Consider the following 230,686-nt stretch of genomic DNA (forward strand, 5'->3'; position numbering starts at 1 on the left):
GATGACAAACCGACTTTAATATAAGCTATCGTTAGAGCCAAAGTGATAAATTAGACTGAAAGTAACAGTGTTGCTTAACGCATCCTTGAATGGATCACTTAATGGTATTTTTACTAGCAAACCCGGTTCTATATGTTTTCCTTTATAACTAACTCCTAAGTCAGCCATATAAGCTGATCTCTTCCCAAAAAAAACTTCACTAACCACGTCATTGATTCCTGTTCGTCCTTCTACTGCTGCTGAGAATTTAATGTTATCAGTAGATAGGAATCCAAATTGCAACATATAATCCGCAAATAAATAATTCTCTAAGGGCTCATCAAACTGAGATACGCTTTTTGTATCTCTAAAAAACACAAAGCCTCCATTTACCTTAAAATACAGGCCCTTATTATTCAATTTTTGTTCATGGTTTATTTTTGCAATGAGTCCCCAAGCCCACGGCATCACCACTTCGATGCGCAGTGGGTCTGTGAGAAAACCTCTTCCAATTGCACTTGGTTTATCTTCATCTACTGTAGGCAAAATGGCTGCTATTTTTCCATAAGTTGATGGTTTTTTTGTGCCAAGCTTTAGTCCAACTTGGACATTTCCGAAAGAGGTTTCAGAATCGTCATCGTCATTCAAATTTAAAATTGGAACATCAACGTTTAAATATAAATTTCTTCCTATTCGCTTAGATCCATATACATGAAACACTCCTGAGAAAAAACTTGCATCTGACGGCCCTTTGAATGACGCCTTGGTATACTCCAAGCCAATATATTCAGCGGTGTCAGCCAACCATATATTTTGAGCAAATAAACTTGATGACAGAAAAATAGCGACCAAGCATACCGCTATAGATTTAGTTGAACTCATAGAAGGGTTTTTTGTTGATTCTCGTTTTGCTGCGAGCGAAAATAGAGAAATTATAACAACTCAACTTACCATACTCTTCAAAAGTGCTCGAACATCTTCATAGCTATTTACACTAAACTTGGCAGCAGAATTTGAGCTGCCCACTTTAATGGTATAGGCATCATTTGGCATCGCTTTGAAAGTATCTTCATCTGTCCAATCGTCTCCTGCGGCCATGATGAAGTCAGCTGCTTCATACCGCTTCATCCAGTTTCGAGCAGCTCTGCCCTTATTTATTTCTGTACTTTTGATTTCTACTACCATATCACCTTCTAGCACCTGGAGGTTTTGGTTGGATGCCAAGTATTTCAAGTGACTGGTGAGCTCTCTCGTTCTTAGCTCGCCAAGACCAGTTTCCACCTTACGATAGTGCCAAACTAAAGAGTAATCCTTTTCTTCAATAAAAGAGCCTGGCGTCCGAGCTACATAGCCATCCAACACTTCTCCAATACCTTCTTTCCAGGCATCTGTAAGGTTAGTTATGGTGTGCCATTCTTCTTTGTGTCCTTTGAGCCATACCCCGTGCTCACCAATAAGGTCTACTTTGCAATCTTTGAACCACTCGCCCAGCGTAGTTTTATCCCTTCCACTGATAATCACCACATGAGCTTTCTCAGTTAATCCATTCACCAACTTATACAATTCTGGGTCTGGTTTAGCGGCAGCAGGATCACCAAAGAAACCCTGAAGGGTTCCATCATAATCGAGGAACACAAGTGGGTTTTTTGACTTTTTATAGGCCGAAACCACTGTCTCTGTAGACTTTTCATCCAGCAACTTAGTGGTTAGCGAACGTTGCTCTTTCTTCACAATTTCCAAGCGATTCATAAACAAATCCACCCAGTGATAAATGTTGTATCGCTTGATGGTGTTTTGCATTACAGTCATACGCTGCATTTGTTCTTCTTCGTCCATTTCCAGTGCCTCGCGTATGGCTTCTACCATCTGGTGGCGGTTGTTCGGGTTCACTAGCAGAGCGTCAGAAAGCTCTTTAGATGCCCCCGCCATTTCACTCAAAACTAGAACCCCCTTTTTATCCAGTTTGCTTGCAATAAATTCCTTGCAGACCAGGTTCATTCCATCACGCATAGGACTTACCAAACAAACATGGGCCATTCTATAAAATGCGGAAAGAGCATGTAACGGAAATGATCTATAGAAGTAATGGATTGGTGTCCAGCTCAATCTGGAATAACGACCATTGATTCGTCCTACCAATAAATCAATTTCTTCCTTTAATTCTTTGTACTTACCTACCTGGTCACGTGAGGGTACTACCACCATGAGAATGGATACTTTCTCCAGATACTCTGGGTGTTTTTCCAAGAGTTTTTCAAAAGCCTTCAGTCTTTGTGGTATGCCTTTGGAGTAATCCAAACGATCGATGCATAGTACGAGTTTTTCGCTCCCAATACTAGTTCGGTATCTTACTTCACGCTCAAGGGTCTCAGGAGCTGCAGCCACCTGTGCATATTTATCATAATCAATTCCCATAGGAAGGGCGTCTGCCATGATCTGGCGATTGTTGTAATTGATATGACCATGTTCGTTGCCAATACCCGCCAACCTACTTACAGAGGACAGAAAGTGACGCGTATCATCATAAGTATGAAAACCTAAAAAGTCAGCACCTAGCATTCCCAACAACAGCTCTCTCCTCCATGGCAGCAATCTGAATGACTCATAAGATGGAAAAGGAATATGTAAAAAGAAGCCTATAGATATATCGGGCCTTTGTGCTCTTACCAGCGCTGGTAACAACAACAGCTGATAATCATGAATCCAAATGGTATCATTGGCATTTGCGTTCTTTAGAATTTGATCCGCAAATTTTTGGTTCACCGCCTTATAGGATTCCCAGTACTCCTGATTGAATTCGGAAAACTGATTGAAGTAATGAAAATTGGGCCAGAGCGTTTCATTAGAAAATCCTTCATAGTAGAGCTCAATATCTTCATCAGTCAGAAAGACCGGAGCCATGTTTTGCGCTTTCAGCTCTTTTACAGTCTGAGTTTCTTCCTTTTCATTTAGCACAGCGCCAGGCCAACCCAACCAAATATTGTCTCCTTGCTTGTAAATAGAACCAAGTCCGGTGGCCAACCCTCCTTCACTAGGAGTAAAGGCAAGTTTCCCATCTTCTTTGACAATTCTTACGGGTAGTCGGTTTGAAACAATGATTGTTTTTGCAGATTGCTTAGCAGCCATATTCGTTTATTGAAGTTAAAAGATACTAGTTCACAACCACTCCTGGAGGAATAGGGGATTGCAAACACGATTCGTGTCTGAGAAAACACTTCTATCAGTTTTGGGCAAACTGGACTTAAAATTAACGATAAAAACTAAGTAGTGCGTGAATTCAATATTAATAGATCAATATTTCGGCTCTTTTTTCCGAATATTCTGGAAATTGCCGTTCTTCTATCTTCTTCAGTTCATACATTGAACCGTTCGACTCTACCCACCTTCTGATCAAATCAGTTCCGTTTAGAATATCAATAGGCAACAACTCCTCTTCGTACTCATAAGGGGGCTGCTTCCACTGAAAGTGATGTCCCAAGTGATGATAAAATTCACGACAAAGAAGCTGTCCTACATGCCAAGAAGAGAAAGTATTGTAATCAGTCACATGGATTTGAAAGCCGTGGCATACTTTTCCAGCATGTTTTTGAAACGTGGGCAAAAAGGAAACAGGCCTTAGGACAAAACCTACCAGTCCAGCTTCTTCAAATGATTTTTGTAGCTGAGGCAACAAGTCATAATTTGAAATTTTGGGATGACCAATCGTTTCTAAACTTTTCGTAGTACCACGCCCTTCGGAAATATTCGTGCCTTCAAAAAGCACAGTACCCACGAAAGAAAAGGCTGTCTCAGGGTTGGGTAGGTTTGGTGAAGGCAGAACCCAAGGCAACTTCGTGTCTAAGAAATATTGATCTCTACTCCAGCCTTCCATTTCTATTACTCGAAGTTCACAGTCTATTCCCCAATGTTTCCTTGCCATCAAGGCTACTTCTCCAATAGTCAAAGCATGACGCATCGGTAGCTCGTGCATTCCAACAAATGATTGATAAGTGAGGTCAAGAATGTTTCCTTCTATTTTTTCACCCCCAATTGGGTTCGGGCGATCGAGCACAATTACTTCCACATCATTTTCGGCGCATGCCTCCATCATGTAAGTCATTGTATAGATGTAAGTATAGACTCTTGTTCCCACATCCTGCAAATCGATCAAAATATGATCGAGCCCCTCCAACATCTGCTTAGTTGGCTTTCTCGTATCAGAGTACAAGCTGTATACCGGCAAATCATAATGGCTATGATGAAAATGGTCGGACTCCACCATGTTGTCTTGCACATCGGCGAATATGCCGTGCTGTGGAGAAAAGAGTTTTTTTAACCTCTCTCCAAATATTGACTTAACGATATCAATTCCATGATTATAATTGGAATCGATAGAAGCAGCATGACACAGATAGCCGATGTTGCCCTTGATATCGGAATGATTCTTTTTTAGAGATTCTAGTCCTGTGGTTACCATTAGTTTATTTTCTCTCTAAGATACTTCGCCGTATGGTTATCCTCCAACTTCACCATGTCCTCCGGCGTACCAGCAAAACAAAGTTGTCCTCCCTGATCACCACCGTCAGGCCCTAGGTCGATAATCCAGTCAGCAGATTTGATAATTTCCATATTGTGCTCAATGATCAAAACCGAATTACCCTGATCTACCAAGGCATTGATACTATCTAAGAGTTTCTCAATATCCTTGAAATGTAGCCCCGTGGTTGGTTCGTCAAAGATGAACAAGATCTTTTCTTTATTGGCCGATTGTCCTTTTCCTAGAAAAGAAGCCAATTTCACCCTTTGCGCTTCTCCGCCACTCAGTGAGTTAGAAGATTGGCCCAACTTCACATAGCCCAAACCTACATCGTCTAATGGTTGCAACTTGGAGACAATGGTTTTTTGATCTTCGAAGAATCCCAAGCTCTCTTCAATACTCAGATCCAATATATCTGCAATATGCTTGTCTTTATAGGTCACTTCAAGGATTTCCTCTTTGAAACGTCGTCCCTTACACTCATCGCAAGTCAAATGCAGATCTGCCATAAACTGCATTTCAATTTTCACTTCTCCTTCACCTTGACACGTTTCACACCTACCACCATCTACGTTGAAAGAAAAATGGGCGGGCTTCAGGTTTCTTTGTTTGGCCGTAGGCTGATCAGCAAACAACTGACGGATGGCATCGTAAGCTTTCACGTAGGTCACTGGATTCGATCTCGAACTTCTTCCTAGCGGATTTTGATCGATCATCTCCATGCGTTGGATCATTTTGTAGTCACCATCCAACTCTCCAAACTTACCGGTTTCTTCACCGGTCACCCCTACAATCTTGCCTAGTGCAGGGTATAATATCTTTCTGATCAAAGTAGATTTTCCAGAACCACTGACGCCCGTCACTACAGTCAATACACCAAGAGGAATCGATACGTCAATTCGCTTGAGGTTATTTTCACGAGCACCCAGTATATCAATGCTATGTTTCCAAGACCTTCTTCGAGTTGGTTTCGGGATAAATTCTGTGCCATTCAAAAACCTGGCAGTTACTGATTCTTTCTCATCCAAGATGGCTCCCCAATCTCCTTGAAAAACCAACTCACCACCATGAATGCCTGCAGCCGGCCCAATGTCTATGATTTGATCTGCTCGTTTCATTACCTCCTCTTCATGCTCCACCACTATGACGGTATTCCCAAGCCTTTTTAAAGTTTCAAGCACATTGCCTAACCGAGCGGTATCTCTAGGGTGCAGGCCTATACTCGGTTCATCCAAAATATACATAGAGCCCACAAGCGCACTTCCTAAGGAGGTTGCCAGCTTAATTCTTTGGTATTCCCCTCCAGACAACGTAGAAGTCAACCTGTTCAGCGTCAGATAGCCTAAACCCACTTCCTTCATATAGCTCAAACGGTTTTGAATCTCTTTCAAAATTCGTTTAGCCACTTTTTTATCGAAGTCACTTAACGCTACGTTTTCAAAAAACTCTAATGCCCGATCAATAGGCATTAAAACCAATTCGGAAATGGCTTTGCCATCCACCTTTACATAAAAGGCATCCTTTCTAAGTCGTGTACCCTTGCAATCAGGACAAGTAGTTTTTCCGCGATAGCGAGAAAGCATGACTCGGTACTGAATCTTATGAAGCTGTGATTCTATAAATGCATAAAAGGCGTTCAGTCCTTCGAATTTTCCAGTGCCCTCCCAAAGCAAGTTGTACTCATCTTCAGTTAGATCTTTCACCGGACGATGCAATGGGAAGTCAATATCATGCGCCATGTGAAGTAAGGGCTGCAACCATTTTTTCATGGTCTCACTTCTCCAAGGCACAATCGCTCCCTCGTAAACAGAGAGGTTTTTATCTGCAATGACCAAATCTGGGTCAATACCTAATACCTTTCCAAAACCCTCGCATTTTCGGCAAGCACCGTAGGGATTGTTGAAGCTAAATAAGTTGACAGAGGGCTCCTCGAAGGTCATACCGTCTAATTCGAATCGGTCTGAGAACTTCCTGACTTCTCCGTCACGGAAGTGTATAAAACAATCTCCGTGACCTTCGAAAAACGCAGTTTGTACTGAATCCGATAAGCGAAAAGTCGCATCTTCATCCTCTTTGTTCACACTCAGTCGATCAACCAAAATCTCGACTTGAGAAGGATCCACTTTCTGAGGATCCAAGTCTTCGATTTGTTCTAAGGTCCCGTCTACCAATACTCTCGTGAAACCTTTACTCAAAAGAATATTAAATTCTATTTCGAGTGTACGGTCGGCCGCCAAAGTAAGGGGTGCGCTGACCATGAACTTGGTGCCGTCTTCATATTCGTTGATTGCATTAACCACCGAAGAAACCGTATCCCTTTTCACCGGATTCCCACTGACTGGAGAAATGGTTTGTCCGATTCTGGCATAAAGCAATTTGATATAATCATAAATCTCGGTGGTCGTACCCACAGTAGATCTTGGGTTTCTGGTGTTTACTTTTTGTTCGATGGCAACAGCAGGAGATACGCCTTTGATATAATCTACTTCTGGTTTTTCCATACGACCCAAGAATTGGCGGGCATAGGAGCTCAAGCTTTCTACATATTTTCTTTGGCCTTCTGCAAAAAGGGTATCGAACGCCAGAGATGATTTTCCAGAACCCGAAAGACCAGTAACTACAACCAGTTTATTTCTAGGTATGGCCACACTTAGGTTTTTCAGGTTATTGACACGCGCTCCTTTGATGACTATAAAGTCACGTGGGTCCAATTGATCAATATTTTTGGTTACCTGATTTTCTAGAGTTTCCGCCATCGAAATTGAAATTTTTACAATCCGCAAAGATAGAGATACGGATGTCAAAAAGCACATGATCAAAAAATATTGATTTTTTTGCCGAACTTTGTCACAAATAAGGATCGATACTGTCCTTGTAATTAGGATTACAAACAATTGAAATGGAGATATTAATATTTATGTTGGTGATGTGGTATGGTGGTTTGTTTTTTCAGACCTTCTTTTTGCATCGCTATTCAGCGCACCAGAGTTTTACGATGTCAAGATTTGGGGAGAAGCTTTGCTACTTTCTTACCTGGGTTTTCCAAGGCTCAAACTACCTGAGTGCTTATGGATATGGAGTGATGCACCGTATGCACCATGCCTATGCGGATACAGAAAAGGACGTACACTCACCAAAATATGACAAAAACTTGTTTGCCATGATGTGGCGAACTAAAACGACATATTCTGCCATCACAAGTAAAGAAGTAGAAGTGGAAAGCAGATTCACAGACAATGTACCTGTCTGGGAATCGTTCGACAGATTTGCTCGTTCGTGGGTATCCAGACTGGCTTGGGGAACAGCATACTTTTTCGTTTTCTACACTTATGCTACCGCCTGGTGGCAATGGCTGTTTTTACCAATGGCTTGGATGATGGCCCCTATTCACGGTGCTATTATCAACTGGTTTGCCCATGTATATGGCTACATCAACTTCAAAGTAGGAGATACTTCGAAAAACTTCCTTCCTTTTGATTTCTTGATGATGGGAGAGAGTTATCACAACAATCACCACAAGCATGGCAACAGAGCCAACTTCGGTGGTGTGCGCTGGCACGAAATAGATCCTACCTACTTGATTATGTGGGTAATGGATAAACTAGGCATGATTCACATTAAGAAACTGGAAGTTTCGGTGAAAAGAGAAAGCCTTAAGAAGGCAGCTTAAGGATAAACTCGCAGTTAAAAAATTTAACCCTGACATTCATTGTCAGGGTTTTTTTATGACCATTCACAACGTCTGTTCTCCGCTCATTCAGTAAAGCATTGGTGAATTAGAGAATGTATGGTTATGTTGCATCGAAAACCATTAATTACCACAGATGAAAAAAGTACTTGGACTTTTACTCTGCCTTGTATCGGCAGCAACCCTTGCTCAACAAAAAGTGGCACCCGATGATCTGAATAGTGAATTTCACAAGGAACGTCGAACTGAACTCAGGGCAAAAATGCCTAACAACTCGGTAGCCATCTTCTTCGCCAACCCAGTGAGAAACAGAGCCAATGATGTCTACTATATTTACCATCAAGACCCTAATTTTTATTATCTGACCGGACACAAAGAACCGCATGGAGTATTGCTCATTTTTAAAGATGAGCAAAAAATAGATGGGGAGAAGCTTGATGAAATACTTTTTGTCAGAGGTAGAGATGCGTTGAAAGAACTGTACGACGGCCCAAGATTGGGCAAAGATGGCGCAGCGGAAAAATTGGATGTTCAAGTTGCATTCGAAAACCCTGACTTTGAAGCCTTCAACATTGACTTTTCGAAATTCGACAAAGTGCTTTTCTACGACTTTCACAATGACGTAAGAAACACCAAAGAAGAAGGAGACCTGTACGACCTTATCGAGCAATTCAAAGAGAAGGCAGGATACAAACAAGGCGAATTGGCAATAGAGCCACAAAAAAACAACCTGGATGTAGTTGCACTGGATACCCTGATGCGCGAATTGAGGGGAATCAAAACCAAGGAAGAACTCGACCTAGTTCGTAAAGCGGTTGACATTTCTACTATCGGACAAGTAGAGGTGATGAAGGCGATGAGACCTGGGATGTCAGAAGCTGAGATTCAAGGCATTCATGAATTTGTGTTTAAAAAGTATGGCGCTGAGTATGAAGGCTATCCTAGCATCGTAGGCGCAGGCAACCACGGCTGTATCCTGCACTATATCGACAACTACAAGCCTGCCATCGAAGACGGCGAACTGATCCTAATGGACCTGGGCGCGGAATATCATGGCTACACGGCCGACGTGACCCGAACGATTCCCGTGAACGGAAAATTTACCAAAGAACAAAAATTGATTTATGATTTGGTTTACGAAGCACAGCAAGCGGCGGCAGATACCTGCAAGGCTGGTATTCCCTTTACCGTACTTTACGAAACCACCAGGGAAATTGTAAATAATGGTTTGGTAGAGTTAGGCCTGTATGAAAGTACAGCTGATGAAGATGTAATCAACCCTGAAACAGGAAGAAACAGATACTACCCTCATGGCTGCTGCCACCACATCGGTCTGGACGTGCATGACAAAGGCATGTACGGCAATCTGGAAGAAAACATGACCATCACGATCGAGCCGGGCATTTACATTATGGACGGAAGCCCAGCTGACGAAAAATGGTGGGGCATCCCAGTGAGAATCGAGGACGACTACCTCATCACTAAAGACGGTTGTGAACTACTATCTGACAAAGCCCCTCGCAAATCGGACGAGATCGAAAGGATGATGAAAGAGGAGAGTATTTTCACAGATTATCAGCTTCCTGAACTTAAGTCCGGAGAATAATATTAGACGAATACATAAAGTGATTCGTTTTCCCAATCGGTGCGATAGATTTTCAGGCTGTCGCACCGATTTTTTTATTTATCCTCGTTAAAAAGTTCTTTCAAAATGGTTTTCCCTGTTTTGAAAGTGGAAAATGGCTGTTAAATTACTTTATCAAGCTAAACCTACTTAGGACAACCATGCACACTAGAAACATCTTAATCTTGACATTAATTCTGATCAGTTGTAAAGTGAAGCAGGCAGGGTTTATTCCAATGCACCATGACGAATTTATAGAAACTACAGCCGAACGATCTTTTGAATTGGAAAATTCATTGACTGGAGATCTAATTCGTTATCAACCAAGTTATGACTGCACGAACGACACAATCACATACAATTCAACTTATATAATCAAACTTGTGAACGAAGATACAATTACTGTATATTCTCCATGCGATCAGCAAAAACTCAAACTTGGTGCCATGCTCACAATAGAAAAAGCAAAACTAGATATAGGATTCATTCAACAATCAAAAAGAGAGATCGTTCAACAGTTCCCCAAAAAACACCCAAATTATCCATATTGGGAATGTATTTCCTGCAAATTCCCTAACACAGTTGGAATAGTGACAGCTCTCTAAAATCGTGTAAGTACGAGACTAATCCTACTTGGTCGCATTTCAAATGACTTATAAGATTAAGAACGCATCACAGATGCCCTCAAGCTTTAAAATAAAATCCTCACGCAAACACAAAAAGCTGTTCACCTTCCCAAGCGACCTGATAGATTCTAAGTCCTCTACATCGACTTTCACATTCCTCTCCCGTCTCCAAACTAAACTTATAAGAATGCCAGGGACATACCACTTCACCCATCGGATTGATTTTTCCTTTGCTCAGATCATCGCCTAGATGTGGACACTCCTTTTCAAATGCAACAAAGCCTATTCTAGTATTTGCCAAACAGATTTCTAGTTTACCTATCCGAATCTTTTTGATTTGATTTAATAGAATGACGCTTTCAGCCTGCTCTTTAGATTCAAAAACTAGATATTTATCCATTAGATGGTTTTTGCTGCTCTTCTTTTTTCCAGATCTTCCACAAACACAACAAGAAACGCATTGAAAAAGGTCAAAAACATAAAACTCCAAAAACCATAACGAGGAGCTATCCAGGTAGTAACTGCAGCAGAATGTGCCAAAACTACAAACAGTAAAAAGACCTTTTGTGCCTTTCCGGTCAACCAATTGGCTAAAAACATAACTACTACTAATTCGAATAACGTAACTACAAATAGTCCCGAAATATGATTAGTCATGAAAAGATTACCAATGGGATTCCCTTCATTGGCAAATTCCAATTCACCTCGCCAATAGTCGGCTGGTTGATGAATCGCGGTAATAAATACATCAAACAGGCAAGCCCAGAATGGAGGTATTAGCTTAACAAGAGTTGTTGAGTTCGTTTTTTGAAACATTGACGGTTTAGTAGTTTGGATTGATCAAATGTATGGAAAAAGACAGAGTACAAAAACAAACTGACTAGTATTGACATCAAGCTTTTTACTTTTCTCTAAATTCGTCTATATACTAATCGGCTAATAAACTTCACTGCATCCAGATGAATTGTCAAAGAAAGAAATTTAACCTCAATAAAAAATTTGCCTACTTGAACTGCGCCTATATGGCTCCACTGCTCAAGAAAGTAGAAAAAGCAGGTATTGAAGGCATCAAAGCCAAGCGTCAGCCCAACAAGGTAAGTGGAGCGGATTTCTTTAAAGATGTTCAAACGTTGCGTGTTCTGTATTCAGATCTGATCAACAACCCAGAGCCGAATAGAATCGTGATGATTCCTTCGGTTTCTTATGGTATCGGAAATGTGGTTAATAACCTACCCATTCAAAAGGGAGAAAATATCGTTATCACTAAAGACCAATTTCCAAGTAACGTATATCCGTGGAAAAACCATTGCGACAAGCATAACGCTGAGCTAAAGCTCGTAGCCGCTCCCAATACAGAAGAAGATCGCGGGAAGAAATGGAATGAAGAAATACTACAAGCCATGGACCAAAAAACCAAAGCAGTAAGCCTGGGACACGTCCATTGGGCGGATGGAACTTTGTTCGATTTGAAGGTCATTCGAAAAAAATGTGATGAAGTTGGGGCGGCACTAATTATTGATGGTACCCAGTCCATTGGAGCCTTACCATTCGATATACAAGATATAAAACCTGATGCGCTCATCGTAGCTGGATACAAATGGCTACTAGGCCCCTACACCAGTGGCCTAGCTTACTACGGACCAAGGTTTGATGCCGGAGAGCCCATTGAACAAAACTGGATCAACCGACTCAATAGTGAGGACTTTGCGAACCTGGTCAACTATCAAGATGAATATGAAGCAGGTGCGCTACGCTATGGCATGGGCCAACAAAGTAACTTCATCGCCAATCCTATGCTGATCGCATCCATCAAAGAAATTCGTAAATGGGGAGTAGATAATATTCAGCAATACTGTCAAGAACTGATTAAGGAGCCCCTGGAGGAAGTGAAAGATCTTGGTCTCTATGTGGAAGATGCGACGGCTAGAGGCTCTCACCTTTTTGGCATTAAATTTCCAAAGGAAAAAATGGAAGACCTTGCCACCTCACTCAAGGTAAATCGAGTAAGCGTATCTACCCGAGGGGAATTCATCAGAGTATCTCCTCATGTTTATAACGACGAAAAGGATATGAAGAAACTTCTTCAGGCACTTAAATCAACGCTATAAGTTGTTACTTGCGAGACTCTATTCAACCAGCAATAACGAGAAGCATGATTAGCATATATGAAATTAAGCTAATAGCAATCCGAACATATTTTTTGAATGTCATGATTCAATGAGATTGCATGATACACGAAACGGCTTGATAAACTTCAAGCCAAGCTGACTCGACTTCTTCATTCCAATTTTCTTTGAGTTCTTCTTTGAGAGAGAACATGAGCGCTGCAGCCGCCATGTTGTAGTGTTCTGTTTTGATTCCATAATTCATATGTCTTCTGCCCATACTTCTCACTAATGGCGCCAATACATCCAATGTATTCAGACCTTTTACCAAAGTGCTCAACATATCCATCATTATTCTTCCCTGCTCTTTCATGTTTCCTTTGAAGAGGGGCTTGAGCTCGGGACTCATTTCAAAGAGTTTGGTGTAAAAAATTTCAGCCGCTTCATCTGCTTTCGATTCCACCATCCAAAAAGTAGCTCTTACAAGCTTTTTGTTATAAGGGGTAATTGATGTTGTGTTCGTCATGATTTTAAATTTTAGTGGGAAAAACTCGGAGTACCGGCATCTCCAATACTCCGATGTAAGCATTTTCTCATATTAAAATTTTACAACAAACGTAGAGGCCTTCGCACTTAATTACTATGGGTATTGACAAGGACAGGCGATTTTTACAACAGAAAATAAACTGGCGTTTGACAGGATGTAGGTAAGAATTCGGTGCTTTAAGAAAAACAAGACATAAAAAAACCGGCGATGTGCCAGTTCAGCTGAGGCTTCCTGTTGGTAAAACCCCTTTCGCGACGATCTACTTTTGCTTGGTCATCCCCGCTGTGTCTTTGGTAGCTGCACGACTGCAACTATTTTCTACCACAAAGAACGTCAATACCTGGGAGAGGGTTCTAAATCTAATATTATGTTAACGTTAATTCTTCAATTTTTCAGTTCGATTGATTCTACCTGAAATCACTCTAATTCAAGTAATTAATTCTGTAGCCCAGATAAAACAAAAATTTTATTCTAGTTGGAGTGGGTGCTAGCCAACAATCATCTGTATACCTATACAAGCGCTGACAACCGCGCCTATATCTATATCAACTAAAATAAATTTAACATGAAAAAATCATTACAGATTTTAATGTTGCTAGTCATGCCATTTTTGGTTCATGCCCAGCAAATCAGTGGCACCATTTCAGACAAGAATGGGCCAGTAGTAGGAGCCACGGTAAGTGTATCCTCAAGTAACGGAACCATTACCAATGTCAATGGGTCTTATCAACTAAAGGTACCAGCAGGTACGCACGAAGTTTCCGTGAGTTTTGTCGGATACATTACTAAAAAGCAGTCGGTAACGGTAGCTTCTGGCGAGACAAAGACACTGGATATCACGATTGAAGAGAATGTAGAATTGCTCAACGAACTCGTGGTAGTAGGTACACGGAGTAGACCAAGGTCCAATGTGGACACGGCTGTTCCAGTAGATATCCTCGATGCTAAGGAGCTAACAAGCACAGGACAAAATACATTTGACAAAGCATTGACGTATAGAGTGCCTTCTTTCAACTCTGTACAAACGCCGGTAAATGATGCGACTTCGCTGCTTGACCCTTACGAAATCAGAAACATGGGACCAAGTAGAACATTGATACTTATCAATGGAAAAAGAAAGAATCTTAGTGCGCTACTATATACTCAAACTTCTCCAGGTAGAGGTGAAACAGGTGCCGATATCTCTGCCATTCCTCAGGATGCTATTGAAAGAGTAGAGATATTGAGAGATGGTGCATCTGCACAGTATGGTTCTGATGCAATCGCTGGTGTAATGAATATCATTCTTAAAGATGATGTAGACTACGGTTCAGTGACTTTGAGAGCTGGAGTCACAGGAGAAGGTGATGGAGAGTCCGTAGGAGTAAGCTTGAATGCAGGTACTGGTCTTGGAAATGGAGGATTCCTCAATTACACAGTTGATTTCTCAAAAACAGAATTAGCTAATAGACCTGGAACCGTAAATGCTCAAGGCGAAGCATCTGATTTCGGAGCAAACATTGCCGACGTTCAAGAGTTTTTGAACAGAAGACCTGATGCCGGTAACATCAATGGTTCACCAGAAACTACTGCAGCTAAATTTTTGCTAAACGGAGGCTTTAACATCAGCGACAATGTAAAGGGATACTTCAATGGTGCTTACGTTTACAAAAACGTAAATAGTTACGCTAACTATAGAACGCCATACTGGAGAACAATCACAGACTTTCCATATTTGGCCAATTTCTTCCCAGGCAACCACCCAACTAACCCTGGAGGATACGACGGATATGTGCCAACTTTCGATGGTTTACTCAATGACTACAATGGTACTTTAGGAGTAAGATCAGAAATGAATGGCTGGACGTATGATGGAAGTTTCACCGTAGGTGGGAACACACAGACTTATAAAGTAACCAACTCTCATAACAGAAACTTTGTCTATTCTCCTTCCACTTGGTTAGACACTAATGGTAACGGATCTGTAGATGATGGTGAAATCAACGAAGGGTCTTTACTATATAGAGAAAATAGTCCAATTAGCTTCGACCCAGGAGGAACACGCTTCAACCATATCGTTGGAAACATTGATATTTCTAAAGAAATCTCGTCATCGCTGGCTATGGCCTTTGGTGCAGAGTTTAGAAACGAGACATTTACAGTGATTGAAGGGGGAAAAGCTTCCTACGATGGCGGTGGTGCGGATTCCTTTGCAGGAAATACACCTGAAAACTCTGGCAAGTTCAATAGATACAACTTTGGTGGTTACTTCGATTTGTCTTTTGATGTAACTGAAGACTTTCTCTTGAATGGTACGATACGTGCTGAGAACTACAGTGACTTTGGACAAGCATTTGTTTGGAAGTTGAGTTCTAGATACAAGCTCATGGATGATAAAATGACCTTAAGAGCTTCTGCCTCCACAGGATTCAGAGCACCTACCTTGCACCAGATCTATACTCAGAAAGCACAGTACAGTTTTGTTCCTGGGTCTGGTATCCAAGTCGGTGGACTAGTAAACAATGTGTCTCCACAAGCTAAACTATTAGGGATTCCACAATTGGATGCAGAAGAGTCATTCAACTTCACGGTTGGCATGGGACTAAGACCATCTGAAAACTTTGATATTACATTCGATTATTACAACATCTCTGTTTCAGACAGAATCGTGTTGAGTACAGAGATTGGCCCAACCTCGGGTGGAGGAACTCCACTAGATCAAGTTCTGGCAGACAACAACCTGAGCGACGTAAGCTTCTTCGTAAATGCGTTGGACACTAAAACTTCAGGTATTGATTTCGTTGCCAACTATAAGAATTTAGGTGTGGGAAATGGTACTTTAGGTTTCACCCTTTCTGGAAACTATACGATTGAAAACGAAAGAGATGGTGATGTAAAGAACCCAGATCTAGTAGCAGGTGCTGGTCAGTCAGTCGTAAACGAAACTCAGGAAGCACTGTTCTTTACCTCTAGACCAAAAACCAAATGGATTTTAGGCATCAACTATGACTTAGGCAAGTTCGGATTCTCATTGAACAACACTTACTTTGGTACCACTACTTTCAGACAGCAGGGAATGGATTCAAATCTAAAAACTGAATTCAAACCTAAAGTGGTAACAGATTTAGGTATCAACTTCAGAGCTACGGACAAAGTAAATATCTCTTTCAATGTGAACAACATCTTGAATGTATTGCCAGAATGGGAGTTTAAAGCACTGAACGCATCAGGAGAAACCATTTTGAATGATCCTGCTCAAGTGCAAACACAGTCCAACCTGATCACATTCAACCAAAGATATTCTCAAATGACTTACGACGGCTATCATTTCAGCCAGTTGGGCTCATTGTATAACCTGACGGTAAATGTAAGGTTTTAAAGAAGAGTAAAGTTGAGTAATTAGTTAGTAGTAAAAGGGGTCACAAAAGTGATCCCTTTTTTTATCTCAATTTCCTTTCCCAATAATTGGCCTCTCGGTTGGCATCTATTTTTGATCGGTTCTGTTTGATCAAATCACTAACTTCACCTTGAGAGGTAAAATGATAACTTCCACAATCCCTGCATTCGTAAACATTGATAGGGCCACTGTTATCATTGTGATAATGACGTGAGCGATGCTCAATCAAAGCTTCTTCAGCCAGTCCCCTGGTATCATAACAAACTTTGTTGGTTACACACTTCATTTCTCTAGAGCGTTTCTTCTAACCACCGGAAAAACTCCCGCTGCCACACCAATCCGTTTTGGGCAGATAACACCCAGTGGTTTTCATTGGGTATGTAAATTAATCGACTCTTTATACCTAACAACTGAGCCGCCTGATAGGCTTCCAACCCTTGTCCAATAGGTACGCGGTAGTCCTTACCTCCCTGTACAATCATGATTGGTGTATCCCAATTTTGTACAAATTCTATTGGATTGAATTCAGCGTAAGATTTTTGAGCAGCCGCATTATCCTTTTCCCAATAAGGGCCGCCAATTTCCCAATTCACAAAAAACATTTCCTCGGTAGTACCATACATACTTCTCCAGTTGAAAATGCCGTCATGGGAAATGAATGTCTTGAACCTTTTGTTGTGCATACCTGCCAGGTAAAACACAGAATACCCTCCGTAGCTGGCTCCAACTGCTCCTAATCTGTTTTCATCTACAAATGGTTCTTTGGCTAGGTCATCAATCGCAGAAAGATAATCCTGCATATTCTGTCCACCGTAATCTTTACTGATCTGATCATTCCATTCTACGCCATGACCGTACATACCTCTTCTGTTCGGAGCTACCACAATGTAGCCTTGCGCAGCCATCACTTGAAAATTCCAACGATAAGAATAGAATTGTGAGAGCGGACCGTGCGGTCCTCCCTGGCAATACAGCAGGGTTGGATATTTTTTTGAGGGATCAAAGTTAGGAGGGTAGATTACCCAAGTCACCATTTGCTTGTCGTCTGTGGTGGTGATCATGCGCTTTTCTACTTTACTGAGCCCAATGCCGTTATATACCTCATCATTTACATGTGTCAACTGTTCCATACTACCATCGCTTAGGTTTACGGAGTATAGCTCAACTGCATGATTCATATCCGTTCTGGTCACGATCATTTGCTTACCTGTCTGACCCACGATACCAGTTACATCGAATTGTCCTTTAGTAATCTGTTTTACAACAGGCTGCTTCTTTGACTTCCCCGGATAGTCCACAGCAAACAAGTGCTTCTCTCCTCCGAATGGCGCAATGAAATAAATGGTTTTTCCATCCGCTGACCATTTGAAGCTATCAGGTGACCCATCCCAGTTTTCGGTTAAATTCTTTTTACCAAACCTATCTGAAATAACAATATCAATTTTATCCGCTTCATTTCCATCCGTCTTCATACTCAGCCAAGCCAGAATCCCATATTTAGAATAGGCAGGACTATTGTCATAACCCATCATTCCCTTGGTCAGGTTTGTTGTTGTCTGAGTGTTGAGATCGTAAGAATAGATATCCGTATTTGTGCTCACCGTATAGGCGGCCCCTGTCTTGGTTTTCGTTACATAAAGTATTTTACCACCCTTGTGACTCCAGGTATAATCTGACTCATCTCCAAAGGGTTTTGTTGGGCTATGAAAGGTTTTATTTTTCATGATGTCCACCTCGTTCGACCCATCTACATTGCTCATAAATACGTGATTGTATGAACCATCTGCCCAGGTATCCCAATGTCTATACATCAGGTCGTTGTAGATCTGTACCTCAGATTTATCCAACTCTGGATAGTTGTCTTTTCCTTTAACACTATAAATCTTGACCGGACGGTGATAGAGTTTGTACTTTCCATTTGGGGATATGCTCGGATCTGTAACTAGGCTGTACGGGTCAGTAATCTTTGCTGCTTTTCCTCCACCGACAGGAATCGAATAGTAGGCTGTCCTACTTTCATTGGCATTCACATCATATCGGGTGACGCTGTAAACAGCCGCCTTACCATCAGTTGATATTCCAACACCACTCACCCGTCCTAAGCCCCAGAGTAATTCTGGTGTCATTACGTTTTGTGCGAAAGCAGTTTGCAAGCATAGCGAAAGGCAAATCAGGGAAATAAACTTTTTCATAGCATCTTGGATTTTGCGGGCAATTTACAAAATACAGAAGCATTTGGGGGTTAGTCCGTTAATATTTGTCTTATGACAGAATACACCAGCCTGCAACGGCTATTCAAAAGATTATGATGAAGTCTCATTTCTGGTTAGTTACATTTTTCGCGATCGTTTCTTTAAACTTTACAGACCCGAGTAAAAAGTCGGCACCTGAAAAGGTAAAGCAGGTATTTGAAGCAACCCGAAACATTGAAACCCTGAAATATGAACTGATCCGATCCGAAAGAATCAATGGGTCTTATGTAGAAAATCACTTCTCAATTAAAATTCATAGAAGACCTTACAAGATTTACCTTAAGGAGTTAGCGCCAAATACAGGTGTAGAGGTTTTATATCCCCATCCGTTGGACGAGAAAAAAGCATTGGTCAATCCCAATGGATTCCCCTGGGTAAACTTGAAGCTAGATCCTAATGGAGAGTTGATGAGAAAAGATCAACATCATACTATTCTAGAAGGAGGGTACGACTATGTGGTTTCAGTCATGGAGTATTTGTTTTACAAGCACAAGGACGGAATATCAGAATTACTTAACGACCATGGAACTGGAAACCTGAATGGACAACCTTGTGAAATCATCTCCATGGTCAACCCAAACTTCACTTATAATGATCATGTGGTTAAACGCGGTGAAAGCATCTCTAGCATTGCCTTGAAGAACAGACTCAATGAGTACATGATCTATGAGAAAAACAAAGGCGTAAGCATATTTGGGCAAGTGAAAGAAGGAGACATCATCCAATTACCTTCCGATTATGCCGCCAAAATGGTTTTGTTTATTGATCAAAAAAGACAAATTCCTCTAAAATTAGAGGTATACGACGAACAAGGGCTATTTGAAAAATACGAATTCAGAAATGTAGAAATCAACCCTCAACTATCCGAGGAAGAATTTTCCGACGGTTACACCGCCTATAGTTTCTAAAAATTCCAATTACCCGAAAGGATTCCACTCAGAAATCTGTTTGATAAAACTACCCAGTACTCTTGGCTCGATCATCACACTAAACACTAGTCCGAAAACTGCTCCGATCAAATGGGCATCATGATTGACATTGTCTGAAATCTGTTTGCCCTTGGTATAAGAATAGATCAGATAAAGTGCACCGAGAATAAACCCCTTGAGACAAATAAAACCGTAGAGGCAAATTTCTTCCATTGGGAAAAACAAAATACTGCAAAACACAACGGCAGCCACACCTCCTGAGGCACCAAGCGAATTATAGTGAGGATGATCTTTGTGCTTCAATAACGAAGGCAAATCTGAAATAACAATACCTAGTAGATAGAATACAACAAAATAGATACCTCCCAAATTGCCTTTCAGTGCAATGAAAATTTGCTCGACTAGTCTACCAAAAAAGTAAAACGTAAACATATTGAACCCAAGGTGCGCCCAGTTGGAATGAATAAACCCAGAGGTGACGACACGATACCATTGTCCGTGTCTCAAAATAGCCACCGGATTCATGGTAAGTTTGTACTGTAGGTTATGATTTTGAAAGCCCATATAGCTTACAGCTACATTGACAATAATGATGATAATAGTCCAGGACATATTTGTCATTTCGCTTGATCTGATTTTTTTCGCAATATCAACTAAAATCTTTGAAATATGTCAATTTGAGCAGAATTAAGGCATTTATTATGGCCCTATAATTTGAGGGGTTAGGTCTGGTTTTTTGTCTTATACCCAAACTCACAACAATGGACAAATCACTAAAACTACTTGTGCTTTTAGTACCCATACTTTGGTGCGAATCAGCACTCGCTCAACGCGATAGTCTACGTCAAACTGGCGTTGAATTTGGACTACATAACTCCATCAATTTTACACATCTAAGTGGCTCTGGCGACCCCATAGTCTACAGCAATCGTATCGAATATTACGAACCTATCAGAAATAGAGTCACCTTCGATCTGGGCATGTTTGCGGTCGTTCATTTATCCAAACGAATCGCTCTTCAGCCGGAAGTTGCCTATAGCTACATGGGTGGACATTTTCAAAAAACCACCACCTATCTCCATGACCTTGGTTCATTTGAAGGTAAAGAAAATGTCTCCTTTGCTGCCGACTATATCAAGGCTGTTTTAGCCACCAATATCAAACTCAATGAGCGAGTGTTTTTTCAGATTGGCGGCTATGGTTCTTCTTTGTTGTCAGCCGAACAATTTGTTCCCTGGTGGGAAGTTGATAGAGAAAATGACAGAACTCAGCTCACAGGAGTAAGAGGCTTTGATGGAGGTGTTCTTGGGGGCTTCGGTCTTAGTACCAGCGTTTTGAACATGACCTTCAGGTATAACTATGGACTCCTAGACCTATTTGAAAGTGGAGATTTCAGCGAATTCGATATGCGAAATGGCGTTTTCCAATTCGTACTCCAGTGGAAATTTTACTCTGATCTTAGATAAACTCATCATGAAATATACATTACACATACTTTCTGTCCTATTGTTATTCTCTTGCGAAACCAGTGATTTCACCAGTATTCCACAAGAATATAGTGAGAGCGCATATGACTATAATTCTTCATCTGACTATTTTGATGACAGAGGTCGTTTGTCTAGTCAAGGCACCAACAGAGGCTCTTTAGATTTATTCTTATCTGAAGATCAGATGAGTATGACCATATATCCTCGGTTGGGATGGTCATATGAATTGACTTTTGATAATCTCACAGAACATACGCTAAGCGATGGCACTACGGCTACCTCTTTTCGAGTCGAGAGAAGCAGCCAATACATATCGAACTCCATTAGTGATGATGACAATGAGTTCAGAGTAAGAGGTACAACGAATATGACCTTGGAAGATGATGATTCTAGCTTGGGGACATTTGATGGACTCATTTACCCTGACGGCATGATTCAATTTGAATTTGAATCTGTGAACCTAATATCAGGGGAATATGTAATTACAACAATTAGCGGACTTCCAATCTAAGCTTCCTAATGATCGCGTGCGATCAATGCTTCTGTGAATTCACGAAGCGGAGTTAGATTGTATTCGCTTTTTTCCAAGGCATCGAGCTGAGCAAAGCCTTTTTCGAAATGGTCGTTCATGGCCTTTTCGGCAATAGCTTCAATGTTTAGATCCGCATAGATCGCCTTCATTTCTCTTACTTTTTTGTCCGGATCAATGTCCTTATCAGCCAACAGGTTGTGCAAGTCTAATTTCTGATTGCCTTCAGCTAATTCGATCGCTTTGATCAAAAGCAGGGTCTTTTTATTGGCAATGATATCTCCACCCACCTGCTTACCGAATTTCTGCGCATCACCATAAACATCGAGTAGGTCGTCCTTCAGTTGAAAGCCAATGCCGATGTTGACTCCAAAATCTCTCAAGTGCCGGGCATCCTCTTTAGTCATTCCTCCTAAGAGTCCTCCCAATTCCAAACTAAAGCCCAATAGCACAGCGGTTTTCAGTCGAATCATTTCGAGGTAATCAGCCTCACTCACCGACGACGTTTCCTCAAAGTTCATGTCCAATTGTTGGCCTTCGCACACTTCTGTAGCACACTGGTTAAACAAGCGAAGGATGTATTTGAAGTCTGAATACTCTGCCCTCATGAGCAAGTCATAAGCCATCACCATCAGTACATCGCCTGATAGGATCGCTATATCTTTATTCCATTTTTTGTAAACAGTGGGTTCTCCTCTACGAAGTGGCGCTTCGTCCATGATATCGTCATGAATCAAAGTGAAATTATGGAAGAGCTCAATGGCTAATGCCGGATCAACGATTTTTTCCCAATCCTCTTTGCTACACAAATAGCCCATGATAGCCAAAATAGGGCGCATGCGTTTGGCACCCAAGCTCAAGGTATAATGAATAGGCTCGTAAAGCTCCTTGGGCTCTTTTTCTAAATCCAATTCGAGCAATCTTTCGCTAAGTTTCTGTTGAAAGATTTTAATGTCTTCAGTCATGGTCTACAAATTCCAAGTCAATGGTTCTACGGTCGATATCGGTGTCTACCACCATCACCGTCACTTCGTCGCCCAAAGTAAACATCCTTTTGTTTCGTTTGCCAATCATGCGAAAGTTCTTTTCGTCAAATTCGTAGAAGTCGTCCGTCATGGATGACGTTCTAATCATACCCTCACATTTTGTTTCTGTCATTTCCACAAATATGCCCCATTCCGTCACGCCTGAAATGATACCCTCAAACGGGCGATTTTCGGCCATCGCCATAAACTCTACCTGTTTGTATTTGATAGAAGCTCTTTCCGCATCTGCCGCTCGCTTTTCTCGTTCAGACGAATGGCGACAAAGCTCTTTATAAGGATCTGCATCTGGTGATTTCTTGCCTTTCAAGTAATGATCCAATAATCGATGAACCATCACATCCGGGTATCTCCTGATCGGAGAAGTAAAATGAGTATAGTGAGGAAATGCCAATCCAAAGTGACCTTTCGGTTCTGTAGTATAAACGGCCTTCGACATCGTGCGAATGGCCAAAGACTCCAATACGTTCTGTTCTGGTTTGCCATGGATATCATCCATCAACGTGTTGAGTGTATCCGAAATGTTGGCTTGACCTACTTTCAGTCTGTGTCCAAACTTAGAAGCAAACTTGGCAAACGTATCTAGCTTTTCGGGATCGGGATCATCGTGCACTCGATAGACGAAGGTATCATCTCCCTTGTGCTTGTTGTAGATAAACTCCGCTACTTTTTTATTGGCCAAAAGCATGAATTCCTCCACCAATTTATGAGCGTCTTTTCTCTCTTTCGGATAGATACCCAATGGTTTGCCATCTTCATCCAATTTGAATTTGACTTCTACCGTTTCAAATCCGATCGCCCCTTTTTGGAAACGTTTGGCCTTGAGCTGTTTGGCCAAACCATTCAGCAAATTGATTTCTTCTTGAAAATCACCTTCGCCATTTTCAATTCTTTCTTGCGCTTCTTCATAAGTAAAGCGTCTATCTGAATAGGTCACCGTGCGACCAAACCATTGATTTTTAATTTCCGCCTTAGGCGTAATCTCAAACATGGCAGAGAAAGTCAGTTTTTCCTCTTTAGGCCGTAGCGAACAAAGACCGTTGGATAATTTTTCGGGCAGCATAGGAATAGTTCGATCCACCAAATATACAGAGGTGGCTCTGTTCACAGCTTCCTCATCCAATATGCCTTCTTCCTCTACATAATGAGACACATCCGCGATGTGCACGCCAATTTCATAATTTCCATTTTTCAAATGTTCTACCGATATGGCGTCATCAAAGTCTTTGGCATCGACTGGGTCGATGGTAAAAGTCGTGACATCACGAACGTCTCTTCTTTTTTTAATTTCCTCCTTTGGAATCTCCACAGGAATTTTCGAAGCAGCTGCCTCCACATTTTTAGGAAAACGGAAGGGCAAACCAAACTCTGCCATGATCGAATGAATCTCGGCTTCATTCTCGCCGGCTTGACCGAGTACTTCAGTCACCTGACCGATGGGGCTCTTGGCTTTGCCGCCGTGCCATTCTTTTATTTTCACCAGCACCTTGTCATTGGTCTTGGCTTTGCCGATTTTCTCTGGGTAGACGAAAATGTCTATATACATTTTTCGATTATCGGGCACGATAAAAGCATACTTGGGCAGGACTTCGATCTTGCCAACAAATTCTGTTCGTCCTCTAGAAATGATCTGGGTGACTACGCCTTCCGGTCTATTGCCGTGACGCCCACCCTTTTTGATTCTTACTGCGACTCGGTCTCCATCAACCGCATTTTTCAGATCATCTGTTTTTACCCAGATGTCTTCCTCTTGTCCTTCACAGATCACATAGGCAAACCTACGGTTCACGTGATCGACTACGCCTTCTATGCCGGCAGCACTATTCGCCTGTCTAGATCGGAATGATCCATTTCTCAGCTGTTCTACCGTGCCCTCTTGCTCTAGGTCGAGTACAAAGTTGAGGCCCTCTTTCTTTGCCAGCTTGTCTCTCAAGCCAGCCTTGCTAAATATTTGTTTGACTGTAAAGGCTTCTCCAGGGTTCTCATCGAACAGTCCGGCTACTTGTCTTCTTACAGCGTCTATGTTTAGTACTTTTTTGGTGCGGTTGATTTTCCGCCTATTGTCTTTTTTCTTTTTCGCCATGTATGGGAATATAATAAGATGTGATTGGAGTCTTGCTCAATCCTAACAAAGATACGGGGAAGGGTGAGAATCTTTCTTATCGGATATGATCTTATGATGATCATTTTGCTTTCAGCGAAAGCATTTGCCAGGGTTGGCTCCACTCGATTGGTTAATAATAATTTTTACAAAGGTAGGTATTTAATTTTTAGTCCTACAAATACGGTAACGGAAAGGGGTGGGTTTGGGTTGTTATTGACAACAACAACAAGGGCGAAATTTCATCCTTGGTTACGCGCCCCGGTTGAAACTAGGATGATTAGGGTCGATTGAGGGAGCCGTTTGGTCACTGTTTAATTCCAGCAAATCCCATAAGTTTCCGTATAAATCCTTAAATACAGCAACTGTTCCATAGTCCGCTTTTTTTGGTTCTCTAACAAATTCAATTCCTTTTGACGTCATTTCTTTGTAATCACGCCAAAAGTTGTCAGAGTTTAAAAAAAGAAAGACTCTACCACCTGTTTGGTTTCCTATAAATTTTTCTTGTTCAGGTTTTGATGCTCTGGCAAGTAAAATCGATGTTCCCGTTGAATTAGGAGGAGCAACAACAACCCACCTTTTATCTTGTTCTGGCTGATAGCTATCTTCAATTAAATCAAATTTTAACTTTTTGGTATAGAATTCAATAGCCTCATCGTAATCTTTTACAACGAGTGCAATATGAACTATAGACTGTTTCATTGGCGTATGTTTCTATTGAGCTAAGGCCCAAGTGAGTCCCGTTTTTGCTTTTCAAAAGTACCTTTTCAGCCAAAGAAGTGAGCAATTTATCACAGGTATTTCATTCCTCCTTTTCCAATCTTGAAGTACCAAGGCTATCAAAAGTGTGATGCCCCAATTGGTCTTGTGGCCAACTGGAGCATCAATATTCTAATTATTTTATGCAATCGCTGATTGCTATCTAATCAATTAGTTTGTTGAATGCAAGCCCATTTTGTTGCCTTCTGAATCAATAAAAATGGCAAAAAAACCGCTTTCATCAGCGTGCGGCGTTTTGGGCACCAATACTTTTCCTCCGTTGATTTCAACCTTGTCAAGAATAAGTTGAAGGTCTGTACCTCCATTCAAATATATGGTTACGCCTTCTGGCGAAGGTTGATAACCTTCTCCTTTCATCAATACCCCTGTGATCGCCTGATCTTCATAGGGGAACAGGCCCATTTCCATACCAGGAAAATCCATCCTTTCAATGTCTATATCTAAGATGGTCTGGTAAAAATTGGTGGCTCTAGTGATATCCGTTGCGGGAATTTCAAAAATGGAAACGAAGCTATTCATGTCTTTTTTGTTGTTTATTGATGACTCAATATTTTGGCCTTTTGAATGAAAAGCAGCCAGGCAGCAGATCATCATCATCGTGAAAAATCTCTTCATACTGATTAGTTATTTTTTTGAAACAAAAGTATGTACCTAACTTGAAGTAAAATTGTAAAAGTGCGACGCTGAGTCTATTTGTAAAAGAGAGAGGAAAGTGCCATATTTTCATTTCCTAAAAACTCCTTGGGGCTCACTCCTGTAAACTCTTTAAAATCTTTGATGAAATGGGCCTGGTCGTAATATTCGCTTTCGTACGCTATGTTTGTCAGGTTTTCTCCTTCTTGGTTTAGCATCAATTTTAGAGCACTTTGAAGGCGAATCACTTTGCCCAGTTGTTTCGGGCTGATCCCGATTTGTTTCACAAAGTTTCTTTCCAATTGCCTCCTTTTGGATAGGTCTCGTTTGAGAATACTACTTATTGAAGAATTCCCTTTTCTTGATAAGAGTGTGTCTATGGTTGTTTTAACAATATGATCGACCATTGGTTTTTCGGTAAGCCTGCTCAAGAGGAAGCGCTCGATTATTTCGATCCTTTGCGTGGCATCCTCTGCTTCAACTATTTCCTGAGCGAGCCTTTCCGCAGCTGTTTGGTCAAACAATTTTACTATAGGTGTTTCTTTGTTGGCCAGTGATTTTATGGGTACGGAAACGAAATTGGCAAATCCATAAGGATAAAAACTAACGGCAAATGTATTGACATAGCCAGTTGGCTCGATATAAAAAGGTTCAACGGTTTGTCCAAGTACCATGGCACGAGGTTGGAGGATAAATGAATCTTCGGAAGTGTACCGTTTGATATCGTCTCCAAGAATAAACGCCATTTCAATACACCCATCAGGTACAATACGTTGTTTTTGAGCGTTAGGATCAGCAGGAACCTCTAAAGTCCAGTAGCAACGAATAATGGATTCCAAATCCGGATGCGGCTGATAGGTTTGGTAATTCATTTAGTTATTGGTTTTTAGATAACATAAAAGTGCATTGCGTATCTCACAAACAGTGAGAATTCAATTTATGAAAAAAGCCCCTTTATCTGGCAATTTTAAACTAACCAAAGTTCGTTTTGATACCTGATGCGAAACATTAAAAAAAAATTCCGAAATTCAGGGTGATACTTTCGTGTTTTATAGCACATACTAATAAACAACAAAGCCAATGCTAGTACTCGAGAAATTAACAACCCGAACACGTGAGGACACTATCAGTCAGTGGTATGAGAAGGTTTTTCCAAAAATAGCGGCCTATATAAAGCAAAGAGGAGGTAATCTCGAAGTGGCTAAAGAGGTTTTTCAGACAGCAATCGTTCTTTATTATGAAAAACTCTGTGGAACAAACTTTCAGCCATTAGTCAGTGATGGAGCCTATTTAATGGGGATATCAAAAAAACTTTGGTTGAAGTATCAGAAAAAGAATGCCCTGGTTGAAAGTCTAGATGAAATCGAAATCACTGCAGAAAAAGACAAAACACTCTCGACACGTAAGCTACTGCTTCACTTGAAGCAATCCGGTGAAAAATGCATGGAACTACTGCAATCTTTTTATTATGAAAAGTTAAGTATGAAGCAAGTTGCGGATCGCTATGGATACGCGAGTGAGCGGTCAGCTACAGTAAAAAAATATAAGTGCCTTGAAAAAGTAAGAGAAGGTGTCAAACTAAAATCATTGAACTATGAGGATTTCTTTGAGTGAAACGGCCGAAATCGAGAACTGGCTATTAGCCAAGGCTCCTTCATCGGAGCAATTGGTTACAGAAGCCAAAGTTCTGACTACTCCCAGTATCAGGGACAAGGCAAAATGGCAATCAAAAGCCTATTCATTAATTCAGCTTTATGGTAGGGAAAAACTAATTGAAGAAATCAAAAGTGTAGAACATTGTGTTTTTCATGAGCCTAAGTTTAGATCGTTTCAACTTCGAATTCAATCCATATTTAAAAGATAAAATATGAGCTTTCAATCCAATCTGATTCCCATGGTCATTGACCAAAATAGTAGGAGCGAGCGGTCCTATGATATTTTCAGTTTGCTCCTTAAAGAGAGAATTGTTTTTCTAGGGTCAGCCATCGATGATCAGGTATCCAACCTAATCGTAGCCCAACTGTTATTTTTAAACAGTCAAGATCCAAACAAGCAGATTGATATGTTCATCCAATGTCCTGGAGGCTCAGTGTATGCAGGATTGGCTATTTATGATACTATGCAAATGATCTCGGCACCTGTGTCAACGGTAGCCGTTGGATTTTCTGGAAGTATGGGTACAGCATTACTTACTTCTGGTGCCAAAGGAAAGCGTTTGGCTCTGGCACAAGCCACCATTCACCAGCACCCCACTGGAGGAGGCGCCAAAGGTTACACAGAAGATGTACGAATAGCCACGCATGAGCAAGAACGATTACAGACTCAGTTATTCCATATCATGGGTAAAAACAGCGGTCATACGTGGAAGCAAATTGAAGAACTTTTTAAAAGAGACCGATTTATGAATGCGCTTGAGGCAAAGGAATATGGATTTGTAGATGAAGTCCTTGGTGATACTTCAAACCTCATTAAGATGAAGAATTTTGAGGCAGAAGTAAGTTTCTACAACATTCAAAAAACAAAAAAATAGCATATTCAGATTAATGAACAGTGGCTGACCATGCCATTGAAACCTTGCTATTTATAAGTCGTCGGTAGGCTGGAATTCACGTTATACGGGTACACGCCAGTTGAAACGAGGGCGATTGGAACTGGCTTTTTAGTTTTCATTCGGTCCATGGATTGTATGAACCAAAATTCCATAAATAACCCTCCGGGTCTAGGCAACTGTATACGCGACCACCATAGTCCTCATCTTTTATTTCTATAGTTATTTCTGCTCCAGCATCAATCGCTCTTTGATAATGTTCATCTATCTCTTCTACAATTATATAGGCGCTTTGTGTATTAATTCCATCCAGATCTTTAGGGGACTTTACCAATTTATCATATTCACCATCCCTTTCAGATCCCAACATAATCATAGAATTACCAAAACTTAGCTGGGCATGGGCAATGGTTCCATTTTCTCCCGGGACTACTAAATGTTTTTCAAACCCGAATGCTTTGCAAAGCCAGTCAATTGCTGCTGGGGCGTCTTTGTATCGCATGGTTGGTATTATTATAGATCCGTTTGACTTCATTTGTATTGATATTTTAGCTTGCACACAGCATTTATCTAACCAGCAAAATCCTCATTATTAGTCTCTTTAATCGTCCATGTTTAAAACATGGAGACCGCACCTTGTTAGCTTTCTTTTTTTTCTAGTTCTACAGATTCTATTATTGAAACCATTCTTGCAATTTGATTCTTAGCCTCTGACAGGAAAGTTCGCATATCATCAACCTCATGGTCAATTGTTATTACATCAGACTCAAATCTATAGTTAGTTTTTAGTGAATTTTTAAGTTCTTCCTTCAATGAATCCCAATATTGGGATTGGCAATTCAAACTGATTAGCATTGCTGGATATCTGTGAATTCTGCTTCTTCTATATCTTACCGATATGTCTCTATTTCTAAATTGACCAACATACTTGTCTCCTTCAAATGAAAAGCCTAATTCTTCGAGACCATTTAGTGTTCGTACTGTTTCAGTTGCTTGTCTACTAGGAGCAAGCACATTTTCATAATATGGAACCAGAAAGGATACAATAAATAAGATTATTGATACTATTATTATTGAACTAACAGAATTTCCTTTTTCTATTCCAGCATATACTACTATTGGAATGCTAGTTAGGTAAAATATAAATTTCAATAAAAATGATTTGTTTTTCATCCACCTATGAAAGCTAACATTTATCTAACAAGCAAAATGCTCATTCTTTCTCTCCCAAATTAATCAAAAGCTCTGTTATTCAACAAGTGGTGGTTGAATAACAGAGCTTTTTAATGTCCAATCAATTTTTTGCTGAGAGACGTTCTAAGTAAAGAGAGCCCTCCACATATTTTCTGTGCGCTGGATCTGTGAGTGTTTCGAGTAGATCCAATGAGCCGAGGTAAGACACCAAGCTTCCATTAGAAGAAAATACTTTGCCGTCGTGAGCTACTGATACCACGCCATCATCTTGTACATTCAATGCTGGAAACTCTTCTTTTAGTCGCTGTGCTCCTGAAATGTAGGTCACCATTTCTTTGTTGTCCACTTTCCCAGAAGCAGCCAAGGTGAACGCACCTGCACAATGAGTAGCCACATAATCCAATTCATCGTACTGTTGGTTCACAAACCCAACCAGTTGTTGGTCTTTGTATTGCTTGGCAGATTCATAAGAACTTGGAATCACCAAAACATCCAGATCTGGTGTGTTGGCAAAAGAAAAGTCAGGCAGCATGCGCATGCCTTCTTCGGTTCTATAGGCTCTTTGTTCAGCGGCAAGAAAAACGACATTAAAGAGCTTTTCTCCTTTAGCCGTGTGCTTAGAAAACACATCAAGCGGAGCCAAAATTTCATTGGTGATCACCGCATCAAAAATGATGATGCCGATCGTAGGCAGGTCCTTGTTGATGTAGGTTGTTTCTTGAGGAGCAGCCTCTTGTTTACAACTGGAAATACTCATGGCCAAAAGAATACCCAGGCCAAACATATATTTAATCATGGTTTTCAAATTTTGTTTGACCGATTGAACGAAAAGGAGAAAGCGAATTTCTTAATCTAGATTAAGAAATTTGATCAATACATCGTATTAGGATTCGCCGAAGTCTCAGGAATTTGCTGGATAGCGTCCCAGTGCTCTACAATTTTACCCTTGTCATCAAATCTGAAAAAATCCATGGTGACATACTCGTCATTACCTGGCCAGGTTTGATGCGTATGAAGGGCTACCAAGTCTCCTTCGGCAATCACCCGAACAAACTCAATGCTTTTCTCTGGATATTCCTTTTGCATTCTTTCGAAGTAATCAATAAAACCTTTTGTGCCATTGGCGACATCAGGGTTATGCTGAATGTAGTCGTCACCCACATACAGCTCGACAGCTTTGGCCGGATTGCCTTCGTACGCTGTTCGGTAGAAATCTACTGCGTTTTTCTTGTTTTGTTCCAAGCTCATTTTGGGATATATGATTGGGTTTAACGTTTGTTCTTTCAATCTCCCCAACCTTCTTCTCCAAGAGGGAGTATTTAGTAAAACCCAAACAGGGCTTGGAGCCCTGTTTGGGTTAAAAATTATATAGCCTTAAAAATCGAAATGGCATTGTGGCCACCGAAACCAAAGGTGTTGCTCATAGCTACTTTCACCTCTTTTTCTCTCGCTTCCTTAATCACGATGTCGTGATCACCAACAATCTCCAGATCAATCGTTTCGGTGTTGATTGTAGGAGGCACAATGTTGTTGTTGATCGACTGAATCGAAAGAATCGCCTCAGCCACACCAGCAGCGCCTAGCATGTGACCCGTCATGGATTTGGTACCACTGATCGCCGATTTATTTTCAAAACCTTCCATCAATTTGGCAATAGCCGCCGGCTCACTCAAATCACCTACAGGCGTCGAAGTAGAGTGGGTGTTGATATAATCCAGATCAGCAGGCGTCAGGTTTGCTTCTTTCAGCGCCCACTGCATTGCGCGAAGTGCGCCTAGTCCCTCAGGATGTGTGGCAGTCATGTGGTAGGCATCGTTGGTCATCGCGGAACCGACAATCTCCGCATAGATTTTTGCACCACGTGCTTTGGCGTGATCATAATCTTCCAGGATCAAAGCGCCTCCGCCTTCTCCCATCACAAAGCCGTCGCGGTCGACATCGTATGGACGAGATGCCCCTGCAGGATCGTCATTTCTGGTGGACAATGCTTTCATCGAACCAAACCCACCAATACTTGCCTCCGTGATAGGAGCTTCAGACCCTCCGTCACAAATATCTTGGCCTTGCCCAATTTGATATAGTTGAACGCATCCATAATGGCCGTGTTGGTTGTGGCACAGGCGGATATGGTGGTAAAACCAATACCCATAAATCCATATTTCAGCGCAATCATACCTCCGCACATATTGGTCAGCATCTTAGGAACCAGAAACGGGTTGAACTTTGGCTCTTTATCCTTTTGCATGAAGTATTGCACTTCTTGCTCGAGCGTCTCCAATCCGCCTTGACCTGTTCCCCAGATCACGCCAACATCAAAAGGATCCATTTTGTCCAGTTCGAAGCCGGAGTCTTCTATCGCTTGTGCTGCTGCATACAAGCCATATTGACTATATAAATCAGTTCGTTTGATTTCGTTTCTTTCCAAATAGCGCTTTGGATCAAAGTCTTTGACTTCGCAAGCGAAGTGCGTCTTAAATTTCTCTGCATTGAAGTGCGTGATGGGTCCAGCACCACTCACTCCTTTTACTGCATTGTCCCAAAAGGTTTGTACATCGTTGCCCAGTGGAGTGATTGCACCCATGCCTGTGACTACTACTCTTCTTTCAGCCATTGTATGATTTAGTTGTTTGATATTACAGATTGAATAATTGAATTTTTTATCGAGTCGAATACATTTTCCTTTATTACTCTATCGAGTAAAAGTGAAGAAAGCAGCGAAGATATGATCAGTTCTGCTTTTGCTCTTGGCTCTTCAGCGAAATTGAATTCTCCTTTTTGGCGTCCCTCTTTCAAAGTGATGGTCAAGCGATCAAGAATATATTTTCCCATCTCATGTAGCTTATCTTGCATACCATCGGGCAATGCCTCCACAGAAGCACTCAAAGCACCCATCAAGCAGGACCATTTGCGATCCTTACTTTTCTGGTAAATACTGATAAAGTCCAGCAATTGATCAGTGCATGACATTTGATCCCATGACTCTTCCTTACTTTTGAATAGGTCTATGCTATCCTGGATAATTGCCACGCCCAACGCCTCTTTCGATTGAAAGTGATAATGCACAGCAGCATTTTTCATGTCTAGTTTTTGACTGATGTCTTTGTAACTAAAAGCATGATAGCCCCGCGTTCTGATTAGCTCTTCAGCCAGATTCAATATTTGCTGTCTGGTATTCGACACAAGGCAAATATACTTACTAGTAAGTAAGTTTTGCTAAATGATTTTAATATTTTCTGGAAGGTCATAGTCAAACGCCTCAAAAGCAAAGGCCCATTCTTTGACAACACGGTCCAGTTCAGGCTTTGAAATTTTGTAGCTATTCTTTTGATATCCCCTTTGAGCCTCTATATAATCTTGAATTTTAGACTTCGCTTTGTCCCAATTAGAAAAATTTAATGACCGGTAGATTTCCTCGATGTAGCGCATGGGCTCCTTTTCAAAGTTTTCAAAACGAAGTTCAAACAATTGTTTAGCAGGTATCAACTGACGTTGCTCCAAGTATCTTTTCATCAGACGCGAATATAAATTTATGATTAAGTCTATTAGCTGCTTTTCACTCGTGCGCTGAAATTGAAGTGTAGGAAAAAGAGATAAGAAGAATTTCTTGATGGAGAGATACACAATCACAGGATTACGATGGATATGGAGAAATTTTGCCTTTGGATATAATTCCAACAGTTTATCTACTCTACCCGTATTCACAGGGTTTTTCAAAATAATACAATCCCCTTGGCTGTGTTGTTGGGCTTTATTGATTAGCTTTTTGTATGCTGTAGCCCAATGTTCAACCTCACTTTGACCAACGTCTTGGAAAGCAATTGTCAGATCTAACAACTCCTCAAATCGATTCGGAAAATAGAAGAAATCATAAAAAGACAGTCGCTGCATATTGCCCAAAGCAAATTCATCTTCCTGAGGCAAATCAATCCCCAACCTCACATTGTCACTTGGCCTTTTGTCTGGCATATTCATTTTCATGAAGTTCTTGAAAATGGTCTGGCTATGCATATTGTTTGGGAAAAGTGATTGATAGGTAGAAACATAAGCCGCATTTGGGTCCTGGCATAGTAGGTTGTGCAAAAAAGTAGTACCACTTCGCCAATGACCTAATATAAATAATGGAGCACCACTCCCATCTGAGTTTTCAGTTTCTCTGAGTTTTTCCCAACAATGAAAAGGAGAGGCTAAGCCACATACCAATCCTGTCAACAGCACTTTATGATAGTATTTCCATTCTACGCGACCAGACCTTATGGCTTTCACATAATTCCAAAATGTACTACCAGCTAGTGTTGATATGGGAGGAATATTGAATTTGGACATTGGATTTAGTTCGTATGAGCTGACTCCATTTTTAGTATCCCCACGCAAAGCTGAACCATTGCTTCGAGTGCAAGAATGCCTATAATTTACACATAGACTATGAGCTTATGAAATAGTCATCTACCTTTGCACCCCATTTTAGAAAAGAGAAAAATTTATGTTTGAGCTGATCAAGAATAAAACCCAAAACGCCAAAAATGATATTCTATCAGGAATCACAGTTGCTCTTGCCTTAGTGCCGGAAGCTGTTGCCTTTGCCTTCGTGGCAGGCATTGATCCTATCATTGGTTTGTATGGTGCCTTCATGGTTGGCTTAGTTACTGCTGTGATCGGTGGCCGTCCTGGAATGATATCTGGAGCTACGGGAGCACTCGCAGTAGTAATGGTTTCTCTAGTTAAAGAAGGAAATGCATTAATGCCTGGTGTAGAAGGTGCAGGAGTCCAATACCTTTTTGCCACGCTAGTAGTTATGGGACTATTGCAGATGGCAGCTGGAGTATTCAAACTAGGGAAGTTTGTCCGCTTAATTCCGCACCCGGTAATGCTCGGTTTTGTCAATGGATTGGCCATTGTTATTTTCCTTTCTCAGTTGGGCATGTTCAAGGTAGAAGGACAGTGGTTGGCCGGAACAGATCTTTGGGTAATGCTTGGGCTAGTCCTCTTGACTATGGCCATCATGTTTGGGCTACCTAAAATCACCAATAAAGTTCCTGCTGGACTCGCAGCAATTCTAACCGTTTCTTTAGTAGTCATCTTCGGAGGAATAGATACGCAAACTGTATTATCTTTTGTGCAGTCCAATGGAGGGTCTGGCATAGAAGGTGGTTTACCCTCTTTTATGATTCCACAGATTCCTCTGACATTAGAGACCTTATACTTCATTTTTCCTTATGCGTTAATTCTTGCGGCTATCGGTTTAATTGAATCGTTGATGACCTTGACTCTCATTGACGAGATCACAGATACAAGAGGAAGCGGTAACAAAGAATGTGTAGCTCAGGGTACAGCCAATATCATCAATGGCTTTTTCGGTGGAATGGGTGGATGCGCCATGATCGGTCAATCTATGATTAACGTAAATTCCGGTGGACGAGGAAGGTTGTCAGGCATTGTGGCGGCCTTAATGTTGCTTTCGTTTATTTTATTCCTTTCTCCTTACATCGAACAAGTTCCTATTGCCGCATTAGTCGGTGTGATGTTCATGGTTGTGATTGGCACGTTTGCCTGGTCCAGCTTTAGAATTATCAACAAAATACCTAAAGCAGATGCCTTCGTTTTGATTCTGGTATCAGGGGTAACGGTCATGTTCGACCTGGCCATTGCAGTGGTGTGTGGCGTGATTGTTTCTTCTTTAGTTTTTGCCTGGGAAAATGCTACTAAAATCCGTGCGAGAAAAACCATACGAGAAGACGGCACTAAAGTCTATGAAATATGGGGGCCATTGTTTTTTGGTTCTATCCAGGCCTTCAATAGCAAATTCACTCCTGTAGAAGATCCCGAACAAATCGAAATTGATTTCATTGATTCAAAAGTATCAGATCATTCGGGTGTAGAAGCTGTAAGAATCGTGGTCAATAAATATGAAGCATTGGGCAAAAAAGTGATGCTCAAACACCTGAGCCCTGATTGCAAACGAGTACTGAAAAAAGCAAATCCTAAGTTTGATGAAATTATCATTTCGGATATCGACGATCCGAGATATTATGTAATGACCGAAGCGGTAGGTGTTGATGCTTAGTTGAGAGGAATATCCTCTTTTTCAATTAGGATCTTTTGCTCTTCTTCGGATAGTTTCAAATCCTCGATAATGGTATTGAGTGTCGGTCGTTTGATGGACAACAAAATGATCGACACAATATAACCAACAATAAATAAGGGGCTGGCGGTTAGATAAAAGCCACAGACACAAATCAGACCTGCCAACAAAAAGGAAATGTACTTCTTTACTGAATTTGATTTATATCTATCCAGTTTATCTCTAAGTGTGCTTCCTTTTTGTTCCGTACTTAAATAAATCTTAAATGCTTTCTTCGCTTGGAAAATGACGGCTGCTCCCGCAAGCAACAATGAAATCATAACCGGATAATACCACTCTCCATAGAGCTGAGCAACAAGCTGGCCTGACTGTTTGAGCAGTAACAAATACCCAAAAGGAACTAATGATACGGCAATAAAAAAATTGAATAGGAGATAGATCTTATTGTAATACTCTTCTCCGTTTTTGTATTGATTTGTCAAGGTGTTTCTTCGTCTCCTGCAGCTCTTCTCCTGTCTAGCTGGTCCAATTCTTCTCTAATTTTCACCATGCGATCCGGGTAATCAGTGATGATACCATCCACACCCATATTCAACATCTTTAGCATGTCCGATCTTTCGTTAACTACATAAGTATACACCTTGTAGCCTCTGGCATGGAATCTAAAAATTCGTCTTTGAGATAAGGTTTTGTAGTGCGGGTTCAAAGTGCCATAAAATTCATGCATGTTTCTATGGTCGGTAAAACTTTTGGCATTGATGTAAAAAGCCAACAAATGAGTTTCATCCTCACCCATCATGATTTTTTTCATTTCTATGGTGGAGTCCGCTTCATAGGCATGCTCGAGATACTGCTCATCATAGGCCTGAATGATACACCAGTCCATGGCCCCTTTTTCATCTATAACTTCTACAATCCTTTCGGCAAAACCATCATAGTACCCATGTCCTTTGGACTTAATATCAATGATCAATTCCATTTTGCCATGAATCAGGTCAATGGTTTCTGCCAGTGTTGGGATTTTTTCTCCTTCAAACTTTGGAGAGAACCAATACCCTGCATCCAACTCTTTAACCTCGGCTAATGTCATTTCATGAATTCGACCTGTGCCATTAGTGGTTCTGGATACTTCCTCATCATGAAAAACAACTACCTCACCATCTTTTGTATAATGCACATCCACCTCAATCATATCGGCACCCATATCCATCGCGATTTGGAAAGAGGACAGTGTATTTTCAGGCGCGTATCCGGCAGCTCCTTTATGACCTACAATTTTGAAATCACGCTTCTTGATCTTTTCCAGCTTTTCACTGGCTATATATCTTTGATAAAACCATGGTTCGTATAGCCACATGAGGCCCAAAAAGATCATCATGGGAAGCGCATACCAGATAAAATTGCGGCTGTTCATCGACATAGGAATTGTAAGTCTGTTTTGTGGCAATAAAAATACAACAAGTCACTTAACATAAAAAAACTTGGTGAACTTAGCTGACATTATTGTTGTAGTTAAGAGTCAAGGGATTCATAGGATTTGCTTAATTTCCAATCTCAAAAATTAAACATCATGAAATTTCTCATCTACGGTGCATACGGATATACAGGAAAACTTATCTCAAAATTGGCTAAAGACAAAGGGTTAAATCCTATTCTGGCCGGACGTGATGAAGTCAAAACTCAGTCACTTGCAAGTGAGTTGGGATTTGATTACCACTCATTTGATTTATCAGAATCTGAAAAACTACAAGAAGCATTGAATGAGGTTGACCTTGTGTTGCATTGTGCGGGACCCTTTTCATCAACAGCAAAAGTCATGATGCAGGCTTGTCTGGCAACCAAGACACACTATTTAGATATAACTGGTGAGATCGAGGTGTTTGAGCTAGGCGCATCCTTGGACCAAAAAGCGAAAGATGCCAGCATCTTAATCATGCCAGGCGTCGGGTTTGATGTAGTACCGAGCGATTGTCTTGCCTCTCATTTAAAATCAAAACTTCCTGATGCTACGCACCTTGAGCTGGCTTTTATGAGCGAGTCGTCGACTTCACGTGGAACTGCACTCACTATGACTCAAGGAATTGGAAAAGGTGGCGCTATTCGAAAAGATGGAAAAATTATTCCGGTACCTCATGTATATGCTACTCGAAAGTTAAATCTGGATGGAAAGGAAAAGTCATTCGTTTCCATTCCATGGGGAGATGTATCTACCGCCTACAGAAGCACCGATATTCCAAACATTATGGTATATACTGCCATGCACCCGGGGCAGATAAAAAAAATGAAATTCGTTCAAAAATGGCGATGGTTCTTCAACCTTGGCTTTGTACAAAGTTACCTTCAAAACAAAGTGAAAAAATCCGTAACTGGGCCAAGCGAACAAATGAGAGAAGAAAGCCATTGCTATCTATGGGGTGAAGTCAAGAATACGGCCGGTGAAACTCGTTCCGCAAAACTCACAACCCCTGAAGGTTACAAGCTCACGGCAATCACTTCTATCATGATTGTGGAAAAACTGAGTGAGCAAATGTCAAAACCAGGGTTCCGAACACCAAGTATGGCATTCGGCGGGGATTTAATTTTAAACGTAGAAAACACAAAGCGAGAAGATATTTGATGAAAGTGAAGATAGGTTTACTGAGTATTGCACTCAGCGTTTTGATATTAAGTTGTGAAACCAGCACGCAAAAAAACAAAGTTCCTCCCTTACCAACAGCAGCTTCTGCCATTGGGAGTAAAGAAAAACCCAATGCTCGATTTGACTATGAACGGCGAATGCTAATGGACCCAAAAACCAATGAGGTTCCCTCTGGCATTCATAACAGAGAATTTGCGTTTGCGCAAAAAATACGTTCGAATCAAAGCTATTTAAGAACTAAACAACAAAATTGGACGCTAGCCGGCCCTTCAAACGTAGGAGGAAGAACGCGTGCCTTGGCTCTTGATGTGAGGGATGAAAGCATCTTGCTTGCTGGTGGAGTATCCGGAGGAATGTGGAAATCTACTAATGGAGGGTTCAACTGGACGCGTACCACACAGCCTTCTGCACTCAATAGTGTAACCTCAATTATTCAAGACCCAAGAATAGGAAAAAGAGACACCTGGTATTATGGCACTGGCGAACTGGACGGCAATTCAGCCAGAGCCTCCGGTGCACCCTATCGTGGTGACGGCCTATTTAAATCTACGGACAACGGCGAATCCTGGGACCTGCTAAACTCAACATCGACTAATAATCCAGCCTCATTCGACAGTCCTTTCAACTATGTGTGGAATTTGGCAATCAACCCTATTGAACCTTTTTCGAATGATCGTATCTATGCCGCTATATATGGAAATATTGTTCGTTCGACTGATGGTGGGGAAAGTTGGGAAAACGTACTAGGCGAACCCAACTTACTTGAAGATACATCTGGAGATTTGAACGATTCGAATGCATCATTTTACACGAATGTGATGATCACCCCAACAGGAAAAATGTATGCCTACTTAAGTACATCAACAGGCAGTGGGTTCAATGGTATCAACAAAGGCATTTTTTATTCAGAGGACGGAGCCAACTGGTCTAACATTACACCCGCTGGTTTTAATTCATTTTCTGAGCGGTTGGTCATGTCTTATGCTCCCTCCAATGAAGATATCATTTACTTTTTAGTAGAGGGAACGAGTGTGCAGCTTTGGAAATATCAAAATGGAATATGGTCAGACCGTTCTGATCAAATTCCGAATGAAGACTCCGAACTCGAGGCTTTTGATAGCCAAGGCTCATACAACATGGTCATAAAGGTTCACCCTAATGACCCCAATACTGTGTTTGTTGGAGGCACCAACCTCTATCGTTCAACTGATGGGTTTGCTACAACGACAAGTGTCTCACAAATTGGAGGGTATGATATTGAGAACGAAACTCAGCCTTATGAAAACCACCATCCAGATCAGCATGAACTGGTTTTTCTTTCAGGGGCCAATCAAATGCTATCCTCAAATGACGGAGGTATTTTCAAAACTTCTGACAATCAAAACCAAACCGTTTCCTGGACTTCGCTGAATAATGGTTATGTAACTTCACAGTTTTACACCATAGCTGTTTCGAAAGATCAAGGAAGAAATGAAATGCTTGGGGGGATGCAAGACAATGGAACCTACTTTAAATCTGGATCAGGAGTCAATCCAAGTTGGAGTTCTGTTTTGGGTGGGGATGGTAGCTATTGCGCTACCACGCCCGGTAATCAATTTTGGTATATGTCTTTTCAGGAAGCTGGAATATTCAAAATTTCGTATGAAGACGATGGAAGTATTGATACCTGGGCAAAGGTGGACCCAAAAGGGGTGGATCGCGACAACCATTTGTTCATTACACCATTTATTCTCGACCCGAATAATTATAACAGAATGTATTTAGCCGGAGATAGCGCTGTCTGGAGAAATGATAACCTTTCACAAATAAAACCTTTCAAGCAGGTTTCTACTTCTACTAATTGGGCAGTGGTATCGGTGGCTCCGAGTAGAAGTGAAAATGTTACGGCTTTAGATATTTCTACAAACCCAGCTCATACCCTGTTTTTTGGAACCTATAACTTCATGAGTGGTACACCTATGGGTACGGTTTATAAGACTACTGAAGCTAATTCACCCTCTCCAGAAACCACAGCCGTTTTTTCTCATGAGGGTTACGTTTCCAATATTTGCATTGACCCGGACAATGCCTCTCGAATTCTAATCAGTTTCTCTAATTACAATATCCCTAGTCTTTTTTGGTCCGAAGATGGAGGTCAGAGCTTTATCGATGTAGGAGGAAACCTGGAAGAAAACACTGATGGAACAGGTAATGGGCCAAGTGTAAGATGGTCAGAGATTATTGCCTTGAACAATGGCTCTTATAAATATTTTGTAGGAACTAGTACGGGACTTTATAGTACAGATGAACTAATTGCAAACGGTACGGTTTGGCAGCAGGAAGGCATTGAAAGTATTGGAAACTCAGTAGTTACGATGATGGATTATCGATCTAATGATGGAAAAATGGCTATTGCTACGCATGGCAATGGAGTTTTTGAAACCAACCTTTCAGATACGAAGCTGGTAACTCCAAGTGATGAGCTTGAAGAAAACGTGTCCTTGGCACTAGGTTATCCAAACCCTTTTAAAGATGAGTTTCATATACGATTATCTATTCCTGAAGAATCTCCCATGGCCATATACATCACAGATGTAGCTGGCAAAGTGATCAGAACAATACTAAACTCTACACAATACTCAGGTGACATTACAGCCACATGGGATGGAAAAAATCAAAGCGGAAACCCGGTCCAAAATGGTTTATACCACTATCAAATTATCTATCAAGGCAATAGCTACGGGGGAAAAATGATACTAAATAAGTAGCCTTTACAATAACGGTTTCAACGCGAGATTGACAGATTTTTCTTCCCCGTCTTGGGCAATAACAAGTTTTACTGATTTACCAGGCTGGACAAGTAATTTTTGAATCTGAGGAAAATTCACATCTGAAAGCGCCTTTTTTCCATCAACGCTAATTAGTTCAGCATTTTGCTTAATCCCAACGGCCTCAGCTACACTTCCTTCGAACACTTGATGAATAAGTACCTTTTTTTTGTCTTTCGAAAGTTGAATATCAATACCACTGCAATTCACTGTAAAGTGATCGTCAAAGTTTTTGTTTTTTTCTAAATAGATCAATTTAGCTGGGAGGTCAAAAATTACATTGTAACGACTTAGTATTTTGTTACCCAATATACCAGATACTTTTTCATGTGCCTGAGTTCCTGATTTTGCCTGGCTAATACCAATGGGAAGGTCTTCGAATTTTTGTTTGCCAAACGTGAAAGACTTCACCATTCCCTCATAGTGTTTTGTTTCATCCTCAGATATGCTCTTAACATAGTAGAAGTAATGTTCTCCTGTTTTGTGTATGACATCATACTCCTCAGCATATGGAGAATTGAAATCGAGGGTAGTACCGGCTCCAGTCATAACAAAAAAGGTTCCTGGATGTGGTTCGCCATTATTGAGAACCACATTACCCTTTATAGTAGGTATTGCTGTATTCAGTTTGAAGGGAATGGCTTCACCTTTTTTAGGGTGCTGGCCATGCTCATAAATTTCGAATTTCATATTATCGTAATCAATACGAACCGCATGGTGATGTAAAAGATCATAACCAATAATCCCATCAAAGTCTCTTCCCAAACTTATCTCCAAATGATCCAAATCAGTAGAATATACCTTGATGTTTTTTTCAAGTAAGTAGTCCCCAATTTCCAGTTTATTATGTTTGATCAATGAACCTGTAACCGTCCCTTGATTTAAGATCACCTTCTCTTTGACCAGATGTAATTGATCTGCAATATCTTCGTCGATAACCGTAATACCATCACCAGAGTCGAAAATAAAATCTAAGGGGTCGGAGCCATCCACACTCAGTTGTATAATTATGTGATCACCAAATAATTCGAATGGGATACTTTTCGTAGGAGTTTGTGCGAAACCCCATAATGGAATTAAGCTAGCTAGCAGAAGGGCAATTTTTTTCATGGTGGATATTTGTTATTTCGTAATGATAATTTAGGAACTCTTCATTAGGAAATGAAATTATTGAACAGATATCAACCAACGTAAACTGAATATTTAACCAAAGAATCAATTTGATTCTACGCCAATATCTTCTTTCAAAGTTTTAATTAGGCCTTCAAACTCTCCAAGAGTTGCTTTTTTGAAATTGCCAATCAGTGAAGATAATTTTTGTGGCTCCAGTGTAAAGCGCTCTTTTTCATGATTCAGCTTTTGCTGAGCACGGCTCAGCAATTGACGACAGTTGTCTGATGTTTTACCAATTATGGCAGGTAGATCTGAATAATCGAAATTAAAAACCTCTTTCAAAACGAAAACTGCTCGTTCTGCCGGAGCCAGTTTTTTCAACAAAACCGCCATTGAGTCTGAAATTTCCTGTTTTATATCCAGATATGAAATATCAGTACTGATATTAAAAGAGGGAAGGTTTGGAGTTAAATTGTCAAACAATTCATCCTTTTTCTTTTTCAGATGATTGATGCTCAGGTTTCTAACTGAGGAAATTAAATATGCTTTGGCGTCTTTTACCTCCTTGCGTTCAATTTTGAACCAGTTTAAAAAAGTATCCTGAACCATATCCTCAGCAATAGCCGAACAGCCTACAATCTTGTAGGCAATCGTATGGAGTAGGGGACGATATAGTGCTGCTTCCGCTTGAGACATATTTTTAAACCACAAATTTAAAGAAAATAATCTTCATCGCTATAGCAAGTTTGATACCTACCCCCTTCTTAATTGGACAAAAGTTATGTACATGAACAATAAATTAAATATTTTTGGATTCTATATGTAGATAAAAATTGTTAATCTCCTTCGGAGGGCTATCGAACACCGTCTGGAAATAAATTGTGATTATTTTTCCAGCTTGCTTTTTGTGGTGTTTGTTTTACGAAAAATTGTCCTTATTTTAGGAGCTTGAATAAAATTTGAGTTTGTTATGAAAAAATTTGTTCCCTACTTAAACGCATCAGCAATTCTCGTTGGGCTCACAATAGGTATTTCCTCTTGTGGTTCTCTGGGTGGTGGTGGTCACGCTACCAGTCATAATCCTGGCGAGGCAAGTACAGCAACTGGCCTTGCTTTCAACGAAGAAGAAAGTGGCTTTCAAGTCAATGACTTCCGTGGTCAACCTGATGGTCCAAATTTAAGATTTATAGAAGGTGGTAGAACCATCCTTGGTAGTTTCGAAGAGGATGTTGCTAACCAAAGCGACAACCACGAAAGAACTGTTACTGTTGCTTCATTTTACATGGATGAAACAGAAGTGGCAAATATTCACTGGTTAGAATACCTTCACTATGTTAGATTAGACTCATCTCGTGAGTTTTACGAATCTGCTTTACCTGATACCACGGTGTGGGCAAAGAATCTTGCATACAACGACCCTTATGTTGATCATTATTTGAGATATCCTGGTTTTAGGTTTTTCCCTGTTGTTGGTGTAACCTGGAAGCAAGCACAAGATTATTGTACTTGGAGGTCGATCGTTGTGAATCAAAAATTGGCAGAAGATGCTGGGTACTATGATGAGGCTATTGAAGCTGAGGCTGATCTTCCTTCTGCAGGAAGAATTCCTTTAGAGTCTGGTTTCGTATTGCCTAATTACCGTCTTCCAACAGAAGCAGAGTGGGAATATGCAGCTCTTGCCCTAATCGGAACACAGTGGTTGGATGAAAATCAAACACACAGCAGACTATACCCATGGGACGGTCATGCACTAAGAAATCCTTACGGCAAACAACTAGGTACATTCCTTGCTAACTTCAAGAGAGGTAGAGGAGATTATGCCGGTATTGCTGGTAAGTTGAATGATGGGGCAATGATTACTACTTACATCTATGACTACCCTCCAAATGACTTTGGTCTTTACAACATGGCGGGTAATGTAAATGAGTGGGTACAGGATGTTTACCGTCCACTTTCTTACCAAGACTTTGATGATCTTAACCCTGTGAGAAGAGATGGTTTCCTTGATGAAGAAGATGGCTATGATTTTGCTAACTACAATTCTCTAATCAATGACAGAGTAAGAGTTTATAAGGGAGGTTCATGGGCAGATGTTGCCTACTGGATGTCTCCTGGACAAAGAAGATATTTAGAAGAAGATTCTGCTACATCCACTATCGGTTTCCGATGTGCAATGATTCGAGCAGGAACTAACTACTAGAAGACAACAAACTTAGATATAAAGGCCGGTTTTCGAATCGGCCTTTTTTATTTGCCCGAGGCAATACAGGCAAAATAGATTTCATTTACTCCTGACTCAGCTAAAACTTCAGCTGCCATACTAATCGTTGCTCCTGTAGTTATCACATCATCAATCAACAGAACCTTTTTTCTTTCTATGGATTCTTTATCAACTACCTTGTATAGAGAATCAACGTTTTGCCAACGTTCTACTTTTCCCTTTTTTGTCTGTGTACTGGCATTTTTGGTACGAATTAAGGCTTCATTCAAAATTTTCAGTCCCGTTACATTTTGAATCCCCTTGGCTATTATTTCACTTTGGTTGTAGCCGCGTTTTCTTCTTTTGGTTTTATGTAGTGGAACAGGGATAATACCATCCAATTCAAGAGTAGTCAATTCCTTTTCAAGATATTTACCAAACCATTCGCCAAGCAGTACACCTATTGCAGAATTACCCTTATATTTCACTTCATGAAGTAGTTTTTGAGCCACACCATGTTTGTTAAATTTCATGTAACAATAGCCACCCTTAACCTTTTCATTTCCTGCAGCTATTTGTACCAAAGGGTTAGGCTCGGACTGATGATAATTGCTTAATGGAAAATCACGATAACATCTTAGACAAACTTTGTCCTCTCCTTCTACTAGGGCTACATCACAATTGTAACAAAGTTCAGGGTATAGCAGCGACAAGAAGTCTTTCCAGTATTTTTTTATCATCTTTTGAAAATTAAACTGCTGCCTGTTCTATTTCAAACACAAGGTAGAATATCTTTGATATTACGGTTAGTTTTGGTTGGAAATGATTTACTAGAATGCTCAAAAAAGATTTAGATCTAGAGAGAAAGTGGGTAAAGTTGAGAGAAAAGCTCAAAGAAGTATTGGGCAAAAAACCAGCTGATTTAAAAGGTGTTCTTTTTCTAATTGGAGTTCAGGAACTCGGTAGAGGCTATGACAATTTTTCTAAAGAGGAAAAGCAAGACCTTATCCATTTGGGCATATGCAAATGTCTAAGTTTAGCAGGCTTTTATAAGTTGGAAGGAACGGATTCCGATGGTTGGCCTCATTGGGTGCTGAAAAAACAACTTCCCCATTTTGACGTACTTGAGCAGGAAAAATTGCTCAAAATGCATGTCTTAGAGTATTTCTCAGACGAAATAGGGATAATCAATTAAATGAGAAGCTTTAGATCATATCTAGTCATTTTCTGTGGAGTTCTTCTCACAGTTTCATGTGAAACAGAAAAAGAGCCTTCAGGTAACTTTGAAGAACCACAAAGCAAAACCCTAAGACTCAATTTTCACGATAACCTATTAGAGCTTAATCCTCTTGAAGCGAGGAGCCGAAGTGAGGAGTTTCTAAAAGATTTGGTCTTCGACCAATTTATCGAACAAGACCTTACCAGCCCTATATTCGAATCCTATCAGTTTGATTCACTTCAGGGCATCTATACCTTTCAAATTAAATCCGGCAAACGCTTCCATGATGGAGGTGACGTTACTTCAGAAACGATTCGAAACTTTCTTAAGCACCTTATTGAGTATCAATATGAGGTAGAGCCTATCAACCTACTCTTTTCATCCATGGAAGGTTTTGGCCTCATCAACTGGTATCGTGAAAATAGAAATGTCTTAGATTCCATTCCCAAAGGATTTCAGATCATAGATGAAAAGAGTTTTAGTATCAAACTTCGAAACAACAAAGATCAATTACTCCATTGGTTCCAATATCCTATGTTCACCTTGTTCAAAGAAAACAATGGCTCTTACGTAGGAAGTGGTTCTTTTGAGTTAGCCGAATTGAATGAAGATATTTCTGCCAAACTGACCCGTAAAGATTCTAGTAATTCAAATATCCAAACGATTCTTCTAAGCTTTATTAAAAACCAAGACTTGGTATATGCCGAGTTTTTTCGAGGTGCACTTGATCTTATTTCCTATCAGCCAACTAAATCACACCCGTCTCCTCAAACCGAACGTCTAGACAAACTACTGAGAAGTCAGTATCCTGAATATCAGGTTGCTCAAAGCAAAAGATCGATAGTTAAATACGTAGAATTGAAGCACATGTATGATAGTGTATTACTGCAAAAGGTTTTAGCATCACTGAACATAATATCAGATAAATTCACTTACTTAAATTCTGAAAGCAAATTGCAATTTTTTGATTTAGATAGTCTCTCCGAAATCATTACATCAGATACCACGTTTCACAAAATTCAATGGTATGTTGAAGCTTCGAATGATTCCAACTTCTCCTTTACAAATACACCAAGGATTGAATTTGTCAAGACTAATCTGGAAAATATAAATCAAACTGAGCCACATATCGTAATAAAGGAAATGGAAGTTGAGTTTTGGGTTGAAAATGATAAAAAAACATTAACAATGGAGTTGGCTAAAAAATACGAAAGCAAAGAAAATTCAATATTTATGGTTTTAGAGGCTTTCCCTGAGTATGTTATTTATAATAATAAATTGAAAGGAGTAAACACCATAACAGACGTGAGTGAGTTAGCTAAAACCGCCTATTATCAAAGCATAAAAACTTATTAAGAACTCGTTTGAATCAATCTACTGACATATTGAAAAAGAAGATAAATGCTTTCAAAAGGAAGTATTATCTCAATATTCTTATCAAAAATGTCATATTCTTTGTTGCACTTGTACTTACAATTTACCTACTCGTCACGGGATTTGAAGGTTCACTACATCTCAACTCTTCGTCTAGAACTGTACTCTTTTATACAAGTATAGGATCGTTATTATTTTTATTATTCAAGCTAATTATACGCCCTTATTTGAATGTGATCCGGGCCAATTCCCAAATAAGCGATGAAGAAGCCGCGGAGCTCATTGGTAGATTTTTCCCAGATATCAGTGATAAGTTGTTGAATACCATACAGTTAGGTAAAATTTCTGCTTCTGACAACAGTTTAGCGCTCGCCAGTATTGAAAAACGAACTTTAGAAATTACTCCATTCGAATTTAACTCGAGTATTGACCTAAGTTCAAATAAAAAATATGTCAAATACATTGCCTACCCAGGGCTTATTCTTCTTTTACTTTTTCTTATCGTTCCACAGTATTTGACTGAAAGTACAAACCGCATCGTCAATTACGACAAAGAATTTACACCAGGTTTACTGTTCGCTATTTCACCATTGAATGATGAATTCAAGGCCTTTAAAAATGAAGACTTTGTTCTGGAAGTTGAGGTTACTGGATCAGCCATACCTGAGCAGGTTTACATCAGCGCAAGGGGTAGAAGGGCAAAAATGAAAACGAATTCAGACCACAGGTTAGAATATGTTTTTACCAAAGTACAGGACAATTTCAATTTTAAAATCGAAGCTGCTGATTATAAATCGGAAAGCTACAAAGTAATTGTTCTTCAGAGGCCCGATATAAAAACATTTAATATAAACCTAGATTATCCAAACTATACAGGGAAGAAAAATGAGACACTGGAGAATGTAGGAAACCTTACCGTTCCGGAAGGGACTCAAATCAACTGGAGGATAAAAACCATAGAAACAGAGTCTGTACAGATGGTTTTTGAGAATGAAAAAACAACAATTGAGCTTGAGTCAACTGGAAATCAGCTATTTGAGTCTAAAAAGAGGGTAAAACAAAGTGATGCGTATAGACTAAGGTTAGAAAACCAACACAGCCCCAATAAGGACTCCATTTCATACAATATTGATGTAATCAAAGATGAATTTCCTAAGATTTCAGTTGATGCCTTTCAGGATACTACACTTTTCGCATTTATTGTTTTCAATGGCCTCATTAGCGATGATTATGGCATTTCTAAACTAGAATTTGTCTATGATCAAGGAGATGAAAGGGTTTCTCTTCCGATTCCCTTCAATAAGAGTCTTGCCTCTCAGAACTACTTCTATCAATGGAAATTAGACTCGTTAGACATTAAGGAAGGTGAGTCGCTGGAGTATTTCGTAAGAGTATGGGATAATGATGGTATTAATGGACGTAAGCCTGCGCAGAGCGCTACTTATACGTTCAAACTACCCGAAAAGAAGGAAATCAAAGAAAAGCTGGATAAACAAGCGGAAGGAGCCAAAAAAGAACTAGATAAATCATTAGATGAAGCTCAGGACTTGAATGAACAAATCAAGGATATTCAAAATGACTTGAAAAGTAAGGAAAACCTGAATTGGCAGGAAAACAAGAAGATTAATGACCTCATCAAGCAAAAGGAAAAACTAGAAGAAGCACTCGAAAAAATATCCCAACAAAATCAGGATCTCGCAAAAAAGCAGGAACGGTTTAACAAGCCAAATGAAAAACTCCAGGAAAAGGTTGATCAGCTTCAAAAATTGATGGACGATATACTAGACGAAGAAACCAAAAAACTCTATGACGAACTAAAAAAATTGTTGGAGGAGCAGAATGGGTCTGAAGACATCGATGAAATAATGGACCAGATTGAGAACAAGGAGGAGAACTTGCAAAAGGAAATCGAACGCGCCATAGAAATGTTTAAGCGTCTACAGTTTGATTATAAAATGGATGAAATCATCAATGACTTAGATGAACTCAGTCAGGAGCAGCAGAAACTTGCCGAAGAAACCCTTGATAAGGATAATGAAATGGAGTCACTTCAAGAAAAACAGGAAGAGCTAAACGAATCATTTGAAGACCTTCAAGAACAAATGGATAAGCTGGATGACCTCAATGAGGAAATGAAACAGCCAGAAAGCCTCGAAGACTTTGACCAAGAGGAATCAGAAATCCAAGAAGAACAGCAGCAAAGCTCTGAAATGCTTGAACAGAAGAAAAGAAAGAAATCTTCACAATCGCAACAAAATGCTTCAGACAAGATGAAGCAAATGAAAAAGAAGATGGAGGAGATGCAAGCAGGGATGGAGATGACTATGATGCAAGAAAACTTGGATCATCTGAGAGACATTGTGGACAACCTTGTGAAAGTCTCCTTCGACCAAGAAGATATCATGGCTGAGTTTAAAGGAGTGAATCAAAGCGATCCTCGGTATGTCACGCTATCGCAGCAACAACTGAAACTAAAAGACGATGCGAGAATCATTGAGGACAGTTTGTTGTCACTAGCCAATCGAGTATTTCAAATACAAAGCTTTGTTACTCGTGAAGTTGATGCTATGAACGATGAAATTCAAGCCAGCCTACAGGGTCTAAAAGACAGAAGAAAATCAGAGGCTACCAGACATCAACAATACGCTATGACCTCTATCAACAATCTCGCTCTACTACTTGATGACGTGCTTCAACAAATGCAGCAACAAATGGCTGATGCTATGGGTAAACCGCAAAAAGGGGAAAAAGGACAAAAACAGAAACTTCCTGGGATGTCAGAATTACAAAAACAACTCAATAAGAAAATAGAAGACTTAAAGAAAAGTGGTAAATCAGGAAGACCTTTGTCCAAGGAGCTGGCTGAATTGGCAGCTGAGCAAGAAATGCTCAGAAACGAGCTTCAAAAATTACAAGACCAACTAGGCGAAAATGAAGGGGGGGCAGGTAAAAACCTTAAAGAAGCAATAGAGAAAATGGAAAAGACAGAGATGGATTTAGTGAATAAAAGAATCACCCAAGAAACCATCAACAGACAAAAGGACATCCTAACTCGCATGCTTAAAGCAGAAGATGCCTTAAGAGAACGTGAACTTGACGATGAGAGAGAAGCTGAGCAGGCCGACAATTATGACAGAAATTTACCGCCTGAATTCGAAGAATACATAAAGGCCAAACAAAAAGAACTTGAACTATTAAATACCGTTCCACCAAAGATGAATCCTTACTACAAGGAAGAAGTAAATAAATATTTCCGCAGGTTGAACGAACAATAATATATTTGCAAACAAATTGATTAACAGAGAATAATGGACGCCATTAAAATTCAGATTCCGTCGCTTTCAGAAAACATAAGAATCATTGAAAGCTTCATAGACAATGCCAAGGAGCAATACAACTTCACGGATGATATCTATGGCAACATTATGATCGCTGTCACAGAATCAGTTAACAATGCAATTGTTCATGGTAATCAATCTGATAAATCTAAGAACGTCCATTTGTCCCTCAGTCTCGAGGACAATCAAGTAAAGTTCACCGTGGAAGATGAAGGGCCTGGTTTTGATTATGACAACCTTCCTGATCCAACTGCCCCAGAAAATATCGAGAAACCTGGGGGCCGTGGTATCTTCTTAATGAAGAATCTTTGTGATGAGGTCTCTTTTGCAGACAACGGAAAAAAAGTAGAACTCAGCTTTTACCTACCCTAATGGCACAAATCAATTTCTTTTATGAAGATACGGCCTTTGAGCTTTCTCATAAAGAAATCATCAGCTCCTGGATATCTCATACGATTATTTCAGAAAACCACGAGCTATCAGAAATCAATTACATATTCTGCTCAGATGAATATCTACATCAAATCAACGTAGATTATCTCCAACACGATTATTACACCGACATCATCACCTTCGATAATTCAGAAGAAGAAGGTACCGTTGAGAGCGATATTTTCGTAAGTATAGAACGAGTGCAGGACAACGCGCAGGATCAAGGCATTCCATTTGAACAAGAATTACGTCGTGTCATCATACATGGCGTGTTGCACCTTGTGGGATACAACGACAAGACAGAAGCAGAGCAAACGCTGATGAGAGAAAAAGAGAATGCTTATTTATCTTTGCCGCAATTTCAGAGTTAAGAGAATTTAAAACGTTTCACGTGGAACACATTACTGTGATTCATTCAACTGTTTCACGTGGAACACAAGAATATATTTCATGTTTCCACAATATGATGTAATAGTAGTTGGCGCCGGACATGCCGGTTGTGAAGCAGCAGCAGCAGCAGCAAACATGGGTTCTAAAGTCATGCTCATCACCATGAACATGAATACCATTGCACAGATGTCATGCAACCCTGCCATGGGTGGAGTAGCCAAAGGACAAATTGTAAGAGAGATAGATGCGCTTGGTGGCTATTCTGGAATCATATCAGACAAGTCAATGATTCAGTTTAGGATGCTCAATAAGTCCAAGGGTCCTGCTATGTGGAGCCCACGAACGCAGAACGATAGAATGCGTTTTGCGGAAGAATGGCGAATTGCCCTAGAGCAAACTCCCAATGTAGACTTCTGGCAAGAAATGGTATCCGGTCTTGTTGTAAAAGACAACCGTGTCATAGGAGTTCGTACCAGTATGGGACTTGAGATTATGGGAAAATCTGTAGTACTCACTAATGGAACATTTCTTAATGGGTTAATTCATATCGGAGAAAAACGTTTTGGTGGGGGTAGAACAGGGGAGAAGGCTGCTACTGGTATCACCGAACAACTAGTAGAACTAGGCTTTGAGTCTGGAAGAATGAAAACAGGTACGCCACCCAGAGTAGATGGAAGATCTCTCAATTGGGACGTAATGGAAGAACAGCCTGGTGATGAAACCGCCGGTAAGTTTTCTTTTACAGATACTGAACCTCTCAAGAATCAACGGCCTTGTCACATCACCTACACCAACTCCGAAGTTCATGATATTCTCAAAACTGGCTTTGAGAAATCTCCTATGTTCACTGGAAGAATAAAAGGACTAGGACCTAGATACTGTCCATCCATTGAAGACAAAATCAACCGATTTGCAGAAAGGGATAGACATCAAATTTTTGTAGAACCAGAAGGATGGAATACTGTAGAAATCTATGTTAACGGATTCTCTACCAGTTTGCCAGAAGATGTTCAATACAAAGCCATTACTAAAATCCCTGGTTTTGAAAACGTAAAAATGTTCAGACCAGGATATGCGATTGAATACGATTACTTCCCACCTACGCAATTAGCTTCAACGCTCGAAACCAAGCTGATAGACAATCTATATTTCGCCGGCCAGATCAATGGTACTACAGGGTATGAAGAAGCTGCAAGTCAAGGTCTAATGGCAGGTATAAATGCACATAATAAAGTTCATGACAAAGAGCCCTTCGTACTAGGAAGATCCGAAGCCTATATAGGAGTACTTATAGATGATCTCATCAACAAAGGAACTGACGAACCCTATCGTATGTTCACTTCCCGTGCAGAATTTAGAATACTTCTTCGTCAAGATAATGCCGATATTCGATTAACAGGAATTGGTCACCAGCTAGGTCTAGCCTCACAGGATCGACTTAACAATGTCAATCAAAAAATAGCAGACACAGATGAACTCATCAATCAGCTTGGCAAGATCAAAATAAAACCAGATGAGATCAATGGTAAACTCACTGAAATCAATTCAGCAACTATCAAAGAGAAAACTCCTCTTATCAATTTTTTACGAAGACCAGAGTTAGATATTCACGATGTTATCGCCTTTCATTCAGACGCTCAGGAACTAACCAAAAACACACAGTTAGATATTCTCGAGCAGGCCTCAATACTCGTAAAGTATGAAACCTACATTGAGAAAGAAAAAAGTCTGGCTGATCAAATGGGCAATCTCGATAACAAAAAAATCCCTCATGGATTCGACTACAGAAATATTCCTGCACTCTCCGCAGAAGCAAAAGAAAAACTTTCTAATATTAAACCCACAAATCTCGGACAAGCTTCACGAATCAGTGGAGTCAATCCAGCAGATATATCTGTATTGATGGTCTATATGGCTCGATAATTTATGTACGAAAAAGTAGAATCCTGTCCTTCTTGTAATTCCAAAGAATTCACCAATCACATGATTTGTGACGATCACTCTGTCTCCCAAGAAAGTTTCGCAATAATGAAATGTTCTAACTGTGGGCTTTTGCTTACATCTCCTCGTCCAGGGAAGGATGACATTGGATCATATTATCAATCTGAAGATTATATTTCACATACAAATCAGGCCAATAATCTTATTAACCGGATTTACAAATTGGCCAGAAACTATACGCTGAGAAAAAAGTTCAAACTGATCAAAAGGCTAGCTTCTAAAAAATCTATTCTGGATTATGGTTGTGGTACGGGTCACTTGCTCAACTATATACAGCAGGACAACTCCTGGAAAACCATTGGTATCGAACCAGATGAAATGGCCAGAACTATAGCGATCAGTGATCATGATCTTAATGTTGTAGGTTCTATTGATGATCTTCCAGATAAGAAATTTGGTATCATTACGCTGTGGCATGTACTCGAACACGTACATGATCTCAATGAAACTATTCAATCACTAAAAAAACATTTGTCGAAAAAAGGAAGGCTTGTCATTGCAGTACCCAATCACGAATCACTCGATCAGCAAATATACCAACAGCACTGGGCTGCCTATGACGTTCCAAGACATCTTTATCACTTCAACCAATTGACTATCAAAGAGTTGATGAAATATAATAAGTTTACCTTGGAGGAAACCTTACCCATGAAACTCGACTCATATTATGTCAGTATGCTCAGTGAGAAACATAAAACTGGTAAAATCAACTATCTCAAATCATTTATAAATGGTTGGAAATCAAATACTTGGGCAAGAAAAAATGACAAAAACTATTCAAGTTTGATATATATATTTAAACAAGCATGAGATCCCTATTTCCCCTTTTCTTAATTCTAACTTCCTTATATATCTATTCTTGTGCGAACCAAGGGTCACCATCGGGTGGTCCCAGAGATACCATACCTCCACTATTAATTGAAACGACGCCAGCCAACAAATCAATAGAATTCAAAGGGCAGGAATTTCAATTCATATTTGATGAAAGAGTTAATGCCGATAAACTCAAAAGTCAACTACTCATCACACCTCATATTGAAAACAAATTCAATGTGAAAGTTCGAAAAAATGAACTCACTTTAGCATTTGATGACCCCTTTAATGACAGTACAACTTTCACCTTAAACTTCTCAGATGGTGTGGTCGATGTCACAGAAAAAAATCCTGCCGTCAATTTAAGTTTCGCCTTCTCGACTGGGGACTACATAGATTCCATATACGTAAATGGAAAAATAACTGATCTGTACACCAACGAAGACAAAGAAGGTTTTGTAGTTGGCCTCTATCAAATTACTGACTCAATCGATCTTCTAAAAGATAAACCCAGATACTTCGCAAAAACCAATGAACAAGGACAATTCCTTATTGAGAACATCAAGAATGACTACTACAAAATCCTTACCTTCAATGACGTTAATAAAAACCTAATACTCAATCCTGAGACCGAAGATCATGGTTTTCTATCCGATTCAATTGATCTTACTCTTTCACGTGATTCCGTTCGCATCCCAACCCAGCTGATTAACGCCACCGAATTTGAATTTGTCAGATCAAAAACAACCGGTAGATATTTCGACATCCAGTACAATAAACCACTTATTGAATACCATCTCTCAAAAATCGACTCAACCAATAACCTTCCTATACCTCCTTACAATCGAGTGAAAGGAAATAAGATATTAAGATTCTATCCACGTGAAACATTTCAATATGATATAGATAGTTTAGGTCTGATCGTTTCCGCTACAGACAGTATGCTCAATCGGACCCTTGATACTGCCTATGTCAAATTCACCGAGACCTCTCGTAAACCTGAATCATTCAACGCCAATTTCTCGCCTTCAGACAATGACTATGTAGATCCTTTGGTTCATCACACCTATACCTTTGATAAACCCATTGAAACATTCTATCAAGACAGCATATTCATAAACTATGACACACTCAAAACAGAACTCTTACCTGACAGTACCATTTCATGGAATAACAATAAAACCCGACTTACTTTTGACATTCTTTTAGACAAGGACTTTCTTCAAAATGAAATAGACACCCTACTCAAAATATATGCTGACACTACTCAAATTGATACACTTGCTGTTGAAACTGACACGGCTCAAGTTGACTCTATTAGATCAGCCAAGTACAAATACTTCTCCAACGTCAGCACCGATCAAGTAACTATATCCTTTCCAAAAGGTACCTTTATTAGTGTAGAAGGAGATAGCACCAATTCGACAAACATTACTTATAAATTCAAATCACTAGATCAGCTGGGTTCTGTAAGTGGACAAATTAACACTTCCTACGAATCATTCACGCTCCAATTGGTCAATGCGAAGTATGAAATTATTGAAGAGCTCAATAACACCACTGAGTTCTCGTTTCCTTTTGTCAAACCAGGTAAATACACCTTTCGGGTAATGATTGATAACAACGCCGATGGATCATGGTCCTATGGAAATATCCTTAAAAACGAAATGCCAGAAAGCGTATATTTCTATCCTGAAATCTTCGATGTACGCGCCAATTGGCAACTAGAAAATATTCAAATTTCTTTCTAAAATCCCTGTGGATAAATTGTAAATCAAGGTGGAATAACCCGTGGACTTCCTTGAACAATTATAGAATTATCTACCAACTCGATTGAGTTCAAGGATAACTTCCAAGAAGTCTCGAAATATCAACATCTTCTCCCAGCAATCGTAGATGTAAATAACTAATTCACAAAAGAGAAAGTATCTGTTGATAAGTCAATACCAAACTAAAAATCAATAACTTATGATGTGAATAAGATGTAGCTAGTTTATAGTAATACACCAATCAATAACAAAGAGAAATAAAACGAAAACTTATACACATATCCACGTCCCTAATAAAGAATAATAATTTCTTTAATCTATATTTTTATTTTAGGGTTTTGGTCAAAGTGTGGACAACTGAGAAATGAAGAGATTTTTTTATTTGATATTAATAATAATCCCTACACTCGGGGCGGCGCAAAATTCTAATCAAGTGCAATTAGCCAATGAGTATTATAGCAATGGTGAATTAGATAAGGCCCTGGATATTTATGAAAAGCTAGCCGGTAATCCACAATACATCCAACAAATCCATAATAACTATCTTAACATTTTAATCACCAAAGGTGAATACAAGCAAGCTGAAAAACATCTAAAAAAGGCAACAAGGTATTATCCATCTAATGTGTACTATCAAATAGACTATGGACTGCTATATCAAGAAATGGGTCAAATTGAAAAGGCGAATGATGTATTCAATCAAACCATAGAAAATTCGAAAGAAAACAAATACCTCATTGGTACAGCCGCACAGTATTTTATTAGCAAGCAGCTTACTCCCTATGCACTCAAAGCTTATCAACAGGCGAGAAAAAGTAATAAGGACAAAACAAGTTATGCTTTAGAATTAGCGAATACGTATCGCCTGCTTGACCAGCAATCCGAAATGATTGAAGAGTATTTAGTCTTTGCCACGATTAGACCAAACAACTTGCGCTATGTCAAAAACATCCTCCAGAACATTTTGCAAAAGGAGGAGGACATTCAGAACTTTCAAGATATACTTATAGACAAAGTCCAAAAGAACCCCAATCAAAAAATCTATCCGGAATTGCTAATCTGGGTCAATCTTCAGCAGAACAATTTTTATGGCGCTTATATACAGGCCAGAGCTGTGGATAAAAAGTTTAAGACGCATGGCAACAGAGTAATGAATATTGGAAATATTGCTTTGAAGAATAAGGCTTATGATGATGCCATTCAGATTTATACTTATATCACCAAAACATATCCGAATACGGGTAACTACATCACCGCTCGTCGACAGATTATTAAAGCCAGAGAGGAAAAAGTTAAAAATGATTTTCCGGTTGAAAAGATGGCCATTCGAGAATTGACTTATGAATACAAACAGCTGATTCTAGATATTGGTGTAAACGCGCAAACCATTGAAGCTTTTAGAAGCAAAGCATTGCTGCATGCTTTTTATCTCGATGAATTGGATTCTGCAATCAATATTTTGAACGAAATAATTTTGGCTCCTAGAATTAATCCTTCTCTTAAAGCTAAAAGCAAACTAGACTTGGGCGATATCTATTTGTTGACGGGTGACCCTTGGGAAGCTACCCTTCTTTACTCTCAAGTAGAAAAAAGTAACAAGGACAGTCCAATTGGCTATGAAGCCAAATTAAAGAATGCTCAACTAAACTATTTTCAAGGAAATTTTGAGCTGGCCAAAAGCCATCTTGATATTTTAAAATTAGCTACTACGCGAGAGATCGCCAATGATGCACTTTCGTTGAGTTTACTCATCCAGGATAACACGGCTTTAGATTCTTCCGATTTTGTGATGAAAGAATTTGCTTCGGTTGAACTCATGCTTTTTCAAAATAAAAAGGATAGTGCGTTAATCGCTTTTGAAAAAATGCTCAAAGCCTATCCTGCTCATTCACTCACAGATGAAATCTATTGGAAGATGGCGCGTATCAATCTTGAACTGGGCAACTTCGAAAATGCATTGCTTGAATTGCAAGCGATACTCGGTGGTTACCCAACAGATATTTTAGGCGATGACGCCATGTTCCTATCCGCTCAGATTTATGAGGAACATTTATACAATTATGCAAAGGCCATGGAAATCTACAAAGATTTCTTGATCACTTACCCTGGTAGTGTATATGTGGCTGAAGCCAGAAAAAGATTTCGAAAGCTAAGAGGAGATAATATCAATTAATCCAACGCTACCCTTTCATATTCTTTTCAAGCGTTAGAGATAATTACAAAATATAGTATGCATGCATAACATATTTTGTATATCTTTGGTTTCCACCGAAAGTTACTCACTTAATTTGAGAAGCCTATGCGCAAAGAAGAAACGGTCGATTATCACATCAAAGTAGTTTGGCACGCCATATCTAGAATGTATAACCAAGGAGGTGCCATGAAAGGCATTACAGCTTCTTCAGGATTTGTACTTCTCAACATTGATCAGGAAGAAGGAACCCCAGCTACAAAAATCGCCCCGCTATTGGGAATGGAATCCAGAAGTCTAACGCGCATGTTGAAAACCATGGAGGAAACAGGCCTTATCTACAGAGAGAGAGATACGGAAGACAAACGATCGGTGAGAATCTATCTTACAGAAGCAGGAAAAAAACAAAGAGACTTTTCAAGAAAAGCTGTCATCTATTTTAATGACAAAGTAAGAGAAGCAATTTCACCTAAAAAGTTAGAAGCCTTCTTTGAGGTGATGACTACCATCGACAACGTAATAGAAGAAAATAAAAATCTTGACCAAAAAATACAGTTAATCGAAAATGAATAGAGCTATAAAAAAAGTAGCGATTCTTGGTTCCGGAATCATGGGGTCTAGAATCGCTTGTCATTTTGCAAACATTGGAGTAGAAGTTTTGCTCCTGGATATTGTGCCGAAAGAGTTGGATGAAGCGGAAAAGGCAAAGGGTCTTACCCTTGAAGACAAAGCGGTTCGTAACAGAATAGTGAATACAGCCTTTCAGAATACACTGAAAGCCAAGCCGGCCTCACTTTATGATAAAAAGAGTGCTAGTCTGGTGAGTCTGGGAAATTTTGATGACGACATGTCCAAAATTTCTGAATATGACTGGATCATGGAAGTGGTGGTTGAAAGATTGGACATCAAAAAGATTGTTTTCGAGCAAGTTGAAAAATTCAGAAAGCCAGGGACACTTATTACTTCTAATACCTCAGGTATTCCTATCCATTTCATGGCTGAAGGCCGAAGTGAAGATTTCAAAAAACATTTCTGTGGAACACACTTTTTCAACCCTCCAAGGTATTTGAGATTGTTGGAAATTATTCCAACCAAAGAGACAGGTCCAGAAGTCGTAGAATTCTTAATGAACTATGGAGATCTTTTTCTCGGAAAAGAAACTGTGCTCTGTAAAGACACGCCGGCATTTATCGCCAATAGAATTGGAATCTATGCGATTATGTCTGGCATGCACGCTGTAGAAAAAATTGGCCTCACAGTTGGTGAGGTAGACAAACTCACAGGGCCGATTATCGGACGAGCAAAATCAGCTACTTTCCGAACGATGGATGTTGTTGGTTTAGATACAACAGTCAATGTAGCCAATAATTTGTACGAAGGTTTGCCAAACGATGAGTCGAGAGAAAAATTCAAACTCCCAAAAATTGTAAAAGAACTTTATGATAGAAAATGGTGGGGAGATAAGACAAAACAAGGCTACTTCAAAAAGACCAAGGACGAAAATGGCAAAAAAGAAATCCTTGAGCTTAACCTCAAGACTTTTGAATATGGCCCAAGAACCAAAGGGCACTTCGATGCCATCGGTCAGGTAAAGGACATTGAAAATGTAAAAGAAAGAATTCCAATTTTGGTAAACTCAGAAGGCAAAGCCGGTGAATTCTACCGAGCGACTTTCTACGATATGTTCAAGTACTGTTCCATGCGAATTCCAGAGATCGCAGATGAATTGTACAGAATAGATAATGCGGTGGCTGCAGGTTTCGCTTGGGAAATTGGACCATTTGCCACCTGGGATGTGCTGGGTGTGAAAGATACAGCAGCCAAAATGGAAGAAGCAGGTATGAAACCTGCTGACTGGGTAGACGAAATGCTTGCCGCTGGAAATGAGAGTTTTTACAAATTCGAAAACGGCAAAAAGCTCTACTATGACATTCCTTCCAAATCGTATAAAGTTATCCCGGGAACTGAAGGTCTCATTATTTTAGACGCGTTCAAGGAAAACAATATCGTATACCAAAACCCAGGTTGCACACTTTATGATGTGGGTGATGGCATCCTCAATCTGGAATACCATACGAAGATGAACGCCATGGGTGCTGAGATCATTGAGGGAATTAATGCTTCTATTTCTAAAGCTGAGGAAAGTTATCGAGGTTTGGTTATCGGTAACGAAGGACAAAATTTTTCAGCTGGGGCAAATCTGGCGATGCTCTTTATGTATGCTGGAGATCAGGATTTCGATGAAATCAATATGATGATCGGTCATTTCCAAAATACCATGATGCGGGCCAGATATTCATCTATTCCGGTAGTTGTTGCTACTTCAGGCATGGCACTGGGCGGTGGCTGTGAATTGTCGTTGCATTCAGATCATATTCAAGCACATACTGAAACTTATATGGGATTGGTGGAAGTCGGAGTAGGTTTGATCCCTGGTGGTGGTGGTACCAAAGAGATGACTTTGAGAACATCAGATGCCTATAGAGTAGGAGATCCTGAACTCAACGTGCTGCAAGAAAATTTCATGACCATAGCAACAGCAAAAGTGGCGACGTCTGCTTATGAAGCTAGAGATTTGGGATTCGTTAGAAAGTCAGATGATTTTACGCTAAACAGAGCTCGACTTTTGGCGGATGCTAAGAACAAAGCGATCGAATTGGCTGAAGCAGGATATACTCAGCCTGCTCAAAGAACGGATATTAAAGTTCAAGGAAAATCTGGACTAGCTATGTTCGAAGCAGGTGTTGCTGGTATGAGATACGGAAATTACATTTCTGATCATGACATGAAAATTGCTCAGAAAATTTCTTGGGTAATGAATGGTGGTGACCTTTCTGCACCTACACAAGTTTCAGAGCAGTATCTACTGGATTTGGAACGTGAAGCATTCTTGAGTTTAACAGGTGAACCTAAAACTCTCGAGAGAATCCATAGTATTTTGTTCAAGGGAAAACCGTTGAGAAATTGATTTAAGAATCAAGACAATAGAACCAAGATCAAAAAGCAGCATTTTGAAATTGACTTAACCTTAATAGAACATGCATAATTTTAAAGAGCTAGCGATTTGGCAAAAAGGAATGAACGTAGTAATGGAGTGTTATAAAATCACAAATCAGTTTCCGAAAAATGAACAGTTTAATCTTACGAATCAACTTCGTAGAGCAGCTGTTTCAGTGCCTTCAAATATTTCAGAAGGCTCATCTCGGAAATCTGACAAGGATTTTAACCGATTTTTACATATTTCCTTGGGTTCATTATTTGAACTTGAAACTCAATTAATTCTTTCGGAAAAACTGGGCTACGTAGAAGGCCCAACTTTTAATAAGTTGGAAAATCAAATCACTGAACTTCAAAGAATGATTTATGGTTTTTCTAATAAAATAAGTGATAACTATTCAAAGTCTTGATTCTTAGATCTTGACTCTTGAATCATAAAATCTTAATCAAATGGAAGCATATATAGTAAACGGATATAGAACAGCAATTGGCAAATCAAAAAGAGGTGGCTTTAGATTCACTCGTCCGGATGATTTGGCAGCTGATGTGATCAAACACCTGGTGGCAGACGTACCAACACTCGATCCAAAAAGAATAGACGACCTGATCGTTGGTAATGCCATTCCCGAGGCGGAGCAAGGTATGCAAATGGGAAGAATGATTTCTCTCCTTTCTTTGCCGATAGAAGTTCCAGGAGTAACTGTCAACAGATACTGTGGTTCGGGCTTAGAAACTATTGCAATTGCTGCAGCAAGAATTAAAGCAGGAATGGCGAATTGTATCATCGCCGGAGGAACGGAAAGTATGTCCTTAGTTCCAATGCTTGGATATAAAACAGCGTTGAACTGGAAAATTGCTGAGAAGACACCTGAGTACTATTTGGGTATGGGGTTGACAGCTGAGGAAATCGCTGTTGACTACAAAATTTCTCGAGAAGAAGCTGATGAGTTTTCTGTAAAATCACATGACAAGGCTTTAGCAGCTTTGAAAGAAGGAAAATTCAAAGACGAGATCGTTCCGATCACAGTCAAAGAAACTTATGTAAACGAAGAAGGCAAAAAAGCCGAACGTGAATTTGTAGTGGATACTGATGAGGGCCCAAGAGCAGGCACTTCTATGGATGGCTTGGCTCGACTGAAACCAGCTTTCAAACAAGGAGGCGTGGTAACGGCCGGTAATTCATCTCAAACTTCGGACGGAGCCGCTTTTGTGATGGTCATGTCTGAGGCTATGGTGAAAGAATTGAAACTGGAGCCTGTAGCCAGAATGGTAACTTACACGGCTGCTGGTGTAGACCCAAGAATTATGGGTATTGGTCCGGTAGCAGCTATTCCAAAGGCTTTGAAACAAGCTGGCTTGAAATTGAATGACATTGATCAGTTCGAATTGAACGAAGCCTTTGCTACTCAGTCATTGGCTGTCATCAAGGAGGCAGGTTTGGATCCAGAGAAGATTAATCCGAACGGAGGCGCCATTGCATTGGGACACCCACTTGGCTGTTCTGGAGCGAAGCTATCAGTTCAGTTGATCAACGAAATGCGAAGGAGAAAACAAAAATATGGAATGGTGACTGCTTGTGTTGGTGGCGGTCAGGGCGTAGCCGGAATCTATGAATTCCTGAAGTAACGAGAATTTTTATTATGAGAAAACGCTGATTGCGTAGAAGGCCTCGATCCCGATAGCTATCGGGACGGGGCCTTTTTATTTTATCGAAATTCACAATCGTAGAATTTTATTTCTTAATTATAAATTTATCCAATGAAAGTTTCGTTTACGGAAAAAAGGCTCTGCAATATTTCCAACTTATTTGGTTAATAGCTATTTTTATCATCCAAGTGGACTTTTTTATTAGACTACTTAGCATACTAATCCAACAAATGACTAGCAGATGATCACGGGCGATCATCTGCTTTTTTTATATTCGCCTTATTCCGAAATTTTTTATATCTATTTTTATATGATGAAAAACCTTGTGCTCATATTTCTGACATTTGTAATGTTGTCTTGCTCAACAAAGAAGGACGAACCTTTACGCGAGGAAGAATTGATAGGAAAATGGACTAATCTTTCTTTACTGGTGACCATGAAAAGATTGGAAAAAGAGGACTCAATATTACATGCCAAAGAAGGAGAGTGGGAAAAGGTCCTGAATATCAAACCCATCTTGTCAGAGTTTAAAAAAGACGGAACCTTCACTGCTCAATATTCTAACCTGGAGGAGGAAATCATAAAAGAAGACGAAGGCAAATGGTTTATCAGAAATGACTCTCTGGTGATTGAAGTGGACGGAGCCGAAACAACCTATCACTTTACCGTGAACAACGATCGTGTAATGTACAAGGCTAAACTGGATTGGGACGGAGAAGGTCACAAAAATGATTTTTACGACGGGATCCAGGTAAAAGTAAAGGAATAATCAAATGCTGAAAGTAGGAGATCAATACGAAACGGAATTTAACATTTCGCAAGAACAGGTGAATGCGTTTGCTGAATTATCAGGAGACAAAAATCCCTTGCATATAGATGCTGAGTTTGCTGCTGGTACTAATTTCAAATCACCAATCGTGCATGGTATTTTTACCTCTGCAGTTATCTCCAAAGTATTGGGCATGGAGTTTCCGGGTCCAGGTACTTTTTACCTGAGTCAGAAATTAGATTTTAAAAGAGCCATCTATCCAGGCAAGAGATACATCGCCAAATTCGAAATAACAGAAATTCGAGAAGGTAAGCATATAGCGCTGATTAGTACACAATATTTTGAAACGGAAACAGGAAGGAATAGAATTGTACTGGATGGACAAGCCGAGGTTAAAAACCTAGAGCAGCTCCCATAATTAGTACAGTCGATTGTAGTCAGTATTTTATTTCATAGATACGAGGCATCCTTATATTGATTTTGGTCGTAACCAAATTGTCGGTACCCAATACCGAACTCACTCATTACAAAACCAACACGATGATTAGACGTCAACTCAATGCGTACATCCAATCTTACCAAGGTCTTTCCCGAGAAATATGGCTGCTTGCCTTAATCACATTAATCAATAGAGCGGGCACCATGGTGGTGCCTTTTTTGTCTCTATACCTTACGGCCAGTTTGGGTTATTCACTTTCGCAAGTAGGTTGGGTCATGACCGCATTTGGGGTAGGATCTATATTAGGCGCTTGGCTTGGCGGAAAACTCACAGACCTATTTGGTTATTACAAAGTGATGTTGGCCAGTTTGATTGGAGCAGGCGTGGTCTTTATTGTTGTTCAATATTTGAATGACTTTTGGTTTTTGACCGGAGGAGTTTTTGTGCTGATGCTAGTCGCAGATATGTTTCGCCCGGCCATGTATGTGTCCATTAGGGCTTACAGTAAACCAGAAAACAACACCAGATCCGTGACGCTCATCCGTCTAGCAATCAACCTCGGTTTTTCGTTTGGCCCAGCCATGGGTGGGCTTATCATTGCCACCATGACTTACGGTTCTTTGTTTTGGATTGACGGAATTACCTGTCTTGTGGCTTCGATTCTATTGTATATGCTTTTGAACGAAAAAGATGGCATGCCCATAACCGACGAAAAAGCGAATGGTCAAAAAAGCCAGTCGGCATATTCTGATTTACCATATTTGATTTTTCTGGCCATTGTGTTTTTGACAGCTATTGTGTTTCTGCAAATGTTTGCCACCGTTCCTGTTTACTACAAAACAGTTCATTTGTTGACCGAAGGACAAATTGGCTTATTACTCGGCATGAATGGAATGCTCATATTTTTGTTCGAAATGCCTCTGATCAATTGGCTGGAGAAAAGCCGAATCTCAAAAGCTACTGTTTTGTTGGTTGGCACATTGATTCTCGGTTTGGGTTTTTTAGTATTTAACCTTTCGGAATGGGTGGGCATATTGGTGATCAGTATGTTTTTCATCACACTGGGCGAAATGCTCATATTTCCATTTGCTAATTCGTTCGCTATGGAGCGTTCTCAACGAGGAAAGGCCGGAGAATATATGGCATTGTTTCCCATTGCTTTTTCGGCCGCGCATATCGTCGGACCCAACATTGGTATGCAGTTGATCGAAAACTATGGATATGGATTTACCTGGAGTATGACTTTTGTGGCCACAGCTGTAGGCTTAGGACTTTGTTTATATTTGAAATACCGGCTCAAGACCGAAACTTATGGAAATACAAATCAAAAAATTTCATCAGCTGTCTCTTGATCAGTTGTATCAAATCCTGAAACTTAGAATGGATGCATTTGTGGTGGAACAAAACTGTCCTTATCCGGAATTGGATAATTTGGATCAAAGAGCCACTCACTATTTCATTGAAAAAGAAGAAATGGTCATAGGATATCTGAGAGTTTTTGAAAAAGAAGAAAGGGTAGCCAAGATCAGCCGGGTAGTATGCACGAAACAGGAAAGAGGCCAAGGCCTCAGTCGTGAATTGGTGAAATCAGCATTAGTTGAATTGAAGAGTAATTCATATTTTCAATCCATTATACTGCAATCTCAAGAATACCTGACGGACTTTTATGCTTCTTTTGGTTTCCAAAAAACTTCTGAAGTTTATCTAGAAGATGACATTCCACATGTGGATATGAAATTGTCTCTTTAGCACTAAAGCACATTTTTATAATAATACCCCTCACTGATATCTGACCAGTCATTGAGTTGTTTTCTGAAATTCAGATAATGCTCGTAGATCTTCTTGCTTTGCGCATCTGATTCTACAACCTCCAGTACCACCTCTTCGGCGATTTTTTTCAATGGATCCAAAACATGCTTTGAAAACGGACGAATGTCTACTTTCTCCTCTTTCATTTTTTGTAGATAGACAGCATTTTTTTGTTCAAACTCCAGAAGCATCCATTGGTTCAATCTGTAGATCGCGGCGCGAACGATTTCTTGAAGATCCTTGGGCAATTCATTGAACTTGTCTTTGTTCATGATCATCTCCAATACGGTGCCCGGCTCATGCCAACCTGGATAATAATAATGCTTGGCCACCCGATGGAACCCCATCAGATAGTCGTGATAAGGGCCGATCCATTCGGTAGCATCGATCACGCCTCGCTCCAAATTAGTGAACAACTCACCTCCGGCTACGAGCACTGCAGTACCCCCGGCTTTATTTATAATTTTACTACCCAGTCCTGGCATCCGCATTTTCAGACCTTCGTAGTCCTCAATGGTATTAATTTCTTTGTTGTACCATCCACCAGCCTGTACTCCTGTGTTTCCTCCGGGCAAAGGAATCAGGTTGAAAGGCTCATAAATCTCGTCCCACAATTTATTGGCGCCGCCGTTGATGATCCAAGCATTCATTTGCTGGGCGTTCATGCCGAATGGCACTGAAGAGAAAAATTGTGCCGCCGGAATTTTACCAGCCCAGTAGTAGCCCGATCCGCTAGCCATTTCCACTGCGCCGTGGCTCACAGCATCAAAGCATTCCAAAGAGGGGATCAATTCACCGCCACCATAGACTTCAATTTTTAATCGGCCACCGCTCATTTCTTCTACCCATTTGGCAAGCAGTTTACAGCCTTCTCCCAATACAGGAAAATTTGGAGGCCAGGTGGTCACCATTTTCCATTGGTAGGTATTGTTGAAGTTGATATTTACAGTATCGATTTTGGATTCCTTTTTATCACAGGATGTGATAATCCCGGCAGCTCCGGCAGCCGCGACAATACTTCCGGCTTTAATAAATTTTCTTCGAGATGATTCAGCCATTGACTTGATTTTCTTAGATCAGCCAAGATAATCAAAACTGGGAACGGAAATAAAAATGGATAGAATTACATCATGTAATTCTATCCTACTAGCTGGTTGTGTGAATTAGTTTTTGAGCAATCGATAATGATATCTGTTTTGGCCAGCTACTACCATCACATGATAGAGCCCGGTTTCAAAGGTAGATATCTGAACGGTCGACTGATGACTTTGTTTGATCAATTGGCCTGAGCTATCATAGATAGCAATCGATTTGAAATTTGGAATGTTTTCTATGGAAAAAGAATGGGTGGCTGGGTTTGGATAGAGCTTTACCCCATAGGCTTGACTCCCCAAACTCAAGACAGATTCTTCAATTTCTGTTTCCTGTTCCTCTATGACCAATTTTCCACCCACCAAAGTGAATGTATAGTTATCGGCAGATCCGCCGGTTAGTGCTATGTCATATTCGCCTGCTGTGCCTGCCACACCGTCCGTCGATATCGAAGGAGGCACAATATCCTCCTTCGAATCGCCATTTACAAACCCGTTATAAACCATCACCAGTTCAGGGATTGTTGTCGTTGTCGGAATTGAGATGTCTTCTGCTGTGATGGTGAGCGGTGCCTTTGCCACCGAAACCTTCTGCTGACTATTACCAGAAAAATAGCTATCATTTGAATTTTGAGATGCTGTGATGGTGCACTCACCGGAATTTTTGATAGTTGCTGTTTTTCCTTTGATGCCAATGATATTTTCATCACTACTCGTAAATGAAATTGTAGCATCACTGTTGCTGGTAGCCATAAGCTCAAAGGACTCGTCACCATATTGAATTCCAGTAAGGTTCATTATCTCAATGGCGACTTCTTCAAAATCATTACCTACTACTATTGGAAAAAATTTACCTCCTGTTTGTGCATCATCCGTAAATGTGTGATGAACCTGATAATCAGATCCGGCCATGTCCATGCTGTAAAGCACTCCTTCATTTCGTGGGTATACTCGCGTCGTACCCCATAATCGCCCACGGAAAGCAACGATACCAGTAGTATTGTGATGAGCTGTACTTTCGAAAGAATAAAGAACGCTGTGTTCATGCGTGTTTAGATCAAATTTAGTGATAAGATTGGCCCACCCATATTGACTGTTTTCACCATATTCCGTCATGTATAAACTGCCACTATAGAGGTATGGCAGCGCCTTTACATAATTGTACCCACTAAACGATACATGCTCTTTGAATTCACCACTTACTAAATCTATGGAATAGAGACCTCCTTGATTATATGTGTTTTGGTCTTTGCTGATTCCCCAAACCTTTTGATCATAAGCAATCAGGCCATACTCAGGCTCATCGTCTGAATCACTAAAATCGTGCTCAATTTGAAAATCCGTGCCATCATCTTTTAGACTAAATACGTAATCATTCAATCCCCAGAGCCGACCATCTATGAACGATAGTTTTCCTCTAGGCCGTCTCCCATCAGAGTATTCAAAATCAAATAATACTTCGAAATTATTCCCTTCGGTGTCGATACGAAATATATATCCGTAGATAGATGAGCCACTAATAGCTGATACACCATAGAGCATATTGTTGTGGTACAATAAATCACTTCCATTAATTTCAAAGTCTAATATTTTAGTTTTCTCATATGTTTCTGGTTCAATGCTAAGTACAGTGCCATTGCCATATGCTCCACCTTTATAACCTGTGATAAAATAGCGATCATCAGTGTGTAACAAATTACGCCAGCCTCCCCCATTTTTATCATCAAAGGTGTGAAGCTTGCTGAAGCTATTGTCGGATGGGTCGAGCTGGTACATGATGGCAGATTCGTTATAACCCCAGGATGTAAAGCCGAAGAATTGATCATCGTGTATAACAAATGGTTGCCTTGGCTCAGCACCATTGCCCTCTCCTGCAAATGAATGAAGGGTCGTGACTTGACCGCCACTTAAAGAGTAAATTGTACCTAAATCATGATCTCCTTCATCGTCAGTAACACCATAATATTTGCCGTCGAGCTTCATGATGCTCAATGGAGAACCAGCTCCTTGATCTTTGAAATAATTCGACCCAGTTAAAAACGGCGTTCGAGCGCTTGCAACATACTCGAACCAAGCATCATTAGTTACGCCGAAGATGTCACCATCTTCATTGATTAAACTATTGGGCCGACCAGAAATCACATTTCCATTAAATAACCACTGGTGTTGCATTTCTGAACCATCGAGTTCGCACGAGAATAGTGCAGAGAAATTACCTGAGTTGTAAACTCCAAATATTTTTGATCCATTGTATACTAGCATGCTCGGACTACTCCCTCCAAGAAGGTCATCGGCCAAACGATAGATTACATTGTACTGCTTCTCTGCTATGTCATAATTAAAAATTACTCCGTCGGAATCTTCATCTTCGAGACCGAACCCGTTACTAGTCGCTCCCCATATTTTATCATTTATTAATATGAGACTCGTTGGGTTGGCACCATTTTGTTCTTCAAAATGGTGAACGATTTGATATTCTTGGTTAATTAAATCATAATAGGCTAATGTGCCATCACCATAGTCTCCATCATTTGGTTTGTATCCCCTGGTGATCCCCCAAATCTTGTTATCATGAAAGAATTGACCGTGAAAAGTGTATTCGAAGTCATATAGTTTTTTATAGTTGCTTCCATCGAGGTCCAGCGTAAACAATACGCCATTATTAAATTTTCCTGCGTCTGTAGACAGGCACCACCAATTGTTGTTGTAATAATAATGTTGCCCTATTCCGGTCGGGTCATTCAGTGAACCAACTGGTGTCACCTGTTGATCGGCAAATCCATAACTGGCGATAGACCCATCTGATTGGGTAAAAATGAATTGACCATTGTCCTGAGCCATGGCCAATTGGGAAATAAGTAACGAGATCAAAAAAAGAGCTGAGAGGTAGATGCTTGGCTTCATAGTGATACAGTTTTGTAATTGGCGAAGTATGCCTCAAAACTGCATGCATGTATTAGTTTTTTTCCAACCCACCCCGGGTAGTTTTATCCTTATAAATTCTAATTAGTTTGAGAAAAAGCTTCTCTGGCTTCTAGTCGTGTAGATACACCCAGTTTCGCATAGATGTTTTTAAGGTGATACTTCACCGTATTCACACTCAGAAAAATATCGTCTGCGATTTCTTGATTGGATTTATTGGTAATGGCTAATTGTAAGATCTCTACTTCACGATCTGTCAAAGTATTGTGGCCTTGATTTTTTAGGCGATCAACGTCTAACTGAATCTGATCCAACTTCACATCCGAAACAATATTAGATATTCTCAATCGAAGTGTATCAATTTCAGTTTCGAGGAGTTGCTGTCTCACTTTGTTTTTTTGGCGATTCATCCAGAAGAATAAAACGAAACCAATGAGTAATAATCCGATTACCACAAATAGAAAAATTTTCGAGCTTCGCTCGTTAGCTAGTTCCAGTTCTTTGTTTCTGGCCAAGAGGTTCAGCTCCTTTTGTTTTTGATCAATGCGATTGGTCATTTCAATTTCTTTGAGTTTAAGCAAGGGGCTTTCTTTTTCTGCTTGCGCTCGTATTTCATTCAACCCTTTTTGAAACTCAAAGGCTTCTTGATAGAGCCCAGCTTGCTGATACGTTTCAACCATCTGCTTAATGATCCTAGATTCCTGCCTGCTCATTCCTGCCGAGCGAGTAGCTTCTAATTGCTCTTCAAATATTTTTAGGGCTGTTTTGTACGCACCCTTTTCTTTGTGCCAAATTGCACGAGATACCTGCACATACATCAAATGTCTCTTCAGTCCCATTTGAGTGAAGTACTTCTCAGACAAATCAAGGTATGACTTAGCTTCTTCAAATTTTTTCCACCTGCTGAAATTATCTCCCAAATTCAGCAGCCGAGTAGCCATACCAATGGTATCGCTGATGGATTCATGTAGGTGGTACGACTTTTCAAGATAAAGCTTTGCGCTGTCGTATGATTTTTCAAAGATGAAAGTCATCCCGATGTTGTTGATTGTCTTGGCCTTGCCTCTAATGTCTTTCGGGAATCTTAAGGCCAATGACTGACGGTAAAAATCCCGAGCCAATTCGCCTTCATTCTTGTACATATACTGACCCCCGATAGCAGAAAGTGTAAGTGCAATAGCAGAAGAGTCTCCACGCAGCAGATCTAGTTCATAGACTTTTTTAAAGTAATGTAATGAGCTGTCCCACTGATTAAGCGCACTAAATTGAAGTGCTTTATTGTACATGATGTCATTCCATAAAATACTTGGTCTATTTGGGCAAGTCTCTTGTGCTAGGTTAGTCCAATCCAGCGACTCCCGATGTGCTAGCAGGTCGAAATACGCCAACGCCAAGTTCAAATAATGTTTCGCCCTAAAAAATTGTGCCGTATCTGGTGCCGCAGCAATTGCTTCTTCAAAAGTTAAGATAGCATCGGTCGATTCGTAATTCGCCAAGTATGCTTCACCCTTGGCGGCTAGGAGCAAATAGTGATTCGGGAATTCTAGAAGTTGATCATGAAGATATTGATGAGCAGAATCGTAATCTCCATTTTCGATCAGGGTTTCAGAGTAGGTGATGGTTTCTGAGATGTTTTGGCTCAAAAGCGTCCATGGCAACAGAGATAAAACGAGTAAAGAGAAATTCTTCATTGGCGATTAGTCGGTATTTCAATCAAAACATAAAAATATATACACCCAAGATACAAGCGAAAGCAAAAACCGGACAATGTGACTTCAATTTCAAATATCACGCCTATTATCCAGACATAATGTCTTGATTCACATGATTTTATGCTTTGGAATGTGATTTGATCGCTCTTTGGTGTAAATCAAGAAAAAACATGAATTTCAATATATATACAGTTAAATCTCAAGAGGTCATCAATAAAGCTGGGGAGTTGGTTTTGGCTAGTGGCCAACAGGCCATAGAGCCGGCACATATATTCCAAAGCATTTTGGAATCTGACGAAAACGTCATCGGTTTTGTTACCAAGAAATTAGGCGTGAACAAAGAGCAGCTGATTGAGAAGATCAATGCACAAGTTAGTTCATATGCTAAGGTTTCTGGTCAGCAGCCCTATTTGTCCAACGACTCGGCAGCGGCTTTGACCAAGGCCGAATCCATTGCAAAAAAACAAGGCGACGAATTTGTGGCCATAGAACATTTGATCTTAGGAATTTTGTCCGGTAAGGATAAAACGGCAAGTATTTTAAAAGAATCTGGTTTCAGCCAAAAAGATTTGGAAACCGCCATAGAAGAACTAAGAGGAGGAAATAAAGTGAATAGTCAAAACGCAGAATCAAACTACCAGTCTTTGGAACGCTACTCCAAAAACCTGAACCAGTTGGCCAAGGATGGCAAAATTGATCCGGTGATTGGTCGTGATGAAGAAATACGAAGGGTACTACAGATTTTGTCTCGAAGGACAAAAAACAACCCGATGCTCATCGGTGAGCCGGGTGTGGGGAAAACGGCCATCATTGAAGGTATGGCCCAGCGAATTGTAGACGGCGACGTACCAGAGAACTTGAAGAGTAAAGTATTGTACTCTTTGGACATGGGTATGCTGGTGGCTGGTGCCAAGTATAAAGGGGAATTTGAGGAGCGTCTGAAAGCCGTAATCAAAGAAGTGACCGATTCTGCCGGTGAGATCATTCTCTTCATAGACGAGATCCATACTTTGATTGGAGCTGGTGGTGGAGAAGGCGCTATGGATGCAGCCAATCTGCTCAAGCCAGCTTTGGCCAGAGGTGAACTGCACGCGATTGGCGCTACCACATTGAAGGAGTACCAAAAGTACATCGAGAAAGACAAAGCACTTGAACGTAGATTCCAGACCGTTTTGGTGGATGAGCCGTCAGAAGTAGATGCCATTTCGATCCTTCGAGGCATTAAAGAAAAATACGAAGTGCACCATGGGGTGCGTATAAAAGATGATTCGGTCATTGCAGCTGTGGAGCTATCAAGCAGATATATTTCTGATCGTCAGTTGCCGGACAAGGCGATCGACTTGATGGATGAAGCAGCATCAAAATTGAGAATCGAAATTGATTCTCTGCCGGAAGAGCTGGATGAATTGCAACGAAAAATCATGCAGTTGGAAATTGAACGTGAGGCAATCAGAAGAGAGAAAAACAAAGACCGTGAAAAATCACTTTCTAAGGAAATTTCAGATTTGTCTGAAAGACGTGATGAGCTAAAAGCGAAATGGGAAAACGAAAAAGCCGTCATCACGGGCATTCAAACGGAAAAGGAAAATATAGATAAATATAAAGCAGAAGCCGACAAGGCTGAACGTGAAGGAGACTTTGGTAAGGTAGCCGAATTCAGATATGGCAAAATTCAGGAAGCGGAGAAAAAACTCGAAGAGTTTAAAACACAACTAGCCCAGATGCAGGGAGAGAGTTCGCTGCTGAAGGAGGAAGTTAGCTCAGAAGACATAGCGGAAGTTGTGGCGAAATGGACTGGTATTCCTGTCCAGAAAATGTTACAAAGCGATCGCGAGAAACTCTTGAACCTTGAAGATGAATTGGGCAAACGTGTAGCGGGTCAGGCAGAGGCCATAGAAAGTATTTCTGATGCGGTACGAAGAAGTAGAGCAGGTCTTCAAGATCCTAACAGACCGATTGGATCCTTCATTTTCTTAGGTACCACTGGTGTGGGCAAGACAGAGTTGGCGAAAGCCCTGGCCGACTACCTTTTCAATGATGAAAATGCCATGGTAAGAATAGACATGTCTGAGTATCAGGAGCGGCATGCTGTGAGTAGGCTCATAGGCGCACCTCCAGGATATGTAGGCTATGATGAAGGCGGTCAGCTGACTGAAGCCGTACGAAGAAAGCCTTATTCAGTCGTACTCTTGGATGAGATCGAAAAGGCTCACCCAGATGCGTTCAATATATTGTTGCAGGTTTTGGATGATGGCCGATTGACGGATAATAAGGGTCGTTTGGCGAACTTCAAGAATACAATCATTATTATGACAACCAACATTGGTTCGCACTTGATTCAGGAAAACTTTGGGAATCTCAATGCAGACAATGAAGGAGAAGTTATAGAGAAAACCAAACGAGAAGTGTTTGAATTGATGAAGCAATCGGTGCGGCCAGAGTTCTTGAACCGTGTGGACGAAACCATTATGTTCCGTCCTTTGACGAAGGAGAACATTCGCAAGATTGTAGGCATTCAGTTCAAACTGATTCAAAAACGATTAGAAGAGAACGGTATGAAGTTGGAGGGTTCGAACCAAGTCCTGGATCGCCTGGGCGAACTAGGCTTTGATCCTCAGTTTGGAGCTAGACCGCTGAAGCGTGTCATGCAGAAGTTGATTCTCAATGACTTGTCAAAACAGATATTAGCTGGAAAGATCAGCAATGAATCTGTGATTGGTATGACACTCAATGACCAAAACGAGATTGAATTTATCAACCTAGATGAGGTGAAGATAAGTGACCAGTAAATGATCCATAGACCCCAATTATTTTTTGGGGTCTATTTTATTAAAAACTCTTCTTGAAAACTGGAGATGAAATCATCAATGTATTTTTTTGCCTTATCCTCAGTTCGGACTACCAAATAATGGGTTCTTTTTATTCCGTTTCTTCCAATCCTTTTGAATATCAAATCCTCAGCGATTTTAAAAGACTTCAATGACCACTTAGGCATACAGGTTATACCAATATTTGCGCTGACCATTTCGAGAGCAACTTCAGTGAGTGGAATGGCTGAAATCTTGGCCGGACTGATATTGTTAGGTTTTAGAAACCGCTCAAAAACAGAAACCGTTTCCAAAGGAAAAGAGTGTATAATGAGGTGCTCATTACTAAATATTTCTGCATCCAAATAGTCAGATTTATTGAGCAGGTTTTCTCTATGCATTACTGCAAAAATCTCATCTTCAAACAATTCGATGCCAGTCAATAAATCGCTGGATGGTTGGCTTGTGACTATGGCAATGTCAATTTCCTTTGATACCAATTTTGGTATCGGTTGATGTGTCGCTTCCAGGTTAATATCCACCCTGATTTCCGGATACAAAAAGGCCATTTTCTGAATGAAAGAAGGAAAGCCCTGGTAAAAGGAATAGCACTCGGTACTTACTCGAATCTTCCCTTTGGACCCACTCCTGATTTGCTTAATGTTGTTCAGTCCAGCTTCTATTGTGCCCAATACATTGTTGGCAATTTTATAAAGTTCTTGCCCTTCCTCCGTCAGAACCCACTTGTTGCGTGTACGATGAAATACCTTGAAACCCATGCGTTCCTCAAGTTCCCTTAGTTGATGACTTAAGGCTGACTGCGTCAGAAACAACCTTTCTGAAGAATTGGCCATGTTTCCCTCTTCAGTAATGGTTTTGATCAACCTTAAATATTTAATATCCATAAGTGCAAAACTAAGTGATTAGAGGGTTTCCATAGATGAAATAATTTCAACTAGGAAGTATGTGTTCTCAATTTGATCCCGCTTATTCAGGCACCGGACAATGTTACTTTTGTTCAAAAAAACAGTAGAAAATATGATTACGTGTTACTTGAAATATCAGATTGACCCAACAAAATTAAATGAGTTTGAATCATATGCTCGAAGGTGGATCCCGCTTGTAAATAAATTCGGAGGTATTCATCACGGATACTTTATACCGCATGAAGGAGCAAACAATTTAGCCGTTGCTCTTTTTAGTTTTTCATCGCTTACCGACTATGAGCAGTATCGTGAATCCAGTCTACATGATGCGGAGTGCAAAGAAGCATATACCTATGCTCAAAACACAGCATGTATAGTAAATTATGAAAGAACATTTATGAAACCCTTATTAAAATAAATCCAATTCTTATGAAAGAACAAATTCAATTTTACAAAAACAAACTGTCGTTTGAAATGGATCCATCGGATCTATTCGAAGCATTTGAGAACAAAGAAGACATTGTGGCCATAGATGCGAGACAGGACTTCGGCTATAAAAAAGAACACATTCCGGGTGCCATTAATCTTCCTCACAGAGACATGACTCTAGAAAGTACAGCACACCTTGACAAATCAAAGACTTACGTGTGCTATTGTGATGGAATCGGCTGCAATGCTTCGACAAAAGGTGCCTTGAAAATGAGCGAGCTGGGTTTTAGTGTGAAAGAGTTGATGGGTGGAATCGAGTGGTGGAAATTTGATGGATATGCTACAGAAGGTGACAACGCAACTGCAGGCTCATTAATTCAATGCGCTTGCTGATGCATATAAGGTCGGCGAACAACTCAGATATCGAATTTATTATTCATCTATGTGCTGAGCATGCAGCCTTTGAAAAGGTAGGCTTCAACCAATTGGATAAAAAGCAAGCGCTTATCGACTTGTTTTTTATTGAGGAAGCCCTCAAATGTCTTGTAGTTGAACAGGAAAATGTGCTGGTTGGCTATGCTACTTTTATGAGGCAAATTTCAACTTGGGATGCTGGTTACTATATCTATCTCGACTGTTTGTATCTAAAGGAAAATATTCGTGGGCAAGGAGTAGGGCATCAGCTAATGAATCGAATTAAATCTTTTGCTCGAGAAGAAAATTGTAATACCATACAATGGCAAACGCCTAACTTTAATGAACAAGCCATTGAATTTTACAATCGAATTGGTGCCACTTCCAAAACAAAGGAAAGGTTTTTTTTGGAATGTTTAACTCCTAGTTTTTTGAGAATTAGAAGCGGAGTATTTCTAAGGTAAGAAAAACCTGCACATTGTGGTGTGTGGGTTTTTTGTGCTGTACAATGTCTAGGCAAAATACCCATTTTTACTTCAAAGAGGCATTTCGGCACGGTCGTGGCAAGTATACTTTCATTATAGATCGAGTGATCTAAACCTACATAAATGGAAGTAAACATGAAAAAGGTATTAATAGTTGATGATAGTTTTCTTATCAGACAAACACTGAAAAAACTGCTACCGGCATGTGGAAATATAGAAATAGTTGGAGAATGTAGTGATGGAAATCAGGTGATGGGTTTTTTGTACAATTACTGGGTAGACACAATTATTCTAGATTATCATATGGCAAGTATGAATGGGGCGGAGACAGCCAAACGAGTAAAGGAGTCTTTCAACCATATCCATATAATTCTTCATACTTCGGATAAAGAAATGGCATATACCACCGATGATGTCGACGATGTGATCATAAAACCAGCCAAATTTTTTGAGTTAGCTCAATTGGTGAAAAAAGATGTGCTGGTTTCTTCTAGGTGAAATACCCATTTTAACATTCTTTAATACTTTTTGGCATAGAGATTGAAGAAACAATATTGAGTTTAGATTGATTAACAATCGTTGAGACTGTCGGTCTCATCGGTACTCAACCGCTCGGTTGAGATTAGTTGATTGGTTATGTTTTGAGTTTTGTCCCGGGGGTGGTTCCCCGGGATTTTTTGTTTGTACCTTATTGGTTTCTCGTAGTAGTTTCGAAAAGGATTAATTCTCTTATCTTTAATCAAACTTCATAAACATGCCCGAAATAAAAATCATAGACCTTCATTTCAAGAATTTGGACCATGCTATTGCATCCTATTTGCTACCTACCAATGAGGGACCAATCTTAATTGAAACCGGACCATACTCTACCTACCCGAAGCTCAAAAAAGGGGTGGAAGATTTGGGCTATGAGATGAAGGAAATAAAACATGTGTTTTTGACGCATATACATTTGGATCATGCAGGTGCTGCCTGGGCTCTGGCCGAAACTGGCGCGAATATCTACTTGCACCCTTTCGGAGCTAAAAATATGGAAGACCCCTCTCGTCTGATGGAATCTGCAACTAGAATTTATGGTGATCAGATGGACACCCTTTGGGGTCAAATGAAGCAAATTCCGGCTAATCAACTCATACAGGTTGAGGATCAACAATCCTTCGAATTTGGAGAGGTGCAGATCAAGAGTTTACACACCCCTGGACATGCCAAGCATCATATTGCCTGGCAAGTAGGCGACGTTATTTTTACCGGAGATGTAGCAGGCGTAAAAATTGATAAGGGCCCAGTGGTTCCTCCTTGTCCGCCACCGGATATCAATCTGGAAGATTGGAAAGCCTCCATAAATATTTTGCGAGAAGCCAAACCATCAGCTTTATACCTTACACACTATAATCAAATAACAGATATAGCTGATCATCTGACGGCACTAGAAAACATCCTTGATGACTGGGCAGCGTGGATTCAAAAACAAATGCGGGCTAATTTGACAAATGAAGAAATGGTGCCTCTATTTATGAAATACACTGCGGAACAACTGAGAAATGCTGGTCTGGATGAGCCAACTATTGAACTCTACGAGGCAGCCAACCCATCGTGGATGAGCGTAGCTGGACTAGTCAGATATTGGACAAAAAAAGAAAGTTGAATGTAAAAACCAACCTATCATGAATAACCTAAAAAACCTTGTCTTTCTTGATATCGAAACCGTGTCAGGCTCTTCTTCTTTTGAAACCCTGGAGCCAGCGATGCAAGAACTTTGGGAAAAGAAAAGCACCTTTCTGAGAAGAGAAGAAGACACTCCATTGGACAAGCTTTATTTTGATAAGGCGGCCATTTATTCTGAGTTTGGTAAAATCATTTGCATCTCCGTGGGTATCCTTTATCATGATAAAAAGGATCGCTTGAATATCCGAATCAAAGCCATTAGGTCTGATGATGAGAAAGAATTATTAGAAGGTTTTGTTGCGCTCTTGCACGAAAAAATGGATGAGAGCAAAATCCAGTTATGTGGTCACAATGCGAAGGAATTCGATTTTCCCTATATCTGCCGGCGTATGTTGATCAATGGAATTGCTTTGCCCCCTTACTTACAACTATCAGGCAAAAAACCCTGGGAGATCAAACATCTGGACACCATGGAAATGTGGAAGTTTGGAGATTATAAAAGCTTTACCTCTTTAGCGTTACTTACAGAAGTATTCAACATTCCATCCCCAAAAGATGACATTGACGGTAGCGACGTAAACCGCGTGTACTATCACGAAGAAGGCCTGGAACGAATTGCAGAATACTGCAATCGTGATGTACTGGCTACTGCTCAGGTTTACTTAAAAATCCAGGGCTTAGCGTTGATAGATGAGGAGCATACTCAATTTGTTGATTAGGGAATGAAAAAGCCCTTGGATAGATTTTCGGTTCAGTCGCATGACTACAAAAAGCACAGGCCTATTTATCCGATTGAGCTTTACAAAGAAATCCTTCAGCCTATCTTGAATTACGAAAGATGCTGGGATTGTGCGACTGGGAATGGTCAAGCAGCTCAGGTTCTTTCCGCACATTTTGAACGGGTAGAAGCAACGGATATCAGTGAAAATCAGTTAGCACAAGCTCCCAAACTAAATAATGTCAGTTATTCAGTACAACGAGCGGAAGAAACCAATTTTCCTGATAATCATTTTGACTTAATTACAGTAGGCCAGGCCATTCATTGGTTTGATTTTGATGCCTTCAACCAAGAGGTCAGGCGAGTTTCAAAACCAGGAGCGATTGTGGCTATCTGGGGATACGGTTTGTTGAAAATAGACAAAGATATTGATGCTTTAACTACTGAATTTGATTCGGAGATCGTGGGGCCATACTGGGATATTGAGCGTAGGCATATTGACAGTGCTTATAGCAGTATACCTTTTCCTTTTAGTGCAATTAACGTTCGAAGGTCTTTCTACATCGAGGAAGAGTGGGAGCTACCCAGATTGGAAGGTTATTTCAACTCTTGGTCTTGCGTGCAGAACTACAAAAAGCAAAAAAATGGAGAGAATCCAGTTCCAGAACTGATGCGTAAGATAACCCCACATTGGACTGAAAAAGGAACTAAAAAAGTGACCTTTCCTATCTTTCTGAGATTAGGACGCATCTTGAAATAGACAAATTAAATTTTAACCAACCAATAATTTATCATGAATAAAACAGTTTTAGTTTTTCTCCTATGTGGAGTACTGGGTATGGTAGGGTGTAAAAAAAATCCCTGTGACCCAGATGACTTTGAAGGGTTCAGAATTGAAGTCAATCTAGACCCAGAAAGAAATTACCTAACCGCTTCCGGCCAGATGATTGGAATAATAAAGGTTTATGTAAAGAATGCAAGTAATCAAATAGTGGAGGACAGTATACTCAATGGTATTGGCATTGCCTTTGACATTTCTGGCGGTGGTAAAGTTATGGATTGGGAAGGCAAGGATTTTTCTGATGGGTTTGCCCCAATCACCAATCAATTTACAGAGCTTCAATGGTTTATGGGAGAGGAGTTAGGAGCCAATCAGCTAACTCTAAGTCTGAAGAGAAAACGAAAAATAGAGCGAAAACCTGGCTTCGAATTTTGCGAGGTTCCTATCGATATTGTACCTCCTGTTGTGTACAATTCTACGGTGATTCGATCTAATAAAGCCACAGGACAATTGCCAAATGGAGAAATATTTATAGTGGGCGACGGGCCTCCAGAAAACCCAAATTTTATGCAAGTTTGGCTGGTTGGTAATTATGGAGAGGATGATGAAGAAAAGGCTAAAGGAGCTAATATGACTGGTTCAAGTGGTCAATTATGCTATGAAGGTTCAATTGATAATTGCCTAAGGCATGGACCGATATTTGATCATGCGGAAGCGTTGAACAAATTTGCACCAGAGGCTGCCAAGGATTATGTACTTCCAACAAAACTTCAATTTGATCTGTTGATAAAATATTTTGAAAATATTGGATATGCTGATCACGACTATTATTTAAACAACCTGCCTTTCAATTTGGATAATAGTATGGCCGGATATTTTGGATATCCTAGTCCGGCTTCTTCGAATGGAGCAATGGAATATAGGAGACTTAATAAGGAAATTATTCTTTGGTCTGGTACAGTAATTCCACAAGACTCATATTTTGGATATGCGTACTCATATACTGGTGCAAATCTTTTAAAGCGAATCAATGCTCGTGGAAATTCCTATTTCAGTGTTCGTCTGATCGAGAAGCAACGAGAATAAAGTTAGTCTATAAACTGATACAGTGATTTGAACTTCACTGTATCAGTTTTATTTAGATTCAATGTATTAGGATAGTGTGTTTTATTTTGTGTACTGAGCCTTTGAATACTCTTGATTAAACCTTTCGAAGGGTCAGAAGAAAACAGGGAGACGCCTTGAGGCTCCTTCATATAGTTTTTAAAATTGTCTAAGCTATTCATTTCAGGCACGTACCCTTTTTTGTACAACAAAGTTGAAAACTCAACATTTTGCATGGCATTGACTTCTGCTTCTGTATACTTTACTTCATGTTCAACAACCTCTTGTTTGAACTCATCTTCTGGTAAATAATCGTGAATGATTATTTCTTGCATCAAGCGCTCTTTTTTGCTTAAAAAGATAATGATGTCATTTTCGGGATTATCAGCAATGAAAATACTATAACGTTCGAAGTTGACATGAGAAAAAGTTAGCGTATCTCCTATATCGACTTGAATCGAGAATTCACCATTGGCATTCGTAATGATTTGCCTTTTGTTGCCAACTATATGAGAAAAAGAAACTGGATCACCGCTTTCTTTGTCTTTTACTTGGCCCGATAAAGTAGCGGATGTATTCTGAGCAACTGTACAGAACTGAAGCAAACTTATCGCCAATAGTAAAATCAGAGTTTTGAGCATCTAGAGGATTGGTTTTAATCCTTAAATGCAAGAAGCAGGCTGTTAGGCGTATTTTCTATTCCATTGATTAGCCAACATCTTCAGCAAGGCAGGGTATACAACCCAGTGCCTGAATGGCTTAATGATTAGCATATACACCCTGCCTAAAAGGCCATTCGGTTTTACATAGATCGTCATTTGCGCGTTCGCTTCTTGCTCATCTACCACTTTAGCCAGATGTATCGCCGCTTGAACGGTTTTGTTTTCTATTTCCAGCAGAACCTCTTGATCTAGCTGATAGACCAAATCAAAATGATCGAAACCACCTTTAGGCATTTCTTCTATTGGTGTCTTTGTTTTGGCCGAATATCGTTTTTTCAAAACACCAGGCGGTAGTTCAGCATTTGATATAGTTGAGTCTTCCCAGTTAAAAAGCTTCCCAAGCCAGTTTCGAAACTTAAAAAGTAGTCCGGCGAACCCTTTGGTTCCTATTTGGCTAATGGCTTCTACAAAGGTTTCTTGAACATGGCGAATGGGAGTTTCAGGTTTGATGTTTATCGGCAGATGCCAGATGTCTTCTATTCTAAATCCGCTAACAATATCATGTGCTTGCCAATGTTGGCTTAGGTGTGAGTTTACTGTAGGTTTCATTTCTGTTATTGGTTTTCATATTTAACGAAAACCAGTTCAGAGAGATCACCCGTTCGCTCCTTATTTTCTCAGGCTCACCCAGATATTATCCAGTTGCTCTACGGCCTTGTCGATGGTTTCGATATCTGCCATGACCAGCATCAACTTGTCTTTGATTTCCTTCAACTGATAGGCCTTCGGATGTTGCTGCACATAGCCAATGATATGACCAAACGCTTGTGATTGGTAATAGGCATCATTGTCCTTGGGTGGGAAGTAGCATCGCATGCGACCATTTTTTAGCACCAGCTTTTCGAAGCCAAGATCTATGGACAACCAGCGTAGCTTTACTGTTTTGAATAGATCAATCACAGACTCTGGAATTTTTCCGAATCGATCGAGGATGGATTGCTTGAAAATATTGAGCTCTGCTTCGCTTTTTATGTTGTCAATTTGTGTGTAGATACTCAACCTTTCGGTAATGTTCTTCACATAGTCTTCTGGAATCAGAATTTCCAGATCAGTTTCAATGATGCAGTCAGAAACCAAAGCCTTGACATCCATAGTTTGATCTTCGAACAAGTCCTTGAATTCATTTTCCTTCAGGTCGTTGACGGCTTCATCCAGAATTTTATGATACATATCGAATCCAATATCTGAAATGAATCCGCTTTGTTCACCACCGAGTAGATTACCAGCACCTCGGATATCCAAGTCACGCATCGCCACTTTGAATCCATCACCGAGATCAGAGAATTCTTCCAAAGCGCTCAATCGCTTTCTAGAATCTGAGGATAAGTGAGAGGTAGGTGGTGTGATCAGATAACAAAAAGCCTTTTTGTTGGATCGCCCTACTCGACCACGCATCTGGTGGAGGTCGGACAACCCAAAATTTTGTGCATTGTTGATGATGATCGTGTTAGCATTAGGTATGTCCAAACCACTCTCAATAATGTTGGTTGAAACCAGCACATCGTATTCTCCTTCAATAAACTTGAGCATGGTTTTTTCGAGCTTAGGCCCTTCCATCTGGCCATGGGCGTAGCCCACCCGAGCATCGGGCACCAAACGGTGGATCAAATTCGCGACACTCTCGATGTCGCTGACTTTGTTGTGTACAAAGAACACCTGACCACCACGGCGCAACTCGTAGCTTACCGCATCGCGTGTCATGGTTTCACTAAACACATGAATCTCTGTAGTTACCGGCTGACGGTTTGGTGGAGGCGTAGAAATCACACTCAGGTCTCGCGCTCCCATTAGTGAGAAGTGCAGTGTTCTAGGAATCGGTGTAGCTGTGAGTGTGAGTGTATCCACATTCACCTTGATTTCTTTTAGCTTGTCTTTGATCTTCACGCCAAACTTTTGCTCTTCGTCGATAATCAATAGGCCTAGGTCCTTGAACTCAACATCTTTGTTGACGATTCGGTGAGTACCGATCAGAATATCTACTTTTCCTTCTTTTACTCTGCCGAGAATGTCTTTGATTTCTTTGGTCGTCCGAAAGCGGTTGATGTATTCTACTTTCACTGGAAAGTTGGCCAATCGCTCATGGAAGGTATGATAATGCTGCATCGCCAAAATAGTGGTTGGTACCAAGACTGCAGCTTGTTTGCCATGAACAGCGGCCTTGAAGGCAGCGCGTATGGCCACTTCTGTTTTTCCAAAACCAACATCTCCACAAACCAGCCTGTCCATCGGGTGGGCTTTTTGCATGTCGACCTTTACATCTTCAGAAGCTTTGGCTTGATCAGGCGTATCTTCATAAATGAACGAAGTTTCTAACTCCGCCTGTAAATAGCCATCCTCTCCAAAACTAAACCCAGGCGCTGCCTTTCTTTTTGCGTATAGCGCTATGAGCTCTTTGGCGATATCTTTAACCTTTCGGCTGACCTTTTTCTTTTTATTTTCCCATTCAGGCGAACCGAGTTTACTTACCTGAGGAGGTCCAGTTTCCTTGCCGCTATACTTAGAAATCTTGTGTAGCGAGTGAATACTGATGTAGAGCAAATCATCATCGCGATAAACCAAGCGAACAGCCTCTTGTTTGTTGCCACTCACGTCTACCATATCCAGCCCCGCGAATCTTCCAATGCCATGATCAATATGCACCACGTAGTCTCCTGGGTTCAAGGTGCGAAGTTCTTTTAGGGTGAGTGCTTTTGACTTGGAGTGTTTTTTTCGGACTTTGTATCTATGAAACCTTTCGAAAAGCTGGTGATCTGTGTAGCAAGCCACCTGCGTTTGGTTATCTATAAACCCTTCACGAAGCCCTAGAATCAATGAATCGAACTTGATAAACGGGTTGATTTCCTCAAAAATGGAAGTCAACTGCTCGATTGGTTTTTCAGACTCAGAGGCTACCAGTGTAGCGTATTGCTTTTCCTGATAAGACTCCAAACTTTCTGCAATCAAGTCAAAATTCTTATTGAAAGAAGGCTGTGGGTTGGCATCAAAACTATAAGCTTCTGGTTGGTTCAAGTAGAAGCGATTGCCAAATTCAATCTTTACATAATCTTCAATGGCCGACGTGAATGACTCACTGGTTTCGAATAACTCATTGGGATCCATGGCCAGGCTGGCACCACCACTGGCTTCGAGTATGGCTTCGAAACTTTCTTTCGCTTTCGCAAAAGACTTATCTAGCACATCCATAGTGTTTTGATAATCCTTTACCCAAATTTTGGAGTTATTGGGCACATAGTCAAGAAACGATTGACGAGTCTCTTCCAACAGCTTGGTCTGGATATTTGGTATGATGTTGATCGTTTTCAGATTGTCTTTCGACAATTGACTTTCAGGATCAAAGGTTCGGATGCTTTCTATTTCATCCCCAAAAAGCTCGATACGGTAAGGCAACTCTCCAGCGTAGGAATAGATATCAACAATACCTCCACGTACGGCGAATTGGCCTGGTTCATAGACAAAATCGTCTTGCACAAAACCGTAGTTCAACAATAACTCTGTAAGAAAATCACTATCTACTTGTTCACCTACCTTGGCAGTAAAGGTGTTTTGTACCAGAGACTTTTTGTTGATTACTTTTTCTGTGAGTGCTTCAGGATAAGTTACGATGAGTTCACCAGCCGAAGACTTGTTGTTGATGCGATTGAGAATCTCAGCGCGCATCAAAATGTTGGCATTTTCAGTTTCCTCAAATTCGTAGGCTCTCTTGTATGAAGAAGGAAAAAGCAATACTTCTTTGTCGCCCAAAAGATTCTGAAGATCGTTGTAGAAATAGGCGGCTTCTTCCTTTTCGTGGAGGATGAAAATGTGATTCTGATGATTGAGCTGGTAGGTGGCCGCAGCAGTGATGGCATCTAGACTGCCGACTAGTCCTTTCAAGTTGATGTTTTTGCTTTCATTAGGCTTTACGGCTTCCGCCAAAGCCTGAACAGTCGCTTGGGATTTGTATAAGGAAAGTAATTCTCTCTGATTCACACCTGGATATTAAGGCACAAAAGTAAGTCTTTGCTTTTGGCGATAGAAGAATGTTCGAAACAAATTGCCAGACCTGTTCCAGCTTCCTTCCCAGACACTACAGTGCATCATTCAAGCAGATCGCGTAACAGGTCCGCGAAATATTTAGTGAGCCGGGAACTATTTCAGAGTCAATTCCATTTACATTATTAGAGTATAAATCTATTCATGATCGCGCACTCGCGATTCATTGTTTAAGGTTAGGTTGGTGATTATGGCGCGTCTCTCTTCGGGGCGCGCTATTTTTTTGGAAATCTTCATCCTGATATTCGACCTTTTGCATAAGGACCACAAACATTTTCGTGAATTCACGTAGTACAGTTCGTACTATTTCTTATAAACTGAATTCAATGAAAAAAACCTTAACTCAGCTCATCATTCTATCTCTTTTTGCCGGAGGAGGTCTCCATGCTCAAAATCAGCTATTTCTGGAGCAACTGAAACTTGAAGTACAAAAGCAAAAGATACCAGGTGCGCAAGTGGCAGTAATAAAAAACAAACAGGTCATTCTTAGAGAAAACTTTGGGTACGCAGAAGTGGCCTTTGGTGTGCCTGTGGGAAAAAGCACAATATTTTCTATTAACTCAATTGCGAAAGTATTTGCCGGAACGGCCATAATGCAATTGGTAGAACAAAATAAAATTGATCTGAATAAGCCCATAGGTAACTATCTGGATAGTCTACCCAAGACATGGCAAAAAGTTACCGTTCGTCAATTGTTAAGCCATACTTCTGGGTTACCGGACATTGAAGATTTGGAGAATGGCGGGCTTATTGGTGGTAAAGGGGAGGCTTTTGCTTGGGAGGCCGTTCAAAACAAACCACTTCAATTTTTGGCAGGAGAAAAGTTCAGTTATAATGCTACTAACTACTTACTAGTGCAAAGGATCATTGAACGCTATGGTGAATTAAGCTATGTAGACTTTCTACAAAAAAATCAGTTTGACGTAGCGGGAGTGGACCATATTGTGTTTGGCAGCTCTTATGATGTTGTAAAGAATAAGACGGCTACTTATTCTTATTATCTGAAAGACAAACTTACCGGTGAATATGTGAAAGGAGATATGCTGTATGAGATCATGGAAGAATTCTCTCCTATACTTCGTGCAGATGCTGGTGCTTTTGCTACTATTGATGATTTGACCAAATGGCTGATAGCATTGCAATCTGGTAAATTTATTTCTAAAGAAAGCATGCAACAAATGTGGCAACCGGTTCCGCTGAACAATGGAGAATTTAGAGGGTTTGGTGGCTTTCTAAATGGTTATGGCTACGGCTGGCCAGTCATGAGAAGAGCATCGCATTCTGGCGTAGCCCCAATTGGTGGAGGGCGTGCGGCATTGATTGTTTACCCAGAAGATGACCTGACTATTATTTTGTTGACTAACCTGACTGGTAGCTCGCCTCAAAAAATCATAGAAAAAGTATCCAAGTACTATTTTGAAGATTGACTAAACATCCGGTAAGGAATAAAAATATTGTCGTACTTCTCTCTCGGCTCTGGGCTATTTTCATAGTCTAATTTATTCTCTAACCTACTCTAGGTTGGCAAATTGTCTTTAGCATGCTTTACAAAATTTCATTATTTTAAGCAATGGTAAAGCCCGAAAGGATCAAAGGAATAGGTTATTTATCAATAGCCGGAAATGGAAACCAGTCAAAAGCACTTTTGTTTTTACCAGGAACAGGTGCTTTTAAAGAGAATTATGTGACCTTCCTGGAAGAATTTAGATCAGTTTATGGTCAAATTTTTATTCTAGACCTTCCTGAACAAGGGTCTAAAGGAGCTTGGCTCTTTGGACAGATGAGTGCCAATCTTGATGAATTTATCAACTTAAAAATTGATGATACTGTCCATCACATCGACCTTATGGGCCACAGTGCTGGAGCTTTGGCAGTATTGTCCTACCTTACCCATTATAACATTCTCGCAGAAAAAGGGGTGAGTAAGCTAATACAGCAGAAAAAAATGGATAAAGAAAACTTGAGTCATGCCTTGTCTATGGCTAAGTTTTGTGAGTTAGGAAATGAGCAAAAGAAGATAAAAAAAGTTGTATTGTTTTCACCTCCAGATTCCCTTGGCGTTGCGTTTCCAAAATTTTGGGCTAAAATTTTGGCTTCATTAAACACCTTTGTAATTCGTATTTTCCTTAATGTTTTTATCAATTTTCCGCTTAAGGTTATGGGATGGTTTTTGTCCAAGTCGCAAACTAGACCCAGTTTCAAAAAAAGTAAAAAGCCTCAGTTTTTTGCTCTCACATTTTCCGATCATCACCGTTTTTTCAACTACATCGCACATTACAAAACCATCTTTGAGTTATTCCATTATTTGGATAACCATTTCCAAGACAAATTAAAATCGGCCTTACAAGACAAGGAACTATGTATTCAATATGGCAGCATGGATTGGGTATTAAAACCTACTTTTAGAATCAATGAATTGGAAAATAACTATTTGATAGATGATAGTATCGTTATCTATTGCCATCAGGGACTTGGTCATTTGCTAAAAAAAAGAAGAAGTTTAGACCTAAATTTATATGACCAATTGCTCATTAACCGGAAGGTTGTAGAGAAAACACGACAATTTTTAACCAATCAAAACCATGGAACCCGAAACTAAAGAATGCGAATATTGCTGCAACCAAATACTAATTAAGGCAAGAAAATGTATGTTCTGTCAAGAATGGCAAGACGAAGTACCTGATGGCGAAGAGAAGCCGAGGGCTCAGTCAAGTAAATCATTTTCAGAAAGGCATCCAGATGCCATTAAACCATTTCAAGCCAACTGGGCTACCTTTTCTCGACTTCATTATACGGCTAATGTTTTTATCGTATGCACCCTTATTTTTTTTATTATTCAAATTTTATGGTTAGCCCTGGGCGAGGAAGAAATTTACCTGGTTTCTTTTGCTCTTTTTTGTATTCAGATGATGTTTTCATGGGCGGGTCTCGTATGGGTTTACAAATTAATCGACACCCACTATAATGAATTTTTAAAATTGATTCCTAATGTTTCGAAGAAAGCAGAACATGAAATTTTTCTCAAGCATCAGAAAATCTTCAGAAACAGAAATATGATAATATGTGGAGCTTTGTCTGGAGTAGTAGCAGCCGCAGGTGACTACTATTTGGGGACTCCATTTGTTACACAGGAGGCTAGGATTATTTTTGCTGTTTTTGAGTTTGCAAACATGTTTTTTGCTGGTGCAGGGGCATATAGTCTCTTTTGGTTTGCAGCTTTTATAAGTAGCCTGAGCGAAAACTCGAAAATTAAGGCCCTAATCATTTCAAAGTCGAATGTGGCAAACACGATTGGTGATGTTCATCTTAAAACAGCAATACTTGTGCTCATGCCCCTGAGTCTCGGAATTGTCGCCAAAGTAGTTGGAGATTGGAGTTGGTACCCTGAGCATATGGCTTGGTATGGGTTCTTTTCACTTATCATCATAGTTTATATTTTTTGGCCCATAGATAATATTCACCGATTGTTGGTTAAAGAAAAGGAAATGGAACTGGATAAAATTGGCAAGAAGCTGAAAAAAGCACATTCAGATTTTCATATCAGAGCAAGTGAAAGAAACCTGGCTCGGCTCCGTTCTCTTCAGGAATTGGAAAACATCTTGGAGAGTAAAAACACATGGCCTTTTGACCTAAAGAGCCTTTCGGCCGTATTTGTTTCAATAATTTTCCCAATTTTTTTGATGATTGCCGATAAATGGAGTCTGTTTGAAAAAATGACATCCTGGCTCCAATCTCTTTAGATCTCAATAAGCTAATCCCAGGATTCCTATACTTTTTGTCATTTCCAGAGAAACAAGAAATTTTAGTTTTCTTCAGTTACAGAAATGACAACTTTTTTTAATCTCTCTTTTATTCGTATCAAGCTATATCCATTAATTTACTCTTCCTTAAAACCTTAGAAAATGATGAAAAGACTCTTCCTGATTTCCATCGTGGCTGTGTGCCTGGTGAATTGCGAACAAAAATCAAAAACTCCTTTCGAAACCTATTTTAGTGATAAAACACTTCGTATTGATTATTTCCACACGGGAGATGCCAAGTCTGAAAGCGTCGAAATAGATCAGCTGTACTCTTACGAAGGCTGGGCTGGTAGTATCGTCAATTTGATTGATTCCCTCAACTATGGAGCCTATTACTACAAAGTTTATGATAGGGCCTCTGGTGATCTTATCTATTCCAAGGGCTTCGACAGCTATTTCAAAGAATATCAAACGAGCACCCCAGCGATTAATGGAGAGGTGAAACAATTTCATGAATCGGCCATCATACCTAAACCTATAAGCCCAGTGATTTTTGCCCTGGACAAGAGAGACAAGGACGGAAACCTCAATGAAGTGTTTCGAACTGATATTGACCCAGCTATAACTGTAGCTGCTGAAAAAGATGAAACAGTAAATGTATACGCGAGCTTGAATAATGGCGACCCACATACCAAAGCTGACATCTTAATTGTAGGTGAGGGGTATTCAGCGGATGACAATCAAAAATTTCAGGACGACCTGAAAAGATTTACAGAAGTGTTTTTCAAAGCCGAACCGTGTAAGTCTTACAAAGGCCGATTCAATATTAGAGGCGCATTGAAACCATCTGAGGATAGCGGCATCGATGAACCTAGAGCAGGTATAGACAAGAATACTGCCGTAAGTGCCACCTTCAATTCTATGGGGTCGGAGAGATACCTGTTGACCGAGGACAACAAGGCTCTAAGAGATATTGCTGGCCATGCACCTTATGATGCTTTGTACATTATGGTGAATCACAGTCGCTACGGAGGAGGGGGTATTTACAATTTTTATTGTACCTATACTTCCGACAATATATTTAGTGAGTACCTGATGGTACATGAGTTTGGACACTCATTCTTTGGATTGGCAGATGAGTATTACACATCGTCTTCGGCTTACAACGATTTTTACCCACAGGGCTATGAACCTGCTGAACCAAATATCACAGCCTTGCTCGATCCTGAAAATGTGAAATGGAAACACCTTTTGTCGGAAGGTATAGAACTACCTACCCCTTGGAACAAGACTTTTTACGACAGCACCAGCTTGAAGTGGCAAGCGGAGCGTCGTTCATGGAATGACAGCATAGCTGCACTGAAAAAAGCGAAAGCATCGGCAGAAGCTATTACCTCAGTGGAGAAATTGTATGATGAAAAAGTAACTGCTGAGGATACCCGCGTTCAGGCATTTTTAGAAAATGCCGACTTCTCTAAAAAAGTGGGAGCCTTCGAAGGAGCTGGGTATGCGTCGGAAGGCATCTATCGTTCGTCACCCAATTGCATCATGTTTACTCGTACGGATTATTTCTGCCCGGTTTGCCAGGAGGCCATGATCGATGTGATCGAGTCTTATGCTAGGTGAATATCTCTTTATTATGAGACTTAGGAATAAGTCTTGATTAATTCAAAAGGGATACAAGATCAACTTAGAGGAAGGCGAGGCCAAATGGAAAGCAATCGAATTAGTTTTTTAACAATTTGAAATAGTTAAATCCATTCTTATTCCCTTCTATATTAATGAAGTATAATCCTTTAGGATAGCTTTTCACAGAATGTTCCCAGCGGTTGTGCGATATTTTAATTTTATCCATTATTTGGCCGTAAACATTTAGAATTTCCACTGAAAATGGAATGTTTAATTGTTCTGTTTGAAATTGAATATGGTCTGAAGTGGGATTGGGATATACAAGAATATTTACACTAGGTGAATCACTGATTGCTGTAACTACTATTGAAATATCATCACTTGTAGCTGTGAGACAGTCTTCAGATACTGTAGTTACAGAATAGTTTCCAGATTCGTAGGCATAAAACGATTGCTCTATGCCATTTTCTAGCAATTCACCATTCAGATACCATTGATTGCCTTTATCATTGCTGGATACCAAAATTGTAGCGGTTGTATTACTTTCTTTAATGGAAATTACAGGATCGTTAGGGTTGATACAGAACGTTTGTTCTACTAGAGCACCGTTATAAAATTCATTTCCTTTTTGTTCAGCAGAAATAGTGGTACTTCCATAGCTAATTATTTTAGCCAAGTTTTCATCGATTTCAACATTATCGCTTTTAGTTGAAAATTGAATATCTAATCCTGAATCAGAAATTGCGTTTAGAGCAAAATCTTCATCACCTATTCTTTTCACAGGTATAGGGTCAAAAGTTATAACTTGATCCATTTTTGTAAATGGAACTTTAAACAACTCCACACCATATTCTTTGGAATTGGCCGAAAAGTATATCCACCCGTCCAAATAGACTAATTCGAGTGGGTGATAATCGGCAACTAATGAGGTACCAATTTCTGTACCATCTGTTCGCCAGATTTGATTGTTTGCTTTGAAATACAAAAGTCCTCCCACTTCAGTAAGTAAATCTGGAAAGGAACCTGCAGCTCCTTCCGAAATCTCAAGTATTTGTGTTCCTTCGGATGTCCCGTCAGAAACCCACAATTCGTTTCCATGTATTCCATCATCGATAGTAAAGTATAGATTATCTCCTGCGACAAATAGGTTAGTGAAACTCAGATCTACATCTTCGTTCTCCGAATTTATATCCGTTACTAATATGGTTCCCTCTTCAGTTCCATTGGTTTTCCACAACGACCAGCCATTGGTTGGGTTATATGCTGAGAAAAAAATTTCTTGTTCAAAAGAAGTAAGAAACCTTGGGTTAGACCCTTCGCTAGATTCGATAATATCAGAGACCAAAACTGTACCTGAAGCTGTGCCATCCGTTTTCCACAATTCTCTACCATGAATTCCATCATCAGCAACAAAAAATAATTCTGACCCAAGTGATTCATATGAATAGGGATATGAAGATTCAGACCCTGAATTAATGTCTTTCAAAACTTTGGTGTTTTCTTCTGTGCCGTCTGTGATCCAAATTTCATTTCCAATAGATCCATTATTTGCTGAAAATATGAATTGATCATTAATAGCTCCTCCATCAAAGGTCTCTATTCCACTCCCTGAACCCACATTGATATCCTTTAAAATTTTCGTACTACCAATAGTTCCATTAGTAACCCAGCATTCATATCCATAATTATTTACACCCAACATAAAATACATCTTATCACCCGCGACGAGTGCATCATTTTGGACTAAACCAAACCCAGAAATATCGGAACTATAATCATCTATCATCGAGTATCCATCTGAATTGAATTCATAAAATTTATTAGAAATAAAGTAGATCAAACTATTTTTTAAATTCCCTAATAAATGAATGTTACTCGAAAAGTCTTCAACAACATTTGTACCTTCAAATGATCCGTCACTTTCATAAATTGAACTCTCTAATATTGACCCTCCATGAAAAACAACTTTATTGTTTATTTCTTGAATGTATAATTTGTGATCAAATTGATTAATACTTTTTGTTCCTGGAAGAATATCCTTGACAAAGGTGGTTCCTTCAGTAGTTCCATCAGTAGACCACAGTTCGGTTCCATGAGTTTCATCTTTGGCAAGAAAAAGCACCTTTCCGTTGTAATTTGCCCATGATTTTGGAATAGAAGATTCAGGGCCTACGTAGATATCTTTTAGTAGAAAGGTGCCTTCTTCAGTACCGTCACTAATTCCTAATTCTTCACCATTGGTTTCACTATAAATAGGAAATATTAATTGATTATTGATCGTAGAAATTTTATTGAAAATGCTTACATAACCACCAAAATCAGCAATTTTATTTGTATTCAATGATGTCCCATCAGTCGACATTAAGAAACTAGAGTTTGTGCTGAAATCAGAGCCAATTCCATAAAAGGTTTCTTCTAAAACAACACCTGCGTAGATTCTTCCAGTTCCCAATAATTTTGTACCAGATTCCGTTCCATCTGTAATCCAGTGATTTCCTCCAGAAGTAAAAACCAATTGATTGCCAAATGGAATGAAAGACTGTACATGACTAGCCATTTCTGTTACGAGCTGTGTACCCTCAAGCGTTCCATCACTTTTTCTGAGTTGGTAGTTTGATTCGTTTTTCGTAACGAAATGTAGTTGTCCAGCAAGGCCAATCATATTACTAATATAACTATCACTATCAAGCAGTTTAAAGGTTCCTTCTTGGGTACCGTTGCTTGTCCAAAGTTGATAGATAAATTGCTCGTCGACATAGGTGCTAATCACATAAAATAATTGGGAATTGACGGCTAGACTTTCTGATACCCTTATGTAAGAATCGCCATTTGAAATAGTAGCAAAAACTTGAGTTCCATCTTCTGATCCATCACTTGACCAAAGTTCTAGTGTATTATTAGTAGTGGCTCTAACTCCAAAAACGTTATTATTGTCCGAGAATAAGTTAGCACCATTATTATCCATTTTTTTTATCAAATGAGTGCCTTCAACAGAGCCATCTGTCGACCATAAATCCCAAAGATATTGGTTATGCTCTTTTCCATCTCTACCAAGAAAATAGAGGATTTCATCAAGACAGACAAAGGATTCTAATATGCCATCGTTATGACCTTTATTCAAGTCAAGAACTAAAGTCGTGCCATTAGTAGTTCCATCTGTTTTCCATAATTCTTTTCCCAATTCATTATCAACTGCAAAGAATAAATAATCTCCACATTCATAAAATATGTCGTTATAGTGATTGTCCTCCAAGACCGACGCCGGATCGGTATTAATATCTTTAACGAGCTGGACCTGTGAGTAAAGTAGGTGTGGTAAAATAAGGACAATCATTGCCCCAAAAAACTTGTGCATATAGGAGAGTAATATTTTGGCAAAAATATAGGGTTTCTAATTTTTAACAGAAACTATTTTTTAATTCTGATATGAACTACATTTTACAAGGCATGTTTTAAACAATCAAGCCTTGTTACTATCTGAGCAAAAATGTTTGATAACCCTTTTCCTACTCGATTGCAATGGCTTTAGGAAATGCCACCCAGAGGACCAGCCTAATTCTTATCATCCGTAAACCCATTGTGCCAGTGTGAGCCATCACAGAAAGGTTTGTTTTTTGAGCCGCCGCAGCGACACATGGTAAAATGCTCTTCGGATGCACCTTCACCTCTGGTGGTTTGCTCCAAGCTTGGACCTCCAGATACTACATAGGGACCATTTGGCGCGATGAAGATGCTGGGGTCTCCTGCTCTATTTCGGTGCTCGACACCATCTACGCTATAGCTCAGCGCACCAGATGGGCACTTGTTGATGGTTTCTATGATTTCTTCGGCGCTGGCTGAGTTTGGATGAATCCAAGGCTCTTCGTTGAGGTGAAAGACTGCTGGCAACCCATCAGTACATCGGCCCGCATGCGCACAAATACCTCTGTTGTCGTGGATGGTGATTTTGGCCCCTTGATAGTTGTCGCGCTGATCGGGTACGCGTCCGTCTAGTTTGGCGGAGGAGAAGCCATTTTTGGCGTGCGTGCCATCACAAAATGGTTTGTTATTGGAGCGGCCGCATCTGCATAGCGCCATATTTTCTTTTGCCTCTACTGGTCCTTTTCTGTTAGCGAGATTTTTCAATCCTTTGACTAGGTAGGGTCCGTTTTCTGCTGGTGTGATACTTGGCTTTTTATCTTCTTCCATGACTTTTGGGTTTCGTTTGAAAGGAATGGGTCTATATAAATATACTCAAGAATGATGGAAAGCGCTAAATTTGAGGACTGGCACCCATTGGCTAAACACCTTTTTATGAGTGAATTGGATCTTTTCTGTACTTATCGTGACCCGCTTGAAGCCGAAGAGCTTATTGAAGTTTTACAAAAGCATAACATCCCTTTTGAAAGGACATTCGAAAAATCAGGTGATCTTGATGACTATGTAGGGAGTAACCCATTTGATTCAGATATCGTGATAAAAATTTCGAAGGCAGATTTTTCAAAAGTGGAGGCCCTACTAAAGGAAGATTCAGATTAACTTAACACCTCAAAGAAGTCAAATGCTGATATGAAAAAATCTCTGGTATCATTCCTGTTCCTTTTTGTTACTTATTCTTCTGGATTTTCGTGGGGCCAAACCGGGCACCGCGTAGTGGGGCAAATAGCCTATGATCATCTGACGGGCAAAGCCAAGAAAAATATTCAGGCGATTTTGGGCGACGAACATCTGGGTATGGTAGGCAACTACATGGACTTTATCCGTTCGGATAGCACCAATGACTACATGACTCCTTGGCACTACTGCACGATTCCAGAAGGAAAAACGTATGAGGAGGCTGGAGTACCCGAAGAAGGTGATGCAATCCAGGCAATTACCAGAATAATGGCTGAATTGAAAACCAAACAATTCACCTATGATTCGGAGTTGGAAAACCTAAAGTACCTGGTGCACCTGGTCGCAGATATTCACCAGCCCTTGCACGTGGGCAATGGCGAAGACTTGGGTGGCAATAAGGTGAGGGTTGATTATATGTGGGACAAAAGTTTCAACCTGCATCGCGTGTGGGACGCAGGGATGATAGATAGTCAGAAACTGAGCTATACAGAGTACTGCCACTGGATCGATCATGCCAGTGAAGAACAAATCACTCAATGGCAAAGTGAAGGCATCATGGTTTGGGTGGACGAGGCCATGGGCTATCGACAAAGTGTTTATGACATTCCGGAAGACGGAAAACTGAGATACGAATACAATTACAAGAACATCTCAATTGTCAATGAGCGACTACTGAAAGCTGGAATCCGACTGGCCGGCATTCTCAATGAGATTTATGGATAAACACACAAGGTCATAGCCCTGCTTTTCAGGGCTATCTCTTGCGGATTGTAGTTTGTCCTTGAAGGCAGAGGTCATTCGATCTAACCACCCGGATTGCGCCGTGTGATGAGGAAGTCTATTAGAATGGCAGTGCATCTAACTGCACATTGCCTCCAGTAATAATCAATCCTGTTTTCTTGCCAGCAAACTGCTCTTTGTTTTTGAGCATGGCCGCGACGGCTACTGCACTCGATGGCTCGATGATCACTTTCATCCTTTCCCAGATGAGTCGCATGGCATCTATAATCTCTTGCTCTTCTACTCGATAGACATCAGATACATGTTCTTTGATGATTTCGAAGTTGAGCTTACCAACGGATACCAGTAGCCCATCCGCAATAGATTCCGGATTGTCCACGCCTACAAGCTCTCCAGATTTAAACGACCTATAAGTATCGTCTACATTCGATGGTTCCGCCAATATCATTTTTGTGGTTGGGCTGATGTAGCTCAAGGCCAAAGCAGAGCCTGCAGCCAATCCACCACCACCTACTGGTGAGATCATAAAATCAAGGTCTGGATGCTCTTCGATAAACTCTTTGGCACAAGTAGCCTGACCGGCAATGATTCTTGGGTCGTGAAATGGATGTACCTGGATGGCATTGGTTTCCTCCATGATTTTGGCACATGCTGCCACACGAGCTTCTTCGGTTGGCTCACAGAAAGTGATTTCTGCTCCATACTCTTTTACAGCGTCCTTTTTTACCTGAGGTGCATTGTTTGGCATTACGATGTAGGCTTTGGCTCCGGCTACTTTCGAGGCTAAGGCTACTGCTTGGGCATGGTTGCCAGAAGAGTGCGTAACAAATCCGTTGACACGGTCTTCCGGTCGGTAAGACATAATGATGTTGGAAGCACCCCGCATTTTGAATGCACCTACTTTTTGGAAGTTTTCACATTTGAAAAACACCTCGCCACCGACCATTTCGTTGATGGTTTGAGAAGTAATAATTGGTGTTCGTACAATGTATTTGGTTATACGCGTGTGCGCACGTTTGATGTCACTAAGACTTGGTATTTCCATAGTTGATAAATCCGCCCTTTAAAGATTATGCAAGCTTCAAAGTTAATTCGAAATAATTTCTAATACGCGATTTGGGTAGTCAGAAATGATACCATCAACTCCCCAAGACAGTACCATTTCAATGTCTTCGTTTTCATTAACGGTCCAGGGAATGACCTGCATGCCCTGCGCTTGCAGCCACTTGACTTTTTGTTCGTCTAGCAAATGGTAATAGCAGCTGTAAATTTCCGGGGTAAAACCGAGGTTGGTGAGGTTCTCTTCCATTGGCAAAGGGTTCTCTACCAGTACCGCCAGTTTGATCTCAGGGTAGTTTTCATGAAAATATTTTAGGATCCTAAAATCAAATGATTGCACGTTGAGCATGGAGGTGTCCATCTCGGTGGTGATAAAGTCATAAACCAGTTTTGAATATTCTTCTGGCACTGGATGATAGATCGAATCACCCACTGGATTGCTTTTGATTTCTATGTTGTATCGTACGGGAGGCAATTGATTTTTATCGAGATAATCATTTACGGCATCCACCACTTCTTTAAATAGTGGCTTGTGAATTTGCATCAATTGTTGATCAGGAAATTGTTTTTGAAACTTAGAACCCACATCATAGGTTTTCACTTCCTCATAACTCATTTGATAAATGTTATGCACGAGCTCATCTTGTTTCTCTATGTGGTCGCCTTCAGGTGTGGTTGAAAACTTGTGAGACATGAATGGATCGTGGCTGACGAGAAGCTGCTTGTCTTTGGTTACGGCCAGATCCAGCTCTAAGGTGGTGACGCCTAGATCCAATGCTTTGATAAAAGCGGGAATCGTGTTTTCTGGCAATAGGCCACGTGCGCCACGATGGCCCTGAACATCAAGATTGGCGTATTTCATGTTTTTGGAGTTTGATTGACAAAAAGTGAGTGCCATCGTTAGGCCCAAGCCGAAAAAGTAGTTGACAAGTTTCATTTGGTTTCCTTGTTTGAGCTTTGTTCCCTAACAGCGAGAAAAATCAAAACTACTGTAGCCAATACGCAAGGGAATAGCGCGAACATTATGTTTTGATTAAATATGGCTTGATAACTTAACGTACCCAGTGCTCCGCCCAATAATGGCCCAACTACCGGAATCCAGCTATAGCCCCAATCAGATTTTCCCTTTCCTGCAATAGGCAAAATAAAATGCGCAATTCTCGGTCCCATATCTCTGGCCGGGTTGATAGCAAAACCTGTGGTGCCACCCATGGCTAGGCCAATCATACAAATGAGTAACCCAACGACCAACGGGTTGAGCCCCTCAGTGAATTTGTTTAGCCCTAAAAAAGAAAGAGCAAAGAGTAAGACAAACGTACCTGAAACCTCACTAAACAAATTGGCATATTTGGATGGTATCGCAGGGCTGTTGCAGAATACCCCTAGTTTGGTCGCCTGATCTTCAGTAGCTTTCCAATGTGGCAGATAGTGCAACCATACCAAAGTAGCACCTGCCATTGCCCCTAAAAACTGTGCAATGATATAGCCAGGAACCAACGCCCAATCAAAGGCACCTACCATGGCGAAGCCCAAGGTTACCCCAGGGTTTATGTGTGCACCTGAAATATCACCAACGGCATAGATGGCCATGGCCACCGCCAATCCCCAACCCACACATATAGCTAGCCAGCTGCCACCGTGAAAATAATTTTTATTCAGACTCACTCCGGCATTTACTCCCCCTCCCAGTAGGATCAAAATTGCAGTACCTATAAACTCCGCTAAGTATACATTCATTATTTCTGAGGTTGAGTGATTTTAATGTTCTCTTTGATCAATTGTCTGAGGTCTTGTTTTTGCTCTCCATCTATTTCTTTCAGGGAAAGTGTCAACCAGTTTTCGGGAGCCTTTTTAGGGTAGAGGAAAGCTACCTGCTCTTCTATTTTGTAGTACCCAAAATCTGCCCAAGCCATTGTTTTGCACCTTTCGGGAATGTGGTGTTTTATCTCCACACCTTTTTGGTTAACGATCAGCTCTGGGTTAGTTTCCTTCTTTTGACCCCAGAGGTTTTTGACTTTTACTTTAAACATGAAATTTCTCCCTAAAAAAACATAGACCAAAGTCAACACCCCTGCGTAGGTCAATTTTTCGTCCATAGGAGTGACCTTTAACCCAGAGTACAGAAGCAAACCAGCTACGATGGCGAGTAGCATGGACATAGCTCTTTTTTTTGGGTGGTCGGCGATTTTTTGTCCTTGAAAAAAGGCTTCGTAATCGCTATTGGATGGAATGGTAATCGTATTCATTTAAAGAGTAATGCTGATTGGGCAATGGTCTGATTCTTTATAGTTGGGATGGATAGCGGCAGATTCCACTTTGGAAGCCAAGGGTTCACTGACCAAAAAGTAGTCGATACGCCAGCCAATGTTTTTCTCTCTTGCGCCAGCCCTATAGCTCCACCAGCTATAGGCTACCTCATCTGGATGCAGATGTCGGAAAGTGTCCACGAACCCGGCTTCGAGGAAATTGGTCATGCCGTCGATTTCTACCTGGGTGTAACCAGCAGTTTTATTGTAATTGGACTTTGGCCGGGCAATGTCGATCTCTTGATGGGCGACATTGAAGTCACCACACGCAATGACAGGCTTTTTGGCTTCTAGTCCCTTCAAATAATCTTTAAAGTCTACATCCCAACCTTCTCGATAATCTAATCTTCTGAGTTCGCGGCTTGAATTTGGCACATAAACGTTTACCAAATAAAAATCTTCAAATTCGCTGGTAAGTACACGACCTTCTTGGTCATGATCTTCAATGCCGATGCCTTTAGTCACAGAAATAGGCGCGGTTTTGCTAATCGTACAAGTACCGCTGTAGCCTTTTTTCACAGCGCTGTTGGATGAAACGTGGTGAGGGAAGTCCTCGCCCAGCGCCTCCAGCACTTGGTCATCTTGTGCCTTAGTTTCTTGTAGACATATGATATCGGCTTGCATGTCTTCGAAAGAATCTAGAAGACCTTTTTTTATAGCGGCTCGAACGCCATTTACGTTGTATGAGACAATTTTCATTGGTAAACTTAATTTGAAATTTTTGACAATAATTTTTTGTTTCTGATGCCGAAAGGCATCATGACCGCAGGGTAAAGCCAATAAATAAAGCCTCCAACGGTAAAGGCTGTATTCGGGTCGATTGGCAAAAGACAAAATAAACAAGAAACCAGCGGAATAACTCCCATCAACACATTGGCACGCATGCTTACTTTGGTCATAAACTTTTCTTTGTTGGTCAACGCTAAGCTGTCGGCTCTCTTATACGCAATCAAATACATCACAGCCAATGTAAAAAAAATGCTGGCTGCGCCAAAGCCATAAATCACCATTAATTGAGGGGTGTTATCCATTCGGATCACTTCGGTGAATATATGTCGAAAGGCTTCTTGGTTTTGGGTAAACATTGCCGAAAACATATCATAAAGCAGTTGCATCAAAAACTTGAGCGGATAGATATAAAATAGGATCAAGAACAGCAAGAGAGTATTGACAGCGACAATCGTCGCATCCTTGAACCCATATCGGATAAAGAAAACGTAGTGTTGATACCAAATGAGCATAAGTAATGCCATGCATAGGGCAAACGGGACCAGGTCTTTTAGAAAATGGAGGAGCTCGGTATAAGTCTCAGGTATGGAGGAAGAGATGACTAATAAGGCAGTGGCAATAGCAAACACGCCGTCGGACAAAGCCTCGACTCTTGTGTTGTCTACACCCCGAAAACGAAATTGATCATCGGGGTTATTGAGCGATTTTTCTTTTAAAGCACTTCGAACCAAAACAGGAGGATTTTGGAATGAAAATTAGAGCTTATTCAGCGGAATGCAAAAACTAATTGAGAAAGGCTGCTCCAAATACTCCAGCTGAGTCACCCAGTTTAGGTTTTAATATTCGTGTGGTGCAATCTGGATTGAAAACGTGTTTTTTCACCTCTTCAATTCCTTTGGCATACAACAAATCAATGTTGCCGACCCCACCTCCAATGACGATTACATCTGGATCTATGGTGTTGATGATGGAGGAAATGCCAATGCCAAAAAACTGAATCAGACGATCTATGGTGGCTTTGGATAAAGGGTCCGTCAAACGATCAGCCACAATCTCTTTTAACGGTTTGTATTGGCCGGATACCTCGGTGTAATAGCGTTCGAGCGAAGGCCCGGAGATGATAGTCTCTACACAACCGGTTTTCCCACAATAGCAAGTGCCTCCCGATTCATGAAGAATGTTGTGACCCCATTCGCCGGCTATGCCGTTGGCACCATTTAGAATTTTACCATTCACAACAAGACCACCACCTACACCAGTGCCCATGATAACACCAAAAACCACTTTTGCCTTTGGCATTTCATCCTTCACAATTCCCATTTGTGTTTCCGCCAGGGCAAAACAATTGGCATCATTGGCCATGCGAACGGGGATTTGCAGCAAATTCTGGAGATCCACTAAAAAAGGTTGATCATTGAGGTGCTGACTATTAGAATTTTTCAGATGACCTGTAGGAGGATAAATAGACCCGGGTGTACCAATTCCAATTTGAGTTGGCTTTTGGCCGCTTTCGGAACTCAGCACTTCTACTAGTTTTTTGATCTGGAAGAGCACATGGTGATATCCCTTGTCCCCTTCAGTAGGGATTCTTTTTCGAGCGATTATTTTATTATCCGTGGAGGAGTCAATCACTACTCCTTCTATTTTGGTGCCGCCAAGGTCTATTCCCCACTTTATCATATACTACCGTTTATATTGGACAAGCTACTATTTCTAGAAGCTTCTTCCATAGAAAAGTACTCAAAAGCCCTACTTAAAATTTATCACTTTGATTAATTCTGCCTAAGGGGTCTAATGCCTGCTCCGAACGATCAGCATTTATCTAGGAAAGATGGAATACCAGGGCTTCCATTAAGGTCTATTCCCGCCCTGCGTAATTCAAAATAGCCTAAAGCTTTTGGAAGATAAAGCGTGTGATAAAGAGCCCTTTACCATCCTTTACTCCTGCGTCACTTTCTACTCCACTGGTTACAAAGGCCAGTTCCCAACCCTCTGCAGTTAGTTCATTCAACTTTGATGTAATTAGCGCATCGTTAGATGCTACGTTTTGGAAATTGATACCTGTCAAACTATAAAAGTTAAGCAGCTTTGATTCTTCAAATCGATCTACTTTAGCATCGGATCTACTGACATCCCCCTGTGAGCTTTTTTTCCCATCTGTTCTTTCAGTTGTGAAGTCCTCAATATTAATTTCTGTTTGACCATCAATCAGCCTAGATCGACCCAGTCCACCGGGTACAATAGATTCTATTACAGTGATTACCTTGTAGGAAGGTGTGCTTTGAGATTTGGCATTAAATGAGAAAAGGCCCAAAAAAGTAATGATCAATGCTAGTTTTTTCATGTTAGTTTCTGTATGGTTATTTAAAATTTGTTGCTTTGTCTATTTCTTCTTGCATCGTATCCAATTCTGCTTTCATTTGTTCCGCAGACCAGTCAAGCCAGTGTTTCATTTCTGTTGCTACCATATTCAAATGGTCTCTGACACTTTGAATGTTGAAAAACAACCGCCCCGTTCTATGGATAAAGAAATCTGTAAGGTGCATCACCATTTCACTTTCGATGCAGAAGCGTACCTCTGCTTTCAGGATTTTGGTTTCCTCGTTTTTACCCGGTAATCTTTCCGAAAAATTCAGAATGGTTTGTGCTTGATCACCATAAGTGTCAACTAGATAATTAATCTGCTGTTCACCGAACTGATTATTTTCTTTTTGAAGTTTGGTCTTATAACTGGTAACCGCCTTTGTGTTTTTGAAACTGTTACCAACGAACTTGACTTTCTTGGTTTTAGATTTCGTTTTCTTGGTAATTCCTGAGCGAGAGCTTTTCATTTCCAATACCAAATCAACCGTCCTTTTGGCCATTTTACGATAGCCTGTTAGTTTTCCTCCGGCAATGGAAATCAAACCTCTATCTGAAATGAAAATTTCATCTTTTCTTGAAATTTCTGAGGCTGATTTACCTTCTTCCTGAATCAATGGTCGAACGCCCGCCCATGAAGAAAGGACTTCTTCTATTTTGATTTCGATAGAGGGAAAGGCGTCATTGACTGCTTTTATCAGATATTGTACATCTTTTTTCTCTGTTCGCGCATCCCTTGGGTTGCCCTTGTAATTGGTGTCTGTAGTACCAATGTAGGTTACATCGTTTTTGGGAATGGCAAAGATCATTCTGCCGTCGGATACGTCGAAGTACACTGACTGCTTGACCGGAAGCTTTTCAAAAGGAACAACGATATGAATTCCTTTGGTGAGGTGAAGTTTCGTCTCTTTTACCTTTTTGTTGAATTTACGCACTTGGTCCACCCATGGCCCGGCTGCATTGACCACATAGTCGCCATAGATTTTGAAGTCTTCACCAGAATCTTCGTCATGAACGGCAACTCCACACACTTTGCCTCCCTTGGCAAGCAAATCTGTACAAGTAGCATAATTCAAGGTCTGTGCTCCAAATTTTACCGCCGTTTTGATTAGTTCCATCACTAGCCGAAAGTCGTCTGTTTGGTATTCGGCGTAGAGGCCGCCGCCTTCAATGATGCTTTTGTCCAAAAGGGGCTCGCACTTCATGGTCTCATCTACCGATAGCATTTTTCGTTGATCTTCTTCTTCTACACCGGCCAATACGTCATAAACCATTAAGCCCACGGAGGTAATAATTTTACCATAGTTACCATCTTTGATTAAAGGCAATAACATCTTTTCGGGCCTTACGAGGTGGGTGGCCAATTCATGAAGGATGGAGCGCTCCTTACCCACTTCTCGAACCAGACTAAACTCAAATTGCTTAAGATATCTTAGCCCACCATGAATCAATTTGGTAGACTTACTACTGGTACCAGAAGCAAAGTCTTTTTTTTCTATCAGTGCTACTTTGAGCCCTCGAGTGGCAGCATCTAAGGCAATACCAGCTCCTGTAACGCCACCACCGATGATTATTACGTCGTAATATTCATTCCTTAAGTTCTGAATTATACGAGGTCGGGTTTGATATGAGAAGGAAGGTTGTGACATAGTTTTTTGCGCAAAACAAGGCGAAAATACCAACAGGGTAATTTTCGTATTGTTATGAAATGTTTATTTTTTATCTGGCCCAGTTCATACACCTCTTCACAGCATTGTGCCAACCCGTGTAGAGGTAATCCCTTGTAAAGTCGTCCATTTTAGGTTTGAATGTTTTTTCCAGCGCTTTTTTCTTCCGGATGTCTGCCATATTCCAGAGACCACTGGTGATCCCGGCTAAGAATGCGGCGCCTTGTGCGGTTGACTCTACGTTCTTAGGCCGTTCGACAGGTACATTCAGAATATCTGCCTGAAACTGCATCAGGTAATTATTGGCGGAAGCCCCTCCATCTACCTGAAGGGAATTGAGTTTTACCCCCGAGTCATTGGCCATAGCAAACAAGATGTCTCGTGTTTGATAAGCCAACGATTCCAATGTTGCTTTTATGATTTCTTCGTTGGTAGTGTCTTGTGTCAATCCAAATATGCCACCTCGGGCATACATATCCCAGTAGGGTGCTCCTAACCCAGAAAACGCTGGAACCATGTAGACACCACTGTCTCCTTTGGTTCTTTGAGCAATTTTTTCAGTTTCTTCTGCTGAATTAATCATCTTCAATCCATCCCGAAGCCATTGAATCGCAGCACCCGCCATGAAAATACTGCCTTCCAGAGCGTACTCTATTTTACCATTAAGCCCCCAAGCAATGGTGGTGAGGAGGCCATTTTTCGAGTATTGAATTTTTTCTCCTGTATTCATCAGAAGAAAGCATCCGGTACCGTATGTGTTTTTGGCTTGCCCTGGATCGAAGCAACCCTGTCCAAAAAGCGCCGCTTGCTGATCTCCGGCTACTCCCATAATGGGGATATCTCCGCCTTGTACTTGCGCCATTCCAAAATGAAAGCCGGAGTGCGTAACATCTGGAAGCATTTGTCTAGGGATTTCGAACCGTTCTAAAAGCTCATCATCCCAACTTAATTCTGATATATTGAAGAGCATCGTTCTTGATGCATTCGAAAAATCCGTGATGTGGGAAGCTCCATTGGTCAGATTCCAAATGAGCCAGGTATCAACGGTCCCAAAAATGAGGTCACCAGCTTCTGCCGCCTTTTTTGCTCCTTTTACATTGTTGAGTATCCAATGCACCTTGGTGGCAGAAAAGTATGAATCGATGACGAGTCCTGTGTTTTCTCTAACATAATCTTCAAAGTCATCATCGTTTTTAAGTTGTTGGCAGAAGTCTGAAGTTCTGGTGTCTTGCCAGACGATAGCATTATATACTGGGTTTCCGGTTCTTTTGTCCCAGACTATGGCTGTTTCCCTTTGGTTGGTAATGCCAATACCCAAAATTTGCGAGTTGTTTACCTTGCTTTTTTTGATGACTTCATACATCACATCCAGCTGAGACTTCAGAATGTCGTAAGGGTCGTGCTCTACCCAGCCATGCTTAGGATATATCTGCTTGAACTCCTTTTGAGCCATGGTTACCACTTTACCTTTGTGATCAAAAAGAAGAGCCCTTGAACTTGTTGTTCCCTGGTCAAGCGCCAGTATGTATTGCTTCATGCGGACAAATTTTCATTAAGTTAAGCACAATATTCAAATAATTAAACAGCAATCTTATTTGATGTCAATAATTGTTTTTAATGGCAAATATATTGGCAGAAAAGCGAATAGTGTAAATAAAAAAAGCGGTATAAAACCGCTTTTCATTTCTATCTCATTTTTTCAATTATCCCTTATGGCTGAAGATGGATTGGCCACAGCTGACTTGAGTGAGTGGTAGAGCACAGTGGCAAATGCAATGACTAGGGTGAAGACAGCAGACAAGGCAAAACTGGTCCAACTTGGTTCCATCGCGTAAGCAAAGTCTTCCAGCCATTGATCCATAAAATAGTAAGCAATAGGAAATGCGACGATCATAGAAAGAATAATGAGCTTAAGAAAGTCTTTTGACATCATGATGATGATGGTTATGACACTGGCCCCAACAACTTTTCGGATGCCTATCTCTTTTCTCTTGGTCTCAGCCGTGTAAGAGGCCAGGCCGAATAAGCCCAAACAAGCAATAGCAATGGTCAACATTGAAAATATGGCGAATACCTCTCCTCTTTTTTCATCCGCTACGTATTGTTGTTGGAATCCTTGATCTAAAAAGGCATATTCGAAGGGGCGATTGGTTACTACTGACTTAAAAATTTCTTCCACTTCCATCATGGTTGATGATAGTTTGTCAGCTTTCAATCGCACAATCATTTGCCCGTTATTAATGTCATTATAAACCACGAGGGGGGCTATTGGCTCTTGCAAGGATATCAAGTGATAGTCCCGAACTACGCCAACTACGGTAAATTCCTGAGTTTCCAAATCATCATTAATAAATCGAGCGAATTTCTTTCCTATTGGATTTACCCAGCCCATTTCACGAACCATTTCTTCGTTGACCATGACTGAGGAGGCCGTATCATTTCCTATTTCAGGCAAAAAGTTACGTCCTTCGACAATTGGTATTTCTAATGTTGAAAAGTATTGGTTATCTACTGTGATGTTCTGAAAAATCTTTTCAATCATTAGACCATCTGCGGATTCCACTCGGATGCCGCTCATGCTCATTGTGTTTGTACCAGGTACACCAAAGCCGGATCCTACGGATTCTACATTTGGGTTTTGAAGTAATTTTTGAGACAGTACATCTAGCTTTTCTCTTACTTTTTCTCCCTCCAGGGCTACAGTGATTACTTGTTCACGGTTAAAGCCAAGCTCCTTGGTTCTCAGAAATTCTAACTGATCAAAAACAATCCAGGTACTTACTACCATTCCTAATGATATGGCGAATTGAGCTACCACAAGTACCTTGCGCAGGGATTCATTGCCCTTGCTTTTTTGAGACTTGCCTTTCAACACTTCTGCTGCTTTAAATCTTGACAAATAGAACGCTGGGTAACTTCCGCCCACTAGTCCAACAAATAAAACCACAGCAAACAAAATCATCAGCATCTTGAGGTTGATAAAATTCTGATCAATAGAAAGGTTGGTCAATTCATTGAAGTGTGGAATTAGAAAAAATGTTAGAATCAGACTAATGCCAAGTGAGATAAAAGCAATCACTATAGACTCGGTTACAAACTGACTCATGAGTTGAGTTTTATAAGAACCCATAGCTTTTCTAATACCGACTTCCTTAGAGCGGGATACAGACCTTGCTGTGGCTAAATTCATGTAGTTGATACAGGCGATAAGCAACATAAAAAAACCAATAGCGCTAAAAATATATAAGTAACTGATATCGCCCTCAGCGCCAAAGTCCATGTCGAAATTGGAATAGAGGTGAACTTCTGCTAGGGGCTGTAGAAAAAATTCTGCCGAAGCACCAAACTGGTCATAAATAGGCGCCATGTATTTATCATACATTTGGCCCATTATAGGCAGGATTTCACTGGCTTCGGAGTCTTCGGAAAGCACTAAATAAATTTGATCATTCATGTTACCCCAGGAGTCTTGTCCAGGTGTATTCGTTCCATAAGACATTAAGCCATGTGCACGAATGCTAGAGTTGATTTTGGGGTCTGCCATGATAGCCGTAATGATCTTCGTGTCTTCTCCATCCGTTTTTACGGATTGGCCAATGGCTGAGACATTGGGAAACCATTTTTCGGCAAGGGTTTTAGAAATGACCATGGTATTTGGCTCACTAAGGCAAGAAGCTTTATTCCCTTCAAGCAATTCGAAATCGAAGACCTCAAAAAATGACGAGTCGGTCTGCATAATATCATTTTCATAGAAGTAGTTTTCATCGACCGCAATCAACATTTCGCCTCTGCTTGTCACCCGGACGAAATTTTCGATAATACCATACTCGTTTTTTAAGGTTGAACCTACAAGTGATGGCGCAAGCGGAACATGAAATTCGGTGTCTTGAACATTGGCTTTTGTAGTGACCCGGTAGATGTTTTCCATGTTGGAATGAAAACTATCGTAGCTTTTTTCAAAATCTACATAAAGATACAGCAGCAAACTACTCACGATTCCAATCGTAAGGCCAATCACGTTGATTGTGGAATAGACAGGGCTATTCTGAATATTGCGAATGGCAATGGTTATATAATTTCTAAGCATAGTCGTATAGTTCTGCTTCTATTTTTGACAAATGATGTGCCGAAGTCTTTAACTATCAGAATTTGAGATATTTACGAATAAGACAACCCCTGAGGATAGCTTATAATGTCCAGTACTGGACAACAAAGTGTACGCGAATATTAAATAAATCGGGCTAATCTATAACTGCATTCAATTTGCTCTTCTCCTCGCTTAATTATGAAAGTTACTTTTTTACCTTCTCTGGTAAGAAACAGGTTCAAGAACTGACCATAGTTATCAATAGTGAGAGGTTCGTCATTGATAGATAAAATGATGTCTCCAGCTTGCAACCCAGACTCTTCTGCTGGTGATCCTTTTCTAAGAGACTTGATGCCAAAAGAATAATCTTTCTCGTTTTTTACGGCAATACTTAGCCCACTCATATCATATTCAAAAAGGTCCGAGAAGCTGTTGTTTTTTTTGAGGTAAATTTTAGAGTGGTGAAAGTCATAGATTAGGTTAAACCGCTGTAGCACACCTTGGCCTATAGACCCGTCACCATACTTCTTGGAGCCTTCGGTTTGATTGATATGCTCTGGCTTAGCAAAAGTTGCTAATGGATTTTCTAATGAAAACGCATCAATATTGAGATTTCTCAACCGACCTACGTGGCCGAGAACTTCACCGCCGAACGACTGGCCTATTGGAACTTCCAAATTTCGGTAGGGCAGAAAATAGTCTACTGAATCATCCTCAAAAAACACGGCATGACTTGCTCCTGTTTTAATCATAAAATTCATTTTTCGCTTTTCCCAACTTTCAAGTACCACTTCGGTTTCAATATATGGTTTGCGTTCAACTATCTTCATTGGTAGTTCGCTGTATCCTTTGGGTTTGGTGAATGACTCTGGTTTGTGGAGGGTGAGAATAGACTTTGTATGATCCACCTCTACTACAAAACTTTTGAACACGTCATAGCCTATGAGTCCATGAACCTTGGTTCCCGCCAATCCGGCCAAATTCAAATAGTCCGTTTCTAACACCAACATCGAAGAGACGTCACCGGTTGATACACTGTCCGACAGAGACATTTTGGCATCGACAGCAACATGGCCATAATAGATTTGATCACCATTTTGACCCAGTTTCATTTTTCTCGCATATCGGAATTCCAAAAAATCTCCTACGGCTTTTTCAGTGAGAATCGTGTGCTCGATACTGGTGTCCAAGATGAAATTGACAGCTACTTTGTTTTTGAGCGTAACTTCTAAAACAATGAGGTTGTTAAAGTTCTGGAATGGAACCTCTACACTTTCTTCCCCTTTTGGCAAGGCAAATCCAAACTGAGCGTGAAGAGATTGAGCAATTGAAAGACTAAAGATTAGCGCCATTGTAAACGCCCGAAGTATTGGTTTTTTCATTTTTCTCCTAGCTGAATAATCTAGAAGATAACAATTCCCAATAAAATTCCCTTATTTGGTTATCAGTTTTAGGATGAACGGTAGGAGCTTTAGACTCTTTTGTAAGTAAGATTCACAAACCCTGTATCAAAAGCTTCGGTCTTGACTAATTCAAGTTTGGTCTCTTTTGGGTTGTTTGGAAATAGTGGAATTCCGCTTCCAAGTATTACGGGAGTGATTGTCAGCAACATTTCATCGATGAGTCCTAAATCGAGCATAGAAGAAATGAGCACTCCACCACCCACCACCCAGATGTCTTTGCCGTTCTCTCTTTTCCATTCTTTAACCTTGTCTTCAAGAGGGTTATTGATCAAATAGGTGTTTTTTGTTTTGATTTCAACTTCTCGACTGCTTACTATATAAGTTTTAGCATCTGGGTAAGGCCAGTCTACCCCAAAGCCGAGCACTTCCTCATAAGTTTTTCGACCCATGATCAAGGTGTCAACAGATTCGTAGAAGGCATAATATCCATAGTCTAATTTGTCCGGGTTGGGTACCGCATCCAACCAATCCAACGAGCCGTCTTCTCTGGCGATATAACCGTCTATGCTGGAGGCTATGTATAGTTTACATTTTTTCATTTTTCAGAAGTATTAAGAGTGAGCGTCGCAGTAAGTCCAACACCGAAGTTACGAGGTAATTGATCTACACCAAAAATAGCTCTTGAATGAGTGCCTTTTTCTCCAAGCACTTTTACAAATAAATCCGACGCACCATTTACTACCAAGGGTGAATCATCCCAACCATTGTCGGCTTGAAAATAGGCATCAAAATGATTGAGCCCTTCAATGTGTTCAAAACCGATTTTGTGATGGACTTGAGCGAGCACATTGAGTGCGCATAACTCCATAGCTTGATAGCCTTGCTCGGTAGAAAGATCAACTCCGAACCGCCCTTTATATAAATGCTCTCCGTTCAGTATTGGAAATTGAATAGCGACATAAACGATAGTGCCGCGAATATTTAGAGAAGTGTACGAACCTCCGGGTGTCGATACTTCTGGAAGTTGAAGGTTGAGATTGGCTAGGGTTGAAAGCAGATTCATACGCATTTAAGAATTAAGTTCATCAACCCATACGAATCCTTTCCTTTTTCGGATTTAGTATTGTCAGAAATAATTTTCAGCGCATGAAACAAATGGATTACTTCTTTTTCTCATCAAGCTGAAGATTAAAGTCGATAGACCACTTTACCCACTTTGTTAAACTTTCGTCAGAATCAATACCTTCATCATAAATCGATACGAAATCTTTCATCACTTTTCCGGTAGGTTGGAACGGTAAGCAATAGTCATTTTTCAAGGCTTTAAGGACTTGAGACTCTCCAATTCTAGCAATGAGTCGGGGTTTTCCATTTGTTTTATCTATGCTGGTACCCACACACATTTTGCCTTGGAGAACAAAACAAAGGCCACCCATTAGCCTTTTGGCTTCGGCGTTTATCCCCAGTTCTTGAAATGTCCGGGAAATGCGATCGAACAACAATTCATCATACGCCATTATTTTCTAATGATTGAAGTGAGGTATTCGTTTAAAGGGCGAGCAGCATGCCAGTAAGACATCAGCTCTGGAAGTAGATGATCTGAGGTGATCAATGTAGACTCTCGCTTAGACATGAAGTAGATCTGTTTCTTAAGAAGTATGGGATTCTGCTCTGAAGCTTCTTGAAATTCAGCAGGCATTCTTTTGCTTTCCTCTCCTTGTAGGTCTCCAAACTTAGATTGGAATGCTTTATCACTTATTAACTTTTGGATGGTTTCAGGTTGTTTCATAATATTGGATCTTATAGCCTTAAGTTGATCTTTGTCTAAAACATAAGCACCGCCCATAATACCTACTTCTTCTGGAGTTAATCTCAAAAACAAACCTGGAACACTTTTATCCTTTCGTCCGGTATGAGAAACTACAGCTGAATAGTGTAGGTTGTATGGCGTTTTGTCTTTCGAAAATCTCAAGTCTCTGTTAATTCTGAGCACGCAGTCTTTAGGCGAAATAGAGAGTGAGGGGTCTTCTTGTTGAATGGCAGCTATTAGATCTGAAAGAAAAGTTTCAAACGGTTTCTTAACCTCTGATTCATATCTTTTCTTATTGGCATGAAACCATTCTTTCTGATTGTTATTAGCCAACTCTTCGAAAAAAGTAATAAATGATTCTGTAAAGTATTTCATTTCTAAATAGAATAAAGTTTAAACAATGTTTCCCTTTAGACAAATGAGCGAGATGAAACGGACGGGATTTTGAAAAAAATTACAATTTTTCTTCAGAAAGGGCCATTTTGACCCACTTGGGACTATTTTCTAAAAAATAGATGTGGAGGTGACTACTTGAACCTTCCAATGGATTCATGTTCTTTACCAATTCCAGACGGAGGTCTAAGAGTTTTTCTTTATCGGGATTGGCACCTTCTCGTACCATCTTTATTTCGTTGGCTTTCGATTGTTCATCTTGCTCCGGGTTTAGTATGCCTTTCAGCGATGAGCATTGATGGCAGGTACCCTTCTGGCTGACAAATGCACACTTTTCGCCGAAGATTCGGGTCAAGTTTTTTCGAGCATCAGCAACAGCATGCTTGACTTTACCCTCACTCAGACCCGTAATTGTCATGATTTCAGAAATTTTAAAGTCGTAGACATTTTTGAGCCAGATACAAACTTGCTGCTCGACTACTAAAGTCTTGGTCATGCAATTAAAGCAGTAAGTTATATGCTCCTTCAGTTCAAATCCTTTATCTGGGTTACTGTCGTAAACACCTTGCATTTTATTGAACATCTCTTCGGAATTGATATGCAATTTGGCGTTGATCTGCTGAGCATCCTCTCGCCATCTTTTTTGCTTGGCCAAGTGATTTTTGGCCAGATTATGCGCTATGGCGAACACCCAGGTTTTATAGGAAGACTCTTTTCTAAATGTTTCAAGTTTTTCAACCACCTTCAAGTAGGTGTCATGTACCAGATCTTCGGCTAAGGCTCGGTTGGACACCAGTCTAAATACAAATGAAGTCAATTCATTTTTGAACTGGAGGAATTGGTTTTCATACGATTCGGTATTTGAATTAGCCACTTTATTCTGATTTATGAACAACTCTATACAAAAGTGTAAGCCCAGTAAATTAATAAAAGCTGCAGCGGCAAGCGAATCAGTGTAGCTATCACCTGTCTATTTTTTTGACGGGCGAGCTGATAATGATAAATGTTGGCCGGAAATACCACTATTAGTAAGGCAATAATTCCCCAGGCCGCCAACATTCTTGTTTCTTCGAAATATATGGCTGCACCTAGCAAGATCTCTATGGCTCCAACTGCCAGGTTGACTACTTTCGGATAGGGCACCCATTTGGGTATAATCTTCAAGAAGAATCTTGGACTGAAAAAATGACTCACTCCAGCGAAAATGTAGAACGCTGTAATTAAAAGCAGAGATATATCTTTATTGGCCTCCATGTTTAACTTAACGCTTTTCCAACCTCACCCAGGTCATGGCATCCAAAACCTTCTCGGGAAACTGTGCGTGTTGGGCCGAGTCAATCTTGATAGGTCCGTAGATTTCGGTATAAAAAACTTTTTCCACAGACGCGCCAACTACAGATACATCATAAGGAGCAAAAAGTTTATTGAAGTCACGCCCTAGTTGAGAGGTGGCGAGGAAACTGGCAATGGTGTCATATGCTGTAGTCGCAGTAGAGACGTATCCACCAAAATTATCCAGATATTCGTTGGTTACTTGTATGGCCAAGTCGCCTGTTTGTGATAGCCGACCAACGTAAACTCCAGATAAAGAATCAAAATTGTAATCCCTGGCGGCGTAAGGAAGAATAACTTGTAGCTGTTGCATCTGCTCAGCATAGGTCAGTGATGGATGCAAACCGAGAATCAAACCTACACGGCCGTCCTTTTTAGATTTAGTAAAAGCAGGAAAATATAAGGTACTGTCCTGATTCACCACGAGCAGATAACCGGTAGCCTTTTCCCGATAAGCGGATCCTGCCAATTCTTCGTTGACATCAAAGCGGAGGACAATAGTGTCAGATTGGGAAGCAGTACTTTGAGTTTGTTTGGATTCTTTACTTTGGCAAGAAGTCAAAAAAATGAATACTGCGAAAAGGTATCTAGTCATTTTGAAAGGTTGATCGAAGTTTGTGCCCATTGGGCCAGTTGGTCCGGGTTATTGAGAATCTGCTGGGGAATTGAAAGGTAAGGCATTTTGCCATGTCGTTTTGCTCCGGCCTTTTCGAATACTGCTCGATTGCTATCATCTACCTTTAAAAACCCTTGCCCTTTGGAGTCAACAAGTCCGAACATTTTACCTTCATGGAAAAGACCTTGCCCTCCAAACATCCCTTTGGAAGTGATGCCAGGAATGGCGGCGAGCCTATCTACCATAAGTGCAGCTGTCAAAGCGGATTCATTGGTTCGTTTGTCTCCTTTAATTCCCATTTCATTTTTTAATTCAATTTAGTGAAAATCCAATGGATGCATACTTTATCAAAGGGTTGAATTATTTCTAATAAATTTATGTTGATCAGGGAAAGGAAAGAATAATTATGAAAACATTTGTTTCGGCAGTGGCAGTTATCCTCTTCACTGCGTGTACCACACAAGGCCAAGAAAAGAAAGCAAGTACTTCAACTATTAAAGAGAAAGTCGTTAAGACCGAAGCCGAATGGAAGAAGCAACTCACTCCAATGCAATACAACATTCTACGTGAAAAAGGCACAGAACGTCCCTGGACAGGCGAGTTGAATAAAGAGAAACGCAAAGGCATGTTTTACTGCGCTGCATGCGCCAACCCACTCTTCGAATCCAAGACCAAATTTGAATCAGGAAGCGGCTGGCCTAGTTTCTACACTTATGCTACGGACACCAGTTTGCTTGATTTGGCTGATTATAAATACGGGATGGTCAGAACCGAAGTGATCTGCGCCAAATGTGAAGGACATCTCGGTCATGTTTTCGAAGATGGCCCGAAACCAACCGGTCTGCGCTATTGCATCAATTCTGCTAGTTTGGTATTTAAAGAAGAGAAATAGCTAGTGCTTAAATTGATAGCCCGTCGTGTTGATAAGTTTCTCTGAACTGACCTTTTTGAATGGTGCCAACTCGTCGGAAAATGTGGGTGGCGTTATGTCTAGTTCTATGGCAGCCTTTTCATAAAAAGACTGCCTTGTTTCATCTGAAGGGGCACAAGCATTGAAAACTTCTCCCCATATATTTTGTTCAAGGATGTTTTGAATCACCCCGATGCAATCTTCCAAATGAATCATATTGACTGGATTGTTGGCTCCTGCCAAATTCTTCTTTCCTGCCAAGAACTTCCCAGGATGTCTATCCGGCCCGTACAGTCCACCAAAGCGGATTACAGAAGTTTCGAAAACGGGGTTATTTGAAAATAGTTGTTCCATTTGGAGCAGAGGTATTCCACCACGAGTGACGCAGACTGAACTGGCATCATCTTCATTTACCATCTCATTATTCGTTGGATATACCGCCGTAGAACTAACAAAAATGACTTTGTCTGACCTGATGTGATCAAGAATAGATTTAAGTTGGTTTTCGTGAAAGTTAACCTCACCATTATGGTTGCGTGGGGGGAGGTTGATAATGGTGATACCTGATTCGAAAAAATCAGCAGAATCTCCTACCAGACTCGGATTAAATGCCAATTGAAAAGGTTTGATACCCACTTTTTCGAGCCTAGGCAACTTATCTTTGTTAGTGGTTGAACCTTTTACCTGATAGCCTACTTTGACTAAGTGTTCGCCAAGAGGAAGCCCCAACCAGCCACATCCTAAAATACTAATGGTTTGCATGCCGCGAATTTAAACTATTCCGTTCATCACAAAGATGTACGATGTTATAGGGGCAAATCTTATATTGCCTGTTGAAAGTCAAAAAACTCTAAAAATGAAAAAACTATTTACAACAAGCTTGATGATCGTTGGGGTGATACTCGTTTCTTGCGGTCAAAAAACGAGCCTGAATTACAGCATCAATTTGAATGATCGCAGCAACGATGAATTCAAAGTTACTCTGGATGTAAAGGGGTTGTCAGAAGAAAACAACATCTATCAATTTGCCTCTACAGCGCCTGGAACCTACCAGACCATGAATATTGGTCGCTTTGTCAGAGATTTTAAGGCCTTTGATAAAAAAGGAAATGAAATTGAGACAAAGAAGAAAGGTGAAAACCAATGGGTACTCTCTAACCCTAAAAAGATCAACAAAATTGAGTACCGCGTAGCAGAAACATGGGACACTCCTGTGGAGGAAATGGAGATTTATAAAATGTGTGGTACCTCCATGGAGGACGATCATGTGTTATTCAATGCACATTGCGTGATTGGATACCCTCAGGGTATGCAGGGTCAGCCACTGTCCATAGCATTATCCTATCCAGAAGAATGGAAAATAGGAACGGCACTTTCTAAAAACGAAAAAGGAGCCTATGAAGCTAAGAACTTCGATCATGCTGTCGACTCACCAATTTTGATGGGTCGATTGTCAAACGCCAGTGCCGATTTCAATGGAACTAAGGTCGAACTCTACACCTATAGTAAAACTGATAAAATTAAGTCGGAAGACTTGTTAGAAAGCATGAGCGCCATGCTCCAGGCTGCCAATGAATTTGTTGTGGAATTTCCTGTAGAAAGGTATACCTTCCTTTTTCATTTTGAAGATTTTAACGCAGGGGCTTGGGAGCACTCTTACAGTTCTGAATATGTGTACATAGAAGACGATTATGCCGTAGATGGAGGGTCAAAAATCACCAGTACGGCTGCACATGAATTCTTTCATATCATTACACCGCTCAACATTCATAGCGAGATTATCCAGCAGTTCAACTTTGTAACACCTACACCATCTGCACATCTCTGGCTATATGAATCCACTACCGAGTGGGCTTCTGATATGATGCAAGTGAGGGGAGGCCTCATGACATTGGAAGAGCTTTTGGGTCAGCTCAATTACAAGTTGAGAGTAAATGATTACTATTTTGATTCTGACTATAGCTTGACAAAAATTGCCGAAACCTCATTTATGGAGTCTGGTAGAAAAAATTATGGTAACGTTTACTACAAAGGTGCAGTGATCATCAATCTGTTAGACATTTTGCTTCTTGAAAAATCAGAAGGCAAACGAGGAATGCGCGAGGTGGTAAACGAGTTGTCAAAAAAATATGGCCCGGAGAAAGCTTTTCCTGAAGATGAATTCTTTGACATTTTTGTCGAAATGACCTACCCCGAAGTAGCTGACTTCTTTGATAAATATGTAAAAAATGATGAAGAACTGCCGTTGGCCGAGTACTATGCAAAAGTAGGTGTTTCTTTTTCTCCTGAAAAAACGGTTGGTGAAGGTGAAGAAGCCAAAACCGAAAAGTTTGTATTTGAGATAGACCAAGATGCCACAGAAGAACAGTTAGCCTTGCGTAAAGCATGGACAACGAATATGTGATATATAAAGACTAAAAAAATAGAAAAGGCTGACTGAGTATTATTGGTTGGCCTTTTTTTCTACTATACAGGGAAGAAATAATAATTTAACTTCGAACTAGATTTTAGACAACAAACGATTGACCATGAATAAACTATTGACTGCGCTCTTGGGATTTGGAATGCTCTGCACTGCACAAGCCCAAGATAAGGAAGAATGGAAGGTATCAGAACCTACCTTGTCGTATCAGGAAACAACCATTACTACAGACGAAGGTACTTGGATGAGTGTAGACGTCAGCCCTGACGGCTCATTGCTGGTTTTCGACTTATTGGGTGATATATACACCTTGCCTATTGCTGGCGGAAAAGCAACGGTAATTCGTGAGGGTCATGCTTTCGAAGTTCAACCGAGGTTTAGTCCAGATGGTAAGCAAATCAGTTTCACTAGTGATGCTGGCGGAGGAGACAACATCTGGGTGATGAACATAGATGGCTCAGAGGCCAAACAAGTGACCAAGGAAGATTTTAGACTACTCAATAATGCGGTTTGGTCTGCTGATGGCAACTACCTGTATGCCAGAAAACACTTCACTTCAAGGCGTTCTGCGGGAGCAGGCGAGATTTGGATGTACCATAAATCAGGTGGTGCAGGCATTCAACTAGTAGAGAAGAAAAACGAACAACAGGACATCGGAGAGCCATGGGCTTCTTCCGATGGCAAATACATCTACTATAGCGAAGACATGTACCCAGGTGGGTACTTTCAGTACAACAAAGACCCCAATAGCCAGATCTATGCGATCAAAAGGTATGATTTGGAAAAAGGAAAGATTGAAAGAGTCACGGGAGGAGCAGGTGGAGCCATCCGACCAGTTACTTCTCATCAAGGAGATAAGCTAGCTTTTGTTCGTCGCGTTCGCGAAAAAACAGTGTTGTATCTACATGACTTGAAGACAGGAGCCGAGTGGCCTATCTATGATGACCTGACGAAAGACCAGCAAGAAGCTTGGGCGATTTTTGGACCTTTTGTTGGATTCAACTGGACACCTGATGATCAGCACATTGTTGTTTGGTCGAAAGGCAAAATCAGAAAGATCAATGTGTCTAGCATGGAAGTCACAGCGATTCCATTTGAGGCCACGGCCACGCACAAAATCGTGGATGCCTTGAAGTTTAGAAATGAAGCAGCACCAGAACAATTTACGGCAAAGGCTATCCGCCAGGCAGTGACATCGCCCGACGGTAAAACATTGGTGTTTAATGCAACGGGCTATTTGTGGAAAAAGAGTTTGCCAAATGGCACACCTAGTCGATTGACAAAAGGAACAGATTTGGAATTCGAACCAGCTTATTCTAAAGATGGAAAATACTTAACCTACGTCACCTGGAATGATGATAACATGGGCGCGATCTATCGCTTGGAGATGACTTCGTCAAAATCCAAACCTGTAAAACTGACCACGGAAAAAGCCATCTATCGTGAGCCAGCTTTTCACCCGACTAATATCAACAGAATTGTCTACAGAAAAGAAGGAGGAAATGGTCACCAAGGTTATTTGAACACCAAAGAACCTGGTCTGTATTTGCTTAATGTAAGCACTTCAAAAAGAACACCAACTTCAGCTACTAAAATCACGGATGAAGGAGCGTACCCAACCTTCAATCAGAAAGGAGAACGAATTTATTACCAAACGGGTGGCTATCTATTCGGCTCTTTGGAAAAGACCTTGAAGTCTGTGAAAGTGGACGGAACGGACGAAAGAGAAATTGTAAAGTCTAAATATGGGCAGCGCATCATTCCTAGTCCAGATGAAAAATGGGTGGCTTTTTCTAACCTGTATAAAGTGTATATCGCGGCTATGCCAATGGCAGGCAAAACTATTACGCTTGATGGTAAATCAACGAACGTGCCAGTTGCTCAAGTGGCTAAAGATGCCGGAATTAATATCCAATGGTCGAATGATTCGAAAAGATTGAATTGGACATTGGGTGACGAGTATTTCAGCAATGCGATCAATGACAGATTCTTGTTTGTTGATGGCGCGCCTGACAGTATTCCACCTATGGATTCGGTTGGCGTTAAAATCAATTTGCAATTGCCAACGGATAAGCCTCAAGGTAAAGTGGCATTCACCAATGCAAGAATTATCACCATGAACGGTGACGAGGTGATTGAACAAGGAACAGTAGTCGTAGAGTCCAACAAAATTATTGCAGTAGGGGCTGACGTTGAGGTACCGGCTGACGCTAAAGTGATTGATGCCGCAGGTAAGACCATCATGCCTGGCTTGATTGATGTGCATGCTCACCTCGGCGCTTTCCGCTATGGACTGAGTCCACAGCAGCACTGGCAGTATCATACGAATTTGGCTTATGGTGTAACTACAACTCACGATCCATCTTCCAACACCGAGATGGTATTCTCTCAATCAGAAATGGTGAAATCAGGTGCCATGGTAGGGCCAAGAATTTTTTCTACTGGAGTGATTCTATACGGTGCTGATGGAGATTTCAAGGCATTGGTCAACAACCTGGATGATGCTCGGTCGGCCATCACGCGAACGAAAGCCTTCGGTGCATTTTCTGTAAAGAGCTACAATCAGCCTAGGAGAGATCAGCGTCAGCAGGTGATTCAAGCAGCTCATGAACAGCAAGTGGAGGTAGTGCCAGAAGGAGGGTCCAACTTCTTCCATAACTTGACCATGATTCTAGACGGCCATACTGGAGTAGAGCACAATTTACCTGTAGGTGAATTACACAATGATGTGATCCAATTATGGAAAGCCAGTAAAACGGGATATACACCGACGCTGTTGGTAAACTACGGTTCAATTACAGGGGAGTATTATTGGTACCAAACGACCAATGTTTGGGAAGATGAGAAGCTTCTGACTTTTACGCCGAGGAGCATCATAGATTCGAGATCGAGACACAGAACGATGATCCCAATGAAGGAATACGAAAATGGGCATATCCTAACTTCTCAGAGCTGTAAGAAACTAACGGATGTTGGCGTAAAGGTGAATTTAGGTGCTCACGGGCAGCTTCAAGGGCTTGGTGCACATTGGGAGCTGTGGGAATTGGCTCAGGGAGGCATGACACCGCTAGAAGCTATTCGTTCGGCTACATTGAATGGTGCCAACTATATCGGCATGGATGATCAAATCGGGTCGATAGAAGAAGGCAAACTGGCGGATTTAATTGTCTTGGATAAGAACCCATTAGAAGATATTCAAAACTCGAATTCCATTGTGTACACAATGATCAATGGAAGATTGTACGATGCCAATACGATGAATGAAGTGGGCAACTATGACAAGCCTCGTGGTAAATTCTATTGGGAGCAAACGGGATATGCACCGGCATTTGATTGGCACGGAGCCAGTGATACGGGCTGCTCGTGTCGAGCTGGGCATTAATAGTTCTGATAGACGATAATGAAAGGGGAGATACTTAAGTATCTCCCCTTTTTGTTTAATCCACTTTCATGATTTCGTTATTTTTCCATTGCCAAGCATGCCAAGCGATAAAGATTGATGTGGCAATTTCGATAGTTGCAAAGAACATATAATGTAGCGCAGGCTCTCCCATCATAAGCGTGCCGATCATAATGATGGTTTTAATTGTACCTGCAATAATATTCGAAATCCGGTTGAGCTTGTAGGAAGCTATGCGAGATACCAAAACCATAGCAATTGATATTTCCATAATTACTCCGGCACCGAGCAGAGTTGTCTCGTTCATCTCCATTCCGCCTACGGTTCCTGTCAAGAGCGCGTTGAGCATTTCTGCAGACATCAAAGTCAACACATCACAATACAGATAATTCAGTGTTAAGAATACCCAAAGAGTTGAAAACAGGATTTGTTTGTCTTTAAATGAATCTTTCATAAAATAAGTTGATTGATTAGAAATCATTTTTTGTAGTAGACGATTAAAATGACTAATTGACACAACTGTGATACAAAAAAATTTAAGTTTTTGTATCAAAAAGAATAAATCTATTTTTTCAACCTACATGGTTAGACATCATTCTTTATTCACATGAAAACCATTTGAAGGCATGGCATGCTAAATCCCTTCTGGTTTTTGCCTAAGAATATCATTATTTCAAAGCCTCTTTGATCGCATCAATCTTAGGCTGGGAGTAATCGTTGGGCCCTACCTCAAGCGCTTGAGTGAAAAACGCTATAGTCTTTTACGAATCTCCTTGTGCCAGATGGCAATCCCTTGTGTAATATTCCTGCGGTTTAATAAGAAATTCGATTAGCGCTCCTTCCAATTTCTGTTTTACTTTTTGAAAATCTGCAGTACTTAGTAGACAGCTAAAGTGAGGAATGGGAACATTGATTCCATCTACCTTGCCACAATAATCTAATGGTGGAATGTTGTCACTGATATGTGCTGAGAGAGATATATAGTCTTTAATTTTTTATTGCGCTTATCAATTAAAAGAACACGCTTATCAACTAACTCTTTACGAAAATATAACAAGCAAAAAAGCCTCCGGTCACCCTTCTATTTTTGCCTTGACTCAAATCTTGAGTTTTGGAATTTTAATATTTAATAAAAAAATTATGAAGCAATTGAGACTGACACTGTCTATCCTATTTTGTTGTGCATTCTTGGCCGGATGCAATGAAGACGGAGCAACAATACCGGTTGAAATCACAACCGCAGATTTTACCGCAACACTCGAAGAAGATCCAGTAAAGGGGCAGTCCTTGGGTAAAGTTGCTGGTTCGGCAAATCCAGGCGAAGTAGTGTTTGCCATAAAATCTCAAGAACCAGCTGATGCTATGATTATTGATGGAAGCACAGGAGAGCTAAAAGTCAATGACGCTACTGCTTTTGATTTTGAAACCAGAAAAGAAGTGATTGGAATTGTTACGGTTTCGAGTGGAGATGTATCCGAAGAAGCAAAAGTGACCATTACAATTACAGATGTTCCCGTGGTGGTATCTACCGAGGGCTTTAGTGTAAGCATAAATGAAAACCCGGAGGCTGGTCAAAGTTTAGGAAATGTATCGGGTACGGCTAGTGAGGGCAGTATATCATTTAAAATCAGTGAACAGGACGTAGTAGATGCCATCTCTATTGATGCTACAACAGGAGAATTGAAAATTAACGATCCTTTGACATTTGATTACGAAACCAGAATAAAGTTTCTAGCTACAGTTGTAGTGACAGGGGGGAATGACATGACGCAAGCTCAGGTGACGATTACCATTAACAATTTGACGGAAATTATTACCCAGGACTTTTCAGCCAGCTTAGCGGAAAACCCGGAAAATGATTATCACATTGGCCTTGTGACAGGCAGCGTGGATACAGGTAATCTTGCTTATAGCATTTTTTCACAAACACCGGCTGACGCATTGGCAATAAATGCAGAAACGGGAGAGTTGACAGTGAACGACAATTCTCTGTTCGACTTTGAAACTAACCCACGGATCACCGCCGTAGTAAAAGCCTCTGCGGGTGATGTTAGCGAAGAGCTCGCTGTAAGTCTCACACTGACGGATGTCGTAGAAACTGTTTCATGGACTGAGAAGATAGTATCTGGCCCAACTTTCACTGGAGTAGATTTGGCTCAGGTGGTCAGTTTCAAATCTAAGATATTTGTAATTGGTGGAGTGGAAAGTGGAAATAAGTATTCAAACAAAGTTTGGTCAACAGCAGACGGAATAAATTGGGGAGAAGCCTCTATAGCAGCCTTTTCGGCCAGATACTATCACGAAGTCATCGAATTCAATGACAAACTTTGGCTCATTGGCGGTTATGATGGGGAAGGTAAGAACGATGTGTGGTCAAGTACAGATGGTATCACCTGGACGTTGGTTACCAATTCAGCTCCACTTGCCGGCCGAACGGGGCATAAAGCAGCTGTATTTAACAATAAGATGTGGGTAGTTGCCGGACGTGCCCCTGGGTTGAACTCTAAAAATGACGTCTATTCAAGCACAGATGGAATTACCTGGACACAGGAAACTACAAACGCTGCTTTTGATGCCAGGCTCGATCACACTTTAACGGCATTCAACAATAAACTTTGGGTAATTGGCGGCTTTGATTCAGACAATGTTAGATTAGATGATGTTTGGTCTAGCCCAGACGGCGTGACTTGGAAGAAGGAGACTTTGTCAAACACATCTTTTTCAGCGAGAGGTACGCATCAGACTATTGTTTACGACGACAAAATGTGGTTGATTGGAGGATCTGCTGCTGTACTTACCAACGACGTTTGGACCAGTGCTGATGGCATAAATTGGAATGCGGCAAGTGTATCGGGAAGCCATTTTGAAGCAAGACGTGCCCATCAGGCTATTTTAGTTAATGACGAACTTTGGGTAGTAGGTGGATTGAACACGACTGTATTTCCATTCACGTACTTTACGGATGTATGGGTTTTGGATAAATGATAATCTCTTAGGAACAACAAAGGGGTTAACATTCTATAATGACAGGATAGACTATGACTTAGGTGTAAAAAGGGGAATCATTTCCCCTTTTTACTTACCCCGCTGTGCGTAATGTTTAGGTTTATAAATTCATTGATTTTTTGATAGTATCAATCTTAGGTTGGGAGTAATCGTTGGGCCCTACCTCAAGCGCTTTAGTGAAAAGTTTTATTGCCTTTAGCGAATCTCCTTGCGCCAGATGGCAATCTCCTTTGGAATCATACACATTCGAAATGTTAGGATAATTCTTAATGTTTACATCGAAAAAGAGGTGAGCGTCTTCGAATTTTTTTATCCTCATTTTAGTATATCCAATGTCATTGATCATACCTGCAGGAGGAAGTACCTCATAGCCAAATTGCTCGGAAACCTTACTGAAATGAGTAACGATATCATTCAGTAAGTCTTCGGCATTTGAGTCGGGGTCATAGACTTGGTTTATGTTTTTAAAAGCATACCATGGAAACATGAATCGCAACGCATCGTATTCCGTGATTAATGGAACGCTACCATGCGTGTCATGCTCATAATACTTCCATTGAAAATTCAGCCCATTATCCAATCCAGCTTCTAAAGTATTAGCGAACTCCAGGTTAGATCGAATATGAAGTGTAGATCGAGTAGAATCACCCATAACTGTTTCTCGTGTGAATTCATCTTTCATGGTATTGGCCACGCCTATATACAATGACTTGCCGGTGTACGACCTAGATGATAAAACCGAATCTGCAGTTCTCATGAATGTCTGATTATCCCACCAAAGACTGGGGTCTATGGCTATGTAATTGTTGAATAGGTCTGGCTTAGATATCAGCGCATTGATCACACTCAAGCCACCAAACGAATGACCAACAAATGTTCTGTAAGAAGTAACGGGATATTTTTTTTCTATGTAGGGTATCAGTTCTTTTTCAATAAAATCCAGAAAAGCAGTGCCACCACCAGAATCATATTGAATGCTATCTCCAGTATAGGTGTCAACCTCAACGTGTGATGGTGTCAAATCTCTGCTCCGATTGGTATTCAGGATGGCAACTACCACCATCTCTGGTACGATCATATTACCATTTTTGGTACTCAATTGGTTAATCATTCCTGAAACAGAATGAAAATGCGCGCTACCGTCCAACAAATACAAAACAGGATATGAACGGTCTCCAAAAAGAGAATTTTTAGCACTGTTCGGTACATGTACCCAAACCGTTCGTGACTCTCCTAAGATGTCGGAATATAAACTGTCCGTGACTCCGATTTCGATGGTGTTCGATGCAGCGGCTGCAGGGCTTGGACTTTCTTGCTTCTGGCAAGCAAAAAAAACAGTTGGGAATAACAAAACACGGAAGAGTCTATTTGAAGAAAGCATATAGGAAATAATTGGGTTGAGTGAAATTAGAACTGCTGAGTTCTAGGTTTAAAAAACCTCGTTATCGTTTTTGAAAGATTTAAATTCTAGTGGATTACCGCTGTGATCAAATACAAACATGGTAAGCTGTTCACCTTTTTGTCCCTTGTATCGTTCTTGCGGTTTGATAAGAAACTCGATTTGCGCTCCTTCCAATTTCTGTTTTACTTTTTGAAAATCTGCAGCACTCAGTAGACAGCCAAAGTGAGGAATGGGAACATTGATTCCATCTACCTTTCCACAATAATCTAATGGTGGAATGTCGTCACTGATATGTGCAGAGAGCTGATGACCAAAAAAATTAAAATCAATCCAAGTCTCCGTAGAACGACCTTCTTCACAGCCCAGGATATTTACATAAAATTGACGAGTGGACTCAACGTCTTTGACTTTAAATGCATAGTGAAATAAGTTCATTTTCTTCAGTCTTTATGTACGTGTACGTCCATTTGAGGGAATGGAATATTGAGGCCTTCTTTGGCAAAAGTCTTATAGATGTTTTCGTTCATGTCAAAATTGACCCCCCAATAGTCTGCAGCATCCACCCAAGCCCTTACAGTAAAATTGACTGAGCTATCTGCCAGCTCTGAAACGGCAATAAATACTTCTGGATCTTTGTGTATTCGTTGGTCGGCATCCGCCAGTTTTTTGATGACGGCCTTAGCTTTATCTACATCATCACCATAGCCAATGCCCACCGTCCAATCCACTCTTCTTTTTGGTTCTGTAGAGTAATTGGTCATGCTGCCAGTAGATAGTCCTCCATTAGGGATAATGATTGTTTTGTTGTCCGGTGTTTTGAGTATAGTATTAAAAATATGGATGGCATGCACGCTGCCTGAGTGACCCAGAGCATCGATGAAGTCACCTACTTTGAAAGGTCTGAAGAGTAAAATCATTACACCTCCGGCAAAATTCTGTAAGGTACCAGACAATGCCATGCCCACTGCAAGTCCGGCGGCACCTAAGATGGCCACTAATGACGTCATTTCTATACCCATTGTGGTCAAAACAGAAATCACCAAAATCACTTTGAGTAGCATGGAAACCAGACTCACTAAAAATGGCTTGAGAGAAGCATCAATATCTCGCACTTCAAGCAAACGTTTGAAGCCATTGGTCATGGCTTTAACTACCCAGAACCCAATAACGAGAACTAAAATGGCTCCTACCAATTTGGGGCCGTATTCAAAAATAAGGTCAAGTATCTGAGGCATCAACTCTTCAAGTGTCATGGTTTTTTCGTTTAGTTTCAATGAAATTAATCAATTCTTGGAGAACCTGATACTATCAGGAATACCTTTCCATGGAACCCGCTTAATGATCCAGTTCTTGGGTATTCCATTATCATTGAATTCTCCGGACGCATAATAAAGGAATTTGGTGTCTGTAGCAACAAAAGGATTGGCCTTACAGTTGTGATTGATTTTGTCACTCAACGCTAGTGGGCTTTGCCATTCTCCCTTGATGTTTTTTGATAAATACAATCTTTCTGTTCCATCGGCAACATGGCCGAAAATAAGAAATGATTCGTCCGCAGCTATATATGGCGTGATCTGAAGCCCTTCTAAATTAATTGTAAAATCAACCATTCTTGGTGCTGAAAAATTTCCATCATTCTGATCCGCATAATATATGGAGAGCTGACTATAGTCTGTTTTACCCGCATGAAAGTACATCCTGTCAGATCTTGTAAAGGATGGGTGAGAGACCAATTGACCTGACATAGACGGCAGTTCTACCCATTCGGGTTCACTCCATCCTTTGGATATCTTTCGACATCGCCAAATTTGCCAAGAGTTGGGCAAACTGTCTTTATGAATTGGTCTTGTCGAACTGAAGTAAATGTACTGTTGATTAGCAGTAAAACTAACCCCATGTTCATCATAACTCGAATTAAAAAATGCAGGCTCGGTTTCACTCCATTTTCCATTTTTATTCTCCGACATGACCACGTTGAAATATTGAAAGTTGGAATCTGAAAGAGTGAGGAAGTACTGTAAACCATCTGGAGACAAAACACCACCATGCGCCAGTTGTCCTGCTGGAACAAATTCAGACAAAAAGGCTTCGGGCTCAAAAGGTACTTCTCGTTTGGGTTCTGTGCAGCAAGACAGGAATAAAATTGTAAGATAAACGTACTGTTTCATTATTTTTTGAATGGGTGAGTAAATGCCACATATCCGAACGTCAATCCGATGACTAGTGAGACGCCTGCCATAGCCCAAATCAGTTCGCTATTCGCTCCTTTGAGATAACTCATGCCGGAGGTAAAGAAGAATAGAAAGTTCGCCATCATAAGTGGCTTGCCATAAATGCCGCCTAAAATATTGTTTCTGGTCATCCAATTAAGCATCGAAAATGCCAATAAAGCGGCTCCCAATGTCTGCGAAATCAGTACGGTCATTCCTTCTGGGTTGATGTCGAAATAGGCATTTACTTCTTGAGGTAGAAAAGTCAAAAATAGGCCTTGTGTAGCGAGATATATCACGCTGAGTATCATTAGGGTTTTGGCGTTCATATTCTGATCGAGGATTAATTTTGTTTAAAAAGACACATCCCATTGGAACCTAAATCGCCAACCAGGGTTTAGGCCCAAAATTTCGTCCATGTCAAAATAACTTACCTCTGCAGTAAGTTTGTTTAGGTGTTCTTTGAAAAACCAGTTGGTCGAAAAAGTATATTCTGTTTGTTTTAAGTCTGTTTGATTGCTATCTGGAATGTAAAAGGCATAACGAAAGGCAAGCTCTAACTTTGAAGGAAAAGAGGGTAAGTAACTGGATGGGAACGACCCTACTTGCATATAATTCCCATAAAGTGTTCGGGTGTTTGATGTTTCTTTATCAAGAATATTCTTTTTGTGAAATTCTTGTTGCCAAGAAATGCCATTTTTCTTGAATGCTGACTCAATAAAAAACTGAGTAATATGATATTGGCCTGGTAGACTTGGGTCGCTGTATCCTTCTAATTGCCCTCCACCAGACTGAGAGAATCGAGTAAATTGGCTGTGATTGTTGACTAAACCCCCTGCGATATAACCTCGCCAAGATTTACTTTTTTCTAAATCAGAACCCACAAACTTCATGACGGAGCCAAACATGTTCCATTGCAATCTACCTTTCCACATAGGGTAAGAATCGTCTGCTACAAAATCCCCTTGTCCTGTGCCCGAAAACACAGCTGCCCAGTAACTGAAGTTGAGAGCTCCCTCACCCGCTAGATTGCCTAAAAAGGTAATGCCCGTCTGTCGATCTATGGTAAATGGTCGAGTGAGTATAGAGCGATCCAATGTCTCTTGTTTTCCGGAAGATATTACTCTTTCCGTATTATATCGGGCTTTGTATTGACCTACCATAATCTTGAATGATTTATGAAAGCTGTACATGCCCCAAAAATCTAACAGGTTGCTATTTGATAATTCATATTCCATGTAGTACTTGAACTTTGGACTGAACACATGCCCGCCAATTTTCAATCGAGCTCTAGAAATTCTGAAAATATGTTGTTCCTCAATATTAACATCATTTAGCGTCACAGGGTCTTGATCATAGGGGTAGGCATATCGAAACTGTAGCCTCAATTGAATGTCTGTCGAATAAACTTTGTCAGCGGATTCTAGATGCCATCCTTTATCTCCGTAATAAAAGGCCGGGGCTTTAGTCGAGTCCGAGCCTTCAGCCCATAGTTGTGCGTAGGTTAAAACAAAAAATAAAAAAATGACAAACCGAATTATCATAGTTTATTGGGTCATTGGTTAAAAACAAACGTAATCAATTGGATTAAAAAAATCCTACGACCCTATCGATTAACCAGTAAAATGAAATGCCACCGATGGCGTAGATTGGACTTTTCACAAGCCATACAGGCCATGCCAACCTCAATGAACGAACTCCTGTTAAGCTTATTAATATCACAAGAACAAAACCAATCTGACCTAATTCTACGCCAATATTGAAAAAGGCAAGGGCCAAAGGAATGGCCGTTTGAGGTAACCCAGTTTCGCTCAATGCCGATGCAAACCCAAATCCATGTAGTAGTCCAAAGGCAAAAGCAACTAACCAAGGTTTTCTATAAGTGAGAGAAGGTTTTTCTGGCGCATGCTGAAGGATTTCTTTGGCTAAGAAAACGATGCTTAATGCGATAATAGCTTCTACCGGTGGAATCGGAATGCTTGCGTACCCTAAGGCTGCTAGACTCAGTGTGATACTGTGAGCTAATGTAAACGCGGTGACTGTTTTGATGATTTTCCACTTTCCACTCGTCACAAAAATCAATGCTAAAACAAACAAGAGATGATCAATACCAAAAATGATATGGTCTACACCTAAGACTAAATAAGTCCAAATTACATCCGTTGAACTTGGCTTTAAGGGGACTTCATAAAATGGCTGATCAGCTGAAATAATTTTGGAATACTGCTCAGCTCCCAACAATTCAATATTAATCAAAACATCGATCAAAGTTTTGTCTAGACCATCGATAAATATTTGCTGACCGTTGATGGGTAGGCTCGACTTAAATTCCCATTGGCGCTTCACTGCACCTGGAATCAATCGCTCATCCACTTTTTTAATCTCCCAATGTTCTGGGAATACTGGATATAGTTTAGGGGCGCGTTCACCAAGAGCGGGAATTTTCCAAAATATCTGATAAGTGGAGTCAGTTGTTTGTGTGATGCCCAAATAAGCAGGTCGCACTTCATGAGCAAAACCTTTGGCTGTGCTCATGACTAATATTAGAAGAATGAACAGTCTTTTCATCAGTCGCCCAATGTTTTTAATCGTTCATCATCAAGCTCAATAGACACCTCATATTTTTTCAACAAGGACTCATACAAGTTGTCATTGAGTTGATTTCGCATATCATATTGGTAATCGGTTTTTACTTTTTTAAGAACTTCATGAAGTTCTAAGTTTCGAGAATCAACGATATTCGAAACGATAACGAGATGATACCCAAGACCTGATTCAATGGGGCCTTGCCAGGAATCACTAACTTCTAATTTCTCCAAGCTATCGGTAAACCTTTCTCCTAGTTCTCCAGAAATTTTGGTCACGGAGGCATCCTTAAAAGAGTTGCGAATCGGGGAACTATCTCCAATAAGATTATTGGATTGAAGAGCCTTTGCCGCATCTGATTTTGCATCTTTTCGAAGATCATTGCTAAAGTATATATGTTCAAAACTGATTAGCTTTTCACTTTTATAGTTGTTTTGGTTTTCCTTCAAGTAGGCCTGCAGTTCTTCTTCTTTTGGTTCTACTCTTTCCACTATGTCTTGCGTCAAAAATTGCACCTTTTGTGCCATTCGTCTTCGGATAATTTCATCGTTGTGATCAAGATTCATTGCAAGCGCTTCTCGATACATAATTTCTTGTTTGATGTATCCATCCAACAATCCTTTCAATTCTTGTGGGGTGGGGTCTCGTTGCCATTGCAACTTCCATTTCGAAACGATTTCATTTAAATCGTATTCATCAATGACGATTTCAGTTTCGGACTCTTCTGTATTGACAAAAGAAAAAAGAACGAACAAACTAAGCCCAATAAGGGCAAAATGAATGAGCGGTTCTTTGAGTAAGTTTTTGATCATAAAACGCAGTATTGAAAAGGTACTCTAAATTAGTATTTCTCCGATAAAAGGACTGATTCAATATTAAATTAAAGCAATGACCCCCAAGGAGGCATTCGTTGCCATATCATAAAGAATAACAGGAAATTTTTTGAAAAAAATGGCTGCTGTTCCAGAAGGCAGAGGGTTTTTGATACAATGAAATACATGTTCTGTCAATTTATCAATGTAGTCTTTGACATCCAAGTATCAGGGGAAAACGCAAAAAAAACCGCAAGATTAATTGCGGTTTTGATCATATTTTGACTGCTCATGTCTGAATTATTTTGGCGAATACCAGATAGGAGACGAATAAGCTCTTTGCTGAGCTGTTAATGGCACTTCTTCTCCAAGCTCAGTACCCAATCTTACTTGATCATAAAGTGTCCATCTTGGCGTTGGAATTTCTATGACCCTTACATAATAGAAAGCCTCCAATGCTGGATCGAAATCAGGGTCAGTCCATACTTTTCTTAGCTCAGTAGCACCGACTGAGTTGTCCCAGGTAGCGTCTTCTACATTTACAGTATTGCCAACGGCAGGTACTTTACCATTTTCGTCCACGTTACGGTCTCCTGCCCAAACAACATCATATACCTTTTCATTGAGCGAACCGTCAGCATTGGCCCATCCTTTTATGATTTGAATTCTGTCTAAACTACCTCCTTCTGGATCCATACTGGATTGTACAATAAAGCTTGGCGCCTTATCGCTTTTAGACAGGTCTCCACCCATAGGAACGCCTTTTTCATATCCATTTTTCACAAAATCACCTTCTACATCGGCATCAGTGAATTCATATCCTCCAAAGAAACGTACTTTCATTCTTGGTCCTGTGGTTGCATAAGTCTCCTTTCGATTCATTGCATCAAAAATAGACTCACGGGTATTTTCTTGAGCCCAAACAGCGGCATAACCTGAAGCCAAGGTTTGCCATGTCATGATTTGCAAACCATCCACTTTTGAAGAGACTACAAATGGATGCTCCCATCTGTCTTTTCCTCCTTCTACATTTACAGCTTTGCCAAAGAAGTTGTTGTCATCAGCAGTAGCTAAAGTAGTATGAGAATCGGTCGAGCCGATCATTCCAAATTTGTATGGGTTGGTACCTAATTGGTTTTTCAGTTTCAATCCAAGCTTCAAAGCAGAACGGCCGTATTCTCCTACCAACATTTCGTTAGTTTTTGCTTCACTTAGATCAAGGTTGCCAAACGCCCAATTTTCAAAATCAGCAAATTCGTCATTTGGAGAAAGAAAAGGGTGTGATTCGCCATCTCCCTTTATTTGAGTCACTTCGTAAAGAGGCTCTCTTTTTATTCTTTCTTTTACATAAGATTCATCCATAGGTTCACCATTCACTCTAGTTTCTGCGAACATGATTCCATTAGATAAATTGCCATTGTGAGCAATGGCCAATATGTTTCCTCCGGTTAATTTTTCATAATCATCCATGTATTTCCAAAGATATTCTGGATCTGGCTTTAGGCCAGCACTTGTAGTTGGGGCCAATTTCTGAATGGCTTTGTCTCCACCATCACGATAAACTACTACACGGTGAAGGTTTGCTCCTGCAATCAAAGAAGTCCACTCAGAACCAATAAAGGCAGTGAATTTACCCGGCTCATTATACTTTTCTGCTGCATCAATGGTTGACTTCCAAACAGACTTTTGAAGCTCCGGCTGGTTTGGGTCCATTTCCATTTCATTCTGAGAAAATGCCTTGATCAACTCTAGTGCAGCCACGGGTCCTTGACCATCTTTGATCAACTTATGCCAGCGTTTACCTTGTGCATATTTCATTACCCATTCATCCCCGTTGATAATGGCTTGAAATAGACCCATACCATCAGAGTGGTCAGCCACTACTAGAAAGTCCAATGGACGAGAGAGTTTAGCTTTTATCCCAGTGGAGGAAGTGACTTCTTCTCCTTTGGCGAATCGATAAGCTTCATCTAGTCCGATTCGGTTGCCAAAAGCACCGGCATCCATAGATAAATCAGTATGAAGATGGGTATCTCCAAAATAGACTTCAGTGGGGTATCCATTCGAAGCTGTATTTGTGGTGTCAGTGGCTTCTGCTTCAGGGGCATTGTTTTGAGGACTCGAACAAGCAGCTACAATAAAGGCAAGAAGTGCAGTTTTGATTGAGGTATTCATTACGGTTTTAAGTTATTATTTACCTCAATCTAACAAATTAGAATTAATAAATAATTCGGGTACAAAAAAAGTCTAGTGAATTTCACTAGACTTTTTCAATATTTTCTTAGTCAAGAATCACTCCAATTCTTCATAGTTCACATAATCACCACCCTTGAAGTTTCCACCGTCTTTAGACTTTTGTCTGTCTCTTGGGTTGTAATCAATGCTCACGTTTCCATCTCTGGGTTGTCTCTGCTGACTGCGTTGCCCTTGTGACTGATAAGTCTGCTGACGAGCTTGTGTGGTGAAGCCCCCGAATAGCGTTCGAAGAATGAACCCACCGAGTTTGGCAATGACCCAAATGAAAACAAATAAGAGGAGTAAAAACTTAAACATAGTGTCTTTTACTTATCGACTGAGATATAGGTTTCGTTCTGAATACAATTCCATGAAATAATCGTCCATCAAGTCATCGATAAAGTAGATCGATTCACCAGTAGATTTCATCTCTGGCCCTAATTCCTTATTTACATTCGGGAATTTGTGGAACGAGAATACAGGCTCCTTGATCGCGTATCCTTCTTTCTTAGGATTGAACTTAAAGTCTGTCACCTTCTTGTCTCCAAGCATTACTTTCACAGCATAGTTTACATACGGCTCTTGGTATGCTTTACAAATGAAAGGTACCGTTCTTGATGCCCTTGGGTTCGCTTCAATGATATACACTTCATCGTTTTTCACTGCAAATTGAATGTTGATCAAACCAACCGTATCTAATGCTGTGGCAATTTTTCTTGTGTAGTCTTCGATCTTTCTGATGACTAAATCACCAAGGTTGAACGGAGGCAATACCGCGAACGAATCTCCGGAGTGAATACCTGCCGGTTCGATGTGCTGCATGATACCTATGATGTGCACATTTTCACCATCACAAATTGCATCAGCCTCTGCTTCTAGTGCGCCATCTAAGAAATGATCGAGCATCACTCTGTTGCCCGGGATTTGTCTAAACAACTCCACTACGTGAGATTCCAGCTCTTCCTCGTTGATCACGATCTTCATACCTTGTCCACCCAGCACATACGAAGGTCTAACCAAGAGCGGAAATCCGAGTTCTTTAGAAAGCTCAAGCGCTTCATCTGCCGTTTCGATTACGCCAAATTTTGGATAAGGAATATCATTTTCTTTAAGTAGTGAAGAGAATGAGCCTCTATCTTCTGCTAAGTCAAGCGCTTTGAAGCTGGTTCCAATGATTTTGATACCGTATCGTTCGAGCTTTTCTGCCAATTTCAAAGCAGTTTGTCCACCTAACTGTACGATGACTCCTTCAGGTTTTTCCAAAAGGATGATTTCATAAATGTGCTCCCAGAATACTGGCTCGAAGTAAAGCTTATCGGCAATATCAAAGTCTGTAGAAACCGTCTCAGGATTACAATTGATCATAATGGTCTCGTAACCGCACTCTTTGGCAGCAAGAATTCCATGCACACAAGAGTAGTCAAACTCGATGCCCTGCCCAATTCTATTTGGTCCAGACCCTAGTACAATAATTTTCTTTTTGTCCGAAGGCGTAGATTCATTCTCTTCTTCGAAAGTAGAGTAGTAGTAAGGCGTCTTTGCATCGAACTCCGCGGCGCAAGTGTCTACCAGCTTGTATGTTCGCTTGATGTCTAATTCTTGTCTCTTGGCGAATACTTCGCTCTCCAAACAATCTATCAAATGAGCAATTTGCCTGTCTGCGTATCCCTTTTTCTTTGCTTTGAGCAAAAGATCTTTGGGAATCGTATCGAGCTTATATTTTTCAATTTCATTCTCCAGCTTGATCAACTCTTCGATTTGGTTCAAGAACCAAGGGTCGATTCGAGTCAGGTTATGAATAGTTTTGAACGGAATGCCCAACTTGAATGAGTCATACACATGGAAAAGTCTGTTCCAACTCGGGTGCTTCAAACTATAAAGCAATTCGTCGTGGCTTTTCAATTCGCGACCATCCGCACCTAATCCATTTCTTTTGATCTCCAAAGACTGACAAGCCTTTTGCAAAGCCTCCTGGAAGTTTCGGCCAATACCCATGGCTTCCCCCACAGACTTCATTTGCAAACCGAGGTGTCTATCAGATCCTTTGAATTTGTCAAAGTTCCAACGAGGCACTTTTACGATTACATAATCGATCGTAGGCTCGAAGAAGGCTGAAGTCGTTTTGGTAATCTGGTTGTTTAGTTCATCCAGGTTGTAACCAATCGCCAGCTTAGCAGCAATTTTCGCGATAGGATAACCAGTAGCCTTAGAAGCCAAAGCCGAAGAACGAGAAACTCGAGGGTTGATCTCGATACCAATGATTTCATCAGTCTCAGGATGCACGGCAAACTGTACATTACATCCACCAGCAAACTGCCCGATACCATCTAGCATTTTGATGGCCAGATTTCTCATGTGTTGGTAAACCGTATCTGGTAGTGTCATGGCTGGAGCCACCGTGATAGAGTCTCCAGTATGCACACCCATTGGATCAAAGTTCTCAATCGAACAGATCACGATGAAGTTTCCAATGTTGTCTCGCATCACTTCCAGCTCGTATTCTTTCCAACCAAGGATACTTTGCTCTATCAACACTTCGTGAATAGGTGAAGCGTGAAGTCCGGCGTTGAGTGCCTTGTCAAAATCTTCAGGGTTTTCCACAAATCCACCGCCTGCACCACCAAGGGTGTATGACGAACGAATGATTAGTGGAAAGCCAATTTCTTGCGCGATCTCCTTTCCTTCTAGGAATGAAGTCGCTGTTCTTCCTTTACAAACACCAACATTCAGCTTTTGCATAAGCAATCTGAATTTTTCTCGGTCTTCCGTAGTTTCGATCGCATCGAAATTAGAACCTAGGATTCGCACATTGTGCTTCTTCCATATGCCTGCTTTGTCGCAGTCCATGGCTAGGTTCAAAGCAGTCTGACCACCCATGGTAGGCAAGACTGCATCGATGTTATCGTGTTTTTCGAGGATTTCTCGAATGGATTGTTTTGTAAGGGGCTTGAGGTAAATGTTGTCCGCTGTTACTTCATCAGTCATAATGGTCGCCGGATTCGAATTGATCAACGTCACTTCGATTCCTTCTTCCCTAAGGGATCTTGCTGCTTGTGATCCAGAATAATCGAATTCACAGGCCTGTCCGATAACGATAGGGCCGCTTCCAATGATGAGTACTGATTTGATGCTATTGTCCTTTGGCATTGCGGATGTTTTTTATTTGATAGTATGGATACTCTAAAATTGCGCAAATCTAGATGCTATTGGGCGTAATAAAAAGTATTGAGCGCATAGTCTCGTAATTTTCTTAACCTACTTCCTCAAGCTTTTTGATCTTTAAAGAAATATGGTGTTAATTTTAGCCTTCAATTAAAAAATGCTATGAAGAAAATACGACTAACCTTAGCGCTTATAGTTGCGCTTTTTTCTATTTACTCTTGTGATTCCACCAAAGAAAAAACAGCTGAAATTGCTGAAGGATTGGTAGGCGATTGGAATGTTCAATGGGTGACTTATCCTGACAAAACCGCCCCGGCGAATGATTCTATCAATTACACCATGAATGGTGAAATGAACATTAAGTCCGATGGTAAAATCACTATTAACGCTTTCGGTTATAAAAATTGCATATTCGGCGCAGATACACTAGTTCATACCCTAAACTGGGAAGTACCATCAGATACCCTTCTGAACCTGACTAATGATGGTGATAAGTACGGCATTCCTTATACTATTTTGGAGGTGGCCAACAACAAGGTCAAGCTTCAACTTGTAGATGACGTGTATTTGTTTTTGACAAAGTAATACCAAACTATGATTTGGCAAGTTCTCTCATCACTTCAAACAAGTAGTCAATATCTTTTTTAGTTCTTCGATGATTAGTAAGGCTGATTCTCAAGGATACTTGGCCGTTGATTTTGGTGCCGGCAAAAAATATGCGTCCGTCAGCTTCAATTGAATTAAGGAGTTTAGAATTTATGTCATCTAAATTCTGCTTGCTCTGTTTGCCATCACCGATATATCGGAAGCACACGATAGATAAAGGTACTGGAGCGAGCAACTCAAAATCCTGACTTTCCTCTATGAGCTTTGCTGCGTATTGTGCGTTAGAGATATCATTACTAATAGCTGCTTTGAGTTTATCTGCACCGTAAGTTTTAAAAGTCATCCAAACCTTGAGTGCTTTGAAGTCTTTGGTGAGCTGAAGATTGAAGTCCATTAAATCCTCTTTGTCATCTGACCCTGCTGTCAGATAGTCCGGAACCAATGAAAAGGTATTTCTCAGTTTTTCTCTGTCCTTTACAATCACACAGGCCACTTCAAACGGAACATAAAACCATTTGTGAGGATTGATCAGAATCGAATCGGCTCGTTCCATTCCGGAAAACAAGTGACCAGCTATATCTGTCGATGCCGCGGGCCCGCCATAAGCCGCATCTACTACATACCATAAATCATGCTTTTCAGCAAGATCTGCTAGGGCATTCAAGTCATCTACGGCTCCAGAGTTGGTAGTACCCGCCATGCCTACTATCCCTATGGGGAGCAGTCCAGCTTCCTTATCTGCCAGTATTTGTTTCTCCATTTCTTGAATTGAAACTTGAAAATTGTCGTCTACGCCGATCTTTCGTAAATATTTTTTACCCATACCCAGCATGTCCATGCCTTTGTCAATGCTGCTATGCCCTTGTTCAGAGGCATAAACTGTCATTTTTGGTGCTTGATGCATGCCTTCATTGGCTACATCTATAGGACATTTTATTTTTCGCATGACAGCGAGGTTAAGAAAATTGGCCACAGAGCCACCGCTTACCATTACACCTCCGGCAGTTTCGGGATATCCGATGAACTGGCAAACCCATTTGATTACAATCTTTTCGATTTCAGAATTAGCTGGGGCACTGTGCCATTTTAGGTTGTTTTGATTGAGAGCATTTTTGAGTAATTCGGCTAGCACGGCAGTCTGATTTCCTCCTCCTGTGATGTAGCCGTAATAGTTGGGACTGGCATTCAAGTTCGAGTGAGCATGTACTTGGTTATCGATTTGATTCAGTAGATCGGCTGCAGATGATGAGTCTTTAGGTAGTGGTTCATCAAAAAATTTTCGGATTTCTTGAGGAGAAGGATTCTGATAGGTCTTGTCTGTGGATAGTTTTTCATGCCAGCTCAAAACAATATTCGAGGCTTGTTGTAGGAGGGCCTGGTACTCTTTCTGGGTAAAGTCTAAACTCATTTGGAACGGTTTAATTTGATATTATTCAATATAGAAATAATTGTTGGGGCATTCAATGTTCTTATTTCAACTATTCAAAAATTAGGTATCTTACAGTTAATCATTTCGTTTCAATCTTATGGTAAAGGAACAACTCAAAGCACTAGCTCAACTAGCCAATAGCGATGGAGACATGGATGAGCGCGAGCTCAGGCTGATCTATCGCATCGGCGAAGCCCATGGTATGAAGCGAGACGGAATCCAACAAATCATTGATAACCCAGGTCAATTGGGAGATTTAAAAGCTTTAGATGAGGATGATAAATTCGAGTTTCTGTACAGTATCATTCAACTCATGAAAATTGATGACGAAATCTATAATGAAGAGGTATTGTATTGTCAAAAAATTGCAATGAAACTAGGCTATGGTTTGGGTGCTGTGATGGAGATGTATCCACATGTGCACAAAAATATTGTCATCCGAGAAGAAAAGCTCCAACTCAAGAAGAAGGTCAGTGAGTTTTTGAAATAGCCGATGGTCCAACCTCAATTTCAGTTCCAGTGAAATTTCTATCTTTATTCCTAGCTTAAAATTTCTTTGGAATGCCACAATCTGAATTACCTCCATTTTATAGCACGTATAGCCCCAATATTCCAGAAATTCTTTGGAAAAACAAACTCACTCTTGCGATCACCACTTACCAAGCCGGGAAGGTAATTTTTATAAGTGCGAGTAGTGAGGAGGGTTTGATTCAATTACCCAGAGATTTTAAGAAGGCCATGGGCATGGCTTATCATAATGGTAAAATGGCTATAGCCACTCAGGAAGAGGTTGTGGTCTTGAAAAACACGCCCTCACTAGCCAAGGGTTACCCTAAAATGCCTAATACTTATACAGGACTGTTTATGCCAAGAGCACTTTATTTCACCGGTGAAGTGGACATGCACGATATGGCTTGGGGTCAGGAAGGGCTTTGGGGGGTAAATACTCGGTTTTCATGTTTATCATTGATTAATGATGAGTATAGTTTTGAACCCAAATGGAAACCCAAGTTCGTTTCAGATTTGGTGCCGGAAGATCGTTGCCATTTGAATGGCATGGCGATGAAAGATGGCAAGCCGGAATACGTAACCGCTTTGGGAACTTCAGATTCCGCTTTTGGGTGGAGAGAGAATAAAACTAAAGGTGGGGTACTGATGCATGTACCTACTGGTGAAATAATTACCTCTAACCTTGCCATGCCTCATTCGCCTCGAGTCGAAGGCAATAAACTTTTTGTGCTTCTTTCAGCTACTGGTGAACTTATTTCTGTGGATCAACAGACGGGTAAGTATGACGTGATGACAAAAATCCCCGGTTTCGTTAGAGGCATGTCCCGTTATGGTAATCTGCTTTTCATCGGACTTTCTAAAATGAGAAAATCGAGCCCTACTTTCAAAAATCTTCCCATTGCGCAGGAATCGATTTTCCCTGGAGTAATTGTGGTAGATGCGAATACTGGAAACATTGTGGGTCATATTCGGTACGAAAACAGCCTGGAAGAAATTTATGATATCAAAATCATAAGCAACATGGCTAGACCTGGCATTTTGGGTGTAAATACTGATGATTTTAGAAGTGGGTTGTCGATGCCCAACCAAGGATTTTGGGCAATTCCTAATGAGGAGGGGGATGAAAAGTCTAAAGAGGAATGATTTCGGCCAAAGCTTATTATGATCAGTTGCTACAGGAGGCTACTCTGGCACATCAGTCGGGTGATCTTGCCAAAGCCATAGTCCTTTACAAGCAACTAACAAAAGATATGAGCAGTCAGCCTGAGCCCTATCACAGGCTTGCTTTAATACATGCACAAAAAGCAGAGTACAAAGTGGCCATTAGCTGGTTTGAAAAGACCGTGGCAATTATGCCAGATCACCCTGCCTACAATACCAATTTTGCCGAGACACTTCAGCGTGTAGGCCAAAATGATAAAGCAGTTCATTTACTTCGAAAGGTAATAAGCTCAGACCCAAACTTTATTGAGGCAAAACAAAAGCTGGGAACTGTGCTGAAAAAAACAGGAGCCTACGTTGAGGCCGCGGATCTTTTTAAAGAGGTAATTGAAAAAAAACCCGGTTTTTATCCGGCATTTTTTCAGTTGGGTACTTTAATGCTGGAAACCGGAAATTTCAAATCCGCTAAGGAGTATTTGAAGTCAGCCATAGAACTTGACCCCAAATCGATTAAGGCCCTAAACAACTTGGCGGTGGCTCATCAGGAGTGGGATGAATACGATGAAGCCATAGCTTGTTATGAAAATGCGCTAGAGACGGACCCAAATTATAGTGACAGTGTTCGAAATCTTGCGCTGATTCATGAAAAAACGGGTCAGATAGAAAAGGCAAAAGCCTATTGGCTAAGACTGGCAAAATTGAAGGAAAACAACCCTTTAATCTCTTGGAAGGCGGAAATTATTGAACCGACAGTATTCTCATCTGCTTCTGAAATTGATCAGTTTCGAAAACATGTTAACGAACAGTTGAGTCTGATAAAAACGAAAAAAATAAATATTGATGCCGATCAATTGACCCAACTAGATGTCTATCCTCCTGCGGGCTTAATCTATCACGGAAAAAATGACTTCGAAGTCAAAAAGAAGTATAGCGAACTTTTTAAGGGTATTCCACAGGTACAGCTACCTAAGAAGCCTAATGATAAACCTCAGATTGGATTTGTGGTAACAGGCGGGCACGAAGGAGTATTTCTGAAATGTATGCGTGGTTTAATTAACCGTCTATCAACAGATAAATTTGACATCACTGTGGTTTGTAGTTTTCCCAATGGCGAAAAGATCGTCAAACCAGCCATGGACAACCCAGCAATAAAACTGCTTAGTTTACCTAAATCCTTGGGTCAAGGTGTCCACATGCTGAGTTCACTGAATTTTGATTTATTGTACTATTGGGAGGTAGGGACCGATGCCTATAATTATTTCATTCCCTATTTCAAACCAGCCAGGATACAGGCGACTTCCTGGGGGTGGCCAACCACTTCTGGTATCCCAACGATGGATTATTTTATCTCCTGTCATGGCTTAGACCACGAAGGTGACCAAAAAGACTACAACGAACAACTCGTACTGTTCAAAAAACTTCCAGCCTATTATTTTCCACCCGAAATACCTGAACTCAATCAAACCAAAACCGATTTTGGTATAGAGGAAGACACTCGGATCTATCTGTGTGTTCAGAATGTAAAAAAAGTGCACCCCGACTTTGATGAAGTAGTCAAAAGCATTTTGGAGAAGGATAAAAAAGGTGTGGTTGCCTTCCTCGGGGACAAGCAATCATTGGTGAGTGAAGCGCTAGAAATCAGGTTGAAGAAGAGCTGTAGTGCTAACTCAGACCGAGTACTCGTGCTACCCAGGCAGGACAAACCTGGCTATTTCAATATACTTAACCTTGCCAATGTGGTGCTTGATACATTGTATTATAATGGCGGAGCCAATACCAATGGAGATGCATTCGCACTTAACAAGCCTGTAGTCACCTTGCCCGTTGGTTTTCACCGAGGAAGGTATACGGCTGCTGCTTACACCCAAATGGGTTTTAAGGATTTGTTGGCGGAAAGTATTGAAGGTTATGTAAACCTGGCTATTCGAACCGCTACAGATGGCGATTTTTATGAAAGCGTTTCCAAAAAAATTGCCGATAACAAATACCTGTTTTTTGAAGATCAGGAGACCGTAGTTGAATTGGAAACATTCATTGAAAAAATTACACAAAGAGATCAATCAGACGACCTTGAAGAAGAGGTCAGTCCGGCTATGAATTGGATGAAAAAAGGGCTTTTGTACAAGCAGCAACACCAGCTCAAACCAGCCTTTGATGCGCTGAATAAGGCTAGGCAGCTGGACCCAACCAATGCTGAAATACTCAAGCGGTTTGCTGAACTGTTGTCTGACTTGGGTCAAAACCGGGATGCATTTATTGCCTATAAAAAGGCAATGGAACTGGCTCCTGACGATGCGGAAATCCTTAATAATTTTGGTGGACTTTTGTTAGAAAATCGCCAGTTTGAAGAGGCGATTCCTTTACTCATGAGGTCAGCCGAAGTCGATCCAATGCAACAATCTGCCTTTGTTAATTTAGGTTTGGCCTACGAGCATGCTGGTGACATACCTGCAGCCAAGAAAGTTTACGCTCGCATTATAGAACGGTTGGAAGAGGATGATTTATTCAAGCTGCATATAAAGACCATGTGCCCCAATATTGCACCGAGCAATGAGGAAATAGAGAAATATAGAAGAGAAACAAAATCAACACTTCAGCAATACGATCAACTCGTCCCGATGAGTTTGCCTATTGAGAAAGTAGAACAGTCCTATGCCTTTCCATCATTCAGTTTTACCTACCAGGGTAAAAATGTAAAGGAGATTAAATCACTCTGGGGAGACTTTTATGCCAAGAGAATACAGCCTGTCAACTTAGAGCCTAAAAATGCAAAGCCAAAAGTAGGATTTTTGGTAACTCAGTCTCACGAAGGAGTCTTTATGAAAGACGCCGGAGGTATTATTAGAAACCTGTCAACAGAAAAATTTGATATTGTAGTATTGGCCAATGGCGGCGAAGCTTTGGAAAATATCAAGGCCTTCGTTGGTAGAAAGGAGGTCGCCTACGTCTCTTTTTCAAAGCAACTTAGTCAAGCCATCCAGGAGGTAGCTGCACTCAACTTTGACTTTCTGTATTATTGGGAAATAGGCTCTGATTCCCTCAATTATTTTTTGCCGTTTTATCAACTAGCCAGAGTCCAGATATCAAGCTGGGGAAGCGCTTTTACCTCAGGCAATCCACGAGTGAACTACTACTGGTCTAGCAAATGGTTGGAAAACAGAGGTTATGAGGACCATTACTCAGAGCAGGTCGTTTTATTTGAAAATCTTCCCACCTACTATTATCGAGTTGGTGAATCGATTGCTTCAAAGCGCAGAGCAGATTTTGATTTACCCGAAGATCGAAGAATTTATCTCTGTGTACAGAGTATGAGTAAAATTCACCCGGATTTTGATGAACTATTGTTAGGAATTTTGGAGCGGGATGATAAGGCATTGATTTGTCTGACTACTCCCAAACAAGAGAAGCTGGTTGAACAACTGCTTAATCGGTTTAAATTAACGCTCAATGAGTATATAGACCGCATTCGGATTATTAGAAGGATACCACATCAGGAGTACCTTCAATTGATCAAATTGGCAGATGTCTGCCTGGATCCACCACATTACAGTGGAGCGAATACGACTTATGAAACCTTACAAATGGGAGTGCCAGTGGTGACTTTACCCGGCAAGTTTCAGCGAGGAAAGTACACTGAAGCGATTTACCGCATATTGAACTTGGAGGAATATATTCCCAAGGACTCAAAAGAGTATGTCGATTTGGCTGTCCAACTGGCAGCTGATAAGGGTAAAAGAAGGCAACTCATTGAAAGGTACAACACCCATGCTTCTCGGTTGTTTGAGCAGAGAGGGGTAATAGATGAGATAGAGCAATTTCTCCTGAATACATTCAAAACAATCAATTAGGTTTCACACCTCACAAATTTGTGATCCAAACTAACCCTAGGCTTTATTATTTTTAGTATATTTATTGACTGTGTTTCAACCAGCTAGAATTTAAGATATCCACCCAGGCAGTTTTTGCAGGGCTGTCTAGATAACTTGAGAACAATGAAGCACCAAAACTATCTCTATCTGGAGTACCGTAGAGCGATACGGAAATTCAGAAAACTTCAAACTCGATTTGAAAAAAGAATAGCCAACCACACCTTTCAAGAACTCACTGCTCGAAGAAGATACCAACTCTTATCTAGGCTACGAAAACTCAAAGAAAAAATTGAACAGCTCACCGTTCGGTTGAAGCTGACCGCAGCCAGAGGATCTTTGGCTTTAAGTTTGGGGCTCATCTCCACGACTCACACAGAAGGGCTTGCGTCTTCTGGGCCTACCGGTATAGGTATCCCAAAGTCCCTGTCCGTGGATAAAACTTTGCTGAATAGCGATACGGATGGAGACCAAGAGAATCCTGATGCAGCGATGAATGACCTGGGAGAATCGGCGTTTGTCTGGGAATCTTCTAGCAATCAAATCATGGGCAAAGGGTTTGGCAGTGATGGTGAGAGTATAGAATTCACGGTTACTGACGATTCATTTGTAAATACAGACCCCTCCGTTTCTCTCAATAATGAAGGAGATTTTGTAGTCGCTTGGACCTCTATGGAGGCAACCACTCCTTACAGCACTTTTTCAATCAAATACATGCGATATGAGGTAGATGGAGAAAATATAATCGCAGATGGCCCCTACACGCTTGAGGAAGGTACCAACACAGCATACGAAAGCGTTGATAGTCCAGACGTGGCGCTTGATGAAAATGGAAATTTTGCCATAGTTTGGGAATCATATGATGGCAATGAGCAAGCAGATTATGTTAAAGCGAGGTATGTTGACAATGAAAATTCTTCGGATCTAGAGATAGAGGTCAGCGATTCTTATTATAATGATTATACTCATTATAAATTCGCAGGCTCACCTGCTGTTGATATAGCCAATGATGGGAATTTTATTATCGTTTGGGAAGGGTCATACTATTATTATGAATACCCTGAAATGGAACAAAATTATACCATTTATTCAAAACGATACCGCGAAAACGAAGCGTTAGAATCTGACCAAATTGTACAGGAATATTCTACAGATCGTCTCAACGATCCAGATGTTGCTCTTAATAAAGACGGTAGTTATGCTATAGTCTGGCATGATGAGTACAACAATTTTTCGCAAGAGTATATCTACGTAAAAAAATTCGATAACGAAGGAAATGAATTGTGCCAGATCACCGTCGAAAATACCCCGTCCGCAGACCTGTATGAGCCAGCGATCGCCTCAGACAAAGACGGAGCATTTACGGTAATTTATGACTTAGAGCGCTCTGGAGGATACAGTGAAATTCTTGGTGTACGATTCAATCAATTGGGTGGTCGTCACGAGGACTTGGTTTTTCTCGACACCGGTGGAGAAGAAGAGGCCTCCAATCCTGCTATTGCTATGAATGCCAAAGGAGATTTTGTAGCGGCTTGGGAGGATGCAGAATTTGGACTCAATGATCCCTGTGAGGAAAATCAGGATTGTGAGGGAACGGGAGTTTACTTCAAAAAATATAGTGACCCGAAAAATGAGCCCTATTGTATCGTGGACGAAAATCAAGTCAATGAATACAGTACAGGCTACCAGCATCAGCCAGCCGTAGATGTTGATCTCAATGGCAACTTTGTGGTTGTTTGGCAAGGAGAGTCAAGTGCTGATGGATCGGGGATTATTGGTCAACAGTATAATCCAGACGGCACGAAAAACGGATCAGAGTTTCAAATCAACACCACGACAGATAACAACCAATCGTCACCTGATGTGGCCATAGACGGATCCGGTCATTTTATCGTAACATGGAGCGGATATGCTGGATCTTCTCGAACGGGAATTTTCGCCCAGATGTATAATTCCGATGGCTCTCCTGATGGTTCGGAATTTCGTGTTGATCAAGAAAGCACTACCTTTTATTCGTTGAGCGAACCTTCAGTAGATATTAATAGTGATGGAGATGCTGTGATCGTTTGGGAGGGTAGTTATGGAAGTGAAATTAATGCGAGGGTGGTTAATGGCCCGGGGTCGTTTGGCGGAGATGAGTTCAAAGTGAATGCCAGTACATTTACTGGAAACAGAAATTATCCTGACGTGGCCATACAGGACGATGATAGTTTTGTAGTTACCTGGGGATCTTGGGTCACAGGAGGTGAGGATCAAACTTTTATAAGACGGTTTGACAGCAACGCATCTGCCCTAGATGCGAATGATGTCAGGATATCCAATAATTTCAATACTCAGACCCGTCGCCAGGTCATTGCAATGGATAAGGCATCGGGCGATTTCATGATTGCTTTCACGGAAAGCGCTGGTTCCTATTCGAGTATTTTGGCAAGCAAATACAAAAGTGATGGTACGGCCATTTTCGAAGAGGAAGAGCTCACTATTCATGCCAGTACCTCAGATATGCCAGACATATCTGCTAACCTTGATGGGGACTTTGCGATAGTTTGGAATCAAACTTACGGTGATAGTCATATGGCCATGTCTATGCTTGATGATGAAAATGAATTGGTCTATGACAGTTTTGAAGCAATCAACCCAGACAATGGTCAGGATGGAGTGGCAGTTGCTCTTGATTTAGATGGGAACGCAATTGTCGCGGTTGGTGCCTATTATAGTGGAGGGTATAATGTATATACAAAAACTATAGCTCCTCCGTTGGCAGGAAATATCGATGACGGCAATGAATTTCTTGTAAACAGTGCTACTTCTCACGATCAGGATAACCCTGATATTGCACAAAATGCAGATGGTGATTTTGTGGTAGTCTGGGCGGATCATTATGCAGCTTCATATGAATACTATAACATTAAAGCGCAACGATATAACAATGAAGGAATTCGAATCGGCTCAGAGATTCAAATAAATAATGAAACTGGGGAGCAGGCTTCCGACCCAGCCGTAGCCCTTGATGATTCAGGAAATTTCATGGTCGTGTGGGATGCTTATAGTACCACCGGAGGTGAAGATGATGATATTTTAGCTAGTGTTTACAATTGGGATGGAGAAGTTGTAAAGGATGATTTTATCATCAATGAAGAAACAAGCAACAATCAACGAAACCCTGATATTGCGATAAACAATGAAGGTGATTTTCAAGTGATCTGGTCTTCAAGAAATTCAAGTGGAGACACATGGGATAGAATCTATGGCCAAGTAGTGTCTCCATTAGGGGTGCCTGATTCAAATGGCAATCAAAATCTGTTTGAAATCAATGAAACTTCAAATGTTACAATATTGGCGTCATTGGCCATTAATGATGACGGGGATATTGGAATACCTTACGTCTATCAGTATGATGGAACAAACAATGGATTTTATGTTTTCGATTCATCTTTTGAACCTATAGTCAGTGACTTGGCCTTCAGTGAAACTAGCTACGCCGATGCCTATCCCCCAGGCATTACCGCAAATGAGGATGGTGACTTTATTTTAGCGTGGTCAGAGTATGATTTGGGAGAGGAAGCCTACTATCTAATGTCAAGAAAGTACTCTTCCGGGACATCTTTTGAAGCTGATGCTGTGAATATTGGTGAATTGGAAAGTGAAGTAGATGCACATATCGTATCTGTTGATGACGGTGATTTTATGATCAGCTATACTCAGTATGAAGTTGAAGCAGATTTGTATAGCGTTTACCTCAGAAGAATTTCTCATGACCTTGACCCGATCGGCCCTGAGATGAAAATCAATGATATCAGCGCCAGTGGCTCAACAAACAACTCTATTGCATCAAGTCCCGATGGAAGTTATACAGTTGCATGGCAAAGCAGTTATGCCGATGGAAGTGATGAAGCCATTATTGCTAAACAATTCTTGTCTCATAAACCTACTGTTGAAAGTGAGGGACTTACGGTAGACGAAGGAGCAGAAGCAGATATTACCGCAGATGAGTTGTTGATTAGCAATCCATCAGGAGGTGACGAATCTCCTCTCCTCAAGGTGACCCTGCTGCCTTCGCAAGGCACTTTGAAGCTAGATGGTAACCCGATCACTGTGAATCAACAGCTCGACGAAGATGACATGTTCTTTCTGAGCTATGAGCACAATGGTGACGAGAGTACTTTCGACCTCTTTACTTTCACAGTAGCCAACGAAGATTTTGAAACGGGTTCGAATAGCTTTTACATTAGTGTGAATCCGGTGAATGACGAACCAACATTGGTTAATCCGATTCCGGATCAAAGCACCACCGGCTTTGAAGCGTTCAGTTACACCGTGCCAAGTAATACCTTCTCTGACGTGGAGTCCGAAGTATTAACGCTGTCGGCAACATTAGCAGATGGCTCTGCTCTACCAAGCTGGCTAAGCTTCAGCGCATCTGGAGCGTTCAACGGAACAGTCGAAAACGACCCTGATTTTGACCGAACGATTGCTATCAAAGTATCGGCTTCGGATGGTGAGGCCTCTGTTTCGGATGAATTCAACATTGCAATTGCTTCTGTATTAACTGTGGATGAAAGTAACCCTAATGGCGTTCATCTCTATCCTAATCCTACAGAAGGGCAACTTCACTTGAGACCTCCTGCGGATATGATCGGTACGATAGATCTATACATGTTTAATGCCTCGGGTCAGCTACTAGATCAATCAAGGGTAGAGCAAACGCGTGCTTCCATGGTGGTGGATATAGATATAGCACACTTGAAGAAGGGTCTTTATCTATTAAAGTTGGTAAACGAAAACACGACAACTACTTATAAGATTAATAAAGATTAATTCACAATACATTTTGAATGCTACAAACAGCCGTAGAGTTTTTCTATGGCTGTTTTTGTTAGTAACGAGTCCGCCTAAAACAATTTGCCAATTTGTTCGAAAAAGCTAGAGTGATTAACTTGATAGCTTAACTCATTATTCCTATTATGATTAAGAAAATCCTAGCGTCACTTTTGGCTATCGCCGTAGTACTTGTTGCTTACGCTTATTGGTATGCAGGCTCATTGGAACCAAATTACAAGGGAGAAATTCAGCTTCCAGGCCTCTCAGCTCAAGCAGATATTTATTTCGATGATTACGGCATACCTCACATCTATGCCGAAAATGAGGCAGACGCCTATCGAGCATTGGGTTATGCACACGCGCAAGACCGACTTTGGCAAATGGAAGTGGTGAGAAGGATTGCACCTGGAAGACTTTCTGAGATATTCGGAAGTAAGCTTCTTAAAGTTGATAAACTATTCAGGGCTTTAGGTATTCAGCAATATTCCGAACAGATGCTGGCTGAGTTTGAAGCCAATGGCGATTCAAAAATTCAGACAGCTGCCAGCGCCTATTTGGATGGAGTAAATGCCTTTGTGGCAGAGGGCCCAACCCCTATTGAATTTTCAATCATTGGAGTAGAAAAGACACCCTTCTCCATGATAGATGTATACAATACTATGGGTTATATGTCTTTCAGCTTTGCTGCTGCCCAAAAAACCGAGCCATTGGTTACCAAGATTCTTCAGGATTTAGGAGAAGAATATCTCAAAGATCTGGATGTTGATCCTAACACTACAGGCGCCTTGCTTTCGTCAACGCTTCCCGCTACAGAGGAATTGGCGTTACAAATAGACAAAATTCTAACGGACCTACCCGCCGCACCACTTATTGGAAGCAATAGTTGGGTGATTGGTCCGGACAAAACCAAATCGGGAAAAGTGATTATGGCCAACGATCCGCATATTGCCTATTCTCAGCCAGCAGTATGGTATGAGGCACACATCGAAACACCTGAAACTAGTTTTTATGGTTACTATCTGGCTGGCTATCCATTCGCCATCATAGGTCATAATAGACGATATGCTACGGGCCTCACCATGTTTGAAAATGATGACATCGACCTCTACTGGGAAAAAGACAATCCAGATAACCCAGGTCAATATCTGTTCAGGAATGAATCCCGCGATTATCAGGTTAGAAAGGAAACTATTCTAATCAAGGATTCCACTTCAGTGGAAATGGAAATCAAAACCACGCATCACGGCCCAGTGATCAACGAGGCGTTGGAATTAGAAGAGGACTGGCCTCCGGTATCTCTTTTTTGGGTATATACCCAAAAACCGGGAGAGATATTAGAAGTGACGTATGGTTTTTCTCATACTAATTCTTTGGTAGAAGCTCGCGAAAACACATCTAAAATTCATGCTCCAGGCCTCAATGTAATGTATGGAGATATTGAGAATAATTATGCACGTTGGTCGTCCGCTCATTTGTTGAAAAGGGCAGATTCTGTTAATTCCAAGTTGATACTGGATGGAACTTCAGGGCAACACGAAGTTCAAGGCTATTACGACTTTAGTTATAACCCAAAATCGGAAAACGCGCCATGGGGCTATGCTTATAGTGCCAATAACCAGGCGGATACAACCAACGGAGTGCTAGTACCTGGTTATTACTTACCAGAGGACCGGGCTCGTAGAATAAAGCTCTTGCTCGACCAAGATAAAAAGTGGGATGTGGAGGATACAAAAAAAATGATGCTAGATGTGACTTCTAACAATTCTCCCGAAGTGGTAACTTCCATAGTGGAGTCCATTGATGTGAAATTGATTAATTCTGAAAATGAGGCAAAAGGGATTCAACTCTTATCTGATTGGACAGGAACATTTGAATTAGATGATATAGCACCTACCATTTACAACAAACTGGTGTATAAAATTCAGGAGGGTATTTTTGTTAACAAATTAGGTGAGGATGGATTCGATGCGTACATGAAAACACACCTGATGAAAAGAAGCTTCCAGCCGCTTTTCGCTAATGACAGTTCTGTTTGGTGGGACAATCCAGCAACGCCTGAAGTTGAAACACGATCTCAGGTGATTACTGTAGCCTTTGCAGATGGCTTAATAGAATTAGAAAATCAGTTGGGGGGAGATATAGATCAATGGCAGTGGGGAAAAGTGCACAGTCTGGAGCATGGGCATGTACTTGGTGCTGTTGACTTGCTTAGAAAGTATTTTAATGTAGGGCCCTTTCCTGTGCCTGGGAATAATGAAGTAATTAATAATTATATCTATAAATGGACAGCAGACGGGAAGTACAAGGTCACTGCAGGACCATCTACCAGGCGAATTATAGACTTTGCGGATGTGGAAGGCAATAGCTGGAGTATACTACCCACAGGAAACTCCGGTAATATTTTCTCGCCTCACTACAATGACCAGGCAGAGATGTATGTGAATGGGGACTATCGAAGACAACTGATGAACAAAGAAGAAATTATCAGCCAAGCGGATGGAGTTTTGGTAATGACCCCATGACCATTTTGTTTAAGAAATAGCGGAGCTACAGGATTCCAATTTTTGCCATATCAAGGCATGGTTTACATTTGTTACAAGCCTGTGGTCTGTCTTCGTCTAGATATACTGGTCGGCGACACCACCACGCCATTTTTCTAACTTGATCAGGCAACAAATTCCAGATTTCTTCTTTGGTGAGGTCCATGACTGGATAGAGATATTCTGGTTTTTCCATTTTGGCAAGTTGGAGTACCACTTCAAAAATGCCATAAGTTTTAAGGTGCTGTTCTTCGACACTATCGGTTCGGTTTTCCAAATCTGTTTTTGTCCTGCCGCGTGTTACTATCTTGATGTTTCCATGTGAGGTGCATACATTTCCCGCCACAAAAGAACAAACGTCTACATCAAAAGGAAATCGTTTGGTTTGAAGTGCATCAAACCCGTTAGAGTTAAAAACACACTGCGAGTAAACAAAGGGGACGTTATAGTTCTCAACGTAATAATTCAGAATATTTTTGACTGCAATCATTTCAGCCCTCGCCCGTTTTTCTCTGTTGATCATGTGGATGTGGTGGACATTTAATTCGTAGTCGCGATATTTTTCTTCCGTGATCAGTTTATGAAGTACAGCCGTAGAGTCCAGTCCTCCGGAGAACATACAAAGAATACCTGGCTTTTTCTGTTTATCATCCATTGGTTATGAAATTAATCACTTAATGGTTTATTCCATCAGACAATAGGACAAAATTGTCTTTTTGGACAGGCTCATTCGACTTTCGTGATACCGACCATCCTCCTATTACTCCTCGTACCAGATTTGATGAAAAATTTGCATCAAGATTTTAGGCGATTCTATTTCGTTAGCCGTATTCTTGTCATCGAATAATTTTTTGGAAATATCAACACATCCAACAATGAAAAAACTAATGTCAGTGGCGATAATGCTACTTCTTTCAGTGCTTGTTTTGCAAGCGCAAAATCATGAAAAAAATCTCAGAACCCTATTTGATGAGGCTTTAACGAACGGACAGTCTTATCCAATGCTTGAGTATTTATCACTCAACATCGGTCATAGACTTACTGGCTCTCCTTCTGCTGCTGCCGCGGTGGAGTACACCCGTCAGCAAATGGAAGCTTATGGCTTTGACAAAGTGTACCTTCAGGAGGTTATGGTTCCTCACTGGGTGCGTGGGCAGAAGGAGATAGGCAGAATTGTAAACTCTAAATATGGCTCTCAAGACGTAAATGTGATCGCTTTGGGTAACAGTGTAGGAACAGGTCCCGAAGGATTGCTTGCTGAAGTGATTGAGGTTCAGAGCTTGCAAGAGCTAGAAACGTTGGGCAGAAAGAAAATTGAAGGTAAAATTGTGTTCTTCAATAGACCCATGGACCCTAAGCATATCCACACTGGACATGCTTATGGCGGAGCTGGTGATCAGCGTACCAGTGGGCCTTCAGAAGCGGCAAAGTATGGCGCTGTTGGCGCAATCAACCGATCGTTGACATTGGCTTATAACGACAGCCCTCACACAGGCATGTTGAAATATGAAGAGGGTATTCCTCAAATTCCTGCAGTGGCTATTAGTACAGTTGGAGCAGACTATTTGAGTCGTGCAATCAAGGACAATAAGGCGATGAAGTTCTACATGGAGACACATTGTGAGATGTTGCCTGAGGTACTTTCGTACAATGTAATTGGAGAACTTACTGGCTCAGAAAAGCCTGACGAGTATATTGTTGTAAGTGGTCACTTGGACTCTTGGGATGTAGGAGATGGTTCTCATGATGACGGTGCTGGCTGTGTGCAAGCTATCGAAGCAGTAAGAATTTTCAAAGCCACTGGCATTCGTCCAAAAAGAACTTTGAGAGCGGTGATGTTTATGAACGAAGAAAATGGACTTCGAGGAGGTTTAGAATATGCTCACGTAGCTAAAGAAAAAGGAGAGAAGCACATCGCTGCTCTGGAATCAGACTCCGGAGGCTTTACGCCTAGAGGATTCGGAATTAACGCTTCACCTGAAGTACTTACCAAAATCCAAAGCTGGGGGCCATTATTGGCACCTTATGATCTTCGCAAAATCGTGAAGGGCTATGGCGGAGCCGACATTAATCCACTAAAAGATCAAGGTCCTGCTTTGATTGGCCTGATGCCCGATTCTCAGAGATACTTCGATTATCACCATACGGCTGATGATACGTTTGACAAAGTGAACAAGCGTGAACTTGAATTGGGAGCTGCATCTATGGCTGCTTTGATGTACCTGATCGATCAGGAAGGTTTGTAAAATTTAACGTCATTGCGATCCCGCCATTGGGCGGGAGACGCAATCTTGAACTATAAGATCGCTTCGTTCCTCCTTTCTGCCGACAGGCAGGCTCGCGATGACGGCAATTATGACAACTGGAATTTTGAACTTTTTATATTGAATTACTTTTATGCCACACTTCATCATACACTGCTCCGAAAACATCACAAGAATTCATAACAAACAAGAGATCATGCAGACGGTTTATGATCAAGCCGTTGCAAGTGAACTGTTTGTAAAAACGGACATCAAAGTTCGCGTACAATCATTCGACGAATTCATCGCTGGAGAAGGCTCCGATGACTTTATCCATGTTTTTGGAAACATTATGCAAGGCCGCACGGCTGAACAAAAGGCCAATCTATCTCGAAGAATCGTTGCTGCACTCAATGGCCTCTTCCCACAAGTACCAATTGTCTCGATGAACATCAGAGACTTCGAAAAAGACAGCTATTGCAACAAAGCGATGGTGGAATAAAATAGAAAAAGATGGAAGCCTTATTAAAAGCCTGGAGAACAAGTCGAGCAGTTATTGCCACTTATTTTGAGAAGTACGATCTGAAACAACTCAACCATATTCCCGAAGGATTCAATAACAATCTCATTTGGAACATCGGCCATATTGTGGTTATTCAACAAAGACTTGCCTACGAAGGGGCAGGTCTAGACCCTCATGTTTCCACCGAATACTTCGAAAAGTACCAAGGAGGAACTAAACCGGATGGAAAAACAACTCAGCAAGAGGTTGATGAACTGAAGCAATTACTGAAATCTTTAGTTGAGCAAACCGAAGCCGATTTCAACAACGGGCTTCTTCAAACCCGGCCGTACAAAGAACGGACGACCGGTACGGGATTTCATTTGTCCTCGATTCAGGACGCCTTAGAATTCAACAATTATCACGAGGCGATGCATTTAGGAACCATGATGGCCATTCGTAAGTTTGTATAACTTGTAGGCGAATAGCTTCGTAATTAATTTTTCATGAGCACCTACACCCGAAAGACGAAACCCAAGGCTGATTGCCCCATGGAGAAAACGCTGAATGTGATTTCCGGGAAATGGAAGATCGCCTTATTATGCGAGCTCAATCGAAATAATGCACGGCTGACAGATTTTGAGAAGAAAAACCCAGAGGCCTCAAAGCGCACATTGACCCAGCAATTGGGCGAACTTGTAGCCGATGACATCGTGCAAAAGAAAGACTTTGAGGTCTACCCCAAAAAAGTAGAATACTCATTGACCCCACTAGGAAGAGAACTCTTTACGGTCATTCAGAAGATGGGTGAGTTTGGAGAGCACCTTTGACACTTCTTTATGGGGGCGAATTTGCCCCTTATTGTGATTCAAACCAGCTGCTTGTAGATTTGTTTAACATCATTGGACAAATCATGAAAAATCAATATGTCATATTACGCGTTTCTGTTTTAGTCATCACTCTTTTATTCTCCACCTCGTGTGAACCACAAAAGAAGGCTTCTCTAGAAGAAGAAAAAGAGAAGATTCTGGCCATGCATCATGCACAGCGAGACTACCATTTCAACAAAGATTCAATTGCTTTTGCTAATCAGATGTCCGATCAATTTATCTCTGTGAACAGAGGAGTGATTAGCTGGCCTGAGCGCGAAGCAAACATTACGAAATACCACGGCTATTTTTCAATGGTAGAATTTGTGAAATGGGACGATGTGTCTGATCCGATCATCAAATTTTCGGACGACGGAAGTATGGCATACACCATCGTGGACAAGATCGTAACTTTGACCTATCAGGATGAAAATGACTCAACGATAGCCGGTAGTACTCACTTTGCCTGGACGACCATTTACAAAAAGTATGGAAGCGAGTGGAAGATAGACTGTGTGACTTCTACCAACGTTCCGGAATAAGAGTAATGCGAAAATTCGGTTTCATTTTTCTAATCTGTTTGGTTTGGGCTTGCTCAAACACTAAGGACTTTGTCCTTAAAGAGAAAGATTTGATTCCTGAAGGAACAGCCTTCAATGAAGAAACGAATTCGGTATATATCGGAAGTATCTACAAGCAGAAGATTTTGGGTATCGAGCCAGACGGAACCGAAGCGGATGCAATCACTTCTGACAATTTCGGCCAATTCAGCCCATTGGGTATGGAAATGGATAACCAGACTCATACACTTTGGGTGTGCGCCGCAGTGGCACCCATTGTCGAGCATGCCCCTGATGTTAAACGACAAACGGCGGTGCTGGCCTTTGACCCAAATGAAAATCGCCAGATGAAAAAGTTTGTTTTGGATACCGAGGTTCCAGCAATGCTGAATGACCTAACGGTGGATCACAAGGGGAATGTATATGCGACCGAAACCCTGGGGCACAAAATTTATTGGATTGAAAACGGAAAAAACGAACTAGAGCTTTTCCTCAACCTTAACAAATATCATCACCCCAATGGCATCGTCTTTTATGAAGCAGAGAGTTGCCTTTTTATAGCGACTGACGAAGGGATTGTTAAACTGAACTTAGAAACGAAAGAGCTTGTATTGCTTGCAACGCAATACGGTATAGATGCGACAGTTATTGATGGGCTTGCGATATATGAAAACTTCTTCATCGGACATCAAAGTAGCAAGATTTCGAAATTCTACTTCAATGAAGGCATTTCTAAAATTGTCGGAGCAGAAACCCTCGATTCTGGTGATGCTTTTGACTCCAGTACCACCGGCGAGATAGGGAATGGTCACTACTATTACATCGTCAACTCTCAACTCAAAAGTGGAATTAATCGAGCGGAGCAGAAAGTGAAACCTCTGGATAGTCTTGAGCACGTGATTATTCGAAAAATGAAACTCTAAACTTTTATTCCCATGAAAAACCTAGTAGCATTGATTATTACGATTCAAACCCTCGGCCTGATGCCAGCTTTTGGTCAGGGTGCCGAAGTTCAAAGTCTAAAAGAAACTTACGAGCGATGGATCCAAGCCTGGAATGACAAGGATGCCTCAACAGTCGCTGAAATTGCTTGGGGCACGTATGGTTTTGGGCGAGATGCCGCCTTCCTCAGAAAAGGAGCCTCAGATAAGGAAAGCTACCAAAAGGGAATCCAAGGCTATATGGATTCTATGGTTGGCATCTCTTATGCCGAACATTTTTCTGAGGTAAGAATTATTGACGACGTGGGTTTTATCGATGGCTATTACGAACAAACCACCCAGCAACTCGATGGCCCAAAACGATCCGTATACGGTCGACACTCCTTGGTATTCATGATGCAAAAGGGTGATTGGCACCTGACGCATTACCACCGGTCTCCCATTCCGAATGAATTTGTGAGGTGAGTTAATCATAGGATATAGTTCAACCCACTTTTGTTTAATTTGTGGTCGCATTCATCAGTGAACGATAGACAAAAGTGACCTTCAAAAATAAACGCCGTTGGCGAACCGTACGCGACTATAGCTTGGGCTGGACGTTCGCTTTTATTTATCTCTGCATTGTAAGAGGTGAGGGCACTATAGAGCAAGGGTCTGTTCAATTTGAGTTTTGGGATTCCATCATTACTTCGTTATTCATGGGGCCGTTTTTTGGCGCTATTTCTGGCATTTCGCATATTTTGATGATGGAGTATGGATACAAACAAGTTTCCTTATTGAAGTTGATTATTATCCGTGCAGTCTATGTACTGCTATTTTTATCCTCCATGATTCTTCTGGCTTTTGCTTTTTATGGAAATGAAATGAAATTGATAGACTTCGCCTTTGAGCCCGGGAGTTTTGCAGTCTACTTCTATATTTTGACGGTTGACATCTTCATGTTTGGATTGATGCAGGTGAGTATGTATTTCGGGGGAAATAATTTGATAAAGCTTTTGACCGCCAAGTTCTATACACCCGAAGAAGAAGAAAGGATATTCATGTTTCTGGATCTCAAATCCTCTACACAGCATGCCGAACGATTAGGCCATATTCTCTATAGCAAAATGATCCAGGATTGTTTTAACGATCTCGGCGTGGTGGTGGAAAACGAGTCGGAGATCTATCAATACGTCGGTGACGAAGTCATCTTGACTTGGAAATCAGCTGATGGGCTGAGAAATGAAAATTGTCTGAAAGCCTTTTATACTTTTAAAGCACGGCTCGAGAAAAGAAAAAATCACTATCAAAAGAATTACGACTGTCAACCAGAATTTAAGGCGGGTCTGCATGAAGGCATAGTAACAGTGACAGAAGTGGGAAAGTACAAAAAAGAAATAGCCTACCATGGAGACACCATCAACACGGCTGCCAGAATTCAGGAAAAGTGCAATGAGTTTGAAGAAGAATTACTCTTGTCCGAAAGTCTTCGGAATAAGTTTGCAAATACGAGTTTCGGTTTTCAAAAACTTGGGAATATGGTCCTTAAAGGAAAAGAGGAGGCGCTTACCATTTATTCTGTTTCCAAACACTAACTTTTTACCCATGAAATCTATACTATTTAACCTCGGATTAGTTCTTCTCTCATTGAGTTGTCTGGGCCAATCTCCATTACCGGATCCACTAGAAGCTGGTTGGGACGGAAAAGCCGTTTGTGAAGTGCTGGAAGAAAACGAAAAGGTGAGAGCTTTAAAGTGCACGTTTGCGCCAGGCGTCGGGCACGACAAACATTTTCACGCCACACATTTTGGATATACTTTAGTGGGAGGAAAATTTCAAATCATAGATACCACAGGAACACGCGAGGTGAAAGTACCTACAGGTTACGATTTTTACAATGAGCGTATCGAATGGCATCAAGTACTGAATGTTGGAGAAACCACAGCCGTCTTTTTGATCATAGAACCAAAGTAACATCAATCAATATTTTTAATATGCGAATTTATCTCACCCATTTATTGCTTGCGATTATACTTGTTAATTGCAATTCCAAACCAGAAAATCTGTATGAATCCGAAACGCTGATCATCAAGCAAATCTCGGATCACACCTACCAGCACATCACCTATCTCCAGACGAATGACTATGGAAAAGTAGGTTGCAATGGCATGATCGTAGTGGATCAAAACGAGGCCATTGTTTTTGATACACCGCCAGACGATGAGGCTTCAGTAGAACTGATCAACTGGCTGGGCAGCGCATTGGGCAGTCGGGTAGTTGCAGTAGTGCCCACACATTTTCATAAGGATTGTTTGGGCGGCTTGGCGGCTTTTCATCAGCGAGGTATACCCTCTATAGCCCACAACAAAACTATTCAATTGTTAGATTCAGCTGCCTTGTTGCCGCAGCAGGGATTCGATAACTTCACCAACCTAACTTTCGGAAGTCAGGAGGTAGTTGTTGACTACTTGGGTGCAGGTCATACCTCAGATAATGTGGTTGCTTATTTGCCCACAGAACAAGTCATGTTTGGTGGGTGCTTGATAAAAAAACTCAAAGCAGGTAAAGGTAATTTGGAGGATGCCGATCTAGATGAATGGTCTACAACCGTAGAAAACATAAAAGAAAAATACCCAGACGTTAAGGTGGTGATTCCTGGTCATGGGCCATCTGGGGGACAAGCGTTATTGGATTATACCATCAAAATGTTTTTGCCAAAAAATCAGAGTGACTAAGGTCTAGCAAAAATTGAGTGATGGCGGTTGTTCGAGGGTATCGGATGCCGCCATTTTTTTATCCACCACCAAAGCATTATATTTATATAGCAGCGGCCTAATCTGTTCGAATGAAATTAACCGTTATTATTGATGATGCTATTAGGCTTGTTGTTGCTATGTTCAATTTCCTTCGCAGATGGCCATAGCCTTGCACCTGAACCTCAATCCATTCTTACAGCAGAACAGCAGCGTAAGTCTGATCTAAAAAATCTAAAATTTCGTAATTATTCTATTCAGCATGGCTTGTCCCAAGCCACGGTGCTATCCATTTATCAAAATCGTCAAGGGTTTATCTGGTTAGGAACTCTGGAAGGTCTCAACCGTTTTGATGGCTATCAATTCAAAACATGGAGGTTTGAAATTGACAATCCAAATTCTTTGAGTCATAATGTGGTCTACCAGGTGCTAGAGGATTCATCAGACCACCTGTGGGTGGCCACTCACGATGGACTCTCGAAGTTCAACCCTTCAACGGAAAGTTTTCAACGATTTTACAATGGCTCTCCCTCAGGCAGCCAGAATTCAATTATCACTATGCACTCAGCAGAGTCTTCACATTTGTGGATAGGGACTGAAAGAGGATTGTTCCTGTTTGATATGAGTCAAGGTTATTTCGAACCATTTCAAGTGAAGACGGAAGAAAATATTGATTTGACAGATAAATATATAAGGGATCTGGAAATGGATGATTCCGGCAATTTGTGGATTGCTACAACTGAGCACGGGTTGTTTTCTTTCAACTTGAGTGAAAATAGGTTGAACCAGTATGTTAGTGAAATAGGGAGGAGCAATACGCTTGCTAGTAATAATATCCGAACGCTTCTTTTTGATCAGGCGAATAGGTTGTGGATTGGCACAAACAATTCAGGAGTGAGTCTGTTTGATATCAGTAGTCGTAGTATTAAGAATTTTAGTCACAACCCCTTGAAAGAGGAAAGTTTGACTAGTGACAGAATTTTGAGTATTCATCAGGATAAAGATGGCCTGATTTGGATTGGAACAGCAAATGCCGGGCTCAACTTATATGATAGCGCATCAGATCAATTTATCGGGTTTCAGAAAAATGTACTGGATCCATATACTATCCCTGACCATGTGGTTCGTGCCATTGGTAGTGACCAGGGGGGAAATTTGTTATTAGGCCATAGCAGCACTGGTTTTTGTATTGTCGATAAATCCACCCAGATATTTAGGCATCTAAAGCATAATCCATTTAATTCGGACAGGCTGAGTCATGACAATGTATGGCATATTATGGAGGACTCTAAAAAGAATTTATGGATAGCTACCTCAGATGGATTAAATTTTTATGACCGAAGATCGAATAAGTACAAACTATTTCAAAACGAGGCAAACAACAGTAATAGCATTAGTCAGAACTATGTTAGATATGTATATGAGGACAACAAAGGCAGGATTTGGATTGGAACTTATGGAGGTGTGAATATCCTGTACCCGAAGACGGGACGAATTGAGCGTTTTGAAGTGGACAAAAATAAAATAGGGACCCTAAGTGATAATCGCGTAAGGTGTGTTTTTCAAGATCGAGATGAAATCATCTGGGTAGCAACCGCCGAAGGAGGCTTGAACAAATTTGATGAAGAAACCAAGAAGTTTAAATCGTATATCAATGATCCTGCTAACCCAAATTCGATAAGTGGTAATAGTCTTAGAAATATAGTGGAAGATAAAGATGGAGTACTTTGGTTAGGTACTGATCAAGGCTTGAATCGATTTGATAAATCCAAAGAAATTTTTAAGAGCTATAAAAATGTGGTTGGAGACTCTCTTTCAATCAGCAACAATTCTATTCAGTATTTATATTTAAGTGAGGATGGTAGATTTTGGGTATGTACTAATGGTGGTTTGAATTTGTTTGACCCTAAAACTGAAAAATTCAAAGCTTGGGGACTAAAACAAGGAATGTCCAATGAAATTGCTTATGGTCTATTGGAGGACGACGACGGAAACTTCTGGATTAGCACCAACAGGGGAATAAACAAATTCGAAGTAAAAGAGAACAGATTTATCTGGTATGACGAGTTGGACGGACTACAAAGCAATGAATTTAATGCAGGTGCATTCATGAGAGACAGTCAGGGCATGATGTACTTTGGTGGTGTAAATGGCCTGAGTGTATTTGACCCTAAAAAGGTTAAAAGCAATGAATATATTCCACCCGTAGTACTAACAGACTTTTTGTTATTCAACCAGTCCATTCCTGTTGCAAAGGATGGCCTACTCAAATCTTCTGTTACCACACAGGATCAAATAGAATTAGGTTATGAGGATTATATCTGGGCAGTAGAATTCTCGGCGTTGAATTTCAGACAACCGGAAAAAAATCGATTTGCCTATAAATTGGACCCTTTTAATGAGGGATGGATAGTTACCTCTTATCGTGATAGAAAAGCGGTTTATACTAATGTGCCGCCAGGAGAATATCAGTTTAGAGTCAAAGCTGCTAATGATGATGGAAAATGGAATGACCAAGGTATTTCCATGTCTATTAAGATCAGACCACCCTGGTGGATGCTATGGTGGATGAAGGTGCTGTACATAGTGGTAGTCGCTACATTAATGATAATTTTTTATAGGATCAGAATTCGCAGGCTCAAGAGACAAAAGGAGGTGCTGAAACGGATGGTCAAAGAACGCACGCAAGAAATAGAACAGAAAAGAGAAGAACTCAAAACAAAAAACAGTGAGCTGGGAGAAAAAAATGAGGCGCTGTCCAATGCGTTGAATGACTTGGCCTCTACTCAACAGCAGTTGATACAATCTGAAAAAATGGCCTCTATTGGCGTATTGTCCAGCGGAGTTGCTCATGAAATTAATAACCCTTTGAATTTCATCCATGGTGGAGTTGGAGGTTTGACGCACGAATTGGAGCAAACGGAAATTGCTGATAAAAGACGTTTTTCGGTATTTATTGATGCTATTCAAGAAGGTGTGAGTCGTGCCGCAAAGATTATCAAGAGTCTTAATCAATTCAGTCACGAAGGAGGCTCGAATAGAGACAAAATAGAACTTCATGAAGTCATAGACAATTGCTTAGAAATCCTTCGAAGCAGTATGGGGGACGCAGTGACCATTGACAAAAATTTTACTGCGGATGATATTACTATTCTTGGGAGCAGATCCAAGTGTCACCAAATTATTGTCAATATATTAACCAACGCTAATCATGCTTTGGCCAAAGGGGGGAAAATTGAAATCACAACAGAAAGGCACGGAGATACAGTACAATTGACCATTAGCGACAATGGGGTTGGAATTCCAGAGGAAAATCTGAAAAAAGTCACAGATCCATTTTTTACAACAAAAGCACAAGGCCAGGGGACTGGACTTGGGATGTTTATTAGTTATAACTTAATAAAGGAAATGGAAGGGACACTTGAAATAACATCACAGGTAGGTAAAGGAACGCGCGTTGATGTTGGCTTTCCGAGCAGTAGAATCGGTCAGCTGCCGGACGACTTAAAGGTTCTATAATGAGTTGTTCGTAGTTTTTTCTATCACGTTAGTAATTTCCTCCATATTCATGGGTTTCATAAAGAACTGCTGAACATTACCATTTTTGACGGCTTCATCAATTTCCTCATTGTATTGAAAACCAGACAGAATAAAATAGACAATGTCAGGGTTTGACTCTCGTGCTGATCTGATGAATTCCACCCCGTTCATTTGAGGCATTTTCATATCACTGACAACGACATCAATTTCATCGCCATGTTGTTCAAGTTTTGTAAGGCCTTCTTGACCTGACGTTGCGGTAAGGATCGAAAATTTGCGCTCAAAGTTTTTTTCGAAGACTAAGAGATTGATTTCCTCATCATCCACATAGAGAATGGTAATTTGATTTTTTTTCATAAAAGTGCTGCTAATAGTAATATAACCAGAAAAAGGTTTTTTCTGACCAAAAACATCGTGATTTTGGGTAAATACATACAACTGAAATGTTCTAAATGGTTACCGATGAGAAAGTCGCTTTTCTTAAATTGTAACTAAAAACAGTTAGGTATATGAATTTATTTCTTAAGGCAGTCTGGATGCTTTTGATGTTTGTATGTGTGTTGTTGAGTTCATGTCGAGAGCTCGAGCCTGAGCATGGCCCTGGAAGTGTGGATTGGTCTGAACGATCTGTGAGTATGCAGGCGATAGATTCGCTGACGTCTGGTCAGACTTACTTGTCGGTCTATTCGCAGATCTATAGCTCCAAAGAAAAGCGAACGCACAACCTAACGGCAACGATAAGCACCAGGAATACAAATAGTCAGGACTCAGTTTACATAGAAAAAGTAGAATATTATAATACTGGTGGAAAGCTGATCAAAACTTTCATTGAGCAGCCAGTATTCATTGCACCTATGGAGACGATAGAAATCGTTTTGGACGAGGACAATCTGCAGGGAGGCACCGGAGCTAATTTTCTGTTTTATTGGAGGAAAAAGAAAAGAACTCCAGAACCCTATTTTGAAGCGGTTATGATTTCTACTTCAGGTCAGCAAGGTATTTCATTTACTACTCAAGGGAGGAGGGTAAAATAAGAAGGTGACCAAGTAATTGATCACCTTTGTTCGATGTGAATAGATTTTAACAGCCTTCAGGTTCTGCAATGGAAATTGCTCTTGGTATTCCTTTTTTGACCGCCATGAATTGTTCGTTTTCTTCAGGAACATCCTTATTTAGATCCAAATAAGATTTGCCAAACATGGCTTGACTTCTCTCTTCATAAATTTGATTGAAACCTTCCTGTATATAGACCCAATTTTTGAGGTATGCCTCATAAGTATCGGTATTGCTATACTTAGTACTTACCACATAGTTAGACTTGCCCTGCGCCATCTGATCTTTAACAAAATCATATACTTTTTTGTGATTGGTAACATCCGCTTGCTTTCCAAGAAAAATTTTAAGGATGTCAATATCATGTTTGGCTGCATACGCATCATCGATGTGCGGAAGCTGAGGAACGCCGGGTAAATTGTGACCTTTCATTGGAGACAAAAGCATAGGAGACTCCACTGGTTGCCCGAGAGGTGACTGACCCAATTGCAGTATTTTACGACGATTGGCTTTTCTCAATTCGGTTTGAATATCACGAATCATTCCCATCTTTTGATTTTGATCTACTCTGAGTGCAATGATTCCATTGTCCGTCAAACCGGAAGACACAATAACTTCTGCTATTTCTCCTACTTCATGTTCGACCCCGTCAATAGTCAGTTGGTCGTTCACGATTGTAAAGTTCAAAAGGTCAGATTCGGAAGCATAATATATACCTTCTCTACCCGAAATGACAGGGAGGACAACCCCTTCATCATGTCCGTTCCTCAATGACTTTTCAGACGTAATTACAGCCTGCTCATCCTCTGCGGAGTTGCACTGAATCATAATTACACTAAAGGTCATGGTTACAACTAAGGCTAGGGTTACTTTTACTTTACCCAATGCGCCTGATTTTTTATTTTTCATCATGGTTATTCGCTTTTTTATAAATGATAAATTGAAATTGTGTACCAACCCGTAAGAGTTGTTGCTGATCAATTGTCTCAAAAGCAAGGTCTGATACTCAACTAAGGAATAACCCTTGTTTAGAATGTGGTTGTCTGCTATATATTCATGTGTTGTTTTTAGGGATTTAATTAGCCGCCAGATCACTGGGTTGAACCAGAAAAAGGCCGCCAAAAATTGAACAAAAATTAAGTCAATCGAATGTCGCTGTCTCACATGTGTGCACTCATGTGTCAGGATGTGATCAAATTCAGCTGTGCCTATCATCTCTTCATGTACAAAGACATAGTTCAAAAAGGAGAACGGAGCCATCTGATTTTTCACCTTCACCACTTTCACGCCATCATGTATGGTGACCGGGTGGCTGCGGATCAATCCATAGATCCATTGCACCGTCCATACTGTACGCGATAGACAAACGACCACACCAATAAAATAAACACCTGCCAATGCCCACAGAAGGATTTTTGTCCAGTTGATTTCACTAAACCAATGGGTTGTATCCTGAGTGGGAGTGGTAGATGCTTGGGTGTGAACATAGGTCCAATCAGCAAATGCATCGTAATAACTCATACGTGCCTGGCTGATTTCTTGTATAGGTAGTTTGGCTACGGGTGCCGGATTAAAATCAAAACTCAATAGGGGAAAGGTGAGGCTGAAAATGACAATGCCAATCAGATAAAATCGGTTGAGAGAGAAAAAAGTCTCTTTCCTCAATATCAGCACATAGAGTGCGTAGAGGCAGGCCAGCATCACGCTGGACTCCATCAAATACCAAATGAGCTTATCCATTTTTCTGATTTTTAAGTGCTTCAAGCATTTTCATGGCTTCGTCTAGTTCCTTCTCATCCAGCTGCTTGCTTTCAGAAAAGAAGTTGACCACCTTGCTGAGTGAGTTGCTATAATAGTCCTTCACTAGTCGCGACAGTTGTCCCTCGCTATATTCGTCCTTGCTGATGAGCGGGTGATATTGATGCGATTTGCCGTAAGCCGTGTAGCCCACGATTTCCTTCTGCACCAATACCCGCACAATCGTGGAGACGGAATTGTAGGGAGGTTTAGGGTCGGGGTACTCATTGATTATATCCTTGATAAAACCTTTTTCGATACCCCAGAGAATCTTCATTATCTTCTCCTCTGCCTTAGTTAAAGTGACCATACTATTGAGTTTAATTTTAATCAGCTAGACAATAGTACAACTTAATTTTAAGTTTACAAACTTATTGATAAGTTATTTAACTTAATTTTAAGTTAACTACTCGTTTTCGTCAACAAAAATGATTTTACTCCATGGCGATGAGAGATATTTGATGCATTAGTGGTTGATATTTCAGATATTAGCTAATATGAAGCACTTAGGTGTTGCTATCACTACGTTAGGTCTAATTGGGAATACTTTCAAAATATTTCAAAACAATTGAATCTCCTCTAGAACCACTGTCCTTGAGTATCCAAACAATAAATTCGAACTGATCTGGTGAGTAATCCTTAATTTTAGTTAAAGCTGCGATTCGAATTCTAGAATCCAACTCGCTAGCAACCAAACCATCTAAATTATTTTTATCTATAATGATTGAATCCAAAGCAACTAAATAATCTTTAACTGAATAAGTAGATGCTAGAGGTAATACCCTTACCTTCTGGTGCTGATTCAGCTTAGATGCTATTTCCGGCCTGAAATAATGATCTTTTAGAATATTTTTTTTATCACTAAATAACGCCTCTAGCCACTCGTATTTCCTCTCTGTCAATTTTATCAAAAAATGGATGTCCTTTCTTTGGTTAAGATCTTTTTTGACAATTGTCAAGTATCTAAAACTGTTGGATATGAAATCAATTTCAGTAGAATCAAACGGCTTCTTTTCTACCTCTTCACAGGCCAATTTAAGCCTTTCAAAAATTTCCCAGATTAGTTTTACTCTCTTGCGAGCCAAATCAATTGAGATATTTTTCCACTTGGTTCTATCTCCAAATCTTTCAGTAATCAAATTATCGGAGATTTTGGGTCGAAAAGCATAATATCCTATCCCATAGCCAGATATTCCACTAACAAATGATAGAATTAATTTTTTCATGGATTTCTTAGGTTTTATTTGTCGAGCTTGAATAATTTCTCTAGCTGTGGGAATACCAACCATGGCGAGTAAGACTGTGGCGATCAATTCATCTGATTCGAGAGGAAATAATGATTTAGGATTTAATGCATAATTGGAAGAAAAATTTACCGTGTCCAAATGATTCTGAACCACATAATATGAATAAATTATCTTTCCCTCTTTGTCAAAGATCAATAAATTTGTCTCCTCATCTCTTACCACAATACCCACCCGTTCTTTTAATACAAATTCAACAATATCCTTATCTGCTAATGTCGATTTGTGTCCATTTATCGCACCAATTACGAAGAATACTACAAACACAAACAGGAAGAAATATCCAAATTTCATAAAAGAAATATACCATAACTAGACCTAACAAACACTATCACCCATAAGCTAACTGAGCTATTTGCAAAGGCTCGTGCTATCCGATACTTTTATAGATATTTGAAAAGTCCAGCTTACAGAAGATAGTTGGACGTTAGCCTAACAGCCTATAAAATGAGAATTCCTAGCCAAGAAGAAATACTCAAGCAAATACTAGATCAAAATTGGAAACCCGTTTTGGAGTTTCTCTATTCCAAAAAGAAAGAAATCGCTACCGACATCTTATTAAGGTTTGCTGCTAGAACGTTTGAAACGGAGTTCTTTAGGCAAATAACAAAAGATGGATCAACCTTAGAATTAGAACTGTTAGAAGAGCTATTCATTTTGCATTCGGGTAAATTTCATGAGTTAACAGAAACAAATTACGAAACACTGGTTGTTGAACTTGCAAAAAAAAGTGATGGAATCCAAGCGTATAATTATGCCAATATGTTTCCCGAAAACGAGGAATGCAAGCAAATAATAAAGAATAATGCGCACCTTCTTCCAAAGAAAGAAGTACCTAGCAAAGATAAACTAGATAGAATGAATTGGATTGAAATATATAACAGAATCTTCGAATTAGTTAATAATTCAGAAGATCAAAGCACTTACTTTTCGGGAAATAGATTCATTAAGACATTAAAAGAGTTTGAGCCGTATCATCCTGATTACTATCAATATATCGAACTAAGAAATTCACAAGGAAAAAGCACTAGCAGGAAGGTTTATTATTATGACATAATAATGGACTTAAATGAATCAACCCGCATAAATTTTGTGAATCGAATACTTGAAATGGTTGAACCCTTTGATAGAAAAAGTATAAATCCAATTAGAAGTTTGCTTGGTGGAGAGAAACCAATTTCAGAAAATCAAATTTCGGATGAGGTTCCAACCGTATTCATTTCTTATTCTTGGGACGATGAAGACCATAAAAATTGGGTACTCAATCTAGCAAACAATCTAGTCAAAGAGGGAGTGAATGTTCTACTCGACAGGTATGAATTAAGGCTTGGAGAGAATTTGCCTCATTTTGTTGAGACATCGATAAAAAATGCTGACAGAATCCTGATTGTTTTCACACCGAATTATAAACTAAAAGCTGAAAAAAGGTCGGGAGGTGTTGGGTATGAATATTCGATTATGAATGCTGATCTCTACAAGAATCAAACGAATAATGAAAGAATAATTCCAATTCTAAAAGAAGGTCAACAAGCGGATAGCATTCCTGAATTCATGCATCAATACATACATTTAGATATGCGAAGTGATGAAAATTTAGAAAACTCATTTTCAGACCTTTTGCGAGAAATATACGATGAACCTGACGTTGTAAAACCAAAACTTGGCACGAAACCAAACTTTAAATGAGATCAATTACTGCTAGTCACACCATAATACATTCTGCTAGCTTAGCAGCTCTTGAAAAAGAATATTCAATTTCCCTACATTGTATACGATATAAACTGTGCGTCAAGCACAATATCGGATCGTTAACCTCAAATAGAAAATTTTGGATCTCAATTATATAAACAACATAATATCAACAAACCTCAGTGAAAGTAACTCTTTGGAATTCAAGGGAGCAATGTCATTAGAACATTCACTTAACAAACCTAAATCCAAACATGACGAACTATCAAAAGACGTTTCAGCGATGGCTAATTCAAATGGCGGGATTTTGATATATGGGATACATGAATTCAACGAAGGACCAAACAAAGGGAGAGCCGAAAAAATCGACCCTATATCAAACCATAAAATATCGGCAGAATGGTTAGACCAAGTCGTCAATTCAAGGATTTCCCCTAGAATATCTAATCTAAAAATTCATCAGATTGAAATAGAGCCAGAATCGTTCGTTTATGTTCTTGAAATCCCAAAAAGTACGACAGCACACCAAGCACAAGATAATCGATACTACAAAAGATTCAACCTACAAGCTGTCGCTATGGATGATTGGGAAGTCAAAGATGTTGTTGGAAGAGGGAACAAACCAATTCTTGATGTATCCTTTGGAGTCTTTCAAAAACTAGGATGGTTAGCTAAAACATTCGACTGCGAATATGAAATAGAACTAACAGTGCATAACATCGGAAATATAGCGGCAGAATACATCAATTGTTTCCTTGAAATCGATATTGAAGCAATTAAGCACCTACAACAAAGTGACTTCAGTAGACATGAAAAGCATATTCAATTCATGTTCACAAATAGAAGAACTGAACTTATTAAAGCTAAAGATGGAGCTTCTCCTGTGAGAAAACTTTTAGATTTCGAACCTTTACTTCCTCAAGTTTACCGCAGAATTGGAATAATTAAGGTGAAGGAGTCTTTCTTTGAAAACGACTTTAAGATTGTTTGTAAAACTTCAACTGAAAAGAGCAGTAAAAATTTTGAGTTTATTTCAAGTGCAATTTATAGTGATGAAGGTAACAACCGCTAATCACACCATGATGCTTTCTACTTGCACCTGAAAATTGAAGATTTTCCTACATTTTATCCAAAACAAATTACGCAGTCAATCCTTCTTAGGCATCATCCCTTCTCGTTCTGCAATTTGATAGACTAGTGCTGCTATTACTGTTGCATTAATCATCATATCTCGTTCGGGCACGTACTCTAAAGCATCCAAATTCGTGTGATGCGTTACGGTCGAATAGTTCAATCGATCCTGAATGATCTGAAACCCAGGGATATTGTAGTAGTCGAATACATCGTGATCAGTCATGTTGGTGTTTTGAATGGTGAGATGATTCACATCTAAGTATTCATAGGGCGCTAACATTTCTTCAAAAACAGGTTTGACTGCTTCGTTTCCTTGCAGATAGAGCCCTCGCATTTGGCCGGCACCGTTATCCATGTTTAAATAGGCCGAAATCTTTTCTACCTCTTTCTTCCTGGTCGTTTCTTTTACTTTGCCAAAATGCTGCTCTGCATAGGCCAACGAGCCCACATACCCTTGTTCCTCGCCACCCCACAGTGCCATTCTTATCGTTCTTTTTGGTTTTAATCCGGAAGCTTTAATGATTCGCATGGCTTCCATCATCACCGCAGAACCTGCCCCATTGTCCGTTGCGCCAGAGGCCGGATGCCAGGAGTCGAAATGCGCACCTATCATTACTACCTCGTCTTTTAATTTTGGGTCTGATCCAGCGATCTCAGCAAAAACATTCACATTGTTTTCAGGTTTCAGATAGAGTTCTGAATCTAAATGGAACTTAATTTTGGGCGTCACCTCTCTTTTAGTCAAGCGGCTCAGTTTCCCAAAGTTCTCAGGCGAAATGGCAAAATATGGAAGGGGCTTCTCATCACTTTCTCTAAAGTTATAAGTACCACTCGGGTGAATAATGCCAGGAAAAAAGGGCGTAGTGCCTAAAATACCTAGTGCACCTTCAGCTTTTAAGAAGGCAAAGAAGGCATCATCCTTTCGCATAAAGCGCTCGAATATTATTTCTAAATCTTCGATCAAATTAACGTTTCCGGCCGATGGCCCTAAGGGATTAACAGGTGCAGGATGAATGGACTTTTCTGCCTCCTCGATTTCCTCCTCAGTCAATCGAGTGGAAAGGGCATCAAATAGCATATTCTGATTTGGGGCTGACCCAATGAGGACGGTCTTGCCCTTTAATTTTCCCGCCCATTGTTCTTTCACTTTATCTAGATCAGGAGATGGTTCTATCCAAACGAGTTCACCTTCTCGTACGCCATTCGAACTTTCAGTCCAGGCATAGGGGTAGGCTTGTATTTTCATGTAGGCAGGTGCCACCATTTCGACATTGAAGGATTTTACTTCCCAACCCATGCAATCCTGGCAATAATTCTCAAAATATGCCTTGTCCATGCCCCAATTCTCCATGGTTTGTTTGACCCATTCCGCAGCCATAAAATACTGATCCGTTCCTGTCAATCGAGGGCCATAGACATCTGACAAATCAGCGATCAGACTCATCACTTGAGATTTTTGAAAACCTTGCGTGTTAATCTTGGCAAGTTCTTGAGAATTGGTCTGTCCAAAGGAGCAAATCGGAATTAGAAAGTATCCTACTAGGAGAGCGTTAAAAATTGTTTTCATAAGATGATAAGCAAATGTTTGCTTACAAGGTACTGAAAATTATTTTTTCTCGCCCTTGTTGGTGTTGTCACCAATAAGCCTCTGAAACATATAAGTTGAAGCGTACAACACATTCGGTTCAGAGTCCAAAACACAAGCTATCAAGATGTTTCACTATCTTTATTTACGTCCTTGCTGGAGTTTTCAACCTCCAATCGGCTCCTTTTAACAAAACATTTATCCAAACCTATGAACTTCACACTAGCTCAATCCATAGAAATTCTAGAAAGAACGCCAGATGTACTTGACTTCTGGCTCAAAAATCTTTCTGATGATTGGGTGAGAAATAATGAAGGAGAAGATACCTGGAGTGCGTTTGATATTGTGGGCCACCTGATCCACGGTGAGCAGACCGACTGGATGGTCAGAATGGAAATGATATTATCGGACAATACAGACAAGTCCTTCGAGCCTTTCGATCGCTTTGCTCAATTCAAAAAAAGTAAAGGCAAATCTCTGGAGCAATTATTAACAGAATTTAAAATTCTAAGAAAGGAAAACCTCGAACGCTTGAGTGCTTGGCACTTGTCCTCCGAAGATTTACAAGAAGAGGGTATCCATCCCACTTTTGGTAAGGTAACCCTTCAGCAGTTGCTCTCTGCTTGGGTAGTCCACGACCTCAACCACCTCTCACAGATCTCAAGAGTTATGGCCATGCAGTACAAAGAAGAGGTAGGGCCTTGGGTGGAGTTTTTGGGCGTGTTGAAGCGCTAGATGGTTTTTAGGTTCTTACAACTCAATTAGAAATCGTCTGTTTTAGTTATATTGAGTACACTTCAACACTAAACATTACCCATGAAACAAACTGTCTATTTTCTCATCGTGGCTCTGTTGCTTACAAGCTGTAACACAACGATTACCACAGACCAAAACGCAAAAAAAGAAACCAAATATTTAGACTACTCAGAAAAATCTGACAAGCTGAGTGGAGGTGTTCGGATGATTCCTATTCAAACGCCGTCCGGAGAATTCAAAGTGTGGACCAAACGTGTGGGTAATAATCCTACGATGAAGGTTCTTCTTTTACACGGTGGTCCTGGTGCTACGCATGAGTATTTCGAGAGCTTCGATTCATTTCTGCCCAATGCAGAAATCGAGTATTACTACTATGACCAACTGGAATCCGCCTACAGTGATCAGCCTTCTGACAGTACTTTATGGGAGTTAGACCGCTTTGTTGACGAAGTGGAACAAGTGAGAAAAGCATTGGGGCTTGATAAAAATAATTTTTACTTACTTGGTCATTCCTGGGGAGGTATTTTGGGAATTGAGTATGCATTGAAATATCAGAAAAACTTAAAAGGGCTGATCATTTCAAATATGGTTTCTTCCATTCCCTCCTATATCAAATATGCTCAAGAGGTTCTAGGCCCACAGTTGGATCCCGAAGTTCTGGCTGAAATTCAAGCACTGGAGGCAGCCAATGATTTTGCTAATCCACGATATGAGGAACTTGTAGTGACTAACTACTATCCCAAGCATGTGCTACGTATGCCGCTGGATCAATGGCCAGATCCTGTCAACAGGGCTTTCGCTAACCTAAATACGGGTGTTTACGTGACCATGCAGGGCCCAAGCGAATTTGGAATAGCAGGAGATGCCAAATTGAAAAACTGGGACAGAAGTAACGACCTATCCAAAATCAATGTACCCACCTTGTCTATTGGGGGGGAGTATGATACCATGGATCCTAAGCATATGGAATGGATGGCTGAACAACTTCCCAAAGGGGAATATCTGCATTGCCCCAAAGGTAGTCACATGGCCATGTATGATGATCAGGAAACCTATTTTGAAGGTCTTATTCAATTCATTAAAAACGTTGATCAAGGGGAGTAGTTTTATGTCGGAAATAATTATTCAAGGTATTCAGTTCGACGAAAAGTCATCCTACGAAAGAGGACCAGCGCTGGCGCCTCCTCTAATTCGAGAGGCCCTGTATGGCGGATCCATGAACTTGTTTACAGAAACAGGAATCACCATAGAAGGTCAGCCGATTAAGGACCAAGGGGACTTTCAAATCAAAGACTATTTTGACATTGAGAAAATTACTCACAACCATCTGAGCAAAGAATCAAAGATTCTGACGCTAGGTGGAGATCACTCCATTACCTACCCTATCATAAAAGCACATCATGAGAAATATCCGAAGCTTGATATTTTGCATATAGATGCTCATGGTGACTTATATGATGAATTTGAAGGGGACAAATACTCTCATGCCTGCCCCTTCGCCAGAATTATGGAAAATGACTTGGCTACAAGACTTGTTCAGGTCGGTATTCGAACGTTAAACGATCATCAAATCAAACAAGCCGACAAGTTCGGTGTAGAGATTCATCAAATGAAGAACCTTGACCTGGATCGAATTCCCGAGTTTGACAATCCAGTCTATATTTCGTTGGATTTGGATGGTCTGGACCCTGCCTTTGCCCCTGGAGTTTCTCACCATGAGCCGGGAGGGTTATCCACCCGACAAGTGCTAGATTTGATTCACAATGTAAATGGAGAAGTCATAGGAGCTGACATTGTAGAGTACAACCCACATCGAGACCACAAGCAAATGACTGCCTTTCTAGCGGCAAAGTTGATGAAGGAAATTTTAGGAAAAATGTTATGATTTTTAATCTATGAATATCACGATAAGCACAAACAGAAACCTGCTGTATTTCGGAGTACCGTTAGCACTATTTGCTGTCGTAGCTTTTTTTGTGCAGTCTATTACACTCAAGAATATTGATGCGCTCAGTTTGGCGATTACAGCAGATTTACTCATCACTATCCCATTGGTCTATTTTCTTCTTATAAGAAACTCGTCCATCTCCAAAATCACTGTAATTCCTATGATGATTTTAGGATTGGTGTTAGGTGGCTATTTGCTGCCGAAGGAAAATCAGAACTATTTAGATTTATTTAAGACCTGGGCCCTACCTGTAATCGAATTGACGGTTATGACTTTTGTTGTAATCAAGGTGAGGATGGCGATTAAAGGGTTTAAGAGATTAAAAAGTGGTTCGGCTGATTTTTTCACAATCCTAAAGAAAACCTGCGCAGAATTTTTGCCTAAAAGATTGGTACTTCCCTTTGCCACCGAAGTAGCTGTAATCTATTATGGTTTCATTCGTTGGAAGTCACATAAACCTGCCGAAAATGAATTCACTTACCATAAAACCAGTGGAACACCAGCTTTGTTTGGTGCAGTGATTTTCGTTATCGGTATTGAGACTTTGGCACTTCATATTTTGCTGGAGGGGTGGAATCAGTGGGTGGCTTGGATACTCTCAATATTAAGTGTCTATACTGCGCTCCAAGTTTTCGGTTTTGCGAAATCGCTAGGTCAAAGACCAATTGTTTTTGATACGGACAGCCTGATATTACACTATGGAATTTTGAACGAAGTAAAAATCCCATTTGAACATATAGACAGCATTGAACTTTCAGGAAAGTCTATTGATCGTTTGCCAATGGCCAAGACCTTGTCGCCCATTGGTGACTTAGAAGGGCATAATGTAATCCTTTACCTTAAGGAAGAAAGCACGCTATCGGGCCTTTATGGTTTAAAGCAAAGATTCAAAATCTTGGCACTTTATGTCGATAATAAAAATGAATTTGTGTCTAAGCTAGCAGCCTACTGTGATAATCAGGACAAGGATTGAGTTGTAAATGATATCTTGAGAGTAGGGTATTTCCTTACCTCCCCGTCTTCATAGTGGATCGACTTATACACACGGATGTATTTGATTCTAAAATCTAAAAACTATGAGACAAAAAACAATTACAAAAATCTTATTGGCTACTTGCCTGTTTTGGATGGTGGCATGTGAAGAAGATAAGAGTGCGGACGCGGGGGATAATTCTGCTCCTGGAGCTTTTACAGTTACCGCAAGCGATGTGGAGCAAACTTCCGCTGTGATATCATGGACTGCTCCGTCGGATGCAGATGGTGATGATCTTACCTATGATGTAATGTTAGGCACGGATGCAGTTTCGGTCGATCAATCTGGTACCAGTTATTCTTTTTCAGGCCTGACGGCGGCTACCGCCTACTCTGGAAGCGTGGTGGCCATGGACAGTAATGGCGGTGAATCAACGGCCACCTTTTCTTTTACCACCGATAATGATGATGGGTCTTCAAATGAAAATGAAAACCCAGGTTCGTTTACGGTTTCAGTCTCAGACCTTACTCACAATGGCGCCAAATTATCCTGGACAGCGGCGACTGATCCTGATGGTGATGCGGTGACCTATGCGGTTACTTTGGATTCAGAAGAATTGGAATCAAGTGAAAGTACCACCAGCTACAGTTTGACAGATCTCGCATCTGGTGAAGAATTTTCAGGAAAAGTAACAGCCTCTGATGGAAATGGTGGAAGTAGTGAGGCTACTTTCAGCTTTACTTCTTATGTGATAGACATTTCTCTTTATCAGGCCATGTTAGGGTTTGAGAGTGCTACTCTGGTAGATTGTAGTTATAGCGAAGGGGGTTCGGGTCAGTGTTATCAGATCAAGTTTTCGAGTAATCCGGTAGATGATGATGGGCCCTATTGTCCAGAGACTACCTATGATGTGGGTGGCTTTGGTAGCTATGATGGTACCACCAGCCCAGGCTTTCAAGTGATGAAAGCGGCTCTATTCCAAGCGATGGAAACGGATGGTTACGACATCATTGCTGATGTAGCCAATGGAGATGGAAGTTATGATATTACTATAGAGACAGTGGTTCCGGGAGGAGGTAGAACGACCATGGGGGCTACAGCAGCCTGCCTTGAACCTACTCCAGACGACAACCTGACGCTTACTTTTGAAATACCTGTAATTCCAACGGCCTTAAGCTCGGCTGACAACATTGAAAGTGTTGAGTTTGTTGGCTTGGCTTTGGATGGAGTGCCCATCAATGGAGCGCCACCCTCAGTAGTCGATAATAACGGTAAAATCCCGTCTTTGGATAGATGCGGCGGACATCACGATCCATCTGGTTACTATCATTGGCACTTTATAGCGGCCTATATGGATGCCACCTTGGATGCTCAAGGATTATTGGACAAAGACAATGACATTCAATGCTCCAAGAAAACTCAAGAGGCTACAGTATTGATGGGTTATGCAAGAGATGGCTATCCCATCTACTCGGGACAGGATACGGAAGGTGTTGACCCTACAGACTTAGATTCATGTAATGGGCACGTGGCAGCTACCAGCGAATACCCAGAGGGGGTTTATCACTATCATGCTTCTACAGATGTGACAAATGTACCTCCGTGTATTGTGGGTAAGCAGTCGGTGGATGCTTTTGCTAAACCATCTTGATGATGACTGCGATGAAAAGGATAATTGCTATCATTTTACTGATTGGATCTACGGTGTTCAACACCGTAGCTCACAATGCTAAGATTGCGACTTTCACCTTAAGAGATACAGGTGCAGGATGGTTGGTAGAGATGAATTTTGCACAAGCCGGAGTAGATGCTACTATGATTGAAATTCATGGTTCAGAAAAACTGGAAAACCTGGACAAGAAGTCTTATCAAAATTTAATTGTGGAATATGTGAAATCCAACTTTAACCTAAAGGTTGATGGAGAAGTCATAAAACTAAAAAATGGAGGCATCATGCTGGGCTCACATCAGACAGACTTAAAGTTTGTCCTTCCGGAAATGCCACCACATCCCGGTGAGGCGCAGATATACATTCCGATGTTTGGCAATACCTACAATCACACCAACTTGTTTAGAATCTATCGAGGAGGTAAGAATATTACCAAGTTTTTTCTAAGTGAGGACAATGGGTTCAATGTCGACTTGAATTTTACCCCTATTGGTATTGTAGCCGTAGAAAAAGAACCTCGTGCTGACCAGTTTTTTATGTTGAGTGGAGGAGGACTAATGCTTGCCATAGTTATGGTAATCGCATTTTCAAGAAAAAAATTGAAAGCTTAGTATTCAAAAGAAACCTTTTCAAGTAGACCCCGCGGGAAAAAGGCAGAAGGCCTGGCCTGCGGGTTTTTTGTTTTATTTCATCCACATATTTTGACCTAAGATAGACTGAATACAATTGATTAAACTTGCCGCATAGAAACTAAATTTAACTTGTATGAAGCGCTTTATTTGCCTCCCTATTGTTCTAGTTGTATTTACATTTAATCTCAGGTCCCAATCGAAACAAGTCTGTCTTTCTGTAGATGACCTCACAGTGGTTAGTTATGGTATTAACGACACAGCATTTACTTATGGAATCACGAGGAGCCTGATCAATACCTTTGATAAATATCAAATTCCAGCCATTGGTTTTGTCAATGAAAGCAAAGTGTATTCCAATGACACTGTCGATGCATCAAAAGTGAAACATCTGGACATGTGGGTCAGCAACGGTTATGACCTTGGGAATCATACATTTGCTCATTTGAGTTATCACAAAACACCATTTGATGAATATTCAGCTGGAATTTTAAAAGGAGAGTTGATCACTCGACCTCTTCTAAAAGAATATGGCAAGGAGCTCAAATATTTTAGACATCCTTACTTACAGGTAGGCCTGACCCAATCGGCTTATGATTCTTTGAATCAGTTTTTGGCAGAACACGATTATGTCGTCGCTCCCGTCAGCATCGACAATTCAGATTGGCGATTTGCCAAGGCATACAGTGATGCTTACAAGAAAGGGGATACTGTTTTGATGGAAAAGATTGGTGAGGCTTATGTAGACTACATGGAACAAGTACTCCTGTACTATGAAAAGCAGTCCCTGGATCTATTTGGTCGGGTTATCGCTCAGACTTTGCTGACCCATGCCAGTTACCTCAATGCACAATATCTCGATAAGGTCATGCAAAAATATGTGGAGCATGGATATACTTTTATTTCTCAAGAGGAGGCTTTGAAAGACCCGGCTTACCGGACGGAAGTCACTTATTTTGATAACTGGGGTATATCTTGGATAGACCGATGGAATTTGAGTCAGGGAAAATCCAGGGAGGTTTTCAAGGAAGAACCGAAAGTGCCAGAATTTATCAAATAAATCAAACCCGTTCACGACATCTGAATACCTGTTCGCGAAATCGGTGCATTAATCTAGGGCGAACATTTTTGTTGTTTGTTGATTTAACTAAAAAAATCATGAACAGAAAATCATTCCTTACTAAAGGAGCATTAGCCACAGGCAGCCTTGCATTTATTTCGCCTTATACATTTGCACAAGAAACCGAAGGCGTATTTTCGTTGGAAGAGATCAAAGAATTTGTCTTTGCGGCACATAAGGATTTTGATGAGACCAAACGAATTGTTGAGTCAAAGCCGCTGATATTAAATTGTGCGAATCAGCCTCAAAAAGGAGATTTTGAAACAGCTTTGGGAGGAGCCTCTCATATGGGACGCAGAGATATTGCAGATTTACTTGTCAGTAAAGGTGCTCGATTGGATATTTTTAATCAGGCTTTTTTAGGTTATGATAAAATGGTCATGCAACTGATAGGTGACTACCCACAACTTTTGAATACGCCAGGGCCACATGGATTTACGCTTTTGCATCATGCCAAAGTAGGAGAGCGACAAGATTTGGCTAACTGGCTCCGAGACAGAGGTCTCACCGAAACTTTCATAAAGGGGGCTTATGGTTGAATTGATTCTAGTTTCAAGTATCAAAAATGTGGTAAAGTGAATATATTGGCTCAATGGCTTATAGTTTTATGGCTTTGAAAAAATACGGATCTATACTATTCGTATGGTTGATTATATTGTTTGGTATAGCACTCATTCAAAATTATCTGAGGTACGGACATTCCGAATCGTATGACCTGTTAAACGTTGTAACATACCTGTGCGTGACTGTGTTGTTGTTTTTTCCATTCGGACTGGCTTCAATTATACTCATGAGCCGAATTGTTTTGAAGCATTCATTTTCGGTCTGGCAGTTCATCATGGTTGCAGTCGGCGCATTTTTTCTGCACTATCTGGTAGGTACGATCATCATTCATTTACTCGGTTTTTATGATAGTTTTTTTGAAGTCAGATTTGCCAAGCAGTATTTTGGAAGAGAAGCATTTTTTCATGCATTGACTCTAGCGGCTTTTTCATATGTTATCAGTCAAAAGAGAACACAAGGAAAAATGATATCAGGTACTATTGGACGAAAGTCTCTGATGCTGCAAGCCGATAAAGTTTACTGGATAGAATCAGATGATCATTATCTAAAAATTCATGCAGAACAGACCCAACTAATTAAAAGAGCTACGTTGGAAAAAATGGCCTCTGATCTCAGCCCTGACTTTATTCGAATTCACAGGCGATACATTGTGAATCGCAACTTTGTGATAGGTAAAGAAAAACAACATCGAGACGAATTTGTAATTCTAGCCTCTGGAGAAAAATTGAAAGTGGGTAGATCCTACAGTCCATTGAGTTTGTGACAATCACAAAACCTTCTTACACAATGTCAGATGCAACTTTTCATAACTACTTAAGGTCCTCCATACAGGCAATTGCTTAATCCTGGATTGTGAGTCGTAATGCTTTCCTTCTTTAATATTGTTTACTGTATTCATATTACTTTTTGCTTTCTATAGCTATGACGAACGAGTTAATCATTGGAGGACAATTGTTTGAAAAATAAAACGCAACATTGTTGCATTAACATCGTATCATTGTGAAACCAAATTCAACAAAATGGACAAATCCTTTGAAGTTATCATCGTTGGTGGAAGCTATGCAGGCCTTTCAGCTGCTCTTGCACTGGGCCGCTCAATGAGAAAAGTACTTGTTATAGATGCTGGACATCCGTGCAACGCTCCCACTCCTCATTCACACAATTTCTTGACTCAAGATGGGGCAAGGCCTGCGGAAATATCTGAGGTGGCCCAATCGCAAGTTGAGCAGTATGAGACGGTGCAATTTTATAACGATTTTGCTATTGAAGGAACTAAAACGACAGGAGGCTATTCCATTCAAACTAAAGATGGTTCCACTTTTACCACTAAGAAATTAATATTTGCCACAGGTTTGAAGGACATTATGCCTGAGATAGACGGATTTGCTGCATGCTGGGGAAAATCGGTCATTCATTGTCCATACTGCCATGGTTATGAAGTGAGGCATAAGAAAACAGGAATTTTGGCTAATGGCGAAAAGGCTCATCATTATGCGACCTTAATTTCTAACTGGACCAAGGACTTGACCATTTTTACGAACGGTCCCTCGACATTGACAGAAGATCAAACCAAACAAATAACCAATCACCAAATTCCTATCATCCAAACACCGGTAAAAAGAATTGGACATGCAGAGGGTCAGGTGCAAAACATCTTGTTGAACGACGATCGTGAGTATATATTGGAAGCTATTTATTCGGGGCCGGATTTTGTTCAGCAGAGTAATATCCCTGAACAACTAGGCTGTGAAATTAACGAGCAGGGTCTTCTACATGTAGATGGTTTTCAAATGACCAATGTGCCTGGAGTCTATGCTTGTGGTGATAATTCTACGATGAGATCTGTAGCTCTTGCGGTAGCCTCTGGTACCAAAGCAGGGGTAGTGGCTAACAAAGAGTTGATTGAAGAGGTTTTTTAGGCTTGAGAGTTTCCTTCTTCCTTATTCAGGTCTTTATAAATGCTCTGCTTGACTTCTTCAAAGTCTTCCTGATATTCGTCCAGATAGCCTTCTTCTTCAAGCATGGCTGACATCTTTTTGGCTATGTCATCCATTTCTTGAGTGGACTCTTCCACCAGGGTTACGTAGTGCTTGTTTTCTTCTTCCGAATGTGGAAATTTCATTAAACCCAGCAATCCCAATATTCTTGAAAGGGGTGCACGCAACAAGTGCGAATTCATAAACGATTGTTTAGCTAATAGTCTGTTTTGCTCTGTGATATAATTAACATGTTCTATTTCCAATGCTCGTTTTTCTTTCTTCAGCACATTCATACGATCTCCCAAGGCGAAAGCAAATAGCACCGCTTCGATGGCAAAACCATAGTAGAAAGACTGTTCCACAAAACTATTGTATGGGATGACACCATTGGTAGACAGAATAAAGAGCACCATACTAGAAATGGCAAACAACCAACCTGTCGCGTAAAACCTAGCGTTGGCCAGACCTTTAACCCAAACATATACCGACGCCCCCCAAAGACTTAGGTTAAACAAAAGAGACGTGATAGACACAATTTGGGCCATGGTACCAATCGGTACCAGAAGTGAGGCGTCCAAAATTGGAACGACTAACACCAACATGACCATTAAAAAAATGATGGTTTTGGCAAATCTTGGAGCCGTACGATTGAGATCCAGATAGAGTAGCGCAAATAGCCCACCTGATAAATAGCCAATACTGGTCCATACTGTATAAAACGGCACACCTTGCCACATCCACTCTGTACTGAAAAGCACATACCCACCATGAAAGGGTACAGCATACAGAATAAATAATACGTAAACTAGATAGGGAACGAAAATGATATCCTTGGTGGAAGCAAAAAGGAAAATATTGTAAATAAAAATGCACAGCATGAATGCTATGAATGCGACAGGAATGATTTCTTTCTGAATGAGGAAGCTGGTCATTTCGGACAGATTTCCAGTTTTTAGACTATAGTTTCTGTGCCTGCGTGCCTTTAGTCTCAAAAGGAATTTGCCAGAGGAGTGCTCCGGCAATCGTATGCCCAAGGTTCGAAAAGGGAGAAAATCTTCAGTATCAGCAGAATATAGATGATTATATGTGGATACCCTTTGATAGTGCCCTAGAGAATCTGCAGCAAAAAGAGTAGCCTCCCAAACGGATGATTCGTTGCCAGGACTGAGATATTGGTTGCTGCTATTCACGGAGATGTTTATAGCTAACCAAACTACCGAATCCGTTATGCCAAAATTGATATGGTCCGCACTGATTTGATTGAAGGCAGACTGACTGAGTAAATGAGAAACATCATCGATTTGAGCGTCGCCGTTCGCATCCTTCCAATAAGAAAAATCATAGATAGTCTCTACCCCATCATTGGCATGCTGAGTCTCCGGATGACTCGGGCTGCATGATAGAACCAAAGGGAATAAGAGGAAAAATAATAATTTCAAATGCTGGTCATATCTCGTACAAGACTAAAATAAGCCTAATTCTATTCAAATGCGGACAATCACTGATATGATTCTCTATAATCCCGCATCTGGTTTGATCAAGATACTAATTTATAACAAGGAAGTTAATCATAATCGACGAGCCATTGCAGTGCTTCATCACGCGAATCAAATGCCGCAACATTGCTGGCTCCGGTAGCCCTGTTGTAGCCGTTGAATAGAATTTTTTTGATACCGTTAATGCCAAGTACCGCCGAACACTTCATGTGTTCCTTAAATACCGTGTTGCCGAGTTCTTTCAGACGGTTCATGTAGGCTATTCCTCCGGAAACTCCTTCATAGCTTACCAGTAGTAATGTAGGTTCTGGAGTTTTTGCAATTTCAACGGCTACTTCTTCTAAAAGAGCCAATTGCTGATCAGATAGTTTGCAGGCGCTATAGTCGGCATACATAATCGCCTTACCTTCATGAGTGATGTGTTGGATAGACATAGTTAGTGGTTTATTCCCCTTTTAAACCTAAAGTATTATCCTCTTGGATCAAAAAAGAAGGAATGAAAAACATTAAGTTTTGGAGGTATTAACTGTTCGGTTGATTGGAATTTTTCTTAAAGTTTTTTTACTGAATAGAGTGGATAGATGTATCTTTTCGTTTCTGACATTTTAAAAAAGATAGTTATGAACCTGCCTTCAATTAATTACCTACTTAGCTCAGCCAAAGAATCTCTTTTGAGATTTCCCCTCACGTTGTTATGTGCCTTTTGTGGAGTCTGCCTGGCTATCTATATGGTAGAGTTGGAGGATGAAATCACTAACTATTTCCCTTATATCAATAGCCTGATCACTTTTGCCTTGGGTATCCCTTTGTTTTTCTGCGTCACCATCATTAGCTCAAAGAAGGACTTTGGAATCGCTACGAGCATTGGCTCGCATGTGGTCGCTGCGCTCGTCTTGCTGGCTATCTTTTTGTCATTGCCTGATGCAGAAAACACACACAATACCGCTATTCCCTACATCAGGTATAGCATATTCAATATCATTGTTCATCTATTGGTTTCATTTAGTCCGTATCTCAGTGGCCAACAGCTGAATGGATTTTGGAACTTTAATAAGACACTTTTTATTCGAATTCTGACTTCGATCTTATATTCAGGCTTTCTGTATGTGGGATTAATTCTGGCCTTATCTGCGCTTCATTTGCTTTTTGATATAGATATCAAAGATGAGCTGTACTTTGAATTGTGGATTGTAATTATTGGCCTCTTCAATACCTGGTTTTTCCTTTCGGGGATTCCAGAAGACATAGAGCAGCTCGAGTCCAATCATGACTACCCTAAAGGACTCAAAACTTTTGCGCAGTATGTCTTGCTGCCTCTGCTCGTATTGTATTTGATTATTCTCTATGCTTATGGGGCAAAAATCACCATCTTATGGGATTGGCCAAAGGGCATCGTTTCCTATTTGATCTCTTGTGTTTCAGTATTGGGTATACTGACCGTGTTGTTGTTTTACCCGTACGGGGAAATGAAGGAAAATGGCTGGATCAAGAAAGCAACAAAAGTTTTTTACTTATTGCTCTATCCACTGATCGCCTTACTCTTTTTCGCTATTGGCATGCGAATAGCAGATTATGCACTTACCATCAATAGATATGTGATTGTGCTACTCGGTATTTGGCTGACGCTCGTGGCAACTTATTTCACAATCGGTAGGAAGAACATTAAGTTCATTCCCATGTCGCTGGCCATCACGCTGGCTCTGATGTCTTTTGGCCCTTGGGGCATGTTTAGCATGAGTGAAAGCAGTCAGGCCAATCGCTTGCTTTCAATTTTGGAAAACAACAATTTGTTGCAAGATGGAAAGGTGATCAATGAAGTGATTTGGGAAGCCGACAGTTTGCCCGAGTGGTTCTATACCAAACAAGACGATACCAATGAAGGTGTGCTGTCAGACTCTTTGCACAACGAGGTGTATTCCATCGTCAACTATCTGGACGACTATCATGGGCTAGCCAGTATCCGGTCTATTTTCCAACAGGATTTAGACTCACTAATTGTGATTTCTCTGGATTCTAACAAATACCGAAATGAAGCGGAGATCTATATGAGATCTCTGGGATTGAATTATAGTTACAAGTATATCAACCGTACGGACACCTATTTTAGTTATTCGTCCGAAACTACGGAGATTATTTATTTGAATCGGTTTGACTACCTGACACGTGTTTATTTGTATAATTATCGAGGGGAAGCTTCTGAGCACACCATTGATATCGAAGGCAAACCTTACCAGTTGCTGTTCAATGCAGGGGATTCTCTGGGGCTTTTCTTTGTTAGTGAAATGGATACGACCAATCTTTTCTTGGGCCAAAAAGTTGATGAGTTGATCGCCGCACATGGAAAAGAATACACGTCGAACCTTGACCCGTCTGGTATGACCTTAGAAGGTTCTTCAACTGACTTTGATCTCAAATTTATCATCACTGATGTGCAACTTCAGCAAGAAAATGATACGCTAAAAGCCACTACACTCAGTGGTGATTTGTTGTTGAAGCAGGTTGATAAGAAAGACTAACCAACTTCCCGGATTTATTCCGTGATCTGTCTGCTTTCTCCAAATTATTCACGGAGCAGATCCGCGAAGGATGATCATCTTAATGTTTCAACCAATCTTTAGTAATACTATTCAGCGTACAAATTTTGTAGTCGAAGTTGTGAAGCACTTGTACAAGTGCAGTAGAAAAGCCATCTCATAAATGATGGATGCGCACATTTTGAAAGTAAGTTTTGTATTTCCTCTTTATTGCATTTTATTGCAAATAATAATCTATCATTTCTGTCAATTTGATTTATGCTAAAAAAAGAAGTTAAAGTCTCTTCGGGTTTCAAATCACAGACATCCAAGGCGATTGTGTCAATTGTATTTTTTGCTTTCATATATATTCTATTGCTTCTATTAACCATTGCATTAACTGCGGTTAGTATTTATGGAGGATTAATGCTGGTAGCTCTAAAGCCTACCTTCATTACTATTGCTTTGGGAATAGGACTGGCTAGTTTGGGTATTTTAGTATTGATTTTTCTATTAAAGTTCATTTTCAAATCTCATAAGGTTGATCGCTCGCATTTGATTGAAATTACCGAAAGAGAGGAGCCCGAATTGTTTGCGCTCATTCAGGATCTAGTAAATGAAGTAGGAACTTCTTTCCCAAAAAAAGTTTACCTATCTGCAGATGTCAACGCATCGGTCTTTTATGATTCCAGCTTTTGGAGCATGATTCTTCCTATTAAGAAAAACCTGCAGATTGGTATGGGTCTAATCAATACAGTAACGCATTCCGAATTAAAATCTATTCTAGCACATGAATTTGGCCACTTTTCTCAAAACTCTATGAAAGTTGGAAGCTATGTATATAATGTAAATCAGATCATATTCAACATGCTTTATGATAATGAGTCTTATGATAGAATAATTCAAAGTTGGGCAGGAGTAAGTGGGTACTTTTCGATTTTTGTGGTTTTGGCTGTCAAAATTATTGCAGGAATTCAATGGATACTAAGAGGGGTTTATGAAATAGTGAACAAAGCTTATATGGGACTATCAAGAGAAATGGAATTTCATGCGGATGAAATAGCCGCTCATGTAACTGGTTATGAGCCACTAAAAAGTTCTTTATTAAGAATGGAAATGGCAGATTACGCTTTTAACAACCTGCTTTCGTTCTATGAATCTAAAGTCCAACAGAATATCACATCAGAAAATCTTTATCCAGAGCATATTTCTGTGATTAACATTCTAAGCAGAGATAATAATCTGAAGTTTGAAAATGGCTTGCCTCAAGTGACTTTTTATGATTTAAACAAATTCAATAAATCTAAATTGGTTATAGAAGATCAATGGGCCTCACATCCAAGCACAAAAGATAGAATCGAAAGATTAGAGAAGTTACAGCTAGAGAAGGTAGAAACGAATAATGATCCCGCAGTTAAAATATTTGGTGATATTATCAGTACTCAACAGAGACTTACAAAGTTAGTTTTTGAGGAAGCGAAATATGAAGGTGATATAACGAAATTGGATCAGGATACCTTCTTGACGAGTTATAAGGAAGCATACGCAGCCAATACATTTCCGAAATTATTCAACGGCTATTATGACAACAAAAATCCCTTAACTTTTGATTTGGATTCAATTGAAGTTGAAAAATATAAGACAGACTTAAATGAACTGTTCAGTAGTCAAAAAATTGATCAGATTTGGGGGGCAATTGGTTTGAACGACGATATTCAGACTTTAACTCAAATTGCAGATAAAGTTATTCCAGTTAAAACATTTGATTACGATGGGTGCAAATACAACAGGAAAGAAACTAGAAGTTTAATCCAAAACCTTAAGGCTGAGCTTGAGAAAAAAAATGAAGAAATCAAACAAAATGACATCGCTATTTTTAGACATTTTAAATCATTAGAAAACAATCTTGATGGCGAATCGAATCTGACTTCATTATATAATGAACTTTTTGAGTTTGATAGTGAATATGAAAACAATTACAAAATATATATTGATCTATCTAATCAATTACAATTTATCAATTTCACAACCCCTTTTGATAAGATCAAAATCAACTTTCAGAATATAATACCACTAGAAAATAAGCTGAAGGAAGGAATAAAAGATATGCTTTCCAACAAATGGTTTCAGGAGGAATTAACAGAAGAGATCAAGAAAAATTTCGAATTATACCTTTCCAAAGAATGGAAATACTTTTACAACGAAGCCTATGATGAATCCAACTTGGAAGTGATTTTCACTGCGATGAATAATTATGCTTTTCTTCTTTCAAGGGGATTCTTTTTACTTAAAAAGAAGTTACTATGCTATAAGGAGGAGATCTTCCTTAAATCTGAATCTAATATTCCAACAGAAAATTTTTCTTAAAAAAATTAACGAGATCGCGCTGTGTAACCTCGTTAATTTTAAGAGATTGGATTTACTTCTTCAACCAATCTTTAGTGATGCTATTCAGCGTGCGTACTTTGAAGTCGAAATTTCCGTGAAGTTTTTCACGAATTTTGCTCATGTTTTGAAGCACCTCGTCGATCGATTCCGGGATGGATTCGTTCAAGTATTCTTTGATACGTTTCGCTACGGTAGGTGATTTGCCATTTGTAGAGATGGCGATTTTCAGGTCGCCTTTTTTCACTACAGACCCGAGGTAGAAGTCACATAGCTCTGGTTTGTCGGCCACATTGACCAAGAGGCCACGCACCTTAGCCATGTCTCTGATCAGTTCGCTCGTGCGCGTATCGTCTATTCCTACGATCACTAGTTCGATTTCTTCCAGGTCATAAGGCCTGAACTCCCTTTCGATCAATTTTACGTTGGGGTGATCTTTTACAAATTCACGCACCTCACCACTGATCTCTTTAGCTACCAAGCGAATGTTGGTGGCTGGGCTGTTAGTGAGCACGGCAGTGAGTTTTTCTAGTCCCACATGACCACCACCAACAATAAGGAGCTGCAATTGCTCCAGTTTGAAAAATACTGGAAATAGATTGTTACCGTTTTTGAGCGACTTCATGGTGTTGGGGGTTTATTTGGATAAAACGATTTTATCCAGCGTGCTGTTTAGTTTTTCTTTACCTAAAGCTACAGTTTCTCCGATGACTATAATAGCAGGAGAACCGATATTATTTTTTAATGCCAGTTCTTGTAGGTTGCTGACATTTCCAATCACAATTTTTTCGTCTGGTCGAGAACCATTTTGTATGATGGCTGCTGGCGTTTCTGCTTTTCCGCTGGCAGCATAGATGGCCAGAATTTCTGGCAATTTTTTCACGCCCATCAGAATCACACTCGTGGCGCTAGACTTTGCCGCATGCTCAATGTCCGAAGACAACTGTCCACTTCGTGTAGTACCTGTCATCACCCAGAAACTTTCGTTTATGCCTCTACGAGTTAGCGGAATTTGATTCAGTGCAGGTACCGAAATGGCACTTGTTACACCAGGTACTAAATCTACTACCAGTCCATGCTTTTCGGCATAAGCTAGCTCTTCGTGACCTCTTCCAAAGACATATGGATCACCTCCTTTAAGGCGAACTACATGACCATACTTGACGGCATGATCCACAATCATCTGGTTGATAACGTGCTGTTGATAATGGTGCAATCCAGCGCGCTTGCCCACGAATACTTTCTTCGTATCCGGCGAACAAAAATCTAAAAGCTCTTCATTGGCCAAAGCGTCGTATAATACGACGTCGGCTGCTTTCAAAGCTTTGATGCCTTTGAGGGTGATCAAATCCGGATCGCCCGGACCTGCACCCACCAAGGTTAATTTAGGAGCTTTTAGATTTTTCATGGTTATTTAGATTTTTAGAATCAAGAGTCAAGATACAAGACTGTATAGTCTTGGTTCTTGATTCTCTCATCTTGTTTCTTATCACGCTGGCTCTTCCACCAACAAATCTTTTTGTACTTCTTTTACTCTTTCGAGGAATTTGGCAGCGTCTTCTCTGTACGCAGTAGCGAAGTCTTCAGAAGGTTCGTTTTGGTTGATTTTCAAAACGAAATCTTTGAATGTACCACCAGTCAGGCTTTTGAAATCCTGTCCGAACTCTTCTTCAAATGAATTCATCACCGTCACTTGATTATTTACCGTAATGCCTTTGTCAATCAACAGCGCTTTAGCAGCATTGATAAATACATTATACGTGTGGTAAATAGAATCGGCGATGTTTCCACCGTCGAAAGCTTCCTGTGCCCACACGAATTTTTCTTCCGCATCATGCATCAAGGTAGAGAACAGATCGATGATCACACCAGCACATTCTCCAACCTCTGTCTCTACTTCAAACTGCTCTTCTTTACCCCAGTCGATGTAGTCGCTTGGTTTCAATGTTTCCAAATCAGCCAAGAACTTCAACAGTTGATAGAAGTAATCTTTGCCTTGTCTTCTGAAGTAGTCGTAGTAGTACTCGCCTTCGTTGCCATTTTCTTCGTAGTCGTTGAACAACACACGAAGTACATCTGGCGTACGCTTGCTTGGTACCTTGATTACTTTCTCAGCAATGAAGCCATCTCCATTGCTACCCAATCCACCACCAAGCAATACTTGTACTGCTGGGATTGTTTTCTTGTTCACCTTATTTCTCAAAGACGATCCGTGAAATCCAATTGACGCAATGGCGTGTTGGCCACAAGAGTTAGGACATCCACTGATTTTGATGTGGAGGTCATTGTTTTTGATCAATTCCGGATATTCCTTTTCGATTACGTTTTCCAATTCCAGTGCTACACGCGTACTGTTTGAGATACCCAAATTACAAGTATCCGTACCCGCACAAGCGATGATATCACCAGTACTGTTGAATCCAGGATCCGCCAGATTCAAAGCCTCTAATTCCGCGTATAGTGATTTCAAGCTTTCTTCTTTCACGAATCGAAGGATATAGCCTTGGTTCACTGTCACACGAATGTCGTCCGCGGCATACTTCAATACCACATCGCCAAACTTGTGAGCTTTTTCCCAATTCATATCGCCGTTTGGCAATTTGATGGATACAGCATAAAATCCTTCTTGCTTTTGCTCCCACACGTTGGTGGCTCTCCAAGCTTCATATTTTTCCTGATCATTGATCGCCTTGTCAGAGAACCCTAATTTTTCAGGAAGCCTTGGTTGACCCAATAGGTTTTTCACCACGTAAGACTGCGTGCTCAAGGCTTTTCGTTCTTCCTCTACTAATCGCATCACTTCGTCAATGCCGATTTCAGAAATCAAGAATTTGAAACGAGCTTTCATTCTTCTTTTTCTTTCGCCATAGCGATCGAAAACTCTAAGTAAAGCTTCAGTAAATGGGATCATTTGGTCTTCAGGCAAGAAGTCGAATGCTTTCTGAGCGGGTACAGGCTGAGCACCCAATCCACCACCGATCATTACTTTAAATCCTCTGACTTCTTTACCGCCTTCTGTTTTTATTTTTGGTATAAACCCAATATCATGGATGAATGAGATACCTGTATCTTTTTCACTGGATGAAAATGAGATCTTGAACTTACGCCCCATTTCCTGACAAACCGGGTTTCTTAAAAAGTATTTGAACAAAGCGTGTGCGTAAGGAGAAACATCAAACGGCTCGTCCTTATCGATACCAGCCACCGGAGAGGCAGTTACGTTTCTGAGTGTATTTCCACAAGCTTCGCGCAAGGTGATATCGTCTTGCTCTAGTTTCGCCCAAAGTTCTGGCGTACGGTCCAGGCTTACGTAGTGTACTTGTATATCCTGCCGAGTTGTGGCGTGCAAGTTGCCACCGCCAAATTCGTTAGAAATGTCGGCAATTCTTCTCAGCTGTTGCACGCTCATTTTACCGAATGGTATCTTGATTCGAACCATTTGGTTGCCCGGCTGACGCTGACCATAGACGCCACGGGCAAGCCTCAAACTTCTGAATTTGTCCGGGTCAATTTTTCCTTCGCGGAAAATTTGAATTTTGTCTGCCAGGGCAATGATGTCTTTTTGGACGACTGGGTTGTCTAGATTTTCAAGTTCTGATCTAAAACTTTGCATGGTATATTCTGATTTTAGTCCAATAAAAAAGCCTCTCCTGATTTCTCGGGAGAGGCTTTTTAATGTCTTATTGTTATGTTGATTAACTTCTTCTATTCAATAATTCATTAAATGTATATCTCCCGCTATATGAAAGCATACAGCAACAACACATCCAACAGATGTTCATTATTGAGATATTATTTAATGTTGTTTTCTTCATTTCGTCCTTTCAGGATGTGATTCCTTCAACGGAGTTTGATAATTCAGGGTTCAAAGATAGAAGGGAATTTTGTTTAAACGCTCGTTTTTGACAAAAAGATAATTCCTGGGTTAATATTTTAACAGAATCACAACAGAACGTGAGAATTATTATGACTTGCTTAAAATTCACTACTTTTTGCCCTGCGAATTTTGAGAATCTCATAGCAGAATTTTCATCAAGTAGGGTTCAATATCGCTTAGTCGTTGTATTCTTGTAAGTACGACCATTTTGGTTTTAGCTATGAAAAGATTAATTCTTGCGCTCTGTATACTGTTGACAAATAGCTTTTTGGCAATTGAAGCCCATGATCTCAATTTTGGGTTGTTTGAACTGTTTGAAGATGACCAGACTTACTTTATGGAAATTAGATTGGACAAGGCCAATTTGGTAAAAGCCGTGGGAAATGATGTAGGCACCACAAAAGAAGATTGGAATTGTGCTTTGTCTCAATATTTGAATGATCGAATGACTCTAGCCATCAATGGCGAAAACGCTTCTCTTGATTACACATCTGTTGAATTTCAGAAAGAGGTGATTGTCATATCAGCTAAACTCAATTTGCCAAATACACAGATTAAAGAAATTTCGGTTAGCAACACTGTTTTGCTTGAAACCATCGAAAACCAAACCAATATTATAAAAGCTACTTTTCACGATAAAAAGAGATCCTTTCGGCTAAACAAAGACAGGGTGTCTACTAATATAAAATATGAGCTATGAGAAACTTTAACAATCAATTGAAAACAATACTCACTGCAGGACTCCTGCTAATTTTTATGTGGGCCTGTACGGAGGATGAAGTGGGAACTTCTAACAACAACCCAGTGGTGGCTGTTGCAATTGATGACCTTTCTTTAGCCTCAGGCTTTGAGGTTCATGAAATTTCATTGACAGATGTCTTTAGCGACGAAGATGGTGATGCGCTTGTTCTCACAGCTTCCAGCGCTGATGAAAGTGTTGTTTTGGTAGAGATTTCAAGTTCCACACTTACGCTGATAGAACAAGCAGATGGTACAGCTATAATTACAGTATCAGCGACGGATACTAATGGAGCAAGCGTTTCAGATAGTTTTACACTGACGATCGGAGACAATAGTACACCTACAGTCGCAAATGAAATATCAGACCAGAATCTTAAGGTAGGATTTGGAGCGGCAACAGTAGAATTGGCCAACGTATTTGCTGACGCTGAGGGAGATGCTTTGACCTATGCTGCTTCTAGTAGCGATCAGGAAATTGTTACTGTTAGTGTGTCAGGTACTACGCTTACCTTGACTGAGGAGGCTGTTGGCTCCACCAATGTAAATGTGACGGCCACAGACCCTAGTGGTCAAAAGGCTACAGACTCTTTTGTGGTCACTATAGCTGCTTCGAACACATCTACGGATATTTTCACCTTCTCCAATCAAGATGGAAATAGTTTGACCATAAGTTCTTGGACAGCCATAGATGGAGCAGATGGTTATGCAATTCTGATGAATACGGAAGACAGTTTTACTAACTTGACTGATGGAGATGATTTGGATGGAAGTACCTCCTACAATGGGGTAGGCCAGCAGCTGGTGTATAATGGAACGAGTATCTCTTCACTAGATGTTACTATCCTGGAAACAGATAAGTCTTATTATTTTAAATTGGTGCCATACACTGGTTCTCATGTGTACGATCATCAGTATGCCGGTGAGGAGGGATCTACTACTTCGTGTTCATATAAGAGCACAACAGTGAGTGAGGTTTGTTTTTCCATCAGCGGAGACTTAAGGACCATTTCTTCTAATCAATATCCTAGTCACGCAGTCGGAAGCTTTCCCAATGCCGATCCAACCGCAATTGAATCGACTCACTCGATTGACCTTACTCCAACCGAGGCGGGTAGCATTACCTACGTATATGATGAAACTGGCGGGCCTACACCGTCGAATGATAATTTTTATCAGTTTGGTGTAGCGGTGAATGGCGTAGAGTTTCACCCGATGGGCTTGAAACCTTGGGAAAACCCTGACACGGGAGAAGAGAACTGGGAATGGCAAGCTAAGGTGACGGAAGAGAATGATACAGGGCTTGATGCCTATGGAGCACATGTGACCTCGGCAGGAAATTACCACTATCACGGAGATATTGTGGCGCTGGCTGATGAAGAAGATGGATCTAGACACTCACTGCTTTATGGTTTTGCTGCTGATGGATTCCCTATTTATTATAAGTATGGATATACTGATGAAAACGATGGATCTTCTGCAATTAAAGAATTGAAATCAAGCTATCAGCTGAAGTCTGGCTCAAGAACAGGTACTGGTACTGCGGGAGAAGATTATCCAGATGGCACGCATGATGGGACTTATATTCAGGATTTCGAGTTTGTAGATGGATTGGGAGATTTGGACGAGTGTAATGGTAGGACTGGAGTAACTCCAGAATACCCTGATGGAACTTATTATTACGTAATTACTGCTGACTTCCCGGTTACTCCGAATTGTTTCGTAGGGACACCTGATGATGCCTGGAAGATTGGGAAATAGATATTAAGCTTTTTGAGAAAAAGTTACCCAAGCCACTGCTTAAACGCAGTGGCTTTTTCGCTACTTACAATAATTTGTTCTTCGTGGGCGAAGGAAGTTTCTACTAGCAACTTACTCTTGCCAAATTTGTGAACCGCTTCTATGCAATTGTAATTGAGAATGTACTGTCTGTTGGCCCGGTAATACTTTTCAGGGTCTAACTCTTTACTAATATCATCAAGTGTTTGATCTATAAGATATTTTTTATCTGCTTTAGTTAGCAAGTAGACCAGTCCGGCATGTGCGTAGAAACAAAAGATGTCTTGGGTCTCCACAGACATCATTTTTTCTCCCATTTTTATTAAAAAGCGTGACTTGAATTTTCGATCATCCAGGCGTATGTTTTTGATCAGCTCCTGAATCGAAGGGGTCTCAGTTTCAGAAAACTGAGATTTCAATTTCGTATATTTTTCTAAACTTCGTTGTAGATCATTTTTGTTGATGGGTTTGAGCAGATAGTCAATGCTATTAACTTTAAAAGCCTTGAGCATATATTCATCAAACGCTGTTGTAAAAATGACAGGTTTGTTTATTTCGACCTGTTCAAATATTTCAAAACTGAGCCCATCACTAAGCTGGATATCCATGAAGATAAGATCGGGGCATTGGTGATAATTTAGCCATTTGACCGCCTCTTTTACGCCATCGAAGACTTCAATAATCTGAATAGAATCATCAACTTCCTCTAGCAGCTTCTGCAATCTGCGAAACGCTGGTGCCTCGTCTTCAATGATTAGTACGGTCATGACTTGATTCTTTTTTAGTCTCCAATTCGCTCAACATTTCAATCAAAGGTACTGCGACTATGTAATTGCTTTGAGAAGTAATAACCTCAATATTACGTTGACCTAAAAATTCATAGCGTTTACGAATATTAGTCAGCCCAGTTTTGGTTGATTTTTCAAGTGTTCTTTTTAGTTGTAGATTGTTTTTAACAAGTAGTACATCGTTTTGGTCTACATAAATATCAATCTGCAAAGGTTCATTTTTAGAAATGATATTGTGCTTGATGGCATTTTCGACGAGCATTTGTAGCGTTAAAGGAGCAATGTAGCGCTCTTCATATCCGGAATCAATAGAGAAATTGACTTCGAGGTTTTCAGGATAGCGCATTTGCAACAAATAGACGTATGATTTAGAAAAAATCAGTTCTTCTTTTAACATCACCAGTTCTCTTTCCCTGTTTTGGAGTATATAGCGATAGACTTCTGACAATGTCTGTGTAAAGTCAATGGCAACCTTTTGATCTTCGGCTATGAGGGCGGTGAGGGTATTGAGACTGTTAAACAAGAAGTGGGGGCTCATCTGGTTTTGCAAAACTTCGAATTGTGTCCGGATTTGCTGATTGCGGAACTGTTCAGCTAGTGCAAACGAATTCTTCCATTGTTGAAAAAAATAAGCTCCTTCGTAGATAGATGAAACCATAAATGCAGCTACCATATTGATTTCTGAATTCATGAATACATTCTTGATATTTTCTAGGTCATCTAGGGTCACTATTCCCAAAGCGAGACGGATGAGGTTGGGACAGATGATCAAAAACAGGGTAACTACCAAGTAGGTCACTACTAGTCGACGGCCAGTCTGCGGTAAGTCTGGAAATTTTTTTCGCAATTGAAAAATAATCAGAACGGCGCCATTCCAAAGAACTCCGGTAAAAACCAATGATATCAGAATGTTTTCCAGTACAGTGTTTTGTTCGTGCTCATGATCTTTTATGATAAAAGACATGAAGATTCCTACAACAGGTATCCCTATCCACCGAATCACTTTTTCACTTGGCCATTTCATGGTTGCAATAATATTAGGTTTTCTATCATTAAAGACTATTACTACCTATGAAGCCGGAAATTGGACTATTGAAACACCACAAATAGACTATGAGTTCTTTGGTTCTTTCGAAGAATTTCATCCCTTCTTTTGCCCGATTCATCTTGAAAATTTCCCAACTCAGTCAATTGTTACCTATTAAACGGAAACTCTAACTCTAATTTCGAGTCTGTAATAAAAATTCAAAACAGAAACCATGAATAAGAAGTTGATAATCGTTTTGGGTCTATTGGCAGCCCTTGCCAGCCTAAGAGCAACAGCACAAACGCAAACCGTAAAGGGGCAGATACTTGATGCCCAAGCTGAATACCCACTCTTTGGTGCTACAGTTGGATTGATCGGATCAGATCCTTATTTAGGAACAGTTGCCGATATGGACGGCTACTTCAAACTAGAAAATGTGCCGATCGGTAGACAAACACTCCTCGTACAATATCTGGGATATAAAAACCAAACGATTCCCAATGTATTGGTGACCACGGGTAAAGAGGTTGTACTGCAAATTAAACTCGAAGAATCCGTCGAGAAGATGGAAGAGATTGTCATTACAGCAGATGCTAATAAGGATTTGCCTATCAATGAGCTGGCTAAAGTAAGTGCCAGAACATTCAGTTTGGAAGAGGTGACCCGATTTTCAGGTGGTAGAAATGATGTAGCAAGAATGGCCGCATCGTTCGCTGGAGTGAGTGCCCCTGATGATTCTCGAAACGATATCGTGGTGAGGGGCAACTCGCCGAGCGGCCTGCTTTGGAGAATTGAAGGACTGCCCGTCGCAACCGTAAACCACTACAACACGCTGGGATCTACTGGCGGGCCAGTGAGTGCTTTGAATACCAATTTGTTGAGGAATTCTGATTTTATGACTGGAGCTTTTCCTGCAGAATATGGCAATGCCAATGCTGCGGTATTTGATGTGAATTTTAGAAATGGAAATACGGATAAATATGAATTTACGGGTCAACTATCGGCCTTTTCAGGCTTAGAGTTTATGGCCGAAGGGCCAATCAAAAGGGAAAACAACTCTTCATTCGTGGCGTCATACCGCTATGGCATTGCGCGATTTGCTGCGCCAGGCACGAGTGCGGTTCCTATTTATCATGACTTTTCCTTCAAAGCCAATTTGGGAGATACCAAGATCGGGCGATTTGAATTATTCGGTTTGGGAGGGTTGAGCAGCATCGACTTTTTTGGTGATGAGATAGACGAAACCGATCTATTTGCTAACCCCAATGAGGATGCCTATATCGACAACTCGTTAGGTGTCATTGGCCTATCCCACTTGTTGAGATTGAACAAAACCACGTATATCAAAACCATTTTTGGTGCGTCCACTACCTACGGTACCTATGAGCAAGACAATTTGATCAGAGATGCTGATGGAAATACTGTACAGGTTTATAGGGCAACCAATGTCAAAAACACCGAAAATAGATACACATTCAGCTCTACTTTCAATAAGAAGTTCAATGCAAGTTGGTCTTTGAGAGCTGGAGTAGTGGCCGAGCTTTATGACGCTAATTTCTTTGCGGAGGATCGTGACAACCAGGCAGGTATTCCTGATGATAATGGGGATGGTATTCCAGATGATTTTGTACTAATTCGCGACTTTAAAGACCAGTATACCTTATCGCAAGGTTTTGCTCAGGCGGAGTATAACATTACTGATGAGCTAAGTGTGACAGCGGGTTTTCATGGTCAACATCATGGGTATACGGGGTCAACTGTACTTGAGCCAAGAGCAGCCATCAGCTGGCAGTTTGATCCTGTACAGCGTTTGAGTCTGGCTTATGGTTTACATGCCCAAGCTGTACCTAGTCCAATTTTATTCTATGAGGAGCAAGTGAGCCCTGGTGTGCACGAGATGACCAATGACGAATTGGATTTCACAAAAAGCCACCATGTAGTGCTCGGATATGACAGAAATCTTGGGCCAAGTTGGAGACTGAAGGCGGAAACATACTATCAATACATATACAATGTGCCTGTGGAACAAACACCAAGTAGTTACTCTATTATCAACGAAGGAGCAGATTTTGTCTATGACGAAAAGGGATCATTAGTAAATGAAGGTACTGGTCGTAACTATGGAGCGGAGATTACACTGGAGAAATTCTTCAGCAACAATTACTATTTGCTGATGACTACTTCTGTATTTGATTCAAAGTACAAAGGCAGTGATGGTATTGAAAGAAATACTGCCTTCAACAATCATTTCGTATATAATGTCCTGTTTGGTAAAGAATGGAAATTCGGCAAAGGCAATAAAAATGCCTGGACTTTTGACACAAAGTTGACTACCTCAGGAGGAAAACCCTATACACCTATTGATTTAGATGGCACGCGAAATAATGCCGGAGAAGAGGTGAGATTTGATAATGAGGCCTATTCTATGCGCTACGGCAATTACTTTCGATGGGACGTAAAATTTGGAGTGAGGATAAATAGTGTCAAAAAGAACGTATCGCATCAGTTCTTTATCGACCTGCAGAACGTGACGAATAGAAAAAATGAATTTGTAAAGAGATACAATGAAGTAACCGATCAGATCAATGTGGTAGAGCAGATTGGGTTTTTCCCGGACATTTTATACAGAATACAGTTTTAATCTCCAGCTTATGGGTTGAAACCTCGATTTATCGGGGTTTTTTTATGCTTTATTGAGAGTAGGGAAATTCAACACTTGTCCTTTTATATATTTGAAGGGTTATTCTATTTGTTTCTCCATTTATGAGACTACTTTCTCTACTAATACTATCTCTTGCTCATCAATTTACAAGCCTAGCGCAGGATAGCCTCGTACTAAAAACGGGTCAGCGAATACCTTATACAAGAATGTCTATCTATGAGGACCAGGTTGAAATAAAACATGAGGAGACTAAGGAGTTTCACATCTTCTCTTGTGATGATGTCTATGGCTATAGCGAGGGAATGAAAGAACGAACGTACTTCATCAAATCAAACCCCGAAGAAGACAACTGGGGAAATTTCCTGACCTTAAAAAGAGTACTCGTTGGAAAAATTTCTCTATTCGAAAGCACAGGCAATAATCAAAGTCTTTATGCAGAGAAGGACGGAAGGTTTGAAAAGATTTTTAGCGTTACAGAATCAAAATCACAAAAACAGCAGCGATTGGATGTTTTGAAATCTTTTGTGAGTGACGACGAGGAGTCTATGGCCTATATTTCCTCCTCGGGTTTTAAGTTCAAATGGAAAGAAATTGAAATCGTAGCCAGTTATTACAACAAGCGAAATCATGACGAAAGAATGCCTACAGAAGAGGATGTAATGGGCTGGGTTTATTTGTATCGAACGCAGTTTCAAAAAACCAAGGATCGGATAGTAATAGAAATGTATGGTGAAGATCATGATTTGTATCTTGAGGACTACATTATTTTGCCCATGCCTATCGACTACGCCAGCAAATTGTCTCTGAGAGACTCTGAGATAAGGAGTACGCATATCATGTCAGGAGAATTGGAAGAGCAGTACTTTGAAGTGCTCTATGACTCGAAGTCCAACACCTTTAGGTTTGACAAAAAAAACGGAACAGAGTTGCAGTATGAGTTCTATAAAATCCGAGATAAAGTAGGCAAAAAGATTACCCACGACTAAACCAATTCACAAATGATCCAGACTGAAAAAATCTCTTACCAGGACCCAAAAAAGGGAAAAACATTCGAAGGATACATGTGTTGGGATGATGCTGTAGATGGCAAAAGACCGGGCGTTTTGGTGTCACATACCTTTAAGGGACAATCTGATTTTGAAATAGGTAAGGCACAAGATATGGCAGCTTTGGGCTATGTAGGTTTTGCCTTGGACATGTATGGAGTTGGAAAGCGGGCAACTACTCCAGAACAGGCAGATGCGTTGATGAAACCATTTTTAGATGACCGTGCCCTTTTGCTCAATAATATCTTGTTGGCTTTTGATACTTTAAAAAATCATCCTCAGGTGGACCCTTCTCAGTGCGGTGGCATAGGGTTTTGCTTTGGAGGAAAATGTATGCTAGACCTAGCCCGCTCTGGAGTAGATATTAATGGAGTCGTCAGTTTTCATGGGATATATGATCAACCAGGATTGAATCATCAAGGAGATATAAAAGCTTCTGTACTTGTCTTGCATGGGTGGGACGATCCCTTGGCAAAACCAGATAGCACAGTGGCTTTGGGTAATGAACTCACAGAAAGAAAGGCCGATTGGCAAATTTTGGCTTTTGGTCATACCGGACACGCCTTCACTAATCCGGCTGCTAAGTTTCCCGAAATTGGAATGCTTTATCAGGAAGCCTCTAATCGTAGGGCCTGGCAAGCGATGGTCAATTTTTTTGAGGAGATTTTTGAAGTAATCAAACAAAAGTGAATTTGGTAATTTTTGATATTGATGGCACCGTAGTGAATTCGGTAGCCGCGGATGATGAGTGCTTCATTCAAACCTTTAGGGATTTACACCAAATTGATTTGTTGGGTTCTAATTGGAGTGATTTTGAGCATGTTACGGATAGCGGACTCACAAATGAAATTTTTCAGAGTCGCCTGAATAGATTTCCTGCGGATGAGGAGGTTAAAAACATTCAAAATTACTTTTTTGATTTGCTTTCTTTGAGGCAGAGTGAATTTAAGGAAATACGGGGAGCATCAGACTTCATCGTAAAGCTGGGAGAAAGGGAAGATTTTTTTGTCGCTTTTGCTACTGGTGGTTGGGGCCGAACGGCATGGCTAAAACTTCAATGTTTGGGTTTGCCTATGAAAAACTATATCATACGATCGGCTGATGACCATTTTAAAAGAACTGAAATCACTAAACTGGCAATTGAAGCCTCTAAAGAGAAGGTTGGAAATAAAAAATTTGAATCTATCACCTATTTCGGTGATGGTCAATGGGATTTGGAAGCATCCAAGGAGTTGAACATCAATTTTATCGGTGTCGATTCCGATGGGAATGAAAAGCTGAATGACTTAGGTGCAGAAATCGTAATAAGAGATTATCAAAAAGCAGATGAAAAGTTGGTAATAAAACCTGCATCATGCCGAAGTGAAGGATAAAACTTAATCCTCCACTTTTTCGGTTACAATCTCTTTGATATCCATGATCAATTTCTTGGCCATGGCATCGGCAGTATTTCTGGAGTCAGATTCAGCATAGATTCTGATGATCGGTTCTGTGTTTGATTTTCTCAAATGCACCCACTCTTTATCAAATTCAATTTTCACCCCATCTTCAGTATTGATAGGCTGCTTGGCGTACTTGTTCTTTACTTCCTCCAACACCATGTCTACATCAATCTCCGGAGTCAAATCAATCTTGTTTTTGGAGATGTGATAGTTTGGATACATAGCTCTCAACAAAGATGCGGACTTGCCAAATTTAGCCAGATGAGTCAAGAAGAGCGCAATACCCACCAAGGCATCACGACCGTAGTGCAGCTCTGGAAAAATGACTCCTCCGTTACCCTCACCACCTATAATGGCATCGGTCGCTTTCATTTTATTTACCACGTTTACCTCGCCAACAGCAGAAGCTTCGTAAGAACCTCCAGCTTTTTCGGTCACATCTCGGAGTGCACGAGTAGAAGACATGTTGGATACTGTATTCCCTGGTTTGTTTTTTACCACATAGTCAGCAATGGTCACCAAGGTATACTCTTCACCATAAGGCTCACCATTGTCACCAACAAAAGCCAGACGATCTACATCTGGATCTACTACGATTCCCAAATCCAAATGTCCACCTTCTACTTCATTACAGATATGCGTAATGTTTTCAGGTAACGGTTCTGGGTTATGAGGAAACAAACCATTCGGCTCTCCGAAAAAAATTTCGTAGTCGGTCACACCTAGTTTTTCAAGCAGTTTAGGAATGGCAATTCCTCCGGTTGAGTTCACTGCGTCCACGCCAATTTTGAACTTTCGATTTTTTATAGCTTCTACATCGACCAAATCCAGTTCAAGAATTTTATCAATGTGATAATCTATATAGGTATCGTTTTGTTCGTATTTTCCAAGATCTTTAGAAGGCGCAAATTCTATTTCTCCAGAATCCGCCAACTCTAATATTTTTTCTCCTTCAGCGGCCGAAATAAATTCTCCCTTTGAGTTCAAAAGTTTCAAAGCGTTCCAGCCATTTGGATTGTGGCTTGCAGTAATAATGATACCGCCGCCTGCTTTTTCGGCTGGGACTGCCATTTCTACAGTAGGAGTGGTAGATAGACCAAGGTCTACTACGTCTATGCCTAGGCCTTGTAAAGTTCCAGCAGCTATTTTTGTGATCAACTCACCCGATGGGCGGGCATCTCTTCCAATTACTACTTTGTTGATTCCGGAATTCTCCTTCGCCCAGTGTCCGAATGCCGCCGCGTATTTTACCACGTCATTTGGTGTAAGGGATTCTCCTTCTTTGCCACCAATGGTGCCTCTGATTCCAGAAATTGATTTAATAAGTGTCATCTATTTGATGTATAAGTTTTGGGGTGCGCAAAAGTAGACAAACCATTGAGATTCAAAAGTGTCTATTGAATTTTTGCTTAAGCTCCCGTTATTACGTTTTTAAATATTACTCTCTAGAAATGCTGGTTGTCGTGTTTTCGACAATTTAAAATTTACTCATGACCTTGTCTACTTCATTGTCAGGGTTGCCACAGGCGTCCCCAGCTGCCACTGTCTTTCCACAATAGCCACAAGCTTCTCCTTCTTTATTGAGATATGGGTTTTGTGAAGCACATGTGCCTTTGAACTCTCCATTTTTCAAGAAAATGAGCCTTACGCTCATAAAAATGAAGAATATCGCTACAAATCCAATGCCTAATAATATAGTAGTCATATTTTCAAAAGTTGAATGCAAATTTATACATTAAAGCCAATAGCTTTGTCAAAAGTTCCACTTTAATGACAAAGATCAGTTTACATGCCCTCTCCAAAAAGCAAGCCAGATAATAACCGCCCGGCCAAATTGGCTGCATTTGACAGACTATTGACTATCATGGATGAACTAAGAGAGAATTGCCCATGGGACATGAAGCAGACCCTGGAGTCCATTCGTCACCTGACCATTGAGGAAACTTACGAGCTTTCCGATGCCATCTTAGAAAACGATCTGCAGGAGGTGAAGAAAGAGATTGGTGATATTATGCTACACATGGTTTTCTATTCTCGAATAGCTTCAGAAACCAACCAATTTGACATTGCCGATGTGTTGAATGGCATTTGTGATAAGTTGATCCACCGACATCCACATATCTATGGTGATGTTGAGGCTAAGGATGAAAAGCAAGTCAAAGAGAACTGGGAGAAGCTCAAGCTCAAAGAGAAAGGAAATGTATCTGTTTTGGGAGGTGTCCCGAAATCATTGCCAGCCATGGTCAAAGCCATGCGAATTCAAGAAAAGGCAAGAGGAGTGGGTTTCGATTGGGACAACCAAAACCAAGTATGGGACAAGGTGCATGAAGAATTGGATGAATTCAAAGCGGAGGTGGAAAAGAATGATGAAGAAAAGGCTAGAGACGAATTTGGCGATTTACTTTTTTCATTAGTTAATTACTCACGATTCGTAAATATTGACCCTGAAGAGGCACTGGAGCGCACCAACAAAAAATTTATCAAACGATTTCAATATCTAGAGTCCGAAAGCAAAAAGGATGGCAAAACCATAGGTGAAATGACACTGACAGAAATGGATGAGTATTGGGAGAAGGCGAAAACTATTAAATAATATGAAACCAAATATAAGAGTAGGCTATGGCTATGATGTACATCAGCTAGCCGAGGGACAACCATTCTGGCTGGGAGGAATAGAGGTGCCACACACCCATGGAGCTGTGGGTCACTCAGATGCAGATGTATTGATTCATGTAATTTGCGATGCTTTGTTGGGCGCTGCCAATATGCGTGACATAGGTTTTCATTTTGCCGACACAGATCCTAAGTTCAAAGGAATTGATAGCAAAATACTGTTAGCCGATGTGATGAAATTAATAAGAGAGACCAATTATGAAGTTGGAAATATTGACTGCACTATTTGTCTACAGAGACCGAAAATCAATCCTCACATTCCAGAGATGAAAAAGGTATTGGCAGAGGTGATGAAAGTGGAAGAAGGTGATGTATCCATCAAAGCCACTACGACCGAAAAGCTCGGCTTTGTTGGCAAAGAAGAAGGAGTGTCGGCTCACGCTGTAGTTCTAATCTATAAGAATGTCTGATATAAAGGTTATTGAAACAAGAGACGGTTCGTCGTCATTACTTATTCCTGAAATGAATGAAACCTATCATTCAACTCACGGCGCAATCACTGAATCGGAGTATGTGTTCTTAAAAATGGGAGTGAATCACTTTCGTGAAACCCATCCCAATCAAAAAGAAATAAAGATTCTTGAAATAGGTTTTGGAACTGGTCTTAATGCTTGGCTTACTGCTTTAGTAGCGCAAGAATCTAAGATCAAAATAAAATTCACATCTATCGAAAAATTTCCTCTGGATGCGAACTTGGTTAACCAACTTAATTATAAAGACAAAAAGGAGTCTGATGAATCTAGAGTCCTTTTTGAAAAAGTGCATAATGCTGATTGGGACAATGAGTGTGCTGTTACAGAGTGGTTTAATTTAACAAAAATCCAAATCGATCTTGCCAATTTCAACCCGACTAATGAGTCATTCAATCTGATCTATTTTGATGCCTTTGCGCCGTCCAAGCAACCGGAAATGTGGTCTCAAGAGGTGCTCAAAAAAATGTTTGATCTTTTAAAAACCAACGGAGTATTTGTGACCTATTGTGCGCAAGGGCAGTTCAAAAGGGACTTGAAAGCTGTGGGTTTTGCGACAGAAGAATTAGACGGTCCTCCGGGTAAAAAGGAAATGACCAGAGGAACGAAGATCAACACCAATTAATTACTCGTCGAAATTCGATCAACAAAATGAGGGATTCGTTTCACAACATGAGGGTTTTTTTATATTTGCTTACACCAATCGCTTAAAGGGATTAGCCAGATATGAGGATTATAATAGCAGGTGCAGGAGATGTTGGGTTTCATTTGGCCAAATTGTTGGCATTCGAGGCACACGACATCAATATCATTGATACCGATGATGAAAAACTGCAATACATTGCCAACCACCTCGATGTGCATACTACCAAAGGCAATTCCACTTCCTTTCGGACACTCGAAGAAGCTCAAGTGGCAAAAGCTGACTTGCTAATCGCAGTTACCGAATCTGAAGCCACCAATATCTCCACCTCTATTATTGGTAAAAACCTAGGTGCCCGAAAAACCATAGCAAGAATTACTAATACTGAATATCTGCACAAGAAGGAGATCCTTGACCTCAAGGATATTGGTATTGATGAAATTATTTCGCCAGAGTCACTGGCCGCTAAAGAGATCAAAAGGCTACTGAAACAAACAGCGTTGACGGATTTGTTTGATTTCGAAAAAGGTACCTTGTCTCTGGTGGGAATTACCATAGATGAGCATTCGGAGCTTTGTGGTAAGACCTTGGTAGAAGCTGCTTACCTTAACCCCGACCACAGTTTTACTACCGTAGCCATTCTCCGAAATGGAGAGACGATTATTCCACATGGAGACAACAAGTTCAAAAACAATGATCACGCCTATTTTATCTGTCAGCCAGACGGAGTAGAGCGCGTATTGGATTTGGCGAAGAAGCAAAGTGAGGAGATTCGAAATATCATGATTCTGGGAGGAAGTAAAATTGGTATTCAGGCGGCTTTGCAGCTTAGCAAAAAATATAATATCAAGCTGATTGAGGAGGATAGGGACAAATGTTTCGAACTAGCCGATACCTTGCAGAACACTATGATCATTAATGGGGATGGTAGAGATGTAGAGTTGCTGAAAGAAGAGGGAATAGATGACATGGACGCGTTTATTGCCGTTACTGGAAACTCAGAGACTAATATTATTTCCTCTTTAGTAGCTAAAAATCATGGCGTAGGCAAAACCATCTCTTTGGTTGAAAATATGGATTATATCCACCTGTCGCAAAACATTGGTGTGGATACTATGATCAATAAAAAATTGATTGCGGCAAGCTTTATCTTCCGTTATATTAGAAAAGGACAAGTGGTCAATATGACAACCATTCATGGTGTGGATGCGGAAATTTTAGAATTTGAGGTGACCGAAGGTTCAAAAATTCTGGAGCATGAATTAAGAAATCTTGAATTCCCTAAATCAGCGATTATTGGTGGGGTCATCCGAAATGGACAAGGACACATTGCACGAGGCAACTTTCACTTCGAAGTAAAAGATAGAGTAGTGGTATTGTCTAGATCGGAATGCATTAGAAAAGTAGAAGGGTACTTCAAATGAGATTTAACTACAGAGTGATCTTCAATGTCCTTGGGCTTTTAGTTTTGCTCAACGGTGCCTTTATGATGCTTTGTATTCCATTCAGTTTGTATTTCAAAGATGGTGACTTAATTCCCTTATTAAAATCGGGCGGAATTACCATGCTAGTTGGATACATCACTTTTGCCCTTACGAGGAAAAACAGAACCAAAGACCTAAAGAAAAAAGATGGTTATCTCATTGTGACCCTGGGTTGGCTGACCATGTCAGCTTTTGGAACTTTGCCTTATATCTTGAGTGGCTCTATCCCTAATTTTACAGATGCCTTTTTTGAAACCATTTCCGGATTTACTACGACAGGGGCTACAATTCTGACTGATATAGAATCTATTGACAAAGGGGTATTGTTCTGGCGAAGCTTGACCCAATGGATTGGGGGGATGGGCATCATTGTTTTGGCTGTGGCCATATTACCAATATTAGGTATAGGTGGCATGCAGCTCTTTGTGGCTGAAGCACCAGGTATCACTCCGGATAAATTGAAACCAAGAATCACAGAAACTGCAAAAAGACTTTGGCTGATTTATGTGGGATTGACCCTTACGGAAATGGTTTTGTTGTGGGCTGGCGGCATGACGTTCTATGATGCCATCAATCATGCACTAACTACCATGGCGACTGGAGGGTTCTCTACCAAGAATGCCAGTATTGCTCACTTTCAGTCACCCTTCATTCAGTATGTGATTACATTTTTTATGTTCTTGGCAGGAACTAATTTCACACTGACTTATTTTGGCCTTCATGGCAAGTTCATGACCGTTTACAAAAATGAAGAGTTTAGGTTTTATGCTTCCTTCTGTATTTTATTGACTGTCATTTGTTCTGTAAGTGTGTTCACACATTCAGACCAAAGTCTGGAAAACTCATTTCGAGATGGCCTGTTTCAAGTCATCTCCATCATCACTACTACAGGCTATGTGACAGCGGATTATAGCCAATGGGCCTCTTCGATTGTGATCCTCATGTTTGTAATGATGTTCATTGGCGCTTCTGCGGGAAGTACTGCTGGAGGTGTAAAAATTGTCCGGCACATTGTACTGATAAAAAACAGCATCCTCGAACTCAAAAGACAACTGCACCCCTCGGCTATTATACCCGTGCGATTGAATAAAAAAGCAGTACACAGAGATATTACTTTCAATATTCTGGCCTTTATAATGATTTACATTTCCATCTTTGCCGTTGGGTCTGTTATCATGGGTTGGATAGGCACAGATTTTCTTACTGCAGTTGGTTCTGTGGCTACCTGTTTAGGAAATATAGGACCGGGTTTGGGCCAGGTAGGCCCAGTGGATAACTTTGCTGTTATTCCGGATACTGGCAAGTGGTTTTTGTCTTTTTTAATGCTGCTTGGTCGTCTCGAACTTTTCACTGTATTGATTTTACTGACGCCATATTTCTGGCGCAAAATATAACTACACATGACATCTATTCTTGATTTTATCATCTGGAGTCCGAGCCCAGAAATATTTACCATACCTGGGATTGGCCGAGAGGTTCGTTGGTATGGGCTGCTTTTTGCCATGGGTTTTATTGTGGCTCAGCAGGTCATGTATTGGGTGTTCAAAAAAGAAAACAAGAACCCAAAAGATGTGGATCAATTGACCATGTATTTGGTTATTGCAGTGGTGGTGGGCGCTCGACTGGGACACTGCCTGTTTTACAACCCAACTTACTACTTGAGTAATCCTATAGAAATTATCAAAATTTGGGAAGGTGGCCTCGCTAGTCATGGCGGTGCCATTGGGATGTTTATCGCGTTGTATCTTTTTGCTAAAAAATATGGGTTTACCTACCTGTGGATATTGGATCGTGTGGCTATTGTGACCGTTCTGGTTGGTGCCTTTATCCGATTTGGAAACTTCATGAATTCTGAAATTATCGGCTTACCAACAGGCACCGATAGTGGCATCGTGTTTTCTCGAAGTGTAGAAGACATGTTCTTAAATGGAGATGAGAGAATTGAAGAGGTGTCTTTTGAAAAAGGCGGGAAGGCAGTTAGTGATAGTGCAGGGCTGGTGCCGATGATTGTTGTGCTGGAGTATAAAAGAGGTATTGATTTAGGTGATGAGACCTCTAAAAATTTCTTTGAAAGAAGCGTACCCAATGCCTTTGCTCGATCAAGTAGTGTAAGCAAACATGTGTACTATAAATCTGGTATGAATATGCCATATGAGCTATATAAAGAAGGTGGTGTGGAGTATGCTAAAATTCATACGTTGGGAATACCCAGACATCCTGGTCAGCTCTATGAGTCTATTGCCTGTGTATTGATGTTTTTGATTCTGGCCATGTATGGTATCATCACAGAAGCCAATTGAAGGAAGGATTTTTATTTGGTTTTTTCATGACCATGTTGTGGTCAGAGAGATTTTTTGTAGAATTTTTCAAGGAAAACCAAGAAGCTTGGGAAGCTGATATTCCATTAAATATGGGTCAGTGGCTGAGCATTCCACTCTTTCTTTGGGGTGTAACCTTTATGATTAGGTATTGGGGCTTTGGTAAGAAAAAAGCTTAGAGCCGTAAGCCGACACAATCACTTGTGTGGCTCACAGTCAATAAGCAGTTTCTTATCTGAAGTAGTATTCAAAAAAACCGGTGAAAACTTCGCTGGCACCAATATAGATGCCTACACCATAGGTAATGTGTTTTACCGAAAGTTGATTGATTGCGAACGGTAATCCGCTGATATTTAAAATACTAAATCCGATAGCCGTGATGATACCACCAGCAATGGAAATTGATACGCTGGAAGACATCAATAAGATAAGTGCCCCCACTCCCATAATGATCAGACTTGTGACCAATACACTTTGTGTGTTCCAAACAGCTACTTTTTTACTTATTGCAAAAGCGAGAATGGCGGAAAGTCCCAACAACGCAAAGGATACATAATCTCCAGTGTTGCCCATGTCAGGGAAGCTGGCCTCAAAATTGGCAGGAATGTATTCTACTAAAAATGCTTTTCCCATACCAAGTGCCAGTCCTATGATCAAAATGGCCACATAACTTTCTACGCTTACCTTTTTGTTTTTACTTTCCAGCAATTCCTTTTTTCTAGAGATCACTTCGTTGGATGAAATCTTATGAAATAAGTATCCACTGCCCGAAATAAGAATACCACCGACAATAAATGTTAGCGTATCGCCAAAAAATTGAACTAGCCCAACCACCAATGGTTCAAGAGCATAGATCAGCTCTGTCACTAAAAACAGGAAACCCATTACGATGGGCAGCTTCTGTGCTGGGGCAAATGCTTCGATCATAGAATAAGCCGGACTTATAAATAGATTCATAGAAATCAGCCAAAGGATAATCATGTAAGGAAGGAAAGGTTTTAATGCACCTACCGGTCCTGCGCCTATGATAGAGGCCACAATCATAAAAATCATCGCTGTCGCTCCTATACCCACAGTAAAAAGGGTAAAGTATTTCCCGTTTTTGCCTAATAGATAATCCGCGAGTAATCCTGCTAATACAGGAATAATGACTAGAACAATAGCTTTGGTTACTATGAGAAAATCCGATAGATGATCAAAACTGAAATTTTCTAAGAGGATAGGTTGGTACTCATGATAGGCAATCCAACTGATAACCACAGAAACGTTTAAAGCCCCTAGGCTAAAAATTTCTGGCCATTTGATGTCGTTTGCCTTAATTGATATAGTACTCATACTGCTTATTGTTTGGTTAAAAACGATAGAGATACGAAGTGTAATCCCTATATGGATTTATTGAAACTGGTTAGAAAGAGAAAATAGCTGGCAGTGTGGTACAACTCTTACAATATACACCGTTATATATGACACGACAATCTTTGGATTGTAAAATCCATTTGTTGCTATATTTGTTCAAACAAAAATTTTACATGGGCTATAAACTCACTTCACGAACTTTTTCATTAATTTTAATAGGGTTGCTTCTTAGTTTTGGCTCGTGCAAGTCGTCTCAATACCCTAAGGAGAGAAAACCAAGGAAGATTAAAAAAGGCAAACCAATACCTTGTCCGATAAAAGATTGCTAAAGCTAGCAAGCACCCAAAATAATCATCGTATTAACCCACTTGAGCAAACCACTCATGAGAAAAATTATCATCGCTATTGATGGCTATTCAGCCTGCGGCAAAAGTTCAACAGCAAAACGAGTGGCAGCTGCCCTCAACTACGGATATGTGGATACAGGAGCTATGTACCGCTCCGTTACACTATACTTTTTAGAGCATTATATAGATCTTACGAATCCTAAGTCAGTAAGCAAGGCGCTGGGAGAAATAGACATTACTTTTCACCACAACGAATCTACAGGACAAAATGAGACTTACCTAAATGGCCTCAATGTAGAGGAAAAAATTCGTGAAATGGAAATCTCCCAGAAGGTGAGTGAGGTAGCAGCTATCAAAGCCGTTCGTGAAGCAATGGTGAAACAGCAACAGAAAATGGGTAAATCGAAGGGCATCGTGATGGATGGCCGAGATATTGGTTCTGTAGTCTTTCCTGATGCGGAGTTGAAAATATTCATGAATGCCGACTTCGATGTCCGTGCAGAAAGAAGGCAAAAAGAGTTGTTCGATAAGGACAATTTAGTGGACCTGGACGAAGTAAAAGAGAACCTTCGTAAAAGAGATAAAATTGACACTACTCGAGAAGAGAGTCCATTGATTAAACCCAAGGACAGTGTAGAAGTTGATACGACCCACATGTTTTTGGAAGAGCAGGTGGAGCACATTGTACAATTAGCGACTGGAAAAATGATGAATGCTTAGGATCGCTTTTATCCTGTTGATTTTTGGTGTGGGTTGTGTTGAGCAGCAAAGCTCAAGTGACTTGGTGAGTTTAGAAAGTCCAGAGTTAATGGAACAAGAAAGCATCAACGTTTGGGGAAAAGTCGAAATCAATGCAGAAAAAGCTGAAATAACCCCTACTGATGAAAACCTGTTTGGAAAATTCTATAATGATAGAATTGAGTTTCATATCATCGATGAACCTGGTATCCAAATTCATAGTGCTGAAGTAAAAAGAGTGACACTATATTATATAGACAGTGTGCTTTGCAAGAAGAAGTACGAATTGGATAGATCAATCTCAGATGAACTGGCAAAAACGTATGGTAAGCTGAGTTACAAGTCGCTCAATCATACTACCGACTCGTTGGCTCGTCATATGGGAATAGTACTTAGGTCTGAAAACGGTAATAGACTAAATCCGTATTTGAAGAAGTATCAGTTGAAATGGAAGGTGGATGAGAAGGTCATTTATTTCAGACATTTGGAAGATTCATCGACTACGTCTAATTTCTATATTGAAGAACTGAAAGAATATCGAAGATTATTTAATTCAGCCCAAAAGGTGAGGATTTAATCTAGCCAGACTGCTTCAATGTAATCCTGTTAATGAACTATTTGAGTTAATTTTGCCTATCAGGCTATTGCAAACCCTATGAATATAGAGATAGATAAAAATTCTGGATATTGTTTTGGTGTAGAATATGCCATAGAGATGGCAGAAGACGAGCTCAATGAGAGTGGTCAGCTCTATTGTTTGGGTGACATTGTGCATAACCATATGGAAGTTGAGCGATTGGCAGCCAAAGGTCTGGTCATTATAAGCAATGAAGACCTCAAGAATCTAAAAGATTGCAAAGTCCTTATTCGTGCACACGGCGAACCGCCCGAAACATATAAGACGGCAATAGAAAACAACATCGAATTGATCGATGCTTCGTGCCCTGTAGTACTTAAGCTTCAAAATAGAGTAAAAGGTTCTTTCGACCAAATGGAAGAGCAGAATGGCCAGATTGTTATTTATGGCAAGCCGGGTCATGCGGAGGTTATTGGTCTCACTGGCCAGACCAAAGAAAAAGCTATCATCGTCATGGAGGATGAAGATCTGGAGCAAATAGACTTTTCCAAACCGGTCACACTCTATAGCCAGACTACGAAAAGTACAAAAGGTTTCTATCGATTGAAAGCAATGATCGAAGAACGCATTACAGTAGCCAAAGGCCAACCGCTGGAAGTCACTGACTTCAAGGCCAATGACAGTATTTGCCGTCAGGTCTCCAACCGTGAGCCAAGTATGGAGAAGTTCTCACAAAAACACGATGTCATCATTTTTGTAAGTGGTAAGAAAAGTTCTAACGGTCGTGCTCTTTATGGTGTTTGCAAAAACTTTAATGAACGCAGTTACTTTGTAGGGAATGAAGAAGAAATCGATCTGGATTGGATCAAACCTTCGGACTCCATAGGAATCTGTGGTGCTACTTCTACGCCCATGTGGTTGATGGAGCAAGTGAGGGATTATATCTTTAAACAATTCGAAACCACTAGCGTCTAAATGGCCTCAGCTTTTGGTCATGCATTAGTCGTAGTTTCTCTAGGTCGAGCCTTACCAAAGGGTTACTCTTGGAAGGTGGTTTTAGTGGGTGTGATTTGCACCGTCATCCCTGACTTAGATGTCATGGCCTTTAAGTTTGGTATTCCTTACGAAAGTTTCTGGGGTCATCGTGGTTTTAGTCATTCTTTATTATTTGCACTGATTTGGGGGGTAGTTTGTGCTGCAGGTTTTTCAGTCAGAAGTTCTGATAGAAAATTTTTTTGGATTCATACAGTTTTCTTCTTTTTATGTACCGCTTCTCATGCAGTACTTGATGCCATGACCAATGGAGGATTAGGTGTGGCGTTCTTTTCTCCCTGGGACGATACCAGATATTTTTTCCCTTGGCAACCCATAGCAGTTTCGCCCATAGGAGCAGCGAGGTTCTTTTCTGAAAGAGGTTGGGAGGTGCTCAAAAGTGAGGCTATTTGGATTGGCATCCCATGTGTGGCAGCTTATTTATTGACCTTTCTCTTAAAAAGAAAAGTCGGTAAGAAATAAATTTACCTATTCATCTTCACTCCAAGTGAAATTTCCACACCTTCCAATGCTGTAACTGCCTCTGAATAATCTACCGTTCGGGTTTCGATGTTGCCGCCGATCGAACCACCTGTGTATGAGCCAGTGACAGCTGCTCCTGAGTCCCCTTTCAGGTATTGCACCTCGGTAGTAATTGAAAATTTGTCATTCACATGAAAGGCCAGTTCTACACCGGCCATCCAGCCAAACCCCAATTTGTTTTCAGCTTCTAAATCAGCATTAGCTACATCCCACCCTTCGTATTCTCGAATGGCCCGATCCATATTGCCATAGTTGATTTGAGGGGCAATATGACCCATGCCAAAACCGCCGCCAAGAAATTTTACTGACATGGCATCAGAGTCTAAAGTCAAGGATAGTTGAAGAGGCACGAGTATGGACCAATGAGGACCGGTCAAAGGTTCATCGGCTTCAAAAGGCAAACCAGTCATAGGTAACCCAGGCATATTATATAAAGAGGCACCAGTTTCTATTCCCAGTAAACCAAAACTTAAACCAAGTCCTCGTACAGAGAGTGGACTCACAGGAGCGGAAAAATATCCATCCTTTGGAATGATGAAGGAAGCAGATACCCCCTGGCTTTTGGCCGAAAGGCTGAGGAATACTAAGGCAAGAAAGGGAAGTAGGATTTTTGATTTCATGGGTTAAAGTTAATGTGCCTTCTTGTCAAATCTCTTGACGTCCTCTTTCTAAGTGAAAATTACTTGCCGCACTTGTTGCGGCATCTATTTTTTGGACAGCCGCTGCCTAATCAGGTAGATCGCGCAACAGGTGCGCGAAACTCCCTCTTGAAGTAGAGGGTTGGGGAGATTGAAAGCGTTGTCAATCCCAATTTTTTCTTCTACACTTTCCTTACTCAAATACTTTTACGATAATTGCGCTCCTAGCCCATTATCATCAATTTTTTATTATTTTTGCCTCGTTTTATAAAACAGGACTTTTGCATTAAAATATGTCTCAGAATATAAAGCTTAAGAAGGGATTCGATATCAATCTCGCAGGAAAAGCTGAAAAGAAAATCGGAGAGCTCCCACCCGCGGAGACTTACGCCATTAAACCCACAGACTTTGTTGGTATGAGTCGCCCAAAACTCCTCGTGAAGGAAGGTGACAACGTGAAGGCTGGCACGCCGATCATGATCGACAAACTGGTTGAAAATGTGATGTACGCTTCACCAGTGAGTGGAGAGATCGCAGAGGTGGTAAGAGGCGCTAAAAGAAAAATTTTGGAAATCAGAATCTTGGCTGACAAAGAGGTGTCTTTCGAGTCGTTCGATAAGCACGACGACGTGAAGGGACTCACAAAAGAAGCAGCCATAGAGCAGATGACCAAAGGGGGTGTTTGGCCTAACATCATCCAGCGTCCGTTCGGCGTAGTGGCTGATCCAAACGACTCACCTAAAAATATCTTTGTGTCAGCTTTAGATACACATCCTTTGGCTCCGGATATGAATTATATCCTGGAAGGTCAGAAAAAATATTTTGAAGCCGGAATCAGCGTGTTGGCTAAATTGACTGAAGGTCAAGTTCATGTTAATATAGAGGCCAATGATTCATCAGATCTATTTAAAGGATCAGAAGCTCAAGTCAACACGGTATCGGGTCCACACCCTGCTGGAAACGTAGGTGTGCAAATTCACCACATTGCACCTATTAATAAGGGAGAAGTTTCTTGGACGGTACACCCTTATGGTGTAGCGCAGATCGGTAAACTTTTCTTGGAAGGAAAATATGACGCTTCTAAGGTAATTGCTTTAGCAGGGTCAGAAGTGAAAGCACCTCAGTACTACAAGACTTATACTGGAGCAGCGATCAACAAGTTGATTGATGGCACCATTAAGGACGGATATGTGCGATACATTTCTGGAAATGTATTGACAGGTAATCAAGTGAACTCTACTGGTTACTTAGGATTTTATCACAACCAGTTGACTGTAATTCCTGAGGGGGATTACTACGAATTGTTTGGATGGATCTTACCTACCACCAATCGTTTGAGTTTCCACAGAGCTTTTGGCTTGTTGTCTTTCCTTGGCGGAAAGAAAAAAGAATTTGTGCTAGACACCAACAACAGAGGTCAGCACAGAGCATTCGTTCAGACTGGTGCCTTCGAGAAGGTAACCCCAATGGACATTCTTCCAACCTATTTGTTGAAGGCGATCCTTGCGGAGGATTTTGATGATATGGAAGGCTTGGGTATTTACGAAGTGATCGAAGAGGATTTGGCGCTTTGTGAATTTATCGACGTGTCTAAGAACGATGTTCAGGCCATTTTAAGAGAAGGACTAGATCTAGTAAAAAATAGTTAAGAATGAAGTTTATAGAAGACATATTTGCGAAGGTTCGCCCCAACTTTGAGAAAGGTGGTAAGTGGGAGAAGTTTTTCTATATATACGAAGCGCATGAGACGCTCTTTCTAGCACCAAACAGTACGACAAGTGCTAAAGGTGCCCAGATCAAAGATGCGATCGACATGAAGCGAATGATGATGACAGTGATCATCGCGATGGTTCCATGTTTACTTTTCGGTATTTGGAATGCAGGTCATCAACACTACTTGGCCATTGGTGAAGTAGCGGACTTAGGAAGTGAGATTTTATTAGGAGCAACTTTGGTAGTTCCTATCTTGATTGTTTCTTACTCAGTAGGTCTTGGTATAGAGTTTACATTCGCTACGATTAGAAAACATGAAGTAAATGAGGGATTCCTTGTAACCGGAATGTTGATTCCATTGGTGATGCCTCCTACCATTCCACTATGGCAAGTAGGGTTGGCTACAGCTTTCGCTGTGATCATTGGCAAAGAAGCATTTGGAGGTACCGGGATGAATATCTTGAACGTGGCCTTGACTGCCAGAGCGTTCTTGTATTTCGCTTATCCTTCACAGATCTCTGGTGATGTTTGGTCTTACTTAGGTAGTGAGCAAGCAGTGGCAGGATTCTCAGGAGCTACACCTTTGGCTATCGGAGCTGCAGCTGTAGAAGCAGACCAGTCGATGTTGAGTATGATGGCAGACACCTGGTCCTCGGGACTCTATAGCTTCAATAACTTATTTATGGGAATCATCCCGGGTAGTATTGGGGAGACTTCTACCTTAATGTGTTTGATCGGAGCGGCTATTTTGATACTTACAGGCGTAGGTAGCTGGAAAATTATTACTAGTGTATTTGCTGGTGCTTTTGTAATGGGCACTATTTGTAATATGCTTGGAGCCAACGAATATATGTTGCTACCAGCACACTATCATTTGGTGATTGGTGGTTTGGCTTTCGGAGCAGTGTTTATGGCATCTGATCCGGTAACAGCGACACAAACGGAAACTGGAAAATGGATCTACGGATTCCTTATCGGAATACTTACCGTAATCATAAGAGTATTTAACCCGGCTTACCCAGAGGGTATCATGCTGGCAATTTTATTAATGAACGTATTTGCTCCACTGATCGATTATTACGTGGTAGCAGCTAACAAGAAAAGGAGGTTGAAACGTGCAACGGTCTAATTTATATATAGTAGTCTTCTCCGCCATACTGACCATAGTATTGGGTGGATTGTTGTCTGGAACTTCAGTAGTGCTGAAGCCTTTGCAAGACAAGCAGGTAGAATTGGATACCAAAAAGAAAATTTTGGGTGCTGTGGATCCTTCAAGTGTGGAAGGCAAAACACCGGATGAAATTCTAGCTTATTACAAGAAGCGAGTGACATCTACTGTGGTAGACATCAACGGTGAGCCAATGGAAACTGACGCTAAAGGCAACAAGCTGGTAGCTGAGAAAATCGATTTCCAAAAGAATCACAATAAATTCAAGAAAGACGTAGAGGCTAGACCTTACCCTGTTTTCATGTATATGAAAGAAGATGGGTCGGGAGTAGAGGCTTATATCTTCCCAATGTTTGGGGCAGGTCTTTGGGATTGGATCTCTGGGTTTGTAGCAGTGGATTCTGATTTGAATACCGTAAGAGGTGTAGCTTTTGATCACAAGTCTGAGACACCTGGTTTAGGTGCAAGAATTACGGACGAACCAGTTAAAGCCAGGTTCGTAGGTAAGAAGCTATATGACGCATCTGGTACTTTACAATCGGTAAGCATGGTGAAAGGCGAAAAGGGTGAACCATTAGATGATCACCACATCGACGGATTGTCAGGTGCTACTTTGACTGGTAAGGGTTTGAATGCTATGTTGAAAGACTATTTCGGATACTATGGTTCATACATTGAGAAAACTAAAAACTCAAAGGAGCCAGTGGCTGAGGTAGTAGAACCTGCTATAGAGGAAGAAGCAGAAGAAACGGCAGAATAATTAAGGAATTGATTGGGCTTGACCCATTAAAAATATAATACAATGAGTACAGAAACTTTGGAACAAGCGGTAGTAAAAGAGCCAGCAGAGCCTTTATTGTCGAAAAGAAGGAAGAAGTTCATCACTGACCCGTTGAACGATGATAACCCAATTACCATTCAGGTATTAGGTATCTGTTCAGCACTTGCAGTTACGGTGAAAATGGAGCCTACTCTGGTTATGTCTATAGCCGTGGTATTTGTAATCGTATTTTCCAATTTGATCATCTCTCTAATGAGAGATTTGATTCCCGGACGAGTTAGAATTATCGTGCAGCTAGCTGTAATTGCTACTTTGGTAACGCTGGTTAGTGAAGTGCTAAAGGCTTATTTGTTCGATATGTACAAAGTATTGGGTGCTTTTGTTGGGCTGATTATTACAAACTGTATTGTGATGGGACGCTTGGAGGCATTTGCCATGGCCAACAAGGCATACGATTCTGTCCTTGACGGTTTGGGAAGTGGATTTGGGTATGCATGGATCATCCTTACCGTAGCTTTCTTTAGAGAGTTGTTTGGATCAGGGACGGTATTCGATGTGCCTGTTTACGCCACGCTTTCTGAATGGACTGGAGGATTGGTAAACATCCAAACCAACGGATTGATGGTAGATTCTATTGGAGCCTTTATGGTTTTAGGAATATTGATCTGGGTGCAGAGAACACAAAACGGATACGTAGAACACTAAGCCAACGAGCTAAAAGAGATTAAAAATGGAAGCATTTAATATATTCATAAAAAGCGCATTTATCGACAATATGGTGTTCGCATACTTCTTGGGTATGTGTTCGTTCTTGGCGGTATCTAAAAAAGTATCAACAGGCCTTGGCCTTGGAGCCGCAGTTATCTTCGTATTGACTATTACTGTGCCGATCAACTGGTTGTTACAGGAATACGTGTTGAAAGAGGGAGCATTAATTTGGCTCAACAGTAGTTTTGAAACGATTGACTTGAGTTTCTTACAGTTCATTATGTTCATCGCGATTATTGCTGCTATGGTGCAGTTGGTAGAAATGATCATTGAAAAAGTATCTCCGTCGCTATATGGATCTTTGGGTATCTTCTTACCATTGATTGCTGTAAACTGTGCAATTCTTGGAGCGTCACTTTTCATGGTACAAAGAGACTATAGCATTGTCGAAGCAACCGCTTACGGTGCAGGCTCTGGATTTGGTTGGTTCTTGGCTATTATCGCCTTGGCTGCCATCAGGGAAAAGTTGAAGTATTCTAACGTGCCTAACGGATTGAAAGGATTGGGTATTACCATGATCCTCACTGGATTGATGGGAATCGCTTTCAAATCCTTCATTGGAATTGTGCTCTAAGTCAACAAAAAAATTAATTTGAAACATAAAATCCAGTCTTCGAAAGAGGGCTGGATTTTTTTGTAAGCTTTAAAAGGGGATGATTTGAGGCGCTCTAAAGTCGAAATCACGAATATTGAGGTGAGCGGAGTTAGTTACTTGTACATTCCCTTCTGACGCATTGATAGGAGTGCTAGGGTAATAAGCAAATCGTAGCTGCAAAGTAGATATCGCTAGGTTATCATTTCGGAGCCTGATACCTCCACCAATACCCATGAAATGATCTGCATCAAAAAAGTCGTTTCGAATGTTTTGTGTGGCAGTATAGTCGAAAAATGCAAAGGCAGCCATCCGAAAGTCAATAAAATTAATAGGAGTGAAAACCACAGTTTCGAATCTCAAATTGAATTTGGTGGTGGCGCGCAAATAATAATTTCTTAGTCCACGAATACCAATGTCCGTTTCGGTATTGAGGATGTATTCTTCATCTGGATGCAAAGCCTGACTAAAGGTGACGTCTACAAATTGCCTAAGTTTTACTTGATTAATGGTATACAGTGGTGTGAAATAATCGGCGCCAATTTTAAAAATTCCATTTTCATAACCGTCGTCACCTATAAAACTACCCCATGAAACGATACCGTTGAAGTAGCCAAACTTTTTTATATAGCCTCCTCTGGCATAGTTGAATCCGATGTAAAGACGGTCATTGAATTCAGCCGCTTGATACCCCGCGACAACCCCAATGGCGCTCCCTGTAGGAATATCCTCTGTACGTCCGAATTCTACAATAAACCTGTCCTTGTAGTAGTTTCGCGCACTGAGACCAAGGCTTACCAGATAGGTAGTCTTGTCATGATATCTATAATTAGTATCGGCTGATACTTGTGGCCGATCAAAGTAGTTGGCGTATTCAACTCCAGCAGATGCTATGGCATTGGTTTTGGCATTGATTCCAAGCAATTGTGTTTTGATGTTGGTCTGAAAAGCTCTGCCCAACCATAAATTGGCGTACTCCTCATCATAAGTATACGTCGAGGTCACGTCCGATATCGGTTCATAGTTGTATTCGCCAAATTTGTACCGACTGTAAGTGGCCCCTCCCGCATATTTCATTTCCTGAGTGACAAAGTCTCTCTCTAAAAAGCCGCCATAACCCGTTCGAATAAAGTGGTAGGCATAGTTGAATTCTGCATCGATAAAGGAGCCTCCTACATTGGTGATCTTATAGAAGAAATCGGACCCATTGCCTCGAATGTAGTCATATTCGAATTCATGACCGAGGCCAGCGATATTTATTGAAGTAATTCCAAACAAGGCGTCATTATCACGGCTAGGACTAAATATGACACTATAGGGAAGTACGTCTTGCGTTACTACTACTACTTCGGCTTCTTCCTGATTAGGGTTCTCTCTCACCATGATTCGGGCATCTTTCACGTATCTTAATCGTCGAATCAGTCGTTCACTGTCCACAAAGTTGTTTGGATTTATGTGTTCACCAGTTTTAAAAGTAAGGTTTCTTCTAATGATCCAGTCTTGGGTATGTATATGTACACTGTTCCAGGGAGCCATCCACTTTGAAGGATTGTAAACCGTAGTGTCCTTTACGGTAGACCCGAAAATAGGAAGAGACTTATAACCTATAGATGAGATCGTTTCTCTTTCGTAGGGGATAAAGCGTTGCTCATGCAATTCTTCTGTTTTTGGTGATCCATTTTGTACAAACATGTAGTCGTACATCATGTTAGAGAGTTTGGACTTACTCATTTTTTGCTCTACCTGAAGATAAAACTCTTGAGAGCGCTGCATATTATTTTTTCTTACATAAAAATCCGTGGTATCGGGAAGAACAAAAACTGTGTCATTTTTGGCATAGTAGGCACTATCGTTGATAAAGACGAATCTGTCAGCTTTCACCTTTACGGTGTCCATTTTTGTCTTGGGTTGCGAGCCGAAAGTTCGAGTTTGACCGAGCACATTTTTTGTAGAAAGGCTGAAGGTCAAAATCAAAATTAGGGTATATGGCTTCACTCAGTACTCAGTTTGGTTCGCACATGGACTCGCAAAAAGTGCTTAAGGCAAATAAAGAAAAAGATAAAAAAAGAAGACCCCTAATACTAGAGGTCTTTACTTAAAGATAATATTATTTTTAATGATTATTCGTATCGCAAGTTGTCAACAGGATTGAGCTTGGCTGATTTGATGGTTTGTGAGAATACCGTTATGGATCCGAGTATCGATAGAATCAAAATACTGGAAAGTATTTCCAGCAAACCAATGGTTCGGTTGTAAAAAATTATTCGCTGCAACATAAACTCAAAAAAAGCATAGGCTAAAGGTATCGTGATAAGCAGTGCAAGCAGCATGAGTTTTAGAAAGCCTTGAGATAAATGACGGGTCAGTTGAGGAACTGAGGCACCCATGACTTTACGAATCCCAATCTCTTTTACTTTGTTTTCCATAGTGAATACAACCATACCGAGTAAGCCTAGACAAGCGATGCTTACAGCTAGGAAGCTTAGAAACCCGAACATCTTGATAGGGTTTTTTAGTTGCTCATACATGGCATTGAGTTTGTCTTCCAGGAAGGTAAATTCGTAAGGAATCAGATCATTTAATGCTTCCCATTTTTGTTCAAACTTAGTGGCGGTTTCAAAAACGTTTTGAGTATTTACTTTCAGTGTGGCAAATGAGAACTGAGAAGGATCATACCTAAAGAAGAATGGTTGAATTTGTTTCATCACCGGCAAATGATTGAAATCATGAACGACTCCTATGACTCTTGCAGTGAGTTCATTAGGGAGTTTGAATGATTGGTCTAATATTTCAGCATCTGTCAATGCCATCGACTGAACAAAGGTCTGGTTGACAATAATTTGTATTTCGTTGTCCTGATTGAGATTCTCTATGAATGAGTGGCCCTGGACAAGCTCAAATCCCATCAAGTCGAGAAATGCGTTATCGACAAACATTTGGTGAACCGCTACTGAATCTTCGACCTGATAAGTTTGTACCCAAACTTCATTATTCGATCCGGTGCCGGGTATTCCTGAAGAAAATGCAATTTCTGACACTTCGGGAAAATTTGAATACTCGTGAGCAACAATTTCTGGTTCTACATTATGCAGCGGAAGGATCACTTTTCCTTTCTCATCGAATCCTTTGTCGTAGTTCATGGAATGATAATACTGTGAAATCATTGCGATCGCACCAAAGATGAAAAAGGTAGACAAACAAAATTGAAAGACAGTCAGGCCGTTTCTAAGTTTTGACTTGAATAGGACTCCAGCCTTTCCTCCTCCTCTTAAAGAAGATATAGCTCTCATTTTGGAGAAATAAGTGGCAGGTAGTACACCAGCAAAGAGACTGGTGAAAACAGCAAAGCCAACAAAAGCGATCATGACTTGAAAATTTATGCTTAAGTCAAGCATTTCTGCACCAATGATCATGGCTAAATATTCTTCACGGATGACAGTGAAAATGTAAATGGCTCCAAACAGAGCAACCGAGGTAATGATGAAGGTTTCAAAAATGAACTGAATAAATATGTCCCGTCGCCCTCCGCCAACAACTTTTCTCATACCTATTTCTTTAGACCTTTTGAGTGCGCGAGCCATGGATAGATTGGCATAATTAAAGCAGGCAGGTGCGAGAATGATGAGCGTCAGCAGTATAAAGGAGGCCATGGTTAGTCGATCGAATGATGGACCGATGGAATAATTGATATTTTCTCCGGCTGCAATGTTAGTGACAGGTTGTAAATTCAACTCAACAGTTTCATCCTCATTGGACAATGCTGCAGCAATTTGGGCTAGTGGGGTTTGTAGCTGATCTGGGTTTATGCCTTCATTGAGTAAGAGGTAGGTATAGCTGTTGGTATAAAAACGATAATCCTCAAATCGGTTATTAAGACCTGGCTCAACTGCGTCTAAAGTACTATAAGAAACTAGTGATTCAAACTGCATGTGAGAAGCACCGGGATAGTCTTTCATGATGCCTGTCACTTGAAAGGTTCCTTTATTTTCTAATTCCATTGCGTTGCCAATTATGTTGGTGTGGCCAAAGAGGCGCAAAGCAGTTTTTTCAGTAAGAATAATACTGAATGGCTCGTGAAGAGCTGTAGATTCATTGCCTGCCAATAACGGAAAAGTGAAGACCTTTAGAAAAGTAGGCGGAACATACATTCCGGAAATAGGAAGCGTGTTTTGATTTATTTTCACTTCACCAGAAAATCCATCGTTAATACCCACGACTTCCTCTATCTGGGTAGTGTATGATTTCAAATTATCATGGACATAAGGTGCAGTGGTAGCAAATTTGTCATTCACTTGATTATTAATTACCAATGTGTTAACCGTGTAAATCCTGTCCTTGTTGACATGAAACAGATCAAATTGCTGTATGCTATAAAACATGGTGATACTAAGTAGACATATAGACATACCTAGTGCAAGCCCAAGAATATTGATAATGGAAAAAGATCTGTGTCTAATCAAAGTACGCATGGAGACTTTGAAAAAATTGTAAAGTAGGGCTGGAGATATGCTACTTGACCTATAAGAATGTGCAGCATTGGTTTTTCTTGCCTTCAGTGCATATGAAAAAATGAGTGAGAGTACTTGTTTCCAAAATATTCTGTTGGCTTTAGATTTGCCTAGAGAATCTACATTAGATAGGTAGATCTCCTCCATATCACCATATAGATCCTCTATAGTGGCAGCTCCTGCAAACCAGAAAAATAATCGAGTGGCAAGTTTGGGCGGTTGTTGAGTTTTTGGACCTTGATTTTTCATTGTGAAGTGAGTTTAAGATTTGACAATTGCCACAACTCATTTCGAAGATCTTTCATTTCAGAGAGTGCTTGTTTGGCTGAGGCGGTGAGCTGAAAATAGCGCTTGCGTCTTCCACCGCGTTCCTGTGTAGGTTCGCCCATATAAGAGGTGATGAACCCCTTCTCGTCTAATCTGGTAATGGTGGAGTGTAGCGCGCCGATACTAATCTTTCTTCCGGCGCGCTGTTGGATATCTTCCAATATCGCTACGCCATAGGCTTCGTCTCCTAAGACTGCAATGGTTAGGAGTACGAGTTCTTCAAATTCGCCAATATGTCCTTTCATGATGTATGAGTTTTTGAGTTTTCAATTACTGCATACGAAGGTAAAGATTATTAGTTTCTATTTTTGAGAAGATATATAAATATTAATGCAAGAGCCGTAGGGCCAGAGATTTTTTATTTGTCTATTCTTAAGATAACTCCGCCGGAAAACTCACCATGAACGATAGGAACATAGAATGAGCTCCCACCGCCACATCCGCCAGTTCCGCAGAAAATACCCACACCACTGAACATCATTGGCATGAACATTTTGGCTTGGAGTTTAATACCAATACGTTCTGAAGGAAATATTTTGACACCCAAACCGGCTCCCATTGAAAAACGAGTAACAGCGTCTAGCTCATGGCCAGAAGGTTCAATGTTTTTTGGGGTGTACGCTGCCACACCTAAGCTCATGGCCGCATAGGGTTTTACCATTTCGTTACCCCCAAGGGTTTTTTCGACACCTAGATGATAATGCTCCAAAATAAGATCAAAGTTATAACTCTCTGTAATGACCGATCTATAATAATCTACACGTCCACTGGCATTATTTCTATTGTATAAGAATTGAACTTGAATACCGTTGCCCATGTCGTAGCCAAGTGTTGCACCAAAAACACCCCCATCATAAACATCGATGCGACCATCATAGTAGGTGGATTTTCCACTGACCATATAGCCACCGTAGCCAGAAAACTCTATGGCTTGTGCAGAGATCTCTGACACAAACAGAATCATTAAAACAGAAAGGATAATTAGGGAACGCATAGATTTAGGGGTTTAGTTATAACTTCAACACTTAAGTTAAGAAGGATAAATTGTAGAGTGTGTTTTTACCATTAAAAAATTAAGTTAACTTATTAAAAATTTGAAATGAAACGAATCTATTTTTTTACTATCCTTATATGTTCCATTATGTGGAACCCTGTGATTTCACAGGAAAGAGTCAAAGCGGCTAAAGTTTATACATTGGGGGACTCGTTCTCAGCTCCTTTATATGGACTCAATGTGACTATCCCTGAAAATTGGAGCGGTTTTTATCCTCAGGACAGTGAGATTTTCAAAATGACTAATGACTCCATTCAAAGCGTTGAATGTATGTATTTTGCCAGTCAAAATAGCTTGGATAAAATTGTGGCCAAGTGGAACAAAGGATTTGGCCTTGCACAAGGTCTAAGTATGGAACTGGAAGGTGAAATGGTCCGAAGAGAGGGTTTGATAATTTCAAGAGTTGGGCTGACCAATCGAAACGATGTAAAAGGAACAGTGCTAGCAAAGTGTGGAGATTTTGGAGTATGTGTAACCGCTATGGTTTATGGTCCCACAAAACATCTGGAGACATATTTCACCAACTTGACACCGTTACTTCAGGCTATCGAATTTGTGAAGCCTATTCCAAGGGAAGAACTAGAGTATTTTGACTGGCAAAAAGAATTGACAGGAAAATATCTATTGGCCTACGAAAGAGATATCGCTTCTAAAAAACAAGGTCAGATTTGGCTGTATTTGGATGGCACTTTCAAAAGTAAAGTTACAAGAACTGGATTGTTCAAAGGGTCTGCAGGCGACTATAAGGGAACCAAAAAAGGAACCTATTTGATATTTAATGAAGAAGATGGTAAACCTGCCAAACTTGTTTTAACATTCAATAAATTACCTGAGGTAGAGCTACCTCTTCTAAAAAAGGAAAAACAGTTCTTTATCAATGATCAGGTGTTTTATTATTCAGAGATGTAGAAATCAACCTTTTTGTTTGATCGGTCTATAGATCATCACCTTTCCTTTGGTGACATGGTTTAAGTTGAAATTACTGACACCAACCTTTTTCCCCCAGTCACTGGTGTTTTGATGAGCCATGTCAAAATCGCCTGGCCCATTTACTTTATACACAATGGCCGTATGCTGACCCATGGCAGAGGTATAGGTTGTATTGCCTTCTGTCCATTTCATTTGTACATTTTCAAATTGAATTAAATCGCCAGGAAGAATGTCTTCCTTTTTGAGGTTGAGCTTTCTTCCGTAGATCGTGACTGTCTTCATAGAACTGCGGTCGAAGTAAGCCCCAGAGTAGGCCAAGGCCTTGGCCGCTAAATCCCAGCATTCTCCCCGGTCAACTTTAGTACCCATCACACTATCTACATAGGTAATGATTTTGGCATTGAGTTCTGGAAGTTCGGGTTTGAAGCTAAACGACGAAAGGAGGACTAATAAAGCTAACTTATTCCACATCATGATATCTTGTCTTTGTACCTTAAGGTTTACGAATTTCTATTTCTTAAGATTTAAATAATTCTATCAATCTCCTATTGACGTAGGCCGTACTACGATCCTTAGCTTCCAAACGAATAAAATGGTAGCGAGAAACCAACAAGTATCTTCCATCGCTCCCAAAGCATATCAGTCGTAGCGTCTAAATCGACACCTGAACCCGTGTTGTTTTCTCCTGGAATTCTCGCAATTCGCCCTACAGGTTGAGTTCCTCTGGAATATACTGCGCCAATAGTAAAGTTCATTTTCTTCAAATCCAGGGAAAAGCCTCCACCATAATGGTATATATCTGCCGTAAAAAGATTATTGTCAAATCCATCTGTTTCTTCAAAGGAGTCTCCTTCAAAAGTTCTGACCAGGGCTGAGTAGTCGGTTGAAAAACTGGTGTAGGCATTGACTTTTTTACTTATATACCATTCCATGCCGATACCATAATTAATCACTGATTTCCTTTTATCAATATATCGATTTAGAATAATGGTGCCATCCTCGGGGGCCTGCCTTTGAAATGCTGTTGGTACAATGGCGTAATGGGCATCTACTTTGTCAAACCATTCGCCGCTAAGACTGATAACATTTTTACCAATATTGATTCCTATCCCTAAAGCTGCCGACATTGGTGCCTTATGAGTGGCACTTTGGGCATCTCCCCACCCTATTTCTGCCAAATTTGAATATTCTGAAGCACTGTTGTGATAATCTGTCAGAATCTGTCGGTAATACGTATCTCCCTTGCCACCAAGTTTGGCTTTGGGAGCCGTATAGGTAAGTCCTACTTCGATGAGTTTGCCACTATAGTTCAAGCCAATTTTAGCTACATATCCATAGCTGGTAATACTTCTATTTCTTGTCATTTCGTACGTGGCTACCTCGCATTCCACACAGGGGTTTGTATCTCCTGCTCCTTCCTTAGCCACTATGTTTTGGGTATAACTGCTGTTCATATTATGAATGGCTAAAAACTGTGACAGGCCTACCGTCCATTTCTTTTTGTCATCTAGCGGAATGGCCCAGGTAAGTCCCATCCATTCTTCTTTGATGCTTTTGTTCCAGTTGACATCCGACAAATAGGCTTCTTCTCCTACCCAGGCATCGTTGAAATCTAAGGTTTCGACCTGAGACAGGCTCAAGGTATAGTCCATATTGGTTTTGGAGAGAAACCCATAAGCGAATTTGTGTCCTTGGAAGAATTTGAGAAACTTGACCGAATCAAGGTTGAATGACCCTGCTGCCAATGTTGGTGCAGATCCAAAGACCGAAGAACCTAAATCAGCTTCCCCTATACCGTCTTTAACTTTTAAAGAAACGTTTTGATAAGCCTTGGCACTGATCAAAAATGTAGGATCATCTTGCAAAGCCAATCGGGCAGGGTTATAGTACATAGCTCCCAAGTCGTCTACGCTACCTACCACGGACCCAGACATCAATGTTGACTTATTACCATATTGTTCGGTCCAGTAATGAGCATCTTGCGCCAAACCAATGTTAGTAATCGCCAGAGCAAGTAAAAGAGAGAATTGCTTAAGTTGAGACATGATTATTTGAGAGTTTATTAAGTTAAAAATAACAAAATAAACCTTGTACTAGCGATGCATTCTAAAAGAAAAACCCAAAATCAAATGATATCAAATTCTCTTCGGGAGAGAAAGCATAGGACAATGAAGCAGCTGCCTTGCTCAGAGGAGCGACCCATAGTCCAAAACCTGCTGACCGATGCCAAAGATCCGAAGGAGTGGATGTCCAAACTCTACCTACATCGTAGAATCCATGTATACCAAATTTCCCTGGAAACAGTATGGAAGAGAAATCTAATAATTTGATACGCATATCAACATTTTGATAAAATGTAGTTCGTCCATAAAATCGAGTTTTTCTATACCCTCGAAGATTACTTCTTCCTCCTAATGTGTTGGCATTATAAAATTCATCATGGACAAATTCTCCAAAGTTGTGCGCGTACCCCGTTCGAGAGGCCAAAGTCACGATGGCCGGAAATTGAAAGCTATAATAAAGCGCCAAATTAGAATGCAAATGAGTGAAGTCATTGGTGTTCTTACTTAGGCCTTGATAACTCGAGACTTCGTTCTCCCAGTAGAGGCCTCTGGTTGGGAGTAGCTTTTCATCACGTGTGTCAAATTCTAACGTAGTGTATAGGCCACCATAATGTCTTATGTCATTGAACAAATCATCTGTTGGAAATTCACTAAATCCTGGTGAGGTGATGTATGTGTTTTCTCGCTCATCAATTTCTATAGTCTTATGGTGGACACCAAACAAGAACTTTCCAGTGTTGCCTATTTCGTTGTATATGGCAAGATAGTACGAGTTGTCCTCTACTCTCAGTCGATAATAATCAATGCCTTGACCTACATCATAGACGGACTCATTGCCTATTCCAAAGAAGTTGTTTACTACTGGTTTTTGAATATCAATCACAGTTTCCAAATTCCAATTGCCCAATACGTTGGAGTATTCTCCTTTGTATTCGATATTGAAAGCCCCTGTAGCAACGGCGACATCTGCCAAAACTCGATGACGTGACGCAAAGGGTTCCTTACGCCAACCATGCTGAGTGTATTGAAAGCCTCCGCCCAGGAAAACCCCGTCGTCTCGGTTATACGACCCATAAATGAGTGGTAGCAAGACATCGTACTTAAATTCATACTTATTGTAGTCGTTTATCGTGGGGTTTTTACTCAATCGGGATTTAAAACTATAGCCTTCAGTAGCTATAAGTGATGAACGTTTACGATCATAGACAAGGACATTTTTTGCGGCTTTGGTAGAATAGTCGAAATATTCATCTTCACCTTTTCCTCCGATTACTCTTATCTTGATTTTGCTTTTTGTGTTACCCGACACTTTGAAGTGATCATCATTGCCCATACCGTAAATTCTGACCTCTTTGGTTTCATTTGCATAAAAAGTCCTCTGATACAGAATTTGCTCTTTCCGGCCCTTTTTTGAGATTTTGTGGACGGTGACTTTAACCTCGTCTTTGTTCAAATTTTCAATTAAGAAAAGTTCTTTTTTATCTGTGCCTGTGACGTTCACATTTTTTGCCAAACTCTCATAAAACTCCATTCCATAGTCTTGCAGATTATCTCTTCTAGCTTTCAACGTTTGGATCGTTTTTTCGCCAGTCAGGGCAAAAACGTTTTCTGGCCAGAGATTAATCGCCTTTTCAATAGACTCGTCCGTCAGGCTATCTTGGATCAACTGTATCATGTTTTGCCAGTCAGCCCGGTCTGGCTCATTCATAAAAATCCGATCAAAAAAACGAGCATTGAAATTGAAGCCAGGAGACCATCGTACTTCTTCATTAAATCCTTCTATTTTGGCCATCGCCCATCTTCTACTCGCAATTTTTGGTAGGATGCCTTCATTCATGAAAAATGTTTGATCCCGATCTCTTGGTATTGGACGGTACATTTTGCCTTTGCCTTTATCGAAAGAAGCCCAACGCCACTGGTCTTCATGTCGATCCCAGTCGCCAATGACCATATCAAACAGTCTGTTGCGCAGAACAAATTGCTGATCTACACTATTGTCATTGTCGTCCAAAAGTTCTTCTTGAACATCTGGAGAACCGATCAAATCATCCGAGTAGCCGAAAAATTTGGCGTCAGACCAATCTCTGCTCGGTCGCTCTTCGAAAAGCGCTAGCTCATTGGCTAAAACTTCTCTGTACTCACCAAATGCGCCATCGTCCGGTACATAGACCAGTCGTGGATTCGTATGATAAATGCCTACGGCTTCAGCCAACGGTGGAATCACATAGGCAGCATAGGGATGACTGGAACTAATTTGATCTTGCACTACACCAACAGCAAACGTTTCTTGCAGCACATGGGGGAGTGCTTTGTGGGCATATTTCTCTACCGAGCGCAAAACGTATTGTTTTCCGTCTTTGGCCTCGAGTCGGAGCGAGTTGGTTTGCATGCCACCTCCTCGTTTGATGACTTCCAATCCTCCTTTTTCTTCTGATATATTAAAAATTGGGGCTTCTACAGGCAAACTCCAAATATCTCTATAGTTCGACCCCATCCACTTACGTTTGCCTTTTGAGGCTTGATATTGTAAAGAGGCCGGAGCCGTTTTCATGGTTTCTTTAAAGTCATACCTTGGGTAATTGGCATTGGGGTCAGCCAGATGTTTGTATTCATAAAGATCGGTCGAGTAAATGGCATCTTTATTTCCCTGTTCATTGGGAGACCAAAAATTCAATGAAACTTGGTTGTCGCTGTAAGAGACTTCACCAAACCCAACCGTCGATTTCCCAAAACTCAAATACTGACCATTTTCTTTTAGATAAGTAGTTTTCGACCCTGAACCACTGACTATATAATTGACTCCATCTTTTTTGATATGTTGAAGTGAATGCTCATGTCCGGCGGCATAGATTGCATTCGGATATTGTTTGAGCAGTTCTTCAAGTGAATTTCGAATGGCTTTGTACTCCGGATGGGGGATGTCTTGTATGGAACCCGCGGTAGCTCTATAGCCTGGATAGATTGATCCAATAACTGGAAGTGGAATGTACAAATTATCATTCACTTCAGTCAGAGGAAATAGGTGTGATTTCAAGGGATACTTACCTCCATGTGGTCCGTAGCTGTACAGGGGATGGTGAGATGCCAATATAACATGGTCGTTTTTATGCTTTTCGAGTAAAGATGAAATATCAACAAGCACATCTGAAGGTTCTGTTTTATTAAGAGGGTCGCTTTCCAATGGTTTTTCCCAAGCGTGAAGAATCCATTGCATATCAAAAACAATCAGATACAAACCATCAGTAAGTTTGATTTCTTCGGGGCCTGGTTCACCGTTTTTTGGGTA

201 protein-coding genes and 1 pseudogene (2 of these 202 only partly in view) are annotated in these 230,686 nt (G+C 40.6%); 107 read left to right on the forward strand and 95 right to left on the reverse strand.

Annotation, left to right across the window (positions count from 1 at the left end; all coding sequences use genetic code 11):
- Nucleotides 1-19: the final stretch of a hypothetical protein gene (locus ACO6S2_RS02285; RefSeq protein WP_422360898.1), read on the forward strand. The gene continues 467 nt to the left of window position 1, outside the view; only the last 19 of its 486 coding nucleotides appear in the window; the start codon falls outside the window, past its left edge; the stop codon is at nucleotides 17-19.
- Here the strand turns inward: ACO6S2_RS02285 and ACO6S2_RS02290 are convergent.
- From ACO6S2_RS02290 to uvrA, 4 genes are all read right to left on the reverse strand, one after another.
- Nucleotides 16-861, reverse strand: a complete 846-nt coding sequence (locus ACO6S2_RS02290) for a hypothetical protein (protein ID WP_422360899.1) — start codon at nucleotides 859-861, stop codon at nucleotides 16-18. The two genes, ACO6S2_RS02285 and ACO6S2_RS02290, sit on opposite strands and share 4 nt — an antisense overlap.
- 60 nt (nucleotides 862-921) lie before the next feature.
- Complete coding sequence (locus ACO6S2_RS02295) at nucleotides 922-3,105, reverse strand: bifunctional alpha,alpha-trehalose-phosphate synthase (UDP-forming)/trehalose-phosphatase (protein ID WP_422360900.1); 2,184 nt, start codon at nucleotides 3,103-3,105, stop codon at nucleotides 922-924.
- 157 nt (nucleotides 3,106-3,262) lie between these two features.
- On the reverse strand, nucleotides 3,263-4,435 hold the full coding sequence (locus ACO6S2_RS02300; RefSeq protein WP_422360901.1) for an exo-beta-N-acetylmuramidase NamZ family protein: 1,173 nt from the start codon (nucleotides 4,433-4,435) through the stop codon (nucleotides 3,263-3,265).
- Nucleotides 4,435-7,251 (reverse strand): excinuclease ABC subunit UvrA, encoded by a 2,817-nt coding sequence (gene uvrA / locus ACO6S2_RS02305; protein ID WP_422360902.1) that lies wholly within the window; start codon nucleotides 7,249-7,251, stop codon nucleotides 4,435-4,437. The genes ACO6S2_RS02300 and uvrA overlap by 1 nt, the downstream gene beginning before the upstream one ends.
- Before the next feature lie 143 nt (nucleotides 7,252-7,394).
- Between uvrA and ACO6S2_RS02310 the strand changes: the two genes are divergently transcribed.
- From ACO6S2_RS02310 to ACO6S2_RS02320, 3 genes are all read left to right on the forward strand, one after another.
- Nucleotides 7,395-8,165, forward strand: a complete 771-nt coding sequence (locus ACO6S2_RS02310; protein WP_422360903.1) for an acyl-CoA desaturase — start codon at nucleotides 7,395-7,397, stop codon at nucleotides 8,163-8,165.
- Nucleotides 8,166-8,319: 154 nt separating this feature from the next.
- The gene (locus ACO6S2_RS02315) at nucleotides 8,320-9,789 is read left to right on the forward strand and encodes an aminopeptidase P N-terminal domain-containing protein (RefSeq protein WP_422360904.1); all 1,470 of its coding nucleotides are present in this window, start codon (nucleotides 8,320-8,322) and stop codon (nucleotides 9,787-9,789) included.
- A 203-nt stretch (nucleotides 9,790-9,992) separates the two neighbouring features.
- Nucleotides 9,993-10,412, forward strand: coding sequence for a hypothetical protein (locus ACO6S2_RS02320; RefSeq protein ID WP_422360905.1), 420 nt, complete (start codon nucleotides 9,993-9,995; stop codon nucleotides 10,410-10,412).
- Between the two features lie 100 nt (nucleotides 10,413-10,512).
- Here ACO6S2_RS02320 and ACO6S2_RS02325 read toward each other — a convergent pair whose 3' ends face one another.
- Nucleotides 10,513-10,833, reverse strand: coding sequence for a Rieske (2Fe-2S) protein (locus tag ACO6S2_RS02325; RefSeq protein ID WP_422360906.1), 321 nt, complete (start codon nucleotides 10,831-10,833; stop codon nucleotides 10,513-10,515).
- The gene (locus ACO6S2_RS02330; protein ID WP_422360907.1) at nucleotides 10,833-11,249 is read right to left on the reverse strand and encodes a hypothetical protein; all 417 of its coding nucleotides are present in this window, start codon (nucleotides 11,247-11,249) and stop codon (nucleotides 10,833-10,835) included. The genes ACO6S2_RS02325 and ACO6S2_RS02330 overlap by 1 nt, the downstream gene beginning before the upstream one ends.
- 206 nt (nucleotides 11,250-11,455) lie before the next feature.
- Here ACO6S2_RS02330 and ACO6S2_RS02335 point away from each other — a divergent pair, with 206 nt between their 5' ends.
- Nucleotides 11,456-12,541 carry an aminotransferase class V-fold PLP-dependent enzyme gene (locus ACO6S2_RS02335; protein ID WP_422360908.1) on the forward strand — a complete coding sequence of 362 codons (1,086 nt, stop codon included), beginning with the start codon at nucleotides 11,456-11,458 and terminating at the stop codon, nucleotides 12,539-12,541.
- Nucleotides 12,542-12,647: 106 nt separating this feature from the next.
- Here ACO6S2_RS02335 and ACO6S2_RS02340 read toward each other — a convergent pair whose 3' ends face one another.
- Nucleotides 12,648-13,064 carry a globin domain-containing protein gene (locus ACO6S2_RS02340; RefSeq protein ID WP_422360909.1) on the reverse strand — a complete coding sequence of 139 codons (417 nt, stop codon included), beginning with the start codon at nucleotides 13,062-13,064 and terminating at the stop codon, nucleotides 12,648-12,650.
- Between the two features lie 586 nt (nucleotides 13,065-13,650).
- Here ACO6S2_RS02340 and ACO6S2_RS02345 point away from each other — a divergent pair.
- A complete protein-coding gene (locus ACO6S2_RS02345; protein WP_422360910.1) occupies nucleotides 13,651-16,443 on the forward strand; it encodes a TonB-dependent receptor in 2,793 nt (930 codons plus the stop codon).
- 61 nt (nucleotides 16,444-16,504) lie between these two features.
- On the opposite strand, the gene ACO6S2_RS02350 is transcribed toward ACO6S2_RS02345, so the two are convergent.
- Both ACO6S2_RS02350 and ACO6S2_RS02355 read right to left on the reverse strand, forming a co-directional pair.
- Nucleotides 16,505-16,747 carry a hypothetical protein gene (locus ACO6S2_RS02350; protein ID WP_422360911.1) on the reverse strand — a complete coding sequence of 81 codons (243 nt, stop codon included), beginning with the start codon at nucleotides 16,745-16,747 and terminating at the stop codon, nucleotides 16,505-16,507.
- Between the two features lie 4 nt (nucleotides 16,748-16,751).
- Complete coding sequence (locus ACO6S2_RS02355; RefSeq protein WP_422360912.1) at nucleotides 16,752-18,653, reverse strand: alpha/beta fold hydrolase; 1,902 nt, start codon at nucleotides 18,651-18,653, stop codon at nucleotides 16,752-16,754.
- A gap of 113 nt (nucleotides 18,654-18,766) precedes the next feature.
- Between ACO6S2_RS02355 and ACO6S2_RS02360 the strand changes: the two genes are divergently transcribed.
- Nucleotides 18,767-19,621: a DUF1571 domain-containing protein gene (locus tag ACO6S2_RS02360; protein WP_422360913.1), complete on the forward strand. Its 855-nt coding sequence runs from the start codon at nucleotides 18,767-18,769 to the stop codon at nucleotides 19,619-19,621.
- A 9-nt stretch (nucleotides 19,622-19,630) separates the two neighbouring features.
- On the opposite strand, the gene ACO6S2_RS02365 is transcribed toward ACO6S2_RS02360, so the two are convergent.
- Nucleotides 19,631-20,254, reverse strand: a complete 624-nt coding sequence (locus tag ACO6S2_RS02365; RefSeq protein WP_422360914.1) for a rhomboid family intramembrane serine protease — start codon at nucleotides 20,252-20,254, stop codon at nucleotides 19,631-19,633.
- A gap of 149 nt (nucleotides 20,255-20,403) precedes the next feature.
- On the opposite strand from ACO6S2_RS02365, the gene ACO6S2_RS02370 reads away from it, so the two are divergent.
- Both ACO6S2_RS02370 and ACO6S2_RS02375 read left to right on the forward strand, forming a co-directional pair.
- Nucleotides 20,404-21,108, forward strand: coding sequence for a porin family protein (locus tag ACO6S2_RS02370; RefSeq protein ID WP_422360915.1), 705 nt, complete (start codon nucleotides 20,404-20,406; stop codon nucleotides 21,106-21,108).
- A gap of 7 nt (nucleotides 21,109-21,115) precedes the next feature.
- Entirely contained in the window at nucleotides 21,116-21,640 is a 525-nt protein-coding gene (locus ACO6S2_RS02375; protein ID WP_422360916.1) for a hypothetical protein, read from the forward strand.
- A 5-nt stretch (nucleotides 21,641-21,645) separates the two neighbouring features.
- Here ACO6S2_RS02375 and ACO6S2_RS02380 read toward each other — a convergent pair whose 3' ends face one another.
- The 5 genes from ACO6S2_RS02380 to ACO6S2_RS02400 all read right to left on the reverse strand — a co-directional run bounded on the left by ACO6S2_RS02380 (nucleotide 21,646) and on the right by ACO6S2_RS02400 (nucleotide 27,087).
- Nucleotides 21,646-22,623, reverse strand: a complete 978-nt coding sequence (locus ACO6S2_RS02380; protein ID WP_422360917.1) for a polyprenyl synthetase family protein — start codon at nucleotides 22,621-22,623, stop codon at nucleotides 21,646-21,648.
- Entirely contained in the window at nucleotides 22,616-24,784 is a 2,169-nt protein-coding gene (gene rnr / locus ACO6S2_RS02385; protein WP_422360918.1) for a ribonuclease R, read from the reverse strand. The genes ACO6S2_RS02380 and rnr overlap by 8 nt, the downstream gene beginning before the upstream one ends.
- A 270-nt stretch (nucleotides 24,785-25,054) precedes the next feature.
- Nucleotides 25,055-25,504: a VOC family protein gene (locus ACO6S2_RS02390; protein WP_422360919.1), complete on the reverse strand. Its 450-nt coding sequence runs from the start codon at nucleotides 25,502-25,504 to the stop codon at nucleotides 25,055-25,057.
- 228 nt (nucleotides 25,505-25,732) lie between these two features.
- On the reverse strand, nucleotides 25,733-26,197 hold the full coding sequence (locus tag ACO6S2_RS02395; RefSeq protein ID WP_422360920.1) for a VOC family protein: 465 nt from the start codon (nucleotides 26,195-26,197) through the stop codon (nucleotides 25,733-25,735).
- A gap of 74 nt (nucleotides 26,198-26,271) precedes the next feature.
- Nucleotides 26,272-27,087 (reverse strand): AraC family transcriptional regulator, encoded by an 816-nt coding sequence (locus ACO6S2_RS02400; RefSeq protein ID WP_422360921.1) that lies wholly within the window; start codon nucleotides 27,085-27,087, stop codon nucleotides 26,272-26,274.
- Between the two features lie 208 nt (nucleotides 27,088-27,295).
- On the opposite strand from ACO6S2_RS02400, the gene ACO6S2_RS02405 reads away from it, so the two are divergent.
- From ACO6S2_RS02405 to ACO6S2_RS02415, 3 genes are read left to right on the forward strand one after another with little or no spacing between them, the layout of a single operon-like run.
- A complete protein-coding gene (locus ACO6S2_RS02405; RefSeq protein WP_422360922.1) occupies nucleotides 27,296-27,829 on the forward strand; it encodes a sigma-70 family RNA polymerase sigma factor in 534 nt (177 codons plus the stop codon).
- Complete coding sequence (locus tag ACO6S2_RS02410) at nucleotides 27,810-28,079, forward strand: hypothetical protein (RefSeq protein WP_422360923.1); 270 nt, start codon at nucleotides 27,810-27,812, stop codon at nucleotides 28,077-28,079. Before ACO6S2_RS02405 ends, ACO6S2_RS02410 begins: the two co-directional genes overlap by 20 nt.
- Nucleotides 28,080-28,082: 3 nt before the next feature.
- Nucleotides 28,083-28,745, forward strand: coding sequence for a ClpP family protease (locus ACO6S2_RS02415; protein ID WP_422360924.1), 663 nt, complete (start codon nucleotides 28,083-28,085; stop codon nucleotides 28,743-28,745).
- A gap of 136 nt (nucleotides 28,746-28,881) precedes the next feature.
- On the opposite strand, the gene ACO6S2_RS02420 is transcribed toward ACO6S2_RS02415, so the two are convergent.
- The 8 genes and pseudogenes from ACO6S2_RS02420 to ACO6S2_RS02455 form a co-directional block, all read right to left on the reverse strand.
- Nucleotides 28,882-29,298: a VOC family protein gene (locus ACO6S2_RS02420; protein ID WP_422360925.1), complete on the reverse strand. Its 417-nt coding sequence runs from the start codon at nucleotides 29,296-29,298 to the stop codon at nucleotides 28,882-28,884.
- Nucleotides 29,299-29,402: 104 nt separating this feature from the next.
- Nucleotides 29,403-29,936, reverse strand: coding sequence for a hypothetical protein (locus ACO6S2_RS02425; protein WP_422360926.1), 534 nt, complete (start codon nucleotides 29,934-29,936; stop codon nucleotides 29,403-29,405).
- A 121-nt stretch (nucleotides 29,937-30,057) separates the two neighbouring features.
- Nucleotides 30,058-30,753: a DJ-1/PfpI family protein gene (locus tag ACO6S2_RS02430; RefSeq protein WP_422360927.1), complete on the reverse strand. Its 696-nt coding sequence runs from the start codon at nucleotides 30,751-30,753 to the stop codon at nucleotides 30,058-30,060.
- Between the two features lie 74 nt (nucleotides 30,754-30,827).
- Nucleotides 30,828-31,205 carry an ester cyclase gene (locus ACO6S2_RS02435; RefSeq protein ID WP_422360928.1) on the reverse strand — a complete coding sequence of 126 codons (378 nt, stop codon included), beginning with the start codon at nucleotides 31,203-31,205 and terminating at the stop codon, nucleotides 30,828-30,830.
- A gap of 116 nt (nucleotides 31,206-31,321) precedes the next feature.
- Nucleotides 31,322-31,873, reverse strand: a complete 552-nt coding sequence (locus ACO6S2_RS02440; protein WP_422362431.1) for a beta-ketoacyl-[acyl-carrier-protein] synthase family protein — start codon at nucleotides 31,871-31,873, stop codon at nucleotides 31,322-31,324.
- A 15-nt stretch (nucleotides 31,874-31,888) separates the two neighbouring features.
- Nucleotides 31,889-32,568, reverse strand: a pseudogene (locus ACO6S2_RS02445) (beta-ketoacyl-[acyl-carrier-protein] synthase family protein); the annotation flags it as partial.
- A gap of 8 nt (nucleotides 32,569-32,576) precedes the next feature.
- Nucleotides 32,577-33,137, reverse strand: coding sequence for a TetR/AcrR family transcriptional regulator (locus ACO6S2_RS02450; protein WP_422360929.1), 561 nt, complete (start codon nucleotides 33,135-33,137; stop codon nucleotides 32,577-32,579).
- 33 nt (nucleotides 33,138-33,170) lie between these two features.
- The gene (locus ACO6S2_RS02455; RefSeq protein WP_422360930.1) at nucleotides 33,171-34,280 is read right to left on the reverse strand and encodes a sulfotransferase family protein; all 1,110 of its coding nucleotides are present in this window, start codon (nucleotides 34,278-34,280) and stop codon (nucleotides 33,171-33,173) included.
- A 157-nt stretch (nucleotides 34,281-34,437) separates the two neighbouring features.
- Here ACO6S2_RS02455 and ACO6S2_RS02460 point away from each other — a divergent pair, with 157 nt between their 5' ends.
- The gene (locus ACO6S2_RS02460) at nucleotides 34,438-36,018 is read left to right on the forward strand and encodes a SulP family inorganic anion transporter (protein ID WP_422360931.1); all 1,581 of its coding nucleotides are present in this window, start codon (nucleotides 34,438-34,440) and stop codon (nucleotides 36,016-36,018) included.
- Here ACO6S2_RS02460 and ACO6S2_RS02465 read toward each other — a convergent pair.
- Together ACO6S2_RS02465 and ACO6S2_RS02470 are read right to left on the reverse strand one after the other, a co-directional pair.
- The gene (locus ACO6S2_RS02465) at nucleotides 36,015-36,518 is read right to left on the reverse strand and encodes a hypothetical protein (protein WP_422360932.1); all 504 of its coding nucleotides are present in this window, start codon (nucleotides 36,516-36,518) and stop codon (nucleotides 36,015-36,017) included. The two genes, ACO6S2_RS02460 and ACO6S2_RS02465, sit on opposite strands and share 4 nt — an antisense overlap.
- Nucleotides 36,515-37,450, reverse strand: a complete 936-nt coding sequence (locus tag ACO6S2_RS02470) for a glycerophosphodiester phosphodiesterase (RefSeq protein WP_422360933.1) — start codon at nucleotides 37,448-37,450, stop codon at nucleotides 36,515-36,517. The genes ACO6S2_RS02465 and ACO6S2_RS02470 overlap by 4 nt, the downstream gene beginning before the upstream one ends.
- Nucleotides 37,451-37,606: 156 nt before the next feature.
- On the opposite strand from ACO6S2_RS02470, the gene ACO6S2_RS02475 reads away from it, so the two are divergent.
- Complete coding sequence (locus ACO6S2_RS02475; protein ID WP_422360934.1) at nucleotides 37,607-38,653, forward strand: saccharopine dehydrogenase family protein; 1,047 nt, start codon at nucleotides 37,607-37,609, stop codon at nucleotides 38,651-38,653.
- Nucleotides 38,653-41,421: a FlgD immunoglobulin-like domain containing protein gene (locus tag ACO6S2_RS02480; RefSeq protein ID WP_422360935.1), complete on the forward strand. Its 2,769-nt coding sequence runs from the start codon at nucleotides 38,653-38,655 to the stop codon at nucleotides 41,419-41,421. Before ACO6S2_RS02475 ends, ACO6S2_RS02480 begins: the two co-directional genes overlap by 1 nt.
- A gap of 3 nt (nucleotides 41,422-41,424) precedes the next feature.
- Here the strand turns inward: ACO6S2_RS02480 and ACO6S2_RS02485 are convergent, their stop codons facing one another.
- Together ACO6S2_RS02485 and ACO6S2_RS02490 are read right to left on the reverse strand one after the other, a co-directional pair.
- Nucleotides 41,425-42,591 carry an aspartyl protease family protein gene (locus tag ACO6S2_RS02485; RefSeq protein WP_422360936.1) on the reverse strand — a complete coding sequence of 389 codons (1,167 nt, stop codon included), beginning with the start codon at nucleotides 42,589-42,591 and terminating at the stop codon, nucleotides 41,425-41,427.
- A gap of 105 nt (nucleotides 42,592-42,696) precedes the next feature.
- Complete coding sequence (locus tag ACO6S2_RS02490; RefSeq protein ID WP_422360937.1) at nucleotides 42,697-43,290, reverse strand: sigma-70 family RNA polymerase sigma factor; 594 nt, start codon at nucleotides 43,288-43,290, stop codon at nucleotides 42,697-42,699.
- A gap of 274 nt (nucleotides 43,291-43,564) precedes the next feature.
- Between ACO6S2_RS02490 and gldJ the strand changes: the two genes are divergently transcribed.
- Nucleotides 43,565-44,794 (forward strand): gliding motility lipoprotein GldJ, encoded by a 1,230-nt coding sequence (gene gldJ, locus ACO6S2_RS02495; protein ID WP_422360938.1) that lies wholly within the window; start codon nucleotides 43,565-43,567, stop codon nucleotides 44,792-44,794.
- Between the two features lie 47 nt (nucleotides 44,795-44,841).
- Here gldJ and ACO6S2_RS02500 read toward each other — a convergent pair whose 3' ends face one another.
- Nucleotides 44,842-45,534 carry a ComF family protein gene (locus ACO6S2_RS02500; RefSeq protein WP_422360939.1) on the reverse strand — a complete coding sequence of 231 codons (693 nt, stop codon included), beginning with the start codon at nucleotides 45,532-45,534 and terminating at the stop codon, nucleotides 44,842-44,844.
- A 95-nt stretch (nucleotides 45,535-45,629) separates the two neighbouring features.
- Between ACO6S2_RS02500 and ACO6S2_RS02505 the strand changes: the two genes are divergently transcribed.
- The 17 genes from ACO6S2_RS02505 (at nucleotide 45,630) to ACO6S2_RS02585 (ending at nucleotide 65,922) form a co-directional block, all read left to right on the forward strand.
- The gene (locus ACO6S2_RS02505; protein ID WP_422360940.1) at nucleotides 45,630-45,989 is read left to right on the forward strand and encodes a hypothetical protein; all 360 of its coding nucleotides are present in this window, start codon (nucleotides 45,630-45,632) and stop codon (nucleotides 45,987-45,989) included.
- Entirely contained in the window at nucleotides 45,990-47,369 is a 1,380-nt protein-coding gene (locus tag ACO6S2_RS02510; RefSeq protein WP_422360941.1) for an ABC transporter substrate-binding protein, read from the forward strand.
- Nucleotides 47,370-47,398: 29 nt separating this feature from the next.
- The gene (locus ACO6S2_RS02515; protein ID WP_422360942.1) at nucleotides 47,399-50,662 is read left to right on the forward strand and encodes a DUF4175 family protein; all 3,264 of its coding nucleotides are present in this window, start codon (nucleotides 47,399-47,401) and stop codon (nucleotides 50,660-50,662) included.
- A gap of 33 nt (nucleotides 50,663-50,695) precedes the next feature.
- On the forward strand, nucleotides 50,696-51,097 hold the full coding sequence (locus ACO6S2_RS02520; protein ID WP_422360943.1) for an ATP-binding protein: 402 nt from the start codon (nucleotides 50,696-50,698) through the stop codon (nucleotides 51,095-51,097).
- The gene (gene ybeY / locus ACO6S2_RS02525; protein WP_422360944.1) at nucleotides 51,097-51,528 is read left to right on the forward strand and encodes an rRNA maturation RNase YbeY; all 432 of its coding nucleotides are present in this window, start codon (nucleotides 51,097-51,099) and stop codon (nucleotides 51,526-51,528) included. Before ACO6S2_RS02520 ends, ybeY begins: the two co-directional genes overlap by 1 nt.
- A 79-nt stretch (nucleotides 51,529-51,607) precedes the next feature.
- Nucleotides 51,608-53,470 (forward strand): tRNA uridine-5-carboxymethylaminomethyl(34) synthesis enzyme MnmG, encoded by a 1,863-nt coding sequence (mnmG, locus tag ACO6S2_RS02530; RefSeq protein WP_422360945.1) that lies wholly within the window; start codon nucleotides 51,608-51,610, stop codon nucleotides 53,468-53,470.
- A 3-nt stretch (nucleotides 53,471-53,473) separates the two neighbouring features.
- On the forward strand, nucleotides 53,474-54,358 hold the full coding sequence (locus ACO6S2_RS02535) for a class I SAM-dependent methyltransferase (RefSeq protein ID WP_422360946.1): 885 nt from the start codon (nucleotides 53,474-53,476) through the stop codon (nucleotides 54,356-54,358).
- Nucleotides 54,355-56,112 (forward strand): Ig-like domain-containing protein, encoded by a 1,758-nt coding sequence (locus tag ACO6S2_RS02540; RefSeq protein ID WP_422360947.1) that lies wholly within the window; start codon nucleotides 54,355-54,357, stop codon nucleotides 56,110-56,112. The genes ACO6S2_RS02535 and ACO6S2_RS02540 overlap by 4 nt, the downstream gene beginning before the upstream one ends.
- A 382-nt stretch (nucleotides 56,113-56,494) precedes the next feature.
- Complete coding sequence (locus tag ACO6S2_RS02545) at nucleotides 56,495-58,303, forward strand: tetratricopeptide repeat protein (RefSeq protein WP_422360948.1); 1,809 nt, start codon at nucleotides 56,495-56,497, stop codon at nucleotides 58,301-58,303.
- A 126-nt stretch (nucleotides 58,304-58,429) separates the two neighbouring features.
- Nucleotides 58,430-58,894, forward strand: coding sequence for a MarR family winged helix-turn-helix transcriptional regulator (locus ACO6S2_RS02550; protein ID WP_422360949.1), 465 nt, complete (start codon nucleotides 58,430-58,432; stop codon nucleotides 58,892-58,894).
- A complete protein-coding gene (locus ACO6S2_RS02555; RefSeq protein ID WP_422360950.1) occupies nucleotides 58,887-61,289 on the forward strand; it encodes a 3-hydroxyacyl-CoA dehydrogenase/enoyl-CoA hydratase family protein in 2,403 nt (800 codons plus the stop codon). The genes ACO6S2_RS02550 and ACO6S2_RS02555 overlap by 8 nt, the downstream gene beginning before the upstream one ends.
- A gap of 70 nt (nucleotides 61,290-61,359) precedes the next feature.
- Complete coding sequence (locus tag ACO6S2_RS02560; RefSeq protein WP_422360951.1) at nucleotides 61,360-61,728, forward strand: four helix bundle protein; 369 nt, start codon at nucleotides 61,360-61,362, stop codon at nucleotides 61,726-61,728.
- A 40-nt stretch (nucleotides 61,729-61,768) separates the two neighbouring features.
- Nucleotides 61,769-62,944: an acetyl-CoA C-acyltransferase gene (locus tag ACO6S2_RS02565; RefSeq protein ID WP_422360952.1), complete on the forward strand. Its 1,176-nt coding sequence runs from the start codon at nucleotides 61,769-61,771 to the stop codon at nucleotides 62,942-62,944.
- A gap of 331 nt (nucleotides 62,945-63,275) precedes the next feature.
- Entirely contained in the window at nucleotides 63,276-63,734 is a 459-nt protein-coding gene (locus tag ACO6S2_RS02570; protein ID WP_422360953.1) for a hypothetical protein, read from the forward strand.
- A 4-nt stretch (nucleotides 63,735-63,738) separates the two neighbouring features.
- Nucleotides 63,739-64,152 (forward strand): MaoC family dehydratase, encoded by a 414-nt coding sequence (locus ACO6S2_RS02575; protein ID WP_422360954.1) that lies wholly within the window; start codon nucleotides 63,739-63,741, stop codon nucleotides 64,150-64,152.
- Nucleotides 64,153-64,274: 122 nt separating this feature from the next.
- On the forward strand, nucleotides 64,275-65,525 hold the full coding sequence (locus ACO6S2_RS02580; RefSeq protein ID WP_422360955.1) for an MFS transporter: 1,251 nt from the start codon (nucleotides 64,275-64,277) through the stop codon (nucleotides 65,523-65,525).
- Nucleotides 65,485-65,922, forward strand: coding sequence for a GNAT family N-acetyltransferase (locus ACO6S2_RS02585; protein WP_422360956.1), 438 nt, complete (start codon nucleotides 65,485-65,487; stop codon nucleotides 65,920-65,922). Before ACO6S2_RS02580 ends, ACO6S2_RS02585 begins: the two co-directional genes overlap by 41 nt.
- Before the next feature lie 2 nt (nucleotides 65,923-65,924).
- On the opposite strand, the gene ACO6S2_RS02590 is transcribed toward ACO6S2_RS02585, so the two are convergent.
- The 3 genes from ACO6S2_RS02590 to ACO6S2_RS02600 form a co-directional block, all read right to left on the reverse strand.
- Nucleotides 65,925-67,040 (reverse strand): TRAP transporter substrate-binding protein, encoded by a 1,116-nt coding sequence (locus tag ACO6S2_RS02590; RefSeq protein WP_422360957.1) that lies wholly within the window; start codon nucleotides 67,038-67,040, stop codon nucleotides 65,925-65,927.
- Nucleotides 67,041-67,145: 105 nt separating this feature from the next.
- The gene (locus ACO6S2_RS02595) at nucleotides 67,146-69,977 is read right to left on the reverse strand and encodes a choice-of-anchor tandem repeat GloVer-containing protein (protein ID WP_422360958.1); all 2,832 of its coding nucleotides are present in this window, start codon (nucleotides 69,975-69,977) and stop codon (nucleotides 67,146-67,148) included.
- Nucleotides 69,978-70,075: 98 nt separating this feature from the next.
- Nucleotides 70,076-71,686: a LuxR C-terminal-related transcriptional regulator gene (locus ACO6S2_RS02600; protein ID WP_422360959.1), complete on the reverse strand. Its 1,611-nt coding sequence runs from the start codon at nucleotides 71,684-71,686 to the stop codon at nucleotides 70,076-70,078.
- Between the two features lie 191 nt (nucleotides 71,687-71,877).
- Between ACO6S2_RS02600 and clpB the strand changes: the two genes are divergently transcribed.
- Nucleotides 71,878-74,496 carry an ATP-dependent chaperone ClpB gene (gene clpB / locus ACO6S2_RS02605; RefSeq protein WP_422360960.1) on the forward strand — a complete coding sequence of 873 codons (2,619 nt, stop codon included), beginning with the start codon at nucleotides 71,878-71,880 and terminating at the stop codon, nucleotides 74,494-74,496.
- 32 nt (nucleotides 74,497-74,528) lie between these two features.
- Here clpB and ACO6S2_RS02610 read toward each other — a convergent pair whose 3' ends face one another.
- Nucleotides 74,529-75,419 carry a LysR family transcriptional regulator gene (locus ACO6S2_RS02610; RefSeq protein WP_422360961.1) on the reverse strand — a complete coding sequence of 297 codons (891 nt, stop codon included), beginning with the start codon at nucleotides 75,417-75,419 and terminating at the stop codon, nucleotides 74,529-74,531.
- A gap of 133 nt (nucleotides 75,420-75,552) precedes the next feature.
- Here ACO6S2_RS02610 and ACO6S2_RS02615 point away from each other — a divergent pair, with 133 nt between their 5' ends.
- The 8 genes from ACO6S2_RS02615 (at nucleotide 75,553) to ACO6S2_RS02650 (ending at nucleotide 81,018) form a co-directional block, all read left to right on the forward strand.
- Nucleotides 75,553-75,858 carry an NIPSNAP family protein gene (locus tag ACO6S2_RS02615; protein ID WP_422360962.1) on the forward strand — a complete coding sequence of 102 codons (306 nt, stop codon included), beginning with the start codon at nucleotides 75,553-75,555 and terminating at the stop codon, nucleotides 75,856-75,858.
- Between the two features lie 11 nt (nucleotides 75,859-75,869).
- Nucleotides 75,870-76,262 (forward strand): rhodanese-like domain-containing protein, encoded by a 393-nt coding sequence (locus ACO6S2_RS02620; RefSeq protein ID WP_422360963.1) that lies wholly within the window; start codon nucleotides 75,870-75,872, stop codon nucleotides 76,260-76,262.
- Nucleotides 76,262-76,747 (forward strand): GNAT family N-acetyltransferase, encoded by a 486-nt coding sequence (locus ACO6S2_RS02625; protein ID WP_422360964.1) that lies wholly within the window; start codon nucleotides 76,262-76,264, stop codon nucleotides 76,745-76,747. The genes ACO6S2_RS02620 and ACO6S2_RS02625 overlap by 1 nt, the downstream gene beginning before the upstream one ends.
- Before the next feature lie 156 nt (nucleotides 76,748-76,903).
- A complete protein-coding gene (locus ACO6S2_RS02630; RefSeq protein WP_422360965.1) occupies nucleotides 76,904-77,266 on the forward strand; it encodes a response regulator in 363 nt (120 codons plus the stop codon).
- 256 nt (nucleotides 77,267-77,522) lie between these two features.
- On the forward strand, nucleotides 77,523-78,413 hold the full coding sequence (locus ACO6S2_RS02635; protein WP_422360966.1) for an MBL fold metallo-hydrolase: 891 nt from the start codon (nucleotides 77,523-77,525) through the stop codon (nucleotides 78,411-78,413).
- A 19-nt stretch (nucleotides 78,414-78,432) separates the two neighbouring features.
- On the forward strand, nucleotides 78,433-79,152 hold the full coding sequence (locus ACO6S2_RS02640; RefSeq protein WP_422360967.1) for a 3'-5' exonuclease: 720 nt from the start codon (nucleotides 78,433-78,435) through the stop codon (nucleotides 79,150-79,152).
- Nucleotides 79,153-79,155: 3 nt separating this feature from the next.
- Entirely contained in the window at nucleotides 79,156-79,911 is a 756-nt protein-coding gene (locus ACO6S2_RS02645) for a class I SAM-dependent methyltransferase (protein WP_422360968.1), read from the forward strand.
- Between the two features lie 33 nt (nucleotides 79,912-79,944).
- Nucleotides 79,945-81,018 carry a hypothetical protein gene (locus ACO6S2_RS02650; RefSeq protein ID WP_422360969.1) on the forward strand — a complete coding sequence of 358 codons (1,074 nt, stop codon included), beginning with the start codon at nucleotides 79,945-79,947 and terminating at the stop codon, nucleotides 81,016-81,018.
- A 2-nt stretch (nucleotides 81,019-81,020) separates the two neighbouring features.
- On the opposite strand, the gene ACO6S2_RS02655 is transcribed toward ACO6S2_RS02650, so the two are convergent.
- From ACO6S2_RS02655 to mfd, 3 genes are read right to left on the reverse strand one after another with little or no spacing between them, the layout of a single operon-like run.
- A complete protein-coding gene (locus ACO6S2_RS02655) occupies nucleotides 81,021-81,677 on the reverse strand; it encodes a carboxypeptidase-like regulatory domain-containing protein (protein WP_422360970.1) in 657 nt (218 codons plus the stop codon).
- Between the two features lie 42 nt (nucleotides 81,678-81,719).
- Nucleotides 81,720-82,307: a DUF2867 domain-containing protein gene (locus tag ACO6S2_RS02660; RefSeq protein WP_422360971.1), complete on the reverse strand. Its 588-nt coding sequence runs from the start codon at nucleotides 82,305-82,307 to the stop codon at nucleotides 81,720-81,722.
- Nucleotides 82,308-82,367: 60 nt separating this feature from the next.
- Nucleotides 82,368-85,727, reverse strand: coding sequence for a transcription-repair coupling factor (mfd, locus tag ACO6S2_RS02665; protein WP_422360972.1), 3,360 nt, complete (start codon nucleotides 85,725-85,727; stop codon nucleotides 82,368-82,370).
- A gap of 389 nt (nucleotides 85,728-86,116) precedes the next feature.
- Here mfd and ACO6S2_RS02670 point away from each other — a divergent pair, with 389 nt between their 5' ends.
- The 4 genes from ACO6S2_RS02670 to ACO6S2_RS02685 all read left to right on the forward strand — a co-directional run bounded on the left by ACO6S2_RS02670 (nucleotide 86,117) and on the right by ACO6S2_RS02685 (nucleotide 91,156).
- A complete protein-coding gene (locus ACO6S2_RS02670) occupies nucleotides 86,117-87,217 on the forward strand; it encodes a serine hydrolase domain-containing protein (protein WP_422360973.1) in 1,101 nt (366 codons plus the stop codon).
- 143 nt (nucleotides 87,218-87,360) lie between these two features.
- Nucleotides 87,361-88,389: an alpha/beta fold hydrolase gene (locus tag ACO6S2_RS02675; RefSeq protein WP_422360974.1), complete on the forward strand. Its 1,029-nt coding sequence runs from the start codon at nucleotides 87,361-87,363 to the stop codon at nucleotides 88,387-88,389.
- Nucleotides 88,390-88,438: 49 nt separating this feature from the next.
- Nucleotides 88,439-89,530, forward strand: a complete 1,092-nt coding sequence (locus ACO6S2_RS02680) for a hypothetical protein (protein ID WP_422360975.1) — start codon at nucleotides 88,439-88,441, stop codon at nucleotides 89,528-89,530.
- Nucleotides 89,531-89,692: 162 nt separating this feature from the next.
- Nucleotides 89,693-91,156, forward strand: a complete 1,464-nt coding sequence (locus tag ACO6S2_RS02685) for a M64 family metallopeptidase (protein WP_422360976.1) — start codon at nucleotides 89,693-89,695, stop codon at nucleotides 91,154-91,156.
- A 100-nt stretch (nucleotides 91,157-91,256) separates the two neighbouring features.
- On the opposite strand, the gene ACO6S2_RS02690 is transcribed toward ACO6S2_RS02685, so the two are convergent.
- Both ACO6S2_RS02690 and ACO6S2_RS02695 read right to left on the reverse strand, forming a co-directional pair.
- Nucleotides 91,257-94,514: an ELWxxDGT repeat protein gene (locus ACO6S2_RS02690; RefSeq protein WP_422360977.1), complete on the reverse strand. Its 3,258-nt coding sequence runs from the start codon at nucleotides 94,512-94,514 to the stop codon at nucleotides 91,257-91,259.
- 197 nt (nucleotides 94,515-94,711) lie between these two features.
- Entirely contained in the window at nucleotides 94,712-95,347 is a 636-nt protein-coding gene (locus tag ACO6S2_RS02695; RefSeq protein WP_422360978.1) for a CDGSH iron-sulfur domain-containing protein, read from the reverse strand.
- A 51-nt stretch (nucleotides 95,348-95,398) separates the two neighbouring features.
- Between ACO6S2_RS02695 and ACO6S2_RS02700 the strand changes: the two genes are divergently transcribed.
- Both ACO6S2_RS02700 and ACO6S2_RS02705 read left to right on the forward strand, forming a co-directional pair.
- A complete protein-coding gene (locus ACO6S2_RS02700) occupies nucleotides 95,399-95,677 on the forward strand; it encodes a hypothetical protein (RefSeq protein ID WP_422360979.1) in 279 nt (92 codons plus the stop codon).
- A gap of 30 nt (nucleotides 95,678-95,707) precedes the next feature.
- Nucleotides 95,708-96,478, forward strand: coding sequence for a S1/P1 nuclease (locus ACO6S2_RS02705; protein ID WP_422360980.1), 771 nt, complete (start codon nucleotides 95,708-95,710; stop codon nucleotides 96,476-96,478).
- A gap of 118 nt (nucleotides 96,479-96,596) precedes the next feature.
- On the opposite strand, the gene ACO6S2_RS02710 is transcribed toward ACO6S2_RS02705, so the two are convergent.
- The 20 genes from ACO6S2_RS02710 to ACO6S2_RS02805 all read right to left on the reverse strand — a co-directional run bounded on the left by ACO6S2_RS02710 (nucleotide 96,597) and on the right by ACO6S2_RS02805 (nucleotide 114,558).
- Complete coding sequence (locus ACO6S2_RS02710; protein WP_422360981.1) at nucleotides 96,597-97,541, reverse strand: pyridoxal-phosphate dependent enzyme; 945 nt, start codon at nucleotides 97,539-97,541, stop codon at nucleotides 96,597-96,599.
- Between the two features lie 42 nt (nucleotides 97,542-97,583).
- Complete coding sequence (locus tag ACO6S2_RS02715; protein WP_422360982.1) at nucleotides 97,584-98,417, reverse strand: glycerophosphodiester phosphodiesterase family protein; 834 nt, start codon at nucleotides 98,415-98,417, stop codon at nucleotides 97,584-97,586.
- A 71-nt stretch (nucleotides 98,418-98,488) separates the two neighbouring features.
- Nucleotides 98,489-99,292, reverse strand: coding sequence for an MIP/aquaporin family protein (locus ACO6S2_RS02720; RefSeq protein WP_422360983.1), 804 nt, complete (start codon nucleotides 99,290-99,292; stop codon nucleotides 98,489-98,491).
- Nucleotides 99,292-99,801: a hypothetical protein gene (locus tag ACO6S2_RS02725; protein ID WP_422360984.1), complete on the reverse strand. Its 510-nt coding sequence runs from the start codon at nucleotides 99,799-99,801 to the stop codon at nucleotides 99,292-99,294. The genes ACO6S2_RS02720 and ACO6S2_RS02725 overlap by 1 nt, the downstream gene beginning before the upstream one ends.
- Nucleotides 99,802-100,560: an exodeoxyribonuclease III gene (locus ACO6S2_RS02730; protein ID WP_422360985.1), complete on the reverse strand. Its 759-nt coding sequence runs from the start codon at nucleotides 100,558-100,560 to the stop codon at nucleotides 99,802-99,804.
- 8 nt (nucleotides 100,561-100,568) lie between these two features.
- Entirely contained in the window at nucleotides 100,569-101,321 is a 753-nt protein-coding gene (locus tag ACO6S2_RS02735) for a TMEM175 family protein (protein ID WP_422360986.1), read from the reverse strand.
- Between the two features lie 52 nt (nucleotides 101,322-101,373).
- Nucleotides 101,374-102,270 (reverse strand): ROK family protein, encoded by an 897-nt coding sequence (locus ACO6S2_RS02740; RefSeq protein WP_422360987.1) that lies wholly within the window; start codon nucleotides 102,268-102,270, stop codon nucleotides 101,374-101,376.
- Nucleotides 102,271-102,478: 208 nt separating this feature from the next.
- Entirely contained in the window at nucleotides 102,479-102,934 is a 456-nt protein-coding gene (locus ACO6S2_RS02745; RefSeq protein WP_422360988.1) for a hypothetical protein, read from the reverse strand.
- 16 nt (nucleotides 102,935-102,950) lie between these two features.
- Nucleotides 102,951-104,600, reverse strand: coding sequence for an FAD-dependent oxidoreductase (locus ACO6S2_RS02750; RefSeq protein ID WP_422360989.1), 1,650 nt, complete (start codon nucleotides 104,598-104,600; stop codon nucleotides 102,951-102,953).
- 70 nt (nucleotides 104,601-104,670) lie between these two features.
- On the reverse strand, nucleotides 104,671-106,155 hold the full coding sequence (gene glpK, locus ACO6S2_RS02755; RefSeq protein WP_422360990.1) for a glycerol kinase GlpK: 1,485 nt from the start codon (nucleotides 106,153-106,155) through the stop codon (nucleotides 104,671-104,673).
- 162 nt (nucleotides 106,156-106,317) lie between these two features.
- Nucleotides 106,318-108,705: an ABC transporter permease gene (locus ACO6S2_RS02760; protein ID WP_422360991.1), complete on the reverse strand. Its 2,388-nt coding sequence runs from the start codon at nucleotides 108,703-108,705 to the stop codon at nucleotides 106,318-106,320.
- A gap of 140 nt (nucleotides 108,706-108,845) precedes the next feature.
- Nucleotides 108,846-110,087, reverse strand: coding sequence for a PDZ domain-containing protein (locus tag ACO6S2_RS02765; protein WP_422360992.1), 1,242 nt, complete (start codon nucleotides 110,085-110,087; stop codon nucleotides 108,846-108,848).
- Between the two features lie 89 nt (nucleotides 110,088-110,176).
- Nucleotides 110,177-110,707: a dihydrofolate reductase family protein gene (locus tag ACO6S2_RS02770; protein ID WP_422360993.1), complete on the reverse strand. Its 531-nt coding sequence runs from the start codon at nucleotides 110,705-110,707 to the stop codon at nucleotides 110,177-110,179.
- Nucleotides 110,704-111,171, reverse strand: a complete 468-nt coding sequence (locus ACO6S2_RS02775; protein WP_422360994.1) for a RidA family protein — start codon at nucleotides 111,169-111,171, stop codon at nucleotides 110,704-110,706. Before ACO6S2_RS02775 ends, ACO6S2_RS02770 begins: the two co-directional genes overlap by 4 nt.
- Before the next feature lie 97 nt (nucleotides 111,172-111,268).
- Entirely contained in the window at nucleotides 111,269-111,625 is a 357-nt protein-coding gene (locus tag ACO6S2_RS02780; protein WP_422360995.1) for a TfoX/Sxy family protein, read from the reverse strand.
- Nucleotides 111,625-112,293 carry a DUF2461 domain-containing protein gene (locus ACO6S2_RS02785; RefSeq protein WP_422360996.1) on the reverse strand — a complete coding sequence of 223 codons (669 nt, stop codon included), beginning with the start codon at nucleotides 112,291-112,293 and terminating at the stop codon, nucleotides 111,625-111,627. Before ACO6S2_RS02785 ends, ACO6S2_RS02780 begins: the two co-directional genes overlap by 1 nt.
- Nucleotides 112,294-112,372: 79 nt before the next feature.
- Entirely contained in the window at nucleotides 112,373-113,185 is an 813-nt protein-coding gene (locus ACO6S2_RS02790) for an RNA polymerase sigma factor (RefSeq protein ID WP_422360997.1), read from the reverse strand.
- Between the two features lie 23 nt (nucleotides 113,186-113,208).
- Complete coding sequence (locus tag ACO6S2_RS02795; RefSeq protein WP_422360998.1) at nucleotides 113,209-113,565, reverse strand: MauE/DoxX family redox-associated membrane protein; 357 nt, start codon at nucleotides 113,563-113,565, stop codon at nucleotides 113,209-113,211.
- Nucleotides 113,566-113,572: 7 nt separating this feature from the next.
- Nucleotides 113,573-114,238, reverse strand: coding sequence for a hypothetical protein (locus ACO6S2_RS02800; protein WP_422360999.1), 666 nt, complete (start codon nucleotides 114,236-114,238; stop codon nucleotides 113,573-113,575).
- A complete protein-coding gene (locus tag ACO6S2_RS02805) occupies nucleotides 114,235-114,558 on the reverse strand; it encodes a TfoX/Sxy family protein (RefSeq protein WP_422361000.1) in 324 nt (107 codons plus the stop codon). The genes ACO6S2_RS02800 and ACO6S2_RS02805 overlap by 4 nt, the downstream gene beginning before the upstream one ends.
- 107 nt (nucleotides 114,559-114,665) lie before the next feature.
- On the opposite strand from ACO6S2_RS02805, the gene msrB reads away from it, so the two are divergent.
- Nucleotides 114,666-115,151 carry a peptide-methionine (R)-S-oxide reductase MsrB gene (gene msrB / locus ACO6S2_RS02810; RefSeq protein WP_422361001.1) on the forward strand — a complete coding sequence of 162 codons (486 nt, stop codon included), beginning with the start codon at nucleotides 114,666-114,668 and terminating at the stop codon, nucleotides 115,149-115,151.
- Here msrB and ACO6S2_RS02815 read toward each other — a convergent pair whose 3' ends face one another.
- A complete protein-coding gene (locus ACO6S2_RS02815; RefSeq protein ID WP_422361002.1) occupies nucleotides 115,152-115,931 on the reverse strand; it encodes an NAD(P)-binding domain-containing protein in 780 nt (259 codons plus the stop codon).
- Nucleotides 115,932-116,025: 94 nt separating this feature from the next.
- Between ACO6S2_RS02815 and ACO6S2_RS02820 the strand changes: the two genes are divergently transcribed.
- On the forward strand, nucleotides 116,026-117,573 hold the full coding sequence (locus ACO6S2_RS02820) for a peptidase (protein WP_422361003.1): 1,548 nt from the start codon (nucleotides 116,026-116,028) through the stop codon (nucleotides 117,571-117,573).
- Between the two features lie 124 nt (nucleotides 117,574-117,697).
- Nucleotides 117,698-120,973, forward strand: a complete 3,276-nt coding sequence (locus ACO6S2_RS02825) for an amidohydrolase family protein (protein ID WP_422361004.1) — start codon at nucleotides 117,698-117,700, stop codon at nucleotides 120,971-120,973.
- A 55-nt stretch (nucleotides 120,974-121,028) separates the two neighbouring features.
- Here the strand turns inward: ACO6S2_RS02825 and ACO6S2_RS02830 are convergent, their stop codons facing one another.
- Nucleotides 121,029-121,445 carry a DUF6326 family protein gene (locus ACO6S2_RS02830; RefSeq protein ID WP_422361005.1) on the reverse strand — a complete coding sequence of 139 codons (417 nt, stop codon included), beginning with the start codon at nucleotides 121,443-121,445 and terminating at the stop codon, nucleotides 121,029-121,031.
- Between the two features lie 686 nt (nucleotides 121,446-122,131).
- Here ACO6S2_RS02830 and ACO6S2_RS02835 point away from each other — a divergent pair.
- Entirely contained in the window at nucleotides 122,132-123,976 is a 1,845-nt protein-coding gene (locus ACO6S2_RS02835) for a Kelch repeat-containing protein (protein WP_422361006.1), read from the forward strand.
- Nucleotides 123,977-124,097: 121 nt separating this feature from the next.
- On the opposite strand, the gene ACO6S2_RS02840 is transcribed toward ACO6S2_RS02835, so the two are convergent.
- From ACO6S2_RS02840 to carB, 11 genes are all read right to left on the reverse strand, one after another.
- Nucleotides 124,098-125,378, reverse strand: coding sequence for an alpha/beta hydrolase-fold protein (locus ACO6S2_RS02840; RefSeq protein ID WP_422361007.1), 1,281 nt, complete (start codon nucleotides 125,376-125,378; stop codon nucleotides 124,098-124,100).
- 48 nt (nucleotides 125,379-125,426) lie between these two features.
- Entirely contained in the window at nucleotides 125,427-125,834 is a 408-nt protein-coding gene (locus tag ACO6S2_RS02845) for a VOC family protein (protein WP_422361008.1), read from the reverse strand.
- A 5-nt stretch (nucleotides 125,835-125,839) separates the two neighbouring features.
- Entirely contained in the window at nucleotides 125,840-126,652 is an 813-nt protein-coding gene (locus ACO6S2_RS02850; RefSeq protein ID WP_422361009.1) for a mechanosensitive ion channel family protein, read from the reverse strand.
- A 30-nt stretch (nucleotides 126,653-126,682) separates the two neighbouring features.
- Nucleotides 126,683-127,567, reverse strand: a complete 885-nt coding sequence (locus tag ACO6S2_RS02855; RefSeq protein WP_422361010.1) for a hypothetical protein — start codon at nucleotides 127,565-127,567, stop codon at nucleotides 126,683-126,685.
- Nucleotides 127,567-127,938, reverse strand: a complete 372-nt coding sequence (locus tag ACO6S2_RS02860) for a hypothetical protein (protein WP_422361011.1) — start codon at nucleotides 127,936-127,938, stop codon at nucleotides 127,567-127,569. The genes ACO6S2_RS02855 and ACO6S2_RS02860 overlap by 1 nt, the downstream gene beginning before the upstream one ends.
- 24 nt (nucleotides 127,939-127,962) lie before the next feature.
- Nucleotides 127,963-129,153: a porin gene (locus tag ACO6S2_RS02865; protein ID WP_422361012.1), complete on the reverse strand. Its 1,191-nt coding sequence runs from the start codon at nucleotides 129,151-129,153 to the stop codon at nucleotides 127,963-127,965.
- A 43-nt stretch (nucleotides 129,154-129,196) separates the two neighbouring features.
- Nucleotides 129,197-130,144 (reverse strand): HupE/UreJ family protein, encoded by a 948-nt coding sequence (locus ACO6S2_RS02870; protein ID WP_422361013.1) that lies wholly within the window; start codon nucleotides 130,142-130,144, stop codon nucleotides 129,197-129,199.
- A 32-nt stretch (nucleotides 130,145-130,176) separates the two neighbouring features.
- Nucleotides 130,177-131,007 (reverse strand): peptidyl-prolyl cis-trans isomerase, encoded by an 831-nt coding sequence (locus ACO6S2_RS02875; protein WP_422361014.1) that lies wholly within the window; start codon nucleotides 131,005-131,007, stop codon nucleotides 130,177-130,179.
- 300 nt (nucleotides 131,008-131,307) lie between these two features.
- Nucleotides 131,308-133,182, reverse strand: a complete 1,875-nt coding sequence (locus ACO6S2_RS02880) for a DUF3604 domain-containing protein (protein ID WP_422361015.1) — start codon at nucleotides 133,180-133,182, stop codon at nucleotides 131,308-131,310.
- A gap of 117 nt (nucleotides 133,183-133,299) precedes the next feature.
- On the reverse strand, nucleotides 133,300-133,560 hold the full coding sequence (locus ACO6S2_RS02885; protein WP_422361016.1) for a DUF4834 family protein: 261 nt from the start codon (nucleotides 133,558-133,560) through the stop codon (nucleotides 133,300-133,302).
- 12 nt (nucleotides 133,561-133,572) lie between these two features.
- Nucleotides 133,573-136,389, reverse strand: coding sequence for a carbamoyl-phosphate synthase large subunit (carB, locus tag ACO6S2_RS02890; protein ID WP_422361017.1), 2,817 nt, complete (start codon nucleotides 136,387-136,389; stop codon nucleotides 133,573-133,575).
- Between the two features lie 177 nt (nucleotides 136,390-136,566).
- Between carB and ACO6S2_RS02895 the strand changes: the two genes are divergently transcribed.
- Nucleotides 136,567-136,989 (forward strand): hypothetical protein, encoded by a 423-nt coding sequence (locus ACO6S2_RS02895; protein WP_422361018.1) that lies wholly within the window; start codon nucleotides 136,567-136,569, stop codon nucleotides 136,987-136,989.
- A 7-nt stretch (nucleotides 136,990-136,996) separates the two neighbouring features.
- Here ACO6S2_RS02895 and ACO6S2_RS02900 read toward each other — a convergent pair whose 3' ends face one another.
- A complete protein-coding gene (locus tag ACO6S2_RS02900; RefSeq protein ID WP_422361019.1) occupies nucleotides 136,997-138,418 on the reverse strand; it encodes a pyridoxal phosphate-dependent decarboxylase family protein in 1,422 nt (473 codons plus the stop codon).
- A 118-nt stretch (nucleotides 138,419-138,536) separates the two neighbouring features.
- Between ACO6S2_RS02900 and ACO6S2_RS02905 the strand changes: the two genes are divergently transcribed.
- The 5 genes from ACO6S2_RS02905 to ACO6S2_RS02925 all read left to right on the forward strand — a co-directional run bounded on the left by ACO6S2_RS02905 (nucleotide 138,537) and on the right by ACO6S2_RS02925 (nucleotide 151,319).
- Nucleotides 138,537-138,929, forward strand: coding sequence for a TerB family tellurite resistance protein (locus tag ACO6S2_RS02905; RefSeq protein WP_422361020.1), 393 nt, complete (start codon nucleotides 138,537-138,539; stop codon nucleotides 138,927-138,929).
- 71 nt (nucleotides 138,930-139,000) lie between these two features.
- A complete protein-coding gene (locus ACO6S2_RS02910; protein WP_422361021.1) occupies nucleotides 139,001-140,092 on the forward strand; it encodes a TIGR03032 family protein in 1,092 nt (363 codons plus the stop codon).
- A complete protein-coding gene (locus tag ACO6S2_RS02915) occupies nucleotides 140,089-143,958 on the forward strand; it encodes a tetratricopeptide repeat protein (protein WP_422361022.1) in 3,870 nt (1,289 codons plus the stop codon). Before ACO6S2_RS02910 ends, ACO6S2_RS02915 begins: the two co-directional genes overlap by 4 nt.
- Nucleotides 143,959-144,102: 144 nt before the next feature.
- Nucleotides 144,103-148,794 (forward strand): putative Ig domain-containing protein, encoded by a 4,692-nt coding sequence (locus ACO6S2_RS02920; protein WP_422361023.1) that lies wholly within the window; start codon nucleotides 144,103-144,105, stop codon nucleotides 148,792-148,794.
- Nucleotides 148,795-148,940: 146 nt separating this feature from the next.
- Nucleotides 148,941-151,319 (forward strand): penicillin acylase family protein, encoded by a 2,379-nt coding sequence (locus ACO6S2_RS02925; RefSeq protein ID WP_422361024.1) that lies wholly within the window; start codon nucleotides 148,941-148,943, stop codon nucleotides 151,317-151,319.
- 25 nt (nucleotides 151,320-151,344) lie between these two features.
- Here the strand turns inward: ACO6S2_RS02925 and ACO6S2_RS02930 are convergent, their stop codons facing one another.
- Nucleotides 151,345-151,992: a 7-cyano-7-deazaguanine synthase gene (locus tag ACO6S2_RS02930; protein ID WP_422361025.1), complete on the reverse strand. Its 648-nt coding sequence runs from the start codon at nucleotides 151,990-151,992 to the stop codon at nucleotides 151,345-151,347.
- Nucleotides 151,993-152,212: 220 nt separating this feature from the next.
- Here ACO6S2_RS02930 and ACO6S2_RS02935 point away from each other — a divergent pair, with 220 nt between their 5' ends.
- The 11 genes from ACO6S2_RS02935 to ACO6S2_RS02985 all read left to right on the forward strand — a co-directional run bounded on the left by ACO6S2_RS02935 (nucleotide 152,213) and on the right by ACO6S2_RS02985 (nucleotide 162,703).
- A complete protein-coding gene (locus ACO6S2_RS02935; protein WP_422361026.1) occupies nucleotides 152,213-153,583 on the forward strand; it encodes a M20/M25/M40 family metallo-hydrolase in 1,371 nt (456 codons plus the stop codon).
- A 151-nt stretch (nucleotides 153,584-153,734) separates the two neighbouring features.
- Nucleotides 153,735-154,082, forward strand: a complete 348-nt coding sequence (locus ACO6S2_RS02940; protein WP_422361027.1) for a 5-carboxymethyl-2-hydroxymuconate Delta-isomerase — start codon at nucleotides 153,735-153,737, stop codon at nucleotides 154,080-154,082.
- A gap of 11 nt (nucleotides 154,083-154,093) precedes the next feature.
- Nucleotides 154,094-154,555 (forward strand): DinB family protein, encoded by a 462-nt coding sequence (locus ACO6S2_RS02945; RefSeq protein ID WP_422361028.1) that lies wholly within the window; start codon nucleotides 154,094-154,096, stop codon nucleotides 154,553-154,555.
- Nucleotides 154,556-154,588: 33 nt separating this feature from the next.
- Nucleotides 154,589-154,912, forward strand: a complete 324-nt coding sequence (locus ACO6S2_RS02950; protein ID WP_422361029.1) for a winged helix-turn-helix transcriptional regulator — start codon at nucleotides 154,589-154,591, stop codon at nucleotides 154,910-154,912.
- An 83-nt stretch (nucleotides 154,913-154,995) separates the two neighbouring features.
- Nucleotides 154,996-155,493, forward strand: a complete 498-nt coding sequence (locus ACO6S2_RS02955) for a hypothetical protein (RefSeq protein WP_422361030.1) — start codon at nucleotides 154,996-154,998, stop codon at nucleotides 155,491-155,493.
- Between the two features lie 5 nt (nucleotides 155,494-155,498).
- Nucleotides 155,499-156,434 (forward strand): hypothetical protein, encoded by a 936-nt coding sequence (locus tag ACO6S2_RS02960; protein WP_422361031.1) that lies wholly within the window; start codon nucleotides 155,499-155,501, stop codon nucleotides 156,432-156,434.
- Nucleotides 156,435-156,446: 12 nt separating this feature from the next.
- Complete coding sequence (locus ACO6S2_RS02965; protein ID WP_422361032.1) at nucleotides 156,447-156,917, forward strand: YybH family protein; 471 nt, start codon at nucleotides 156,447-156,449, stop codon at nucleotides 156,915-156,917.
- Between the two features lie 74 nt (nucleotides 156,918-156,991).
- Nucleotides 156,992-158,026 (forward strand): adenylate/guanylate cyclase domain-containing protein, encoded by a 1,035-nt coding sequence (locus ACO6S2_RS02970; protein WP_422361033.1) that lies wholly within the window; start codon nucleotides 156,992-156,994, stop codon nucleotides 158,024-158,026.
- Nucleotides 158,027-158,036: 10 nt separating this feature from the next.
- Nucleotides 158,037-158,405, forward strand: coding sequence for a hypothetical protein (locus tag ACO6S2_RS02975; protein ID WP_422361034.1), 369 nt, complete (start codon nucleotides 158,037-158,039; stop codon nucleotides 158,403-158,405).
- 20 nt (nucleotides 158,406-158,425) lie between these two features.
- Entirely contained in the window at nucleotides 158,426-159,166 is a 741-nt protein-coding gene (bla, locus tag ACO6S2_RS02980) for a subclass B1 metallo-beta-lactamase (RefSeq protein WP_422361035.1), read from the forward strand.
- Nucleotides 159,167-159,298: 132 nt separating this feature from the next.
- On the forward strand, nucleotides 159,299-162,703 hold the full coding sequence (locus tag ACO6S2_RS02985; RefSeq protein ID WP_422361036.1) for a two-component regulator propeller domain-containing protein: 3,405 nt from the start codon (nucleotides 159,299-159,301) through the stop codon (nucleotides 162,701-162,703).
- On the opposite strand, the gene ACO6S2_RS02990 is transcribed toward ACO6S2_RS02985, so the two are convergent.
- On the reverse strand, nucleotides 162,698-163,081 hold the full coding sequence (locus tag ACO6S2_RS02990; protein WP_422361037.1) for a response regulator: 384 nt from the start codon (nucleotides 163,079-163,081) through the stop codon (nucleotides 162,698-162,700). The two genes, ACO6S2_RS02985 and ACO6S2_RS02990, sit on opposite strands and share 6 nt — an antisense overlap.
- 152 nt (nucleotides 163,082-163,233) lie before the next feature.
- Here ACO6S2_RS02990 and ACO6S2_RS02995 point away from each other — a divergent pair, with 152 nt between their 5' ends.
- Nucleotides 163,234-163,758: a DUF3124 domain-containing protein gene (locus ACO6S2_RS02995; RefSeq protein WP_422361038.1), complete on the forward strand. Its 525-nt coding sequence runs from the start codon at nucleotides 163,234-163,236 to the stop codon at nucleotides 163,756-163,758.
- Between the two features lie 46 nt (nucleotides 163,759-163,804).
- On the opposite strand, the gene ACO6S2_RS03000 is transcribed toward ACO6S2_RS02995, so the two are convergent.
- The 3 genes from ACO6S2_RS03000 to ACO6S2_RS03010 all read right to left on the reverse strand — a co-directional run bounded on the left by ACO6S2_RS03000 (nucleotide 163,805) and on the right by ACO6S2_RS03010 (nucleotide 167,172).
- Nucleotides 163,805-165,517: a M56 family metallopeptidase gene (locus ACO6S2_RS03000; RefSeq protein WP_422361039.1), complete on the reverse strand. Its 1,713-nt coding sequence runs from the start codon at nucleotides 165,515-165,517 to the stop codon at nucleotides 163,805-163,807.
- Nucleotides 165,510-165,884, reverse strand: coding sequence for a BlaI/MecI/CopY family transcriptional regulator (locus ACO6S2_RS03005; protein ID WP_422361040.1), 375 nt, complete (start codon nucleotides 165,882-165,884; stop codon nucleotides 165,510-165,512). Before ACO6S2_RS03005 ends, ACO6S2_RS03000 begins: the two co-directional genes overlap by 8 nt.
- Before the next feature lie 223 nt (nucleotides 165,885-166,107).
- Nucleotides 166,108-167,172, reverse strand: coding sequence for a hypothetical protein (locus ACO6S2_RS03010; RefSeq protein WP_422361041.1), 1,065 nt, complete (start codon nucleotides 167,170-167,172; stop codon nucleotides 166,108-166,110).
- Nucleotides 167,173-167,325: 153 nt separating this feature from the next.
- On the opposite strand from ACO6S2_RS03010, the gene ACO6S2_RS03015 reads away from it, so the two are divergent.
- Both ACO6S2_RS03015 and ACO6S2_RS03020 read left to right on the forward strand, forming a co-directional pair.
- Nucleotides 167,326-168,564, forward strand: coding sequence for a toll/interleukin-1 receptor domain-containing protein (locus tag ACO6S2_RS03015; protein ID WP_422361042.1), 1,239 nt, complete (start codon nucleotides 167,326-167,328; stop codon nucleotides 168,562-168,564).
- Between the two features lie 142 nt (nucleotides 168,565-168,706).
- Nucleotides 168,707-169,639, forward strand: coding sequence for a helix-turn-helix domain-containing protein (locus tag ACO6S2_RS03020; RefSeq protein ID WP_422361043.1), 933 nt, complete (start codon nucleotides 168,707-168,709; stop codon nucleotides 169,637-169,639).
- Between the two features lie 75 nt (nucleotides 169,640-169,714).
- On the opposite strand, the gene ACO6S2_RS03025 is transcribed toward ACO6S2_RS03020, so the two are convergent.
- On the reverse strand, nucleotides 169,715-171,268 hold the full coding sequence (locus tag ACO6S2_RS03025; protein WP_422361044.1) for a M20/M25/M40 family metallo-hydrolase: 1,554 nt from the start codon (nucleotides 171,266-171,268) through the stop codon (nucleotides 169,715-169,717).
- A 228-nt stretch (nucleotides 171,269-171,496) separates the two neighbouring features.
- On the opposite strand from ACO6S2_RS03025, the gene ACO6S2_RS03030 reads away from it, so the two are divergent.
- The 10 genes from ACO6S2_RS03030 to ACO6S2_RS03075 all read left to right on the forward strand — a co-directional run bounded on the left by ACO6S2_RS03030 (nucleotide 171,497) and on the right by ACO6S2_RS03075 (nucleotide 180,864).
- Complete coding sequence (locus tag ACO6S2_RS03030) at nucleotides 171,497-172,021, forward strand: DinB family protein (RefSeq protein ID WP_422361045.1); 525 nt, start codon at nucleotides 171,497-171,499, stop codon at nucleotides 172,019-172,021.
- An 81-nt stretch (nucleotides 172,022-172,102) separates the two neighbouring features.
- Nucleotides 172,103-173,146 (forward strand): proline iminopeptidase-family hydrolase, encoded by a 1,044-nt coding sequence (locus ACO6S2_RS03035; protein ID WP_422361046.1) that lies wholly within the window; start codon nucleotides 172,103-172,105, stop codon nucleotides 173,144-173,146.
- A gap of 4 nt (nucleotides 173,147-173,150) precedes the next feature.
- The gene (gene speB, locus ACO6S2_RS03040; RefSeq protein ID WP_422361047.1) at nucleotides 173,151-173,927 is read left to right on the forward strand and encodes an agmatinase; all 777 of its coding nucleotides are present in this window, start codon (nucleotides 173,151-173,153) and stop codon (nucleotides 173,925-173,927) included.
- 10 nt (nucleotides 173,928-173,937) lie between these two features.
- A complete protein-coding gene (locus ACO6S2_RS03045) occupies nucleotides 173,938-174,963 on the forward strand; it encodes a hypothetical protein (protein ID WP_422361048.1) in 1,026 nt (341 codons plus the stop codon).
- Nucleotides 174,964-175,066: 103 nt separating this feature from the next.
- Nucleotides 175,067-176,614, forward strand: coding sequence for a YHYH protein (locus ACO6S2_RS03050; RefSeq protein WP_422361049.1), 1,548 nt, complete (start codon nucleotides 175,067-175,069; stop codon nucleotides 176,612-176,614).
- An 11-nt stretch (nucleotides 176,615-176,625) separates the two neighbouring features.
- Complete coding sequence (locus ACO6S2_RS03055; RefSeq protein ID WP_422361050.1) at nucleotides 176,626-177,243, forward strand: hypothetical protein; 618 nt, start codon at nucleotides 176,626-176,628, stop codon at nucleotides 177,241-177,243.
- 154 nt (nucleotides 177,244-177,397) lie between these two features.
- A complete protein-coding gene (locus ACO6S2_RS03060; protein ID WP_422361051.1) occupies nucleotides 177,398-178,321 on the forward strand; it encodes a polysaccharide deacetylase family protein in 924 nt (307 codons plus the stop codon).
- 98 nt (nucleotides 178,322-178,419) lie between these two features.
- The gene (locus ACO6S2_RS03065; RefSeq protein ID WP_422361052.1) at nucleotides 178,420-178,920 is read left to right on the forward strand and encodes a hypothetical protein; all 501 of its coding nucleotides are present in this window, start codon (nucleotides 178,420-178,422) and stop codon (nucleotides 178,918-178,920) included.
- Nucleotides 178,921-178,973: 53 nt separating this feature from the next.
- A complete protein-coding gene (locus ACO6S2_RS03070) occupies nucleotides 178,974-179,708 on the forward strand; it encodes a LytR/AlgR family response regulator transcription factor (RefSeq protein WP_422361053.1) in 735 nt (244 codons plus the stop codon).
- A 256-nt stretch (nucleotides 179,709-179,964) separates the two neighbouring features.
- Nucleotides 179,965-180,864: an NAD(P)/FAD-dependent oxidoreductase gene (locus ACO6S2_RS03075; RefSeq protein ID WP_422361054.1), complete on the forward strand. Its 900-nt coding sequence runs from the start codon at nucleotides 179,965-179,967 to the stop codon at nucleotides 180,862-180,864.
- On the opposite strand, the gene ACO6S2_RS03080 is transcribed toward ACO6S2_RS03075, so the two are convergent.
- Entirely contained in the window at nucleotides 180,861-182,363 is a 1,503-nt protein-coding gene (locus tag ACO6S2_RS03080) for a 7TM diverse intracellular signaling domain-containing protein (protein WP_422361055.1), read from the reverse strand. The two genes, ACO6S2_RS03075 and ACO6S2_RS03080, sit on opposite strands and share 4 nt — an antisense overlap.
- A 125-nt stretch (nucleotides 182,364-182,488) precedes the next feature.
- Nucleotides 182,489-182,854, reverse strand: coding sequence for a hypothetical protein (locus ACO6S2_RS03085; RefSeq protein ID WP_422361056.1), 366 nt, complete (start codon nucleotides 182,852-182,854; stop codon nucleotides 182,489-182,491).
- Between the two features lie 186 nt (nucleotides 182,855-183,040).
- Here ACO6S2_RS03085 and ACO6S2_RS03090 point away from each other — a divergent pair, with 186 nt between their 5' ends.
- Both ACO6S2_RS03090 and ACO6S2_RS03095 read left to right on the forward strand, forming a co-directional pair.
- Complete coding sequence (locus tag ACO6S2_RS03090) at nucleotides 183,041-184,936, forward strand: DUF4153 domain-containing protein (RefSeq protein WP_422361057.1); 1,896 nt, start codon at nucleotides 183,041-183,043, stop codon at nucleotides 184,934-184,936.
- A gap of 276 nt (nucleotides 184,937-185,212) precedes the next feature.
- Nucleotides 185,213-187,300: a M48 family metalloprotease gene (locus tag ACO6S2_RS03095; RefSeq protein ID WP_422361058.1), complete on the forward strand. Its 2,088-nt coding sequence runs from the start codon at nucleotides 185,213-185,215 to the stop codon at nucleotides 187,298-187,300.
- Nucleotides 187,301-187,352: 52 nt separating this feature from the next.
- Here the strand turns inward: ACO6S2_RS03095 and ACO6S2_RS03100 are convergent, their stop codons facing one another.
- From ACO6S2_RS03100 to ACO6S2_RS03110, 3 genes are all read right to left on the reverse strand, one after another.
- Nucleotides 187,353-187,943, reverse strand: a complete 591-nt coding sequence (locus tag ACO6S2_RS03100; protein WP_422361059.1) for a precorrin-2 dehydrogenase/sirohydrochlorin ferrochelatase family protein — start codon at nucleotides 187,941-187,943, stop codon at nucleotides 187,353-187,355.
- Between the two features lie 12 nt (nucleotides 187,944-187,955).
- Nucleotides 187,956-188,726 (reverse strand): uroporphyrinogen-III C-methyltransferase, encoded by a 771-nt coding sequence (cobA, locus tag ACO6S2_RS03105; RefSeq protein ID WP_422361060.1) that lies wholly within the window; start codon nucleotides 188,724-188,726, stop codon nucleotides 187,956-187,958.
- An 81-nt stretch (nucleotides 188,727-188,807) separates the two neighbouring features.
- On the reverse strand, nucleotides 188,808-190,931 hold the full coding sequence (locus tag ACO6S2_RS03110; RefSeq protein ID WP_422361061.1) for a nitrite reductase: 2,124 nt from the start codon (nucleotides 190,929-190,931) through the stop codon (nucleotides 188,808-188,810).
- A 484-nt stretch (nucleotides 190,932-191,415) separates the two neighbouring features.
- Between ACO6S2_RS03110 and ACO6S2_RS03115 the strand changes: the two genes are divergently transcribed.
- Nucleotides 191,416-191,895, forward strand: a complete 480-nt coding sequence (locus ACO6S2_RS03115; RefSeq protein ID WP_422361062.1) for a DUF6702 family protein — start codon at nucleotides 191,416-191,418, stop codon at nucleotides 191,893-191,895.
- Entirely contained in the window at nucleotides 191,892-193,694 is a 1,803-nt protein-coding gene (locus ACO6S2_RS03120; RefSeq protein ID WP_422361063.1) for a YHYH protein, read from the forward strand. Before ACO6S2_RS03115 ends, ACO6S2_RS03120 begins: the two co-directional genes overlap by 4 nt.
- A 23-nt stretch (nucleotides 193,695-193,717) precedes the next feature.
- Here ACO6S2_RS03120 and ACO6S2_RS03125 read toward each other — a convergent pair whose 3' ends face one another.
- Nucleotides 193,718-194,479, reverse strand: a complete 762-nt coding sequence (locus tag ACO6S2_RS03125) for a LytR/AlgR family response regulator transcription factor (protein ID WP_422361064.1) — start codon at nucleotides 194,477-194,479, stop codon at nucleotides 193,718-193,720.
- Nucleotides 194,460-195,524 carry a sensor histidine kinase gene (locus ACO6S2_RS03130; protein WP_422361065.1) on the reverse strand — a complete coding sequence of 355 codons (1,065 nt, stop codon included), beginning with the start codon at nucleotides 195,522-195,524 and terminating at the stop codon, nucleotides 194,460-194,462. Before ACO6S2_RS03130 ends, ACO6S2_RS03125 begins: the two co-directional genes overlap by 20 nt.
- Nucleotides 195,525-195,759: 235 nt before the next feature.
- Between ACO6S2_RS03130 and ACO6S2_RS03135 the strand changes: the two genes are divergently transcribed.
- The 4 genes from ACO6S2_RS03135 to ACO6S2_RS03150 all read left to right on the forward strand — a co-directional run bounded on the left by ACO6S2_RS03135 (nucleotide 195,760) and on the right by ACO6S2_RS03150 (nucleotide 200,608).
- Nucleotides 195,760-198,168: a TonB-dependent receptor gene (locus tag ACO6S2_RS03135; RefSeq protein WP_422361066.1), complete on the forward strand. Its 2,409-nt coding sequence runs from the start codon at nucleotides 195,760-195,762 to the stop codon at nucleotides 198,166-198,168.
- 122 nt (nucleotides 198,169-198,290) lie between these two features.
- Nucleotides 198,291-199,175, forward strand: coding sequence for a hypothetical protein (locus ACO6S2_RS03140; protein WP_422361067.1), 885 nt, complete (start codon nucleotides 198,291-198,293; stop codon nucleotides 199,173-199,175).
- Between the two features lie 12 nt (nucleotides 199,176-199,187).
- A complete protein-coding gene (locus ACO6S2_RS03145; protein WP_422361068.1) occupies nucleotides 199,188-199,925 on the forward strand; it encodes a dienelactone hydrolase family protein in 738 nt (245 codons plus the stop codon).
- A complete protein-coding gene (locus tag ACO6S2_RS03150; RefSeq protein WP_422361069.1) occupies nucleotides 199,922-200,608 on the forward strand; it encodes an HAD family hydrolase in 687 nt (228 codons plus the stop codon). Before ACO6S2_RS03145 ends, ACO6S2_RS03150 begins: the two co-directional genes overlap by 4 nt.
- A 3-nt stretch (nucleotides 200,609-200,611) precedes the next feature.
- Here ACO6S2_RS03150 and glmM read toward each other — a convergent pair whose 3' ends face one another.
- Nucleotides 200,612-202,009, reverse strand: coding sequence for a phosphoglucosamine mutase (gene glmM, locus ACO6S2_RS03155; protein WP_422361070.1), 1,398 nt, complete (start codon nucleotides 202,007-202,009; stop codon nucleotides 200,612-200,614).
- Nucleotides 202,010-202,154: 145 nt separating this feature from the next.
- A complete protein-coding gene (locus tag ACO6S2_RS03160) occupies nucleotides 202,155-202,382 on the reverse strand; it encodes a hypothetical protein (protein WP_348308632.1) in 228 nt (75 codons plus the stop codon).
- An 84-nt stretch (nucleotides 202,383-202,466) separates the two neighbouring features.
- On the opposite strand from ACO6S2_RS03160, the gene mazG reads away from it, so the two are divergent.
- From mazG to ACO6S2_RS03195, 7 genes are all read left to right on the forward strand, one after another.
- Complete coding sequence (gene mazG / locus ACO6S2_RS03165) at nucleotides 202,467-203,270, forward strand: nucleoside triphosphate pyrophosphohydrolase (RefSeq protein ID WP_422361071.1); 804 nt, start codon at nucleotides 202,467-202,469, stop codon at nucleotides 203,268-203,270.
- 1 nt (nucleotide 203,271) lies between these two features.
- A complete protein-coding gene (ispF, locus tag ACO6S2_RS03170) occupies nucleotides 203,272-203,760 on the forward strand; it encodes a 2-C-methyl-D-erythritol 2,4-cyclodiphosphate synthase (RefSeq protein ID WP_422361072.1) in 489 nt (162 codons plus the stop codon).
- Nucleotides 203,753-204,445, forward strand: coding sequence for a tRNA (5-methylaminomethyl-2-thiouridine)(34)-methyltransferase MnmD (mnmD, locus tag ACO6S2_RS03175; protein WP_422361073.1), 693 nt, complete (start codon nucleotides 203,753-203,755; stop codon nucleotides 204,443-204,445). The genes ispF and mnmD overlap by 8 nt, the downstream gene beginning before the upstream one ends.
- A 101-nt stretch (nucleotides 204,446-204,546) precedes the next feature.
- Nucleotides 204,547-205,887 carry a Trk system potassium transporter TrkA gene (gene trkA, locus ACO6S2_RS03180; protein WP_422361074.1) on the forward strand — a complete coding sequence of 447 codons (1,341 nt, stop codon included), beginning with the start codon at nucleotides 204,547-204,549 and terminating at the stop codon, nucleotides 205,885-205,887.
- On the forward strand, nucleotides 205,884-207,341 hold the full coding sequence (locus ACO6S2_RS03185) for a TrkH family potassium uptake protein (protein ID WP_422361075.1): 1,458 nt from the start codon (nucleotides 205,884-205,886) through the stop codon (nucleotides 207,339-207,341). Before trkA ends, ACO6S2_RS03185 begins: the two co-directional genes overlap by 4 nt.
- 6 nt (nucleotides 207,342-207,347) lie before the next feature.
- Nucleotides 207,348-208,247, forward strand: coding sequence for a prolipoprotein diacylglyceryl transferase (locus ACO6S2_RS03190; RefSeq protein WP_422361076.1), 900 nt, complete (start codon nucleotides 207,348-207,350; stop codon nucleotides 208,245-208,247).
- A 26-nt stretch (nucleotides 208,248-208,273) separates the two neighbouring features.
- Nucleotides 208,274-208,444 carry a prolipoprotein diacylglyceryl transferase family protein gene (locus ACO6S2_RS03195; RefSeq protein WP_422361077.1) on the forward strand — a complete coding sequence of 57 codons (171 nt, stop codon included), beginning with the start codon at nucleotides 208,274-208,276 and terminating at the stop codon, nucleotides 208,442-208,444.
- A gap of 52 nt (nucleotides 208,445-208,496) precedes the next feature.
- Here the strand turns inward: ACO6S2_RS03195 and ACO6S2_RS03200 are convergent, their stop codons facing one another.
- Nucleotides 208,497-209,600, reverse strand: a complete 1,104-nt coding sequence (locus ACO6S2_RS03200; protein ID WP_422361078.1) for a hypothetical protein — start codon at nucleotides 209,598-209,600, stop codon at nucleotides 208,497-208,499.
- A 404-nt stretch (nucleotides 209,601-210,004) separates the two neighbouring features.
- Between ACO6S2_RS03200 and cmk the strand changes: the two genes are divergently transcribed.
- The 4 genes from cmk to ACO6S2_RS03220 all read left to right on the forward strand — a co-directional run bounded on the left by cmk (nucleotide 210,005) and on the right by ACO6S2_RS03220 (nucleotide 212,798).
- Nucleotides 210,005-210,688, forward strand: coding sequence for a (d)CMP kinase (gene cmk / locus ACO6S2_RS03205; protein WP_422361079.1), 684 nt, complete (start codon nucleotides 210,005-210,007; stop codon nucleotides 210,686-210,688).
- Nucleotides 210,681-211,283 (forward strand): hypothetical protein, encoded by a 603-nt coding sequence (locus ACO6S2_RS03210; RefSeq protein WP_422361080.1) that lies wholly within the window; start codon nucleotides 210,681-210,683, stop codon nucleotides 211,281-211,283. The genes cmk and ACO6S2_RS03210 overlap by 8 nt, the downstream gene beginning before the upstream one ends.
- 78 nt (nucleotides 211,284-211,361) lie before the next feature.
- Nucleotides 211,362-212,258: a 4-hydroxy-3-methylbut-2-enyl diphosphate reductase gene (locus tag ACO6S2_RS03215; RefSeq protein ID WP_422361081.1), complete on the forward strand. Its 897-nt coding sequence runs from the start codon at nucleotides 211,362-211,364 to the stop codon at nucleotides 212,256-212,258.
- Complete coding sequence (locus tag ACO6S2_RS03220) at nucleotides 212,259-212,798, forward strand: metal-dependent hydrolase (RefSeq protein ID WP_422361082.1); 540 nt, start codon at nucleotides 212,259-212,261, stop codon at nucleotides 212,796-212,798. It begins immediately after the preceding gene.
- A gap of 2 nt (nucleotides 212,799-212,800) precedes the next feature.
- Here the strand turns inward: ACO6S2_RS03220 and ACO6S2_RS03225 are convergent, their stop codons facing one another.
- Entirely contained in the window at nucleotides 212,801-213,478 is a 678-nt protein-coding gene (locus ACO6S2_RS03225; protein WP_422361083.1) for a hypothetical protein, read from the reverse strand.
- Nucleotides 213,479-213,789: 311 nt separating this feature from the next.
- On the opposite strand from ACO6S2_RS03225, the gene ACO6S2_RS03230 reads away from it, so the two are divergent.
- From ACO6S2_RS03230 to nqrE, 5 genes are read left to right on the forward strand one after another with little or no spacing between them, the layout of a single operon-like run.
- A complete protein-coding gene (locus tag ACO6S2_RS03230) occupies nucleotides 213,790-215,145 on the forward strand; it encodes a Na(+)-translocating NADH-quinone reductase subunit A (RefSeq protein ID WP_422361084.1) in 1,356 nt (451 codons plus the stop codon).
- A 2-nt stretch (nucleotides 215,146-215,147) separates the two neighbouring features.
- Nucleotides 215,148-216,338, forward strand: coding sequence for an NADH:ubiquinone reductase (Na(+)-transporting) subunit B (locus ACO6S2_RS03235; protein ID WP_422361085.1), 1,191 nt, complete (start codon nucleotides 215,148-215,150; stop codon nucleotides 216,336-216,338).
- Nucleotides 216,325-217,137: an NADH:ubiquinone reductase (Na(+)-transporting) subunit C gene (nqrC, locus tag ACO6S2_RS03240; RefSeq protein WP_422361086.1), complete on the forward strand. Its 813-nt coding sequence runs from the start codon at nucleotides 216,325-216,327 to the stop codon at nucleotides 217,135-217,137. The genes ACO6S2_RS03235 and nqrC overlap by 14 nt, the downstream gene beginning before the upstream one ends.
- A gap of 42 nt (nucleotides 217,138-217,179) precedes the next feature.
- Entirely contained in the window at nucleotides 217,180-217,863 is a 684-nt protein-coding gene (locus ACO6S2_RS03245; RefSeq protein WP_422361087.1) for an NADH:ubiquinone reductase (Na(+)-transporting) subunit D, read from the forward strand.
- Nucleotides 217,864-217,888: 25 nt separating this feature from the next.
- On the forward strand, nucleotides 217,889-218,500 hold the full coding sequence (gene nqrE, locus ACO6S2_RS03250) for an NADH:ubiquinone reductase (Na(+)-transporting) subunit E (RefSeq protein ID WP_422361088.1): 612 nt from the start codon (nucleotides 217,889-217,891) through the stop codon (nucleotides 218,498-218,500).
- A gap of 69 nt (nucleotides 218,501-218,569) precedes the next feature.
- Here nqrE and ACO6S2_RS03255 read toward each other — a convergent pair whose 3' ends face one another.
- The 4 genes from ACO6S2_RS03255 to ACO6S2_RS03270 form a co-directional block, all read right to left on the reverse strand.
- Nucleotides 218,570-220,513, reverse strand: a complete 1,944-nt coding sequence (locus ACO6S2_RS03255) for a hypothetical protein (protein ID WP_422361089.1) — start codon at nucleotides 220,511-220,513, stop codon at nucleotides 218,570-218,572.
- Between the two features lie 125 nt (nucleotides 220,514-220,638).
- The gene (locus tag ACO6S2_RS03260) at nucleotides 220,639-223,275 is read right to left on the reverse strand and encodes an ABC transporter permease (protein ID WP_422361090.1); all 2,637 of its coding nucleotides are present in this window, start codon (nucleotides 223,273-223,275) and stop codon (nucleotides 220,639-220,641) included.
- Complete coding sequence (locus tag ACO6S2_RS03265) at nucleotides 223,272-223,598, reverse strand: PadR family transcriptional regulator (RefSeq protein ID WP_422361091.1); 327 nt, start codon at nucleotides 223,596-223,598, stop codon at nucleotides 223,272-223,274. The genes ACO6S2_RS03260 and ACO6S2_RS03265 overlap by 4 nt, the downstream gene beginning before the upstream one ends.
- A gap of 113 nt (nucleotides 223,599-223,711) precedes the next feature.
- Nucleotides 223,712-224,347 (reverse strand): hypothetical protein, encoded by a 636-nt coding sequence (locus ACO6S2_RS03270; protein WP_422361092.1) that lies wholly within the window; start codon nucleotides 224,345-224,347, stop codon nucleotides 223,712-223,714.
- Between the two features lie 105 nt (nucleotides 224,348-224,452).
- Here ACO6S2_RS03270 and ACO6S2_RS03275 point away from each other — a divergent pair, with 105 nt between their 5' ends.
- Nucleotides 224,453-225,316 carry a hypothetical protein gene (locus ACO6S2_RS03275; RefSeq protein WP_422361093.1) on the forward strand — a complete coding sequence of 288 codons (864 nt, stop codon included), beginning with the start codon at nucleotides 224,453-224,455 and terminating at the stop codon, nucleotides 225,314-225,316.
- Nucleotides 225,317-225,319: 3 nt separating this feature from the next.
- On the opposite strand, the gene ACO6S2_RS03280 is transcribed toward ACO6S2_RS03275, so the two are convergent.
- The 3 genes from ACO6S2_RS03280 to ACO6S2_RS03290 form a co-directional block, all read right to left on the reverse strand.
- On the reverse strand, nucleotides 225,320-225,811 hold the full coding sequence (locus ACO6S2_RS03280; RefSeq protein WP_422361094.1) for a hypothetical protein: 492 nt from the start codon (nucleotides 225,809-225,811) through the stop codon (nucleotides 225,320-225,322).
- A 98-nt stretch (nucleotides 225,812-225,909) separates the two neighbouring features.
- Nucleotides 225,910-227,382, reverse strand: a complete 1,473-nt coding sequence (locus tag ACO6S2_RS03285; RefSeq protein WP_422361095.1) for a hypothetical protein — start codon at nucleotides 227,380-227,382, stop codon at nucleotides 225,910-225,912.
- Between the two features lie 61 nt (nucleotides 227,383-227,443).
- A protein-coding gene (locus tag ACO6S2_RS03290; protein WP_422361096.1) for a metallophosphoesterase crosses the window boundary here: on the reverse strand, nucleotides 227,444-230,686 show its 3' portion. It continues 417 nt past the right edge of the window; the window shows 3,243 of its 3,660 coding nt (coding positions 418-3,660); its start codon lies off the right edge, out of view — the gene reads right to left on this strand; it ends in the stop codon at nucleotides 227,444-227,446.

Source organism: Reichenbachiella sp. (genome assembly GCF_965233835.1).
Taxonomy (GTDB): Bacteria; Bacteroidota; Bacteroidia; order Cytophagales; family Cyclobacteriaceae; genus Reichenbachiella.

Coding starts and splice junctions, on each gene's coding strand:
- ACO6S2_RS02440 (WP_422362431.1), bottom strand. CDS start 31,873: ATGGGAGAAGGCGGAGGCGCTTTGATCCTGGAAGATTATGATCACGCC.
- ACO6S2_RS03200 (WP_422361078.1), bottom strand. CDS start 209,600: ATGAGTACTATATCAATTAAGGCAAACGACATCAAATGGCCAGAAATT.
- ACO6S2_RS02800 (WP_422360999.1), bottom strand. CDS start 114,238: ATGACTAGATACCTTTTCGCAGTATTCATTTTTTTGACTTCTTGCCAA.
- ACO6S2_RS02825 (WP_422361004.1), top strand. CDS start 117,698: ATGAATAAACTATTGACTGCGCTCTTGGGATTTGGAATGCTCTGCACT.
- ACO6S2_RS03220 (WP_422361082.1), top strand. CDS start 212,259: ATGGCCTCAGCTTTTGGTCATGCATTAGTCGTAGTTTCTCTAGGTCGA.
- ACO6S2_RS02555 (WP_422360950.1), top strand. CDS start 58,887: ATGAATAGAGCTATAAAAAAAGTAGCGATTCTTGGTTCCGGAATCATG.
- ACO6S2_RS02960 (WP_422361031.1), top strand. CDS start 155,499: ATGCGAAAATTCGGTTTCATTTTTCTAATCTGTTTGGTTTGGGCTTGC.
- ACO6S2_RS02695 (WP_422360978.1), bottom strand. CDS start 95,347: ATGGAAGAAGATAAAAAGCCAAGTATCACACCAGCAGAAAACGGACCC.
- ACO6S2_RS03075 (WP_422361054.1), top strand. CDS start 179,965: ATGGACAAATCCTTTGAAGTTATCATCGTTGGTGGAAGCTATGCAGGC.
- ACO6S2_RS02390 (WP_422360919.1), bottom strand. CDS start 25,504: ATGAAACAGTCTATAGTTCATATTGCACTCGTTGTAAAAGATTACGAT.
- ACO6S2_RS02425 (WP_422360926.1), bottom strand. CDS start 29,936: ATGAAAAACAAATCATTTTTATTGAAATTTATATTTTACCTAACTAGC.
- ACO6S2_RS02290 (WP_422360899.1), bottom strand. CDS start 861: ATGAGTTCAACTAAATCTATAGCGGTATGCTTGGTCGCTATTTTTCTG.
- ACO6S2_RS02910 (WP_422361021.1), top strand. CDS start 139,001: ATGCCACAATCTGAATTACCTCCATTTTATAGCACGTATAGCCCCAAT.
- ACO6S2_RS02355 (WP_422360912.1), bottom strand. CDS start 18,653: ATGAAAAAGTTTATTTCCCTGATTTGCCTTTCGCTATGCTTGCAAACT.
- ACO6S2_RS02470 (WP_422360933.1), bottom strand. CDS start 37,450: ATGAACAGCCGCAATTTTATCTGGTATGCGCTTCCCATGATGATCTTT.
- ACO6S2_RS02760 (WP_422360991.1), bottom strand. CDS start 108,705: ATGCTTAGAAATTATATAACCATTGCCATTCGCAATATTCAGAATAGC.
- glpK (WP_422360990.1), bottom strand. CDS start 106,155: ATGAAGCAATACATACTGGCGCTTGACCAGGGAACAACAAGTTCAAGG.
- ACO6S2_RS03135 (WP_422361066.1), top strand. CDS start 195,760: ATGAATAAGAAGTTGATAATCGTTTTGGGTCTATTGGCAGCCCTTGCC.
- ACO6S2_RS02375 (WP_422360916.1), top strand. CDS start 21,116: ATGAAATATACATTACACATACTTTCTGTCCTATTGTTATTCTCTTGC.
- ACO6S2_RS03235 (WP_422361085.1), top strand. CDS start 215,148: ATGAAGTTTATAGAAGACATATTTGCGAAGGTTCGCCCCAACTTTGAG.
- ACO6S2_RS02845 (WP_422361008.1), bottom strand. CDS start 125,834: ATGAACTTATTTCACTATGCATTTAAAGTCAAAGACGTTGAGTCCACT.
- ACO6S2_RS02500 (WP_422360939.1), bottom strand. CDS start 45,534: ATGATAAAAAAATACTGGAAAGACTTCTTGTCGCTGCTATACCCTGAA.
- ACO6S2_RS03215 (WP_422361081.1), top strand. CDS start 211,362: ATGAATATAGAGATAGATAAAAATTCTGGATATTGTTTTGGTGTAGAA.
- ACO6S2_RS02580 (WP_422360955.1), top strand. CDS start 64,275: ATGATTAGACGTCAACTCAATGCGTACATCCAATCTTACCAAGGTCTT.
- ACO6S2_RS02835 (WP_422361006.1), top strand. CDS start 122,132: ATGAAGCAATTGAGACTGACACTGTCTATCCTATTTTGTTGTGCATTC.
- ACO6S2_RS02875 (WP_422361014.1), bottom strand. CDS start 131,007: ATGATCAAAAACTTACTCAAAGAACCGCTCATTCATTTTGCCCTTATT.
- ACO6S2_RS02455 (WP_422360930.1), bottom strand. CDS start 34,280: ATGTCCAAATTCAATATTCCTCCCATATCAACACTAGCTGGTAGTACA.
- ACO6S2_RS03000 (WP_422361039.1), bottom strand. CDS start 165,517: ATGGATAAGCTCATTTGGTATTTGATGGAGTCCAGCGTGATGCTGGCC.
- ACO6S2_RS03015 (WP_422361042.1), top strand. CDS start 167,326: ATGAGAATTCCTAGCCAAGAAGAAATACTCAAGCAAATACTAGATCAA.
- ACO6S2_RS03195 (WP_422361077.1), top strand. CDS start 208,274: ATGACCATGTTGTGGTCAGAGAGATTTTTTGTAGAATTTTTCAAGGAA.
- ACO6S2_RS02680 (WP_422360975.1), top strand. CDS start 88,439: ATGTTCTGTCAAGAATGGCAAGACGAAGTACCTGATGGCGAAGAGAAG.
- ACO6S2_RS02640 (WP_422360967.1), top strand. CDS start 78,433: ATGAATAACCTAAAAAACCTTGTCTTTCTTGATATCGAAACCGTGTCA.
- ACO6S2_RS02600 (WP_422360959.1), bottom strand. CDS start 71,686: ATGAAGAATTTCTCTTTACTCGTTTTATCTCTGTTGCCATGGACGCTT.
- ACO6S2_RS03045 (WP_422361048.1), top strand. CDS start 173,938: ATGAATATCACGATAAGCACAAACAGAAACCTGCTGTATTTCGGAGTA.
- ACO6S2_RS02715 (WP_422360982.1), bottom strand. CDS start 98,417: ATGAAATACGCCAATCTTGATGTTCAGGGCCATCGTGGCGCACGTGGC.
- ACO6S2_RS02570 (WP_422360953.1), top strand. CDS start 63,276: ATGATGAAAAACCTTGTGCTCATATTTCTGACATTTGTAATGTTGTCT.
- ACO6S2_RS02780 (WP_422360995.1), bottom strand. CDS start 111,625: ATGGCGTATGATGAATTGTTGTTCGATCGCATTTCCCGGACATTTCAA.
- ACO6S2_RS02795 (WP_422360998.1), bottom strand. CDS start 113,565: ATGGAGGCCAATAAAGATATATCTCTGCTTTTAATTACAGCGTTCTAC.
- ACO6S2_RS03030 (WP_422361045.1), top strand. CDS start 171,497: ATGAACTTCACACTAGCTCAATCCATAGAAATTCTAGAAAGAACGCCA.
- speB (WP_422361047.1), top strand. CDS start 173,151: ATGTCGGAAATAATTATTCAAGGTATTCAGTTCGACGAAAAGTCATCC.
- ACO6S2_RS02295 (WP_422360900.1), bottom strand. CDS start 3,105: ATGGCTGCTAAGCAATCTGCAAAAACAATCATTGTTTCAAACCGACTA.
- ACO6S2_RS02405 (WP_422360922.1), top strand. CDS start 27,296: ATGCTAGTACTCGAGAAATTAACAACCCGAACACGTGAGGACACTATC.
- ACO6S2_RS02435 (WP_422360928.1), bottom strand. CDS start 31,205: ATGAGCTTGGAACAAAACAAGAAAAACGCAGTAGATTTCTACCGAACA.
- glmM (WP_422361070.1), bottom strand. CDS start 202,009: ATGACACTTATTAAATCAATTTCTGGAATCAGAGGCACCATTGGTGGC.
- ACO6S2_RS02705 (WP_422360980.1), top strand. CDS start 95,708: ATGAAAAAATCTCTGGTATCATTCCTGTTCCTTTTTGTTACTTATTCT.
- ACO6S2_RS02315 (WP_422360904.1), top strand. CDS start 8,320: ATGAAAAAAGTACTTGGACTTTTACTCTGCCTTGTATCGGCAGCAACC.
- ACO6S2_RS03245 (WP_422361087.1), top strand. CDS start 217,180: ATGAGTACAGAAACTTTGGAACAAGCGGTAGTAAAAGAGCCAGCAGAG.
- ACO6S2_RS02610 (WP_422360961.1), bottom strand. CDS start 75,419: ATGGATATTAAATATTTAAGGTTGATCAAAACCATTACTGAAGAGGGA.
- ACO6S2_RS03190 (WP_422361076.1), top strand. CDS start 207,348: ATGACATCTATTCTTGATTTTATCATCTGGAGTCCGAGCCCAGAAATA.
- ACO6S2_RS02710 (WP_422360981.1), bottom strand. CDS start 97,541: ATGGAAATACCAAGTCTTAGTGACATCAAACGTGCGCACACGCGTATA.
- ACO6S2_RS02965 (WP_422361032.1), top strand. CDS start 156,447: ATGAAAAACCTAGTAGCATTGATTATTACGATTCAAACCCTCGGCCTG.
- cobA (WP_422361060.1), bottom strand. CDS start 188,726: ATGAAAAATCTAAAAGCTCCTAAATTAACCTTGGTGGGTGCAGGTCCG.
- ACO6S2_RS02895 (WP_422361018.1), top strand. CDS start 136,567: ATGAAGAAAATACGACTAACCTTAGCGCTTATAGTTGCGCTTTTTTCT.
- ACO6S2_RS03085 (WP_422361056.1), bottom strand. CDS start 182,854: ATGTCTATCCAACACATCACTCATGAAGGTAAGGCGATTATGTATGCC.
- ACO6S2_RS03145 (WP_422361068.1), top strand. CDS start 199,188: ATGATCCAGACTGAAAAAATCTCTTACCAGGACCCAAAAAAGGGAAAA.
- ACO6S2_RS03025 (WP_422361044.1), bottom strand. CDS start 171,268: ATGAAAACAATTTTTAACGCTCTCCTAGTAGGATACTTTCTAATTCCG.
- ACO6S2_RS02930 (WP_422361025.1), bottom strand. CDS start 151,992: ATGGATGATAAACAGAAAAAGCCAGGTATTCTTTGTATGTTCTCCGGA.
- ACO6S2_RS02575 (WP_422360954.1), top strand. CDS start 63,739: ATGCTGAAAGTAGGAGATCAATACGAAACGGAATTTAACATTTCGCAA.
- ACO6S2_RS02985 (WP_422361036.1), top strand. CDS start 159,299: ATGATGCTATTAGGCTTGTTGTTGCTATGTTCAATTTCCTTCGCAGAT.
- ACO6S2_RS02770 (WP_422360993.1), bottom strand. CDS start 110,707: ATGAAAAAATGTAAACTATACATAGCCTCCAGCATAGACGGTTATATC.
- clpB (WP_422360960.1), top strand. CDS start 71,878: ATGAATTTCAATATATATACAGTTAAATCTCAAGAGGTCATCAATAAA.
- ACO6S2_RS03225 (WP_422361083.1), bottom strand. CDS start 213,478: ATGAAATCAAAAATCCTACTTCCCTTTCTTGCCTTAGTATTCCTCAGC.
- ACO6S2_RS02550 (WP_422360949.1), top strand. CDS start 58,430: ATGCGCAAAGAAGAAACGGTCGATTATCACATCAAAGTAGTTTGGCAC.
- ACO6S2_RS02675 (WP_422360974.1), top strand. CDS start 87,361: ATGGTAAAGCCCGAAAGGATCAAAGGAATAGGTTATTTATCAATAGCC.
- ACO6S2_RS02330 (WP_422360907.1), bottom strand. CDS start 11,249: ATGTTTCAAAAAACGAACTCAACAACTCTTGTTAAGCTAATACCTCCA.
- ACO6S2_RS02690 (WP_422360977.1), bottom strand. CDS start 94,514: ATGCACAAGTTTTTTGGGGCAATGATTGTCCTTATTTTACCACACCTA.
- ACO6S2_RS02480 (WP_422360935.1), top strand. CDS start 38,653: ATGAAAGTGAAGATAGGTTTACTGAGTATTGCACTCAGCGTTTTGATA.
- ACO6S2_RS02325 (WP_422360906.1), bottom strand. CDS start 10,833: ATGGATAAATATCTAGTTTTTGAATCTAAAGAGCAGGCTGAAAGCGTC.
- ACO6S2_RS02880 (WP_422361015.1), bottom strand. CDS start 133,182: ATGAATACCTCAATCAAAACTGCACTTCTTGCCTTTATTGTAGCTGCT.
- ACO6S2_RS02620 (WP_422360963.1), top strand. CDS start 75,870: ATGAAAGAACAAATTCAATTTTACAAAAACAAACTGTCGTTTGAAATG.
- ACO6S2_RS02645 (WP_422360968.1), top strand. CDS start 79,156: ATGAAAAAGCCCTTGGATAGATTTTCGGTTCAGTCGCATGACTACAAA.
- ACO6S2_RS02660 (WP_422360971.1), bottom strand. CDS start 82,307: ATGAAACCTACAGTAAACTCACACCTAAGCCAACATTGGCAAGCACAT.
- ACO6S2_RS02340 (WP_422360909.1), bottom strand. CDS start 13,064: ATGACGAACACAACATCAATTACCCCTTATAACAAAAAGCTTGTAAGA.
- ACO6S2_RS02785 (WP_422360996.1), bottom strand. CDS start 112,293: ATGAAATACTTTACAGAATCATTTATTACTTTTTTCGAAGAGTTGGCT.
- ACO6S2_RS02720 (WP_422360983.1), bottom strand. CDS start 99,292: ATGAATGTATACTTAGCGGAGTTTATAGGTACTGCAATTTTGATCCTA.
- ACO6S2_RS03095 (WP_422361058.1), top strand. CDS start 185,213: ATGCTAAAAAAAGAAGTTAAAGTCTCTTCGGGTTTCAAATCACAGACA.
- ACO6S2_RS02490 (WP_422360937.1), bottom strand. CDS start 43,290: ATGTCTCAAGCGGAAGCAGCACTATATCGTCCCCTACTCCATACGATT.
- ACO6S2_RS03090 (WP_422361057.1), top strand. CDS start 183,041: ATGAACCTGCCTTCAATTAATTACCTACTTAGCTCAGCCAAAGAATCT.
- ACO6S2_RS02615 (WP_422360962.1), top strand. CDS start 75,553: ATGATTACGTGTTACTTGAAATATCAGATTGACCCAACAAAATTAAAT.
- ACO6S2_RS02595 (WP_422360958.1), bottom strand. CDS start 69,977: ATGAAGCCAAGCATCTACCTCTCAGCTCTTTTTTTGATCTCGTTACTT.
- ACO6S2_RS02830 (WP_422361005.1), bottom strand. CDS start 121,445: ATGAAAGATTCATTTAAAGACAAACAAATCCTGTTTTCAACTCTTTGG.
- ACO6S2_RS02520 (WP_422360943.1), top strand. CDS start 50,696: ATGGACGCCATTAAAATTCAGATTCCGTCGCTTTCAGAAAACATAAGA.
- ACO6S2_RS02345 (WP_422360910.1), top strand. CDS start 13,651: ATGAAAAAATCATTACAGATTTTAATGTTGCTAGTCATGCCATTTTTG.
- ACO6S2_RS03035 (WP_422361046.1), top strand. CDS start 172,103: ATGAAACAAACTGTCTATTTTCTCATCGTGGCTCTGTTGCTTACAAGC.
- ACO6S2_RS02635 (WP_422360966.1), top strand. CDS start 77,523: ATGCCCGAAATAAAAATCATAGACCTTCATTTCAAGAATTTGGACCAT.
- bla (WP_422361035.1), top strand. CDS start 158,426: ATGCGAATTTATCTCACCCATTTATTGCTTGCGATTATACTTGTTAAT.
- ACO6S2_RS02395 (WP_422360920.1), bottom strand. CDS start 26,197: ATGAAGAGATTTTTCACGATGATGATGATCTGCTGCCTGGCTGCTTTT.
- ACO6S2_RS02625 (WP_422360964.1), top strand. CDS start 76,262: ATGCATATAAGGTCGGCGAACAACTCAGATATCGAATTTATTATTCAT.
- ACO6S2_RS03110 (WP_422361061.1), bottom strand. CDS start 190,931: ATGCAAAGTTTTAGATCAGAACTTGAAAATCTAGACAACCCAGTCGTC.
- msrB (WP_422361001.1), top strand. CDS start 114,666: ATGAAAACATTTGTTTCGGCAGTGGCAGTTATCCTCTTCACTGCGTGT.
- ACO6S2_RS02855 (WP_422361010.1), bottom strand. CDS start 127,567: ATGAAACAGTACGTTTATCTTACAATTTTATTCCTGTCTTGCTGCACA.
- trkA (WP_422361074.1), top strand. CDS start 204,547: ATGAGGATTATAATAGCAGGTGCAGGAGATGTTGGGTTTCATTTGGCC.
- ACO6S2_RS02360 (WP_422360913.1), top strand. CDS start 18,767: ATGATGAAGTCTCATTTCTGGTTAGTTACATTTTTCGCGATCGTTTCT.
- ACO6S2_RS03265 (WP_422361091.1), bottom strand. CDS start 223,598: ATGAAAGGACATATTGGCGAATTTGAAGAACTCGTACTCCTAACCATT.
- ACO6S2_RS02420 (WP_422360925.1), bottom strand. CDS start 29,298: ATGAAGTCAAACGGATCTATAATAATACCAACCATGCGATACAAAGAC.
- ACO6S2_RS02915 (WP_422361022.1), top strand. CDS start 140,089: ATGATTTCGGCCAAAGCTTATTATGATCAGTTGCTACAGGAGGCTACT.
- ACO6S2_RS02730 (WP_422360985.1), bottom strand. CDS start 100,560: ATGAAAATTGTCTCATACAACGTAAATGGCGTTCGAGCCGCTATAAAA.
- ACO6S2_RS02950 (WP_422361029.1), top strand. CDS start 154,589: ATGAGCACCTACACCCGAAAGACGAAACCCAAGGCTGATTGCCCCATG.
- ACO6S2_RS02475 (WP_422360934.1), top strand. CDS start 37,607: ATGAAATTTCTCATCTACGGTGCATACGGATATACAGGAAAACTTATC.
- ACO6S2_RS03065 (WP_422361052.1), top strand. CDS start 178,420: ATGAACAGAAAATCATTCCTTACTAAAGGAGCATTAGCCACAGGCAGC.
- ACO6S2_RS02365 (WP_422360914.1), bottom strand. CDS start 20,254: ATGTCCTGGACTATTATCATCATTATTGTCAATGTAGCTGTAAGCTAT.
- ACO6S2_RS02350 (WP_422360911.1), bottom strand. CDS start 16,747: ATGAAGTGTGTAACCAACAAAGTTTGTTATGATACCAGGGGACTGGCT.
- ACO6S2_RS03005 (WP_422361040.1), bottom strand. CDS start 165,884: ATGGTCACTTTAACTAAGGCAGAGGAGAAGATAATGAAGATTCTCTGG.
- ACO6S2_RS02925 (WP_422361024.1), top strand. CDS start 148,941: ATGATTAAGAAAATCCTAGCGTCACTTTTGGCTATCGCCGTAGTACTT.
- ACO6S2_RS02400 (WP_422360921.1), bottom strand. CDS start 27,087: ATGAATTACCAAACCTATCAGCCGCATCCGGATTTGGAATCCATTATT.
- mnmG (WP_422360945.1), top strand. CDS start 51,608: ATGTTTCCACAATATGATGTAATAGTAGTTGGCGCCGGACATGCCGGT.
- mnmD (WP_422361073.1), top strand. CDS start 203,753: ATGTCTGATATAAAGGTTATTGAAACAAGAGACGGTTCGTCGTCATTA.
- ACO6S2_RS02805 (WP_422361000.1), bottom strand. CDS start 114,558: ATGGGAATTAAAGGAGACAAACGAACCAATGAATCCGCTTTGACAGCT.
- ACO6S2_RS02590 (WP_422360957.1), bottom strand. CDS start 67,040: ATGGCTGAATCATCTCGAAGAAAATTTATTAAAGCCGGAAGTATTGTC.
- ACO6S2_RS02540 (WP_422360947.1), top strand. CDS start 54,355: ATGAGATCCCTATTTCCCCTTTTCTTAATTCTAACTTCCTTATATATC.
- ACO6S2_RS02750 (WP_422360989.1), bottom strand. CDS start 104,600: ATGTCACAACCTTCCTTCTCATATCAAACCCGACCTCGTATAATTCAG.
- ACO6S2_RS02700 (WP_422360979.1), top strand. CDS start 95,399: ATGATGGAAAGCGCTAAATTTGAGGACTGGCACCCATTGGCTAAACAC.
- ACO6S2_RS02745 (WP_422360988.1), bottom strand. CDS start 102,934: ATGAAAAAACTAGCATTGATCATTACTTTTTTGGGCCTTTTCTCATTT.
- ACO6S2_RS03125 (WP_422361064.1), bottom strand. CDS start 194,479: ATGACCGTACTAATCATTGAAGACGAGGCACCAGCGTTTCGCAGATTG.
- ACO6S2_RS02585 (WP_422360956.1), top strand. CDS start 65,485: ATGGAAATACAAATCAAAAAATTTCATCAGCTGTCTCTTGATCAGTTG.
- ACO6S2_RS03115 (WP_422361062.1), top strand. CDS start 191,416: ATGAAAAGATTAATTCTTGCGCTCTGTATACTGTTGACAAATAGCTTT.
- ACO6S2_RS02865 (WP_422361012.1), bottom strand. CDS start 129,153: ATGATAATTCGGTTTGTCATTTTTTTATTTTTTGTTTTAACCTACGCA.
- ACO6S2_RS02335 (WP_422360908.1), top strand. CDS start 11,456: ATGGCTCCACTGCTCAAGAAAGTAGAAAAAGCAGGTATTGAAGGCATC.
- ACO6S2_RS02820 (WP_422361003.1), top strand. CDS start 116,026: ATGAAAAAACTATTTACAACAAGCTTGATGATCGTTGGGGTGATACTC.
- ispF (WP_422361072.1), top strand. CDS start 203,272: ATGAAACCAAATATAAGAGTAGGCTATGGCTATGATGTACATCAGCTA.
- ACO6S2_RS02905 (WP_422361020.1), top strand. CDS start 138,537: ATGGTAAAGGAACAACTCAAAGCACTAGCTCAACTAGCCAATAGCGAT.
- ACO6S2_RS02685 (WP_422360976.1), top strand. CDS start 89,693: ATGATGAAAAGACTCTTCCTGATTTCCATCGTGGCTGTGTGCCTGGTG.
- ACO6S2_RS02945 (WP_422361028.1), top strand. CDS start 154,094: ATGGAAGCCTTATTAAAAGCCTGGAGAACAAGTCGAGCAGTTATTGCC.
- ACO6S2_RS02670 (WP_422360973.1), top strand. CDS start 86,117: ATGAAAAAAACCTTAACTCAGCTCATCATTCTATCTCTTTTTGCCGGA.
- ACO6S2_RS02485 (WP_422360936.1), bottom strand. CDS start 42,591: ATGAAAAAAATTGCCCTTCTGCTAGCTAGCTTAATTCCATTATGGGGT.
- ACO6S2_RS02300 (WP_422360901.1), bottom strand. CDS start 4,435: ATGGTAACCACAGGACTAGAATCTCTAAAAAAGAATCATTCCGATATC.
- ACO6S2_RS03285 (WP_422361095.1), bottom strand. CDS start 227,382: ATGTCTCAACTTAAGCAATTCTCTCTTTTACTTGCTCTGGCGATTACT.
- ACO6S2_RS02560 (WP_422360951.1), top strand. CDS start 61,360: ATGCATAATTTTAAAGAGCTAGCGATTTGGCAAAAAGGAATGAACGTA.
- ACO6S2_RS02630 (WP_422360965.1), top strand. CDS start 76,904: ATGAAAAAGGTATTAATAGTTGATGATAGTTTTCTTATCAGACAAACA.
- ACO6S2_RS02650 (WP_422360969.1), top strand. CDS start 79,945: ATGAATAAAACAGTTTTAGTTTTTCTCCTATGTGGAGTACTGGGTATG.
- ACO6S2_RS03055 (WP_422361050.1), top strand. CDS start 176,626: ATGAAAAGGATAATTGCTATCATTTTACTGATTGGATCTACGGTGTTC.
- ACO6S2_RS02655 (WP_422360970.1), bottom strand. CDS start 81,677: ATGCTCAAAACTCTGATTTTACTATTGGCGATAAGTTTGCTTCAGTTC.
- ybeY (WP_422360944.1), top strand. CDS start 51,097: ATGGCACAAATCAATTTCTTTTATGAAGATACGGCCTTTGAGCTTTCT.
- ACO6S2_RS02430 (WP_422360927.1), bottom strand. CDS start 30,753: ATGATTAAATATATGTTTGGCCTGGGTATTCTTTTGGCCATGAGTATT.
- mazG (WP_422361071.1), top strand. CDS start 202,467: ATGCCCTCTCCAAAAAGCAAGCCAGATAATAACCGCCCGGCCAAATTG.
- ACO6S2_RS02870 (WP_422361013.1), bottom strand. CDS start 130,144: ATGAGCACAGCCAAAGGTTTTGCTCATGAAGTGCGACCTGCTTATTTG.
- ACO6S2_RS03160 (WP_348308632.1), bottom strand. CDS start 202,382: ATGACTACTATATTATTAGGCATTGGATTTGTAGCGATATTCTTCATT.
- ACO6S2_RS03140 (WP_422361067.1), top strand. CDS start 198,291: ATGAGACTACTTTCTCTACTAATACTATCTCTTGCTCATCAATTTACA.
- ACO6S2_RS02995 (WP_422361038.1), top strand. CDS start 163,234: ATGAATTTATTTCTTAAGGCAGTCTGGATGCTTTTGATGTTTGTATGT.
- ACO6S2_RS03280 (WP_422361094.1), bottom strand. CDS start 225,811: ATGATGTGGAATAAGTTAGCTTTATTAGTCCTCCTTTCGTCGTTTAGC.
- ACO6S2_RS03230 (WP_422361084.1), top strand. CDS start 213,790: ATGTCTCAGAATATAAAGCTTAAGAAGGGATTCGATATCAATCTCGCA.
- ACO6S2_RS03185 (WP_422361075.1), top strand. CDS start 205,884: ATGAGATTTAACTACAGAGTGATCTTCAATGTCCTTGGGCTTTTAGTT.
- ACO6S2_RS02410 (WP_422360923.1), top strand. CDS start 27,810: ATGAGGATTTCTTTGAGTGAAACGGCCGAAATCGAGAACTGGCTATTA.
- ACO6S2_RS02380 (WP_422360917.1), bottom strand. CDS start 22,623: ATGACTGAAGACATTAAAATCTTTCAACAGAAACTTAGCGAAAGATTG.
- rnr (WP_422360918.1), bottom strand. CDS start 24,784: ATGGCGAAAAAGAAAAAAGACAATAGGCGGAAAATCAACCGCACCAAA.
- ACO6S2_RS02765 (WP_422360992.1), bottom strand. CDS start 110,087: ATGAAAAAACCAATACTTCGGGCGTTTACAATGGCGCTAATCTTTAGT.
- ACO6S2_RS02545 (WP_422360948.1), top strand. CDS start 56,495: ATGAAGAGATTTTTTTATTTGATATTAATAATAATCCCTACACTCGGG.
- ACO6S2_RS02990 (WP_422361037.1), bottom strand. CDS start 163,081: ATGAAAAAAAATCAAATTACCATTCTCTATGTGGATGATGAGGAAATC.
- ACO6S2_RS02850 (WP_422361009.1), bottom strand. CDS start 126,652: ATGACACTTGAAGAGTTGATGCCTCAGATACTTGACCTTATTTTTGAA.
- ACO6S2_RS02415 (WP_422360924.1), top strand. CDS start 28,083: ATGAGCTTTCAATCCAATCTGATTCCCATGGTCATTGACCAAAATAGT.
- ACO6S2_RS02310 (WP_422360903.1), top strand. CDS start 7,395: ATGGAGATATTAATATTTATGTTGGTGATGTGGTATGGTGGTTTGTTT.
- ACO6S2_RS03060 (WP_422361051.1), top strand. CDS start 177,398: ATGAAGCGCTTTATTTGCCTCCCTATTGTTCTAGTTGTATTTACATTT.
- ACO6S2_RS02860 (WP_422361011.1), bottom strand. CDS start 127,938: ATGAACGCCAAAACCCTAATGATACTCAGCGTGATATATCTCGCTACA.
- ACO6S2_RS02975 (WP_422361034.1), top strand. CDS start 158,037: ATGAAATCTATACTATTTAACCTCGGATTAGTTCTTCTCTCATTGAGT.
- ACO6S2_RS02920 (WP_422361023.1), top strand. CDS start 144,103: ATGAAGCACCAAAACTATCTCTATCTGGAGTACCGTAGAGCGATACGG.
- ACO6S2_RS02725 (WP_422360984.1), bottom strand. CDS start 99,801: ATGAATACGATTACCATTCCATCCAATAGCGATTACGAAGCCTTTTTT.
- ACO6S2_RS02775 (WP_422360994.1), bottom strand. CDS start 111,171: ATGAATCTGCTTTCAACCCTAGCCAATCTCAACCTTCAACTTCCAGAA.
- ACO6S2_RS02955 (WP_422361030.1), top strand. CDS start 154,996: ATGAAAAATCAATATGTCATATTACGCGTTTCTGTTTTAGTCATCACT.
- nqrE (WP_422361088.1), top strand. CDS start 217,889: ATGGAAGCATTTAATATATTCATAAAAAGCGCATTTATCGACAATATG.
- cmk (WP_422361079.1), top strand. CDS start 210,005: ATGAGAAAAATTATCATCGCTATTGATGGCTATTCAGCCTGCGGCAAA.
- ACO6S2_RS03050 (WP_422361049.1), top strand. CDS start 175,067: ATGAGACAAAAAACAATTACAAAAATCTTATTGGCTACTTGCCTGTTT.
- ACO6S2_RS02885 (WP_422361016.1), bottom strand. CDS start 133,560: ATGTTTAAGTTTTTACTCCTCTTATTTGTTTTCATTTGGGTCATTGCC.
- ACO6S2_RS03070 (WP_422361053.1), top strand. CDS start 178,974: ATGGCTTATAGTTTTATGGCTTTGAAAAAATACGGATCTATACTATTC.
- carB (WP_422361017.1), bottom strand. CDS start 136,389: ATGCCAAAGGACAATAGCATCAAATCAGTACTCATCATTGGAAGCGGC.
- ACO6S2_RS03260 (WP_422361090.1), bottom strand. CDS start 223,275: ATGAAAAATCAAGGTCCAAAAACTCAACAACCGCCCAAACTTGCCACT.
- uvrA (WP_422360902.1), bottom strand. CDS start 7,251: ATGGCGGAAACTCTAGAAAATCAGGTAACCAAAAATATTGATCAATTG.
- ACO6S2_RS02840 (WP_422361007.1), bottom strand. CDS start 125,378: ATGCTTTCTTCAAATAGACTCTTCCGTGTTTTGTTATTCCCAACTGTT.
- ACO6S2_RS03210 (WP_422361080.1), top strand. CDS start 210,681: ATGCTTAGGATCGCTTTTATCCTGTTGATTTTTGGTGTGGGTTGTGTT.
- ACO6S2_RS03120 (WP_422361063.1), top strand. CDS start 191,892: ATGAGAAACTTTAACAATCAATTGAAAACAATACTCACTGCAGGACTC.
- ACO6S2_RS02535 (WP_422360946.1), top strand. CDS start 53,474: ATGTACGAAAAAGTAGAATCCTGTCCTTCTTGTAATTCCAAAGAATTC.
- ACO6S2_RS02460 (WP_422360931.1), top strand. CDS start 34,438: ATGTTTGAGCTGATCAAGAATAAAACCCAAAACGCCAAAAATGATATT.
- ACO6S2_RS02505 (WP_422360940.1), top strand. CDS start 45,630: ATGCTCAAAAAAGATTTAGATCTAGAGAGAAAGTGGGTAAAGTTGAGA.
- ACO6S2_RS03275 (WP_422361093.1), top strand. CDS start 224,453: ATGAAACGAATCTATTTTTTTACTATCCTTATATGTTCCATTATGTGG.
- ACO6S2_RS03100 (WP_422361059.1), bottom strand. CDS start 187,943: ATGAAGTCGCTCAAAAACGGTAACAATCTATTTCCAGTATTTTTCAAA.
- ACO6S2_RS03270 (WP_422361092.1), bottom strand. CDS start 224,347: ATGCGTTCCCTAATTATCCTTTCTGTTTTAATGATTCTGTTTGTGTCA.
- ACO6S2_RS02370 (WP_422360915.1), top strand. CDS start 20,404: ATGGACAAATCACTAAAACTACTTGTGCTTTTAGTACCCATACTTTGG.
- ACO6S2_RS02510 (WP_422360941.1), top strand. CDS start 45,990: ATGAGAAGCTTTAGATCATATCTAGTCATTTTCTGTGGAGTTCTTCTC.
- ACO6S2_RS02815 (WP_422361002.1), bottom strand. CDS start 115,931: ATGCAAACCATTAGTATTTTAGGATGTGGCTGGTTGGGGCTTCCTCTT.
- ACO6S2_RS03010 (WP_422361041.1), bottom strand. CDS start 167,172: ATGAAATTTGGATATTTCTTCCTGTTTGTGTTTGTAGTATTCTTCGTA.
- ACO6S2_RS02935 (WP_422361026.1), top strand. CDS start 152,213: ATGAAAAAACTAATGTCAGTGGCGATAATGCTACTTCTTTCAGTGCTT.
- ACO6S2_RS02900 (WP_422361019.1), bottom strand. CDS start 138,418: ATGAGTTTAGACTTTACCCAGAAAGAGTACCAGGCCCTCCTACAACAA.
- gldJ (WP_422360938.1), top strand. CDS start 43,565: ATGAAAAAATTTGTTCCCTACTTAAACGCATCAGCAATTCTCGTTGGG.
- ACO6S2_RS02740 (WP_422360987.1), bottom strand. CDS start 102,270: ATGATAAAGTGGGGAATAGACCTTGGCGGCACCAAAATAGAAGGAGTA.
- ACO6S2_RS02565 (WP_422360952.1), top strand. CDS start 61,769: ATGGAAGCATATATAGTAAACGGATATAGAACAGCAATTGGCAAATCA.
- ACO6S2_RS03130 (WP_422361065.1), bottom strand. CDS start 195,524: ATGAAATGGCCAAGTGAAAAAGTGATTCGGTGGATAGGGATACCTGTT.
- ACO6S2_RS02940 (WP_422361027.1), top strand. CDS start 153,735: ATGCCACACTTCATCATACACTGCTCCGAAAACATCACAAGAATTCAT.